The 230686-nt window shown below is 66.2% G+C and carries 202 protein-coding genes, 2 tRNA genes and 1 riboswitch (1 of these 205 cut by a window edge); of the genes, 101 read left to right on the forward strand and 103 right to left on the reverse strand.

All coding sequences use genetic code 11. The features are described from left to right. The first annotated feature begins 150 nt into the window (after positions 1 to 150). The 7 genes from ACVK00_RS18925 to trmB all read left to right on the forward strand — a co-directional run bounded on the left by ACVK00_RS18925 (position 151) and on the right by trmB (position 7826). Positions 151 to 1116, forward strand: coding sequence for a retron St85 family effector protein (locus ACVK00_RS18925; protein ID WP_354122932.1), 966 nt, complete (start codon positions 151 to 153; stop codon positions 1114 to 1116). Then, the gene (locus ACVK00_RS18930) at positions 1061 to 2014 is read left to right on the forward strand and encodes a retron St85 family RNA-directed DNA polymerase (protein WP_354122931.1); all 954 of its coding nucleotides are present in this window, start codon (positions 1061 to 1063) and stop codon (positions 2012 to 2014) included. Before ACVK00_RS18925 ends, ACVK00_RS18930 begins: the two co-directional genes overlap by 56 nt. Before the next feature lie 156 nt (positions 2015 to 2170). Further along, complete coding sequence (locus tag ACVK00_RS18935; protein ID WP_354122930.1) at positions 2171 to 2926, forward strand: DUF3944 domain-containing protein; 756 nt, start codon at positions 2171 to 2173, stop codon at positions 2924 to 2926. A gap of 105 nt (positions 2927 to 3031) precedes the next feature. Next, the gene (locus ACVK00_RS18940) at positions 3032 to 4252 is read left to right on the forward strand and encodes an HNH endonuclease (protein ID WP_354122929.1); all 1221 of its coding nucleotides are present in this window, start codon (positions 3032 to 3034) and stop codon (positions 4250 to 4252) included. Positions 4253 to 4533: 281 nt separating this feature from the next. Further along, on the forward strand, positions 4534 to 6654 hold the full coding sequence (locus ACVK00_RS18945) for a hypothetical protein (RefSeq protein ID WP_354122928.1): 2121 nt from the start codon (positions 4534 to 4536) through the stop codon (positions 6652 to 6654). Between the two features lie 196 nt (positions 6655 to 6850). Beyond that, positions 6851 to 6925 (forward strand) — tRNA-Gly (locus tag ACVK00_RS18950). 133 nt (positions 6926 to 7058) lie between these two features. Next, a complete protein-coding gene (gene trmB / locus ACVK00_RS18955; protein WP_105831573.1) occupies positions 7059 to 7826 on the forward strand; it encodes a tRNA (guanosine(46)-N7)-methyltransferase TrmB in 768 nt (255 codons plus the stop codon). 115 nt (positions 7827 to 7941) lie between these two features. On the opposite strand, the gene ACVK00_RS18960 is transcribed toward trmB, so the two are convergent. From ACVK00_RS18960 to ACVK00_RS18970, 3 genes are all read right to left on the reverse strand, one after another. After that, positions 7942 to 8772 carry an undecaprenyl-diphosphate phosphatase gene (locus ACVK00_RS18960; RefSeq protein WP_284888894.1) on the reverse strand — a complete coding sequence of 277 codons (831 nt, stop codon included), beginning with the start codon at positions 8770 to 8772 and terminating at the stop codon, positions 7942 to 7944. An 80-nt stretch (positions 8773 to 8852) separates the two neighbouring features. Further along, positions 8853 to 9434, reverse strand: a complete 582-nt coding sequence (locus ACVK00_RS18965) for a DUF1439 domain-containing protein (RefSeq protein ID WP_138848145.1) — start codon at positions 9432 to 9434, stop codon at positions 8853 to 8855. Positions 9435 to 9571: 137 nt separating this feature from the next. Further along, complete coding sequence (locus ACVK00_RS18970) at positions 9572 to 9889, reverse strand: YkgJ family cysteine cluster protein (protein ID WP_284888893.1); 318 nt, start codon at positions 9887 to 9889, stop codon at positions 9572 to 9574. Positions 9890 to 10060: 171 nt separating this feature from the next. Between ACVK00_RS18970 and hemN the strand changes: the two genes are divergently transcribed. From hemN to ACVK00_RS19075, 21 genes are all read left to right on the forward strand, one after another. Next, on the forward strand, positions 10061 to 11452 hold the full coding sequence (hemN, locus tag ACVK00_RS18975; RefSeq protein ID WP_284888892.1) for an oxygen-independent coproporphyrinogen III oxidase: 1392 nt from the start codon (positions 10061 to 10063) through the stop codon (positions 11450 to 11452). 71 nt (positions 11453 to 11523) lie between these two features. Then, positions 11524 to 11781 carry a hypothetical protein gene (locus tag ACVK00_RS18980; protein ID WP_006752100.1) on the forward strand — a complete coding sequence of 86 codons (258 nt, stop codon included), beginning with the start codon at positions 11524 to 11526 and terminating at the stop codon, positions 11779 to 11781. Positions 11782 to 11885: 104 nt separating this feature from the next. After that, positions 11886 to 12542, forward strand: a complete 657-nt coding sequence (locus ACVK00_RS18985; protein WP_284888891.1) for a protein-L-isoaspartate O-methyltransferase family protein — start codon at positions 11886 to 11888, stop codon at positions 12540 to 12542. A gap of 11 nt (positions 12543 to 12553) precedes the next feature. After that, positions 12554 to 12877, forward strand: a complete 324-nt coding sequence (locus ACVK00_RS18990) for a rhodanese-like domain-containing protein (protein WP_006752102.1) — start codon at positions 12554 to 12556, stop codon at positions 12875 to 12877. 377 nt (positions 12878 to 13254) lie between these two features. Beyond that, the gene (gene urtA, locus ACVK00_RS18995) at positions 13255 to 14562 is read left to right on the forward strand and encodes an urea ABC transporter substrate-binding protein (RefSeq protein WP_284888890.1); all 1308 of its coding nucleotides are present in this window, start codon (positions 13255 to 13257) and stop codon (positions 14560 to 14562) included. A 141-nt stretch (positions 14563 to 14703) separates the two neighbouring features. Beyond that, entirely contained in the window at positions 14704 to 16323 is a 1620-nt protein-coding gene (urtB, locus tag ACVK00_RS19000) for an urea ABC transporter permease subunit UrtB (RefSeq protein WP_354122927.1), read from the forward strand. 1 nt (position 16324) lies between these two features. Beyond that, complete coding sequence (urtC, locus tag ACVK00_RS19005) at positions 16325 to 17512, forward strand: urea ABC transporter permease subunit UrtC (protein WP_284888888.1); 1188 nt, start codon at positions 16325 to 16327, stop codon at positions 17510 to 17512. After that, entirely contained in the window at positions 17509 to 18366 is an 858-nt protein-coding gene (gene urtD, locus ACVK00_RS19010; protein ID WP_006752106.1) for an urea ABC transporter ATP-binding protein UrtD, read from the forward strand. The genes urtC and urtD overlap by 4 nt, the downstream gene beginning before the upstream one ends. Before the next feature lie 4 nt (positions 18367 to 18370). After that, the gene (gene urtE, locus ACVK00_RS19015; RefSeq protein ID WP_006752107.1) at positions 18371 to 19063 is read left to right on the forward strand and encodes an urea ABC transporter ATP-binding subunit UrtE; all 693 of its coding nucleotides are present in this window, start codon (positions 18371 to 18373) and stop codon (positions 19061 to 19063) included. Between the two features lie 189 nt (positions 19064 to 19252). Continuing rightward, the gene (locus ACVK00_RS19020; RefSeq protein WP_284888887.1) at positions 19253 to 20128 is read left to right on the forward strand and encodes an urease accessory protein UreD; all 876 of its coding nucleotides are present in this window, start codon (positions 19253 to 19255) and stop codon (positions 20126 to 20128) included. Between the two features lie 239 nt (positions 20129 to 20367). Beyond that, positions 20368 to 20670, forward strand: coding sequence for an urease subunit gamma (ureA, locus tag ACVK00_RS19025; protein ID WP_006406310.1), 303 nt, complete (start codon positions 20368 to 20370; stop codon positions 20668 to 20670). Between the two features lie 14 nt (positions 20671 to 20684). Next, positions 20685 to 20990 (forward strand): urease subunit beta, encoded by a 306-nt coding sequence (locus ACVK00_RS19030; protein WP_228907022.1) that lies wholly within the window; start codon positions 20685 to 20687, stop codon positions 20988 to 20990. 29 nt (positions 20991 to 21019) lie between these two features. Then, entirely contained in the window at positions 21020 to 22726 is a 1707-nt protein-coding gene (ureC, locus tag ACVK00_RS19035; RefSeq protein WP_006752110.1) for an urease subunit alpha, read from the forward strand. A gap of 17 nt (positions 22727 to 22743) precedes the next feature. Continuing rightward, complete coding sequence (gene ureE, locus ACVK00_RS19040) at positions 22744 to 23376, forward strand: urease accessory protein UreE (RefSeq protein ID WP_354122926.1); 633 nt, start codon at positions 22744 to 22746, stop codon at positions 23374 to 23376. Then, entirely contained in the window at positions 23363 to 24043 is a 681-nt protein-coding gene (locus ACVK00_RS19045; RefSeq protein WP_284888885.1) for an urease accessory protein UreF, read from the forward strand. The genes ureE and ACVK00_RS19045 overlap by 14 nt, the downstream gene beginning before the upstream one ends. Positions 24044 to 24057: 14 nt before the next feature. Then, complete coding sequence (ureG, locus tag ACVK00_RS19050; protein ID WP_011656154.1) at positions 24058 to 24705, forward strand: urease accessory protein UreG; 648 nt, start codon at positions 24058 to 24060, stop codon at positions 24703 to 24705. Between the two features lie 147 nt (positions 24706 to 24852). Then, positions 24853 to 25338, forward strand: coding sequence for an Hcp family type VI secretion system effector (locus tag ACVK00_RS19055; RefSeq protein WP_228907019.1), 486 nt, complete (start codon positions 24853 to 24855; stop codon positions 25336 to 25338). 14 nt (positions 25339 to 25352) lie between these two features. Then, positions 25353 to 25871, forward strand: coding sequence for a DUF2778 domain-containing protein (locus ACVK00_RS19060; protein ID WP_284888884.1), 519 nt, complete (start codon positions 25353 to 25355; stop codon positions 25869 to 25871). An 88-nt stretch (positions 25872 to 25959) separates the two neighbouring features. After that, entirely contained in the window at positions 25960 to 26124 is a 165-nt protein-coding gene (locus ACVK00_RS19065; RefSeq protein ID WP_324251282.1) for a hypothetical protein, read from the forward strand. 9 nt (positions 26125 to 26133) lie between these two features. Continuing rightward, complete coding sequence (locus ACVK00_RS19070) at positions 26134 to 26436, forward strand: hypothetical protein (RefSeq protein ID WP_228907016.1); 303 nt, start codon at positions 26134 to 26136, stop codon at positions 26434 to 26436. Then, complete coding sequence (locus ACVK00_RS19075; protein WP_284888882.1) at positions 26433 to 26702, forward strand: hypothetical protein; 270 nt, start codon at positions 26433 to 26435, stop codon at positions 26700 to 26702. The genes ACVK00_RS19070 and ACVK00_RS19075 overlap by 4 nt, the downstream gene beginning before the upstream one ends. Positions 26703 to 27207: 505 nt before the next feature. Here the strand turns inward: ACVK00_RS19075 and waaA are convergent. From waaA to ACVK00_RS19095, 4 genes are all read right to left on the reverse strand, one after another. Beyond that, the gene (waaA, locus tag ACVK00_RS19080; RefSeq protein ID WP_284888880.1) at positions 27208 to 28566 is read right to left on the reverse strand and encodes a lipid IV(A) 3-deoxy-D-manno-octulosonic acid transferase; all 1359 of its coding nucleotides are present in this window, start codon (positions 28564 to 28566) and stop codon (positions 27208 to 27210) included. Positions 28567 to 28603: 37 nt separating this feature from the next. After that, a complete protein-coding gene (locus tag ACVK00_RS19085; protein ID WP_011656152.1) occupies positions 28604 to 29488 on the reverse strand; it encodes a Kdo hydroxylase family protein in 885 nt (294 codons plus the stop codon). A 61-nt stretch (positions 29489 to 29549) separates the two neighbouring features. Continuing rightward, positions 29550 to 30545 carry a lipopolysaccharide heptosyltransferase I gene (gene waaC / locus ACVK00_RS19090; RefSeq protein ID WP_284888879.1) on the reverse strand — a complete coding sequence of 332 codons (996 nt, stop codon included), beginning with the start codon at positions 30543 to 30545 and terminating at the stop codon, positions 29550 to 29552. Positions 30546 to 30719: 174 nt separating this feature from the next. Beyond that, positions 30720 to 32114, reverse strand: a complete 1395-nt coding sequence (locus ACVK00_RS19095; RefSeq protein WP_284888878.1) for a phosphomannomutase/phosphoglucomutase — start codon at positions 32112 to 32114, stop codon at positions 30720 to 30722. Between the two features lie 242 nt (positions 32115 to 32356). On the opposite strand from ACVK00_RS19095, the gene ACVK00_RS19100 reads away from it, so the two are divergent. Genes ACVK00_RS19100 through ACVK00_RS19120 form a run of 5 tightly spaced genes read left to right on the forward strand, consistent with a single transcriptional unit; the run spans position 32357 to position 37792 of the window. Further along, the gene (locus ACVK00_RS19100) at positions 32357 to 33613 is read left to right on the forward strand and encodes an oligosaccharide flippase family protein (protein ID WP_284888877.1); all 1257 of its coding nucleotides are present in this window, start codon (positions 32357 to 32359) and stop codon (positions 33611 to 33613) included. Then, positions 33610 to 34434: a glycosyltransferase gene (locus ACVK00_RS19105; protein WP_175797580.1), complete on the forward strand. Its 825-nt coding sequence runs from the start codon at positions 33610 to 33612 to the stop codon at positions 34432 to 34434. Before ACVK00_RS19100 ends, ACVK00_RS19105 begins: the two co-directional genes overlap by 4 nt. Before the next feature lie 50 nt (positions 34435 to 34484). Next, positions 34485 to 35621 carry a glycosyltransferase family 4 protein gene (locus tag ACVK00_RS19110; protein WP_284888876.1) on the forward strand — a complete coding sequence of 379 codons (1137 nt, stop codon included), beginning with the start codon at positions 34485 to 34487 and terminating at the stop codon, positions 35619 to 35621. A 14-nt stretch (positions 35622 to 35635) separates the two neighbouring features. Next, on the forward strand, positions 35636 to 36658 hold the full coding sequence (galE, locus tag ACVK00_RS19115) for a UDP-glucose 4-epimerase GalE (protein ID WP_006751079.1): 1023 nt from the start codon (positions 35636 to 35638) through the stop codon (positions 36656 to 36658). Between the two features lie 27 nt (positions 36659 to 36685). Continuing rightward, a complete protein-coding gene (locus ACVK00_RS19120; protein ID WP_006751080.1) occupies positions 36686 to 37792 on the forward strand; it encodes an MraY family glycosyltransferase in 1107 nt (368 codons plus the stop codon). A 119-nt stretch (positions 37793 to 37911) separates the two neighbouring features. Here the strand turns inward: ACVK00_RS19120 and ACVK00_RS19125 are convergent, their stop codons facing one another. The 5 genes from ACVK00_RS19125 to ACVK00_RS19145 all read right to left on the reverse strand — a co-directional run bounded on the left by ACVK00_RS19125 (position 37912) and on the right by ACVK00_RS19145 (position 45684). Then, positions 37912 to 40284, reverse strand: a complete 2373-nt coding sequence (locus ACVK00_RS19125; RefSeq protein ID WP_456826957.1) for a protease pro-enzyme activation domain-containing protein — start codon at positions 40282 to 40284, stop codon at positions 37912 to 37914. A 270-nt stretch (positions 40285 to 40554) separates the two neighbouring features. Continuing rightward, entirely contained in the window at positions 40555 to 41541 is a 987-nt protein-coding gene (locus tag ACVK00_RS19130) for an MraY family glycosyltransferase (protein WP_284888875.1), read from the reverse strand. Beyond that, positions 41538 to 42497, reverse strand: coding sequence for an NAD-dependent epimerase/dehydratase family protein (locus ACVK00_RS19135; protein WP_284888874.1), 960 nt, complete (start codon positions 42495 to 42497; stop codon positions 41538 to 41540). Before ACVK00_RS19135 ends, ACVK00_RS19130 begins: the two co-directional genes overlap by 4 nt. 40 nt (positions 42498 to 42537) lie before the next feature. Next, entirely contained in the window at positions 42538 to 43719 is a 1182-nt protein-coding gene (locus ACVK00_RS19140; protein WP_284888873.1) for a glycosyltransferase family 4 protein, read from the reverse strand. A 93-nt stretch (positions 43720 to 43812) separates the two neighbouring features. After that, positions 43813 to 45684 (reverse strand): polysaccharide biosynthesis protein, encoded by a 1872-nt coding sequence (locus tag ACVK00_RS19145; RefSeq protein ID WP_284888872.1) that lies wholly within the window; start codon positions 45682 to 45684, stop codon positions 43813 to 43815. A 366-nt stretch (positions 45685 to 46050) separates the two neighbouring features. Here ACVK00_RS19145 and ACVK00_RS19150 point away from each other — a divergent pair, with 366 nt between their 5' ends. The 12 genes from ACVK00_RS19150 to ACVK00_RS19205 all read left to right on the forward strand — a co-directional run bounded on the left by ACVK00_RS19150 (position 46051) and on the right by ACVK00_RS19205 (position 58848). Further along, entirely contained in the window at positions 46051 to 47502 is a 1452-nt protein-coding gene (locus tag ACVK00_RS19150; RefSeq protein ID WP_284888871.1) for a mannose-1-phosphate guanylyltransferase/mannose-6-phosphate isomerase, read from the forward strand. 166 nt (positions 47503 to 47668) lie between these two features. Beyond that, the gene (locus tag ACVK00_RS19155; protein ID WP_069225251.1) at positions 47669 to 48466 is read left to right on the forward strand and encodes an ABC transporter permease; all 798 of its coding nucleotides are present in this window, start codon (positions 47669 to 47671) and stop codon (positions 48464 to 48466) included. Continuing rightward, entirely contained in the window at positions 48466 to 49686 is a 1221-nt protein-coding gene (locus tag ACVK00_RS19160) for an ABC transporter ATP-binding protein (RefSeq protein ID WP_284888870.1), read from the forward strand. Before ACVK00_RS19155 ends, ACVK00_RS19160 begins: the two co-directional genes overlap by 1 nt. Beyond that, positions 49683 to 50669: an FkbM family methyltransferase gene (locus ACVK00_RS19165; RefSeq protein ID WP_284888869.1), complete on the forward strand. Its 987-nt coding sequence runs from the start codon at positions 49683 to 49685 to the stop codon at positions 50667 to 50669. Before ACVK00_RS19160 ends, ACVK00_RS19165 begins: the two co-directional genes overlap by 4 nt. A gap of 22 nt (positions 50670 to 50691) precedes the next feature. Next, positions 50692 to 51075, forward strand: a complete 384-nt coding sequence (locus ACVK00_RS19170; protein ID WP_284888868.1) for a hypothetical protein — start codon at positions 50692 to 50694, stop codon at positions 51073 to 51075. Next, positions 51062 to 52264 (forward strand): glycosyltransferase, encoded by a 1203-nt coding sequence (locus ACVK00_RS19175; protein WP_284888867.1) that lies wholly within the window; start codon positions 51062 to 51064, stop codon positions 52262 to 52264. The genes ACVK00_RS19170 and ACVK00_RS19175 overlap by 14 nt, the downstream gene beginning before the upstream one ends. Then, positions 52261 to 53778, forward strand: coding sequence for a glycosyltransferase family 4 protein (locus tag ACVK00_RS19180; RefSeq protein ID WP_284888866.1), 1518 nt, complete (start codon positions 52261 to 52263; stop codon positions 53776 to 53778). Before ACVK00_RS19175 ends, ACVK00_RS19180 begins: the two co-directional genes overlap by 4 nt. After that, positions 53771 to 54769 carry a glycosyltransferase family 9 protein gene (locus ACVK00_RS19185; protein ID WP_284888865.1) on the forward strand — a complete coding sequence of 333 codons (999 nt, stop codon included), beginning with the start codon at positions 53771 to 53773 and terminating at the stop codon, positions 54767 to 54769. Before ACVK00_RS19180 ends, ACVK00_RS19185 begins: the two co-directional genes overlap by 8 nt. A gap of 13 nt (positions 54770 to 54782) precedes the next feature. Beyond that, positions 54783 to 55730, forward strand: coding sequence for a D-glycero-beta-D-manno-heptose-7-phosphate kinase (gene rfaE1, locus ACVK00_RS19190; protein ID WP_284888864.1), 948 nt, complete (start codon positions 54783 to 54785; stop codon positions 55728 to 55730). A 44-nt stretch (positions 55731 to 55774) separates the two neighbouring features. Next, positions 55775 to 56815 (forward strand): GDP-mannose 4,6-dehydratase, encoded by a 1041-nt coding sequence (gmd, locus tag ACVK00_RS19195; protein ID WP_059820157.1) that lies wholly within the window; start codon positions 55775 to 55777, stop codon positions 56813 to 56815. A 13-nt stretch (positions 56816 to 56828) separates the two neighbouring features. Further along, the gene (locus tag ACVK00_RS19200) at positions 56829 to 57707 is read left to right on the forward strand and encodes a GDP-mannose 4,6-dehydratase (protein WP_284888863.1); all 879 of its coding nucleotides are present in this window, start codon (positions 56829 to 56831) and stop codon (positions 57705 to 57707) included. 19 nt (positions 57708 to 57726) lie between these two features. Beyond that, positions 57727 to 58848 (forward strand): glycosyltransferase, encoded by a 1122-nt coding sequence (locus tag ACVK00_RS19205; protein ID WP_284888862.1) that lies wholly within the window; start codon positions 57727 to 57729, stop codon positions 58846 to 58848. Positions 58849 to 58856: 8 nt separating this feature from the next. Here ACVK00_RS19205 and rfbD read toward each other — a convergent pair whose 3' ends face one another. The 4 genes from rfbD to rfbB are packed head-to-tail and all read right to left on the reverse strand — an operon-like array spanning position 58857 to position 62275. After that, positions 58857 to 59753 carry a dTDP-4-dehydrorhamnose reductase gene (rfbD, locus tag ACVK00_RS19210; protein WP_284888861.1) on the reverse strand — a complete coding sequence of 299 codons (897 nt, stop codon included), beginning with the start codon at positions 59751 to 59753 and terminating at the stop codon, positions 58857 to 58859. Positions 59754 to 59773: 20 nt separating this feature from the next. Next, positions 59774 to 60325: a dTDP-4-dehydrorhamnose 3,5-epimerase gene (gene rfbC / locus ACVK00_RS19215; protein WP_284888860.1), complete on the reverse strand. Its 552-nt coding sequence runs from the start codon at positions 60323 to 60325 to the stop codon at positions 59774 to 59776. Further along, a complete protein-coding gene (gene rfbA / locus ACVK00_RS19220; protein ID WP_284888859.1) occupies positions 60310 to 61203 on the reverse strand; it encodes a glucose-1-phosphate thymidylyltransferase RfbA in 894 nt (297 codons plus the stop codon). Before rfbA ends, rfbC begins: the two co-directional genes overlap by 16 nt. Positions 61204 to 61213: 10 nt before the next feature. Then, on the reverse strand, positions 61214 to 62275 hold the full coding sequence (gene rfbB, locus ACVK00_RS19225; protein WP_284888858.1) for a dTDP-glucose 4,6-dehydratase: 1062 nt from the start codon (positions 62273 to 62275) through the stop codon (positions 61214 to 61216). A gap of 289 nt (positions 62276 to 62564) precedes the next feature. Between rfbB and ACVK00_RS19230 the strand changes: the two genes are divergently transcribed. Further along, positions 62565 to 63404 carry a symmetrical bis(5'-nucleosyl)-tetraphosphatase gene (locus ACVK00_RS19230; RefSeq protein ID WP_284888857.1) on the forward strand — a complete coding sequence of 280 codons (840 nt, stop codon included), beginning with the start codon at positions 62565 to 62567 and terminating at the stop codon, positions 63402 to 63404. A gap of 31 nt (positions 63405 to 63435) precedes the next feature. Here the strand turns inward: ACVK00_RS19230 and ACVK00_RS19235 are convergent, their stop codons facing one another. The 8 genes from ACVK00_RS19235 to ACVK00_RS19270 form a co-directional block, all read right to left on the reverse strand. Continuing rightward, on the reverse strand, positions 63436 to 64293 hold the full coding sequence (locus ACVK00_RS19235; RefSeq protein WP_228906988.1) for a lysophospholipid acyltransferase family protein: 858 nt from the start codon (positions 64291 to 64293) through the stop codon (positions 63436 to 63438). 19 nt (positions 64294 to 64312) lie between these two features. Beyond that, entirely contained in the window at positions 64313 to 65599 is a 1287-nt protein-coding gene (locus ACVK00_RS19240) for a dihydroorotase (protein ID WP_105832648.1), read from the reverse strand. A gap of 61 nt (positions 65600 to 65660) precedes the next feature. Continuing rightward, positions 65661 to 66692 (reverse strand): aspartate carbamoyltransferase catalytic subunit, encoded by a 1032-nt coding sequence (locus ACVK00_RS19245; RefSeq protein WP_006751103.1) that lies wholly within the window; start codon positions 66690 to 66692, stop codon positions 65661 to 65663. A gap of 74 nt (positions 66693 to 66766) precedes the next feature. Further along, positions 66767 to 67282, reverse strand: coding sequence for a bifunctional pyr operon transcriptional regulator/uracil phosphoribosyltransferase PyrR (gene pyrR, locus ACVK00_RS19250; RefSeq protein WP_166724068.1), 516 nt, complete (start codon positions 67280 to 67282; stop codon positions 66767 to 66769). Continuing rightward, positions 67269 to 67718 (reverse strand): Holliday junction resolvase RuvX, encoded by a 450-nt coding sequence (gene ruvX, locus ACVK00_RS19255; protein ID WP_006762411.1) that lies wholly within the window; start codon positions 67716 to 67718, stop codon positions 67269 to 67271. The genes pyrR and ruvX overlap by 14 nt, the downstream gene beginning before the upstream one ends. Continuing rightward, the gene (locus tag ACVK00_RS19260; RefSeq protein ID WP_006751106.1) at positions 67715 to 68293 is read right to left on the reverse strand and encodes a YqgE/AlgH family protein; all 579 of its coding nucleotides are present in this window, start codon (positions 68291 to 68293) and stop codon (positions 67715 to 67717) included. Before ACVK00_RS19260 ends, ruvX begins: the two co-directional genes overlap by 4 nt. A 182-nt stretch (positions 68294 to 68475) precedes the next feature. Beyond that, positions 68476 to 69777 (reverse strand): hypothetical protein, encoded by a 1302-nt coding sequence (locus ACVK00_RS19265; protein ID WP_284888856.1) that lies wholly within the window; start codon positions 69775 to 69777, stop codon positions 68476 to 68478. 105 nt (positions 69778 to 69882) lie between these two features. Next, on the reverse strand, positions 69883 to 70053 hold the full coding sequence (locus ACVK00_RS19270) for a rubredoxin (RefSeq protein WP_004186709.1): 171 nt from the start codon (positions 70051 to 70053) through the stop codon (positions 69883 to 69885). A 254-nt stretch (positions 70054 to 70307) separates the two neighbouring features. Between ACVK00_RS19270 and ACVK00_RS19275 the strand changes: the two genes are divergently transcribed. Beyond that, complete coding sequence (locus tag ACVK00_RS19275) at positions 70308 to 71174, forward strand: hydroxymethylpyrimidine/phosphomethylpyrimidine kinase (RefSeq protein ID WP_228906984.1); 867 nt, start codon at positions 70308 to 70310, stop codon at positions 71172 to 71174. A 170-nt stretch (positions 71175 to 71344) separates the two neighbouring features. Here ACVK00_RS19275 and groL read toward each other — a convergent pair whose 3' ends face one another. From groL to ACVK00_RS19330, 11 genes are all read right to left on the reverse strand, one after another. Beyond that, the gene (gene groL / locus ACVK00_RS19280) at positions 71345 to 72985 is read right to left on the reverse strand and encodes a chaperonin GroEL (RefSeq protein ID WP_006753915.1); all 1641 of its coding nucleotides are present in this window, start codon (positions 72983 to 72985) and stop codon (positions 71345 to 71347) included. A 46-nt stretch (positions 72986 to 73031) separates the two neighbouring features. Then, the gene (gene groES / locus ACVK00_RS19285; protein ID WP_004186661.1) at positions 73032 to 73325 is read right to left on the reverse strand and encodes a co-chaperone GroES; all 294 of its coding nucleotides are present in this window, start codon (positions 73323 to 73325) and stop codon (positions 73032 to 73034) included. Positions 73326 to 73696: 371 nt separating this feature from the next. Beyond that, on the reverse strand, positions 73697 to 74206 hold the full coding sequence (locus ACVK00_RS19290) for an SRPBCC family protein (protein WP_284888707.1): 510 nt from the start codon (positions 74204 to 74206) through the stop codon (positions 73697 to 73699). A gap of 37 nt (positions 74207 to 74243) precedes the next feature. Then, on the reverse strand, positions 74244 to 74876 hold the full coding sequence (locus tag ACVK00_RS19295; protein ID WP_284888706.1) for a LolA family protein: 633 nt from the start codon (positions 74874 to 74876) through the stop codon (positions 74244 to 74246). Then, a complete protein-coding gene (locus ACVK00_RS19300) occupies positions 74873 to 75298 on the reverse strand; it encodes a cupredoxin domain-containing protein (RefSeq protein WP_284888705.1) in 426 nt (141 codons plus the stop codon). The genes ACVK00_RS19295 and ACVK00_RS19300 overlap by 4 nt, the downstream gene beginning before the upstream one ends. A gap of 28 nt (positions 75299 to 75326) precedes the next feature. After that, entirely contained in the window at positions 75327 to 76109 is a 783-nt protein-coding gene (locus tag ACVK00_RS19305) for an anti-sigma factor family protein (RefSeq protein ID WP_284888704.1), read from the reverse strand. Beyond that, positions 76109 to 76624, reverse strand: coding sequence for a sigma-70 family RNA polymerase sigma factor (locus ACVK00_RS19310; RefSeq protein ID WP_006753920.1), 516 nt, complete (start codon positions 76622 to 76624; stop codon positions 76109 to 76111). Before ACVK00_RS19310 ends, ACVK00_RS19305 begins: the two co-directional genes overlap by 1 nt. A gap of 50 nt (positions 76625 to 76674) precedes the next feature. Further along, the gene (locus ACVK00_RS19315; protein ID WP_228906979.1) at positions 76675 to 77034 is read right to left on the reverse strand and encodes a COG4315 family predicted lipoprotein; all 360 of its coding nucleotides are present in this window, start codon (positions 77032 to 77034) and stop codon (positions 76675 to 76677) included. A 277-nt stretch (positions 77035 to 77311) separates the two neighbouring features. Continuing rightward, positions 77312 to 79441 (reverse strand): beta strand repeat-containing protein, encoded by a 2130-nt coding sequence (locus ACVK00_RS19320; protein WP_456826958.1) that lies wholly within the window; start codon positions 79439 to 79441, stop codon positions 77312 to 77314. A gap of 484 nt (positions 79442 to 79925) precedes the next feature. After that, on the reverse strand, positions 79926 to 81170 hold the full coding sequence (locus ACVK00_RS19325) for an NAD(P)/FAD-dependent oxidoreductase (RefSeq protein WP_284900862.1): 1245 nt from the start codon (positions 81168 to 81170) through the stop codon (positions 79926 to 79928). Positions 81171 to 81237: 67 nt separating this feature from the next. Beyond that, positions 81238 to 82017 (reverse strand): ABC transporter substrate-binding protein, encoded by a 780-nt coding sequence (locus ACVK00_RS19330; protein WP_166725992.1) that lies wholly within the window; start codon positions 82015 to 82017, stop codon positions 81238 to 81240. A 391-nt stretch (positions 82018 to 82408) separates the two neighbouring features. On the opposite strand from ACVK00_RS19330, the gene ACVK00_RS19335 reads away from it, so the two are divergent. The 5 genes from ACVK00_RS19335 (at position 82409) to ACVK00_RS19355 (ending at position 87623) form a co-directional block, all read left to right on the forward strand. After that, entirely contained in the window at positions 82409 to 83371 is a 963-nt protein-coding gene (locus ACVK00_RS19335) for an ornithine cyclodeaminase family protein (RefSeq protein WP_284900861.1), read from the forward strand. Further along, the gene (locus tag ACVK00_RS19340; protein ID WP_284900859.1) at positions 83368 to 84162 is read left to right on the forward strand and encodes a helix-turn-helix transcriptional regulator; all 795 of its coding nucleotides are present in this window, start codon (positions 83368 to 83370) and stop codon (positions 84160 to 84162) included. The genes ACVK00_RS19335 and ACVK00_RS19340 overlap by 4 nt, the downstream gene beginning before the upstream one ends. Before the next feature lie 73 nt (positions 84163 to 84235). Continuing rightward, a complete protein-coding gene (locus ACVK00_RS19345; RefSeq protein WP_284900858.1) occupies positions 84236 to 84970 on the forward strand; it encodes a DsbA family oxidoreductase in 735 nt (244 codons plus the stop codon). Between the two features lie 123 nt (positions 84971 to 85093). After that, positions 85094 to 86533: a DHA2 family efflux MFS transporter permease subunit gene (locus tag ACVK00_RS19350; protein ID WP_284900857.1), complete on the forward strand. Its 1440-nt coding sequence runs from the start codon at positions 85094 to 85096 to the stop codon at positions 86531 to 86533. Positions 86534 to 86834: 301 nt separating this feature from the next. After that, the gene (locus tag ACVK00_RS19355) at positions 86835 to 87623 is read left to right on the forward strand and encodes a sulfite exporter TauE/SafE family protein (protein ID WP_228906972.1); all 789 of its coding nucleotides are present in this window, start codon (positions 86835 to 86837) and stop codon (positions 87621 to 87623) included. Between the two features lie 145 nt (positions 87624 to 87768). On the opposite strand, the gene ACVK00_RS19360 is transcribed toward ACVK00_RS19355, so the two are convergent. From ACVK00_RS19360 to ACVK00_RS19370, 3 genes are all read right to left on the reverse strand, one after another. Continuing rightward, positions 87769 to 89601, reverse strand: coding sequence for a S10 family peptidase (locus ACVK00_RS19360; RefSeq protein ID WP_284900856.1), 1833 nt, complete (start codon positions 89599 to 89601; stop codon positions 87769 to 87771). Positions 89602 to 90211: 610 nt separating this feature from the next. Continuing rightward, positions 90212 to 92299: a D-(-)-3-hydroxybutyrate oligomer hydrolase gene (locus ACVK00_RS19365; protein WP_284900855.1), complete on the reverse strand. Its 2088-nt coding sequence runs from the start codon at positions 92297 to 92299 to the stop codon at positions 90212 to 90214. Positions 92300 to 92548: 249 nt separating this feature from the next. Further along, positions 92549 to 92914, reverse strand: coding sequence for a BON domain-containing protein (locus ACVK00_RS19370; RefSeq protein ID WP_175656162.1), 366 nt, complete (start codon positions 92912 to 92914; stop codon positions 92549 to 92551). Between the two features lie 464 nt (positions 92915 to 93378). On the opposite strand from ACVK00_RS19370, the gene ACVK00_RS19375 reads away from it, so the two are divergent. From ACVK00_RS19375 to ACVK00_RS19385, 3 genes are all read left to right on the forward strand, one after another. Beyond that, complete coding sequence (locus ACVK00_RS19375) at positions 93379 to 94833, forward strand: TAXI family TRAP transporter solute-binding subunit (RefSeq protein WP_284900854.1); 1455 nt, start codon at positions 93379 to 93381, stop codon at positions 94831 to 94833. A gap of 91 nt (positions 94834 to 94924) precedes the next feature. After that, positions 94925 to 95563, forward strand: a complete 639-nt coding sequence (locus ACVK00_RS19380; RefSeq protein WP_228906968.1) for a 2-hydroxychromene-2-carboxylate isomerase — start codon at positions 94925 to 94927, stop codon at positions 95561 to 95563. 68 nt (positions 95564 to 95631) lie between these two features. Beyond that, a complete protein-coding gene (locus tag ACVK00_RS19385; RefSeq protein ID WP_166725710.1) occupies positions 95632 to 96579 on the forward strand; it encodes a LysR family transcriptional regulator in 948 nt (315 codons plus the stop codon). A gap of 42 nt (positions 96580 to 96621) precedes the next feature. Here the strand turns inward: ACVK00_RS19385 and ACVK00_RS19390 are convergent, their stop codons facing one another. From ACVK00_RS19390 to xdhA, 4 genes are all read right to left on the reverse strand, one after another. Beyond that, positions 96622 to 97023 (reverse strand): nuclear transport factor 2 family protein, encoded by a 402-nt coding sequence (locus ACVK00_RS19390; protein WP_284900852.1) that lies wholly within the window; start codon positions 97021 to 97023, stop codon positions 96622 to 96624. A 94-nt stretch (positions 97024 to 97117) separates the two neighbouring features. Next, positions 97118 to 97780: a xanthine dehydrogenase accessory protein XdhC gene (gene xdhC / locus ACVK00_RS19395; RefSeq protein ID WP_229050531.1), complete on the reverse strand. Its 663-nt coding sequence runs from the start codon at positions 97778 to 97780 to the stop codon at positions 97118 to 97120. A gap of 84 nt (positions 97781 to 97864) precedes the next feature. Beyond that, positions 97865 to 100228 carry a xanthine dehydrogenase molybdopterin binding subunit gene (gene xdhB / locus ACVK00_RS19400; protein ID WP_284900851.1) on the reverse strand — a complete coding sequence of 788 codons (2364 nt, stop codon included), beginning with the start codon at positions 100226 to 100228 and terminating at the stop codon, positions 97865 to 97867. Positions 100229 to 100246: 18 nt separating this feature from the next. Next, complete coding sequence (xdhA, locus tag ACVK00_RS19405; protein ID WP_284900850.1) at positions 100247 to 101830, reverse strand: xanthine dehydrogenase small subunit; 1584 nt, start codon at positions 101828 to 101830, stop codon at positions 100247 to 100249. 349 nt (positions 101831 to 102179) lie between these two features. On the opposite strand from xdhA, the gene ACVK00_RS19410 reads away from it, so the two are divergent. Next, positions 102180 to 103394, forward strand: a complete 1215-nt coding sequence (locus ACVK00_RS19410) for an MFS transporter (protein ID WP_011656096.1) — start codon at positions 102180 to 102182, stop codon at positions 103392 to 103394. Between the two features lie 326 nt (positions 103395 to 103720). On the opposite strand, the gene ACVK00_RS19415 is transcribed toward ACVK00_RS19410, so the two are convergent. After that, positions 103721 to 104617 (reverse strand): DMT family transporter, encoded by an 897-nt coding sequence (locus tag ACVK00_RS19415; protein WP_284900849.1) that lies wholly within the window; start codon positions 104615 to 104617, stop codon positions 103721 to 103723. Positions 104618 to 104750: 133 nt separating this feature from the next. Between ACVK00_RS19415 and ACVK00_RS19420 the strand changes: the two genes are divergently transcribed. After that, positions 104751 to 105686 (forward strand): helix-turn-helix domain-containing protein, encoded by a 936-nt coding sequence (locus ACVK00_RS19420; protein ID WP_212083169.1) that lies wholly within the window; start codon positions 104751 to 104753, stop codon positions 105684 to 105686. 60 nt (positions 105687 to 105746) lie between these two features. Here ACVK00_RS19420 and ACVK00_RS19425 read toward each other — a convergent pair whose 3' ends face one another. Further along, positions 105747 to 106958 (reverse strand): pyridoxal-phosphate-dependent aminotransferase family protein, encoded by a 1212-nt coding sequence (locus ACVK00_RS19425; RefSeq protein ID WP_354122924.1) that lies wholly within the window; start codon positions 106956 to 106958, stop codon positions 105747 to 105749. Between the two features lie 126 nt (positions 106959 to 107084). On the opposite strand from ACVK00_RS19425, the gene ACVK00_RS19430 reads away from it, so the two are divergent. The 5 genes from ACVK00_RS19430 (at position 107085) to ACVK00_RS19450 (ending at position 111993) form a co-directional block, all read left to right on the forward strand. Then, positions 107085 to 107366, forward strand: a complete 282-nt coding sequence (locus ACVK00_RS19430) for a hypothetical protein (RefSeq protein WP_228906962.1) — start codon at positions 107085 to 107087, stop codon at positions 107364 to 107366. Between the two features lie 347 nt (positions 107367 to 107713). Further along, a complete protein-coding gene (locus ACVK00_RS19435) occupies positions 107714 to 108700 on the forward strand; it encodes a LysR family transcriptional regulator (protein ID WP_228906961.1) in 987 nt (328 codons plus the stop codon). A gap of 30 nt (positions 108701 to 108730) precedes the next feature. Then, the gene (locus ACVK00_RS19440; RefSeq protein WP_284900848.1) at positions 108731 to 109729 is read left to right on the forward strand and encodes a 2-hydroxyacid dehydrogenase; all 999 of its coding nucleotides are present in this window, start codon (positions 108731 to 108733) and stop codon (positions 109727 to 109729) included. A gap of 124 nt (positions 109730 to 109853) precedes the next feature. Next, positions 109854 to 110615, forward strand: coding sequence for a 5,6-dimethylbenzimidazole synthase (gene bluB / locus ACVK00_RS19445; protein WP_284900847.1), 762 nt, complete (start codon positions 109854 to 109856; stop codon positions 110613 to 110615). A gap of 217 nt (positions 110616 to 110832) precedes the next feature. Then, on the forward strand, positions 110833 to 111993 hold the full coding sequence (locus ACVK00_RS19450; protein ID WP_284900846.1) for an MFS transporter: 1161 nt from the start codon (positions 110833 to 110835) through the stop codon (positions 111991 to 111993). Positions 111994 to 112131: 138 nt separating this feature from the next. Here the strand turns inward: ACVK00_RS19450 and fahA are convergent, their stop codons facing one another. From fahA to ACVK00_RS19475, 5 genes are read right to left on the reverse strand one after another with little or no spacing between them, the layout of a single operon-like run. Further along, positions 112132 to 113436: a fumarylacetoacetase gene (fahA, locus tag ACVK00_RS19455; RefSeq protein ID WP_228906957.1), complete on the reverse strand. Its 1305-nt coding sequence runs from the start codon at positions 113434 to 113436 to the stop codon at positions 112132 to 112134. Beyond that, positions 113433 to 114767: a homogentisate 1,2-dioxygenase gene (gene hmgA / locus ACVK00_RS19460; RefSeq protein WP_284900845.1), complete on the reverse strand. Its 1335-nt coding sequence runs from the start codon at positions 114765 to 114767 to the stop codon at positions 113433 to 113435. Before hmgA ends, fahA begins: the two co-directional genes overlap by 4 nt. A gap of 15 nt (positions 114768 to 114782) precedes the next feature. Beyond that, positions 114783 to 116144: an MFS transporter gene (locus ACVK00_RS19465; protein WP_284900844.1), complete on the reverse strand. Its 1362-nt coding sequence runs from the start codon at positions 116142 to 116144 to the stop codon at positions 114783 to 114785. Continuing rightward, entirely contained in the window at positions 116141 to 116371 is a 231-nt protein-coding gene (locus ACVK00_RS19470) for a DUF2783 domain-containing protein (RefSeq protein WP_151065055.1), read from the reverse strand. Before ACVK00_RS19470 ends, ACVK00_RS19465 begins: the two co-directional genes overlap by 4 nt. Before the next feature lie 40 nt (positions 116372 to 116411). After that, positions 116412 to 118088 (reverse strand): FAD-dependent oxidoreductase, encoded by a 1677-nt coding sequence (locus ACVK00_RS19475; protein ID WP_284900843.1) that lies wholly within the window; start codon positions 118086 to 118088, stop codon positions 116412 to 116414. Between the two features lie 379 nt (positions 118089 to 118467). Between ACVK00_RS19475 and ACVK00_RS19480 the strand changes: the two genes are divergently transcribed. Next, the gene (locus tag ACVK00_RS19480) at positions 118468 to 119271 is read left to right on the forward strand and encodes an EAL domain-containing protein (protein ID WP_228906953.1); all 804 of its coding nucleotides are present in this window, start codon (positions 118468 to 118470) and stop codon (positions 119269 to 119271) included. Positions 119272 to 119448: 177 nt separating this feature from the next. On the opposite strand, the gene ACVK00_RS19485 is transcribed toward ACVK00_RS19480, so the two are convergent. Both ACVK00_RS19485 and ACVK00_RS19490 read right to left on the reverse strand, forming a co-directional pair. Continuing rightward, positions 119449 to 119859, reverse strand: a complete 411-nt coding sequence (locus ACVK00_RS19485) for a GFA family protein (RefSeq protein WP_228906952.1) — start codon at positions 119857 to 119859, stop codon at positions 119449 to 119451. 127 nt (positions 119860 to 119986) lie between these two features. Beyond that, entirely contained in the window at positions 119987 to 120778 is a 792-nt protein-coding gene (locus ACVK00_RS19490) for an IclR family transcriptional regulator (RefSeq protein WP_284900842.1), read from the reverse strand. Positions 120779 to 120991: 213 nt separating this feature from the next. On the opposite strand from ACVK00_RS19490, the gene ACVK00_RS19495 reads away from it, so the two are divergent. Continuing rightward, the gene (locus ACVK00_RS19495) at positions 120992 to 122179 is read left to right on the forward strand and encodes an acyl-CoA dehydrogenase (protein WP_138848188.1); all 1188 of its coding nucleotides are present in this window, start codon (positions 120992 to 120994) and stop codon (positions 122177 to 122179) included. A gap of 114 nt (positions 122180 to 122293) precedes the next feature. Here ACVK00_RS19495 and ACVK00_RS19500 read toward each other — a convergent pair whose 3' ends face one another. Further along, positions 122294 to 122932 (reverse strand): peroxiredoxin, encoded by a 639-nt coding sequence (locus ACVK00_RS19500; RefSeq protein WP_069225201.1) that lies wholly within the window; start codon positions 122930 to 122932, stop codon positions 122294 to 122296. A 317-nt stretch (positions 122933 to 123249) separates the two neighbouring features. On the opposite strand from ACVK00_RS19500, the gene ACVK00_RS19505 reads away from it, so the two are divergent. The 3 genes from ACVK00_RS19505 (at position 123250) to ACVK00_RS19515 (ending at position 124553) form a co-directional block, all read left to right on the forward strand. After that, positions 123250 to 123552, forward strand: a complete 303-nt coding sequence (locus tag ACVK00_RS19505) for a DUF883 family protein (protein WP_006754606.1) — start codon at positions 123250 to 123252, stop codon at positions 123550 to 123552. Between the two features lie 124 nt (positions 123553 to 123676). After that, complete coding sequence (locus ACVK00_RS19510; protein WP_166722362.1) at positions 123677 to 124066, forward strand: phage holin family protein; 390 nt, start codon at positions 123677 to 123679, stop codon at positions 124064 to 124066. Between the two features lie 43 nt (positions 124067 to 124109). After that, positions 124110 to 124553, forward strand: a complete 444-nt coding sequence (locus ACVK00_RS19515) for a DUF3318 domain-containing protein (protein WP_284900841.1) — start codon at positions 124110 to 124112, stop codon at positions 124551 to 124553. A 73-nt stretch (positions 124554 to 124626) separates the two neighbouring features. Here the strand turns inward: ACVK00_RS19515 and ACVK00_RS19520 are convergent, their stop codons facing one another. The 7 genes from ACVK00_RS19520 to glyA form a co-directional block, all read right to left on the reverse strand. Further along, positions 124627 to 125079, reverse strand: coding sequence for a type IV pilin protein (locus ACVK00_RS19520; RefSeq protein ID WP_284900840.1), 453 nt, complete (start codon positions 125077 to 125079; stop codon positions 124627 to 124629). Then, positions 125076 to 125624 carry a pilus assembly protein gene (locus ACVK00_RS19525; protein ID WP_228906949.1) on the reverse strand — a complete coding sequence of 183 codons (549 nt, stop codon included), beginning with the start codon at positions 125622 to 125624 and terminating at the stop codon, positions 125076 to 125078. The genes ACVK00_RS19520 and ACVK00_RS19525 overlap by 4 nt, the downstream gene beginning before the upstream one ends. A gap of 106 nt (positions 125625 to 125730) precedes the next feature. Continuing rightward, a complete protein-coding gene (locus tag ACVK00_RS19530; protein WP_228906948.1) occupies positions 125731 to 126570 on the reverse strand; it encodes a PilW family protein in 840 nt (279 codons plus the stop codon). Next, positions 126554 to 126970, reverse strand: a complete 417-nt coding sequence (locus ACVK00_RS19535; protein WP_228906947.1) for a hypothetical protein — start codon at positions 126968 to 126970, stop codon at positions 126554 to 126556. The genes ACVK00_RS19530 and ACVK00_RS19535 overlap by 17 nt, the downstream gene beginning before the upstream one ends. Continuing rightward, positions 126967 to 127527, reverse strand: a complete 561-nt coding sequence (locus ACVK00_RS19540) for a GspH/FimT family pseudopilin (RefSeq protein ID WP_284900863.1) — start codon at positions 127525 to 127527, stop codon at positions 126967 to 126969. The genes ACVK00_RS19535 and ACVK00_RS19540 overlap by 4 nt, the downstream gene beginning before the upstream one ends. Positions 127528 to 127680: 153 nt before the next feature. Continuing rightward, complete coding sequence (gene nrdR, locus ACVK00_RS19545) at positions 127681 to 128160, reverse strand: transcriptional regulator NrdR (RefSeq protein WP_006754597.1); 480 nt, start codon at positions 128158 to 128160, stop codon at positions 127681 to 127683. Between the two features lie 6 nt (positions 128161 to 128166). Then, positions 128167 to 129414: a serine hydroxymethyltransferase gene (gene glyA, locus ACVK00_RS19550; protein WP_166722356.1), complete on the reverse strand. Its 1248-nt coding sequence runs from the start codon at positions 129412 to 129414 to the stop codon at positions 128167 to 128169. 137 nt (positions 129415 to 129551) lie between these two features. Further along, positions 129552 to 129652, reverse strand: a riboswitch (ZMP/ZTP riboswitch). A 180-nt stretch (positions 129653 to 129832) separates the two neighbouring features. On the opposite strand from glyA, the gene ACVK00_RS19555 reads away from it, so the two are divergent. The 9 genes from ACVK00_RS19555 (at position 129833) to ACVK00_RS19595 (ending at position 136407) form a co-directional block, all read left to right on the forward strand. Continuing rightward, entirely contained in the window at positions 129833 to 130579 is a 747-nt protein-coding gene (locus tag ACVK00_RS19555; protein WP_354122923.1) for an SDR family NAD(P)-dependent oxidoreductase, read from the forward strand. Positions 130580 to 130688: 109 nt separating this feature from the next. Further along, positions 130689 to 131174 (forward strand): tol-pal system-associated acyl-CoA thioesterase, encoded by a 486-nt coding sequence (gene ybgC, locus ACVK00_RS19560; protein ID WP_284894810.1) that lies wholly within the window; start codon positions 130689 to 130691, stop codon positions 131172 to 131174. Between the two features lie 145 nt (positions 131175 to 131319). After that, entirely contained in the window at positions 131320 to 131997 is a 678-nt protein-coding gene (tolQ, locus tag ACVK00_RS19565) for a protein TolQ (protein WP_006753266.1), read from the forward strand. A 10-nt stretch (positions 131998 to 132007) separates the two neighbouring features. Then, entirely contained in the window at positions 132008 to 132457 is a 450-nt protein-coding gene (gene tolR / locus ACVK00_RS19570; RefSeq protein ID WP_006753267.1) for a protein TolR, read from the forward strand. After that, complete coding sequence (tolA, locus tag ACVK00_RS19575; protein WP_284894811.1) at positions 132454 to 133521, forward strand: cell envelope integrity protein TolA; 1068 nt, start codon at positions 132454 to 132456, stop codon at positions 133519 to 133521. Before tolR ends, tolA begins: the two co-directional genes overlap by 4 nt. 108 nt (positions 133522 to 133629) lie before the next feature. Further along, positions 133630 to 134925, forward strand: coding sequence for a Tol-Pal system beta propeller repeat protein TolB (tolB, locus tag ACVK00_RS19580; protein ID WP_175701933.1), 1296 nt, complete (start codon positions 133630 to 133632; stop codon positions 134923 to 134925). Between the two features lie 17 nt (positions 134926 to 134942). Beyond that, complete coding sequence (gene pal, locus ACVK00_RS19585) at positions 134943 to 135452, forward strand: peptidoglycan-associated lipoprotein Pal (protein ID WP_006753270.1); 510 nt, start codon at positions 134943 to 134945, stop codon at positions 135450 to 135452. A gap of 19 nt (positions 135453 to 135471) precedes the next feature. Continuing rightward, the gene (ybgF, locus tag ACVK00_RS19590; protein WP_011656065.1) at positions 135472 to 136221 is read left to right on the forward strand and encodes a tol-pal system protein YbgF; all 750 of its coding nucleotides are present in this window, start codon (positions 135472 to 135474) and stop codon (positions 136219 to 136221) included. 109 nt (positions 136222 to 136330) lie between these two features. Further along, a tRNA-Lys gene (locus ACVK00_RS19595) sits at positions 136331 to 136407 on the forward strand. Between the two features lie 202 nt (positions 136408 to 136609). Here the strand turns inward: ACVK00_RS19595 and yiaA are convergent. Next, on the reverse strand, positions 136610 to 137053 hold the full coding sequence (yiaA, locus tag ACVK00_RS19600) for an inner membrane protein YiaA (RefSeq protein ID WP_006753272.1): 444 nt from the start codon (positions 137051 to 137053) through the stop codon (positions 136610 to 136612). Between the two features lie 111 nt (positions 137054 to 137164). Further along, positions 137165 to 138115, reverse strand: coding sequence for a cupin domain-containing protein (locus ACVK00_RS19605; RefSeq protein ID WP_228906944.1), 951 nt, complete (start codon positions 138113 to 138115; stop codon positions 137165 to 137167). Between the two features lie 129 nt (positions 138116 to 138244). Between ACVK00_RS19605 and ACVK00_RS19610 the strand changes: the two genes are divergently transcribed. Both ACVK00_RS19610 and ACVK00_RS19615 read left to right on the forward strand, forming a co-directional pair. After that, entirely contained in the window at positions 138245 to 138574 is a 330-nt protein-coding gene (locus ACVK00_RS19610) for a carboxymuconolactone decarboxylase family protein (protein WP_006484989.1), read from the forward strand. Between the two features lie 161 nt (positions 138575 to 138735). Further along, the gene (locus ACVK00_RS19615; protein WP_354122922.1) at positions 138736 to 139569 is read left to right on the forward strand and encodes a class II glutamine amidotransferase; all 834 of its coding nucleotides are present in this window, start codon (positions 138736 to 138738) and stop codon (positions 139567 to 139569) included. Between the two features lie 21 nt (positions 139570 to 139590). On the opposite strand, the gene ACVK00_RS19620 is transcribed toward ACVK00_RS19615, so the two are convergent. From ACVK00_RS19620 to ACVK00_RS19715, 20 genes are all read right to left on the reverse strand, one after another. Continuing rightward, on the reverse strand, positions 139591 to 140268 hold the full coding sequence (locus ACVK00_RS19620) for a GNAT family N-acetyltransferase (protein ID WP_284895118.1): 678 nt from the start codon (positions 140266 to 140268) through the stop codon (positions 139591 to 139593). After that, positions 140268 to 141596 (reverse strand): aminotransferase class I/II-fold pyridoxal phosphate-dependent enzyme, encoded by a 1329-nt coding sequence (locus ACVK00_RS19625; RefSeq protein WP_284894813.1) that lies wholly within the window; start codon positions 141594 to 141596, stop codon positions 140268 to 140270. The genes ACVK00_RS19620 and ACVK00_RS19625 overlap by 1 nt, the downstream gene beginning before the upstream one ends. 65 nt (positions 141597 to 141661) lie before the next feature. Beyond that, positions 141662 to 142579, reverse strand: coding sequence for a UDP-3-O-acyl N-acetylglycosamine deacetylase (locus ACVK00_RS19630; protein ID WP_284895119.1), 918 nt, complete (start codon positions 142577 to 142579; stop codon positions 141662 to 141664). Between the two features lie 47 nt (positions 142580 to 142626). Beyond that, the gene (locus ACVK00_RS19635; protein ID WP_284894814.1) at positions 142627 to 150177 is read right to left on the reverse strand and encodes a type I polyketide synthase; all 7551 of its coding nucleotides are present in this window, start codon (positions 150175 to 150177) and stop codon (positions 142627 to 142629) included. Next, positions 150174 to 151709, reverse strand: a complete 1536-nt coding sequence (locus tag ACVK00_RS19640) for an LTA synthase family protein (protein ID WP_284894815.1) — start codon at positions 151707 to 151709, stop codon at positions 150174 to 150176. The genes ACVK00_RS19635 and ACVK00_RS19640 overlap by 4 nt, the downstream gene beginning before the upstream one ends. Before the next feature lies 1 nt (position 151710). After that, a complete protein-coding gene (locus ACVK00_RS19645; RefSeq protein ID WP_228906939.1) occupies positions 151711 to 152496 on the reverse strand; it encodes an SDR family NAD(P)-dependent oxidoreductase in 786 nt (261 codons plus the stop codon). Then, positions 152483 to 153706 carry a capsule biosynthesis protein gene (locus ACVK00_RS19650; RefSeq protein WP_284894816.1) on the reverse strand — a complete coding sequence of 408 codons (1224 nt, stop codon included), beginning with the start codon at positions 153704 to 153706 and terminating at the stop codon, positions 152483 to 152485. The genes ACVK00_RS19645 and ACVK00_RS19650 overlap by 14 nt, the downstream gene beginning before the upstream one ends. Positions 153707 to 153932: 226 nt before the next feature. Continuing rightward, positions 153933 to 156191 (reverse strand): capsular polysaccharide biosynthesis protein, encoded by a 2259-nt coding sequence (locus tag ACVK00_RS19655; RefSeq protein ID WP_456826959.1) that lies wholly within the window; start codon positions 156189 to 156191, stop codon positions 153933 to 153935. Next, the gene (locus ACVK00_RS19660; protein ID WP_284894818.1) at positions 156131 to 156868 is read right to left on the reverse strand and encodes an SGNH/GDSL hydrolase family protein; all 738 of its coding nucleotides are present in this window, start codon (positions 156866 to 156868) and stop codon (positions 156131 to 156133) included. Before ACVK00_RS19660 ends, ACVK00_RS19655 begins: the two co-directional genes overlap by 61 nt. 56 nt (positions 156869 to 156924) lie before the next feature. Beyond that, positions 156925 to 157923 (reverse strand): CgeB family protein, encoded by a 999-nt coding sequence (locus tag ACVK00_RS19665; RefSeq protein WP_284894819.1) that lies wholly within the window; start codon positions 157921 to 157923, stop codon positions 156925 to 156927. Positions 157924 to 158047: 124 nt separating this feature from the next. Next, entirely contained in the window at positions 158048 to 161668 is a 3621-nt protein-coding gene (locus ACVK00_RS19670) for a DUF6270 domain-containing protein (RefSeq protein ID WP_284894820.1), read from the reverse strand. Between the two features lie 80 nt (positions 161669 to 161748). Continuing rightward, positions 161749 to 163956 (reverse strand): glycosyltransferase, encoded by a 2208-nt coding sequence (locus ACVK00_RS19675; protein ID WP_284894821.1) that lies wholly within the window; start codon positions 163954 to 163956, stop codon positions 161749 to 161751. 70 nt (positions 163957 to 164026) lie between these two features. Beyond that, positions 164027 to 166273 (reverse strand): glycosyltransferase family protein, encoded by a 2247-nt coding sequence (locus ACVK00_RS19680; protein ID WP_284894822.1) that lies wholly within the window; start codon positions 166271 to 166273, stop codon positions 164027 to 164029. A gap of 100 nt (positions 166274 to 166373) precedes the next feature. Further along, positions 166374 to 167639 carry a UDP-N-acetyl-D-mannosamine dehydrogenase gene (gene wecC, locus ACVK00_RS19685; protein ID WP_284894823.1) on the reverse strand — a complete coding sequence of 422 codons (1266 nt, stop codon included), beginning with the start codon at positions 167637 to 167639 and terminating at the stop codon, positions 166374 to 166376. 106 nt (positions 167640 to 167745) lie between these two features. Continuing rightward, positions 167746 to 168906, reverse strand: a complete 1161-nt coding sequence (gene wecB, locus ACVK00_RS19690; RefSeq protein WP_284894824.1) for a non-hydrolyzing UDP-N-acetylglucosamine 2-epimerase — start codon at positions 168904 to 168906, stop codon at positions 167746 to 167748. Between the two features lie 126 nt (positions 168907 to 169032). After that, complete coding sequence (locus tag ACVK00_RS19695; RefSeq protein ID WP_354122921.1) at positions 169033 to 170814, reverse strand: polysaccharide biosynthesis/export family protein; 1782 nt, start codon at positions 170812 to 170814, stop codon at positions 169033 to 169035. A 139-nt stretch (positions 170815 to 170953) separates the two neighbouring features. After that, positions 170954 to 172060, reverse strand: coding sequence for a lipopolysaccharide biosynthesis protein (locus ACVK00_RS19700; RefSeq protein ID WP_284894826.1), 1107 nt, complete (start codon positions 172058 to 172060; stop codon positions 170954 to 170956). Further along, positions 172053 to 172715, reverse strand: a complete 663-nt coding sequence (locus tag ACVK00_RS19705; protein ID WP_284894827.1) for an ABC transporter ATP-binding protein — start codon at positions 172713 to 172715, stop codon at positions 172053 to 172055. Before ACVK00_RS19705 ends, ACVK00_RS19700 begins: the two co-directional genes overlap by 8 nt. Beyond that, positions 172712 to 173566, reverse strand: a complete 855-nt coding sequence (locus ACVK00_RS19710; protein ID WP_284894828.1) for an ABC transporter permease — start codon at positions 173564 to 173566, stop codon at positions 172712 to 172714. The genes ACVK00_RS19705 and ACVK00_RS19710 overlap by 4 nt, the downstream gene beginning before the upstream one ends. 547 nt (positions 173567 to 174113) lie before the next feature. After that, positions 174114 to 175568 carry a hypothetical protein gene (locus ACVK00_RS19715; RefSeq protein WP_284894829.1) on the reverse strand — a complete coding sequence of 485 codons (1455 nt, stop codon included), beginning with the start codon at positions 175566 to 175568 and terminating at the stop codon, positions 174114 to 174116. Between the two features lie 334 nt (positions 175569 to 175902). On the opposite strand from ACVK00_RS19715, the gene ACVK00_RS19720 reads away from it, so the two are divergent. Continuing rightward, on the forward strand, positions 175903 to 176715 hold the full coding sequence (locus ACVK00_RS19720; RefSeq protein WP_284894830.1) for a mechanosensitive ion channel family protein: 813 nt from the start codon (positions 175903 to 175905) through the stop codon (positions 176713 to 176715). Positions 176716 to 176784: 69 nt separating this feature from the next. Here the strand turns inward: ACVK00_RS19720 and ACVK00_RS19725 are convergent, their stop codons facing one another. Then, positions 176785 to 177468 (reverse strand): DedA family protein, encoded by a 684-nt coding sequence (locus ACVK00_RS19725; RefSeq protein ID WP_228906924.1) that lies wholly within the window; start codon positions 177466 to 177468, stop codon positions 176785 to 176787. A gap of 173 nt (positions 177469 to 177641) precedes the next feature. On the opposite strand from ACVK00_RS19725, the gene mutL reads away from it, so the two are divergent. Both mutL and miaA read left to right on the forward strand, forming a co-directional pair. Beyond that, positions 177642 to 179624: a DNA mismatch repair endonuclease MutL gene (gene mutL / locus ACVK00_RS19730; protein WP_284894831.1), complete on the forward strand. Its 1983-nt coding sequence runs from the start codon at positions 177642 to 177644 to the stop codon at positions 179622 to 179624. Then, a complete protein-coding gene (gene miaA / locus ACVK00_RS19735) occupies positions 179621 to 180595 on the forward strand; it encodes a tRNA (adenosine(37)-N6)-dimethylallyltransferase MiaA (protein WP_284894832.1) in 975 nt (324 codons plus the stop codon). The genes mutL and miaA overlap by 4 nt, the downstream gene beginning before the upstream one ends. 19 nt (positions 180596 to 180614) lie before the next feature. Here the strand turns inward: miaA and tetR are convergent, their stop codons facing one another. Further along, on the reverse strand, positions 180615 to 181250 hold the full coding sequence (gene tetR, locus ACVK00_RS19740; protein ID WP_354122920.1) for a tetracycline resistance transcriptional repressor TetR: 636 nt from the start codon (positions 181248 to 181250) through the stop codon (positions 180615 to 180617). Positions 181251 to 181312: 62 nt separating this feature from the next. On the opposite strand from tetR, the gene tet(64) reads away from it, so the two are divergent. Further along, complete coding sequence (tet(64), locus tag ACVK00_RS19745) at positions 181313 to 182506, forward strand: tetracycline efflux MFS transporter Tet(64) (protein ID WP_284894834.1); 1194 nt, start codon at positions 181313 to 181315, stop codon at positions 182504 to 182506. 39 nt (positions 182507 to 182545) lie between these two features. Here tet(64) and ACVK00_RS19750 read toward each other — a convergent pair whose 3' ends face one another. Together ACVK00_RS19750 and purM are read right to left on the reverse strand one after the other, a co-directional pair. Further along, positions 182546 to 182941 (reverse strand): YybH family protein, encoded by a 396-nt coding sequence (locus ACVK00_RS19750; protein WP_228906919.1) that lies wholly within the window; start codon positions 182939 to 182941, stop codon positions 182546 to 182548. 107 nt (positions 182942 to 183048) lie between these two features. Then, positions 183049 to 184104 carry a phosphoribosylformylglycinamidine cyclo-ligase gene (gene purM, locus ACVK00_RS19755; protein WP_006750666.1) on the reverse strand — a complete coding sequence of 352 codons (1056 nt, stop codon included), beginning with the start codon at positions 184102 to 184104 and terminating at the stop codon, positions 183049 to 183051. Between the two features lie 247 nt (positions 184105 to 184351). Here purM and hda point away from each other — a divergent pair, with 247 nt between their 5' ends. From hda to panB, 6 genes are read left to right on the forward strand one after another with little or no spacing between them, the layout of a single operon-like run. Then, complete coding sequence (hda, locus tag ACVK00_RS19760; RefSeq protein WP_006760485.1) at positions 184352 to 185086, forward strand: DnaA regulatory inactivator Hda; 735 nt, start codon at positions 184352 to 184354, stop codon at positions 185084 to 185086. 11 nt (positions 185087 to 185097) lie between these two features. Beyond that, entirely contained in the window at positions 185098 to 185775 is a 678-nt protein-coding gene (locus ACVK00_RS19765) for a histidinol-phosphatase (protein ID WP_006750664.1), read from the forward strand. A 5-nt stretch (positions 185776 to 185780) separates the two neighbouring features. Then, complete coding sequence (gene pcnB / locus ACVK00_RS19770) at positions 185781 to 187319, forward strand: polynucleotide adenylyltransferase PcnB (RefSeq protein WP_284894835.1); 1539 nt, start codon at positions 185781 to 185783, stop codon at positions 187317 to 187319. A 35-nt stretch (positions 187320 to 187354) separates the two neighbouring features. Next, positions 187355 to 187897, forward strand: coding sequence for a 2-amino-4-hydroxy-6-hydroxymethyldihydropteridine diphosphokinase (folK, locus tag ACVK00_RS19775; protein WP_006750662.1), 543 nt, complete (start codon positions 187355 to 187357; stop codon positions 187895 to 187897). Next, entirely contained in the window at positions 187894 to 188580 is a 687-nt protein-coding gene (locus tag ACVK00_RS19780; protein ID WP_006750661.1) for a deoxynucleoside kinase, read from the forward strand. Before folK ends, ACVK00_RS19780 begins: the two co-directional genes overlap by 4 nt. A 42-nt stretch (positions 188581 to 188622) precedes the next feature. After that, positions 188623 to 189438 (forward strand): 3-methyl-2-oxobutanoate hydroxymethyltransferase, encoded by an 816-nt coding sequence (panB, locus tag ACVK00_RS19785; RefSeq protein ID WP_011656041.1) that lies wholly within the window; start codon positions 188623 to 188625, stop codon positions 189436 to 189438. Positions 189439 to 189588: 150 nt separating this feature from the next. Here the strand turns inward: panB and ACVK00_RS19790 are convergent, their stop codons facing one another. The 5 genes from ACVK00_RS19790 to grpE form a co-directional block, all read right to left on the reverse strand. Further along, entirely contained in the window at positions 189589 to 191508 is a 1920-nt protein-coding gene (locus ACVK00_RS19790; protein WP_284894836.1) for a bifunctional anthranilate synthase component I family protein/class IV aminotransferase, read from the reverse strand. 4 nt (positions 191509 to 191512) lie between these two features. Then, positions 191513 to 192649, reverse strand: a complete 1137-nt coding sequence (dnaJ, locus tag ACVK00_RS19795; RefSeq protein ID WP_175695708.1) for a molecular chaperone DnaJ — start codon at positions 192647 to 192649, stop codon at positions 191513 to 191515. Between the two features lie 254 nt (positions 192650 to 192903). Next, positions 192904 to 194856 carry a molecular chaperone DnaK gene (dnaK, locus tag ACVK00_RS19800; RefSeq protein ID WP_228906915.1) on the reverse strand — a complete coding sequence of 651 codons (1953 nt, stop codon included), beginning with the start codon at positions 194854 to 194856 and terminating at the stop codon, positions 192904 to 192906. 146 nt (positions 194857 to 195002) lie between these two features. After that, a complete protein-coding gene (locus ACVK00_RS19805; RefSeq protein WP_228906914.1) occupies positions 195003 to 195473 on the reverse strand; it encodes a thioredoxin family protein in 471 nt (156 codons plus the stop codon). A gap of 10 nt (positions 195474 to 195483) precedes the next feature. Next, positions 195484 to 196029 carry a nucleotide exchange factor GrpE gene (gene grpE / locus ACVK00_RS19810; RefSeq protein ID WP_284894837.1) on the reverse strand — a complete coding sequence of 182 codons (546 nt, stop codon included), beginning with the start codon at positions 196027 to 196029 and terminating at the stop codon, positions 195484 to 195486. A gap of 353 nt (positions 196030 to 196382) precedes the next feature. Here grpE and ACVK00_RS19815 point away from each other — a divergent pair, with 353 nt between their 5' ends. After that, positions 196383 to 196544 (forward strand): hypothetical protein, encoded by a 162-nt coding sequence (locus tag ACVK00_RS19815; RefSeq protein ID WP_006752735.1) that lies wholly within the window; start codon positions 196383 to 196385, stop codon positions 196542 to 196544. Here the strand turns inward: ACVK00_RS19815 and ACVK00_RS19820 are convergent. The 3 genes from ACVK00_RS19820 to hrcA form a co-directional block, all read right to left on the reverse strand. After that, positions 196516 to 196923, reverse strand: coding sequence for an RNA-binding S4 domain-containing protein (locus tag ACVK00_RS19820; protein ID WP_284894838.1), 408 nt, complete (start codon positions 196921 to 196923; stop codon positions 196516 to 196518). The genes ACVK00_RS19815 and ACVK00_RS19820 overlap by 29 nt on opposite strands. An 84-nt stretch (positions 196924 to 197007) precedes the next feature. Then, positions 197008 to 198072, reverse strand: coding sequence for a ferrochelatase (gene hemH / locus ACVK00_RS19825; RefSeq protein WP_354122919.1), 1065 nt, complete (start codon positions 198070 to 198072; stop codon positions 197008 to 197010). A gap of 137 nt (positions 198073 to 198209) precedes the next feature. Further along, on the reverse strand, positions 198210 to 199232 hold the full coding sequence (gene hrcA, locus ACVK00_RS19830) for a heat-inducible transcriptional repressor HrcA (protein ID WP_006752732.1): 1023 nt from the start codon (positions 199230 to 199232) through the stop codon (positions 198210 to 198212). 130 nt (positions 199233 to 199362) lie between these two features. On the opposite strand from hrcA, the gene ACVK00_RS19835 reads away from it, so the two are divergent. Beyond that, entirely contained in the window at positions 199363 to 200265 is a 903-nt protein-coding gene (locus ACVK00_RS19835) for an NAD kinase (protein WP_006752731.1), read from the forward strand. 19 nt (positions 200266 to 200284) lie between these two features. Continuing rightward, on the forward strand, positions 200285 to 201934 hold the full coding sequence (gene recN / locus ACVK00_RS19840; protein ID WP_228906911.1) for a DNA repair protein RecN: 1650 nt from the start codon (positions 200285 to 200287) through the stop codon (positions 201932 to 201934). 116 nt (positions 201935 to 202050) lie between these two features. Here the strand turns inward: recN and glnE are convergent, their stop codons facing one another. Continuing rightward, on the reverse strand, positions 202051 to 204852 hold the full coding sequence (gene glnE / locus ACVK00_RS19845; protein WP_284894840.1) for a bifunctional [glutamate--ammonia ligase]-adenylyl-L-tyrosine phosphorylase/[glutamate--ammonia-ligase] adenylyltransferase: 2802 nt from the start codon (positions 204850 to 204852) through the stop codon (positions 202051 to 202053). Positions 204853 to 205080: 228 nt separating this feature from the next. On the opposite strand from glnE, the gene ACVK00_RS19850 reads away from it, so the two are divergent. The 3 genes from ACVK00_RS19850 to tldD all read left to right on the forward strand — a co-directional run bounded on the left by ACVK00_RS19850 (position 205081) and on the right by tldD (position 211716). Next, a complete protein-coding gene (locus ACVK00_RS19850; protein ID WP_284894841.1) occupies positions 205081 to 209277 on the forward strand; it encodes a YhdP family protein in 4197 nt (1398 codons plus the stop codon). A 51-nt stretch (positions 209278 to 209328) separates the two neighbouring features. Continuing rightward, positions 209329 to 210156, forward strand: a complete 828-nt coding sequence (locus tag ACVK00_RS19855) for a carbon-nitrogen hydrolase family protein (protein WP_284894842.1) — start codon at positions 209329 to 209331, stop codon at positions 210154 to 210156. A 93-nt stretch (positions 210157 to 210249) separates the two neighbouring features. Then, positions 210250 to 211716, forward strand: a complete 1467-nt coding sequence (tldD, locus tag ACVK00_RS19860; protein ID WP_166724034.1) for a metalloprotease TldD — start codon at positions 210250 to 210252, stop codon at positions 211714 to 211716. 110 nt (positions 211717 to 211826) lie between these two features. On the opposite strand, the gene ACVK00_RS19865 is transcribed toward tldD, so the two are convergent. Continuing rightward, the gene (locus ACVK00_RS19865; protein ID WP_354122918.1) at positions 211827 to 212096 is read right to left on the reverse strand and encodes a hypothetical protein; all 270 of its coding nucleotides are present in this window, start codon (positions 212094 to 212096) and stop codon (positions 211827 to 211829) included. A gap of 53 nt (positions 212097 to 212149) precedes the next feature. Here ACVK00_RS19865 and aroG point away from each other — a divergent pair, with 53 nt between their 5' ends. Continuing rightward, positions 212150 to 213223 (forward strand): 3-deoxy-7-phosphoheptulonate synthase AroG, encoded by a 1074-nt coding sequence (gene aroG / locus ACVK00_RS19870; protein ID WP_284894843.1) that lies wholly within the window; start codon positions 212150 to 212152, stop codon positions 213221 to 213223. 120 nt (positions 213224 to 213343) lie between these two features. On the opposite strand, the gene hmpA is transcribed toward aroG, so the two are convergent. Then, positions 213344 to 214552, reverse strand: coding sequence for an NO-inducible flavohemoprotein (hmpA, locus tag ACVK00_RS19875; protein WP_284894844.1), 1209 nt, complete (start codon positions 214550 to 214552; stop codon positions 213344 to 213346). Positions 214553 to 214646: 94 nt separating this feature from the next. Further along, on the reverse strand, positions 214647 to 215198 hold the full coding sequence (locus tag ACVK00_RS19880; RefSeq protein WP_012363141.1) for a cob(I)yrinic acid a,c-diamide adenosyltransferase: 552 nt from the start codon (positions 215196 to 215198) through the stop codon (positions 214647 to 214649). 140 nt (positions 215199 to 215338) lie between these two features. On the opposite strand from ACVK00_RS19880, the gene ACVK00_RS19885 reads away from it, so the two are divergent. The 6 genes from ACVK00_RS19885 to proC all read left to right on the forward strand — a co-directional run bounded on the left by ACVK00_RS19885 (position 215339) and on the right by proC (position 222638). Next, a complete protein-coding gene (locus ACVK00_RS19885) occupies positions 215339 to 216748 on the forward strand; it encodes an FAD-binding oxidoreductase (protein ID WP_284894845.1) in 1410 nt (469 codons plus the stop codon). Positions 216749 to 216785: 37 nt separating this feature from the next. After that, positions 216786 to 218279 (forward strand): FAD-linked oxidase C-terminal domain-containing protein, encoded by a 1494-nt coding sequence (locus tag ACVK00_RS19890; protein WP_105785380.1) that lies wholly within the window; start codon positions 216786 to 216788, stop codon positions 218277 to 218279. 185 nt (positions 218280 to 218464) lie between these two features. Further along, positions 218465 to 219553: a glycolate oxidase subunit GlcE gene (gene glcE, locus ACVK00_RS19895; protein ID WP_354122917.1), complete on the forward strand. Its 1089-nt coding sequence runs from the start codon at positions 218465 to 218467 to the stop codon at positions 219551 to 219553. Positions 219554 to 219715: 162 nt separating this feature from the next. Further along, positions 219716 to 220942 (forward strand): glycolate oxidase subunit GlcF, encoded by a 1227-nt coding sequence (glcF, locus tag ACVK00_RS19900; RefSeq protein ID WP_166724028.1) that lies wholly within the window; start codon positions 219716 to 219718, stop codon positions 220940 to 220942. 134 nt (positions 220943 to 221076) lie between these two features. After that, positions 221077 to 221775 carry a YggS family pyridoxal phosphate-dependent enzyme gene (locus ACVK00_RS19905; protein WP_006754454.1) on the forward strand — a complete coding sequence of 233 codons (699 nt, stop codon included), beginning with the start codon at positions 221077 to 221079 and terminating at the stop codon, positions 221773 to 221775. Between the two features lie 50 nt (positions 221776 to 221825). Continuing rightward, positions 221826 to 222638 carry a pyrroline-5-carboxylate reductase gene (gene proC / locus ACVK00_RS19910; protein WP_138848216.1) on the forward strand — a complete coding sequence of 271 codons (813 nt, stop codon included), beginning with the start codon at positions 221826 to 221828 and terminating at the stop codon, positions 222636 to 222638. A gap of 93 nt (positions 222639 to 222731) precedes the next feature. On the opposite strand, the gene ubiA is transcribed toward proC, so the two are convergent. The 6 genes from ubiA to recG form a co-directional block, all read right to left on the reverse strand. After that, positions 222732 to 223604 carry a 4-hydroxybenzoate octaprenyltransferase gene (ubiA, locus tag ACVK00_RS19915; RefSeq protein WP_175722622.1) on the reverse strand — a complete coding sequence of 291 codons (873 nt, stop codon included), beginning with the start codon at positions 223602 to 223604 and terminating at the stop codon, positions 222732 to 222734. A gap of 278 nt (positions 223605 to 223882) precedes the next feature. Then, entirely contained in the window at positions 223883 to 224371 is a 489-nt protein-coding gene (dpsA, locus tag ACVK00_RS19920) for a non-specific DNA-binding protein DpsA (RefSeq protein WP_006754457.1), read from the reverse strand. Positions 224372 to 224491: 120 nt separating this feature from the next. After that, a complete protein-coding gene (locus ACVK00_RS19925; protein WP_228906902.1) occupies positions 224492 to 224665 on the reverse strand; it encodes a hypothetical protein in 174 nt (57 codons plus the stop codon). A 104-nt stretch (positions 224666 to 224769) separates the two neighbouring features. Beyond that, the gene (katG, locus tag ACVK00_RS19930; protein ID WP_284894846.1) at positions 224770 to 226956 is read right to left on the reverse strand and encodes a catalase/peroxidase HPI; all 2187 of its coding nucleotides are present in this window, start codon (positions 226954 to 226956) and stop codon (positions 224770 to 224772) included. Positions 226957 to 227495: 539 nt separating this feature from the next. Then, positions 227496 to 228455 carry a hydrogen peroxide-inducible genes activator gene (locus ACVK00_RS19935; protein WP_284894847.1) on the reverse strand — a complete coding sequence of 320 codons (960 nt, stop codon included), beginning with the start codon at positions 228453 to 228455 and terminating at the stop codon, positions 227496 to 227498. 147 nt (positions 228456 to 228602) lie between these two features. Beyond that, positions 228603 to 230686, reverse strand: the 3' portion of a protein-coding gene (gene recG / locus ACVK00_RS19940) for an ATP-dependent DNA helicase RecG (protein WP_284894848.1). The gene runs 271 nt beyond the window's last position; only the last 2084 of its 2355 coding nucleotides appear in the window; the start codon falls outside the window, past its right edge — the gene reads right to left on this strand; the stop codon is at positions 228603 to 228605.

The following is a 230686-nucleotide window of genomic DNA, read 5'->3' on the forward strand; positions in this document are numbered from 1 at the left end:
CCGTTTTTTTTTTTTTTGTGTTTGTCGCGGGGGGGGGCGGGCCCCTCTCTTTTTTTTTTTTTCCCGCGCGGGGGGGCGGGGGCGCCGGGCCCCCCCCCCCCCCCCCCCCCCCCCCCCCAAAACCGGCCCCCCATCGACGCTCTAGTAGGCATGCTCGTGCGCGACTTAAAACACAAGAACAGTGCGATAAGCAAGCAGTTGGCGAAATTCGCCGCGCGATTGGGTGTTCGCCATCCATCTCTGTCACGAGCGAACCGCCTCTTGTTTCTCTGCGGAGCGAACCGCAGTCCTGGGGTACCCTCCCCGAGGCGACAGGCAATTAAACGCTTCGTTGAAAGCATTTCGCCCGATTACCGGGTGATCTACGCCGAGGGCGTGTTCAATGAGTTGGCTAAGGTCGGCCACGGTAAGAATGCGTTGGACCTCGAGCACGAAATCTCGGCAATCGCAGATCGGATCCTCATTGTTCTTGAAAGTCCGAGCGCCTTCTGCGAGCTGGGCGCGTTTGCCCACCAAACGCTGAGAGAAAAACTAATCATAGTTAACGACTCGCAGTTCCGCGGAAACGGCTCATTCATAGACACCGGCCCTCTTGCAGCAGCAACCGAATGCAAATCACCGATACTTTGGTATCCGATGGGTGCAGACGGCCTATCGAAGACCGATGGGATCGGCGCGATCTTTAGCGATCTCAAAGCAGCGGTTGACGCCAGGCCGGTTTCAGTCGGGAAGCCCACAAGTTCGGACGTCGGGGACCTGTCTACTAGCAAACTGAGCCTCTATTTCATCCATGATCTCGTTTTGTTCGTGGGTCCTGTCACCCACGCCGAGCTCATTGACGTCCTCATCACCGCGTTCGGGAAGAAAAGCTTCGACATGGCGAAAAGCCTGCTTGGAATTCTTCGCGAGGCGAGACTTATTGTTAGCAATCAGGTAGGCACCGACTGGGTATTCCGAGCAACTACAACTACGCCATTCCTGCAATACGTAGCAGATACGAACGCGCTGATGGCAACGTTTCGACGATACCACCTCCAAACAAACCCAAAGCGATTTGCCGATGAACATCGTGGAACGCATGTCGAGCGAGCTGTCGGTCCCGCAATCGCTGCTTGAAAGCGCTCTGCGACTAGCTCACGTTCGATTTAGAAAAATCAAGGTCCCCAAACGCTCTGGCGGCGAACGGATAATGATTCAGCCCGCTTCCGAACTTAAGCTTGCATTGAGTTGGCTTGATTCTCGCGTTCTGTCTAATGCACCGGTAAGCCCCATTGCTACCGCGTTTGAACCCGGAACTTCAATCGTCAAGAACGCGCGAACTCACAGCAAGTCCCTGTATTCCGTCCGAATCGATTTATCGAATTTTTTTCCATCGATTCGCTCTCGCGATCTGCTGCTCGCACTGTCAAGGTCACGCGAGTTGCTTCCCGAATGGGCGTCTGGCGGAGATTTGGAGGCAGTGGTGCGTAACGCGTGCTTCGATCGCGCCGACAGGCTGCCAGTCGGCTACATGACGTCGCCGAGAATTGCAAACATTGTCATGCTCGAGTTGGATACAGCTCTGGCGACGGCGATATCGCGCGATTCGGTTCGCTTTGGTCAGGCGGCCCTCACACGGTATGCGGACGACTTCGTGTTTTCTACGGATAGGAAAGGAGCGTGCAACGAATTCTTATCGGAGATACGGAGCCTGCTGGCGTCAACGCCGAGCCCCAAGCTATCCATCAACGAATCGAAGACTCGGTTCATGAGCCGCAAGGGAGGAACGACCCTCATCACCGGATTGCGCGTGAACAACGATGGGGACGTTGGCATCCACGCGAACTACAGGGATCACATTCGGATGCTACTGAAGCTATTTTCGACCGGACGCTTGAAGCCCACGGAAAACGAAAAGCTGCGAGGCCATCTAGCGTTTGTCGAGCACGCGGATCCTGACTTATTCACGCGGCTATCGTTTAGATACCACGCGGAGATCGCGAAGTTGCGCGGGCGAGCTTTAAATTCCATTTGAGGCACCTCTGGGCCCCTAGCCCGGGCACAAACACTTGCACCTTTCTAGTGATTTGCTAGGCGCCTCCACTTAAGGTTTTCAGTCTCATGCCGTAAATGCATCGAGACGGCGGCGACTGCCGACGATACAATCAAAAGCACGGAGCAAAGAATACAAATGGCATATCGTCACGACCCAGACCTGGAATTTCTTGGGAAGATGAAATCGAGCGAGCTCAACGAGCTAGTGCTCTGCCTGACGCACGACAAAGATGGAAGCGCTCGGCTGACCGAGGAGCTGACAATGTCGGACACGTACAAGAAGTACGCCCCCGACCATAGCAAATACTGGCAACTTATTGCTGCGGAAGTTCAGTGCTTCGGAGCCAACACATTCGCTACGATGTTCCGCGGCGGCCAGGGGGTGCTCTACAAAGAAGTACTGTGTGATGTCTGTGACAAGCTAGATGTGAACTACAACGCCAAATCATCGGTAGAGACCATCGAGGGCAACCTGCTAATGAAGATCCTTCAGGACGCCCTCGCAAAGATGACGCCTGAGCAACTCCGCGAACTGGCCAAGGAATTGGGCATCGAGAACTTCGCCACCATCACCTCGCCAGCGCTGGTCATGGTTTTCCAAACCGTCTTCCGCGCTGGCGGCTTTAAGTCCTACCAGCTCACACTGATCATCGTTAACGCGGTGCTCAAAGCCCTGATCGGCCGTGGCCTGTCGTTCGGTGGGAATATTCTGCTGACCCGTACTATGGCGATTCTGACCGGTCCGATCGGCTGGATCATTAGCGGCGTATGGACCGCAGTCGATATCGCCGGCGCAGCTTACCGCGTGACAATCCCCGCAGTAATCCAAATCGCCGCCTTGCGGCAACAGCAGATGTACGGCGAGATGGCCGATCAGGTCAAGTTCGGCTGACCGCCGAATGCAAAGCCGCGCGGGACCCGCTATTCGCCACATTCATAGGTCGCAAAGCGAAGGGCTGCCGTTGTAGCCGAACTATTTGCGACTGGAGACAGCAGCGTGACGTCAACCCTCTTCGACAAATCGCATGACGAAGCATTTATCGAACTTGGAGCACAACGACCTGGATACCAGTGGTCCAAGTTCGATGTTTCAGCCGAAGAAGCTGCAAAAGGGAAGGCTTCACGTCTCCTGACGACCATATGGAACTACCACAGCGAAAAGGATCGCCAAGGTAAGCGCATCAAGGGCGATGTTGCGATCTGTAAAGATCGAGCTACCGGCACCTATTGGTATTGCATGCCCAACGCGCCATCGAAAACCTCGAGGCGGACGCATGTAGCTCACATGCGGCGGATAGATCTCGCCTTCGAGCAACATGTGCCCGTTGTCGGAATCTTGAAGGATGTCGACTCGGGAAGATGTGCAAGCTCTCAGCTGTTTGACTGCCCCGAAATCAGGGAGTCCGTGGACGGAAAGGCGATATGGCTTCGCTTGGTGCAACGCAACAAAATCGCGTACGAAACGAAAGAAATTGACATCGACCGATTAGCCAAGCCCAGTTACGGCCCTCTTAATGGGAATGGGAGCGTGACGCCGGACGAACCGTCAGCCGGTAGTTGGTCCGAGCCGGAGTTGAGGGTCTCGGTAGCTGCCTACTTGGATATGACCCGTCGTTTCCGAGACGCTCGTCCGGTTGTGAAACGACAGGTCTATCGAAATCTCGCCGCGCAAATTGGCCGATCCGAAAAATCTTGCGAATACAGGATGCGGAACATCTCCTACGTTCTGGAACTCATGGGACGCGATTGGATACCGGGTCTCCCACCGGCAACAAATGTTGGGGTAAGGGTTGCCGGACAGATAGAAGCCATCATCGGCGAGTTGGAAGGTCGACAGGAATTGTCTCGGGCTGCCGAAGCCGTAACCATCGCCGAGATTCGCGAGACTCTAGAGGAACGGCCCGATGGCAATAAAGCCCCAGGCACAACAACATCAACGACCACCAGCTTCGTGCGCGACCTCAAGGTCAAAGCATGGGTGCTTAAGCGAGCGAAGGACAACTGCGAGGCTTGCGACCAACCCGCGCCATTTTCGGGGGCAAATGGTCCGTTTCTCGAAGTTCATCACCTCCGCCAGCTCGCGGATGGCGGGTCGGATGCGGTGACGAATGCGGTCGCCGTTTGCCCGAACTGCCACCGGCGGCTGCACTTTTCCAAAGACGCTCGCGCATACCGAGAAACGCTCTATGGAAAGGTGACTGAGCTGGTACGTGAGTAGCAGCGTCAGAGTTCGGACGGGCGACCGCTGTATATCGCCCACGCGGATTCGATGAGCCTCGCATCCACCTCGCCCGCCTCGAACCCTGGAACGTTTCGAGAAATATCAGCAGACTTTCGGTGAAATCTACGCGCGATAGGCCGAAACCGAAATCGCCCCGAACTGCCGTAGCCAGATCACAAACGCGGTCCATTGTCAGCAATGGTCGATCAATGCATGAATCTACCGCGGCTCGGAAGCTTTCAAAATTAATGCAACTACACCCAAGCGAGAGAGAACCAATGAACTACAGCATCGAGCAATTCTGGAAAAAGAGGCTGCCTACCGTAGGCCATACACCCGCATCAATGACGAAGGCAGGATGGGTTTCGGACTGCGCCCCTGCTGAATCGTTCGTCGAGGCAGGGCTTGTGCTTCGAAGTGGATTCGACGACCTCGCTGCTCCGGTTTGGCTTGTCGCAGCGCCAGGGGCAGTCGGCAAGTCAACTTTCGCGCAAGAGTTGTGCGCGGCGACGGGCGCCGTCTATGTCGACTTGGCTGTTGCGGAGGCCGTTGGCGGAAGTTACGTCGTCGGGGGATTGGTGAACAACGGTCTCTTCGACGATTGGAAGGCAGGGCGAGTTACGTTGGTCATTGACGCCCTTGATGAAGCTCGACTGCGAGTTACCCAGTCGGCATTCGAGGATTTCCTTCACGACGTAGTAAACGTAGCAAAGTCAGGATCCTTGCCACTGATACTACTTGGACGAGTTGGAATTGTGGACGAGTGCTGGGTGCAATTGAATGTCAATGACGCGCTCAGCTGCCCAATCTTCGATATTCAGTTTTTTAGCAGGGACAACGCCATCAAGTTTGTTCTGGCCGCTCTCCATCGGCTCGCACGCACTTCTCATCAACAACTGACTGGTCCGCTAAAAACGCATGAGGGAGAGTACATCCGAGTGGCAACTGAGATCGTAGACCGCTTAATAGCGGCATCTTCGAAAGATGGAAACCATTTCGCCGGGTATGCACCAGTTCTTGAAGCGGTCGCCAAAGTTATAGCGAGCCAAGCGAACCCGGCGCAAATTCAGTCTCAACGATTGACAGACGTCGAAGGTCAGATTTTGAAACAGCTGACCACGGAGATTCTTGTCCGCGAATCTGGAAAACTCGTAACCCAGATGCGCCAGACGATTCCTGATTTTCCTGAACAAGGAGCCTATGAACCCACGGAACAGTTAGCCCGCCTGGCCAGCCGGATCCTCCAGGTTGAGTATTCTGGCAATCACATCGACCTTCCTTCACACTGCGTCGCGCCTTACGAAAAGGCGGTGACAAGTTTCATCGAACAGCACCCGTTTCTTGATGGTACCGGCCGTACACCCTCCGGTGCAGTTTTCACCGCGGCCATTGTGGCGCATGCGCTAAAAACGAGTGACGTCAAGCTCAGCCGTGCAGCTGAAGGCTACGTGACTGGTGATAGGCACGCGCCCAATCCATTTCTTTTTGACTTTTACCGCGCTCTCGAGCAGCAAGATAGCGTTCCTGCGGGACACCTTGGTGCGCTCTTCGAATCGCTTCAGGCAAAGGCCGGCCCGGGAGAAGTAGTTCGATTGGCCGTTGAAGGCGATGTCGACTCATCTGAGCCCAGCAATACCCCCAAGTTGGTTGATATCGAAATTAGCATCTCAACGCCTGAAACGGGACAGGTCATTCGCATCGACATGAAGACGAGGTCTGATGAAACCCTACGCCTAGGACGTAAGTTGTCAGGGGTGTTCGTCGACTCGAATTGCTTGGATGTCGAGATGGGCGACGGTAGGCAACTAGAACTCCTTGCGCCAATAACCATTCAAGCTCGAACGCTCGTGCTGCGTTGCTCCGAACTGATCATAAAGCCGGATCCGCAGAGCTCTGGTTTCAGCGAGAACCTCGTGGACACGGGAGGTGAGACGCCATTGGTGCTCTTAGAGGTGCAAGACAGTATCGTAGAGCCAACAGCGCCGTTGATCACGGTTCGTGCGAACGCTGACCTGAAGGTCACCTGGCCGGGTTCACAAGCGTATCCATGGAACGGTTACTCGATCCCTCAGCCGAAAGCAGAGGCCCCCGAGACTGCTGACGCGTTGCGGGCACTACGCCGATTGGTAATTGCTTTCCGATCCCACAGCAAAGGACAGTTAGCACGGTTCAAGGACAAGATCGAACACGCTCGGATGAGCAAGGGCGACGTTGGTGAGGCGCTTCGAAAAAAGCTACTCGACGATCAGGTTTTAACCGTGGAGGGGCTCATGTATCTCCTTGACCCCAAGGCACTTGGGAGCATCGTTGGGCTTTCGTTTCAAGATGCCAAAATGAAAAACTACAGCGCTCAGACCCGAGAGTATGTCCAAGCAGTGATTAAGGAAGCCGCAAAGTGAGTCGGACGCCTTTCGCTAAAGGGTACCACTGGTACCCTTTAGCAATCGACTTCAGTCCACCGCCCTTGACCGAACCCCGATGAACGCGCACCAGCGACGCCATCGCTCCGGCATCGAGCCCTGCCAGTTTCGATGCCAGCAGCCAAAATCCGACGCTTGCCATCCCCACCCAAACCCCTGTAGAATTGCCAGTTCTGCGGGCGTCGTATAATGGCCATTACCTCAGCTTCCCAAGCTGATGACGTGGGTTCGATTCCCATCGCCCGCTCCACTTTCGGCTGCACGGCAGCCAACGCAAGAGCCGCCTCGTCGAAGGCGGCTTTTTTGTACCATGTGCCCGTTCATCCGGCGCACCGCTGCGCGTAACGGGCCCGCGCCCCGAACCGAGCCTTTCTCTGTCACCGATGATGCACGACGATCCGAACGAAGCCGGCCTGCCGCCGGACGACGCCGCCCTCCCCGACGAAGCCGCCGACGGCGCCGACGAAGTCAATCCGCTGCACCACCGCCGCATCCGCAGCTTCGTGACGCGCGCCGGCCGCGTGTCGACCGGCCAGCGCCGCGCGCTCGACGAGTTCGGCCCGCGCTTCGTCGTCCCCTACACATCTGAAATTCCCGACTGGGACGCCGTGTTCGGCCGCAGCGCACCGCGCATCCTCGAGATCGGCTTCGGGATGGGCGCGTCGACCGCGGAAATCGCCGCGCACCGCCCGGGCGACGACTTCCTCGGCGTCGAGGTGCACGAGCCGGGCGTCGGCGCGCTGCTGAAGCTGATCGGCGAGCAGGATCTGCCGAACATCCGCATCATCCAGCACGACGCGGTCGAAGTGCTCGAGCACATGCTCGCGCCGGAAAGCCTCGACGGCGTGCACATCTTCTTCCCGGATCCGTGGCACAAGGCGCGCCACCACAAGCGCCGGCTGATCCAGCCGCCGCTCGTCGCGCACCTCGCGTCGCGCCTGAAGCCCGGCGCCTATCTGCATTGCGCGACCGACTGGCAGAACTACGCGGAACAGATGCTGGAAGTGCTCGGCGCCGAACCGTCGCTCGAAAACACGGCCGCCGACTACGCGCCGCGTCCCGACTACCGCCCCGTCACGAAGTTCGAACGGCGCGGGTTGCGGCTCGGCCACGGCGTGTGGGACCTGGTGTTCCGCAAGCGCGCCGCCTGAATCCCCGCTGCGACGGCGCACCGCACGCTGCGCGCCGCGCAATGAAGAACGGCCCGACCGGCATCTGCCGATCGGGCCGTTCTTCATTGGAAGCGCCGTCGCCTGCGCACCAGCATCACGCCCAGTTCAGCCACCCGCTATAACCCACGAGCAGCACGAACAGGCCGAACGCGATCCGGTACCACGCGAACACGGTGAAGTCGTGCGTCGCGACGAAACGCAGCAGCCAGCGCACGCACACGAACGCGCTGACAAACGCGGCAACGAGCCCGAGCGCGAACAGGCCGAGCGAGTCGACCGTGAACGCCTGCCAGTCCTTGACCGTTTCATAGAGCGTCGCGCCGAAGATGATCGGAATCGCGAGGAAGAACGAGAATTCGGTCGCGACGCGCCGGTCGAGGCCGAACAGCATCCCGCCGATGATCGTCGAGCCCGAGCGCGACATGCCCGGCACCAGCGCGAAACATTGCGCGAGGCCGACCTTCAGCGCGTCGAGCGGCGTGAGCGCATCGATCGACTGCACGCGCGGCGGTTCGCTGCGTTCGCGCTGCCGCGCCTCGGCCCACAGGATGATCGCGCCGCCGACCACGAGCGCGAATGCGACCGGCACCGGCGAGAACAGCACGGCCTTGATCTTCTTCTCGAACAGCAGGCCGAGCGCGATCGCGGGAATCGTCGCGATCACGACGTTCAGCGTGAAGCGCTGCGCGTCGGGCCGGCTCGGCAGACCGGACACGATGGACACGATCCGTTGCCGGTATTCCCAGCAGACCGCGAGGATCGCGCCGAACTGGATCACGACGTCGAAGGTCTTCGCGTGCGCATCGTTGAAATTCAGGAAGCTGCCCGCGACGATCAGGTGGCCGGTGCTCGACACCGGGAGGAATTCCGTCAGCCCCTCGACGACGCCGAGGATCAATGCCTTGCAGATCAGGATCCAGTCCATCCGTGGCCCAACTCCGAAGTAGTCGAAAGAGAATGGGCCGCGTCACCGCCGCGGCCCGCCCGGCCGCGCGCGGTACGTCGTCACTTTTCGACGATCGCCACGCGTATGCCGTTTGTAAGAATCGTAATTGTACCGGGTTCGTAGTTCACTCCGGCAAATTGCAGTTGCTCGGGCTTGAACGTGTAGATCGGATAGTTGGTCAGCACCTGCGTCGCGAGCAGGCCAGCGGCCGCGCCGACCTGTTGCGCATACATCTGCGCGTTGCCGTCGAGCACGAGGCTGTCGACGGCCGGCGCCTTCAACACGACCGAGCGGCTCGGCGCGTCGTACGCCAGCTGGCCCGACACGGTGAACTTGCCGCTCACCGGCTCGCTCAGGAACGGACTCGCGAAATGCGCGTCGAGCTGTACGGCGACGCGGTTCTGGTCGGGCAGCAGGTTGACGGCCGGATTCGCGAGCGACACGTCGACGACCTGCGCGACGGTCTTCTGGTACGGGAACTTGCGCGCGACGGCTTTCTGCACGTCGCCGCGTGAGAACGTGTAGTGATCGGGGATGAACGGGAACGTCGACGCGCAGGCGGCGAGCGATACCGACACGCCGATGGCGCCGGCGCAGACGGCGAGGAAACGGCGCCGGCCGGGCGTGCAAGATGCGGTCATGCTGGACAATCTCCTGTATCGGGCGAAGCGGCAGTCGTGCCATCGGTTCGGCCGCCGCATCGGGGCCGTGGACCAAAGTTAGTGCTTGCGCACACGCCGCGGGTTCCGTCAGCGAGGCGGTGCACGACGACCATGCGTCAACGAGAAGCGCCGGTGCCGGGCGCGGGCTGGGTCGCGACCTCGAGGCGCGTCAGCCACGCGAGCGCGTCGTCGCGCGACGCACCGCACATCTCGGCGGACGGCTGCAGCCCGGAACAGCACGCGGGACGCTCGGGCCGGCCGAAGATCCGGCAGCGCAGGTCGTCGCCGAGCTGCACGCAGCGCACGCCGGCCGGCTTGCCGTCGGGCATCCCCGGAATCGGCGAGGAAATCGACGGCGCGATGCAGCACGCGCCGCACCCCTCGCGGCACGCATGCGGCGGCAGGGCATCGGCGGGCGCCGGACGGACAGGCATTTCGACGGACACTCGGCTCTCTCAAGAACAACAAAAAAACGGTGCGGCAACCGGACGCGGCGTGCGGCAGCCCACCGCGCATTGTGCCATCGCCGGCTGCGACGTTATTACACAATGCAGCCGAAACACGCGTTTATATACTCGAAACCATCTGAAAAGCGCGAGGCCAGCATGAGTTCCGGTTCTGCCGACACGATGTTCCGTCCCGATTTGCTCGCGAAGTACGGCGTGAACGGGCCGCGCTATACGTCCTACCCTACCGCGCTGCAGTTCCGCGACGATTTCGACCCGGCCGACTACCTGCGTGCCGCGCGCGATCCCGGCGCGTCGTCGAGCGATCTGTCGCTGTACTTCCATATCCCGTTCTGCAATACGGCCTGCTTCTATTGCGGCTGCAACAAGATCGCGACCAACAACCATCGCCGCGCGCGCCCGTATCTCGAGCAACTGAAACGCGAGCTGGCGCTGCAGGCCGCGCTGTTCGATCCCGCGCGCCCGGTCACGCAGCTGCACTGGGGCGGCGGCACGCCGACCTTCCTGTCCGACGCCGAAATGGCCGAACTGATGGCGGCCACCCGCGATTATTTCGTGCTCGCGCCGGACACCGACGCCGAGTTCTCGATCGAGATCGACCCGCGCACGGTCACGCCCGCGACGCTCGTCCACCTGCGCAACATCGGCTTCAACCGGCTGAGCCTCGGCGTGCAGGATTTCGATCCGGCCGTGCAGCAGGCGATCAACCGGATCCAGCCGCTCGCGATGACGGCCGACCTGTTGTCCGCCGCGCGCACGACGGGCTTCCACTCGGTCAGCGTCGACCTGATCTACGGGCTGCCGCACCAGACGGTCGCCGTGTTCGCACGCACGCTCGATACGATCATCGAACTCGCGCCGGACCGCCTGTCCGTATTCGGCTACGCGCACATGCCGCACCTGTTCAAGATGCAGCGGCAGATCGACGATGCGACGCTGCCGCCGCCCGAAACGCGCATCGCGCTGCTCGGCCTCGCGATCGACATGCTGACGTCGGCCGGCTACGTGTACATCGGGATGGATCACTTCGCGCGGCCCTCCGACGAACTCGTGCGCGCGCAGCGCAACGGCACGCTGCAGCGCAATTTCCAGGGCTACAGCACGCGCGCGGATACGGACCTGATCGGTTTCGGCGTGTCGTCGATCGGCAAGGTCGGCGACGTCTACGCGCAGAACGCGAAGGATCTGCCCGCCTATGGCGCCGCACTCGACGCGGGCCGGCTGCCGATCGCGCGCGGCGTGCGGCTCACGGCCGACGATCGGCTGCGCCGCGACGTGATCACGCAACTGATGTGCAACCTCGAATTGCCGTTCTCGCATATCGAGGCGGCGCACGGGATCCGCTTCGCCGACCACTTCGCGCGCGAGCTCGACGCGCTGCGCGGGTTCGAGCAGGACGGGCTGCTGACGGTCGCCGGCGACCGCCTGACGATTCACCCGGCCGGCCGGATGGTCGTGCGCAACATCGCGATGGCGTTCGACGCCTACCTCGGCCAGACGCCGCGCCAGGGCTACTCGCGCACCGTCTGACGCCGCACGGCCGCATGCGGGCGGCCGGTTTGATAAAGTAACGGGCTCAACGCCCTGCAAGAACCCGCACGATGCGCACCACCAAAGCGACCCACGCGGTCGAACGCCTGAAGACCCGGTCCGGCAACCCGCAGTTCGCGGCCGTCGCGATGGCGGGCGGCCTGTTCTATCTGGTCGACCGCTCGGGCGGCACCGCCGAGAAGCGCAGCGAGCCGCTGCCGCTCGACGAGTTCGTCAAGTTCGTCGACCAATTCGGCCCCCAAAAACCGCGCAAGGCGAGCAAGCTCGACCTCGCGTTCGAAGCGCAGATCAAGAAGAGCAAGGGGTAAAGGTCTGTTGCAGGCCGTCTGAAGGCTTCGCCGCCGCCCCGTTTGGTACAATCACGAAGTTTCTCTATCCCCGCTGATGGCCGACCTGGCTGCGTGACCACACCATGAATATCGAAAACGCGCGTTTCAACATGATCGAACAACAGATCCGGCCGTGGGACGTGCTGGATCTGGACGTCCTGGGCCTGCTGTCGATCGTCAAGCGTGAAAACTACGTGTCGCCCGAACATCGCGATCTCGCGTTCGCCGACCTCGAGCTGCCGCTGCCCGGCGGCCGCAGCAAGATGCTGTTCCCGCGCGTCGAAGCGCGCGTGCTGCAGGAACTGGCGGTCAAGAAGCACGAGAACGTGCTCGTGATCGGCGCGGGCTCCGGCTACCTGGCCGCGCTGTTCGCGCATCGCACGCTGCACGTGACGGCCGTCGAGATCGATCCGGCCATCGCGAAGTTCGCGGCCGACAACCTGCGCAACGACGGCGTGACGAACGCGGAAGTCGCGCTCGGCGACGGTTCGCTCGGCTGGCCCGACAAGGCGCCGTACGACGTGATCTGCGTCGCGGGCGGCCTGCCGGTCGTGCCGCAGCAGATGCTGGAACAGCTGAAGATCGGCGGCCGCCTGTCGGCGTTCGTCGGCGGCCGTCCGGTGATGAAGGCGCAGATCATCACGCGCATCGACGACAAGCAGTACCGTGTCGCCGACGTGTTCGAGACCTACGTCGACCACCTCGTCAACGCGATCGAACCGTCGCGTTTCAAGTTCTGAGCGGCGGCCCCATGCAGATCCTGACTGCCGCGATGCTCGCGGAATGGCTTCGCGATCCGGCGCGTCCCGCGCCGGTCGTGCTCGACGTGCGCGAACCGTGGGAAATCTCGACCGCGCAGATCGCCGGCAGCGTGTCGATCCCGATGCAGCAGATCCCCGCGCGCAGCGAAGAGCTCGACGACGAAGCCGAAATCGTCTGCGTGTGCCATCACGGCATGCGCAGCGCGCAGGTCGCGATGTTCCTCGAATCGCGCGGCTTCACGAAGCTGTACAACCTGCAGGGCGGCATCGACGCGTGGTCGCGTGATGTCGATCCGTCCGTGCCGCGTTACTGAGTTACCGACGAGTTACCGACCTTCCCGGCGGCGCATCGCGCGCCGCCACGCCGACCGGCCCATTGCCGCCGGTCGCACCGGTCCCCGCCGAACGGGCGCGCTTTGCGCGCCCGTTTGCGTTTCTGCTTCCGTGTTTCACCCTCTTCCCGTTGACTTCGGTGCCTCGGCGAGCGCGTCGTGCACCATTTGCGCCCGCGCGACTGCACCGCAACGGATCGCGCATGCTGCACGACGCGTCATGTGCACCGCCTGCGCCCCTCGAGCCACCCCGGTCAGGCACGCCCAGCGTGCATCCGCGCGACTGGCACATGCCTTGCGTTACTGGTATGCCGGCGCCACCACGGCGCACGCAAATCCAACACGTCAAGGGGAACCCGATGAAACGTCGCAGTCTGCTGAAGTTCGGTTCGATGGCCGGTGCACTCGCGCTGGCGGGCAAGAGTCCGTTCGCGCAAGCGGCCGATGCGGGCACGGGCCCGATCAAGGTCGGCATCCTGCATTCGCTGTCGGGCACGATGGCGATCTCCGAAACGTCGCTGAAGGACACGGCGCTGATGACGATCGCCGACATCAACAAGAACGGCGGCGTGATGGGCCGCAAGCTCGAGCCGGTGGTCGTCGATCCCGCATCGAACTGGCCGCTGTTCGCGGAGAAGGCGCGCCAGCTGCTCACGCAGGACAAGGTCGCGTGCGTGTTCGGCTGCTGGACGTCGGTGTCGCGCAAGTCGGTGCTGCCGGTGTTCGAGGAACTGAATGGCCTGCTCTACTACCCGGTGCAGTACGAAGGCGAGGAAATGTCGCGCAACGTGTTCTACACGGGCGCCGCGCCGAACCAGCAGGCGATACCGGCCGTCGAGTACCTGATGGGCGCGGAAGGCGGCGGCGCGAAGCGCTTCTTCCTGCTCGGCACCGACTACGTGTATCCGCGCACGACCAACAAGATCCTGCGTGCGTTCCTGAAATCGAAGGGCGTGAAGGACGCCGACATTCAGGAGGTCTACACGCCGTTCGGCCACAGCGATTACCAGACGATCGTCGCGAACATCAAGACCTTCGCGCAGGGCGGCAAGACGACCGTGATCTCGACGATCAACGGCGATTCGAACGTGCCGTTCTACAAGGAGCTCGGCAACCAGGGGATCAAGGCGACCGACGTGCCGGTGGTCGCCTTCTCGGTCGGCGAGGAAGAACTGCGCGGGATCGACACGAAGCCGCTCGTCGGCCATCTCGCCGCGTGGAACTACTTCATGTCGGTGAAGAACCCGACGAACACGAAGTTCAAGGACCAGTTCGCCGCGTGGGTGAAGGCGAACAACCTGCCGGGCGGCGCGAAGCGCGTGACCAACGACCCGATGGAGGCGACCTATGTGGGCATCCACATGTGGAAGCAGGCCGTCGAGAAGGCGAAGAGCACCGACGTCGACAAGGTGCGCGTCGCGATGATCGGCCAGAGCGTCGCCGCGCCGTCGGGCTTCACGCTCTCGATGGACGGCAACCACCACCTGCACAAGCCGGTGATGATCGGCGAGATTCGCGGCGACGGGCAATTCAACGTCGTGTGGAAGACGAAGACCGCGGTCCGCGCGCAGCCGTGGAGCCCGTTCATCGCGGGCAACCAGGGCAAGCCGGACATCGTCAGCTCGATCCCGGCCTTCCTGCGGCGGCAGCGCGCGGCGCTCGCCTGATGCGATGCGGAGCGCTGCACACCGGTGTGGCGCTTCGCTCGCAGGCTGCCGCGGGCATGCCGCCACGCGTGCGGTGACGAGCCGCACGCGCCCACGCACCGCCGCACGCATTCGCTTTTCCACGCCCGACAGGATCTCCCGATGCCTACCCGCTTTCGCCGCGCCGCCGTCGCGGTCGTCGCCTGTGCCGCGCTGACCTGCGCGCTGCCGCGCGCCGCGTTCGCCCTGACGGCCGCCGATACCGCCGCGCTCGCCGGCGACGACTTCGACGCGAAAACAACCGCGATCAAACGGATCGCCGCCGATGCCGATCCGCGCGCCGTCGCGCTGCTCAATGCGCTGTCGACCGGCGACGCGCTCGCGACCGGCGACGGCCGCCTGCTGATCCAGACCGGCGACACCGCGCACGATGCGCTGACGCAGGCCGCGACGCCGGCCGGCGACGCGCAGCCCGTGATGCTGAACAACCTGCTGCGCACGAAGATCGCCGGCGCGCTGTCGGGTCTCGCGCTCGCATCGCCCGATGTCGCCGCGCGTCGCGACGCGATCGACGCGCTGCTGAAGTCGCCCGATTCGGCACTCAAGCCGATGATCGAGCGTGCACGCGCGAAGGAAACCGACCCGGCATTGAAGCGCCGCCTCGACGCACTGTGGGCCATCGCCGCGCTGCACGATGCCGATCCGGCGAAGCGTCTCGAAGCCGTGCAGGTGGTGGCCGCGCGCAGCGATCTCGACATGATCGAGCAGTTGCGCCCGCTCGTCGCGAAGAACGCCGACGGCAGCTACACGGAACCCGACGCGCGGGTACGCGCAGCCGCACAGCAAGGGCTCGACGCGTTGCACGCGCTGCAGCGCCGCGGCGAGATCGTGGGCACCGTGTTCGCGGGCCTGTCGCTCGGCAGCGTGCTGCTGCTCGCGGCGCTCGGCCTCGCGATCACGTACGGGCTGATCGGCGTGATCAACATGGCGCACGGTGAATTCCTGATGATCGGTGCGTACGCAACCTATGTCGTGCAGACGCTGATCCAGCGCCATGCGCCGGCCGCGTTCGACTGGTATCCGCTCGTCGCGGTGCCCGTGTCGTTCGCGGCGGCCGCGCTGGTCGGCATCGTGCTTGAACGTCTGGTGCTGCGGCACCTGTACGGCCGCCCGCTCGAGACGCTGCTCGCGACGTTCGGCGTCAGCCTGATCCTGATCCAGGCGACGCGCATGCTGTTCGGCGCGCAGAACGTGCAGGTCGTGAACCCGTCGTGGATGAGCGGCGGCGTGACCGTGATGCAGAACCTGATCCTGCCGTACAACCGGCTCGCGATCCTCGCGTTCGCGCTCGCGGTCGTGTTCGTCGCTTGGGGCGTGCTGACGAAGACGCGGCTCGGCCTGTTCGTGCGCGCGGTCACGCAGAACCGTCGGATGGCCGCATGCGTCGGCGTGAAAACCGCGCGCGTCGATGCGTATGCGTTCGCGTTCGGCGCGGGTATCGCGGGCCTCGGCGGCTGCGCGCTATCGCAGATCGGCAACGTGGGCCCCGATCTCGGGCAGAACTACATCATCGATTCGTTCATGGCGGTGGTGCTCGGCGGGGTCGGCCAGATCGCCGGCACCGTGCTCGGCGGCTTCGGGCTCGGTCTCGTCAGCAAGGCGATCGAGCCGTTCTGGGGCGCCGTGCTCGCGAAGATCGCGGTGCTCGTGATGATCGTGCTGTTCATCCAGAAACGTCCGCAGGGCATGTTCGCCCCGAAGGGCCGCAGCGCGGAGGCGTGACATGACTTCAATCACCGATTCGTTGTCGAACCCGGTCGCCGACGCGCCGAAACCCGCTGCCGCCGTGCCCGCGAAGGAAACCTTCGCGCTCGGCCTGCCACCGCGCCCCGCGCTGCTGTCGCGCCGCGCCTGGCTCGCGCTCGTCGCGCTGTGCATCGCGATCGGCATCGGCGTGCCGCTGGCCGCGCTGGTCGCGCCCGAGTCCAGCGCGTTCCATCTGTCCGCGTATGCGATGACGCTGGGCGGCAAGCTGATGTGCTACGCGATCGCCGCGCTCGCGCTCGATCTCGTGTGGGGCTACTGCGGCATCCTCAGTCTCGGCCACGGGCTGTTCTTCGCGCTCGGCGGCTATGCGATCGGCATGTACCTGATGCGCGAGATCGGCCACGAGGGCAAGTACGGCAGCGACCTGCCCGACTTCATGGTGTTCCTCGACTGGCATCAGCTGCCCTGGTACTGGAGCGGCACGCAGCATCTCGCCTGGGCGCTCGCGCTGGTCGTGCTCGTGCCGGCCGTACTCGCGTGGGTGTTCGGCTTCTTCACGTTCCGCTCGCGCGTGAAGGGCGTGTACCTGTCGATCATCACGCAGGCGCTGACGTTCGCCGCGATGCTGCTGTTCTTTCGCAACGAGACGGGCTTCGGCGGCAACAACGGCTTCACCGACTTCAAGCGCATCGCCGGGTTTGCGATCACGTCGCCCGGCACGCGCACGGTGCTGTTGCTGCTGACCTTCGCGACGCTCGTGCTCGCGTTCATCGCCGCGCGCGCGATCGTCACGAGCAAGCTCGGGCGCGTGGTCACCGCGGTGCGCGACGGCGAAACGCGGCTGATGTTCCTCGGCTACAGCCCGCTCGCGTACAAGCTGTTCGTGTGGACGCTGTCGGCCGTGCTGTGCGGCATCGCGGGCGCGCTATACGTGCCGCAGGTCGGCATCATCAATCCCGGCGAGATGTCGCCCGGCAACTCGATCGAAATGGCGATCTGGGTCGCGGTGGGCGGGCGCGGCACGCTGATCGGGCCGATCGTCGGCGCGTTCGCGGTGAACGGCGCGAAGAGTTTCTTCACCGCGTACTTCGCCGAATACTGGCTGTTCTTTCTTGGCCTGATCTTCGTGCTGGTGCCGCTCTTGCTGCCGCGCGGGATCATGGGCCTCGTCGAAACGCTGCTTGCGAAGGGGAAACGCGGATGAACGGCACGGCCCTCTACCAGTTCACGCCACCGGCCGAAGACGAGCTGCTGACCGTCAGCGGCACCGCATCGATGGGCCGCGTGGTGCCGCCCGGCATCGACACGTCGCACGGCACGATCCTCTACCTCGAGGACATCGAGGTCAGCTTCGACGGCTTTCGCGCGCTGAACAAGCTGTCGCTCGCGATCGACGCCGGTGAGCTGCGCTGCGTGATCGGTCCGAACGGCGCGGGCAAGACCACGATGATGGACGTGATCACCGGCAAGACGCGCGCGGATGCGGGCAAGGTGTTTCTCGGCCAGACGATCGATCTCGCCCGGATGAACGAGCCGGAAATCGCGCGTGCGGGCATCGGCCGGAAATTCCAGAAGCCGACCGTGTTCGAACAGCATCCGGTGTGGGAAAACCTCGAACTCGCGATGCAGACCGACAAGGGCTGGCTCGCGTCGCTGCGCGCGCGGCTCGACCGCACCGCGCAGGCGAAGATCGAGGAAACGCTCGCGCTGATCGGCCTTGAAAGCGATGCATATCGCGCGGCCGGCGAGCTGTCGCACGGGCAGAAGCAGCGGCTCGAGATCGGCATGCTGCTGATGCAGCGCCCTGCCCTCTTGCTGCTCGACGAACCGGCGGCCGGGATGACCGACCACGAGACGATGGAACTCGCCGCGCTGCTGAACACGCTGCGCGGCACCTGCTCGATGATGGTCGTCGAGCACGACATGGACTTCGTCGCGGCGCTCGCGGGCGACACGGGCCGCGTGACGGTGATGGCCAACGGCGCGGTGCTCGCGCACGGCACGCTCGACCAGGTCAAGCGCGACGACGCGGTGATCGAGTCCTACCTCGGAAGATGATGCGATGCTGAAGATCGACGCACTGAACCAGTACTACGGCGGCAGCCATATCCTGCGCAACGTGAACCTCGCCGCCGAAGACGGCAAGCTCACCGTGCTGCTCGGCCGCAACGGCGTCGGCAAGAGCACGCTGCTGCGCTGCCTGATGGGCGTCGTCGCCGCGAAGAGCGGCAGCGTGTCGTGGCGCGGCACGCCGCTCGGCGCGTTGCCGCCATATGCACGTGTCGCGGCCGGGCTTGCCTACGTGCCGCAGGGCCGCGACATCTTTCCGCGGCTGACCGTCGAGGAAAACCTGCTCGTCGGCGCGGCAAGCCGCAAGGCGCGCTCGTCGGTGCCCGACCGCATCTACGACCTGTTCCCGGTGCTGAAGGACATGCGCGCACGGCGCGGCGGCGACCTGTCGGGCGGCCAGCAGCAGCAGCTCGCGATCGGCCGCGCGCTGATGAGCGAGCCGCAACTGCTGATCCTCGACGAGCCGACCGAGGGCATCCAGCCGTCGATCATCCAGGACATCGGGCGCACGCTACGCCAGCTCGTCGACGAATCGAAGATGACCGTGCTGCTCGTCGAGCAGTACTACGACTTCGCGCGCTCGATCGCGGACCACTACTGGGTGATGAGCCGCGGCGAGGTCGTCGCGGGCGGCGATGCGCGGGACATGGAGGCGAACGGCGTGCGCGAGCTGATCGCGGTGTAGCAGGCGGCCCGGGGGCGGCGGCGCTTCCGGCCACCGATCCGGCGCTTTGCCGAACAGCGCATGTCGGGCCCACGCCGGCGAAACGGCACGGCCTGCGAGCGGCGTTGCGTCATCCTGCAACGCGAGCGCCGAAGCGTATATTGTTGCGGTAGCATCCTCGTTCACCGCGCCCGCCCCTGCTTTGCACCGATGTCCGCCCCTGATTCCCACGCCTCGCTGTCCCGCCCCTCCGTCGCCAAATCGTGGCGCGGTCGCCTCGAGCTCGGCTTCGAACGGCACGGCGCGCGCACGACGCTCGTCCACCGGCTGCACGACGGCCCGCTGCGCGTGCAGCGGCCGCTGTATCCGGAAGGCGACGCGATCTGCCACGCGGTCATCGTTCACCCGCCGGGCGGCGTCGCGGGCGGCGACCGGCTCGACATCGGCATCGCGCTCGGCGACGGCACGCATGCGGTGCTGACAACACCCGGCGCGACCAAGTGGTACAAGTCGAACGGTCTCGACGCGACGCAACGCATCGGCATCACGGTCGGCGCGCACGCGAAGCTCGACTGGCTGCCGCAGAACAACCTGTTCTTCGACGCGGCCCACGCCGCGCTCGATTTCACGGTGACGCTCGGCGCGGGCGCGAGCGCGATCGGCTGGGACGCGACGCAACTCGGCAGGCAGGCTGCCGGCGAAACGTGGTCGGCCGGCCGCATCGCGTCGAGCTCGGCACTCGTCGATGCCGACGGACGGCCGCTCTGGACCGAGCGCGCGCTGCTCGACGCGCACGATCCGCTGCGCGGCGCGTTGCAGGGTCTCGCCGGCTTTCCGGTGTACGGCACGCTATGGGCCGCCGGCGCCGCGTGCGACGCGGCCCTTGCCGAAGCGCTCGCCGCGCGGATGCCGTTCGACGACACGCTGCGCGCGGGCGCGACCTGCGTGACGCCCGGCGTCGTGCTGGTGCGCGCGCTGTCGACCTCGATGGAAGCGCTTCAGCGTCACTTCGCCGACTGCTGGCTTTACCTGCGACCGATCGTGCACGGCGTCGACGCGCGGCCGCTGCGCCTCTGGCAAACCTGAGCGCGCGCCGCCCGGCACGCACCATTTCGGCGCAGCACCGTCGCCCGCGCTGCCCGCCATTCATGCATCGCGCACCACGAACGCGCATCGCCGCACGTTCCATCGGCATGGCACGTACCTTGCTGCTTACATAACGGATACAGGACGCACGGAAAACGACGCGGTGCTACGATGGCCCGCGCCTGTGCCGAAACCCCGCGCCCCGATAAAAAATTACGTTTTCCTGAACGATTGCCTTCATGAAACTGACTCCCCGAGAAAAGGACAAGCTGCTGATCTTCACGGCGGCGCTGCTGGCCGAGCGCCGTCGCGCGCGCGGGCTGAAGCTCAACTATCCGGAGGCGGTCGCATTCATCACCGCCGCGCTGATGGAAGCCGCGCGCGACGGCAAGACCGTCGCCGAGGTGATGCACTACGGCACGACGCTGCTCACGCGTGACGACGTGATGGATGGCGTGCCGGAGATGATTCCCGACATCCAGGTCGAGGCGACCTTTCCGGACGGCACCAAGCTCGTCACCGTCCACCACCCGATTCCGTGATCGAGGCCACCCGCATGATCCCCGGCGAAATCCTCACCGACGACGGCGAGCACGAACTGAACGTAGGCCGCCCGACGCTGACGGTCGTCGTCGCGAACACCGGCGACCGCCCGGTGCAGGTCGGCTCGCACTACCACTTCTTCGAAGTCAACGACGCGCTGTCGTTCGACCGTTCGGCCGCGCGCGGCTTCCGGCTCAACATCGCGGCCGGCACCGCCGTGCGCTTCGAGCCGGGCCAGACGCGTACCGTCGAGCTCGTCGAGCTGGCCGGCGACCGCGCCGTCTACGGTTTTCAGGGCAAGGTGATGGGGCCGCTGTAAGCCGCGCCCCACTCTTCAGGAACAGCACCATGACATTACGCTTGAGCCGCCGCGCGTACGCGGAAATGTTCGGGCCGACGACGGGCGACCGCGTGCGGCTCGCCGATACCGAACTCTTGATCGAGATCGAACGCGACTACACGATCTACGGCGAGGAAGTGAAATTCGGCGGCGGGAAGGTGATCCGCGACGGGATGGGCCAGTCGCAGCGCGTGGCCGCCGACGTGCCCGACACGATCATCACGAACGCGGTGATCCTCGATCACTGGGGCATCGTGAAGGCCGACATCGCGATCAAGCACGGCCGCATCGCCGCGATCGGCAAGGCCGGCAACCCGGACATCCAGCCTGGCGTGACGATCGCGATCGGCGCCGCGACCGAAGTGATCGCCGGCGAAGGGCTGATCGTCACCGCGGGCGGCATCGACACGCACATCCACTTCATCAGCCCGCAGCAGATCGACGAGGCGCTCGCGTCGGGCGTCACGACGATGCTCGGCGGCGGCACGGGGCCGGCCACCGGCACCAACGCGACGACCTGCACGCCGGGCCCGTGGCACATGGAGCGGATGCTGCAGGCGGCCGACGGCTGGCCGATCAACCTCGGCTTCCTCGGCAAGGGCAACGCGAGCCTGCCGCAGCCGCTCGTCGAGCAGATCGCGGCCGGCGCGATCGGCCTGAAGCTGCATGAAGACTGGGGCACGACGCCCGCCGCGATCGACAACTGCCTGTCGGTCGCCGACGACACCGACACGCAGGTCGCGATCCACACCGACACGCTGAACGAAGGCGGCTTCGTCGAATCGACGGTCGCCGCGTTCAAGGGCCGCACGATCCACACGTACCACACCGAAGGCGCGGGCGGCGGCCATGCGCCCGACATCCTGAAGGTGTGCGGCGAGGCGAACGTGCTGCCGTCATCGACCAACCCGACGCGCCCGTACACGATCAACACGCTCGACGAGCATCTCGACATGCTGATGGTGTGCCATCACCTCGATCCGTCGATCGCCGAGGATCTCGCGTTCGCCGAATCGCGGATCCGCCGCGAGACGATCGCGGCCGAGGACATCCTGCACGATCTCGGCGCACTGTCGATGCTGTCGTCCGATTCGCAGGCGATGGGCCGCGTCGGCGAGGTGATCATCCGCACCTGGCAGACCGCGCACAAGATGAAGGTGCAGCGCGGCGCGCTGCCGGAAGACGGCGCCCGCAACGACAACTTCCGCGCGAAACGCTACGTCGCGAAGTACACGATCAACCCGGCGATCACGCACGGGATCGCGCACGAAGTCGGGTCGATCGAACCCGGCAAGTGGGCCGACCTCGTCCTGTGGGAACCGGCGTTCTTCGGGATCAAGCCGTCGATGATCCTGAAGGGCGGGATGATCGCGGTCGCGCAGATGGGGGACCCGAACGCGTCGATCCCGACGCCGCAGCCGGTCCACTACCGCGAGATGTTCGCGACACGCGGCGGCGCGCTCGCGCGCACGTCGCTGACCTTCGTGTCGCAGATGGCCGCCGATGCGGGCATCGCCGAACGCTACGGGCTCGCGAAGCGCATCGTGCCGGTGCGCAACTGTCGCAACGTGACGAAGGCCGACATGATCCACAACGCATGGCGCCCGTCGATCAGCGTCGACCCCGAAACCTACGACGTGATCGCCGACGGCCAGTTGCTCACCTGCGAGCCGGCGTCGGTGCTGCCGATGGCGCAGCGCTATTTCCTGTTCTGATTTCCGGTTTTCGTTCCATGCGCACCCTCGACAAACGCATTGCCCCGAACGTGAAGCTCGCCGCGTCGCTCGTCGCGCGCGCGCCGACGCTCACGCTCGCCTATGACGCCCGCTGCAAGAGCCGCCTCGCGGCCACGCTCGATACCGGCGAGGAGGTCGCGGTCCTGCTGCCGCGCGGCACCGTGCTGCGCGACGGCGACGTGCTCGTCGCCGACGACGGCGCGCTCGTGCGCATCGCCGCGGCGCCCGAGACCGTGCTGCTCGTGCGCGCGGGCGATCCGCTCACGCTGATGCGCGCCGCGTATCACCTCGGCAACCGCCACACGCCGGTCGAGATCGGCGACGGCTACCTGAAGCTCGAAGCCGATCCGGTGCTCGCGGACATGCTGCGCCGGCTCGGCACGCAGGTCGAACCCACGAGCGCACCGTTCCAGCCGGAATCCGGTGCGTACGGCGGTGGTCACAAGCACGGACATGACGCGACGTTCGCCGAGGATTACGCGCTCGCGCAGCAGGTATTCGGCGAGCACCACGGCCATTCGCACTCGCACTCGCACTCGCACGATCACGATCACGATCACGATCACGATCACGATCATCAGCATGGTCCGGGCTGCACGCACGGCCACCACGGTCATGACCACCACTGAGCTCGTCGCGCTGCTGCATCTCGCGTCGCCCGCGCTGCCGATCGGCGCGTTCAGCTATTCGCAGGGATTCGAAGCCGCGCTCGACGCGAACCTGATCCGCGACGCCGACACCGCGCGCGACTGGATCGCAAGCGGGCTGACCGACGTGCTCGCGCACGGCGAACTGCCGTTCCTCGCGCACCAGCTCGCACGCTGGCACGCTCACGACGCCGATGCGCTCGCGCACGAGAACGCGTGGTTCATCGCGAGCCGTGAATCGGCGGAGCTGCGCCGGGAAACCGAGCAGATGGGCTGGTCACTCGCCCAGCTCTGCACATCGCTCGAATGGGGCGATGCCGCGCGCCGCGCGACGCTCTCGACGATTTCGCCGATCGCGCTGCCGACCGCGTTCGCCTACGCGGCGGCCGCGCACGACGCGAGCGCCGACGCCGTGCTCGCCGCGTACGCCTTCGGCTGGGTCGAGAACCAGACGTCGGCCGCGCTGAAAGCGGTGCCGCTCGGCCAGCTTGCCGGGCAACGCATCATCGTCGCGCTGCGCGGCGCGATCGACGCGGCCGTGCGCCGCGCGCTCGCCACGCCGCCCGACGCCGTCAACACGTTCGCGCCGCAGCTCGGCATCCTGTCCGCGCGGCACGAAACCCAGTATTCGCGGTTGTTCCGCTCCTGAACCCGACCCACGCCATGAACGCACCCGCTCTCTCTCCCGCCCGCCGCACCAAGAAACTGCCGCCGCTGCGCGTCGGCATCGGCGGCCCGGTCGGCTCCGGCAAGACCACGCTGCTCGAAATGCTGTGCAAGGCGATGCGCGAGCGCTACGACCTCGTCGCGATCACGAACGACATCTATACGAAGGAAGACCAGCGCCTGTTGACCGTCGCGGGCGCGCTGCCCGAGGAACGCATCATGGGCGTCGAGACGGGCGGCTGCCCGCACACGGCGATCCGTGAGGATGCGTCGATCAATCTCGAGGCCGTCGACCGGATGCTGTCGCGCTTTCCCGATGCCGACATCGTGTTCATTGAATCGGGTGGCGACAATCTCGCGGCGACGTTCAGCCCCGAGCTGTCGGACCTGACGATCTACGTGATCGACGTCGCCGGCGGCGAGAAGATTCCGCGCAAGGGCGGCCCCGGGATCACGAAGTCCGACCTGCTCGTGATCAACAAGACCGATCTCGCACCGCTCGTCGGCGCGAACCTCGACGTGATGGCGTCCGACACAAAGAAGATGCGCGGCGAGCGGCCTTACGTGATGACGAACCTGAAGGCGCTCGACGGCGTCGCGGACGTCGTCGCGTTCATCGAGAAGAAGGGGTTGTTGACGGTTTGAATAAGTGTCCAGACAGAACTACCTAGCATTTGCGCACGCAAGAGCGAGTCCGCTGCCCAAAAGCCTCCAGCGACTGTGCGACGGCAATTGACTCGGCTGGCGTCGACTCCTTACATTACGCTTTCTTCGTAAGTGAGGATTTTCGATATGCCGATTCCCGCACATATGTGGCTTAAGGATGATGGCGGCGCAGACATCAAAGGCTCGTCAACCGTTCAGGACCGTGAAGGAAGCATTGAAATCATCAGTTTTGGCCACGGTGTAAATCTGCCGGTTGATAGCGCTAACGGCAAGATCACCGGCAAGCGTACGCATTCACCGATTGCGTTCGAAAAGGAATTCGACGCGGCGACTCCCTATCTTTACAAGGCTGTTGCGAAGGGGCAAACGCTGCAATCGGCCGAGATCAAGTGGTATCGGATCAATGATGCCGGGAGAGAGGAGGTGTATTTCGTGATGCTGCTCGAAGGCGTAAAAGTCTGCGGCATCAATCCCGGCATGGCGAATACCAGACTGTCGCAGGCGGCCGCGCTCAATCACGTTGAAGCGGTCTCCATGATGTATGAGCGCATCACGTGGCACTATCTCGACGGCAATATCAAATTCACCGATTCATGGAATGACATCGGATAAGCAGGGAGCAGTCAATGGCTTATACCGGTAGATTTCTGGTGAATAACAGCTTTCTTTCCCCCCTTACCGTCAATGGTTTGGGTACGTTCGATGCGTTCTCTGGCAACGCGGAATTCCGTAATCGGGGTGGCTGCACGGCGGTGCCCGATAACGGCCCAATTCCTGCTGGTAAATACTGGATTGTAGAGCGCCCCACAGGTGGCATTCGATCTCAGGCGCTCGCATGGGCAAAAGACGAGTGGAATACCATTTTCGGCAATCCATCAAATCACCGTGAATGGCTCGCTTTGTATAGAGATGATGGCCGCATTGATGATGTGACGTGGGTTAATGGTGTCAAGCGCGGACAGTTCAGGTTGCATCCGGCAAGTGGGCACGGTATCTCACTCGGTTGCATCACATTGCCGAGCCGTGTCGATTTCCTGAGAATCCGCACGGCATTGTTGGCCACCAAGCCAATCCCGGCTGGCGATTCTGGGTTGAATGCATATGGAACAATTGAGGTCATCACGCGTGGCAACACTTGTCCGTAGGCTATTCAAGGTCGCCCTGTTTTTGGGCCTACTCGCCCTGTCCCTTCGGTATGTTCGCCCATACCCCTATGAATGGACAGAAAGCCAGATGCGCGCATGGCTGTACACATCACAGGCGCTAGGTATCCGCGACCCCGAAGATTTGTATTTCGTGGTGTGGGTGACTATCGAACTGATCGTGGCAGTGCTCGCCTACAACGCGATCATGTGGATGTGCCGACACTATCGCGGGAAAAAGCATGTCGAGAAATAGTGACCGAGAATGACCGAATTCGCAGGCCTTTCAAAATCATGGCGTTTATCGCTTAAGATGGCGCTGTTTACTGGCTTGTTTCTTCTATCCGTGCGCTGCATTGGTCGAAATGGGGCGACTCCAGAAAGCGAGGCGCTCAGGTGGTTGAGCATCGCGCAAAACCTTGGCCTGCACGAAGCTGATGATGTCTATATCCCGGTGATGCTGGCTCTTGATCTGCTGGTGGCAACGCTTGCCTATATGGCGATCATGAGGCTATGGAAGCACTATCGCGGCAAAAAATCCATGTTGAGAAATAGCGCCCGAGAATGACCCCTCTTGTCCGTAGGCTATTCAAGATCGTGCTGTTTTTCGGATTGTTTCTTCTCTCATTTCGTTATGTCCGACCATACCATGAATGGACGCCAGCCGAAGCGCGTGCATGGTGGCGCGCTTCGGATTGGCTCGGTGTCCGCGATCCAGAGGATTTGTATATCGGGGGATGGGTAACTATCGAACTGATCGTGGCAGTGCTCGCCTACATAGCGATCATGTGGATGTGGCGACGCTATCGCGGTAAAAAGCATATCGCGAAATAGTGACTGAGAATGACCTCTCTTACCCGTAGGCTATTCAAGATCGCCGTGTTCGTCGGCCTGTTCTGTCTCTCCGCACCCTACGTCCACACATATCCCATACCAATGCCAGAAAGCCAAGCACTCGCTTGGCTACACGTTGCAAATCGGCTTGGCATTCGCGACCCCGATGATCTATATATTCCGCTCGTCCTGCTGACTAATCTGCTCGTGGCAACGCTTGCGTATATGGCGATCATGAGGCTATGGAGGCACTATCGCGGCAGAAAAAGCCATGTTGAGAAATAGCGCCCCGAGAATGATGGCTTTTACCGGTAGGCTCTTCAAGATCGCTCTGTTTATCGGCCTGCTCGCTCTATCGCGTCGTAAGTCGTTATGTCGACCCATACCTCTATAAGTGGGCAGAAAGCCACGTACATGCTTACCTGATTCAAGGTTAACACGGCCTTGGCCGTTCAACCCGTTGCAGATCATTCAAGCACGGCGCGCTCGAAGGCAAGCCCTACACTTAATTATCCTGATCACCCTGCCCGTCCTGCATCGAGCGCGTGCCGCGCTCGACCGGCGGCAGCAACGCCGCGAGCACGTCGACCGAGCGCGCGGTCGCGCCGCGATGGCGCGCCGCGAACGCGGCCCCCGCCGCACCCATCGCGATGCGCCGCGCGTTGTCGGCGAACAGCGCGTCGAGCACGTGCGCGAGATCGAGCGGATCCGCGACCTGCATCGCCGCGCCGGCCGCGACCGCATCGGCGGTCGCCTGCGTGAAGTTGAACACGTGCGGGCCCATCAGCACCGGCACGCCGACCGCGCACGCCTCGATCAGGTTCTGCCCGCCGAGCGGCAGCAGGCTGCCGCCGATGAACGCGACGTCGGCGGCAGCGTAGTACGCGCCGAGCTCACCCATCGAATCGCCGAGCAATACCGTCACGTCGGCCGGCAACGGCTCGACCGCAGCGGGCCGGCCGGCCGCTAGGGCCGCCGCGTCCGCACCCCACACCGAACGGCGCACGCACTTGAGCCCGTTGCGCTCGACAAGCGCCTCGACTTCGCCGAAACGCTGCGGATGGCGCGGCACGAGGATCAGCAGCGCGCCCGGCGTGCGCATCGCGGCGAACGCCTGCAGCACCAACGCCTCCTCGTTCTCGCGCGTGCTGGCGGCGACCCACACGGGCCGCGTGCCGATCGCGTCGCGCCATGCATGACCGCGCGCGGCCAGCTCCGGCGGCGTGGTCATGTCGAATTTCAGGTTGCCCAGCACCGTCACGTTGCGCGCGCCGAGCGACGTCAGCCGCTCCGCATCGGCCGGGCTCTGCGCGAGCACGCGCGAGAAACCGCCGAACACGTCGCGCGTCGCCGCGCCGAACTTCGCCGCGCGCCGATGCGAGCGCGCGGACATCCGCGCGTTGGTCAGCACGAGCGGCACGTCCGCGCGGCGGCACTCGTCGATCAGCGTCGGCCACACCTCGGTTTCCATCACGAGGCCGAGCGTCGGCCGCCACGCGCGCAGGAAGCGCCGCACCGCGCCCGGCATGTCGTACGGCAGGTAGCAGCGCAGCACGCGGTCGCCGAAGATCTGCTCGCCGGTCGCGCGGCCGCTCGGCGTCATGTGCGTGAGCAGGATGCGCGCGTCGGGACGCGTACGCATCAGCGCGTCGATCAGCGGCTGCGCGGCGCGCGTCTCGCCGACCGACACCGCATGCACCCAGATCAGCGGCGCGCGATCGTCCGGCGAACGGCCCGTGACCTGGCCGAAGCGCTCGGCGATGTGCTCGCGGTAGCCGCGCTCCTTGCGCGAGCGCACAAGGAGCCGGATGACGGCGATCGGCGCGACGAGCCACCACAGCGCGCGATAGATCGCCCTCAGCATGAGCGGGCTCCGTCACCGCGAAGGATGCGGGGCGCGCTCAAACCAGCGCCCTGCCGGTCAGGCGCTCGAGAATCCCCAGCGGCGCGCATTCGCGGCGCACCATCGCGTCGACCGGCAGGAAGAAGGTCTGCTCGAGCATGAACTGGCCGGACATCACAGCGTGCGAAGTCTGATCCGAGAAACATATCCACACGCTGCCCGGCGGAAACGGCATCGTCTGCTGCGGACAGGTCTTCTGGTAATCGAGATCGGCCTTCATTCCGTCGTGCAGGTTCAGCATCAGGTGGTCGTATGCGCTGCGCGGAGACTTCGTCACGTGCAGCAGGTTCAGCAGCCACGCCGAGCCCGGCAACTGCGGCCGGATCTTCGGCAGGAAGCGCTTCGCGACGTCCTCGAACGGCTCGCCGACGCGCCACACGCGCGGCTGGCCGGCCGGGTTCACGTTCGTGAACACGCGCAGGATCCGCTCGCCGTAGTTCGGCCGCGACGGGAACGCGTCGACGTGCAGCCGGCTGTCGTCCTTGCGCCAGGACGTCTGGCGCGTCTCGACCTGCATCAGCCGCAAGCTCGTCGGCGCGACGCGCAGCTTGCCGCGGTATTCGGGAAAGAGGCCGTCGACGAGCGTGCCGGCCTGCTGCTGGAAGCGCGCGACGAGCGCGCGCACGGCGGACTGCGTGACGCTGTCGCCGAGCACGCCGGCGAGCACGCCGCCGTTGGGCGCAAGGCTGATGTTCTTGCGTTTCGGATCGGCGAGCGACGGATCGAGCAGCGCTTCCTCGCCGCCTTCGATCGCGAAGCGCAGGTGCGGGAAATACAGCACCTTGCCTTCCTCGACCGCGGCCAGCAGCTGCTCGCGCGGCGCCGACAGGTTGTGTCCGCTCCAGTCGGCGGACGGGACTTCGATGATCTGGGATTCGCTCATGATCGGTTCGCGTGCGTGACGGGCAGGAGAGGCAGGAGAGGCCGGGCGGGCGTGACGGGCATTACAGCAGACCAAAGCCCGCAAGCGCCGCCTTCACCTGCGCGATCGACGGCGGCTGCCCCGCCGTGCCGAGATTGACGACGTTCGGCGACCAGTAGCCGCCGGTTCGCCAGGCCGTCGCGAAATTGTACAGTTCGACCGTCGGGCGCTTGAGCGCGGCCGCGATGTGAACCAGACCTGTATCAACCCCGACGGTCGCGGCCGCGCCGTCGATCAGGCCGACGACGGCCGGCAGCGACAGCTTCGGCGGCACGATCGCCGCCGCGCCGAACTCCTTCGCGAGACGCTCGCTGGTTGCGCGCTCCGCGTCGTTGCCCCACGGCAGCACGAGCGACGCGCCGCGCCGCACGAGCGCCTGGCCGAGCTCGATCCACGCGGCGTCCGGCCACTGCTTGTCGGCACGCGAGGTCGCATGCACGAACACCACGTACGGCACCGGCAGGTTCAGGCCGAGCGCCGCGACGGCAAGCGCCGCCGCGCGCGTATCGAGGCCGAAATCGACCGGATCGGCCGGCGTCGGCGCCGGATCGCCCAGCGCGGCCGCGACCAGCTGGCGCGAGCGCTCGACCACGTGCGTGCGCGGCGCGATCGGCACGCGCTGGCGATAGAAGAAGCGCACCGGCCATTCGTAGCCGGCGCCGTCGGTGCGGTTGCCGAGGCCGGCGAGCAGCCCGCGCGCCCAGCTCGCGACCCAGGCCGTCTTGATCAGACCCTGGCAGTCGATCACGAGGTCGTACTGCTCGGCCACGAGCCGCTTGCGGAACGCGCGGATCTCGCGCCACGTCGCGCCCGAGAACGGCTTCTTGCGCCAGCGGCGCAGCGAGAACGGCAGCACATTGCGCACGCCGTCGACGAGCCGCACGAGGTCGACGAAGCTCTCCTCGACGAGCCAGTCGATCTGCGCATCGGGGTGGCGGCGCCGGATATCGGCGATCACCGGCATGTTGTGCACGACGTCGCCCAGCGACGACACGCGCACGATCAGGATCTTTTGCACGCTGAAAAAACGCCGGCGGACGGCCGGCGACAGGCATAAAGACGCGATTTTATCGCGCCCGGGACGTCAGACAGACAAAAAGCGGCCGCACGCGTCAGCGTGCGCCGCTTTTCGGGGATGGCGCGACGGCTCGTTCGAGCGTCACGCCGGCGGCGGCCCGCAGGCCGCCGGGGTTCAGAACGGCAGCTTGACGTCCGGCTTCGCGGCCGTCAGCACACGGCGGAAGTCGTCCTGAATGCGCTTGAGCCCTTCCTTGGTCTCCGATTCGAACCGCATCACGACGACCGGCGTCGTGTTCGACGAACGCGCGAGGCCGAAACCGTCCGGGTACTCGACGCGCAGGCCGTCGATCGTCACGACTTCCTCGGCACCGTCGAACTTCGCCTCTTTCTGCAGCTTGTCGATCAGGCGGAAGTTCTCGCCTTCGTCGAGCCAGAGCTGCAGTTCGGGCGTGCTCATCGCATCCGGCAAGCCGTTCAGCAGCGCGCTCGGATCGGCCGTCTTCGCGAGGATCTCCAGCAGGCGCGCGCCCGTGTAGAGGCCATCGTCGAAGCCGTACCAGCGGTCCTTGAAGAACACGTGGCCGCTCATCTCGCCGGCCAGCGGCGCACCCGTCTCGCGCAGCTTCGCCTTCACGAGCGAATGGCCCGTCTTCCACATCAGCGGCTCGCCGCCCTTCTCCTTCACCCACTGCGCGAGATGGCGCGTGCACTTCACGTCGTAGATGATCTGCGCGCCCGGGTTGCGCGACAGCACTTCCTCCGCGAACAGCATCAGCTGGCGGTCCGGGTAGATGATCTGGCCGTCCTTCGTGACGACGCCCAGGCGGTCGCCGTCGCCGTCGAACGCGAAGCCGAGTTCGGCGTCGGTGTCCTTCAGCGCCTGGATCACGTCCTGCAGGTTTTCCGGATGGGCGGGATCGGGGTGGTGGTTCGGGAACGTGCCGTCGATGTCGGTGAAGCGCTCGACGAGTTCGCAGCCGAGCGCCTTGAACAGGCGCGTCGCGAGCGGGCCCGCGACGCCGTTGCCGGCGTCGACGACGAGCTTCAGCGGGCGCGCGAGCTTCACGTCGCCGACGATGCGCGCGATGTACTGGTCCGCGACGTCGAACTCCTCGAACGTGCCGCTGCCCGTTTCAAAGCGCTCGTCGACGATGCGGCGGTACAGCGCCTGGATCTGCTCGCCGTAGATCGCGGCGCCGCGCAGCACCATCTTGAAGCCGTTGTAGTCGGGCGGGTTGTGGCTGCCCGTGACGACGATGCACGAATCGACGCGGCGTTCGCCGCCGTTCAGTGCAAGCGGCACGCTCGCCGCGAAATAGCCGACCGGCGTCGGCACCATGCCGACGTCGACGACGTCGACACCGGCCGCACGCAGGCCATCGGCGAGTGCGCCGATGAGCTCGGGGCCCGACAGGCGGCCGTCGCGCGCGACGACGACCGCGTCGCCGCCCTGGGCGCGCACTTCGCTGCCGAATGCCCGGCCGATCCCGCGCGCCGTGTCGGCGTCGAGCGTCTTGCCGACCACACCGCGAATGTCATATGCCTTGAAGATGGATTGGGAGATCATCGATTCTCTCTCGGTTGCGTGCATGGAAAATAATCTGGCCGCCTTTCGCGCGTGCCCGGCATCATACATGTGGGCCTTGCGCGACAAGGAACGGGGCGGCTGGTGCGGCCCCGATCCAACTTATAATCGCGGGTTTTGATGACGCGCATTCTGTCCATTTTAATGCCTAGCCGCTCCGCCGCCGCCACCCTCCCGCCTCCCGGCGCCCTGCCGGCCGCCCCAAGCGCGTGCGGCTGCCCCGCATGCTGAAGCGATTCGGCAACCCGGACGTCGCGAAGGCCGTCGCGAATCTCGTCTGGCTCGGGCTCGAACGGCTCACGCAGATCGGCGTCGCGATCGCGATCAGCGGTCTTCTGGCCCGTTATTTCGGGCCGGACGTGTTCGGCAAATGGCAGTATGCGAATACGCTTCTCCTCGTACTGGCACCGCTCACCTGGGTGTGCGGCGCCGAAATCCTGGTTCCGACCATCGTCCAGCGCCCGCCCGCGCAACTCGGCGCGGTGCTCGGCAGCGCGTTCGCGCTGCGCATCGGCGTGTCCGCCGTCGCGCTCGTCGCGACCTGGATCGCGATCGGCGCCGGCGCGTTCGACCCGCTCGTCGGCGCGATGCTCGCGGGCCTCGCGGTCACGATGGTGTTCCGCGAGCCGTTCGTCGGCGTGATCAACGCGTGGCTGCAGAGCATGACCTACAGCAAGCCGCAGCTCATGACCAGCATGGTCACGGCGCTGGCGAAGGCGCTGCTCGTCTGGCTGCTGGTGCGCGCGGCCGCCGGCCCTGCCCGCTTCGCGTGGCTGTGGGCGCTGGAGGCCGCCGCGATCGGCTTCGCGCTCGTGCTGTACTACCGCCATCGTAACGGCGGCGCGCTCGGCTGGACGTTCGACAAACCGCTGTTCAGGCACTTTGCCACCGCCGGCACCGTGTTCTGGCTCGGCCTGATCTGCATGTACCTGTTCCTGAAGCTCGACCGCCTGATGCTCGAGCGTCACGTGTCGTTCGCCGACCTCGGCCGCTACGCGGCGGCCCAGCAGCTCAACGAGAACTGGATCACGCTCGCGCTGATGCTCGCGCAGACCATCGCGCCCGCGTTCGTGTACCGCGTGCAGGACGTCGCGCGGCTGCGCCGCAACATCGTCCGGCTGACCGCGATGACCGCCGGCCTGATGACCGCCGGCGCGCTGGTGCTGGACGTGGCCGCACCGCTCATCGTCGGCAAGGTGTTCGGCCACGGCTACGAGGCGTCGGTCGACATCTTCCGCTGGGCCGTCTGGCTGTCCGTGCCGGCCGGCATCGAGGCGATAGGCAATCTTATCGTTCTCAAATATCAAGCAAAATTCGTGTTGCTGGCGAAATGGGTGCTCGCGCTCGCGATCGCCGCGCTCGTCAACGTGTTCGCCATCCCCCGGCTCGGCCTGTACGGGGCGCTCGTCGGACTGGCGGCCGGCTATGTCGCCGCCACCGCCGTTAATTTTTATTACATTCGTTTCAGGCTGCGCCCATGACGTCTCCCGATTGCCCGCTCCCGCTCGACGACGTGGCCGTGCTGATGCCGGCCTACAACGGACACGACGACGTCGCCCGCACCCTCGCGTCGTTCAGCGAGGACGCGCCGGTGCACGTGCTGATCGTCGACGACGGCAGCACGCCGCCGATCGTCGCGCCCGAGCTGCCCGGCCTCGCGGTCGACGTGCTGCGCATGCCGCAAAACGGCGGCATCGAGCGCGCGCTCGAGGCCGGCATCGACGCGCTCGCGGCGCGCGGCTTCCGCTATGCGGCCCGCATCGACGCCGGCGACCTCGCCGCGCCGCGGCGGCTCGCGAAACAGCGCGCGTATCTCGACGCCCATCCGCACGTGGCCTGCGTCGGCATGTGGACCCAGGTCGTGTCGCGCGCCGGCGAGCCGCGCTTCATGCTGACCCCGCCGGCCGATCCGCGCATGCTGCGCCGCACGCGCTTCCTGCGCTCGCCGCTCGTGCATCCGTCGGTCATGCTGCGCATCGACGCGGTGCGCGAAGTCGGCAACTACCGCGCGAAGTACCGTGCGGCCGAGGATCTCGATCTTTTTTTACGGTTAATGCAACGCTACGATTGCGCGAACCTGCCCGAGCTCGGCCTCTACTACGAGCTCAACGAGGGCGGGATCAGCGCGACCCGGCGCCGCCGCCAGCTGATTTCGACGTTGTCGCTGCTGCTGCGTCACTTCAACGCGCTGAACCCGTACGACTGGGCCGGCCTCGCCAAGAACCTGCTGCATTTCGTGACGCCGTACCGTACGCTGCAGCGAATCAAGCAGACGCTGTTCGCGGCGCGGCCGTCCGCTTAGGGTCTGTTCACGCCCCGGCATTTTCGACGCTTTATTTTTTCTTTATTTTCATGTCCGCTACCTCCTCGCTGCGCATCGCGCTCGTCTGCAACACGGCCTGGGCGATCTATACGTACCGCCACGGGCTGATCCGTGCGCTCGTCGCGCGCGGCGCCGAGGTCATCGTGATCGCGCCGCACGACCGCACGGTGCCGCTGCTCGAGCAGATGGGCTGCCGCCACGTCGCGCTCGCCGTCGCGTCGAAAGGCACGAGCCCGCGCGAGGATCTCGGCACGCTCGCCGCGCTGGTGCGCCATTACCGCGCGCTGCAGCCCGCGCTCGTGTTTCATTACACGATCAAGCCGAACATCTACGGATCGGTCGCCGCGTGGCTCGCGCGCGTGCCGTCGATCGCGGTCACCACCGGCCTCGGCTACGTGTTCATCCAGAAGAGCCGCGCGGCGAGCGTCGCGAAACGCCTGTACCGGTTCGCGTTCCGCTTCCCGCGCGAAGTCTGGTTCCTGAACCGCGACGATCTCGCGACCTTCACCGACGAGCAGTTGCTCGCGCACCCGGACCGCGCGCGGCTGCTGCACGGCGAAGGCGTCGATCTCGACCAGTTCGCGCCGGTGCCGCTGCCCGGCGGCAACGGCCCGGTGTTCATCCTGATCGGCCGGCTGCTGTGGGACAAGGGCGTGCGCGAGTACGTCGAGGCCGCGCGCGTGGTGCGTGCCCGCTACCCGGACGCGCGCTTCCAGCTGCTCGGGCCGCTCGGCGTCGACAACCCGAGCGCGATCAGCCGCGCGGACGTCGACGCATGGGTCGGCGAAGGCGTGGTCGAGTATCTCGGCGAGGCGCACGACGTGCGCCCGCACATCGCGGCGGCCGACTGTGTCGTGCTGCCGTCGTACCGCGAAGGCGTGCCGCGCACGCTGATGGAAGCGTCCGCGATGGGCCGCCCGATCGTCGCGACCGACGTGCCGGGCTGCCGCGACGTGGTCGCCGACGGCGAAACCGGCTTCCTGTGCCGCGTGCGCGACAGCGCAAGCCTCGCGCAGCAGTTGGTCCGCATGATCGAACTCGGGAACGCCGGCCGCGACGCGATGGGCGCGCGGGGGCGCCGCAAGGTGGCTGAGGAATTCGACGAGCAGCAGGTCGTCGAACGTTACCGGCAGACCATTCATACATTGACCGGCATCACACTCTGAAGGAGCGCATCAGCATGACCGCTAAAGGCACCATCCTCGTTACCGGCGGTGCGGGCTACATCGGCTCGCACACGGCCGTCGAGCTGCTCGACAACGGCTACGATGTCGTGATCGTCGACAACCTCGTCAACAGCAAGGCCGAGTCCGTGCGGCGCATCGAGAAGATCACGGGCAGGACGCCCGCGTTCCACCAGGTCGACGTGTGCGACGAAGCCGCGCTCGCGAAGGTGTTCGACGCGCATCCGATCACCGGCACGATCCATTTCGCGGCGCTCAAGGCGGTTGGCGAATCGGTCGCGAAGCCGCTCGAGTACTACCAGAACAACCTCGGCGGCTTGCTGACGGTGCTCAAGGTGATGCGCGAGCGCAACGTCAGGCAGTTCGTGTTCAGCTCGTCGGCGACCGTGTACGGCGTGCCGGAGCGCTCGCCGATCGACGAATCGTTCCCGCTGTCCGCGACCAACCCGTACGGCCAGTCGAAGCTGATGGCCGAGCAGGTCCTGCGCGATCTCGAGGTCTCGGACCCGTCGTGGCGCATCGCGACGCTGCGCTACTTCAACCCGGTTGGCGCGCATGCGAGCGGGCTGATCGGCGAGGATCCGGCCGGCATCCCGAACAACCTGATGCCGTACGTCGCGCAGGTCGCGGTCGGCAAGCTCGAGAAGCTGCGCGTGTTCGGCTCCGACTACCCGACGCCGGACGGCACCGGCGTGCGCGACTACATCCACGTCGTCGATCTCGCGAAGGGGCACATCGCCGCGCTCGACGCGCTCGCGACGCGCGACGCGAGCTTCGTCGTGAACCTCGGCACGGGCCAGGGCTACAGCGTGCTGGAAGTCGTGCGCGCGTTCGAGAAGGCGTCGGGCCGCCCGGTGCCGTACGAACTCGTCGCGCGCCGCCCGGGCGACATCGCCGAGTGCTACGCGAATCCGCAGGCCGCCGCCGACCTCATCGGCTGGCGCGCGACGCTCGGAATCGACGAGATGTGTGCCGACCACTGGAAATGGCAGGAGGCGAACCCGCGCGGTTTTGTATAATCCGCTGTCCATTTTTCGAGCGATCCCATGCTCAGCTTCGCGTCCGGCTTCATCGTCTCCCTGCTCGTCACGTTGTTCATCGTGCGTTATGCGCATCTGCACGAGAAATTCTCGATCGACAGCGACCTGGCCGGCGTGCAGAAATTCCACGTGCGGCCGGTGCCGCGCGTCGGGGGCATCGGGATCCTCGCCGGCGTCGTCATTGCCGCGCTGGTGCTGTCCCGGCGCTACCCGACGATCTCCGGCAGCATTCTCGGGATCGTCGCGTGCGGGCTGCCGGCGTTCCTGTCAGGCCTCGTCGAGGACCTGACCAAGCGCGTGTCGCCGCGCGCGCGGCTGCTGTGCACGATGGGCGCCGCCGCGCTGGCGTTCTGGCTGCTGAACATCGCGGTCACGCGCATCAGCGTGCCGCCGCTCGACTTCCTGCTCCACTACGTCGCCATTTCGGCGTTCATCACCGTGCTCGCGGTCGCGGCGCTGGCGAACGCGATCAACATCATCGACGGCTTCAACGGCCTCGCGTCGATGGTCAGCTTCATGATGTTCGCGTCGCTTGCCTACGTCGCGTTCCACGTCAACGACCCGGTCGTGATGTCCGCGTCGATCATCATGATGGGCGCCGTGCTCGGCTTCTTCCTGTGGAATTTCCCGGCCGGCCTGATCTTCCTCGGCGACGGCGGCGCGTATTTCATCGGCTTCATGCTCGCCGAACTCGCGATCATGCTGGTGATGCGCAACCGGGAAGTGTCCGCGTGGTATCCGGTGCTGCTGTTCATGTATCCGATCTTCGAGACCTGCTTCTCGATCTATCGGAAGAAGTTCATTCGCGGGATGTCGCCGGGGATTCCGGATGGCGTGCATCTGCACATGCTCGTGTACAAGCGGCTGATGCGCTGGGCCGTCGGCACCAAGCATGCGCACGATCTCACGCGGCGGAATTCGCTCACATCACCTTATCTTTGGCTGCTGTGCCTCGTCGCGGTGATTCCCGCGACGCTGTTCTGGCGGCACACCGTGCACCTGTTCGTGTTCGTCGTGCTGTTCGCGCTGACCTATGTGTGGCTGTACCTCAGCATCGTGCGGTTCAAGGTGCCGAGGTGGATGGTCGTGAGGAAGGAAAGACGCGGGCATTGAGCGTGGCGGATGGCCGGCGTGCTGCCGGTTCGCGCGACGACGTGTGCCCCCGATGACGAACGAGTCGCCGTTGCCGACTGGATCAATGACGGCGCCCCGGCGACTCGACCAACGAACGACTAGCTTCCCGCGGTATTCGAGCTCCAGCTCGGCACCCGCGCATAGATCACGATGTTTCCGTCGTCCTGAAGATATGTGGCAGCCCCTGGATTGCCGCTGGTGCCGGCATACCACAGCGGAGCGCCCCCGGAACTGTAGACGACCAGATTGCCGTCCCCTTGCATCGTCGCATACGCACCAGGATGATTGTAAGTACTCGAACTCCACTGCGGAACGCCCTGGCGCATCAGCACCAGATTCCCGTCGCCCTGCATGACGAGCACGTTTGCGCCGTTGCCTGAAGTCAGGCTCTGGCCGCCGCTCAGCGTCATGCCGCCGTTCCAGACGGCCGGGCCGCTCGATGAATTCGGCAGGCCCGCCGCGGCAGTCGACGTGGCAAATACCGGCACGGACACGCGGTAGATCACCATGTTGCCGTCGTCCTGCACGGACAGACGCTGGCCAAAGGTCGTGCCGTTGGTCGACGAGAACCACAACGGCTTGCCGCTCGCGCTGTAGATCACGAAGTTGCCGTCAGTCTGGAACACGGCATAGGCCCCGGCATTTCCGTAGGTCCCCGAATTCCACACCGCGGCGCCATTGGCCGTGTTGTACAGCACCAGGTTGCCGTCATCCTGCATGGCCAGCCGATGACTTCCTGACGCCGAGTACACGATTTGCGACGGCCTGAGCGTCGTCCCTTCGGTGACCTCGCCGCCATAGATCGGCGAGGTCGGCACGCATATCGCGGAATGCAGCGCGCTGACGTTCGGCGTGCCCCAACCGGTCACGAAATCCCATCCCGAACCCGCACTGTATGCGCCGTTCGACCCGTTGGTGACATCGCGAAAGATCGATGGGGTCGTCGCTTGTGCGCTGTACAGCGTGGGCGCCGCGAAACCGAGACTGGCCGCGCAGCCACCGGACAGCATGCGCGCCCAGGTCGCGGCAAACAGCGGCGCGGACAGGCTCGTCCCGCCTATGATCTCGAGTTGTCCACCGACGACGACCTGTGCACCGCTGTACGGATCGGCGTCGAACGCGATGTCCGGCATGCCTCGAAAGAAACGGCCCTTGAGCGCCGGCACGTTCGACTGCCACGACGGAATCGGCTCGATGCCACTAATGCCGCCGCCGCTGCCATCCCACGCGGTCTCGCCCGCGTAGCTGCCGTTCCCGTTCGTATAAAGCGATGTGCCGCCCACGGCTACCACGTAGGGGGAAGTCGCCGGGTATTGCACCGACGTGCCGCTGCAGCCGTATGCAACACTGCCTGAATCCCCGGAGCTGACCGCGAAAGTCTGTCCCTGCGCGACGGCGAGCTCGAACAGCGCGTCGATGGCGGCCGTCGGCGCCCAGTTCTCGCAACCGCCGATCGACATGTTCACGACGCGGGCGGTGTTGTCGGTCACGGCCCGATTGATCGCGAGCGCCATGTTGCTCCACGCGAAAGATGGCGCGACATAGAAATTGAGTTGCTTGAGGCCACCGGACATCCCGACGATGGTCTGGCTATCGAGCGACCATTCGGTGTTCGCGCTGGTGTCGGCGCTTGGCGAGCCGACGTTGATCACCGAAACGGGTACGGCAGGCAACTGGTGGTTGCTTTCGAAGGTGGCCAGGTCGATGACGGGCTGCGTCAGATTGCCTTCCGCAATGATGCCCACGGTGATGTTGCTGGCCGTCGGAGTACCGCCCACGGAATAGATGCCGGGAAAGTCCGTCGGACTATGCGCGACCGTCACGGCCGCGGTTGTCGGCGACGCATTCGCTTGCGGCGCCGCTGCCGAAAGGGTGGCGCGAACGAAATGCGGATGGAGGCGGGTCGCCGTATCCAGCCCCAGTACCGATTGAACTACCCCGCCGATCGCATCGGGCATCGTCTCCGGGGCGGTGTTGATATGGGCGCTGGTGCCGTCCGACATCGCGACCGGCACCAGCGTCGTCTGGAACACGCCGGAGATCACACCGGCCGGCGCATCGGCTTCGACGATCATGTTGTTGCCGGCGACGTTGATGTTCGTGAAGCCCTTACTTTGCAGATAGGCCTTCACGGTGGCGACCTGGCCGGCGGAGGGCGTGTATCGCGCGGCGATCTGCGCGGAAGTCAGCACGGCGCCGTAACTGGCGCTGCCGGGCGTTCGCGCGTCCTGCACGAAGCGATGCAACGCGGCTTCGTCGTTCAGTTTGAGTACGAGCGCGACATGGATCGGCGCCGTCGCGTTCATCGGCGCCGCGCTCACCACGTTGCCCGTGGCGCGCAGTGCGGACACTTTGCCCGTCTGCGCGGCGACATTGGTAGCGGCGGCCGTCGGACTATCGTCGCCGCCGCACCCGGCAAGCGCGAACACCATGAGGGCCGCGCTCATTCCCCTTGCAATATGCTGCTTCATTGGATTGGTATGGACCGTAGAGCTCGTATTTGGCTTTTCGTTCTTTTACGGCAATCGCACGGCAACCTTGAGGAAAACATAGGAAGTAATTGGCCGGTAGTCAAATGAATGCGGCCAGGCGATGCGGGGGATGAGAAGGGGCTGATCCGTATGTCGAGCGGGAAGAAGGCACCGAACGATTGCCGGCGCGGGCGGGAGATGGAGCGGCGCGCTACCGCCGCCCTTCATACGATATTCGTTATATCGGCCGAGGCCGACCATCACCTAAAATCAACGTGTCAGCCCGGACTTGCGCCAGCGCCACTCGATCCACGCGCCGACGACGGCGAGCACGGCATACCACGCAACCACGACCGCCCACTGCCCAGCCACGGAAGGCAGTTGTCGCGCCGCGAGTCCGGCCGCCGAACCACCGAGCATCAACGCGTAGTACAGCAGCGCCACCGGTACGTGCGAACCGAGCGTTCGTACCAGCCGTTGATAAAAATGTTCGCGATGCGCCTGCCATACCTTCTCGCCACGCAGCAGGCGGCGCAACAGCGTCACGGACGCATCCGCGATGAAAGGCCCGAACGCCATCGCGATGAACCACACCGGCCAGACGCCATGCTGCCAGCCCCACAGCCCGAATGCACCGGCCAGGAAGCCCAGCGGAATCGATCCGACATCGCCAAGAAATACCTTCGCCGCACCGAAATTGAGCACGAGAAAACCCAGCCCCGCGCCCGCGATCACGCCGCTCGCCATCGCGAGCTCCGGCGCGACGCGCGCCGCTGCGATCGCATAGGTGCCGAACCCCAGCACCGTCATGCCGGCCGCGAGACCGTTCGCGCCGTCCATGAAGTTATAGAGATTCACGATCCAGACGAGCGCGACGACTACCAGCACCGTCGCCCATATCGGCATCCCGGTGGACGAGACTGCGACGGCGCCCGCGGCTACCAGCAAATGCACGCTGAAACGCACCCGGGCCGACAGGCCGCGCCGGTCGTCGATCAACGACACGACGGCCAGCACGAACGCGGCGAGCGCCGCCCAGCCGAATCCCGGCACGCCGAGCGCGATCAGCGGCAGCGTCGAACACATCACGCCCCATCCGCCAACACGCGGCACCGGACGTTCGTGGAGGGAGCGCTGGTTCGGCACGTCGACGGCGAGTCGCCACGCGAGACCCGACTTGAGCAGCCACGCGAGCACCGCGAAGCTGGCGCATGCCGCAAACGCGGCAACAACCACGATCGGCAGCGATGCAATCATGCTCCGCCTCCCCTCTCCAAACCGGCCACCGTCCGCGCCAGTCCCTGGTCGACGGTAAACGGCGGCGCCCAGCCGAGCGCGCGCAGGCGCGCGCAGTCGATCCGCAGCGGAGTGGTCAGTCGGTCGACGGCCGCGCGTCGCCCGGTCAACGCACCCGCGGCACGCAACCAGGCGACGGGCACCGGCACGAGGCGCGGCGACCGGCCGAGCGCAGCGGCGATTCCCGTGACGAGATCGGCGACGGACTGGTCGTTGCCGTCGGTCACATGGAACACTCCATCCGTCGGTTCCTCGCGTGTCGCCAGGAACCGCAACGCGTCGACAAGGTTGCCGATATACACCATGCTGCGCTGCGCATGCGCAGCCCCAAGCGGCAAGGGCACGCCACGCGCGACCGCGCGCATCAGCCCGAGGAAATTCGCCCGCACGCCGGGACCGTACACGAGCGGAGGCCGCACGACCGTCAGCTCGATCCCGCTGGAAGCGCACGCATCGCGTAACGCGACTTCCGCCTCGTGCTTCGAGATTCCATACGGATCGCCGGGGCGCGGCACATCGTCCTCGCGCAACGGGCGGCCGTTCTCTTGCTCGCCGAGCGCCTTCACGCTGCTCACGAAAACGAACCGGCGCACCCCGGCGCGGCGCGCAGCCTCGAGCGCATTGAGCGCGCCCCGGACGTTCGCGGACCGGTAGGACGCAAGTGGATCAGTTGCGTCGTCGTGCATCACGTGCACGCGGGCGGCGAGATGCACGAATGCGCTGCACGGTGGCAAATCAGGCTGTCCTGCCGCGACGCTGGCGAAATCATCGTCCGCGATGACGCACTCAGTGGCCCGCGCATCGGTATTGCCTGCGTGGCGGCGAACGAGCGCGACAACCTCGTGTCCCGCCTCGCACAACGCCTGCACCAGTGCGCGCCCCACGAAACCGTTCGCCCCGCTCACGCCAATCCGCATTGTCCTTCCTCCATCGCAGGCGTGCGGCGCCGCACGCGCGTCAGACCAGTGAATGATAGACCTCGCAGGTCTTGTCCACGGTGGCGTCCCACGTGAGCTCGGCCGCGCGCCGCAATCCCTTCTCCACCAACAGGTCGCGCAACGCGGCGTCCGTCAGCAGGCGCTCGAGCCCGGCCTCGATCGCGTCGACCGAATAGGGATCGACTTCCAGCGCGGCGCCGTTCGTCACCTCCGGAATCGACGTCACGTTCGACGTCAGTACGGGCGTCCCGCTCGCCATCGCCTCCGCCACCGGAAGACCGAATCCTTCGTAAAGCGACGGATATGCGAAGACGGCGGCCGATGCGAAGAGATGCAGCAGGCTCGAGCGCGACAGGTATCCCGGCGAAATGATCTGGCCCGCCCGGGCCAGCGGCTCGATGCATGACATCAGCTGCGAATTTTTCCAGCCGTCCGCGCCGACGAGCACCAGCGGGTACATCCGTCGCAACTCCTCGGGCAGCCGTGCAAATCCTTCGACCAGCCGCTGAAGGTTCTTGCGCGGCTGCAGCGTGCATACCGACAGGACGAAACGCCGCGACTCGATCCCGAGCGCCTCGAGCACAGGACGGCATTCTTCTTCGCTATATGGCCGGAAAACCGGTTCGACGCCAAGATGGATCGGCACCACCCGCTCCTCCGGCACATCGTAGATGTCGAGCAGTTCCTGCTTCGTGTACAGGCTGTCGACGATTATCGCGCCGGCCTGTCGCAGCGAGCGTGGCAGCCCGTGATCGAGGTAGTTGACGGCCACCCGCGGATGAAACTCCGGATGACGCCGGTGGGACAGGTCATGCACGGTCACTACGTTCGGGCCGCGATAGCGCGACGCGACGAAGTTGGTCTCGTGATAGAGATAGCCGCGCCGCGCGAAGTCGCTGCGCAGCGCGCGAGAGGCTGAACTCCGCACGACCGTACGCAAACGATACAGCCCCGGAATCGCTCTCGATTTCTGCAACAGGCTCGCGGTCATGCCGTTGCGGAACTGAACGGCCTTCTGCAGCGACGACTGGTCGAGCATCATGGCATCGAGACTCTCGCCCTGAAATACGGTTCGCCCGACCCAACCGGCGACGTCTTCGACGTCGCTGCGCCGCAGCAGCCCTTCGAGCAGATGTTGTGTGTAGTAGCCGATGCCGCTTCGGGGCGGGCGCAGCGAATTGAGATCGAAAAGCAGTTTCATGCGAGCGAAGGCCAAACGAACTTGACGACGCCGCTACCCGTCGGAAGACGGATCACGGCGTCGTATCGGGAATAGGAAGGATAGACGACCTGATCAGGCCGACCGGGCCGCAACGACAGGCTGCAACTGCGGCAAGACCGTCGGCTGGTATTCGGGCACCCATCGGCGCAGATCCCGTCGCACCTCGTCGTCGGGCAGCACGCGATTCTGCATCAGCCACGGCAGCAGGTCGTCGAGCAGGTTGTCCGGCACCTCGCGCGCGCGCGCGATGCGCAGCTTCGGATGCGGCGTACGGGTCGCGGTCTCGTCATCCGCGAGCAGTTCCTCGTACAGTTTTTCGCCTGGCCGCAGGCCCGAGAAGGAGATGCGGATCTGACTCTCGTCAAAACCGTAGAGGCGGATCAGGTCGCGGGCCAGATCGACGATCCTGACCGGCTGCCCCATGTCGAGGACGAAGATCTCGCCACCGAGCCCCATGCTGGAAGCCTGCAGCACCAACTGCGATGCCTCCGGGATCGTCATGAAGAAGCGCGTGACTTCCGGATGGGTGACCGTAACGGGGCCGCCCTTCGCGATCTGCTGCTGGAATTTCGGAATGACGCTGCCGGCGCTGCCGAGCACGTTGCCAAAGCGGACCGTCTCGAACTGTGTCGAGCTCGATTGCTGCAGCGCCTGGCAAGCCATTTCCGCTAGCCGCTTGCTCGCACCCATTACGTTCGTCGGGTTGACGGCCTTGTCCGTCGAGATCAGCACGAAGTGGCGCGTGGCATGACGCGCTGCCGCACGCGCGACGCGATACGTGCCAAGCACGTTGTTGCGGACTGCTTGCCACGCGTTGAATTCTTCCATCAACGGAACATGCTTGTAGGCCGCCGCATGGAAAACGATGTGCGGCGCATGGCGACGGAACACTTCGTCGAGCAGCAGCGAGTCCTTCGCATCGCCGACGATCGGCACGACGTCGACGCCAGGGAAACGCTCGTGCAGATCTTCGGTCAGCCGGTAGATCGCGTACTCCGAAAGATCGAACGCAACTAGCTGGGCCGGCTCGAAGCGCAGGATCTGGCGGCACAGTTCCGAACCGATGGAGCCACCCGCACCAGTCACCATCACGGCCCGCCCGCGCAGCAGCGCATCGACGTGCGCGGTATCGATCGACACGGGCTCACGGCCCAGTAGATCCTCGAGATCGATCTGCCGCACGCGCGACAGGGAAGCCTGGCCCTGCGCGACGTCGGCGAGCGCGGGCAGCACCATCGCACGCACGCCGGCCCGCACGCAGAGCGTCGCAACCCGCCGCTGCACTTCGACCGGCGCGGACGGGATCGCGATGATCGCGGTTTCGACGCGCAGCATGTCGGCGAAATGCGGCAGCTCGTCGATCGCGCCAAGCACCTTGTAGCCGTAGATTTCCCGGCCGCGTTTGGTCGGGTCGTCGTCCAGGAGCCCGATCAGGCGCCATTCGCCCGAACGAGACAGCTCGCGCGCGAGATTGGCGCCGGCCGTGCCCGCACCGAGCACGACGACCGGCTTGCCTTGTGCGACCAGGCCGCCGTATCGATAGAATTCCTTCACCGTGCGGTACAGCGCACGCGCGCCGCCGGTCGACAGGAACAGCAGCAGCGGGGAAACGAGCAGGACCGAACGAGGAATGATCGGCGTCGGCTGCAGCATCACCGCGCCGATCATCACGAGCAGCGCACCGATGCCCACCGCCTTCGCAATGCGAACGAGATCGGGCAGGCTCGCGAACACCCACATGCCGCGGTACAGGCCGCAGATCCTGAACAAGATCCCGTAGGTCGGGACGACGCCCGTGAGCGCAATGAGACAACCGTGCCAGAATTCCTCCGGCACGGTCCCGTTGAAGCGAATCACGTAAGCCGATATCCATGCGGCGGCGACGGCGAGCAAGTCGAATCCGAATACGCTCAATGACCGCCACGACGGTTTGAATCGAAGCATGCGTGAGATCCTAGTGAAACAGAACGTTAACTACTGTGCGGCAGCCATCGCTCGAACGGCTTGGCCGCTTGGCCATATCGTATAGTGTGCGGATCGGCCGGGGGGAGGACATCCCGCGGCGATCGCCGTGAACCGGTAGGAATTATGCCGATAGACTGAACAAACAGGCAAATTCGGATACCTGCGTGTCGCGGCGGACGTGATTTCGGGACAATACCCTGTCTTGATTTATTGTTGTTTTCGTGCAGTGCAACTTCCGTAACGAGATGTATGGTGCGATGGTCCGGCAGGGTGAAATCCGCTAGAATCGCAGCCTTCCGATGGTCCCGCACCATGCCGTAAACGGATCGTAACCAGATCGAGTCAATGAATATCATACCCGTCATCATCTGCGGAGGCGCGGGCACCCGCCTGTGGCCCGTGTCGCGTGAAGCGTTTCCGAAGCCGCTGTTGCGCCTTGCTGACGGGCAAAGCCTGCTCCAGAAGACCTATCTTCGAGCCCAGCAGGCGACCGCTGCACGCGAAGTCGTCGTCGTCACGAACCGCGAAACCTACTTCCTGACCAAGGACGAGTGCACGAACGTGCGCGAGGCAGGCAGCCGGCTCGGCTTCGTGCTCGAACCCGAGGCCCGCAATACCGCTGCCGCCATCGGCGCTGCCGCCGAATTGATCCGCCGCGAATACGGCCCCGAAGCCGTTATGCTCGTCCTGCCGGCCGACCATCTGGTCGCCGATCAGCCAGCATTTGATGCTGCGGTGCAGCAAGCCGCCGCCGCCGCGGTCGACGGCCAAATTGTGACGTTCGGGATACACCCGACCAGCCCCGAAACCGGCTACGGCTACATCGAATATGATGCGACGTCGGCCCGTGGCCCGACATCGCGCAAAGTGACGCGTTTCGTCGAGAAACCGCAGTTATCGGTCGCCGAGGCGCTCGTCGCCGACGGACGCCACCTGTGGAATGCCGGCATGTTCTGCTTTACCGCTCAGACGATCCTCGCGGAACTCGAGCGGCATGCGCCCGGTGTTGCCGTACCGGTCGTCCATGCGGTCGACACTGCGTCGCGCAGTGCGTCGTCGGACGGCGACTACGCGATCGAACTCACGCCGGCCGCATTCCGCGAAGCGGAAAGCATCTCGATCGACTACGCGGTGATGGAGCGCTCGGCGAACGTCTACGTCGTACCGTGTGACATCGGCTGGAGCGACATCGGCTCCTGGCTGTCGATCAGCAGTCTCACCGCACCTGACGAGCGCGGCAACCGCATCAGCGGCCATGCGCAACTTCACGACGCCGACAACTGCTTCGTACAGAGCGAGGACCGGATAGTCGGCCTCGTCGGCGTGCACGACCTGATCGTCGTCGATACGCCGGACGCCTTGCTCGTCGCATCGGCGCAACGCGCGCAGGACGTCAAACACATCGTCGCGGGACTCAAGCAGTCGAACCACAGCGCGTATCGCCTGCACCGCACCGTGCATCGTCCCTGGGGGACCTACACGGTGCTGGAGGAAGGCGAACGATTCAAGATGAAGCGGATCGTCGTCAAGCCGGGCGCCTCGCTGTCGCTGCAGATGCATCACCATCGAAGCGAGCACTGGGTCGTCGTGAGCGGTTGTGCGGATGTCGTCAACGGCGAGCAGGTCATTTCGCTGCAGCCGAACGAATCGACCTACATTCCGGCCGGTCACAAGCATCGGCTGATCAACCCCGGCGTGCTCGATCTCGTGCTGATCGAGGTCCAGTGCGGCGAATATCTCGGCGAAGACGACATCGTCCGCTTCGAAGACGTCTACGGCCGCACCTCGTCGAACTGACGCGGCCGAGCGGACTGCCCGCGTTCCTGGTCGATCCGGGGCCGCGCGGCATGGATGTCGCGATGCGGCAGGTTTCCCGATGCTGCAACGCGCGTCCCGACGGCAACCGACGCGCGGGAAGCCGCCGCCCTGCGTCGCGCCCACGACCTGTTCATAGGAATTCTGCATGGCAGTAGGAATTGTCAAATCCGCGTGGCGATATCGCGGGTTCATCGTCAGCAGCGTAAAGCGGGAGTTTCAATCACGCTACCGGAATTCGCTGCTCGGCGGAGCGTGGATGGTGATCAATCCGCTGGCGATGATCTTCGTCTATACGGTGATCTTCTCCCAGCTGATGCGCGCGCGACTTCCGGGCGTCGATAGCAATCTCGCGTACAGCGTCTACCTGTGCGCGGGCTCGCTCACGTGGGGCTTGTTCGCCGACACGCTGACGCGTGCGCAGAACGTCTTCCTTGAGCAGGCAAATCTGATCAAGAAGCTCAACTTCCCGCGCATCTGCCTTCCGATCATCGTGGCATTGAACGCGCTGCTGAACTTCGGCATCGTGTTCGCGCTCTTCACGATCTTCCTGCTGATCTCGAACAATTTCCCGGGCTGGTCGTATTTCGCGCTGATCCCGGTACTGCTGCTCCAGGTCGCCTTTTCGATGGGCCTCGGCATCGTGCTCGGCGTGCTGAACGTATTCTTCCGCGACGTCGGCCAGCTCTTCGGCGTGGTCATGCAGTTCTGGTTCTGGTTCACGCCGATCGTCTATCCGATCGCCGTCCTGCCGGAACGCGTGCGCCATTACATCATGTTCAATCCGATGGCGCGCGTGATTACCGCTTATCAGGACATCTGCGTATGGCACCGCATGCCCAACTGGTACTCGCTGTGGCCCGTTCTTGCCCTTGCCGTACTGCTCTGCGCGGCCGGCGCATATATTTTCCGCAGGCATTCGGCTGAAATGGTGGACGAACTGTAATGACGGCGATCAAGGTAGCCGGCGTCGGCAAGGCATACAAAATCTATCGGTCCCGTTGGGGGCGACTCATCGAATGGCTCGTGCCGGGCGCGAACCGCCACGAGATGCGATGGGTGCTGCGCGATATTTCGTTCGACATCGAACCAGGCGAAGCCGTGGGCCTGATGGGCGTCAACGGCGCGGGCAAGAGCACGCTGCTCAAGATCATCACGGGCACGACACGCGCGTCCGAAGGCCAGATCGCGATCAATGGTTCGGTCGCAGCACTGCTCGAACTCGGCATGGGCTTCCATCCGGACTTCACCGGCCGGCAGAACGTCTACATGGCCGGCCAGTTGCTCGGCCTGACCAATCATGATGTCGACACGCTGATGCCGGAAATCGAGGAATTCGCCGAGATCGGCGAATACATCGACCAGCCTGTGCGCGTCTATTCGAGTGGCATGCAGATGCGTCTGGCGTTCAGCATCGCGACGGCCCGCCGTCCCGACATCCTGATCGTCGACGAAGCGCTGTCCGTCGGCGACGCGTATTTCCAGCACAAGAGCTTCGACCGGATCCGCAAGTTCCGCGAACAGGGCACCACCCTGCTGCTCGTCTCGCACGACAAGACCTCGATCCAGTCGATCTGCGACAAGGCGATCCTGCTCGAGAAGGGCACCGTCGCCAAGATCGGCCCGCCCGAGGAGGTGATCGACTTCTACAACGCGTCGCTCGCGCAGCGCCAGAGTCAGACGATTCGCCAGGAAGTGACGGCGGAGGGCAACACACGCACCATCTCCGGTACCGGCGAAGCCATGGTCGAGCATATCGTGCTCCGCGACGGCGACGGCAACGAAGTCGAAATGGTCGACGTGGGCTCGAGCGCGCAGCTCGAGATCACGGTGCGCGCCAACGAGGCGATTCCCAAGCTCGTCCTCGGGTACATGATCAAGAACCGCCTCGGCCAGGACATCTACGGCACCAACACGTACCACACGAAACAGATCGCGGAAGACGTGAAGGCCGGCGAACGCCTGAAGTTCACATTTGCGTTCGACATGAATGTCGGTCCCGGCTCGTATTCGGTTGCAACCGCACTCACCAGCGGGTCGGATCACCTCACCAACAACTATGAGTGGCGCGACTACGCACTTGTCTTCACCGTCGCGAACCTGACCCGCCCCTTCTTCCTTGGTTTCAGCTTCATCGAACCCACCATCCGGATCGAGCGGCAATGACCTTTCTCTCCTTTGCGCAGAACTTCGAAGACATCGTTCTCTGGCGCGCGCTTTCCGATGTCGAACAAGGGTTCTACATCGACGTCGGTGCCAACGAACCGATCGAGGATTCCGTCACGAAGGCGTTCTACGAACGGGGCTGGCACGGTGTCAACGTCGAGCCGGTCACCGAACATTTCGATGCGCTCGTGCAGGATCGGCCACGCGACATCAATCTCGCGTGTGCACTGGGCGAAAAGCCCGGCCGCCTGACGCTCTATGAAATCGATGCGCGCGGCCTGTCGACCAACGCGCCCGAGATCGCGGATCGCTACCGCGAAAATGGTCGTCTGCACGGCGAACGCGAGGTCGAGGTTCGTACGCTCGCAGATGTCTGCGAAGCGTACGCGCCGCGCGACATCCATTTCCTGAAGATCGATGTCGAGGGCTTCGAGCGCAACGTGCTGCTCGGCGCGGATTTCAAACGCTTCCGCCCGTGGATCCTCGTGATCGAATCGACCGAGCCGAATTCGCCGGTCGACAACAGCGCAGAGTGGGAATCGATCGTGACCGACGCCGGTTACGAATACGCATACTTCGACGGCCTGAACCGGTTCTATGTCGCGGCCGAGCATCGCGACCTGAAGCCGCGCATCGCGCTCGCGCCGAACGTGTTCGACCGTGCGAAGCTGCGTCGCGGCCACTGCTTCGTGCTCGATCCCGAAGTGTCGCCGGACGCGCATCGAGCTCTGCAGGACACCCTTGCGGAGCGTGAGCGCGCGCTGGCTGCATTGCAGGACGAACTGGCCGCATTGCAGGGCGAGCTGGCCGCAGTGCGTGCCGAGCTCTCGGAAGCGCACCTGACCGCCGCCCATGCCGACGCGCAGGCGATGGACCTGAAGCGCCAGCTCGCCACGCTGCAGGCGGACCACGCGCGGCAGTCCGAACAGCTTGCACGGCCGCTCGTGCGCGTGGCGCTGCGGCTGCACGGCGCATCGCGATAAGTGACGACGAGGAATCGACGACATGACTCAATCCGATAACCGCCCGGACGTTGCATCGGGCGACGAAGCATCGACTCGCGACGCGCGCATCCGCGATTCGCAGGCGTTCGCGAAGCATCTCGAACCCATGCGCGAGGACACGCGCCCCGTGCTGTCCCCGTTACGCATCGATGCGGAATTGCTCGCGCGCATCGGCATGCTGAGACACCTCGCCGCGCCGCGCACGTCGCTGCCGCCGCGCATCGCGCGCTACCGGGTACTGCGGTTCGCTCCCGTGCAGCGCGTGATCCTGCGCGTGTGGAACTACGTCACGCGTCCGGGCCGCACCCAGTCGCAAGCGACGGCCGACTGCGTCGACCTGATTTATACGGAACTCAAGCGGATCACGCAGCATGACCACCGGTAACCTGTCTGCCAAGCGGCGCGTGCTGATCGTCCGTGGCGATCTGAACAGCTACAGCGGGTATGCGTATGCGACCCGTCTCTATCTCGAATGGCTGGAGCCGCACTTCGACGTCGTGCTCGGTGTCGACCTGCATGGACACCCGTCCCGCCATGTCGCGGTATGGCCGTATCCGCTGATCGCCGACAACTGTGTTGCGAGCGCCGCGAAAATGCCCGATAGCGAGGTCGTCGTCCTGACGATTTCGACGCCCGACAACTTCCGCCCGTTCGCCGGCGCGCGGAGCATCGGCCTGTTCTTCTGGGAAACCGATCGTCTCGGCAACCAGTCGTGGATTGCCTCGATCAACGATATCGACGAAGTGTGGGTGCCGGCCCGCTTCATGCAGCCGATGCTCGAGGAAGAAGGCGTCGACATTCCGGTCGTCTATACGCCCTGCCCGATGCCGCGCGGCTCGACCCAACCGCGCGACGTGTCGATTCCCGATCTCACGCTGCGCGAGATTCCGCTGCGCGAGGGCGCGGCTCCGAAACTCGTGTCGTTGTCCGAAGTGCGCGCGGCGAGCGACCTGCTGCTGCTGAGCACCAACACGCTGATCCCGCGCAAAGGCTTCCCGGTCCTCGCCGAAGAATGGCTCGACGTGATTCGCGCACATCCGCGCGCGGGGCTCGTGCTCAAGGTATCGACGATCGACGTCACGGAAACGGCGGATCGCCTGTTCGATCGCGTGGCGACTCTGTTCGCGCAGATCGCGCGCCGCCACGACGTCGATGCGTCGCGCGTCTATCTGTGCACCGGATCGCTGACGCACGACACGATGCAGGCGCTCGGGCAAACCTGCGATGGCTTCCTGACCGCGTCGTTCGGCGAGGGGCTGGGGCTCGGCCTGTTCGAAAATCTGCTGGCGGGCAAGCCGGCCCTGTGTCCTCGTCACACGTCGTTTGCCGAATTCCTGCCGGCCGACTATCGCTATTTCATCGACACCGAGGTCGCCAACTTCGGTCTTGCCGATCCGGTCGGCGTGAACCCGATCTCGGCGCACTGGGGCGTGCTTCGCGAAGGCGCGCTGCTCGCGACCGTCGAAACCCTGCTCGGCGATCTGCGCGAGCGGCGTACGCACGCCGAGACCAGCGCCGCGGTCGAGCATTTCCGGACCGTCTGCAGCCCGCGGGCATGGGAGCTCCACGCATGATGCGTCTTATCATCGACATCACTCCGCTCGCAATCAATCGCACCGCGATGTACTTCATCGTGCGCGATACGGTGCGCCACCTGATCCTGTCCGGCCATCCGGTTCAACTTCAGGCGCTGGGCGAACCGGTTGATCTCGCGGAATTCGTCGCAAACGATTACACGCTGAACGCCAGCTTCGAGTCGCGAGTCGGCGCGCTGCTCGGCGCAGCCCTCGCCAATCCCGATGCGTTCGCGCGTCGCCAGGACGATCGGCAGCCCGAAGCACCCTGCATCAACTTCGTGTTCGACCCGCTGTACCTCCTGTTCGTCGGCCGGGCCGCGCGCACGATCGCGTACGTGCTCGACCTGACGCCGATCACGCGCCCCCAGTGGCACAACCCGAGCGTGTCGCGCCTCTACTCGATCGCGTACGACCGTCTTTACGACCCGTCAATCGACATCCTGTCGATCAGCGAAAGCACGTCGCGCGACCTGTGGGCCAACTACGGCATTCCGCGCAGCCGCATGCGCGTCGTCCCGCTCTATGATCGTTTCGATCATCCGGTCGAAGCGAAGCGTCGCCAGCCGTCGCGGCAATTCCTGTTCGTGGGCAGCCTGGAAACCCGCAAGAACATCACCGGACTCGTCCAAGGCTTTGCGCTGTCGGGACTGGCCAAGGAAGGCTACACGCTGCGTATCGTCGGCGGCGACGGTCACGGTGCCGAGGTTATCAAGGCCGCGGTCGCACGCGTGGAAGGCGCCGTGCTGTGCGGCCGCCTGCCCGACGACAAGCTGCGCGACGAGTACGAGCGCTGCTGTGCCCTTGCATATCCGTCGCTGTGGGAAGGCTTCGGCCTGCCCGCGCTGGAAGCGCTCGCACGCGGCATCCCACTGCTGCTGTCGGACACCGGCGCGCTGCCCGAGGTCGGCGGCCCGTTCGCGCGCTATGTCGACCCCTGCAATCCGCATTCGATCGCGCAGGGCCTCGTCGAAGCCGCGCGGCGCGCAGACGACGACCCCGACTACAGCACGCACACCCTCGGCGCGCGTCAGGAGTGGGTCCGCAAGTTCTCGCGCGAAGCCTACCTGTCGGTCGTCACGGAAGCCGTTCGCCACACGGAGAGTGCGGCCGCTCGATCGAGCGCGCGCAATGACCCGTTGTCCGAACACGCCGCGGCACCCGGCGAGTCCGCCGTCGACACGCCTGCGGCGAATCGCCCGTTGCCGCTCACGCGCCGCATCCGTCGCGCCCTGATCCATCGATCGCGCATCGTGCCAGCCACCATGCGCGACGTACCGGGTAATTCGTTCTCGCTGGACTACCTCTACTGTCTGCAGCAGGAGCGGCGCCTACGCCTGTCGCGGATGCTGTCGCGCTTCATGTCCGGCCGCATCTGGATGTATCCGTGGTACGCGATGCGCGTGGTCGCCGAAGCGATTTCGCTGCAGGTCACCAATACGCTGGTTCGATCGATGATCAACGAGACGCTGATCCAGAAACTGGGGACGCGTCTGGAGCGCGATCATGACTGACGTGGCTGTCGTCAAGCCCGATCACCTCGGCGATTTCGTCCTCAGCGTGCCGGCGCTGCGCGCGCTGCAGAAGAAGTTCGGCAACTACGATCTGTACGCCGCGCCGGGCAACCGGTTCCTGCTCGAGCATTTCCTGCCCGACGGGCCGTCGCTGCATCCGACGAAGCTCGCCCACCTGCAGAAGGACGGGATCGGCGAAGGCATGCCGGACCTGATCGCGCAGCTGAAACCCTACTCGCTCATCGTCTTCCTGCGCGACGACGGGTTCTGCCAGGAGGCGGCCAGCATTCTCGGCACGCGCGCCGTCGCACCGCATAGCGACAACGTCACCCACGAGACACGCATTCAGCAGCGCGTCACCGAATCGCTGACCGGCAAGTACTCGCGCTCGTCGCTAATGTGGCCGGATGGTTCCGCACCACAATGGCCGTCGGCGCTTCGCACCGTCGGCATCTCGCTGAGTGCAGGCTTCTTCGCGAACAAGATTCCGGCGACGACCTGGGTGCGGCTCGCGCAATCGTTGAAATCGAAACATGGCATCGCGATCAAGCTGATAGGCGGCCCGCTCGAGGCAGACGAACTAAGCATGCTCGCGCGTATGCTGAACCTTCCGGATTCGGACGTGATCCACGGCGGTGCGAAGCTGTCCGATTTCCATGCGCGCGTCGGCGAATGCGACGTCGTGGTGGGCGCCGACAGCGGCACCCTGCACCTCGTGTCGGTCTGCCGGCCGGTGCTGGGCGTATTCACGTCGAGCCCGTGGCAACGCTTCTCACCGTTCGGCGCATCGAACCGCGTGCTGTATTCCGACGTCCCCTGCTCGCCGTGCATCCAGTTTTCAAAGGATGCCTACAATGGTTGCGTGATACGCGAATGCGCCGCACTGATCACCGCGCCGGACATCGAAGCCGCCCTGCTCGCATCCGGCTCCGGTGCCAAACCGAAACTGGGGCGCCTGCTGCATTTCGTCTGCGGCCCCAGTCATATCTGACCCGAACCCACCCATGGCCATTATCGAGGACAACGTGAATACCCAGCCTCATGTCCTGGTCGTCGGCGACGTGATGCTCGATCAATACTGGTTCGGCAACGTCAACCGAATTTCGCCGGAAGCACCGGTGCCCGTCGTCGCGGTCCAGCGTACCGAAGACCGGCTCGGCGGCAGCGCCAACGTCGCGCACAACTGCGCGCGGCTCGGCGCGACCGCGACGCTGCTCGCCGTCGCGGGACGCGACGCGAACGCGAGCACAATCGAGCGCCTGTGCCGGGAGAACGGCATTGACGCGCGGCTCTGCGTCGACGACGATCTGCATACGACGGTGAAGCTTCGCGTAGTCGGTCATCAGCAACAACTGCTGCGCCTCGACTTCGAGCGCGCGCCGGCGCCGTCCGTGCTCGCCGAGATCGCGGCCGCATTCGACGACGCGCTGTCGAGCGCCGACGTCGTGATCTTTTCGGATTACCACAAGGGCGCGCTGGACGGCGTGCAGCCTCTGATTCAGCGCGCTCGCTCGCAAGGCAAGGTGGTCCTCGTCGATCCGAAAGGCGACGACTACGAGCGTTATCGCGGCGCGACCCTGCTCACGCCCAATCTCTCGGAATTCAAGGCGGTCGCGGGCCGGTTCGGATCGGAAGCCGAACTTAGCACGAAGGCCGAGGCGCTGCGCCAGCAATTGTCACTCGACAAACTGCTCGTGACGCGCAGCGAGGAAGGCATGACGCTATTCGACGCACGCGGCGCACACCACCAGCCGGCAAAGGCCCGCGAGGTGTTCGACGTGTCGGGCGCGGGCGATACGGTCATCGCCACGCTGGCGGTACGATATGCAACTCACGGCGACTGGCTGCGTGCGATGCACGAAGCCAATGTCGCGGCGGGCGTCGTGGTCGGCAAGCTCGGAACCGCTACCATCACGCTCGACGAACTCGAAAACGCGCTCGCGGCCGAGTAAATCTGCCCGCCCGTTCAACCATCGCAAGTTACAGAGGATCTGACATGCAAAAGAAAACTGCAATCATCACCGGCATCACCGGTCAGGACGGCGCGTACCTCGCGGAACTGCTGCTCGGCAAGGGCTATCGCGTGTTCGGCACGTACCGCCGCACGAGTTCCGTGAATTTCTGGCGCATCGAGGAACTCGGCATCGCTGGACATCCGGACCTCAATCTGGTCGAGCACGACCTGACCGACCTGTCGTCGACGATCCGCCTGCTGCAGACGGCACAGCCGGCCGAGGTGTACAACCTCGCGGCGCAGAGCTTCGTCGGCGTCTCGTTCGACCAGCCGGTCACGACCGCTGAAATTACCGGCATCGGCGCGCTCAACGTGCTGGAAGCCATCCGCATCGTCAACGACAAGATCCGCTTCTACCAGGCATCGACGTCGGAGATGTTCGGCAAGGTCCAGGCCGTTCCGCAGATTGAAACCACGCCGTTCTACCCGCGCAGCCCGTATGGCGTCGCCAAGCTGTATGCGCACTGGATCACTGTCAACTATCGGGAGTCGTACGGCATCTTCGGTTCGTCCGGGATTCTGTTCAATCACGAGTCGCCGCTGCGTGGCCGCGAATTCGTCACGCGCAAGATCACCGACTCGGTCGCCAAGATCAAGCTCGGCAAGCTGGACGTGCTCGAGCTCGGCAACCTGGACGCCAAGCGCGACTGGGGCTTCGCGAAGGAATACGTCGAAGGGATGTGGCGGATGCTGCAGGCGGACGAGCCGGACACGTTCGTGCTGGCAACGAACCGCACCGAAACCGTGCGCGATTTCGTGACGATGGCGTTCAAGGCAGCGGGCTACACGCTGCGCTTCGAAGGGACGGCGGACAACGAGCGCGGGATCGACGTCGCGACCGGCAAGACTCTCGTCAGCGTCAACCCGAAATTCTATCGCCCGGCGGAAGTCGAGCTGCTGATCGGCGATCCGGCGAAGGCCAAGGAAAAACTGGGCTGGGCACCGGAGACGAACCTCGAAACGCTCTGCGCGATGATGGTCGAAGCCGACCTTCGACGCAACGAAGCCGGCTTCTCGTTCTGACGGTCCCGCGCTCATGGAACGCCATGCGCTGATTACCGGGGCGAGCGGATTCACAGCGGCCTACGTCACGGATGCGCTCGTGCGCGCGGGTCATCGCGTCACGGGTGCGGGAAATCATGCCCGGGACGGCCTGATCGCGCTCGACATCTGTTCGCTGGAAGCCTGTCGCGCGACGATCGAGGCGGTGCGTCCGAGCAGCATCGTCCATCTCGCGGCGATCAGCTTCGTCGGTCACGACGACGCGAGCATGTTCTACGACGTCAACGTGATCGGCACGCTCAACCTACTGCAGGCATGCGCGGACGTCGGCCATGTGCCGGACAAGATCCTGATTGCCAGCAGCGCGAACATCTACGGGAATGCGAGCGGCGCCGTGAGCGAAACGCAGCCGTTCGCACCGGTGAACCACTACGCGGCCAGCAAGGTCGCCATGGAGCACCTCGTGCGGACATGGTTCGACCGGCTGCCGATCGTGATCACGCGTCCGTTCAACTACACCGGGCGCGGACAGTCGCCGCGCTTCCTGGTGCCGAAGATCGTGTCCCACTTCGCCGAGCGCAAGCCGCGGATCGAGCTCGGCAATCTCGACGTGTCGCGCGACTTCTCCGATGTCCGTTACGTCGCCGAGGTCTATCGCGCGCTCATCGAGAACGATACCGCGGGCGAGACCGTGAACGTGTGCAGCGGCGTCGCCCATTCGCTGACCGACATCATCGACATGTGCCGCGAGATTTCGGGACATGACCTCGATGTCGAGGTCAACCCGGCGTTCGTCCGTGCCAACGAGGTCAAGATGCTGACAGGCGTGCCGGACAAGCTGCGAGCCGCGGTGCCGGACATCACGCCGATCGATCTGCGTTCGACGCTGCGCTGGATGCTGGCAGCTGACTAACCGAGCCTACCGATCCGCAATGCGCGTCCTGCACTTCTACAAAACGTACAAACCCGACTCGATGGGCGGCGTCGAGCAGATGATCTGGCACATCTGCGACGGCGCCGCGGCACGCGGCATCCACAGCGACGTGCTGACCGTCAGCCGCAACACGTCGACGGTCGACCTCGGCAGCCACCTGCACCACCGCGCCAAGGTCACGATCGATATCGCGTCGTCACCGTTCTCGATATCGGCGTTTCGCCACTACCGTGAACTCGTGCGCGACGCCGATATCGTGCACTACCATTTTCCGTGGCCGTTCGCGGACATGGTTCACCTGACCGCAGGTACCGGCAAGCCGTCGATCGTCACCTACCACTCGGACATCATCCGGCAGAAGAACCTGCTGAAGGTGTATCGGCCGCTGATGCTGCGCTTCCTCGACTCAGTCACGCGAATCGTCGCCACATCGCCGAATTACGTCGATACGAGTCCGGTGCTGCAGCGTTACCGCGACAAGGTGGACGTCGTGCCGATCGGAATCGACGAAGCCGCCTATCCGCGCGCAAGCGATGCGACGCTCGAACGCTGGCGCCGCGAAATTGGCGGCAAGTTCTTCCTGTTCGTCGGCAACCTGCGCTACTACAAGGGGCTGCACCTACTGCTCGACGCGCTGCATGGTACCGACCACCGTGTCGTCATCGTCGGCGCAGGCCCGATGGAGCAGGAGCTGAAGACACAAGCGCACAGGCTCGGCGTGGAAGGCCAGTTGCTGTTTACCGGCGCGTCGCCCGACGAAGACAAGATCGCGCTGCTGGAGCTCTGCGAGGCGCTCGTCTTCCCGTCCCATCTGCGCTCCGAGGCTTTCGGCATCTCGCTGCTCGAGGCGTCGATGTTCGGCAAGCCGATGGTGTCGATGGAAATCGGAACGGGCACGTCGTTCGTCAACGTGAACGGCGAGACCGGGTTGGTCGTCCCGCTCGGCGACACGCTGGCCCTGCGCAACGCGCTCGACTCGCTGTCGAACGATCCCGCTCTCGCGGCCAGGTTCGGCGCGGCGGCACGGCAACGCTACGAAGCGCGCTTCACCGCCGACAAGATGGTCGACGGCTACGTTGAAATCTACGAGCGAGTGTTGCGGGAGCCTCGGCCGGCCTGAGGCCGTTGTCAGCCGGCCATGCCGTCCATGCAGAGCCGCAATGCGTCACGCCATTGCGGCACGGCAAGACCGAATACGTGAACGAACCGGTCGTTTGCCAGCCGCGAATTGATCGGTCTCGGCGCCGGCGTCGGATAGGCCGAGGCGGGAATCGGCAGAACCATCGGCACGCGTTCCATGCGCGCCTGCTCGAAGATGGCCGTCGCGAATTCGTACCACGAGACGCCCCCCGCCGCCGTCATGTGATAGAGCCCGCCGTGCCGGCGCCACCACGCGTCGACATCGTCCGACGCAAGCGCCCGTGCGACGACGTGCGCAGTCAGCGCCGCGATCGTTTCGGACCACGTGGGCGCCCCAACCTGATCCGCAACGATCTTCAGTTCGTCCCGTTCCTTCGCCAGACGCAACATGGTCGTCAGGAAGTTGCGGCCTCGCGCGCCGTAGACCCAACTCGTGCGCAGGACCAGGTGTCGGCCGCCGACCGCCGCGATGGCCTCTTCACCGGCCAGCTTCGACTGGCCGTAGACGTTCAGCGGGTTCGTCGCGTCGGTCTCGACATAGGGTTCGGCCTTCGTCCCGTCGAAGACGTAGTCCGTCGAATAATGAATCAGCGACGCGCCGATCTGCGCGGCCTCCTCGGCGAGCACACGCGGCGCAACCGCGTTGATCGCCATCGCAAGATCACGCTCGCGCTCCGCGACGTCGACGGCCGTATAGGCGGCGGGATTGACGATCAGCGTCGGGCGAATCGTGCGCACGACGTCCCGGATCATGTCCGGGCGGGCGAGATCGAGCGCCGTCCGGTCGAGCCCGACAACCTCGCCGAGCCCCTGCAGATGGCGCAGCAGCGCGAAGCCGACCTGGCCGCCGATACCCGTCACGAGAATGGTATGTTTACGTTGCATCGTATTGCTCCGGCTCGCGCTCACGCGTACACGTCGGCATCCACCAGCCGCTTGCCTGCCGCATCCTTCGGCGCCAGTTGAGGTTCGCCGTCGAACCGCCAGTCAATGCCGAGCGCTGGATCGCTCCACAACAGGCACCGCTCGTATTCCGGGTACCAATAATCGGTCGTCTTGTAGAGAAAATGCGCGGTGTCGGACAGCACGACGAAACCGTGCGCGAACCCCGGTGGCACCCACAGTTGGCAGTGATTGTCGCCGCTCAGCACCACGCCGGCCCACTTGCCGAAGTTGGGCGAACTGCGCCGGATGTCGACTGCAACGTCGAACACCTCGCCCTCGACCACGCGCACGAGCTTCCCCTGCGCATGTTCGATCTGGTAGTGCAGTCCGCGCAGCACGCCCTTTGCCGAGCGCGAATGGTTGTCCTGAACGAATTCGACACCGGCCTCGACATGCTCGGCGAATTCGCGCGCGTTGAAGCTCTCGTAAAAGAATCCCCGTGCATCGCCGAACACTTTCGGCTCGATGAGCTTGACTTCGGGCAACGCTGTTGCCGTTACTTGGATAGCCATGCGACCTGGTCCGTCAGGATGTTCTTGAGATATTGCCCATATGCGTTCTTCGCGAGCGGCTGCGCAAGCTTGAGCACCTGCTCCGCATCGATCCAGCGGCGGCGATACGCGATTTCCTCGGGACACGCGACGACCAGGCCCTGACGCTTCTGCAGCGTCGCGATGAAGCTTGCCGCCTCGATCAACGAATCGTGCGTGCCGGTGTCGAGCCATGCATAGCCGCGCCCCATGATCTCGACGTTGAGCGAGCCGTCCGCGAGATAGCGCGAGTTGACGTCGGTGATTTCCAGTTCGCCACGCGGCGACGGCTTGATCTCGGCCGCTATGTCGCACACGCGGTTATCGTAGAAGTACAGGCCCGTGACCGCGTAGTTCGAGCGCGGGCGGGCCGGCTTTTCCTCGATCGACAACGCGCGGAACGACTGGTCGAATTCGACCACGCCATAGCGTTCGGGATCGTGCACGTGATAGGCGAACACCGTCGCCCCCGTCACGCGCGCGTCTGCCCGCTCGAGCTGCTTCGCGAGGTCGTGGCCGTAGAAGATGTTGTCGCCGAGGATGAGCGCCGACGGATCGTTGCCCACGAAGTCCCGGCCGATCAAGAATGCCTGCGCGAGACCGTCCGGCGACGGCTGCACCGCGTACTGGATATTCATGCCCCACTGGCTGCCGTCGCCGAGCATCGCTTCAAACCGCGGCGTGTCCTGCGGCGTCGAGATGATCAGCACGTCGCGGATGCCCGCGACCATCAGCGTCGACAGCGGATAGTAGATCATCGGCTTGTCGTATACGGGTAGCAGCTGCTTCGATACGACATGCGTGACCGGGTAGAGGCGTGTGCCGGAACCGCCGGCGAGAATGATGCCTTTGCGTGCCATGGGTGAGCCCTCAGTTCCGTTGCGCGTAATTCGTTTCGACCCACTTTCGATATTCGCCTGACGCGACTTCGTCGACCCATTGCTGGTTATCGAGGTACCACCGCACCGTCCGGGCGAGCCCGGTCTCGAACGTTTCGGCGGGGCGCCAGCCGAGTTCGCGCTCGAGCTTGCGCGCATCGATCGCATAGCGGCGGTCATGGCCCGGCCGATCCTTCACGTAGGCGATCTGCTCGCGGTACGAGCCGGCCGCCTTCGGTTGGGCACGATCAAGCAGGTCGCATAACGTGTGCACGACTTCGAGATTCGTCTTTTCGTTCCAGCCGCCGATATTGTAGGTTTCCCCCGGTACGCCGCGTGCGAGTACTTCCCGAATGGCGCTGCAGTGGTCGCCTACGTACAGCCAGTCGCGCACGTTCAGGCCGTCGCCGTATACGGGCAACTGCTTGCCGGCGAGTGCGTTCGCGATCATCAACGGGATCAGCTTCTCCGGAAACTGATATGGCCCGTAGTTGTTCGAACAGTTCGTGGTGAGCGTCGGGAACCCGTACGTATGATGATAGGCGCGTACGAGATGATCCGAACCCGCCTTCGTTGCCGAGTACGGGCTGTTCGGCGCGTAGGGTGTCGTTTCCGAGAATTGCGGATCGGTGGCTGACAGCGAGCCGAACACCTCGTCCGTCGATACGTGCAGGAAGCGGAATGCCGCCTTGTCGGCATCCCCGAGCCCGCTCCAGTACGTGCGGGCTGCTTCGAGCAGCGTGAACGTGCCGACGACGTTGGTTTGCACGAAATCGGCCGGCCCGTGAATCGAACGGTCGACGTGGCTTTCCGCCGCGAAATGCAGGACCGCACGCGGCTTCGCGTTCGCGAACAGCGTATCGAGTGCCGCGCGATCGCAAATGTCGACCCGCGCGAACACATGCGCGGGATTCCTTTCGACGGATTGCAGCGTGCGGAGGTTGCCCGCATAGGTAAGCTTGTCGACGTTGAGCACGGCCTCGTCTGATTGATTCAGCCAGTCGAGTACAAAATTGGCACCGATAAATCCCGCACCGCCCGTAATCAGGATCATGAGATTCTCTCTAGTAGTACGCGGCTGGCACCGGCTGGTGCCGCCCGCTTTCGACTTGCCAGTGCAAATGGCCGTCACGTCAGGGCCGAAATTTTACCGGATCATCTTGAACCGCCCGCGCAGATTGTAAAAATCGTGCGGCCGGCAATCCGCCCCGGCACCAGCCGCGCCGAGGCCGCGTTGCGTGCATTCGACAGTCGATTATCATGGGACGGCAATCGACGCAGCGCCGTGGCCTCGCGGCCCTCCTCCGTCACGACTTCAACCTCCTCGACAGCGCGCTAACCTCATGAGCCAGCCCCCCATCGCCATCGGCGACATCCAAGGCTGTCATTCCGCTTTCCACTTGCTGCTGGAAAAGCTTTCAGCCCCCGCCGACGCCCCGCTATGGATCGCCGGCGACATCGTCAACCGCGGCCCCGAGTCCCTCGCCGCGCTGCGCGCGCTCGCCGAGCTCGGCCCGCGCGCGACCGTCGTGCTCGGCAATCATGACCTCCACCTGCTCGCGGTTGCAGCGGGCATCCGTACCGAACGCCCGGGCGACACCATCGGCGAAATCCTCGACGCACCCGACGCCGACGCCCTGCTCGAATGGGTCCGTCACCGCCCGTTCGCGCATTTCGAACACGGGATGCTGCTCGTGCATGCGGGCGTACTGCCGCAATGGGACACGTCGCTCGCGCTCGAACTCGCTGACGAATTGCAGCGCGCCCTGCGCGCGCCGGATTGGCGCGAAACGCTACAAAACCTGTACGGCAACGAGCCGAACCAATGGAGTCCGACCCTGAAGAAACGCGATCGGATGCGCGTCGCGTTCAACGCATTCACGCGCCTGCGCTTCTGCACGCCCGACGGCGCGATGGAGTTCAAGGCCAACGGCGGCCCCGACAGCGCGCCGCCCGGCTACCTGCCGTGGTTCGACGTGCCGGGCCGCCGCACCGAAGACGTGACGCTCGTGTTCGGCCACTGGGCCGCGCTCGGCCTGATGCTGCGCGACAACGTCGTCGCGCTCGACTCGGGATGCGTGTGGGGAAACCAGCTGTCGGCCGTGCGACTGACGGCCGACCCGGCACAGCGTACGGTCACGCAGGTGCAGTGCGAAGCGTGCCGCACGCAGGGCGGCGAATAGCCCGCACGCGACACGCGCGGGCGAAAGAACATCAGCCCTCGCGCCCCGGCACCGCCTCCTCGGCCGCGGCATCGTCCGCCGCACTGGCGCCGACTTCGGTTGCCGGATACGCATGCCTCTCGAGTTCCGCCAGCGACTCGGGTGACGGCTTGCCGACCTTCGCCTGCAGCGTCTCGAGGGCGGCCGCGATCGCGTCGCGCGCCGCCGCGGAGGTCGCGCGGCGGTCGCCGCCCGGCGCGATCGGCTCGCACACGTACAGGTGCGCGACGAGCGGGCCGCCGCGCAACACCATGTCGAGCGACTTCCCGAGCGACAGCTCGCCCGTATAGGCCGGCGCGACCGACTGCCGCCGCTGCGCGTCCTCGTACATCAGGCAGACCGGCTGCACCGCGCAGCCAGCCGACACCGCGGCCTGGAACAGGTTCGCATGGAACGGCAGCAGCGCCTGCCCGTCCGACGTGGTGCCCTCCGGAAACACGCACATCAGCCCGCCGTTGCGCAGGCGCTCGGCCATCTCGTGCATGATCCGCATCGCCTCGGTACGCTTCTCACGCTGCAGGAACACGGTATCGAGCTTCTCCGCGAGCCAGCCGACGACCGGCCACTGCCGCACCTCGGCCTTCGACACGAACGGCGTCGGCCGCCACGCGTTGAGCGCATAGATGTCGAGCCACGACACGTGATTGCCGACCACGAGCGCGCTCGCGTCGAGCCGCGCGCCGTCGTTGTGGACGACGAGACGCATCCCGCAGATGCGCAGCATCTTGATGGACCAGCGGCGCGTCATCTCGGCGCGGCGCGCGGGCGTGACGTGCGAAAAGCGCAGCGCGACGATCGCCATGCCGCGCAGCAGGTGAAAGACGAGACGCAGCTTGCGAAGAGCGGTCATGGCGAGGATCCGGCGGGGTTCAGTGGCGCTCGAACGCGACCTGCCCCGCCACGAGCGTCGCACGCACGCAGGCCGGCAGTTCGTAGCCGAGGAACGGCGAGTTGTGCCCCTGGCTCTTCAGCGCACGCGGCTCGACGCGCCAGTGCGCGCGTGGGTCGAATACGCACAGGTCGGCCGCGGCGCCTTCGGCCACGCGGCCGGCCGGCAACTGCAGCACGTCGGCCGGCGCGGCCGTGATGCGGCGCAGCGCCTGCGCAAGCGGCGTGTTCGTTTCATCGGCCCACTTCACCGTGAGCGACAGCAGCAGTTCGAGCCCCGTCGCACCGGGCGTCGCTTCGCCAAACGGCAGCAGCTTCTCGTCGTCGTCGACCGGCGTGTGATCGGAGCAGATCGCGTCGATCGTGCCGTCGGCGAGGGCGGCGCGGATCGCTTCGCGGTCGCGCTCGCCGCGCAGCGGCGGGTCGAGCCGGAACTGCGAATCGAAGTAGCCGATGTCGATGTCGATCAGGTGCAGATGATTCACGCCGACGTCGCACGTCACGGGCAGCCCCTCGGCCTTCGCCTCGCGCACGAGCGCGAGGCCGGCCGCCGACGACAGGCGGGCGAGGTGCACGCGCGCGCCGGTCACGCGCATCAGTTCGAAGATCGTGTGCAGCGCGATCGTCTCGGCCGCGACCGGCACGCCGGACAGCCCGAGCCGCGACGCGAGCGCGCCGCTCGCGGCGACGCCGCCACGGCCGATGAACGCGTCGAGCGGACGCAGCCACGTCGTGTAGCCGTAGGTGCTCGCGTACTGCAGCGCGCGCAGCAGCACCTGGGTGTCGCGCACCGGCACGTTCGCGTGCGTGAAGCCGACGCAGCCCGATTCGGTCAGCGCGACCATCTCGGTGATCACCTCGCCCTTCAGGCCGACGGTGAGCGCGCCGAGCGGATGGACGTTCGCCTGGTGCAGGTTGCGCGCGCGGAACTTGAGCATCTCGACGAGGCCCGGCTCGTCGAGCACGGGGTCGGTGTCCGGCGGGCACACGAGGGTCGTGACGCCGCCGGCGACGGCCGCGGCCATCTCGGACGCGAGCGTCGCCTTGTGCTCGTAGCCGGGCTCGCGCAGCCGCGCGCACAGGTCGACGAGGCCGGGGGCGACGATCAGGCCCGACGCGTCGATCGTCTTCTCCGCGTTGAAACCGGCCGGCGCTGTACCGGCCTCGGCGAGCGCGGCGATCTTGCCGTCCGCGACGAATACGTCGGCCTGCCGCTCGGTGCCGGCGACCGGATCGATCAGCGTGCCGCCTTGGATATGAATCTTCATGCGCTGTCTGTGAATGCGTTGATTGCGTTGAATGCCTGGATCAGGATGCGCGAAAGCGGGCTCAGTCGCTGTTGCCGGCGACGATGCCCATCACCGCCATCCGCACGGCGATGCCGAACGTGACCTGGTTGAGGATCACCGACTGCGGACCGTCGGCGACCTGCGAGTCGATCTCGACGCCGCGGTTCATCGGGCCCGGATGCATCACGATCGCGTCGGGCGCGGCGAGCGCGAGCCGCTCGGGCGTCAGGCCCCAGGTCTTGAAGTACTCCTGCGCGGACGGCAGCAGCGCGCCGCTCATCCGCTCGTTCTGCAGGCGCAGCATGATGATCACGTCGACGCCCTTCAGCCCTTCGTCGAGGTTGTTGAACACCTTCACGCCCATCTGCTCGAGGCCGCCCGGCAGCAGCGTGCGCGGGCCGATCGCGCGCACTTCCGGCACGCCGAGCGTGGTGAGCGCGTGGATGTCCGAGCGCGCGACGCGCGAATGCAGGATGTCGCCGACGATCGCCACGCGCAGCTTCGTGAAGTCGCGCTTGTAGTGGCGGATCGTGTACATGTCGAGCAGGCCCTGCGTCGGGTGCGCATGACGGCCGTCGCCGGCGTTGATCACGTGCACGTGCGGCGCGCAGTGCTCGGCGATCAGGTACGGCGCGCCGCTCGATGCGTGACGCACGACGAACAGGTCGGCATGCATCGCCGACAGGTTGTTGATCGTGTCGAGCAGCGACTCGCCCTTGCTCGTCGACGACGCATTGATGTTCAGGTTCAGCACATCGGCCGACAGGCGCGTCGCGGCGATCTCGAAGGTCGTGCGCGTGCGCGTCGAATTCTCGAAGAACAGGTTGAACACCGACTTGCCGCGCAGCAGCGGCACCTTCTTCACCTCGCGGTCCGTCACGCTGACGAACTGCTCGGCCGTATCGAGAATGTGATTGACGATCGAGCGCGGCAGGCCCTCGATCGACAGCAGGTGTTTCAGCTCGCCGTTTTTCGTGAGCTGCGGGTTGCCCTTCAGGAAACCGTAGCGGAACCGCTCGGGGCTCGCGGCCGCAGCGGGATTGCCGGTGCGGCCAGTGGTGTCGGTGGTCATGGTGTGCGTGATTCCAACTATGCAAACGGGCCGCGGCGCGAACCGGCGGCCCGGGATACGGTTTCGCGGTTCGCTCAGGCGCCGTGCGCCTCGATGCGCAGCGTGAGCTGGGCGGCTTCGTCGCGCGCGAGCACGAGCGTCGCATCGGCCGGCACGTCGAGCGTGCCGCCCGCGAAGCGCGCGGCGACCGGCAGCTCACGGCCGCCGCGATCGGCGAGCACCGCGAGCTCGACCGCGGCCGGACGGCCGTAGTCGAACAGTTCGTTGAGCGCGGCGCGCACGGTGCGGCCGGTGTACAGCACGTCGTCGACGAGCACGATGCGCGCGCCGCCGACCTCGAACGGCAGCGACGTCGGGCTGGCCTGGCTGTGCAGCCCCTTCTTCGCGTAGTCGTCGCGATGCAGCGCGACGTTCACGACGCCGAAGTCCGGCGCGCCGAGATCGCGCGCGAGGCGCTCGGCGAGCCACGCGCCGCCGCTGTAAATGCCGGCGAGCCGCGGGCCGCCCGGCTCGGCAAAGGCCGTGCCGTATGCGTCGCGAATCTGGTCGAGCAGGACGCGGTAGAGCGCGTCGGCGTCAATGGTGCTCATGGTCGGACAATTGATCGAGATACTGTTGAAGGATCACGCGCGCGGCCTCGGCATCGAGCATCTCGGCGCGTGCGCGCCCGCGCACGTTGCGCTCGCGCAGCCCGGCCTCGGCCTCGACCGACGAATAGCGTTCGTCGACCCACGTGACGGGCAGCCCGAAGCGACCGTTCAGCTGGTTGCCGAAGCGCTTCGCCTGCTGCGTCATCTCGTGCGGCGTGCCGTCCGGATGCATCGGCAGGCCGACGACGAGCGCGTCCGGCCGCCATTCGGCCAGCAAGTCGCCGACCGCCTTGAAGCGGTGTTCGCGGTTCAGGTTGGAAATCACGACGAGCGCGCGGGCCGAGCGCGTCAGCGCATTGCCGATTGCGACCCCGATCCGCTTCTCGCCGTAGTCGAACGCCAGGAGCGTCGCATCGCGCGCACTCGCGCCACTCATGCGTGCCCTGCTTCGCCGGACAGCATCGACGAGCTGACGCCGAGCAGGCCGAGCGCGGCTTCGAAACGCTCCTCGGCCGGCGTGTCGAACACGATGCGCGGATCGGCGGCGACCGTCAGCCAGCCGTTGCGGGAAATTTCTTCCTCGAGCTGCCCCGCGCCCCAGCCTGCATGGCCGAGCGTCAGCAGGAAGCGCTTCGGGCCGGTGCCCGTCGCGACCGCCTCGAGCACGTCCTTCGACGTCGTCATCTCGAGCCCGCCCTCGACCGACATGGACGAGTTGTAGTTCGCGCCCTCGACCGGCTCGTGCAGCACGAAGCCGCGCTCGGTCTGCACCGGGCCGCCGAAGTACACGGGAATGTGCAGCAGCGGCTCGATGTCGAGCTTGAGGTCGATGCGGTTGAACAGCGATTCGAGGTCGATGTCGGTGGGACGATTGATGACGAGGCCGAGCGCTCCGCGCTCGCTGTGATCGCAAAGATAGACCACCGTTCCTGAAAACGTCGGATCGGCCATGTTGGGCATGGCAATCAGGAACTGGTTGGTGAGATTGATGCGATCGGAAGGCTTTGACATGGTTTGAATTTTAGCAAAGACGCCGCGACCTGACCGGGCCGCGATCAACAAGCAACGCCGCGCGACGCTGGCAACGACGCACGCGGATCACACGGCACTCTAACACGCGCGCGGGCGCTGTCGGCAGCGTGTTGCCGGCCCGCGCGACAAGGGCTGCCGACGTGTACGCGCCCCGTTGCGCGTCAGGTCCGGCCGAGCGCCTCGCCGAGCGCGCCGGACGCCGCGGTCAGGTCCGGCGGCGCCACGCCCGCGGCGATCTTCAGCAGCGCGGCGCGCAGCATGTCGGACGCGCGGCCATGCGCACCGAGCCCGTCGTCGGCGAGCGGCACGCCGTGCGCGGCACGGCGCCACGCTAGTCCGAGCGTATCGGCCAGCAGCGCCGCGTGGCCGAGCCCGAGCGCGCACGCGGCCGTACCGACCCGATAGGCGGCCGCGGACGCGCGCCATGCGGCCCCCGCATCGGCCGTGCCCGGATCGAGCGCGAGTTCGGCCATCGACGCATCGGCGGTCTGCAGGAAATCCTCGTACGCATGCGCGTTGACGGTCACGACACCGAGCATGCGGGTGGGCGCCACCGCGACCGCATCATGCTCGGCCTGCGCGGCGTCGGCTTCCCACAGCGCCTCGGACGCGGGCGTGCCGGCGACGTGCCAGTCCACGGTCAGCCCATAGTCGTGCAGCACGTCGACGAGCGCGACATCCTCGGCGGCCGCGCCAAATAGCGCGAAATCGCGCCATAGCAGTGCGACCGTCTCGCGCACGAGCGCCGGCGGCGCATGACGCCTGCCCTGCGCGTGCTCGCCGAGCAGCAGGTTGGTCCGGGCGAGGAAACGTTTCAGTTCGGGCGCGTTGGTGGCGCGCAGTGCGCGCAGGCACGCGGCGGCGAGCCGCCAGAAGTCGTACGGGCCGTCGGCGGCCAGCGCGGCCAGGGTCGCATCGAGTTCGTCGAGCGCCGCGTCCGGCGTACCGTTCGACGTGCGCAGCACACCGAGCAGCGCCTGCTCGTAGCGGGCCCGCGCCCGGCTCGCGAACGCGTCGGGCATCGCCCGCAGCGTCGCCGGCGGCGTCGCGCGCCCGACGAGGGCCAGCACGTCGAGCGGCACGCTCGCGTGCAGGTCGGCCGCGCCTTGGGCACGCAGCGCACGGAAATGGTCGAACAGGAGCGGCGAGCAGGCCAGCTCGCGCAGATTGTGGCGCCCGACCGCCGCGCGAAAATCGCGCAGCGCGATGCGCCAGCCAGCGGAAGTCGGTTCGGTGGCGACGAGCGGCGCCGCGGCGGCGAGTTGCCCCGCGAAACGGGCGGCCGGCAGCCAGCCGGCCTCCGCCAGCACGGCGGCGGCGGCCGACAGCGGCGCGGCCGCGTCGTCGCGGCGCTCGAATGCGTCGGCGGCCGCCGCAAGCCACGCGTCGGCCGCGCGCACGGCCCCGCCACGCGGGTTGGGCAGTGCGTCAGGGAGGGGAACGTTCGCCGGATCGGACGTCATGGACACGCGCGCCTGTCATCGTCTAGTCGCTCGCGCCGGCCGCGGCGCGCAAGCGCCGGGCAACCGCGAGGCCGCGAGCGGTGTGTCCGTGGGCCGAGGGTCCGATCAGATCTGGACCATCTCGAAGTCTTCCTTGCGAGCACCGCATTCGGGGCACGTCCAGTTGATGGGGACGTCTTCCCAGCGCGTGCCCGGGGCGATGCCCTCTTCGGGCAGTCCGGCTTCTTCGTCATAAATCCAGCCACAAATCAGGCACATCCAGCTCTTGTATTCCATCTTAAGCCGCGTCGGGAAAGTCGGTAAATTCGGGAGCCATGATGGTACCGTGTCGGGGCCGGACTGCCTAGCAATCGCGCTGGAGTACGGCGACTACGTTGCGTTGGGCTAAAAAATCCGTCGTGCGGGCCGAATTCCGCCGCATAATGGCTGAAAAGTGCGGCCTGCCGGGCAACACCGGGCCAAAACCGCCCACTTCGCCTCGCCGTCCGCAGTTCCGTCGCTTCCCCGTTTTTTTCTTGCCCCTTTTTTACATGTCCAGCAACGCCCCTCCGATCGTCCTCACCTTCGGCCTCTCCGATCCCACCGGCGGCTCCGGCATCCAAGCCGATCTGATGACTCTGGCGAGCATGGGCTGTCACGGCGTGTCCGTCCTGACGGGCTATACCGTGCGCGACTCGGCCGCCTGCGACGAAGTCACCGGCCTCGATCCCGATGTCGTCGCCGCCCAGGCGCGCATGCTGCTCGAGGACATGCCGATCGCCGCGTTCAAGATCGGCGCGGCAACGCGCGCGGAAGTCGTGAGCGCGATCGCCGAAGTGGTCGCCGACTACGACGGCGTGCCGCTCGTGCTCGCACCGGACTTCACGCTCGATGACGAGCACGTGCTTGCCGCCGACGACCTGCGCGAATCGATCGCCGACCTGCTCGCGCCGCAGACGACGCTGCTGGTCGCCGACCACGCGACGCTGCTCGCACTCGCGCAGCCGGACGGCGACGCCGAGGCGCCGAATCTCGACGCGGCCGTGTCGCACCTGCTGTCGCAGGGCTGCGAGTACATCCTGTCGTCGGAGACGGGCTCGCACCGGCTCGTCAACACGCTGTACGGCGAGGAAGGCCAGCTTCGCGAAGACATGTGGGATCGTTCGCCGCACCGGCTGATGGGCATCACCGACACGCTCGGCGCGGCGATCGCGGCACTGCTCGCGAACGGCCAGGAGCCGCCCGAAGCGGTGCGCGAAGCGCAGGAATACCTGTATCAGTCCGTGCGTGACGCGTTCCGGCCCGGCATGGGCGCGTACCTGCCCGACCGGTTCTTCTGGGCCCGCAGCAACGACGATGCGGACACGCCGCCGGCCGTGAAGGCCGATCCGGTGCCGAGGACGTCGCACCGCCATTGACGCCCGCACGGCGGCCCCGCGCCGCCGTCGCGCGCGGCTCGCCATCGCCTCGGGGCGGCAGGTCCGCCCCTTTCGCTCGCGCATAAAAAAAGACCCGCATCGCTGCGGGTCTTTTCTTTTGGCTGGAGCGCGCATCGCTGCGCGCTCCGGACACCATCGACCGAAGTCGATTACATGTCCATGCCCATGCCGCCCATGCCGCCCGGCATGCCGCCCGGCATCGGTGCATCTTCCTTCGGCAGTTCTGCGACAGCTGCGTCCGTCGTCAGCAGCAGGCCAGCAACCGAAGCTGCGTTCTGCAGTGCGGTGCGCGTGACCTTGGTCGGGTCGACGACGCCGGCTTCGACCATGTCGACGTACTCGCCCGTTGCTGCGTTGTAGCCGTAGTTGCCCTGGCCTGCAGCAACTGCCGCCACCACGACGCTGGCTTCTTCGCCGCCGTTCGTGACGATCTGACGCAGCGGCTCTTCCATCGCGCGCAGCACGATCTTGATGCCGGCGTTCTGGTCAGCGTTCGCGCCGGTCAGGCTTGCGATTGCCGTGCGAGCGCGGATCAGTGCAACGCCGCCGCCTGCCACGATGCCTTCTTCCACAGCTGCGCGCGTTGCGTGCAGTGCGTCTTCGACACGTGCCTTCTTTTCCTTCATTTCGACTTCGGTCGCAGCGCCGACCTTGATCACTGCCACGCCGCCGGCCAGCTTGGCCACGCGCTCTTGCAGCTTTTCACGGTCGTAGTCCGACGTCGCTTCTTCGATTTGCGCGCGCACTTGCTTCACGCGTGCTTCGATGTTCGCGGCTTCGCCTGCGCCGTCGATGATCGTCGTGTTTTCCTTGCCCACTTCGATGCGCTTCGCCTGGCCCAGTTCTGCCAGCGTTGCCTTCTCGAGCGTCAGGCCGGTTTCTTCCGCGATCACCTGGCCGCCGGTCAGGATCGCGATGTCTTCCAGCATCGCCTTGCGACGATCGCCGAAGCCCGGTGCCTTGACCGCAACGGTCTTCAGGATGCCGCGGATGTTGTTGACGACCAGCGTTGCGAGCGCTTCGCCTTCGATGTCTTCAGCGATGATCAGCAGCGGACGGCCAGCCTTCGCGACTTGCTCGAGCACCGGCAGCAGATCACGGATGTTCGACACCTTCTTGTCGTGCAGCAGCACGAACGGGTTGTCGAGGACGGCGACTTGCTTTTCCGGGTTGTTGATGAAGTACGGCGACAGGTAGCCGCGGTCGAACTGCATGCCTTCGACGACGTCGAGTTCGTCGGCGAGCGACTTGCCGTCTTCGACGGTGATCACGCCTTCCTTGCCGACCTTGTCCATCGCTTCAGCGATGCGATCGCCGATCGACGTGTCGCTGTTCGCCGAGATCGAGCCGACTTGCGCGATTTCCTTGTTCGTCGTGCACGGCTTGCTGATCTTCTTCAGCTCTTCGACAGCCGCTGCGACTGCCTTGTCGATGCCGCGCTTCAGGTCCATCGGGTTCATGCCCGATGCGACGTACTTCATGCCTTCGCGAACGATCGATTGCGCGAGGACGGTTGCCGTCGTCGTGCCGTCGCCTGCGTTGTCGCTGGTCTTGGAAGCGACTTCCTTGACCATTTGCGCGCCCATGTTCTGGAGCTTGTCCTTCAGCTCGATTTCCTTCGCGACCGACACACCGTCCTTGGTGACCGTCGGGCCGCCGAAGCTGCGCTCGAGCACCACGTTGCGGCCCTTCGGACCCAGCGTGACCTTGACCGCGTTGGCGAGAATGTTCACGCCTTCGACCATCTTCGAACGGGCGGAATCGCCGAATACGACGTCTTTAGCTGCCATCTTCTAACTCCTTGAATTCTTGGGAATATGTACCGTCAGTGGACGCTTACTTCGCGTTGACCACGGCCATGATGTCTTCTTCGCGCATGACCAGCAGTTCCTGGCCGTCGACCTTGACGGTCTGACCAGCGTACTTGCCGAACAGGACGCGATCGCCGACCTTCACGTCGAGTGCGATCGGTGCGCCCTTGTCGTCGCGCTTGCCCGGGCCGATGGCCAGGACTTCGCCTTGATCCGGCTTTTCAGCTGCTGCGTCGGGGATCACGATGCCCGAGGCGGTCTTGGTTTCCTGATCCAGGCGCTTGACGATCACGCGATCGTGCAAAGGACGAAGGTTCATATTCACTCCTCTCTTGACTGAGATTGAAGAACGCTTAGGGAATCTGCCCGGCGGGTCGCCCGGCAGAGAATTGTTAGCACTCTCGTGCAGCGAGTGCTAATTATATGGACGGGTTTTGACAAATTCAAGAAGGGAAACCGGAGGTTTTTTCGCGGGGGCCGAAACGACGGAAAAACGGGGATGGAATTGAAAAAACCTTTTGAAACAAACAGGTAGGCGTCAATACTGTGCTCCGGCAGCAGGCAGATGCGGGATTTCCCGACCCGCGCACCGCTTTGACACGGGGTAAGCACCAAGTTCCCGCGATCGTCTGACACCACAGGAAAAGACCCGCTCGGGCGCCGCTGGGGCACCTATCAGGTGCCAGTTCGTCACATGTCGGGACAGCCCGCGACCGGCTGGAACGTCCGGCCGTCGGTCTGGACCGTCGCGCCGAGCAGGCGCGCGAGCCCTTTCGCGCCTTCGCGCATCACGACGTCGTGATTCCAGATGAACAGCGGGCGGGCGAGCGGCTCCAGCCAGTTCATCCAGCGCTCACGCGTGCGGATGTGCCAGTCGTAGCGCACGACGGTGCGGGTGCCGTCGCCGGCGAACGACCAGCAGCCGTCGCCTTCGATCGCGCCGCTCGCGCGGCCTTCGAGCACATGCGGCCGCTCGACGCGCAGCACGCGCATGTCGAAGGTCAGCCGGTACGGCAGCGCGCCTTTCCACGTGTAGCGCTGCAGCGCGCCGACGCCGCGCGCGTCGCCGCGCTCGATCTCGACGGTCCGTACCGCGCTCTTCCACCAGTCGGGCCAGCGGTCGACCTGGTAGATCGCGTCCCAGACCGCCGCGAGCGGCGCGTCCACGCGCCACGTCGTCGAAAACCGGTATTCCGCCATGCAACCTCCGGCACGAGTCGGGATCAGGAATCAGGAATCAGGGCGCGAAAAAGCGGGCGGGAAACGCGACGTCGATCTCGACGTCGTCGAGCGTCACCGTTTCGAGCGGGTCGCCGTCACCATCCGCGAAGCTGACGACCTTCAGCGGAAAACCGTCCTTGGTGTCCAGCCACAGCCGGTAGCGATGCACGCCGTCGACCACGTGCGCGGGGCCGCCCGTCACCGACACGCGCAGCGCGGTCCGCCCGTTGATGGTCTCCTCGCCTTCCGTCACCGTCGCGCCGCCCTGCTGCAGCGCATGCACGTTGCGCAGCAGCTCGCCGACGTCCGAGCGGTCGACGCGATGGCCGCTGCGGTCGCGCACGAGCGGATTGGACGGCGACAGCCTCAGCGCGGGCGGCGCATGCTCGCCGAACGGGCGCAGCCGGACCTTGCCGTCGCCGGGATCGTACGCGAGCACCGCGCCACGATGGGGCGACACGAAGTCCATCCGGACGAAACCGGGTTTCAGGTACGCATAGTGGAATTCGGTGCGCTCGCCGCTTTGCGCCGACAAGCGGATCGTCGCGCGGTACGAGCGGACCTGGTCGAAATGTGCCTGCGCAACGGTCACCGGGTCGGCTGTCATGCTCGCTCCTATCAGGCTCGCGGCCAGCAATGCGGCGATCATGGCGCCGCCTCGACGTCGAGCACGCCCTCCATGCCGCGTTCGCGATGGCTGCGCAAGAACAGCAGCCGATGCGTGCAATAGTAGGCGAAGCGACCGGGCTGCGTCGGCGTGAAGCGGAACGTGCGCGGCGTCGTGGCCAGGTCGGTGTGCACCGCGATGCCGGCCTGCGGCGCGTCGATTTCGAAACTGTGCGGCACGCGGCCCGGTTCGGCCGATACGGTCAGTTCGACCGGCACATGCGCGCGGACGATCACATGCTTCGGCCGAAAGAAATAGCTGCCGCCGACAATCGTCACCCGCTGCACGCCGTCGGCGTCGACCGGCACGCGCACCGGGGCGTCGCCGTCCGCCCGCGCGAGCCCGGCGCCTGCCGCGAGCACCGCCGCCACCGTCGCCATCATCGCCGTCTTCTTCGCGTTCATCCTCTGCTCCCTGCCGATGCCGCGCGCGTCACCCCTTCCATGCGTCGGTCGACCCGCCGAGCGCGCCGCACGCGTCGATAGCGAGCTCGCGCAGGCGCCGTTCGTCGCCGCGGCCGGACAACGCGTAGCCCATGCCGCGATCCGACCAGAAATACGTGTAGCGTCCATCCGCCGACATCGCCTGCGGCGCAAGGCGCCGCGCATCGTAGGCCGTCATGTACAGCGTCACGCGCGCGCCGTCCGCACGCTGGTACATCAGCTGCGCGGCCGGTCCCGCGTCGCCCGGCAGCAGCCGGCCGCCCAGCAGCACGTAGCCGTATTCGTCGAGCGACGGCGCGCGCACGGGCCGGCCGAGACGCGCGGACAGCCATCCGGCCAGGCGCGCCGGATCGCGGGCGTCGATTTCGACGGGGTGTTCGCGATCGGCCGCGTACACGGCATACGCGACATCCGCGCGCGCGGCGAACGCCGGTTCGACGCCGAACGCCGTCCAGCCCACGTGCAGCGCGATGCCGAGCACCAGCCCGGCCGCCAGCCCCGCGAACGCATACGCAACCACGCGCCGGCGCGACGCGCGCCGCTGCACGAACAATGCCGATGCGGCGCCCGGCAGCGGGAACAACGCGCGCAACGCGTCGCGCTGCGCGCCGTAATGCGCGAACCGGTCGGCTTCCCGCGGATCGGACTGCAGCCGCTCGAGCACCTCGCGGCGCTCCTGCCCGGACAGCTCGCCGTCGAGCAGCGCCGACAGCAGCTGGGCCGATGCAGCGTCGTCCCGATCGTTCGAAGGTTTGCGCGGATCGTCGTCCATCATGTCTTCCCGATCACCCGTAACGCGGCCGTGCCATGCGCCGGCGGCTCGCCGGACAGCAACGCACGCATCTGTTCACGCGCCCGCGACAGCCGCGACATCACCGTCCCCACCGGCACGCCGAGCACCTGTGCGGCGTCGCGATAGCTCAACTCCTCCAGCGCGACCAGCAGCAGCACCTCGCGCTGCTCGACGGGCAGCCGGTACAGCGCACGCTGCACGTCGCGCAGCATCAGGCCGCTGATCTCGTCGGCGGGCGCGGCCATCGTCTGCCATGGCGCAGTGGCGTCGTCGACCGCGATCTCGTGCCGCGCGCGCAACTGGTCGATGAAGCGGTGGCGCAGCAGCGTCAGCAGCCACGCGCGCAGGTTGCCGCCGTCGCGCGGCGGCCGGTTCAGCGCGCGCTCGAGCGTGTCCTGCACGAGATCGTCCGCCCAGGCCCGGTCGCCCGTCAGCGCACGCGCATAGCGCGTGAGATGCGGCAGCCACACCAGCAGGTCCGATTCGTAGCTCATCGGGATGCCTCGCGCGTCGCCGCGCCGTCAGTCGGTCCGTCCGTCAGTTTTCAGGGACGCGCGACGTGCCACATGCCGCCGATCCCGTCGCCGCCCGCGTCACCGGCCTTGTGGTCCATTTTCCAGCGATACAGCGGGCGACCGTTGTACGCCCATTGCTTCTTGCCGTCGTCGCGCGTGACGAGGCTCAGCGCACCCGACGCCTTGTCGTATCCGTCGGCGAGCGCCGGCGGCCAGTTGGCCGCGCAGGTGCCGCTGCACGTGCTCTTGCCCGGCGCGTCGTGATCGAACACGTACAGCGTCATGTGATCTTCGTCGACCAGTTTCCCGTTGCCGGCCTGCGGCGGCTCGGCGGCCGCGGGCCGCGCGATCGCGGCCGTCAGCGCGATGGCGAACAGCATCGTTTTCATTCCCGTTCTCCTTTGCATGGCATTGCGGCACGGCACCGCCGGACGGGACGTCGACTTCGTCATGGTCATTATCCCGCTGCCCGATTGCGCCGCGACTCGGTATATAAACGGACGGCCGCGGACGGTTATTCCATGCGGCCCGCCGATGGCCCGCCATTCGTCCAACCAAGCCCATCGGGAATCCAAAGAAAAACGCGGCATGACGTTGCCGTCATACCGCGTTGTGCGACCCGTTGCGCGCGGCAGGCGATGCATCGCCGCCGCGCGTTCCGGCTGGTTACCTCGGCAGTGCGCCCGTCACCGTCTGGAGCAGCGTCGACACCGGGGCGAGCGGGTTGTTCGCCGAGCTGTTGCCCGAGTGCGGCGTGACCGACAGGCTCGGCGTGGAACCCAGCGCCGTACCCAGCGTCGCGCCGACCGCATTGACGACCGTCGCCGTCGCGTTGCCGCCCGTCGACAGCAGCGAACCGGCGGCGCCCGCCGTGCTGCCCGCCGTGCTCGCGCCCGAGCCGAGCAGGCTGCCGCCCGCTGCAGCCGTCGAACCGACCGCACCCGACAGCACGCCGGCCGTCTGTCCGAGGGTTGCCGGACCGTTCGCGAGGGCACCCGTCACCGGGCCGAGCGCGCCGGTCAGTGCGCCGGCCGGGTTGCTGCCGCCGGTCAGGCCGCTGACGAGGTTCGTGATCGGCGCGATCGGGCTGCTGCCGCCCGCGCCCGACAGCGTGCCGACGATCTGATTCACGACGCCTTGCACCGGCGCCAGCGGGTTCGAGCCGCCGAGGCTGCCGAGTGCGCCCGTCACCGAGCTGACCGCGTTGCTCAGTGCGCCGGCCGGATTGCTGCCGCCGAGCGTACCGACCACCTGGTTCACGACACCTTGCACCGGCGCCAGCGGGTTCGAGCCGCCGAGGTTGCCGAGTGCGCCCGTCACCGAGCTGACCGCGTTGCTCAGTGCGCCGGCCGGATTGCTGCTGCCGAGCGTGCTGACGACCTGGTTCACGACACCCTGTACCGGAGCCAGCGGGTTCGTGCTGGCGAGATTGCCGAGCGCCCCCGTCACCGAGTTCACCGCGTTCGTCAGTGCGCTGGCCGGATTGCCGTCGCCGAGCGTGCCGGCGAGTTGCGTAACGGCGCCCTGCACCGGCGCCAGCGGGCTCGACGCGCCACCGATGTTGCCTAGCGTACCGGTGATCGTATTGACCGCGTTGCTCAGTGAGCCGGCCGGATTGCCGTTGCCCAGCGTGCCCGTGACCTGGTCGACGACGTTCTGGATCGGCGCCAGCGGGTTCGTGCCGCCGACGTTGCCGAGGGCGCCTGTTACCGGGCCGAGCGCGCCGGTCAGTGCGCCTGCCGGGTTGCCACCACTAAGCGCACCCGTCACTTGATTCACCACGCCTTGAACCGGCGCCAGCGGATTCGCACCGCCACCGACGTTGCCCAGCGCACCCGTGACCGTACCGAGAGCCCCAGTCAACGCGCCTGCCGGGTTGCCGCCGCCGAGGGCGCCCGTCACTTGATTGACGGCGCCTTGAACCGGCGCCAACGGGTTCGCACCGCCGCCGACGTTGCCCAGTGCGCCCGTCACCGTACCGAGCGCGCCGGTCAGTGCACCTGCCGGGTTGCCGCCGCCGAGGGCGCCCGTCACTTGATTGACGGCGCCTTGAACCGGCGCCAACGGATTCGCACCGCCGCCAACGTTGCCCAGTGCGCCCGTCACCGTACCGAGAGCGCCGGTCAGTGCACCTGCCGGGTTGCCGCCGCCGCCGAGGGCGCCCGTCGCTTGATTCACCACACCTTGAACCGGCGCCAACGGGTTGGCACCGCCGCCGACGTTACCCAACGCACCCGTGACCGTACCGAGAGCGCCGCTCAACGCACCTGCCGGGTTGCCGCCACCCAGCGCACCCGTCACCTGATTCACCGCGCCCTGCACCGGCGCCAGCGGGTTCGCGCCGCCACCGACGTTACCCAGTGCGCCCGTTACCGTGCCAACCGCATTGCTCAACGTCCCCGTCGCCGTACTCAGCGCGCCTGCCGGGTTGCCACCACCCAGCGCACCCGTCACCTGGTTCACCGCGCCTTGCACCGGCGCGAGCGGCGTCACCGCGCCGCCACCGCCGCCGAGCGCGCCCGTCAGCGTATTCACAGCGCCCGACAACGCCTGCGCCGGATTGCCCAGCGACGTCTGAATCTCACCCGACCCGCCCGTCGCCACGGTGACCGAACCCAGCGGCGACGTGCCGGTCGCGGCCAGCCCGATCGACACGCTGTTCGTCGGCGGATTCACGATCACTTGCGGAAGCGGCAGCGCATCGAGCGGCCCCGCGATTGCCGAACCGGAAGCCAGTACCCCGAACACCGTCGCGACCGACAGCGCCACACCCGTCAATTTAATTTTTTGTCTCATCCTTACCCCATCTTGGTTGGCACTACGTTGATAAAGCATGGGGACGGATTGCACGAAGCGTGCCACCCGGATAAAACGGATTCATTCGTTGGCTTAATGCAAGCCAATAACGGTTTTATATGGATTTACGGGGAATTAACGGGGTGGCGTCACGTCAATCATCTGACGAAACAGGCCTGCTGAGCCCGGATGTAACGTAACGTTTGCGAGGCCCAAAGTAACGTGTTCCGGTACATTGCGGGCCATATCGGAACGGACCGTCAGGAAGCATCGCCGGATTGCCCGGACGGCCCTCCTATTTCGCATTTCATTTCCATGAAAATGCATTGATAAATCGCGTGTTTTCTGATTTTCTTATTTCGCGATTGCTTTCCGATCTATTACGCAGACCATATCCGCTCGATCGGTTTTCGATTAATGCGGACAGCCAAATGAAAAACTGTGACAGCCGCACGCGCGGCGCGGCCGTCACCCGGCGACTGCATCAGCCGAAACGCGCAGGCCGGTACGGATGGGGATCGATGCAGGTTGGCGCACCGGTGATCATTTCGGCGAGCAGCCGTCCGCTCGCGGGGCCGAGCGTGAGTCCGTGGTGGCAATGGCCGAACGCGAACCACAGATGACGATGGCGCGGCGCTGGCCCGATCACGGGCCGCATGTCGGGCGTGCACGGCCGCATCCCGAGCCACGGCGCCGGATCGAGCCGCTCGCCGATGCCGAACGCGTCGCGCGCGAGCGGCTCGGCGCGCGCGAGCTGCACGCCGGTCGGCGGCGCGTCGCGCAACGCGATCTCGACGCCGGTCGTGAGCCGCAGGCGGCCGCCCTCCATCGGCGCGACCACGAAACCCGCCTCGGTATCGCACACCGGCACGTTCAGCAGCGCGCGGGTCGGCCGGTAATGCATGTGATAGCCGCGCTTCGCGCGCAGCGGAATCCGGTAGCCGAGGGGCGCGAACACATGGTCGGACCACGGCCCGAGCGCGACCACGGCCGACCGCGCCGATATCGGCCCGTGTTCGGTATCGACCTGCCAGCCGTCGCGCACCTGCGCGAGCGTCGTCGCGTCGCCGCGCACGAACGTGCCGCCGTCGCGCTCGAACAGCCGCGCGTACGCCTTCGTGAGGCCGCCGGGGCTCGACACGGTCTTCGGGTCCTGCCAGTGGAACGCGCCGCAGAATGCGTCGCCGATGCCGGGCTCGCGCTCGCGCAGAGCGCGCGCGTCGAGCACGCTCATCCGCAACCCGTGCGCGTCGGCCACCCGCTGCTGCGCGCGCGTTTCCGCATCGAACAGCGCGGGCGAACGGAACGCCTCGAGCCACCCGCCGTCATGCACGAGCGGCTGCGCGTCGGTACGCGCGAGCAGCGCGTCGTGCTCGACGACGCTCGCCGCGACGAGCGGCAGCGTGTCGCGCGCGGCAGCCGCGAGCCGCTGCGGCGACGATTCGCGCCAGAAGCGCGCGAGCCAGCCCGCGTACGCGGGCAGCGCTTTGTAGTCCCAATAGAGATCGACCGAGCGGTTGCGCGCGTAGCGCAGCAGCGTGCCGAGCCGGCGCGGGAACGCGTACGGCACGACCGACGAGCGCTCGATCAGCCCGGCATTGCCGTGGCTCGTTTCCTCGCCGGGCGCGCGCCGGTCGACGAGCGCGACCCGCAGCCCGCGATCCTGCAGATGCAGCGCCGACGACACGCCGACGATGCCGGCCCCCAGAACGATGACGTCGAAATCCATGCTTCCCCGTACTGCGTCGAGATTCGGTGCGACGCGCGCCGGCACGGCGGCCGGCGCGCGGCCAGGCTTACTTCGCGACGATGTCGCGCTTGAAGTACTTCTGCGACAGCGCGCTCAGCGTGCCGTCCTTCTTCAGTGCGTCGAGCGCGCCGACGATCTTCGTCTGCAGCGCCTTGTCGCCCTTGCGCATCCCGAAGCCGGTGCCTTCGCCGAGCGTCGCGGGATCTTTCAGCGGCTCGCCGACGATCTGGTAGTCGCGGCCGGCCGGCTTGTCGAGGAAGCCGTCCTGCGCGGTCTGCGCTTCCTGCACGGCCGCGTCGAGACGCCCGGCGACGAGATCGGCATAGATCTGGTCCTGGTCCGGATAGGACACGACGGCCACGCCCGCATTCGCCCAGTGTGCCTTCAGGAAATCCTCCTGCGACGAGCCCTGCAGCACGCCGACGTGCTTGCCGCGCAGGCTCGCGGCATCGGGCCGCAGCGGCGAGCCGCGGTGCGCGACCATCACGATCGGCACGACGTAGATCGCCGGCGTGAAGTCGATGCTCTGCTTGCGCTTCACGGTGATGTTCATCGCCGAATTGATCGCGTCGAACTTGCGCGCCTGCAGCGCCGGGATCAACCCGTCGAACGCATTCTCGACCCACACGCACTTCATGTTCAGCTTCGCGCACACCGCGTTGCCGATGTCGACGTCGAAGCCCTGCAGCTGGCCGGCCGGCGACTTGCTCTCGAACGGCGGGTAGGCGGCTTCGATCCCGAAGCGCAGCGTGGTCTGTTCCGCGTGGGCCGTGACGGCCGCGCACGCGAGCGCCGCGACGGCGCAGAGGGAAAGCTTCCAGTTCATGACGGATGTCCTTCGATTCCGGATTGAGGCGATGAAGACCGGTCGCGCGACGCCGTTGCCGGGCGCTGCGCCCGCGCCGGATCGGCAGGCGATGCAGCCGGCCGCCGTGCGGCGACACGCTGGTCCGCACGCAAAATATAGACTCTTCGTCTACTATAGACTATAGGGGATACGATAATCGCGGTGCTGCCGCCGTCCTCCGAGACGCCGTCGCTTGAGCAAAACCCCTTTGATTTATCTATGTTTTTCCGTGGACACGCGACGCGCTCGTGTCTTGGAAAGAAAAATTCACCCGACTTTGTTTGTCTATATTAGACTTTTAATCCATTACGAACACGGCCGGACGCGCTCTATCGAGACTGTCCTGTCCGGCCCCGACCGGAGAAGTCCCATGACGCAACCCGCCCCGACCCTGCCGCTCACCGTCGACGAAGCCGCGGTGCGCGCGGCGCTGCCGTCGCTCGACGTGCTCGGCACGCTGCGCCGCATGTTCGCGTCGCTCGCGTCGGCTCGCGCGGTGCAGCCGCCGCAAACCCTCACGCTGTTCCCCGAACAGGCCGGCGATTTCATCACGTATCTCGGCGCGCTCGCCGACGAGCAGGTGTTCGGCGCGAAGCTGTCGCCGTACGTCGTGACGGGCGGCAAACCGATCGTGACCGCGTGGACCGCGCTGATGTCGATGCGCACCGGCCAGCCTCTGATGTGGTGCGATGCGGGGCTGCTGACGGTCGAGCGCACGGCCGGCACGACGGCGCTCGCGGTCGACTGTCTCGCGCCGCGCGACGCGCGCCGGCTCGCCGTGATAGGCACGGGCGCGGTCGGCCTCGCGCATCTGCGCCACACCGCGGCACTGCGCGACTGGGCCTCGATCAGCGTGCATTCGCCCGCGCTCACCGGCGACCCGGCGCTGCAGGCGACGCTCGCGCAGATCGATCCGCGCGCCCGTCCGGCCGCCAGCGCGGAGGCGTGCGTGCGCGACGCCGACGTCGTGATGCTGTGCACGTCGTCGGGCACGCCGGTGCTCGCGGACGGCATGCTCACGCGCCCCGCGCTCGTCACGTCGATCAGCACCAACGTCGCGCGCGCGCACGAGATCCCGCCCGCGTGGCTGCCCGACATGGACGTGTATTGCGACTACCGCCACACGACGCCTGCCAGCGCGGGCGAGATGCAGATCGCGGCGGCCGCGCACGGCTGGACGCCCGAGCGGATCGTCGGCGACCTGCCCGCGCTCGTCGCCGGCACCTGCGCGGCACCGTCGCGCACGCGTCACGCGTTCTTCCGCTCGATCGGCCTCGGCCTCGAGGACATCGCGATCGCGCACGCGCTGTACACGCATCTGACGCGCGCATGAGCAGCACGCGCACGCGGGGCCGATACAATGGCGCAACCGCCGCGGCGGCAGCGCGCGGGCGCACGGACATGCCGGTCAACGGTACGCCGGCGCGCCGCGCCGATGCACCGCCCGGCCCCCGCTCACCCGAGATGGCGATTCCGATGCGCAAGAAGCAATCCCCCGTCAAAGACCTGCTGCTCACCCGCTATGCACCGATCGCCGATGGCATCGCGGCGCTGTTCTTCCCGTACGCGGAAGTCGTGATCCACGACCTGCGCGACCAGACCGTGCTGTACCTCGCGAACAACCTGTCGAAGCGCGAGGTCGGCGACGACTCGGCGCTCGAGGAAATCGATCATTCGGCGCGCGAGCGCGTGATCGGCCCGTACGAGAAGCTGAACTGGGACGGCCGGCGGATGCGCTGCGTGAGCAACGTGCTGTTCGACGACGAAGGCCGCCCGGCCGGGATGATGTGTATCAACTTCAACATCGCGGTGTTCGACGACGTCCGCGCGACGCTCGACGTGTTCATCAAGGGCGCGGGCATCGTCGCGCAGCCCGACGAGCTGTTCCGCGACGACTGGCAGGAGCGCATCAACACGTTCCTGCACGGCTGGCTGCGCGAACGGCAGGTCGGCCTGAACGGCCTCACGCGCGAGCACCGGCGCGAACTCGTCGAGGCGCTGCATGCGGAAGGCGCGTTCCGCGGCAAGAGCGCCGCGAACTACGTCGCGAACGTGCTCGGGATGGGACGCGCGACCGTCTACAAGCACCTGAAGCATCTGAAGGAAACCCAGGGCGACGCGTAAGGGGCGCGGCTCCGAAACGTCGCGGCATAAAATGATATAGTCGCGGTTACATTTATTTGCCGCCCTACCGCCCATGACGACCACCCCCGCCCCGACTACCCGCCCGACCCTGACCGTCGAGATCTGGTCCGACCTGATCTGCCCGTGGTGCTGGATCGGCAAGCGCCGCTTCGACGAGGCGCTCGCCGCGTTCGCGCACGCCGAGCACGTCGACGTCGTGCTGCGCGCGTACCGGCTGATGCCGGGCCAGCCGGTCGAGCCGGTCGAGGCGATGCTCGCGGGCAAGTACCGGATGTCGCCCGCGCAGGTCGACCAGATGCTGCGCCAGGTGACCGACGCGGCCGCGAGCGTCGGGCTCCGCTACGACCTGCCCGGCACGTCCGTCGGCGACACGCTCGACGCTCACCGGCTCGTGAAGCTCGCGGAAGCGACCGGCCGCGCCCATGCGCTGACCGAACGCCTGTACCGCGCGTATTTCTGCGAGCACGGCTCGCTGTTCGACCACGCGGCGCTGATCGACTTCGCGGTCGAAGCGGGGCTCGAGCGCTCGGCCGTCGAAGCCGTGCTGCGCAGCGACGCATACCGTGACGAAGTCGAGGCCGACATCGCGCGGGCCGAGCAGATCGGTGGACGCGGCGTGCCGCTGTTCGTGTTCGGCGGCCGCTACGCGGTGTCGGGCGCGCAGCCGGCCGACGCGTTCGCGCAGGCGCTCGAGCAGGCGTGGCGCGACGGCGCGATCGTTGAATTCACCGGCGACGACGCGGCCGCGTGCGGCCCCGACGGCTGCGAACTGCCGCCGCGCGGCTGACATCCGGCGCCGCGCGACACCCGCGGCCGCTACGCATCGCTCCTGCCACAAACCGGCAGGAAGCGCGTGCGAATGATGTCTACAATGCAGCCTTTCAAATATCTATCAGAAGGCTGCCGGCCCATGACCCACGGGATCCATGGCGAGAAGCGCTGGTACGCGCTGATCGTCCTCTGCCTCGGCGTGCTGATGATCGTGCTCGACAGCACGATCGTGAACGTTGCGCTGCCATCGATCAGCACCGACCTCCACTTCACCGAGACGGCCCTCGTGTGGGTCGTGAACGCGTACCTGCTGACGTTCGGCGGCTGCCTGCTGCTCGGCGGCCGGCTCGGCGACCTGTACGGCCAGCGGCGCATGTTCCTCGCCGGCCTCGTCGTGTTCACGCTCGCGTCGCTCGCCTGCGGCCTCGCGCAATCGCAGACGATGCTGATCGCCGCGCGCGCGGTGCAGGGCTTCGGCGGCGCGATCGTGTCGGCCGTGTCGCTGTCGCTGATCATGAATCTCTTCACGGAAGCGGGCGAACGGGCCCGCGCGATGGGCGTCTACGGCTTCGTCTGCGCGGGTGGCGGCAGCATCGGCGTGCTGCTCGGCGGGCTGCTGACCAGCACGCTTTCGTGGCACTGGATCTTCCTCGTCAACCTGCCGATCGGCATCGCGGTCTATGCGATGTGCGTCGCGCTGCTGCCGCGCATGCGCGCGCCGGCCGGCACCGCGCGGCTCGACGTCGCGGGCGCGATCACCGTGACCGTGTCGCTAATGCTCGCGGTGTACGGGATCGTCGGCGGCAACGAGGCCGGCTGGCTGTCGACCCGGACCGTCGTGCTGATCGCCGCAGCCGTCGTGCTGCTCGCGCTGTTCATCGCGATCGAGGCGCGCGTCGCGCATCCGCTGATGCCGCTCTCGCTGTTCGCCGCGCGCAACGTCGCGCTCGCGAACGTGATCGGCGTGCTGTGGGCCGCCGCGATGTTCGCGTGGTTCTTCCTGTCCGCGCTCTACATGCAGCGTGTGCTCGGCTACGGACCGCTGCAGGTCGGGCTCGCGTTCCTGCCGGCCAACCTGATCATGGCCGCGTTCTCGCTCGGGCTGTCGGCGCGGATCGTGATGCGCTTCGGGATCCGCGGCCCGATCGCGGCCGGCCTGCTGATCGCCGCGTGCGGCCTCGCGCTGTTCTCGCGCGCGCCGGCGGACGGCAGCTTCGTCTGGCACGTGCTGCCCGGCATGACGCTGCTCGGCATCGGCGCGGGCGTCGCGTTCAATCCGGTGCTGCTCGCCGCGATGAGCGACGTCGACCCGGCCGATTCAGGGCTCGCGTCGGGCATCGTCAACACCGCATTCATGATGGGTGGCGCGCTCGGCCTCGCCGTGCTCGCGAGCCTCGCGGCCGCGCGCACCGACGCGCTCACTGCCGCCCATGCGACGCCGCTCGACGCCCTGAACGGCGGCTACCACGCCGCGTTCACGGTCGGCGCGGCGTTCGCGGCCGCGGCGGGGCTGCTGGGCCTCGCGCTGCGCATCCGCCGCCAGGACGCCGTTTCGGGCGTCGGCCCCGCGCTGCACTGACGGCCGTCCGGCCCGAGCCGGGGCGCGCGCCGCCCCGCCTTGCCTCCCCCATCAGGCCCGTCCCGCCCGATAGCCGGGCATCGGCCACCCCGCCCACCGCCCCCGGCGCGCCGCCCTGTCGGGCCCGGCGCCCGTTCAAACGCACGTTTCACCCGCCGCGAACGGCCCGCCCGGCGGGCCTTCCCGGCCGATTTTTAACGTAGTCGTACACCAACGCGCCACTTTTGCGACAATGGCGGACTTTGACGCGCGCGCCGCAGCCGCGCGCCGCCGCCGAACGTCGCATAACCGCCTGCTTCCGATGTCGCTCCCCCATATCGATCTGCTGTACTCCCTGTCCGGCCTGTTCGTCGGCATTCTCGTCGGCCTGACGGGTGTTGGCGGCGGTTCGCTGATGACGCCGATCCTCGTGCTGCTGTTCGGCGTCCACCCCGCGACGGCGGTCGGCACCGACCTGCTGTACGCGGCCGCGACCAAGGCGACCGGCACGCTCGTCCACGGACTGAAGGGGTCGATCGACTGGCGCATCACCGGCCGGCTCGCGGCCGGCAGCGTCCCGGCCGCGGCCGTCACGCTGTGGGTACTGCACACGCACGGCGTGAATTCGCCCGGCACCGCGCGGATGATCCAGCTGGTACTCGGCATCGCGCTGCTGCTCACGTCGCTCGCGCTGATCTTCCGCCCGCAACTCACCGCGCTCGCCGCACGCAACCCGCTCGCGCCGAGCCCCGCGCGCACGCTGTGGTCGACCGTGCTGACGGGCGCCGTGCTGGGCGTGCTCGTGTCGATGACGTCGGTCGGCGCCGGCGCGATCGGCGTCACCGTGCTGCTGCTGCTGTACCCGGCGCTCGCGACCACCCGCATCGTCGGGTCCGACATCGCGCACGCGGTGCCGCTCACGCTCGTCGCAGGCATGGGCCACTGGCTGCTCGGCTCGGTCGACTGGTCGATGCTGCTGTCGCTGCTGCTCGGCTCGCTACCCGGCATCGTGCTCGGCAGCGTGCTGTCCGCGCGCGCGCCCGAGCGGCTGCTGCGCAACCTGCTCGCCGCGACGCTCGTCGCGGTCGGCATACGGCTCGTGCTCGCGTAACGACGCGGCCGGCGGTTCCCGCGCAGAGGAACGCCCTGCTTGCGGCGCCTCGCGCGCCGGCACCGTCTCCACAAAAAACAGCCCGACCGGCCTGCGCCGATCGGGCTGTCGTCCATCCGGGGCCGCGCGGGCCGCAACGCAACGCTTACTGCCCCTGCTGCTTCAATTGCTGCTGCTTGAGCTGCTGCGTACGCGCCTGCAGCTTCAGCACGCGCTGCAGCGCGGTACGGTTCGCGAGGATGCCGTCGTAGAAGTTGCCGAGGTCGCCCTTCAGCGCGGTCCGTGACGCGTCGTTCAGGTAGATCATGTGGCCCGACGGGTAGTTCTTGATCGTCAGGTTCTGCGCCTTGAGCGTCGGATCGAGCGGCATCTGCGCGAGTGTCAGCTCGGTCTGGTGGAACGGCGTGACCGCATCGAAGTAGCCGTTCGCCGACAGCACCTTCAGGTCCGGGTTCACGCTCATCGTTGCCGCCAGGTCGCCGGCCGTGTACAGCGTATTGCCGCCGCCCTTGTTCGCGCCGGTCGGGTCGGTGTGGCTGAAGTCCCAGTTGTTGAAGACCTGGTCGTTCAGGTCCACGAACGACGACGTCGACGTGTACTTGAGGTCGGTGTTGATGTAGCTGTTCCAAAGCACCGTGTACGCGCCACCGACGTTCGTGATCGACGGATCGTTGCTGCCCGAGTTCGGCAGGATGTACGGCGCGATGCCCTTGCCCGTGAAATTCGCGCGACCGTCGTACTGGCCGATCTGCGTGCCCGGCACGAGCGTCAGGAAGAACGTGTACGGCGGGTTGTCGTTCGACGACGGCACGTTGCCGAGCGCGGCCGGGTTGCCGAAGGTCTGGATCAGCGACGTCGGATCCGTGCCGATATACGAACCCATCTGCTGCGCGGTCTGCAGGTTCAGGTTCAGCCGCACGTTCACGAAGCCGCCGTCCTGCGGGTTCGGCTTCTGTGCAAGCGGCGCGAGCGTGTTGTCCGCGTAGTTGCGGGCCTGCACCATGTACGCGTCGAGATCGGTCGGCGTCGGATTGAGCGTCGTCTTCTTCCAGTAGAACGCGTCGGCCGCGAGTGTCGGGAACGTGCCCGGCGCGGACAGCGCATTCGCATAGTCGAGGATCGACGACTGCAGCGTGATCCCGTTCAGGTCGATGCCGTCCTCATGCAGCACCCACGACACGACCGCGCTGCGCGCCGTGCCGTACGACTCGCCGTACAGGAACTTCGGCGAATTCCAGCGCGAGTACTTGGTCAGGTAGCGCTGGATGAAGCGGTCGATCGAGTGCGCGTCCTGGTCGGTGCCCCAGAAGTCCTTGTTCTTCGCCGGGGCGATCGCCGCCGAGTAGCCGGTGCCGACCGGGTTGATGAACACGAGGTCGGTGCGGTCGAGCAGGCTGTCCGGGTTGTCGAGCAGCTTGTACGGGGCCGGCGGCGTGAAGTTCGGAAACGACGACTGCAGGCGCTTCGGCCCGTACGAGCCGAGCAGCAGGTAGACCGACGACGAGCCGGGGCCGCCGTTGTAGAAGAACGTGACCGGGCGCGGCTTCGACGGGTCCGGGTTGTCCTGCGTGTACGCGACGTAGAACATTTTCGCGTTCGGCGCCGACGTGACCGGGTCGATCGTGGTCAGGTGGCCCGTGGTGGCCGTGTACTTGACGGTCTTGCCGCCGATCGTGACCTGACGGTGCACGACCGCGGCCCCTTCGGTCGAATCCGTGACCGCGTCGTTCGGTCCGGTGCCGTACACGTCGTTGTCGACGTACGGCTGGTCGGCCACGGCGGCCGTTGCGTCGGTGCTGGCCGACGCGCTGCCGTTCGACGTCGTCGCGGCCGCCGCGGTGGCGGCGGTCGGGCCGGACCCGTCGTCGCCGCCGCACCCCGTGACGAGCAGCGCCGCGGCCGCGGCTGCGGCGAGCGGCATGCTCAGTGTCGTTCCAAATAGCGCGAAACCGTCTTTCAAGGACTTCAGTGTCGTCATTATTGCCTCTCGAACAGAACGATAAATACCGCCGGCCGCAAAGGATCATTTGCGCCGACGCTCCGCACCGGGAGTGCATTCGTTTTGCGATGCACCTCCGAGTTTTTTACCGGATCGGCGAATACCGATCGGCACGATTTACCCCACCCGTATTCCGCAACCGCACAATGGAATCAATTCCATTGCAAACGGCAATTCAATAATGCGCGGCAATGCGAATTCAGGCCCGTCATCCGCATGCGCGTGAAATCGGCAGCAAAAGCATCCCCCGCAAAGCCCGCCCTGCAAGGCGCTTCGCTTCGAACAGACGAACGATCCCCGCCGGCGAGATACCGATTAATCGCAAAACGGCGACCAATCTCAACTCGAGCCGATTTAATAAAATCGAAAGGATCGATTAACTAGATGGAAAGGAATATCGCCTATATGGAATTTATTAAATTAAGTGAAAATACCGGCGCATAATAGATTCCGGGTTTTCCGCCGTAAAGTAACAATTTGTTACGGCACTCACCATCCCGATAAAGGACAGCGCGGGACCGATTCCAGACTCGAAAAAGAAAAAGCCGGACGACAGTCCGGCTTCATCAACGCGGTGCAGCGGATGCCGTCAGAGCGGCACGTCGATCGCGCCGGCGCCGGCCGTGATCGCGTTCGCGCCGGGCGACGTCGCGATCGGCGGCAGGTTCGCGCTCGTCAGCGCGGGGGCGGCGCCCGGCGTGCCGCCGCGCGGCACCGTGCGGATCACCTGCGACGGCGGCAGCGCGGCGCCGTTCTTCAGATGGCGCCACATCAGGTTCAGCGCCTGCAGGTTGTAGTAGTGGACCGGCACAAAGCGCGTATCGAAGCCCGCGACGGGCAGGAACGCGTCGAAGTGCTGCCCGTTCGTCACCTCGTAGAACACGAGCTGGCTGCGGCCGCCTTCGCTGATGCTGTTCTGCGCGACGTACGCGCGCGACGCATGGTTCACCGGCACGAGCGCGTCGCTGCGGCCCTGCACGATGATCGCCGGCTTGCCCTGCAGGTTCGCGTTCACGCGCACGGCGTCGACGTTCGCCGGCATGTCGAGCATCCCGTTGGTCCACAGCTGGCGCAGGCACAGCGCGCCCGCGAAGCTCGCGTCGGGGGTCGCGAGCCGGTGATCGATGCCCGCGCCCGTGTTGAACACGAGGTCGATGCCGCCCGTCGGCGGCACGCCGTTGCCGACGCCGAACACGGCCGGCATCGGCGACGCGGCGGGCGACGCGACCGTGCCGGTCGGCGCGCTGGTGGTCGCGAAGCTGAAATTGCACAGATTGTCGGTCACGCGCGAGCGCGTGTACGCGTTCGCATAGGTGACCGCGATCGCCGGAATCGCCTGCGAATCCCACATCGACGCCTGCAGCAGGTCGGAATCGGCGAGATAGCCGGCCGCATGCAGCTGCGCGAGCGCGTCGGCGGCCTGGCTCTGCGTATCGGCGCCCGACACGAGCCCCGCCGCGGCGAGCGTCGCGCAGCGCTGCGTGCGGATCGACTGCGTGGTGGCGGCCGGCAGCCCGCTCAGGTACGGCTCGCCGGCGAGCGACGCCGACGCGGCCGCGCACGGCTGCAGCAGGTTCGCGAGCGTCGCGTAGTCGGCGAGCGGCCGGCCGAACGACGGCGCCGGCTGGCCGCCCTCGCGCACGACCGCGTTCGGCGCCATCCGCACGTTGACCTGCGGCTCGCCGACCACGACCGCGGTGATCCAGCGGCGCGTGTCCTGCTCGGCCGCCGCGAGCGCCGCACCGCCGCCGTTGCTGACGGACGCGGCGATCGTCGTGATGTCGCCCGGGTGGTAGCGCACGCCGTGATGCGAGCTGTCGAGCACCGGCCCGAACTGCTCGTTGAGCGCCCAGTACGCGAATTCGACCGCCTGCAGCGTCGCGTGCCCCCAGTCCTGCTCGGGATTCTGCTGCGAATGCGCATGCTTGAACGCGTAGCGGTTCGGGAAGCGGTTGTTGAACGCGGCCAGGTCGCCGCTCGTCACGTTCGCGGTAAAGAGGCTGGCATTGCCGGCGAGCACCGCGTTGGCGAGCGTGCCGTCGATCAGCGTGATCGTGTCGGAGCCGAGCTCGTGCGCGCCGTTGCCGCCACCCTTGTCGTTGTACGCAACCGCGCAGCCGCGCTTGAGGCCCCACTCGCCGGCCGCCGAAATCGCGCCGTACACGCCGCGCGAACCCGACGACGTCGCGGTGACAATGCACGGCTGCGCGGGATCGAAGCTGGCGGGCACCTGCACGAGCAGCGTCACGTTCTTGCGGCCGCTGCCGTCGTCGGAGTACGCGAGATATTCGGTGCCGGGGATCTTGCCTTCGCCGAGCGTGGCGTTGCCGTCGACGTCGACGTTCGGCCCCCAGAAGCGGCCGTAGCCGCCGTTCGCGCTCATGTCGACGAGCGCGCGGTAATTCGACCAGATCGCGAGCCGGCGCAGCTCGGCGCTCGTCGGCCGGGACGGATTCGCGAACGCGGGCGCCGTGGAGGCGAGGCCCGTCTTGCCGAGGCCGGCCGTCAGCAGGTCGTCGCTCGTGCCGTCGTAGGCGGTCGTGCGCACGCTGCCGGACACGAAACCGGGCAACCGGTTGCGCTCGCCCGAATCGGCGTCGTTGCAGGCGCTGAGCAATGTAAGCGCGGCCAGCGCCGCGCCGAGAAGAATCCGAGTGCCCCACCCGTGCGTCGTCATTGCCGCCCCCTCTCATTATCGATATCGCTATCGGTCCGCCGCTGCGTCGTGCGCGGCTTGCGGCCTGTCGGGAAAACACCGGGCCGCCCCTGGTTTTCCGCCCCGAAGGCAGTCCCCTTGGGAGATGCTCCCCCGGAGGGCTGGCGCGCAGCGAAAGACTGGGGCAGGCTGCGGCGCAAACGGGCCCCGGCATGCCGGGGCCCGCCTGAAAGCGGGCGCGGGCGGCGCTGGCGCGCCGCCCGCCCGGCGTTATTGCTGCTGAACCGTCAGCTTGTTCGAGACCGACGTCACGCCACTCACGCCCTTCGCTGCCTCTTCCGCCTTGTCGATCTGGGCCTGGTCGGGCACCGTGCCCTCCAGCGTGATCGCGCCGCCCTTCGAGCGCACGACGATGTTCGCCACGTCGATGCCGCCTGCCTTCGTGATTGCCTTGCGCACCGCGTAGCCGAGCTTGCGGTTCGCCTTCTTCGCGGTCTTGGCCGCCGCCTTCGGCGAGCTCGCTGCCGCGGCCGGCGCTTCGGTGGCCGCCGTATCGCTGGACTGCGCGTACACGCTGCCCGTCAGACAGGCCGCCACGGCTGCAACACCCAACGCTCTCAACACGATCGACTTCATGCTATCTCCTTGTAACTCCGGAACGGCCGTGCACAGTACGGCCGGATACCCCCAATGGCAGCCGGCCCGCGCGCGAACGGGCGGGACGGCCGATGATTTCCACGGCGATGCGAGAGAGGCGACACGGGCCGGCAGCCGGCGCGCGCGTATGCGGGCCGGCCGGGCCGGGCAGCCGCCGGCCGGACGCGCCCGGTCTCTTTGCGTGCCGGGTCGCGCGCGAATCGGGCGCGGCTGCGTCGCACAATGTAATCCAGCGCCCGCCGAAGCGCAAAGCTTTTGACGCGCGGGCGGGTGCCGCCGCCCGTCACCGGCCGTCGCGGCCGGCCGGGCAAGCCTGCGCGACACGGCGGCCGATTCGCGCACGTCGGGGGAAACCGGGTACCATCGCCGCCAGAACGTGCATCGCGTGCAGCGTCCGAGCCCGCCGTCATCGATGCGTCACGCCCGTGTCATCCGCCGCCGCCATGAAGCCAGCCCGCCCTCGCCCGCCCCGCCGCATCCTCGCCCGCTTCGTCGCGGTGTCGTGGCGCGACCTCGCGCTGTCGATCGGCCCCACCGTGCTGCTCGCTGCCGCGGCGATCTGGCTCGCGGTCAAGCTGATCCAGCCGGCGCCGCCGTCCACGCTCGTGATTTCGTCCGGCCCGCCCGGCAGCACCTACTGGAACGCCGCGCAGAAATACAAGGCGATCCTCGCGAAGAACGGCGTCACGCTCGACGTCGAGTCGTCCGAAGGATCGGCGCAGAACCTCGCGCGGCTGTCGAACCCGAACGCGCCGGTCAACGTCGGCTTCGTGCAGAGCGGCATCGGCCCGAAGGAGCGCGACGAGCACCTGGTCTCGCTCGGCAGCATCGGCTACGTGCCGCTCGCGATCATGTACCGCGGCCCGGTCGTCGCCCGCCTGTCCGACTTCAAGGGCAAGCGCCTCGCGCTCGGTGCGGAGGGCAGCGGCGCCCGCGAATTGAGCCTGGCGCTGCTCAAGATGAACGGCATCGTGCCGGGCGGCTCGACCGAGCTGCTGCCGACCGCCGGCGAGGACGCCGCGACCGCGCTGCTCGACGGCAAGATCGACGCCGCGTTCCTGTCCGGCGACTCGACCCAGATCCCGGTGATGGCGAAGCTGTTCCGCGCGCCGGGCGTGCACGTGTACTCGTTCACGCAGGCCGAGGCGTACGCGCGGCGCTTTCCGTACCTGACCGCGATCACGCTGCCGATGGGCGTCTACGATCTCGGCCGCAACCTGCCGCCCGCCGACATCCACACGGTCGCGCCGACGATCGAGCTGGTCGCGCGCGACACGCTGCACCCCGCGCTGTCCGACCTGCTGATCGAGGCCGCGCGCGAGGTGCACGGCCACGCGACGATCCTGCAGCACGCGGGCGAATTCCCGTCCGCCGTCACGCGCGGCTTCCCGCTGTCCGACGACGCGGCGCGCTACTACAAGTCGGGCAAGACCTTCCTGTACCGGCGGCTGCCGTTCTGGGTCGCGAGTCTGGTCGACCGGCTGCTCGTCGTGCTGGTGCCGCTGATCGTCGTGCTGATTCCCGGGCTGCGGCTGGTGCCGTCGCTGTACGGCTGGCGCGTGCGTTCGCGCATCTACCGCTGGTACGGCGCGCTGATCGCGCTCGAGCGCCGCGCGCTCGGCGAGCACACGGCCGAGGAGCGCGTCCAGCTGCTCGACGAGCTCGACGACATCGAGGAAGCCGTGAACCGGATGAAGATGCCGCTCGCGTACGCGGGGCAGTTCTACGTGCTGCGCGAGCACATCGGCTTCGTGCGGGAGCGCCTCACCGCGCACGAGCACGACGCCGCATCGGGTACGTCGGGCACGCCCGGCGCCGGCCCCGCCGCGCCGGCGCGAACCGGGGAGGCGTCGCCGCCGGCCGGCGCGCCCCCTCGGGCGACTCCCGGTTCCGCGTGAGCGGCCGATCCGCGATCATTGCTGCATCCGCGCCACCGCGCAACATGAAGGCCGCCGCCAGGCGCGCACGCCCCACCCTCTGGAGATCGCCATGACAACCGGCCTCGATACTGCCCAACCCGCCTGGTTCTACGACTTCGTGTCGCCGTTCTCCTACCTGCTGCTCGAACAGCTCGACAAATGGCCGGACGTGCCGTTCGAACCCGTCGCCGTGTCGCTGCTCGACCTGCAGCGCCACTGGGGACAACGCCCGAGCGCCGAGGTACCGACCAAGCGCGTGTTCACGTACCGCCACGCGCTGTTTCGCGCCGAACAGCTCGGCATCCGCTTCAAGATGCCGCCCGCCCATCCGTTCGATTCCGACAAGGTGCTGCGCCTCGCGCTCGCGCTGCGCGCCGATATCGCGACCGTGCTGGAAATGTTCCGCTTCATCTGGCACGACGGCAACGATCCGTCGACGCCGGACGGCTTCGCCGCGCTGTGCGAACGCGTCGGCGTGAGCCACGGCGACGAACTGATCGAATTCGAGGAAACGAGCGCGCAGTTGCGCCGCAACACCGACGACGCGATCGCGCTCGGCGTGTTCGGCGTCCCGACTTTCTGGATGAATCAGCAGCTGTTCTGGGGCGAGGACGCGCTGCCGATGGTGCTGTACTGCGCGCGCACGCCGAACTGGCTCGAGTCGCGCGAGGTCAAGCGGATCAGCACGCTGCCGAAGGGCCGCGCGTGATGGCCGGTATCACGCACGGCGACGCGCGGCTGCGGTAAGGTTACGCTTCCCCGAATCAGCCCGCCCCGATGGAAGACGACGACCGTACCGCCTCGCTCGATATCTGGCTCGTGCGCGTATTGCGCACGCTGCTGCTCGAGCGCAGCGTCACGCAGGCCGCGCTGCGGCTGAACCAGACCCAGCCCGCGATCAGCACCGCGCTGCGCAAGCTGCGCGAGACGCTGAACGACCCGATTCTCGTGCGCGGCAAGTCGGGGATGGTGCCGACCGAATATGGCGCGTCGCTGCTCGGTGCGGCGTCGCGCGCGCTGCGCGAGGTCGACTTCATCGCGACGCCGCACGGCGACTTCGACCCGTCGTCCGCGCGGCGCACGTTTCGCGTCGCCGCGCCCGACTACCTGAACGATTTCTTCATGCCCACGCTGATCGAGCGCTTTCGCGACGCGGCGCCGCACGCGCATCTGGAAATCGACTCGCTGAATCCCGCGCTCGACCACGCGGAGGCGCTCGAATCGGGCGTGCTCGACCTCGTGATCGGCAACTGGCCGAAGCCCGACCCGCACTTCGCGCGCCAGGACCTGTTCTCCGACACGATCGTGTGCCTGATGCGCGACGCGCATCCGCTCGCACGCGAGCCGCTCACGCGCGAAGCGTACGCGTCGGCCGCGCACGTCGCGCCGACGCCGTACACCGGCGACAAGCGCAACGCGATCGAGATCGGCCTCGCGCGCGCGCGCCTCACGCGGCGGATCGTGACGACGCTGCCGTACTTCGGGATCGTGCCGCAGGTGTTGCTGCAGTCGGACCTGATCTTCACGACGACGCGCCGCTTCGCGACGCACTATGCGCAGTTGCTGCCGCTCGTCGTCGTCGCGCCGCCCGTGCCGTTCCCGCGCATCAAGAGCTACCTGCTCACGCACCCGCAGCCCGATCGGCCGACCGACATCGCGTGGCTGTGCGCGCTGATGCAGAGCGTGTCCGACGGGCTGACGGCCGCGCGCGGCCGCAAGCGCTGACCCGCGCGGGACGGCCCGCGCGCGCTCATGCGGCGCGGCCGCTCAGGCCGTGCAAAAGGTTTCCTGCAGATGGGTCCAGCGCACGCCGCCTGCCGCGTCGCGTTCGAACACGGCAGTCGCGCGACGCGCGGGCAGTTCGCCCGACGCCGCCTGCTGCGCTTCGAGATAGGTGAGCACCGCATGCGACGCGTCGGCCGCGAGCACGCGGATGTCCGACAGCGCGATGCGCAGCCCCGGCTTCGCGCCGCTCAGCTTCGCGAACAGCGCGCGCATGCCGTCATGGTCGAACACGCGACCATCGGTCATGATCATCGTGAAATCGTCGGAGAAAGGCGCGAGCAGCGCATCGAGCGCCGCGGGCGCGGTATCGGCGCCGGACAGCCAGCGCTCGATGGCGACGAGGCTCGCATCGAGCGCGTCGAGATAGACCTGATGATCGGACATGGAACCTGCACGAAAGGCGCGCGGCCCGATGCCGCGCGATCCGTGCAGTGTAGGCAAAAACGCGCGGACGCGTCGGGCGTGCCGGCCCTCGTCGTTACCGCGCGCAGCTCGCGTCGTCGCGCACGCGGCCGGCCGCGGCTGCCTTCACATCGGCCACCGGCGTGCCCGAGCGCGCTTGCAGCAGTTCCGCGCAGACGGCCACCGCGATCGCGCCGGGCGCCTTGTCGACGATGCCCGCGACGCCGATCGGACACACCATCTCCGTGAGCCGCGCCGGATCGACGCCGCGCGCGGCGAGCCGGCGCTCGAACTTCACGCGCTTGGTGCGCGAGCCGATCATCCCGAAGTACGCGAAGTCGCGCCGCCGCATGATCTGCGCGGCGAGCGAGAAGTCGAGCGCGTGGTTGTGCGTCATCACGAGAAAGTACGCGCCGGGCGGCGCCGCGTCGACGACGGCCTCCGGCGTGTCGGTCGGCTCCGGCTGCACGTTCGGCGGACATTCGTCCGGGAACAGCTCGTCGCGCGTGTCGACCCATTGCACGACGCACGGCAACGCACCGAGCAGCGTGACGAGCGCGTGACCGACGTGCCCCGCGCCGAACAGCACGATGTGCATCGGCGGCGGCGCGGCGCTCGCGCGGTTGCGCCGGCCGGTGCCTTGCGCGAAGGTCTGCGCGGGTGAGCCGCCGCACGCGCCGTCGCACCCGGCGACGGGGGCATGCGACGCGGTATGCGGCGAGCGTGGGGGTACGTTCATGTCAGCCTCCGCCGGGCCGCCCCAAGGAGGCTGACCGCCCCCTCGGGAAGCAGCGAACGAAGTGGGCATGGGCGTCGTTCCATCTCAACCTGCCCGCGCGGCGCTTGCCGCACGCACCGCGTTCACCGCACGCAGGATCGACTCGCCGGTGGCCGGCGCGTCGAGCGGCGGATTCACCTGGTAGTCGCCGACCGCGGCAATCGCGTCGCGCACCGCGAAGAACACCGAGAACGGCAGCAGCAGCGGCGGCTCGCCGACGGCCTTCGAACGATGGATGCTGTCCTCCACGTTGCGGTTCTGGAACAGCCGCACGTTGAACTCGGGCGGCGTGTCGTTGACCGTCGGAATCTTGTACGTGGACGGCGCGTGCGTCATCAGCTTGCCGCCCGCGTTCCACCACAGCTCCTCGGTCGTGAGCCAGCCCATCCCCTGGATGAACGCGCCTTCGACCTGGCCGATGTCGAGCGCCGGGTTCAGCGACGCGCCGACGTCGTGCAGCGCATCGACGCGCAGCGTGCGCATCTCGCCCGTCAGCGTATCGATCACGACTTCCGACACGGCCGCGCCGTACGAGTAGTAGTAGAACGGCCGGCCCTGCAGCTTCGACTGATCCCAGTGCAGCTTCGGCGTCGCATAGAAGCCGTCGGACCACAGCTGCACGCGCGCCAGATAGGCCTTCGCGATCACCTCGCCGAACGGCACGCTCGCGCCGCCGACCCACACGAAGTCGTTGCCGAACTTCACGTCGGCCGCATCGACCTTGCCGTCGCCGAACTGCTTCGCCGCGAACACCGCGAGCCGCTCGCGCAGCTGGCGCGCCGCATCCTGCGCGGCCTTGCCGTTCAGGTCGGAGCCCGTCGACGCGGCCGTCGCGGACGTGTTCGCGACCTTGCTCGTGTCGGTCGCCGTCACGCGGATCCGGCCGAAGCGGATGCCGAGCTCGTGCGCGACGACCTGCGCGACCTTCGTGTTGAGCCCCTGCCCCATCTCCGTGCCGCCGTGGTTCACGAGCACCGAGCCGTCGGTATAGATGTGCACCAGCGCGCCGGCCTGGTTGAAGTGCGTGACGTTGAACGCGATGCCGAACTTCACCGGCGTGAGCGCGATGCCCTTCTTCAGCACCGTGTTGCGGGCGTTGAATTCGCGCACGCCCGCGCGCCGCGCGCGGTAGTCGCTCGTCGTCTCGAGTTCGCCGAGCAGCTCCTGCAGCACGTTGTCCTCGACCGTCTGCCCGTAAGGCGTCACGTTGCGTTCGGTCTTGCCGTACAGGTTCGCGTAGCGCACGTCGAGCGGATCGCGGCCGAGCCCGCGCGCGATGTCATCGAGGATGTACTCGATCGCGAACGCGCCCTGCGGGCCGCCGAAGCCGCGGAACGCGGTGTTCGACTGCGTGTTGGTCTTGCCGCAATAGCCGGCGATGTCGACGTCGCCGAGCCAGTACGCGTTGTCGAAGTGGCACACCGCGCGCGTCATCACCGGGCCCGACAGGTCGGCCGAGAAGCCGCAGCGCGACGTCATCTCGAGCGCGACGCCGTCGAGGCGGCCGTCGTCGTCGTAGCCGACGTCGAAGCGGTAATGGAAGTCGTGCCGCTTGCCGGTGATCATCATGTCGTCGTCGCGGTCCGGACGCAGCTTCACCGGGCACAGCAGCTTCCATGCGGCGAGCGCCGCGCAGCATGCGAACAGGCCCGACTGCGATTCCTTGCCGCCGAAGCCGCCGCCCATCCGGCGACATTCGACCAGGACGTTGTGCGACGCGACGCCGAGCACGTGCGCGACGAGGTGCTGCATTTCGCTCGGGTGCTGCGTCGAGCAGTACACGTGCATCCCGTCGTCGTCCTTCGGCACCGCGTAGGCAATCTGCCCTTCCAGATAGAACTGCTCCTGGCCGCCGAGCAGCATCTCGCCCGACTCGCGATGCGGCGCGGCGGCCAGGCGCGCGGCCGCGTCGCCGCGCGCGAGCTTCAGCGGCGGGATCACGTAGGTTTCGGCCTGGCGCGCTTCCTGCGCGGTCAGGATCGCGGGCAGTTCCTCGTAGTCGACCTGCGCGCGGCGCGCGGCGAGCCGCGCGATGTCATGCGACGTCGCGACGACGATGAACATCGGCTGGCCGACGAACTGCACGATGCCTTTCGCGAGCACCGGGTCGTCGTGGATGATCGGGCCGCAGTCGTTGACGCCCGGGATGTCGTCGGCCGTGAACACGGCGACCACGCCCGGCGTCGCGCGCACCGCGTCGAAGTTCATCGACACGATCTTCGCGTGCGGCTTGGCCGACAACCCGAGCGCCGCGTGCAGCGTGCCCGCGACGATCGGAATGTCGTCGGTGTAGGTCGCGCGCCCGCTCACGTGCAGGTGGGCGGATTCGTGCGGGCGCGACACGTGCACCTGGGCGGCGTCGGCTTGCTGGTCGAGGGTGTTCAGGAACGGTTCTGCTTGCTGGTTCATGTTCGGTGTTCTCCGTCTTCAGACGCGCGCGTCGGCGTCGGCGTCGGCGCCGGCTTCGGCGGCCACTTCGCGCACATTCACGGCTTGCGGCGGCAGCGGGTCGTACGGGCGCGTCTCCAGCCAGAATCGATACATCAAGTTCTTCGCGGTATCGAGGCGATACGTACTCGTCGCGCGCATGTCGGAGAGCGGCTGGTAGTCGCGCTCGAGCGCCTGCATCGCGGCCTGCGCGGTGGCTTCGTGCCACTGCGCGCCGTCGAGCACGGCTTCCGTATGCGTCGCGCGCTTCGGCGTCGCGGCCATCCCGCCGAACGCGATGCGCGGCTCGCGGATCGTGTCGCCGTCCGCGATGAACGCGAACGCCGCGCAGACGGCCGAGATGTCGGAGTCGAACCGCTTCGACACCTTGTAGGTGCGGAACTGCAGCTTCGCGCGTGCGCCGGTGCGGGTCGGCACCTTCAGGCCGACGACGAATTCGTGCGGCGCCATGTCCTTTTGCTGATAGCCGGTGTAGAGCGCCTCGAGCGGCAGCTCGCGCACCGTGTCGCCGCCGCGCAGCACGACGCGCGCACCGAGCGCGATCAGGCCCGGCATCGAGTCGCCGATCGGCGAGCCGTTCGCGACGTTGCCGCCCATCGTCCCGGCGTTGCGGATCGGCAGCGACGCGAAGCGCTTCCACATCTCGGTCAGCTCCGGATACGTGCCGGCGAGTGCCGCATACGCGTTCTCGAGCGTCACGCCCGCGCCGATCTCGATCCAGTCGTCGCCGTGCGCGATGGTCTGCAGTTCGGCGATCTGGCCGACGTAGATCAGGTCGTCGAGCCGGCGCATCTGTTTGGTGACCCACAGGCCGATGTCGGTGCTGCCGGCAAGAATGCGCGCGTCGGGCCGCTCGATCTTCAGCGCGGCCAGCGCGTCGAGCGTGCGCGGCGCCGCGAAGCGCGCGCCGTCGCTCGTCGTGTAATCGAACGTGTCGTCACGCTTGAGCGACGCGAGCGTGCGGGCGAGCGCGGCCGTGTCGACCGGCGCCACCGGCTGCGACGCACGTTCACCGGTCGCGCCTTCGCCGGCCGCATCGAACATCTGGACGGCCGCGTCGACGATCGGGCGATAGCCGGTGCAGCGGCACAGGTTGCCCGTCAACGCATCGGCGATCTCGGTGCGCGTCGGCACGTCCTTCGCCTTCGCGCACGCGCTGCCGCAACCTTCGTGGCCGTGCTTCTCGTACAGCGCCCACATCGACATCACGAAGCCGGGCGTGCAGAACCCGCATTGCGACCCGTGGCAATCGACCATCGCCTGCTGCACCGGGTGCAGCGAACCGTCCGGCTGGCGCAGATCTTCAACCGTCAGCAGCGCGCGGCCGTCGAGCGTCGGCAGGAACTGGATGCAGGCGTTCACCGCCTTGAACGCGACCGTGCCCCCGTCGGTCAGCTCGCCGACGACGACCGTGCACGCGCCGCAGTCGCCTTCCGCGCAGCCTTCCTTGGTGCCGGTGCAGTGCGCATCCTCGCGCAGGTACTGCAGCACGGTGCGGGTGACGTCCGCGTCGCTGACTTCGCGGACCGCGTGACGATGGTAGAAGCGGATCGGCTCACTCATGTCTCTGTCGTTCTTCAAGTGGGGGCAAGGCGGCCTGCGCGGAGCGCTCGACCGACGTTTCTCTGACAGTTTGCACGCTATCACCATCAATTTTCCCAACCCATAGCCCATCACGCATGCGGCCCATATAACTGCCGCGATATGAGCGCGGCAGCCGCCCGGCGGCCGCGCTCGCGCGTTGCCCCGCTTGCGTTTCGGGTCGGCCCGCGCCGATTCGTCGGCGCTCCGTCAGCGAGGAAACGGCGCGCGCTGAACTAAGCGGTACCTGCGGGAAAACCGGTTCCATGGGAAAATCCCGATTCCGTTTTACGCCAACTTCCGCTCCGCTTCGCTCATTCGTTCCGACCCCATGTCAACCGATTCCGCCACACCGCCGCGCAGCGGGTTCGCGGTCACGCTGCAAATCGTGTCCGTCGTCAGCTTCACGTTCATCTGCTACCTGACCATCGGCCTGCCGCTCGCCGTGCTGCCGGGCTTCGTCCACGACGATCTCGGCTTTTCCGCGATCGTCGCGGGCGGTGCGATCAGCGTCCAGTATTTCGCGACGCTCGCCTCGCGCCCGCTCGCGGGGCGCTTCGCCGATACGCTCGGGCCGAAGCAGACGGTGCTGCGCGGGCTGATCGGCTGCGGCGTGTCGGGCGTGCTGCTGCTCGTCGCGCTGCTGCTGGCCCACTGGCCGGTCGCGAGCCTCGTGCTGCTGGTCGCGAGCCGGCTCGTGCTGGGTGTCGGCGAAAGCCTGTGCGGCACGGGAGCGATCCTGTGGGGCATCGGCCGGGTCGGGGTCGCGCACAACGCGAAGGTGATCTCGTGGAATGGCATCGCGACCTACGGCGCGCTCGCGCTCGGCGCACCGGTCGGCGTGGCGATCGCGCATACGCTGAACCCGGCGCTGATCGGCGTGATCGTGATCGCGCTCGCCGCGATCGGCTTCTACCTCGCACGCCTGATCGATGCCGTGCCGCTCGTGCATGGCGAGCGGATGTCGTATGCGAGCGTGTTCACCCGCGTGCTGCCGCACGGCCTGGGCCTCGCGCTCGGCTCGGCCGGTTTCGGCTCGATCGCGACCTTCGTCACGCTGTACTACGCGGCGCGCCACTGGCCGAACGCCGCGCTGTCGCTGACCGTGTTCGGCACGCTGTTCATCGGCGCGCGCCTGCTGTTCGCGAACACGATCAAGACCTACGGCGGCTTCCGCGTCGCGATCGTGTCGTTCGCGTTCGAATGCTCGGGCCTCCTGCTGCTGTGGCTCGCGCCCGTGCCGCACGTCGCACTCGCCGGCGCCGCGCTGACCGGCTTCGGCTTCGCACTGATCTTCCCGGCGCTCGGCGTCGAGGCCGTCGCGCTCGTGCCGCCCGCGAGCCGCGGCGCGGCGCTGTCCGCGTACTCGGTGTTCCTCGACCTGTCGCTCGGCATTACCGGCCCGCTCGCCGGCTATATCGCGGGCGCGTTCGGCTATCCGCAGGTGTTCCTGTTCGCGGCCGTGGCCGCCGCCGCGGGTGTCGCGCTGTCGATGGTGCTGTACCAGCGGCAGGCGCGGGTCGCGGGGAGCGGCGCGGCGGCGTGAGCCGTGTCGCGGCACCGGCCATGCCGGCCAGCGCAGCAACACATTGAAGTTCCGCAATACGCGGATGGCTTGGGGATGACGCCGGAACGCATCGGCGCCCCTGAGCGAGCGGTTCGGTTCGGCGCGATCGGGGCCAGGCAGGGTCGCCGCGCTGGGAGCACTGCGCCTTGGGCCATTTCGACATCGAGAATCGCAGCCGCGCCTCCCCGCGCATGCGCCTGCGTGCCCCTCATCCCCTCCTGACACAACGGGCGAATCAAGCGCAGCCCCGAAGCGAAACCAGGTCGACCGCGCCAACCCAATCAGTTGGCGCCTCGATCATGCGCTCAGGCGCGCGCCGTCCTCGGAAACAACCGGCGCGTCAGGTCGAACGCGACGAGATTGCCGGCCAGCACGAGCAACAGCCCGACCACCGCGAGCGGCGACCATTGATAGCCCTCGAAGACCGTCGACACGGCCAACGCGACGATCGGGAACAGCACCGTGCAGTATGCGGCCCGCTCCGGCCCGATCCGCCCGACGAGGGTCAGGTATGCAGTGAACCCGATCACCGAACCCGGCACGGCCAGATAGACGAGCGCGCCGAGATAGCGCGGGCTCGGGTCGATCGTGAACGGCAGCCCGGCCGCCGCGCTGCCGACCGTGAGGATCGCCGCGCCGATCAGCATCGCCCAGCCGTTGGTCGCGAGCGGATGCAGGCCCATCGACTGCATCCGGCTCGACAGCAGGTTGCCGGCCGAGAAGCACATCGTGCCGGCGAACGCGATCGCGAGGCCCGTCCAGGTCGCGTGATCGTCGAGGTGGCCGGCCATCTGCTGCCAGAACAGGCATGCGATGCCGGTCAGCCCGAGCAGCGCGCCGGCGATCGCGGACGGCCGCAGCGGGCGGCCCATGAACAGCCGGCCGTTGATCGAATTCAGCAGCGGCGCGGTCGAGAAGATCACGGCGACGAGGCCGCTCGGCACGACCTGCTCCGAATAGTAGAAGCACAGGAAATTGAGGCAGAACAGCGCGAAGCCCTGCGCGACGAGGTAGCGCCACGCTTCGCGCGGCGGACGCACCGGCCGGCGCATCACGCGCAGCAGCGCGAACAGCACGGCGGCGGCGAGCCAGAAGCGCCACGCGATCGACACGGGCGGCGGCACGGCGCCGAGCTGCCACTTGATCGCGATCCAGGTGGTGCCCCAGATCAGCACGGTGACGAAATAAAGCGACAGGTTCATGGCGGCAACGAGGCGAAACGAGTGGAACGGGCTCCGACTATGCCGCCGCCCCGCCCGTGCGGATTGTCCGGAATTGCGGTCTTTTCCGGGCCGCCGCACGGCGCGCGTCGCGCCCGCTTATACTCGTCGCATCATGAGTTCGCCCCTGTACGCCCCGCCCGTCGATCACTCGGCCGCCCTTGCCGGCGGCGCCATGCCGTTCGGCCTGCAGTCGGTGTGCCGCACGCTTGCCGAGGCGAACGCGACGCTCGAGCGCTTCACGTGGCTCGGCGACCATCTCGCGATCGCCGAATGGACGCGCATCACCGACGAAAGCGAGACGATCTACGAACAGCCCGGCCACCACACGTTGTCGTGCTATCTCGACGGCGGTTACCGGACGGAGCGCGAACGCGTGCCGCGCTACGGCGCGCCGAGCCTGCTGTGCGCGCTGCCGGGCGACCATGAATCGCGCTGGTGGGTGCGCGGCGAGATGCACTTCATCCACCTGTACTTCCTGCCCGAGCACTTCACGCAGCGCGCGATCCGCGAGCTCGATCGCGAGCCGCGCGAGCTGAAGCTCGCCGACCGCACCTATTTCGAGGATGCGCGCGTGGCGGCGCAGTTCCGTTCGCTCGCGCTGGAGCGCTGGGACGATGCCGACGGGCGCCTGCGCGCGAACGAGGCCGCGCACGACGTGCTGAGCCTGCTGCTGCGCGGCCAGAGCACGACGCGCACCGACGTGCCGTTCCGCGGCGGGCTCGCGCCGGCCGTGCGCCGCCGCGTGCGCGACTATATCGACAGCTATCTGTCGCAGCCGCTGACGCTCGGCGAACTGGCGAACGTCGCCGCGCTGTCCGAATACCACTTCTCGCGGATGTTCCGGCTGTCGTTCGGCCGCGCGCCGCACGCATGGGTGGCCGAGCAGCGGCTCGCGCGGGCGCGCCTGCTGCTGCGCACGACGGCGCTGCCGCTCGCGCAGGTCGCGGCCGAATGCGGCTACGCGAACGCCGGCCACTTCAGCCATCGCTTTCGCGACGCGCACGGCACGACGCCGAACGCGTACCGGCGCGCGATGCAGGGCGGCTGAGGCCCGCGCGCCTTTCGACGGCCGGCGCCGCCGCGCGCATCCGGCGCCCTCGTCTCCCGCTTACGCGCCCCGCCGCGACAGTTCCTGCTCGAGCGCGGCCACGCCGGCCGGCAGGTCGACCGGCACCTTCAGATCGTCCATCGTGCGGCCGAACGCATGCAGCGTGCGGAACAGGTTGTGTTCGCGGCACTGTTCGCCCATCTGCCCGATCCGCACGATCGGCAGCCCGAACGAGCCCGAGATCTCGACCTGGTACTGCTGCGAGATATGGCCGCACACCATCCCGGGCGTGAGCCCCTCGGGCGTCTCGATCCCGACCACCGAATTGAGCCGGCACGCCTTCGGCGCATAGAGCGTGAGCCCCATCGCCTCGACGCCCGCCTGCAGCGCGAGCGAGCAGCGCAGGTGGCGCGCGAAGCGGCTTTCGAGCGTCTCCGCGCAGACGAGGCGCAGCGCCTCGTGCAGCGCGAGCACGCCCGACACCGGCGCCGTGTAGTGATAGCCCGCGTTGTGCCAGAAGTTCTCCGCGAGCGCCATGTCGAGGCACCAGTGCGCGTTCGGTTCCGGACGCTGCGTCATCCGATTCCACGCGGCATCGGAGAACGCGATCAGCGACACGCCGGGGATCGACGACAGCCCCTTCTGGCCGCCCGTGATCACCGCGTCGATGCCCCATGCGTCCGTCTCGAGCGGCATCGTCGACAGCGTGCACACAGCATCGACGACGACCAGCGCGCCGGCCGCCTTCGCGAGTGCCGCGATCTCGCGCAGCTCTCGGTTCCATACGGTGTTCGACGTCTCGCCCTGCACGATCGTGACGATCTCGGGCCGCTCGCGCGCGATGGCGTCCGCGATCTCGTCGAGGCTCGCGACCGCGCGGTCGGCCACTTCGAGCGTCGCGACGTCGGCGCCGACGCGCGTCGCCATTTCGGCCATCCGCGCGCTGAAGAAGCCGTTGCGGATCGACAGCACACGCGTGCCGCGCCACGCGAGGTTCGAGATCGCCATTTCCATCGCGGCCGAGCCGGGGCCGGCCACGCCGAGCACCCATTTCGTGCGGGTCTGGAACACGTAGCGCGCCATCTCCTTCACCTGCTCGATGATCTTCGCCATGGTCGCGCCGAGGTGGTTGATCACGATCGTGTTCGCCTTCGCGACGGCGGCCGGGATCGGGACCGGGCCGGCCCCCATCATCAGCAGCGGTTCTTCGGGCAGGATCGCGTCGAGCGGCACGACGACGGGACAGGGAATCGGCGAGTAATCGATGGACATGGCAGGCAAAAGTGGAGGGAGGAAAACGCACGGACGTGTCGTCCGCCGCGCGGCATGGCGAACTGATCGATCATTCCGTGTTCCGCGGCCGCGCGCAAGAGGCACCCGCGGCCGGACAGCGTGCCGGTGGCCCGGTCGACGGACCGGGCCACCCGCCGCGCACCCGTCGGACGACCGGGTTTCGTATTGCCGCGGCATTGCCGTGCGGATGCGAAACGGTTCCATCGGGGGTTCGATCCCGGTGATTTTCCCCGGCAATATTGGGACGAGTCCAAGATTTCCGCCTTCAGCGCCGTGCATGTATCGGCTGAAATACCGGTGATCACGAAAAAAATCGCGCAGGTGGAATCGACCCACGAAAACCGCGATCTGCGCAAAAACATCCATTATCGCAGCATCTATTGGTGAGCGATTTCACCCAATACCGGATCCGGCCGCCAAGGTTCGCGCACAACACATTGATTTACATGACTAATCTTCAAATCTCAGGCCACCCTCTTCAATACGCCACAAGATATCCCCGGCGCACCCGCGTGACCCCGATTCGTTAAAGCGATACCCGTGATTTCGATTTTACGCAACCCGCCCTTTTTCGCAGGTTGACGGATAACGCTTCTGTAATGAACAATCGTCTGCAGAATGGAAAACCGATTTTTCGATACGAAGGAGAACCGGGTGTCGCGCGACGGTTTTCCAGGTCGTGCAACGAAAAATCACAACCGATATCAATCAACCGGGCCAGAAATTCGCGAGCCATGAACCAGATTCAGACCATGCGTGTGTTCGTCTGCGTCGCCGAGCAGCAGAGCTTCCGCCGCGCGGCGCACCATCTAGGCGTGTCCAATGCGCTCGTCACGCGTTCGATAGCGATGCTCGAGTCTCACCTGAACACGCGGTTGATCCACCGCACCACGCGCAACCTGTCGCTGACCGAGGCCGGCCTGCGCTACCTCGACGGCTGCCGCGCGCTGCTCGAGGAATTCGATCATCTCGAGGCATCCGTCGCGCATGCGGTGCGCGAGCCGGCCGGCACGCTGCGGGTCGTCGCGTCGGGCCTGCTGTCGCCGCTCGCGCTGACGCTGCTGGTCAGCAGCTTCCGGCACCGCTACCCCGAGCTGCGGGTGCAGCTCACCGTCGCCGAAGGGCCGCTCGACGTGCTCGATTCGGGCTACGACGTCGGCATCGTGACCGGCAACCGGCTCGACGGCAACCCGACGCTGATCGGCCACGCACTCCCGCCGGCCCCGCTCGTCGCCTGCGCGGCGCCCGCGTATCTCGAACGGCGCGGCGAGCCGCGCGCGCCCGACGACCTGCCGGGCCACGACTGGGTCGCACTCGCGCCGCACCAGCATGCGCCCGCGTGGCGGCTGGTCGGCCACGACGGCGCAACGCATTCGATCACGCTACGCCCGACCTGCACGGTCAACCAGCTGGCGCTCGTGCACGCGGCGGCCGTTGCCGGCTCCGGCATCGTGGTGCTGCCCGAGCCGTGCGTCGCCGACGCGCTCGCCACCGGCACGCTCGTGCGGCTGTTGCCCACCTACCAGATCGACGACCCGGACGCGCAGCTGTCGCTCGTCTACCCGAACCGCCAGTACGTGCCGGCCCGCACGCGCAGCTTCGTCGAGCACGCGCTCGAGCACTTCGGCGTTCAAGCGGCCCGCGCGCCGGCCGGCTACAGCTTCCTGCGCACGCCCGATCGCGTCGATCTCGTCACGGGGCGGCAGACGGGCCTGCAGTAAACTGCACGCGACAGCCATTGGAGGTGCAGCGTGCGCGTGATCCTGTTCAGCAGCCGGCAGTACGACGACGAATCGTTTACCGCCGCCAACCGGCAATTCGGCTATCGGCTGCACTTCCAGCCGTCGCACCTCGACGCGGAAACCGCGATCCTCGCGCACGGCTATGAAGTCGTGTGTCCGTTCGTCAACGACACCGTCGACGCGGCCGTGCTCGAACGGCTCGCCGACGGCGGCACGCGCCTGATCGCGCTGCGCTCGGCCGGGTTCAACCACGTCGACCTGGCCGCCGCCGAGCGGCTCGGCATCGCGGTCGTGCGGGTGCCGGCCTATTCGCCGCATGCGGTGGCCGAACACGCGGTCGCGCTGATCCTCGCGCTCAACCGCCGGCTGCCGCGCGCGGTCGCGCGCACGCGCGAAGGCGACTTCTCGCTGAACGGCCTGCTCGGCTTCGACCTGCACGGCAAGACCGTCGGCGTGATCGGCACCGGCCTGATCGGCCGCGTGTTCGCGAAGATCATGATGGGTTTCGGGATGCACGTGCTCGCGCACTCGATGCCGCCGTACGACGACGAGCTGATCGCGTTCGGCGCGCGCTACGTCGAGCTCGACGCGCTGCTGCACCACGCCGACATCGTCAGCCTGCACTGCCCGCTGCTGCCGTCGACGCACCATCTGATCAACGCGCAGACGCTCGCGCGGATGAAGCACGGCGCGATGCTGATCAATACCGGCCGCGGCGGCCTCGTCGACGCGCAGGCGCTGGTCGACGCGCTCAAGAGCGGCCAGCTCGGCCATCTGGGGCTCGATGTGTACGAGGAGGAAAGCGGCCTCTTCTTCGAGGATCACTCCGACCTGCCGCTGCAGGACGACGTGCTCGCGCGCCTGCTGACGTTCCCGAACGTGATCGTCACGTCGCACCAGGCGTTCTTCACGCGCGAGGCGCTCGCCGAGATCGCGCACACGACGCTGCTGAACATCGAGGCATGGCACGCCGGCACGCCGACCAACGTCGTCACGGCGGGGCGCTGAGCCGCGGCATCGCGCGCTCGGGGCGCGCAATCCTCAACGATTCGCCATTTTGTTTCGACTGATGTAACGCCGCACGCGCCGCGTCTGCTATCGTTGCGCCGACCTCCCCTGCTTTCTGCCGCCCATGCGTTTCGACGACTCCGCCATTGCCGCGGTCTACCGCGCCATCTTCGAACGGCGCGACATGCGCCACTTCACGCCGGCGCCCGTCGATCCGGCCACGCTCGCGCGATTGCTGCGCGCCGCGCACCACGCGCCGAGCGTCGGCTTCATGCAGCCATGGCGCTTCATCCGCATCACCGACGCCGTGCTGCGCACCGCGATCCATGCGCTGGTCGAGGCCGAACGCCGCGCGACCGCCGACGCGCTCGGCGAGCGGCAGGACGAATTCATGCGGCTGAAGGTCGAAGGCGTGCGCGAATGCGGCGAATTGCTGGTCGTCGCGCTCACCGACGATCGCGAGCGCCACGTGTTCGGCCGCCGCACGCTGCCGGAGATGGACCTCGCGTCCGCCGCGTGCGCGATCCAGAACATGTGGCTCGCCGCGCGCGCCGAAGGGCTCGGGATGGGCTGGGTGTCGCTGTTCGACGTCGACGCGCTGCGCACGCTGCTCGGCATGCCCGCCGGCGCGAAGCCGATCGCCGTGCTGTGCATCGGGCATGTCGATGCGTTCTATGCGAAGCCGATGCTCGAGGAGGAGCGCTGGGCCGCGCGGATGCCGATCGACGCGTGCCTGTTCGAAAACGGCTGGGACGCGCCGGCCACGCAGGCCGCCGATCGTGCGGCGGACTCCGACACGAGCGCCGGATCGTCGCCATCGCCCGGCGTTTCCGCCGCGGACGACCTCTCCGACTCGACACCCGCCGCGGCGCCTCCCGGCCGCTGACCGAGCGCACGACGCGTGGCACGGCCGCGACACCGGCCTCGCTCCGACCCGATAGTCAGCCACGCCGCCGCCATCGAACACACCGCTGAATCCGGCCGGACACGCATGACGCGCGGCGGCCCGGCCTCGCGCCGCGACGTTCGTTGCGCACGCAACCCCGACCGATCCTGATGGCCTTCATGGACCTTTCAAGGACCGCGGTGTAGCATCGCGCCCGATGAAAGCCATTCTCAATCGTGATTTCCTCGCGCTGATCCTGAGCGTCGCGGTGGTCGGTCTCGGCACCGGCGCCACGCTGCCGCTCACCGCACTCGCGCTGACCGAAGCCGGACACGGCACCAACGTCGTCGGCATGCTGACGGCCGCGCAAGCCCTCGGCGGCCTCGCGATCGTCCCGTTCGTCACCGCGCTCGCGCGGCGCATCGGCGCGCGCCGCGCCATCGTCGTGTCGGTCGTGCTGCTCGCCGCGGCCACCGTGCTGATGCAGTTCACGTCGAACCTGATTCTGTGGGGCGTGCTGCGCGTGCTGTGCGGCGCGGCGCTGATGCTGCTGTTCACGATCGGCGAAGCGTGGGTCAACCAGCTCGCCGACGATTCGACGCGCGGCCGCGTGGTCGCGATCTACGCGACCAATTTCACGCTGTTCCAGATGGCGGGCCCCGTGCTCGTCAGCCAGATCGCCGGCGCGACGAGCATCCGCTTCGCGCTGTGCGGTGCGCTGTTCCTGCTCGCACTGCCGACGCTCGCGACCATCCGGCACGCGCCGCTCGCCGGCGACGACGCGCATCACGAAGCGCATGACAGCTGGCTCGCCGTGCTGCCGCGCATGCCCGCGCTGATCATCGGCACCGGCTTCTTCGCGCTGTTCGATACGCTCGCGCTGTCGCTGCTGCCGCTCTACGCGATGGATCACGGCGTCGCGAGCGCGACCGCCGTGCTGCTCGCGTCGATCATGCTGTTCGGCGACACCGCGATGCAATTCCCGATCGGCTGGCTCGCGGACAAGCTCGGCCGCGAACGCGTGCACCTCGGCGCCGGCTGGATCGTGCTCGCGGGCCTGCCGCTGCTGCCGTTCGTGATCGCGAATCCGTGGCTGTGCTGGCCGCTGCTGTTCGTGCTCGGCGCGGCGGCCGGCAGCATCTACACGCTGTCGCTCGTCGCGTGCGGCGAACGCTTCCGCGGCGCGGCGCTCGTCACCGCGAGCTCGCTCGTGTCGGCGTCGTGGAGCGCCGCGAGCTTCGGCGGCCCGCTGGTTGCCGGCGCATTGATGGAGCAACTGGGCAACAACGCGTTGGTCGGCGTGCTGGTCGCCTGCGTCGCCGCGTTCGTCGCGGCCGCGCTGTGGGAACGACGCGCCGCGTTGCAGCGCGCGGTCTGACGCCGACACGGACGCGTTCGCTGTCGCGCAGCGTCCACACCGGTACATGCGAGCGCATACGCGCCGCCACCCGCCACCACAACGAAAACGGCCCGCGCGATGCGGGCCGCCCTGTCCTTGCGGATTACACAGGACGTGTCACGCGCTCCGCGCGGGCAGAATCTTGCCGGCACATGCGCCGAAGCCGACGCGATAGCCATCGCCCTGGCACCAGCCCGCGAGCGCGAGCTCGTCGCCGTCCTCGATGAACGTGCGGCTGCCGCCACCGTTCAGCGCGAGCGGCTCCTTGCCGTTCCACGTCAGTTCGAGCAGGCTGCCGAATGAATCCTTCGTCGGCCCGCTGATCGTCCCCGAACCCATCAGGTCGCCGACGCGCGTGTTGCAGCCCGCGACCGTGTGATGCGCGAGCTGCTGCGCCATCGTCCAGTACATGTACTTGAAGTTGGTGCGGCAGATCGACGTCGCTTCGGCCGCCCCTTGCGCGCGCAGCGTCACTTCGAGCGCGATGTCGAACGCATGCTTGCCCGCGTGGCGCAGATACGCGAGCGGCTGCGGCGACTGCTCGGGCTGCGCGACGCGGAACGGTTCGAGCGCGTCGAGCGTGACGATCCACGGCGAGATCGTCGTCGCGAAGCCCTTCGAATTGAACGGGCCGAGCGGCACGTATTCCCACTGCTGGATGTCGCGCGCGCTCCAGTCGTTCAGCAGCACCATCCCGAAGATGTGCGCTTCGGCGTCCTCGCACGCGATCGGTTCGCCGAGCGCATTGCCGCGGCCGACGATGAAGCCCGTCTCGAGTTCGAGGTCGAGCTTGCGGCACGCGCCGAACACCGGACGCTCGGCGTCGGGCAGCTTCAATTGCCCGCTCGGGCGCCGCACCGGCGTGCCGCTCACGACCACCGACGACGCGCGGCCGTTGTAACCGATCGGCATCTCCAACCAGTTCGGCATCAGCGCATTCTTCGGATCACGGAACATCGAGCCGACGTTGGTCGCATGCTCCTTCGACGAATAGAAATCGGTGTAGCCGGGAATGTCGACCGGCAGATGCAGCGTCGCGTCGCGCTGCGCGACGAGCACCTGCGCACGCAGCGCGGCGTCATCGCGCAGCCGCGCGTCGTCGCGCGAGAACAGCTGCGACAGTTGCACGCGTACGCTGCGCCATGCATCGCGGCCGAGCGCGATGAACGGGTTGAGCGTCGGCGCGGCGAACACGTCGGCGCCGGCCGGCAGCGTCACGAGGCCCGTACGCGCGAGCGCGGCGAGGTCGACGATCTGGTCGCCGAGCGCGACGCCCGCGCGGCGCGCCGCCTGCTTCGCATCGCTGAAGATCCCGAACGGCAGGTTCTGGATCGGGAAATCGCAGGCGGGATCGTTCGCCGTCTCGACCCAGCTCTTGCGAGCCGGATCGAGTGTCGCGCGCCAGTCTTGGGGTTCGCTCATGGTTGCTCCGGATTGAAGTGTTTCCTGATGCCTTGCCAGCATTCGAAGTAGTCGGCCTGCAGCTGCGCGGTGTCGAGCGCATAGCGCGTCGGACGGATCAGCGTGCGGGTTTCGAACATGAACGCCATCGTCGCGTCGACCTTGTGCGGCTTCGTCGTGTCGCCCGCCGACGCCTTCTCGAACGTGTCCGCGTCGGGTCCATGACCCGACATGCAGTTGTGCAGGCTCGCGCCGCCCGGCACGAAGCCCTCGGCCTTCGCGTCGTACGCGCCGTGCACGAGCCCCATGAACTCGCTCGCGACATTGCGATGGAACCACGGCGGGCGGAACGTATCCTCGGCCGCGAGCCAGCGCGGCGGGAAGATCACGAAGTCAATCGTGTCGACGCCCGGCGTGTCGCTCTGCGACTGCAGCACGAGGAAGATCGACGGATCCGGATGGTCGAAGCTGATCGAGCCGATCGTGTTGAACAGGCGCAGGTCGTATTTGTACGGCGCGTAGTTGCCGTGCCACGCGACGACGTCGAACGGCGAATGGCCGATGTCCGCGCGCCAGAGGCGCCCGTTCAGCTTCGCGACCAGCTCGAACGCGCCTTCGCGATCCTCGTATGCGGCCTGCGGCGTCAGGAAATCGCGCGGGTTCGCGAGCCCGTTCGAGCCGATCGGGCCGAGATCCGGCAGGCGCAGCAGCGCGCCGAAGTTCTCGCAGATGTAGCCGCGCGCGTCATCGTCCGGCAGCGCGACGGAAAAACGCACGCCGCGCGGGATCACCGCGATCTCGAACGGCTCGACGTCGAGCCGGCCGAATTCGGTCGCGATGAAGAGCCGCCCCTGCTGCGGCACGATCAGCAGTTCGCCGTCGGCGCTGTAGAAGAAACGGTCCTGCATCGAACGGTTCGCCGCATACAGGTGGATCGCGCAGCCGTTCATCGCGGCCGCCGAGCCGTTGCCGGCCATCGTCACGAGCCCTTCGACGAAATCGGTCGGCTCGACCGGCATCGGCAGCGGATCCCAGCGCAGCTGGTTCGGCGGCGTCGGCGGCACGTCGGCCGAATCGCCGAATTCCGACACGAGCCGCTGCGGGCCCGTGAACGGCTCGAACGGCCGGTGCACGGCCGCCGGCCGGATCCGGTACAGCCACGAGCGGCGGTTGTGGCCGCGCGGCGCGGTAAACGCGGTGCCCGACAGCTGCTCCGCATACAAGCCGTACGGCGCGCGCTGCGGCGAATTGCGGCCGTGCGGCAGCGCGCCGGGCAGCGCCTCGGTCGCGAATTCGTTCGCGAATCCGCTCAGGTAGCCGGCGGTTGCCGGTGTCGACAGGTCAAGCGTCATCGTTTCCTTTCTCCATCAATTCATGGCGGCGTTCGGCGCCTGCGCACCGCCGCGCCGCGTTACGCCGGCCAGCCCCAGCACGAACAGCGCCGAGCACAGCACGGGCACCGCGGCCGCGTGGAACAGCGCGCCGTGCGTCCAGTTGAGCGCAATCAGTTGTCCGCCGACGAGCGGCCCGAGCACCGAGCCGATCCGGCCGATGCCGAGGCTCCAGCCGATGCCGGTCGAGCGCAGCGACGTCGGGTAATACTGGCCCGCGAGCGCGTTGACGGCCGGCTGCCCGCCGACCACGCAGAATCCGCCCGCGAACACGACGATCAGCAGCCACGGCAGCGCATGCGCGACCGAGCCGATCAGGCCGACCGAGACGGCCGCGCATGCGAAGCACGCGAACAGCACGCGCACGAAGCCGTGGCGTTCGATGAACCAGCCGAGCGACAGCGTGCCGATCACGCCGCCCGTCTGCAGCACCGTGCCGACGATCACTGCCGTGCCCGGCGAATAGCCCGCGTCGCGCATGACGGTCGGCAGCCAGTTCGACAGGAAGTACAGGTCGATCAGATTCATGAAGCTGATGGCCCACAGCAGCAGCGTGACCGGCAGGCGGCCGTGACGGAACAGCTCGGCGACCGGCGCGCCGCTCGCCGCGCGCTCGCGCACGACGAGACGCGTGTTCGCGTCGATGCCGGCCTGCGGCGCGAATCGCGCGAGCCAGTCGCGTGCCTGCGCGTCGCGCCCTTTCAGCACCAGGAACTGCAGCGACTCGGGCAGCCGCGCGAGCATCGCGATCGTCAACACCAGCGGCACCGCGCCGCCGACGAAGAACACCGAGCGCCAGCCGAGCGCCGGAATCAGCGCGGCGCTGATGAAGCCGCCGATCGCGGCGCCGAGCGTGAAGCCGCACGACACGATCATCATCCGCTTCACGCGATGCGCCGCCGGGCTGAACTCGCCGACCAGCGCCATCGCGTTCGGCATGATGCAGCCGAGGCCGAGGCCCGTGACGAAGCGCAGCGCCATCAGCACCGGGATCGAGCCCGCGAACGGCGTCGCGAGCATCGTCACCGCGAAGAACAGCGTCGAGCCGATCAGCACCGGGCGCCGCCCAATCCGATCGGCGAGCACCGACAGCCCGAGCGCGCCGAGCAGCATCCCGAACAGGCTCGCGCTGAACACCGGACCGAGCGCCTGCTTCGGCACACCCCATTCGGCGATCACGCTGGGCGCGACATAGCCCATCGCCTGCGCATCGAAGCCGTCTATCACGAGGCACAGCCCGCACAGCGCGAGCAGCATCCAGTGAAAGCCCGGGCGATGGGTCTCGTCGATCACGCGCTCGACTTCGAGCACGCGCGCGTCGGCCGGCGCCGCGCTCATTGCGCGACCTCGGCGGCCGGATGCACGGGCGGTGTCACGCCCTGGCGCGCGAGCGCCATCGCTTCGCGCAGCACGTCGGCGTCGCCGATGTGGTTCGCGAGCAGCAGGATGAGCTTCGCGTTGACGAGCTGGCTGTCGGCGTCCGACAGGTCGCGATGCATGTCGATCAGCGCTTCGTAGAACGCGTCCGGATCGGCCAGGCGCGGGCGGGTGTCGAGTCGGGGCATGACGGGTGTCTCCGGTGTCGTTGTCGTGTCGATATGGTGCTCAGCGTGCGCAGGTCGCGCGCGCCAGGGCGTCGGCGATCGCCTGGCGCTCGAGCGTGCGCATCCGTGCGCAGACGTGCTGGTCGGGGCGCAGCAGGTAGAACGTGCCGGGCTGCGCGTCGTAGCGCTGCGCGGCGAAGCCGTCGACGTCCTCCACGACGTCGACGCCGGCCACCGGTTGCGCATGCCCGGCCGGCACGACCAGCACCGGCCGCACCGGCAGTGCGAGGCCGTCGAGCGCCTGCACGAGCGCGGCCGCGTCCGCCGGCAGCCCGAACAGCACGCCCGCGAAGCCATCGCCCAGATGCTGCAGCAGCCAGCCCGAAGCCCCCTGCGCGCGCACCGGCGCATCGGCCGCCGCGGCACCCGGGCGCATCGCGCACGCGAACGCGTCGCCGTTGCGGTCCGGCGTGTTCAGCGGCGAATCGGCCAGCACGGCCGGCACCGACAGCCGGCCGCTGTTCACGAGCTTGCGCGCGAATTCGCAGTCGCGTGCGAGCTTCAGCGTCGCGTCACGGAACACGCGCGACACCGCGCTCTTCGGCGTGATGAAGTCGGTCGAGCGCGTCGAATTGCGGATGTTCTCGTCGGCCGCGAACTCGCGCTCGCTCGCATAGGTGTCGAGCAGGCGATCGTCCGCGCGGCCGTCGAGCACGAGCTTCAGCTTCCACGCGAGGTTGTCCGCGTCCTGCACGCCGCTGTTCGCGCCGCGCGCGCCGAACGGCGACACGCCGTGCGCGGAATCGCCCGCGAACAGCACGCGGCCGTGCCGGAACGTATCCATCCGCTGACAGCGGAACGTATAGACGCTCACCCATTCGAGCTCGAACTCGACGTCCGCCCCGAGCAGCGCACGCACGCGCGGAATCACGCGCTCCGGCTGCTTCTCGGCGACCGGATCGGCGTCCCAGCCGAGCTGGAAGTCGATGCGCCACACGTTGTCGGGCTGGCGGTGCAGCAGCACCGACTGGTTGCGGTGAAACGGCGGATCGAACCAGAACCAGCGCTCGGTCGGGAATTCCGCCTTCATCTTCACGTCGGCGATCAGGAAGCGGTCCTTGAACGTGCGGCCGCGGCTCTCGAGGCCCATCGCCGCGCGCATCGGGCTGCGCGAGCCGTCGGCCGCGATCACGTACCGCGCGTGCAGCGTCTCGATGCCTTCCGGCGTCTCGACGCTCAGCGCGGCGTGCTCCGCCGACTGCGCGACGCCCGTCACCTTGTGCTTCCAGCGAATCTCCAGGTTCGGCAGTTCGAACGCGCGTTCGGCCAGGTAGCCTTCGACGTAGTACTGCTGCAGGTTGATGAACGCGGGGCGCGCATGCCCTTCCTCGGGCAGCAGGTCAAATGCGTACAGCTGCTCGTCCTGCAGGAACACCTTGCCGACGTGCCAGCTCACGCCCTTCTCGACGAAGCGCTCGCCGCAGCCGAGGCGGTCGAAGATCTCGAGCGTGCGCTTCGCGAAGCAGATCGCGCGCGAGCCCGTCGACAGCGTGTCGTCGTCGTCGAGCAACACGACCGGCACGCCCTGCTGCGCCAGGTCGATCGCGGCCGACAGGCCCACCGGGCCCGCGCCGACGACGATTACCGGGTGGATGACCGCGTCATCGCCGGCGGCTCGCGCCGCGCGCGGCCGGTACTCGAACTTCAGCGTCTGGTAATCGATGCTCATGGTCGCCATCCGCTCCTCAACCCTGCCGTGCGCACGCCCGCGCGTGCCGCGTCGTTCCGCCCATATCCGTTGCCCGCCGCTGCCGCGGCCCGCGCTGCTCCGCCCACTTGCTGTCAACCGCCACGTCTCGCTCCTTGCTGCCTGTTGATTCGATTCGGGAAACGGCGCCGTTCCGGACGCCCGAACGCCGCTTTTCTTGATCGGCGACAAATCCTTGGATTTACGAATAGTAAAACCAATTACGAATAGTGAAATCAACGTAAACCCTAGCCATCGTCTCGGGGACGGGATAACCATATGAGCGAAACGCCGAGCCGAGCCGGGCGCGCACTGCTAATATCAAGACATGAGGCGGCCCGTTCGGCCGCCATTTTTCCTTCCTACGCCGATGATTCCGCCCAACATTCCCGAGCTGGTCGTCCGTGCCGGGCAACTGCCGTATCTGCGGGAACACCTTGCGCTCGCCGAGGGCGGCACCGCGTGCGCGAATCTGCCGGAACGCACGCTCGCGAGCGCCTACGAACCCATCTACGACGTGACGATGCCCGGCGCACCGCAGTCGACGTCGTTCGCGGATGCGATCGAGCGCTACGGCGACGAGCTCGGCTTCCAGGCCGTCACGCTGGTCACGGGCGCCCCGCACGACCCGGTCGACTCGGCCGTCGACGACCAGGCGCTCGTCGCGATCGACCGGCTGTCGCGCGCGCTGCACGCGATCAATTTCTTCGGCGCGCAACGCCACGGGCTGCTGTTCCTGCGCGTGCACGAGCGGTTGCTCAAGAGCGTGAAGTACGACCACGGCAAGCATTTCTCGTCGGTGCTGCAGCGCTTCGGGCTACCGACCGAGCGGATCGTGATCGAGCTGCCGGCGGTCGCGGTCGCGCACAAGACCTTCCTCGGCTACCTGACGCGCAGCTATCAGCATCACGGCTTCAAGGTCGCGGACAAGCTGCCCGACCCGGGCCGGATCCTCGCGGTCGAATCGGAGATGGCGCGGCCCGACTACATCAAGATGGATGCGGGCATCGCGCTGCGCGACGGGATGGTGAAGGCGCTGGTCGCGTATGCGCAGCGCGTGCGGATTCCGCTGATTTTCGACGGCGTCGTCGACGAGACGCAGTGCGAGCTGCTGCGCCAGCACGACGTGCGGTTCATGCAGGGGCCGGTATTCGCGAAGGTCGTCACGGCCTGAACCGGGCGGGCGACGGGCCCGCGCCGGATGGCGGATCTTGATGCCGCATTGCTTCGGGAATCGGGGGGCAGCGCGCATAGTCGCTCGCTGCCTGCCGGTTTCGCGTCCGTTCAGGCGGAAAGGTTGAACGCGCTTGCTCGCGGGATGCAATGCCGGCGCATCGATGCCCATGGCCGCCTACGCCCTTCCACCGTCATCGTATTTGGGCAGATCGTCGCCGATCTCGACGCCCGGGAAACGATCCCCGTACCAGACGTGCCACGCGGGCTGCAGCCGCGACGGCTCGTCGAGCGTCGCACTATTGATTTCCACGGTCGTCGGTGCATCGGCCAGCCGGTACTCGAGCTGCGCGCCGCAGCGGCCGCAAAAGCGCCGCTCGCCCCACGCGCTCGACGCATAGACCGTCGGCTCGCCCTGCAGGTATTCGAATGCGTCGATCGGCACCGATGCCGACGCGACGACCGCCGCGCCCGTCGTGCGCTGGCAAAGCCGGCAATGGCAGAAACCGGCGTCGGCCGGAATGCCGGCGATCCGGTAGCGGATCGCACCGCACGCGCAACCGCCTTCCATCGTTTCCGGGTGTGGCATCGCGAACCTCGTCGTCGTAGGGAAGCTGGCGAACGATGATGAGCGCGGTTCGCACGCGGTGCAACCGGCGGCTGCGCGCTTCCCCGTTCCGCGGAACCCTGCAACGCGCGGGCTCGCGGCACCGCTCTCAGACCGTCTGCCCGAGCCGCTGCGCGAGCGCCTTCAGCTTCGGCCCGACCTGTGTGCGGAACACGTCCTCGTCCATCGACGATGCGGGCCCGCTGCAGCTCAGGATCAGCCAGCGGCCCTCGCGCGGCTCGCGAAACGGCACGGCCGCCGCGTTCACGTCCATGTGCCACGCGCGAAACGAATAGCAGCATCCGCCATCGGCGAACTCGGCCACCGCATGCTGTGCGGCCGCGACGAGCGCATCCGCGTCGGCCGCGCCGCCGGCCGCCCGGTGCAGCTCCGCATAAAGCGCGCGGCGCACGTCCTCCGGCTGCACGGCGAGGTACGCGCGTCCCATCGAGCTCGTCAGCATCGACAGCCGCGAGCCGGGCGCGAGCCCGAGCGTCAGCGCGGTTTCGCTGCGGATCGTCTCCAGGTAGATCATGTCGAGCCCGTCGCGGCAGCCGAGCGATACGGCCGCGCCGATTTCGCGCGCGAGCGCCTGCATGTGCGGCCGCGCGAGATCGATCGTCCCCGAGCCGGACAGCAGCGCGTAGCCGAGCGACAGCACGCCGGCGTCGAGCGCATACTTTCCGAGCGTTTCGTCGTAGCGCAGGTAGCCGAGCACGGTCAGCGTGTAGGCGAGCCGGTTCACCGTCGCCTTCGGCAGCCCGGTGCGCTCCGCGAAGTCGCGGTTGCCGAGCATCGTCTCGCCGGGCCGGAATGCGCGCAGCAGGTCGAGCCCGCGCGCGAGCGCAACGACGAACTTGCGCTCGTCGATCGCGGTTTCGTCGATGGTTGAAAGTGTCATCTGATGCTACACTGGGTTCGTTTTGCAAAACATTGTTCCGCACAGCGGAACTCTAGTCAAGCGAACTTTAGACATCGGGCAAGGCGACGAAGCGCCAACCCGGGACGACCGCAAAGCATGGAATCAGACAAGCGCTGAATCTGCCGACTCTGACCGACCGCGAAGCATGGGGCGCAGAGTTAGCGGCGAAGCGCCCCGACAGGAGATGACACGATGAGCGCTGCAACTTTTCATTGGGACGATCCGCTGCTGCTCGACCAGCAACTGACCGAAGAAGAGCGAATGGTGCGCGATGCCGCGCACGCCTACGCGCAGGACAAGCTCGCGCCGCGCGTCACCGAGGCGTTCCGGCATGAACGCACCGATGCCGAAATCTTCCGCGAAATGGGTGAAATCGGCCTGCTCGGCCCGACGATTCCGGAGGAATACGGCGGCCCGGGCCTCAATTACGTCAGCTACGGCCTGATCGCGCGCGAAGTCGAGCGCGTCGACTCCGGCTACCGCTCGATGATGTCCGTGCAGTCGTCGCTCGTGATGGTGCCGATCTTCGAATTCGGCTCGGACGCGCAGAAGCAGAAATACCTGCCGAAGCTCGCGACCGGCGAATGGATCGGCTGCTTCGGGCTGACCGAGCCGAACCACGGCTCCGACCCGGGCGGCATGGTCACGCGCGCGAAGAAGGTCCCCGGCGGCTATTCGCTGTCCGGCGCGAAGATGTGGATCACCAACTCCCCGATCGCCGACGTGTTCGTCGTGTGGGCGAAGCTGGAAGAAAACGGCAAGGACGCAATCCGCGGCTTCATCCTCGAGAAAGGCTGGAAGGGCCTGTCGGCACCGGCGATCCACGGCAAGGTCGGGCTGCGCGCGTCGATCACCGGCGAGATCGTCCTCGACGAAGTGTTCGTGCCCGAAGAGAACCTGCTGCCGAACGTGAGCGGCCTGCGCGGGCCGTTCACGTGCCTGAACTCGGCACGCTACGGGATCGCCTGGGGCGCGCTCGGCGCGGCCGAATCCTGCTGGCACACCGCGCGCCAGTACGTGCTCGATCGTCAGCAGTTCGGCCGGCCGCTCGCCGCGAACCAGCTGATCCAGAAGAAGCTCGCCGACATGCAGACCGAAATCACGCTCGGCCTGCAGGGCGTGCTGCGTCTCGGCCGGATGAAGGACGAAGGCACGGCGGCCGTCGAGATCACGTCGATCATGAAGCGCAACTCGTGCGGCAAGTCGCTCGACATCGCGCGGCTCGCGCGCGACATGCTCGGCGGCAACGGCATCTCGGACGAATTCGGCGTCGCGCGCCACCTCGTGAACCTCGAAGTGGTCAACACGTACGAAGGCACGCACGACATCCACGCGTTGATCCTCGGCCGCGCGCAGACGGGCATCCAGGCATTCTTCTGATCAATCGCGCGCCGCATGCGCTGAAATGACACGGCCCGCCCGGCATCGCTGCCGGGCGGGCCGTTTTCATCGGTGCGCGCGTTCGTCACGCGCGGCCGATGCGTCAGCCGATGCTTACTTGTTCGGCTGCGGCGTGAGGCGCAGGTACGGACGCACTGCGTTGAAGCCCTTCGGGAAGCGTTTCTTCAGTTCTTCCGGATCCTGCAGCGACGGCACGATCACGACGTCGTCGCCATCCTTCCAGTTGCCTGGCGTCGCGACTTTGTAATTATCGGTCAGTTGCAGCGAGTCGATCACCCGCAGCACTTCGTCGAAGTTGCGCCCGGTGCTGGCCGGATAGGTAATGGTGAGCCGCACCTTCTTGTTCGGGTCGATCACGAACAGCGAGCGCACCGTCAGCGTCTCGTTCGCGTTCGGGTGGATCATGTCGTACAGTTGCGAGACCTTGCGGTCCGCGTCGGCGATGATCGGGAAACCGACGACCGTCGACTGCGTTTCGTTGATGTCGTTGATCCAGCCTTTGTGCGATTCGACGCCGTCGACCGACAGCGCGATCACCTTCACGTTGCGTTTCTCGAATTCGCCCTTCAGCTTCGAGGTCAACCCGAGCTCAGTCGTGCATACCGGCGTGTAGTCGGCCGGGTGCGAGAACAGGACGCCCCAGCTGTTGCCCAGCCACTCATGAAACTTGATCGGGCCCAGGCTCGATTCCTGCTCGAAATCCGGTGCGATATCACCAAGACGCAGACTCATGATGTTCCCTCCTCGAACGATGCTGGTTGAAACCGCGCGCCGGATGGCGCGGGACAGTCCATCAGCTTACGGGAAGCAATGGGCCGTGCGAACGATTATTCCGTTTGATATTCATACTTTTTTGTCATTTTTACCCTGCGTCGGAGCAGGCCTGACGGCGGCAACAGAACTTTTTGCACGGTTGGCGGCTCTGTTAAACATTACGAGTCGTTTAACATGCGGTATTGCACCGCCGCCGTGTGTGTTCCCGGCTCGCCAGCAGGCAGGGGTTTCGCTACGATGTGAACCTGCAGCATGACAGCATGAAGGGAGTTGCAATGTCGGAAATCAACAAGGAGAAACTGATGTCGGATATCAAAACCGTTCTCGCGGACGCCGAGGATCTGCTCAAGCAAGCAGCGAGCAGCACGGGCGACCGTGCGGCCGAGTTGCGCGAGAAAGCCATGTCGCGCCTGAAGCAGGCCAAGGAAAAGGCAACCGACGTTCAGGTCGTGGTGGTCGAGAAAGGCAAGAAGGCTGCCCGCGCGACCGACGATTACGTGCATGAGCATCCGTGGACGTCGATCGGCGTCGCCGCCGGCGTCGGTGTGCTGATCGGTCTGCTGATCAACCGCAAGTAACGCGCTCAGCGTCGTTCCGACCCATGTGTCGCACGGTGCGGCGCATGGGTGCCGAAGCCAGCCGGTGGTTCGCCACCGGCCGGCTTTGACCTAGCCGCTCACTGCGCGCGCAAGCGCCTTATCCATGACGACAGACACTCACCCGCAGCCGTCCGGCCAGGGACCGCTGCGCCGCCTCGTCGGCTCAGCGATCGGCCTCCTGCAAACGCGCCTCGAACTGGTCGGCATCGAACTCGCCGAGGAGAAGGAACGCCTGATGGGCGTGCTGTTCCTCGGGCTCGCGGCCATGATGCTCGCGACGATGGCGCTGATCAGCCTGACCGTGCTCGTTGCGATCGCGTTCTGGGACACCTATCGCTGGCAGTCGCTCGCGGGCATCACCGCGCTGTACACGATCGCCGCCCTCGTGTGTGGGCTGAAAGCACGCTCGGGCCTGCGCGAAGCGCCGACCGTGTTCGAGTCCACGCTCGCCGAGCTCGAGAAAGACCGCGAAATTTTCCGCGGCAAGTTGTGAACGCAGCCGTGTTCGCCCCTCTCACCTACTTCGCCGACGCGCCATGAGCCAGAACGTCACGGGCAATTCACCCCGCCCCCATTCGTCGCGATCGCACTGGAGCGCGTCGCAGCATCGCGCGCTGCGCAAGGAATTGCTGATCCTGCGATCCGAGGTCGAGCGGCTCGAGCTTGCCGAAGCCGCCGCCGACGTGCGCCACGCCGTCACGCGCTTCAGCTGGCTCAAGGTGTTCATCCCCGGCCTGTCGGGCGGCAAGTTCAGCCAGTCCGCCAAGAACCTGAACGCAAGCCTCGGTCACCTCGTGAACCAGTATCCGATGTTGAGTTCACTCGCATCGCTCGTGCTGGCGAAACCCGTTCGCTCGCTTCTGCGCGCGAGCGCGGGCCCCGCGCTGAAGTGGGGCACCGTCGGCTTCGCCGCGTGGGAGGTCTACCGGATCTGGAAACAGTCGCGCGACGAGCGCGCAACGACCATCAACGACGACTGATACGTAACGACAGACGCGCACGGCCCCGCGCCGTTGCGCGTTTTCCGTGGGCTTTCCATCCGTTGCCGCGTGATCAACGCACGCCCCAGCATGTGTGCTGCTGCACATCGGCCTCGCCGTCATTCGATCCCGCATTGCCCTTCGTCCCGTCCGAACGCAGCGTGAACGCACCGCATGCGTCGTCGCGCATCGGGCCGGCATCGAGCGGACTCGCAACGAGTTCATAGACGACCGCTGCATCATCGCCGACCGATCGCCGCAGCGCGACGCGATAGACCGCCGGCCCGTCCGGCGGCGCCTGCGCATAGGCGTCCGGCAAGATCTGCGGCGGCGGGCCGTCGAGCATTTCGAGATATTGAGCCGCACGGTACAGCGCGGCGACCGCGGATGCGCGATGCATGCGCGCGACATGCTCGCGATACGACGGGACGCCCCACCCGGCCAGCACGGCGACGATCGCGAGCACGATCATCAGTTCAAGCAACGTGAACGCCGCCGCTCGGCGCGTCAGCGCAGGCCCTTTCATCGATGCACCGCCGCGACGCGACGCCAGCGCTGCGCAACGATGTGTCCGTCGCGCAGTGCGACCTGGCTCTGCAGCCAGACCACGCTCGACGCATGGCCGCCGACGCCACGCGCGGTGACGAGGTAGGCACGACTACGTTGCGGACCGACGCCTCGCCAGGCTTCGATCAGGCAACGCGGCGGCTGCGCCGCCATCGGCCAGGACGCGAACGGGGCGAACGCTTCGGCGGCGCCCAGCGCAGGCGTGCGTCGCCATGCATCCGGCTCGGCGGATGATGCGGGTTCATCCAGGTACGGCGCCCCGCCGCGGACCAATCGCGCGGTGCAGGCCGCCAGTGCCGCATCGGCCGCGTGGAATGCAATCAGCCGGTCCGACAACGCCCGTGTGCGGCGCGATTCCGTCAGTGCGGATTCGAACCACGTGCCGGTTAGCGCGGCGACCGCCGCACCGACCGCGATCACGGCAGGCAGCGCAAGGCCCGCGTCGCGACGCCAGCCTCGTGTGGCGGACAGAGCGCGTGCGCGCGTCGCTCCGCCGCTCAACATGAAGCCTCCGCCGCGCGCTGCATGCCGAAGGGTGCCACGGCGCACCTTCGCGCATGTCCTGCCGCGATTCGCATCGCAAGGTCGCCGATGGACCCGTTTGCGTGAATCATCGCAACGCCTCGTGGCCCGTTGCCGCGTCACGGACAGGATCGGCAAATGCGACCGCGGAATTTCGCACCGCGACGATTCGATGCAGCACCAGATGCGCGCGACCATCCGGCGCAGCGGCCGTGCGGCCATCGCAATCGACATGACGCGCGGGCTCGTGCATCGGTTCGCCACGCGCCCGCACGCACACCTGCACGGCGACGACATCGCGCCAGTCATCCGCGTTCATCGCCTGCGCGTCGACGAACCGCGCACCGTCGCGACGCAGGTAACGCACGCGCAGCTGGTCGATCCCGGACACGACGGGTTGCGGCGTGCCCGTGCGCCCGCTTCCCTCGCAGTACAGTTCGGGCTCGCCCGTCGACGGGCTGACATGCGCGTCGAAACGGTTTTCCACGAGCGGCCGCTCACCCGGGGCGCCGACACCCTGCCCGAGACAATCCGACACCTGTGCGCTGCTGGTTGGCCACGTCGACACGGCATCGCCGACATACCGGACCAGCACCGCATCCGACGCCGCGCGCACGGCTTCGCAGCGCACCTGCGCGCCATCGCCGCGCACGCGGCCCGCGGAACAGCCGAACACCGGCGGCAACGACGACGCGCCTTCGACATCGAGCGGCCGAAACCCGGCCATCTGGATCTGCTGGCCGATCAGCATCAGTGCGGTCGCGGCTGCATCGCGCATCCGGAACCCGTCTTCCGCCCGCCGCTGCGCGACGCGCTGGGCGTGATACAGCGCACCGGCCGCGGCCAGCACGAGCAGACCGACGATCATCGCGATCAGCACTTCGAGCAGCGTATGCGCGCGGCTGCGGCGATCAGCGTTCAACGGCATCGACCTCGACCTCCCGAAACGGAATCCGCACGCACGACGGCGGCTTCACCGTTGCCCCAGCGCCTTCGCATCGCGTCGACACCGCCGCGCCGGCACCGCGCCAGCCGACAATCACGTACCGGACACCGCCCGGCCCATGGTCGAGCGTCATCGCACCGCCCGGCAACGATGCGGCCACGAGCGCCGCGATGCCGTCGTCGGCGCCTGCCGCCGCGCGCCGGCGCTCGATGCGTGCATCGGCCAGCCACAGCGCGCGTTCACGCCAGATCGTCGCCCGCTGCGCGCGCGTCATCGCAAGCTGGCTGCCGGCCACGGCCAGCATTACGGCCGCGAGCAGCGCGACGGCCAGCACCGCTTCGAGCAGCGACGTGCCGCGCATCGATCGGCGCACGCGCTTCATGCCGCGTCGCAACGCCCGGCGGCGACGCGCGCCCGGCCGCCCGCCGCGATCCGGATACAACGCGACACGCGTGCGTCGTCGCCGGACAGCATGCGCTGCGGACGCAATTCGAAACGCCTGATCCCGCCGATCACCTGGCCCGCCGGCGGCGCGAACGCCAGATCATGCGCCGTGCCCGCGACGGCGATGTCGGCATCGCGCGGATAACGCCGCAGCACGCGCGACTGTCCGTCGAACTGCCCGCTGACGATCCAGCCGCACGACCATTCCGCCGGGTCGCAGCGCTCGCCGGAACGCATGCAGTCGCCGTCGGGCCCGGCGCGGCACAGCGTGACGCGCACGCCGAGACGCGTCGCCTCGGTGCGTGCGAACGACAGCGCACCGAGCAGCGCGCGTGAGCGGGCATCCACGCGTTCGCGCATGTGCCATTGATTGAATGCGGGTGCTGCGAAAAGTCCGATCGAGGCCGTCAGCGCGATCGCGACCATCAGCTCGACGAGCGTGAAGCCGCCGCAGCAGCGCATGCCTTTTTCGACGACCTGCCGGTGCAGTTCCATCGCCATCGCCCTCCGTCAACGTGATGCGACGACTGTAGCGACGCGAGCGAACGCGCGCCATTGGCCGAATGGCCGACTGGCGACATGCGATCGCGGCCGACACAATCGGCGCGAATCGAACCCACGGAGAAGACGATGAACGGACGCAGCGCGTCAGCGCTTACGCGAAGGCTTGGAGGGGGACGCGCGACGGAACTCTTCAATCACGTCGGCAAATTCGGAAACGTCCTCGAACCGGCGGTAAACCGACGCGAAACGGACATAGGCGATCGTATCGAGACCGCGCAACTCGTTCATCACGAGTTCGCCGAGCTTCTCGCTACGCACTTCCCGCTCGCCGGTCGCGAGCAGTTGATATTCGATGCGGGCGACCGCCGCGTCGATCGCGTCAGCCGCAACCGGCCGCTTGCGCAGCGCGAGTTGCATGCTGGCGACGATCTTGCGACGGTCGAATTCCGTGCGGCTGCCGTCCTTCTTCACGACAGCCGGCAGGTTCAGCTCGACCCGCTCGTACGTCGTGAAGCGCTTGTCGCAAGCCGAGCAGCGACGGCGCCGGCGAATGGCGGCGCCATCTTCGGACACGCGCGAGTCGACGACCTGCGTGTCTTCATGCCGGCAGAACGGGCAGCGCATGCGGGATCAGCGATAGACCGGGAAACGCTTGGTCAGCTCGGCCACTTGCGCGCGCACGCGCTCGATCGTCGCTGCATCTTCCGGGTGCTCGAGCACGTCGGCGATCAGGTTGCCGACCTGCTCCGCTTCCGCCGGGCCGAAGCCGCGCGTCGTCATCGCCGGCGAACCCAGGCGGATGCCGCTCGTCACGAACGGCTTTTCCGGATCGTTCGGGATCGCGTTCTTGTTCACCGTGATGTGCGCGGCACCGAGCGCTGCTTCCGCTGCCTTGCCCGTGATGTTCTTCGCGCGCAGGTCCACCAGCATCACGTGGCTTTCGGTGCGGCCCGACACGATCCGCAGGCCGCGCTTGACCAGCGTTTCAGCCAGCACGCGCGCGTTCTCGACCACCTTTTCCTGGTATGCCTTGAATTCCGGCGACAGCGCTTCCTTGAACGCCACGGCCTTCGCCGCGATCACGTGCATCAGCGGGCCACCCTGGATGCCCGGGAAGATCGCCGAGTTGATCGGCTTCTCGTATTCCGACTTCATCAGGATCACGCCACCACGCGGGCCGCGCAGGCTCTTGTGCGTCGTCGTCGTCACGAAGTCTGCATGCGGCACCGGGTTCGGATACACGCCCGCCGCGATCAGGCCCGCGTAGTGCGCCATGTCGACCATCAGGTACGCACCGACCGACTTCGCGATCTTCGCCAGACGCTCGAAGTCGATCTTCAGCGCGAACGCCGATGCGCCCGCGACGATCAGCTTCGGCTTGTGTTCCTGTGCGAGCTGCTCGGCGGCATCGTAATCGATGTCTTCCTGCTCGTTCAGCCCGTAGCTCACCACGTTGAACCACTTGCCCGACATGTTGACCGGCGAGCCGTGCGTCAGGTGACCACCGTGCGCGAGGCTCATGCCCATGATCGTGTCGCCCGGCTTGAGCATCGCGAAGAACACGCCCTGGTTCGCCTGCGAACCCGAATTCGGCTGCACGTTCGCGGCTTCCGCGCCGAACAGCTGCTTCACACGGTCGATCGCCAGTTGCTCGACCACGTCGACGTATTCACAGCCGCCGTAGTAGCGCTTGCCCGGATAACCTTCCGCGTATTTGTTCGTGAGCTGCGAGCCCTGGGCGGCCATCACGGCCGGGCTCGTGTAGTTTTCCGACGCGATCAGCTCGATGTGATCTTCCTGGCGGCGGTTTTCCTGCTCGATCGCAGCAAAGAGTTCGGGATCGACGTTCGCGATGGTGCTTTGGGCTCTGTCAAACATACGGTTTCCGTTAAGTGTGTACAGGTTGACCGGTGCGGCCGAGTACAGTGCGCTGCTGGCGGAACCAGCTCGACGTGGCGGAAGAATCCGTATGACGCGAGGCAGGACAGCCACCGGCGATGCACGCAACGGCGCACAACGGCTGCCCAGGCGAACGGCAAAAACGGCGCCCCGCGCTTCACGGTGGGATGCTCCACCTTGAACCCGAAGGGTTCTATCGCCAGTCACGCAGGGGTGATGAGCGCGTTAGTGTATTGGATGCGTCATGAATAGGCAACCGCACGCCAGCGGCCCCGAAATAATAAGGGCCGGACTCCGCGCACCCGTGCCGCCATGCGTTGGCGCCTTGCCGCGATGCGGCAATCTCAGTACGCTTGCGCGATACTATCCGCTACTTTGTTACCGACCAGGAGCAGCAATGATCGTGTTCGTCACAGGCGCGTCCGCCGGCTTCGGCGCCGCCATCGCCCGGGCCTTCGTCAAGGGCGGCCACCGCGTCGTCGCAACCGCGCGCCGCAAGGATCGTCTCGATGCGCTCGCGGCCGAACTCGGCGACGCGCTGCTGCCGTTCGAGCTCGACGTGCGCGACCGCGCAGCCGTCGAAGCCGTGCCGGCCGCGCTTCCCGCCGAATTCGCCGCGCTCGACGTGCTCGTCAACAACGCCGGTCTCGCGCTCGGCGTCGAGCCGGCGCACAAGGCGAGCCTCGACGAGTGGCAGACCATGATCGACACGAACTGCTCGGGCCTCGTGACCGTCACGCACGCGCTGCTGCCCGGAATGATCGCGCGAGGCCGCGGCCACATCTTCAATCTCGGCTCGGTGGCCGGCACCTATGCGTATCCGGGCGGGAACGTATACGGTGCGACCAAGGCTTTCGTCAGACAATTCAGCCTGAACCTGCGCGCCGACCTGATCGGCACGCCGTTGCGCGTGACGGACATCGAGCCGGGCCTCTGTGGCGGCACGGAATTCTCGAACATCCGCTTCCGTGGGGACGATGCGAAGGCGGCCAACGTCTACCAGAACGTCCAGCCGCTCACGGCCGAGGACATCGCCGACACGATCTACTGGATCGCGACGCGCCTCGCGCACGTCAACATCAACACGATCGAGATGATGCCGGTCGCCCAGGCCCCGGCCGGCCTTACGATCCATCGCGGCTGACCTGTCCGAGCGCAGCCGCGGGCACGGCTCCAGCCGGCCCGCGGCGTGCTACGACGTACTACATTCCGTTACGAATCGGTTACGAATCGGGCCCTGCCCTTCCGGTAGAATGCGCGCCATGACTCAGCCTACCCGCTCCCCGGACGCGCCCTCCGGCTTCACCTGGCCGGTACGCGTGTACTACGAGGATACCGACGCAGGCGGCATCGTCTTCTATGCCAACTACCTGAAATTCTTCGAACGCGCCCGCACCGAATGGCTGCGCGCGTGCGGCATCGACCAGCGTCGGCTGGCCGACGACACGGGCGCGATCTTCATCGTCCGTAGTACGTCGCTCGACTACCGCGCACCGGCGCGACTCGACGACGCGCTGACGGTCACGAGCCGGCCCGGCCGCATCGGCCGCGCATCGGTGGAATTCACCCAGGAAGCCTGGCGTGGCGACACGCTGCTCGTCACCGGACACATTCGCCTCGGCTGCGTGGACCGCACTGGCATCCGGCCCGCGGCGATCCCGCAGGTCGTGCTCGACGCGCTGCAACGCGGGCCCGTCACCGACGCCGGGCAAACTGTACTGTCAACGAAGCTCGCATGAGCCCCGTTTAGACAAAGCCTATGAACTTGCCTTCCTGAATCGATACTAAGCAAGGTTCGGCGCCAGGCCTGACCGACGCGCCGCGCCGCACGCATACCGTGCGCCCCTCGCCGGGCACCCCCGATGGGACGTTACTCAAACCTCTATGAACACTTCTCAAGACCTGTCGATCATTTCCCTCGTCCTCAACGCGAGCGTGCTGGCCCAGGCCGTGATGGGGCTGCTGCTGCTGCTGTCGCTGATGTCGTGGACCTTCATTTTCCGCAAGTGGTTCGCGATTCGCCGCGCGCGCGCGCAGACCGAACGCTTCGAACGGGATTTCTGGTCGGGCGGCGACCTGCAGGCGCTGTATCAGAGCGCGGCCAACAACCGCCACACGATCGGCGCGCTCGAGCGGATCTTCGAATCGGGGATGCGTGAATTCCTGAAGGCGAAGGAAAAGCGCCTCACCGATCCGGGCCTCGTGCTCGATGGCGCGCGCCGCGCGATGCGCGCGTCGTTCCAGCGCGAAATGGACGTGCTCGAAGCGAACCTCGCGTTCCTCGCGTCGGTCGGCTCGGTCAGCCCGTACATCGGTCTGTTCGGCACCGTCTGGGGGATCATGAACTCGTTCCGCGGCCTCGCGAACGTGCAGCAGGCCACGCTCGCGAACGTCGCGCCGGGCATCGCTGAGGCGCTCGTCGCCACCGCGATCGGCCTGTTCGCCGCGATTCCGGCGGTGGTCGCGTACAACCGCTACGCGCACGATATCGACCGCCTCGCGATCCGCTTCGAGACCTTCATCGAAGAGTTCTCGAACATCCTGCAGCGTCAGGCCCAGTAAGGAGCACGCCATGGCAGGAAGTCCCATTCGATCCAGCATGCGCGGCGGCCGCTCGCGCCGCGCGATGGCCGACATCAACGTCGTGCCGTACATCGACGTGATGCTGGTGCTGCTCGTGATCTTCATGGTCACGGCACCGCTCGTGGCCCCGTCGATCATCAATCTGCCGACCGTCGGCAATGCGGCGCCACAGGAACAGACACCGCCCGTCGTCGTCAACATCAAGGCCGACCGCACGATGAGCGTCAAGTACAAGGGCGACTCCGGCGCGACGCAGGAAGACACGATGACCAAGGCCGAGCTCGACAGCTTCATGTCGGCCCGGCAGGCCGATCATCCCGACCAGCCGGTCGTGATCGCGGCCGACAAGACCGTACAGTACGATGCGGTCATGACCGTGATGTCGGATCTGAAGGCGCGCGGCGTCAAGCGCGTCGGCCTCCTCGTCAAATCGCAATGAACCGGCAGCAATCCACGCGCAGCAACGCCTACCCGTCTCGGCCGCCTCGCGAGCGAGGCACCTGGCGCGCGTTCGCGCTCGCCGCGCTGATGCACGTGCTGCTCGCGCTGTTCCTCTATCACGGCGTGCAGTGGCAGAACAGCACGCCGGCCGGCGCCGAAGCCGAGCTGTGGACCGAGGTGCCCGACGTTCCCGCGCCGCGGCCCGTCGTCACGCCCACGCCGCCCGCGAAGCTCGCACCGCCCCCTCCCCCGGTCCGGGACGAGCAGGCGGACATCGCGCTGCAGCAGAAGAAACGACAGCAGGAAGCGGCCGCGCGCGAAGCGCTGCTCGAGCAGCAGCGCCGCGCACAGCAGTTGAAGGCCCAGCAGGAGGAAGCGCGGCGCGAGCAGCTCGCAGCCCAGCAGGCCGCCGCGCTCGCCGCGCAGAAGGCCGCCGAACGCGACAAGCAGAAGCAGGCGGACAAGCTCAAGCAACAACAGCTCGTGGAGCAGCAGAAGCTCGAACAGCAGAAGCTCCAGCAGCAGAAACTGCAGCAACAGAAGCAGGCGCAGCAGGAAGCCCAGGAGGCGGCGAAGGCCAAGGCCGACGCGGCCGCGAAGGCGAAGGCGGAAGCCCAGGCGAAGGCGAAGGCCGAAGCGGCCGCGCACGCGAAGGCCGATGCGGCAGCGAAGGCGAAGCTCGACCGCGAACGGAATGCGCGACTCGCGCAGATGCAGGGCCTGGCGGGCGCCGGCGAAGGCGGCGGCCAAGGGCTCGCGAAAAGCGGCACCGGCACGGGTTCCGGCGGCAATGCCGCATCGCCCGGCTATGCCGACAAGGTGCGCCGCCGCGTGAAGCCGAACATCGTCTGGGGCGGCGAGCGCGCGGGGCTCACGACGATCGTCAGGATCCGCTGTACGCCTTCGGGCGACCTGCTGAGCGTCTCGGTCTCGCGGCCGAGCGGTAATTCGGGGTGGGATCAGGCGGTCGTCAATGCGATTCAGGCGTCGGTTCCGTTACCCCCCGATACTGACGGTCATACGCCGTCCAGCATTACGATTACCTTCAAGGCGGCGGAGTGAGCGCAAATGCGCTTACACTCCGTGCGTCGCTGCCGGACGGGAACGAATCGGGTATTTTTACTGTCTCTGCGGTTGCGCAGCGATCCAAGTCACATGGGAAGCAGAAGCATGAGATTGATGACGAAACTAGGTTTCAGGGCACTCGTGGCCTCGTGTCTGATTGCGGCCGGCGGCGCCGCTAACGCGCAGGTCAACGTGCTGATCACCGGCGTCGGTTCGACCCAGTTCCCCATTGCCACCGCGAACTTCGCGAACGAGGCGGGCCTGCCGCAGCAGGTCACGTCGATCGTCCGCGCGGACCTCGCGCGCAGCGGCAAATTCACCAATATCGATGCGGGCAGCACGCCCGTGCCCGAGACCGCTTCGGTGGATCTCGGCGCATGGAAGGCCAAGGGCGCGAACGCGTTCGTCGCCGGCAGCGTGAACCGCGAGGCGAACGGCCAGTACAAGGTGAACTTCATCCTGTACGACACCGTGAAGCAGCAAAGCCTGGGCGGCCTGTCGCTGACGGCCACCGACACGACGCTGCGCACGGCCGGCCACAAGATCGCCGACTACATCTACCAGAAACTGCTCGGCGTGCGCGGCGTGTTCGCCACGCGCCTGTCGTACGTGATCAAGACGGGCAACCGCTACCAGCTGCAGATTTCGGATTCGGACGGCCAGAACGCGCGCATCGCGCTGTCGAGCACCGAGCCGATCATCTCGCCGGCGTGGTCGCCGAGCGGCACGAAGGTCGCGTACGTGTCGTTCGAGCGCAAGAAGCCGATCGTCTACATCCACGACCTGCCGACCGGCCGCCGCTACATGGTCTCCGACCAGAAGGGCAACAACAGCGCGCCGGCGTGGTCGCCGGACAGCAACACGCTCGCCGTCGCGCTGTCGCTGACGGGCAATACGCAAATCTATACGGTCAATGCGAACGGCGGCGGCCTGCGCCGTCTCACGCAGAGCAGCTCGATCGACACCGAGCCGTACTACTCGCCGGACGGCCACTGGATCTACTTCACGAGCGATCGCGGCGGTGCGCCGCAGATCTACCGGATGCCCGCACAGGGTGAAAGCGCCGGCGCGGCACAACGCGTGACCTTCACCGGCAGCTACAATACGAGCCCGCGCATCAGCCCGGACGGCAAGCTGCTCGCTTACATCTCCCGCACGGGTGGGGGCTTCAAGCTGTACGTTCAGGATCTGCAAACCGGCGCGGCGAATGCGATCACGAATACCAATCGCGACGAATCGCCGAGCTTCGCGGCAAACGGCCAGTACCTTCTCTACGCTACCCAGTCGGGTGGTCGCAACGTGCTGGCAGCTGTGCCCTCCGACGGCAGCGCGCCGCCTCAGATCCTGTCCGTCCAGGGCGGCTCCGTTCGCGAGCCGTCGTGGGGGCCCTTCATGCAATGACCACAAGGAGAGTAACCATGATGTCGAATAAAGCTCGTCTGGCCCTGGCCGTGATGATGATCAGCGCGCTCGCAGCGTGTAAGTCGGGCGTGAAGCTCGACGACAAGGCCAACGCTGGTGCGGTGAGCACGCAGCCGAGCGCCGACAACGTCGCGCAAGTGAACGTCGATCCGCTGAACGATCCGAACAGCCCGCTCGCGAAGCGCAGCATCTACTTCGACTTCGACAGCTATTCGGTGAAGGACGAGTATCAGCCGCTGATGCAGCAGCACGCTCAGTACCTGAAGAGCCACCCGCAGCGTCACGTGCTGATTCAGGGCAACACCGACGAACGCGGCACGAGCGAGTACAACCTCGCGCTGGGCCAGAAGCGTGCGGAAGCTGTCCGCCGCGCGATGGCACTGCTCGGCGTGAACGACTCGCAGATGGAAGCCGTGAGCCTCGGCAAGGAAAAGCCGCAAGCATCGGGCCACGACGAAGCATCGTGGGCGCAGAACCGTCGCGCCGACCTCGTCTACCAGCAGTAAGTAACGGAAGAGTTGCCGTATGACGCACTGTGTAACCTGGCTGCGCGTTGCCGCAGCATTCTGCGTCGTCGGCGCGGCGTGGTCGGCCGCGCCGGCGCACGCCGGCGTGTTCGACGACAACGAAGCGCGCCGCGCCGTGCTCGATCTGCGCAGCAAAACCGACAACCTGGCGAGCCAGTTGTCCGCCGCCCAGCGTACGATCCTCGATCAATCCGGCCGTCTCGACCAGCTGAACCAGCAGGTCGCGACGCTGCGCGGCGAGAACGAGGACCTGACGAACCGGCTGACGACGCTCGAGCGGCAGCAGAAGGAGTACTACCAGGATCTCGACACGCGGCTCAAGAAGTTCGAGCCGCAGCAGGCGACGATCGATGGTGTCGAAGGCACCGTGCAGCCGGGTGAAACGGATGCGCTCAATGCGGCGCAGCAGCAGTTCCGCAACGGCAACTTCAAGGCGGCCGCGGCATCGTTCCGCAGCTTCATCGCGAAGTATCCGCAGAGCCCGTACCAGCCGACCGCGCAGTACTGGCTCGGCAATGCGCAATACGCGCTGCGCGACTATCGCGGTTCGACCGCGACGTGGCAAACGGTCGTGAGCAAGTATCCGCAGCATCCGCGCGCGGCCGACGCGCTCGTCGCAATCGGTACGAACCAGCTCGAGCAAGGCCAGAAGGCGGCCGCGAAGAAGACGTTCGAGCAGGTCGTGTCGCAGTACGCCGGATCGAACGCTGCGCAGACCGCGCAGGGCAAGATCGAGAGCATCAAATAAATTAGCGTGCCAGGTTGTTGACTGACCTGAAATTCGCCGCTATAATTTTTTGCTCTTTAGGTCGTTGGGCGAGTTGTTAGCGCAACGGGCTGACAAGTTTCAAGAACGTGGGGTGGTAACTCAGTTGGTTAGAGTATCTGACTTTTAATCAGAGAGTCGAGGGTTCGAGTCCCTCCCACCCTACCAACTATCTTTGATAGTGCAATGAAAGCCTCCCTCGCGGAGGCTTTTTTGCGTCTGCTTCCCGCAGCGTCGCGCGCGGCATCTCGATGATGCTCCCGCCGATTTCGACGAAGTCGATCTCGATCGGACGGGAAGCCTGCGGTGCGCCGGTGCATGCGGGCCAGCGCGATACGGGCGCCGGGTCAGGCACCCGCTGCGTGTGCTGTCACTCCTGAACGGACGGCGCGGAATCGGCGTCGGTGAAACGCGGCTTGGCATTCTGCATGTCGCGCGTATTCTTCTGCACGGCCACCGCACCGAACAGCGCGAGCACGAACGACATCGCGTAGAAGCCCTTCTCGCTCAACTGCAGCGTCGCGTTGAAGAGGCCGACGACCAGCAGCGCGATCGCGAGCAACAGCGCAACCCAGCTCAGCCCGTAGTAGATGCCGGTGACAGGAATGCCTTCCGCGCGGTCACGCACGCTCTTCTGCAGCGAGATCGCCGCATAGAGACCGAACACGAGCACGGTGAAGTAATAGCCCTTCTCGTTGAGCTGCATGCCGGCGTTCCACAGGCCGATCAGAAATGCCGCGAAACCGGCGATCAACGCGGCCCACGACGCCGCGACGAATGCGAACGACGGCTGCTGGATGGTGGTCTGGTTCATTGCTTTTGCCCTCTCTTTCTTGTTGTTTCTTGTTCGGAATCGCTTTCGTTGGAATGCGTTTCGCGCATGGTAGCAGCTTTGCGGCGCCGCACGACGATCGCGCTTGCGGTCTCACGTGCCGCGCTGCGCGCGCCGCCAGCGCCCCGGCGTCGTGCCGAGCACCGCGCGAAACGCCTTGCCGAACGCCGCCTCCGACTGATAGCCGACCGCCTGCCCGATCTCCGCCTGCCCGCGCTGCGTGTCCTGCAGCAGCGCGCACGCATGCATCATCCGGATCTGCGCGACGAACGCGCCGACGCTCATCCCGGCCTTCTCGCGGAAATGCCGCGCATAGGTCGCGCGCGACATCGCCGACGCCGCGCCGAGCGATTCGACCGTCCACGGTTTCGCCGGCGCCTGCAGCACGGCCTGGACCGACGGGCCGAGCCGCATATCGGCCGCCAGCGCGAGCCAGCCGGCCGGCACGCGCGCATCGCGACCGTACGCGCGCAACGCATAGGCAAGCAGCGCCTGTCCGAGCGCGTTCACGATCGCACGCGCACCCGGCTGCGCATTCGATGCCTCCGCGCGCAGCACGCTCGTCAGCAGTTGCAGCGACGCAAGCCCCGACGACGCCTCTCGCAGCCCGACGTGCAGCACGCGCGGCAGCGTGCGCATCAGCAATTCACCGGCACCGCGTGCATAGACGAAGCGTCCGCAAAGCAGGTCGACGCCCGCCTCGCCCTCATCCGCGGGATCGCGGTTCGACTTGACCGGCAGCACCGCGCCGCCCGCCGCGCCCGGTTCGCGCAGCAACGCGACGGACCTGGCGCCGCCCCCGCCCCCGTCCGACAAATCGTGCGCGTCGCCCGCGGGCAGCAGCACGAAGTCGCCGTCGACGAGCCGCAGCGTGCGCCCGTCGGCAGTGCGCAACCGGCACGTTCCGGACAGCAACAGGTGAAACGCCGCCTCGCCGGGCGGCAACGGGTCGTGCGGCATCGCGAACGGGCCGTCGAGCAGGCAGCGCACGTCGAGCTCGACATGGCTGCGGCCCAGTGACAGCAGTTGACTCAACGCGTCCATGAGACGTTTGCGCTAAAAATTGACACTCTAGCGTATCGAAACCCTCAGTGCGAACGATCAGAATAAGCCCTGCATCGCCCGAGATCGCGGCAACCGCCGACCGACCCACTCTTCTCGAAAGGACGCATCATGCTGAACTGGAACGAATACCGGAAGGAACTCTCGACGCGCATCGGCGACATCGCCAAGCTGTCGCCCGACACGCTGGCCGGCTACAAGGCGCTGTCCGGCGCGGGCGCCAAGACGGGCCATCTCGACGCGAAGACGCGCGAACTGATTGCGCTCGCGGTGGCCGTCACGACGCGCTGCGACGGCTGTATCGCGGTGCATACGGCCGAAGCCGCGAAGCATGGCGCGACCAAGGAGGAAGTGGCCGAAGCGCTCGGCGTCGCAATCGCGCTGAACGCGGGTGCGGCGCTCGTCTACTCGGCCCGCGTAATGGACGCGCTCGGCGACTGACGCGCAGCGCGCATGAAGGGTGCGGCGCCCGCCGCATCCTTCATGGCCGATCGGCCAATCGACCGGCGCCGCCGGCCAGCCGGCGGGTGCGCCGCGGCCGCGTATAACGGCGCCACGAAGTCGGCTACCATGCGCGAAGACGCATCGCGAAGGAGCGCTCCATGTGCCGCTGGCTCGCCTATACGGGCAATCCGATCCATCTCGAGACCGTACTGTTTCGCGCGAAGCATTCGCTGATCGACCAGAGCCTGCATTCGGAACTGGGCGCCACGACGACCAACGGCGACGGGTTCGGCATCGGCTGGTACGGCCCCCCCGATGAACTGCCGTTTCGCTACCGCTCCGTGCATCCCGCCTGGAACGATCGCAACCTGCGCGAAGCCGCGCGTGCGATCCGCTCGCGGATGTTCGTCGCGCACATCCGCGCGGCGACCGATACACCCGTCCAGGAAACCAACTGCCATCCGTTCCGCCACGGCCGCTGGCTGTTCGCGCACAACGGGCTGATCCGCGATTTCCACAAGCTGCGCCGCGACCTGACGCTGAAGGTCGATCCGGCGCTGTTCCCGACGCTCGAAGGCTCGACCGACTCCGAGCTGATGTTTCGACTCGCGCTGACCTACGGCCTCGAACAGATGCCGCTGCCCGCGCTCGAGCGGATGGTCGGGGTGATCGAGGAAACCGCCGTGCGGTATCGCGTCACCGAGCCGCTCAACATGACGATCTGCGCGACGGACGGCGACCGGATCATCGCGGTGCGCTACTCGAGCGAACGGCAATCGCGCTCGCTGTTCCACACCACGTCGTTCAAGCACCTGCACGAACTCTATCCGCACAATCCGCGCATCGCCGAAGCGGGCGACGACGCGTTCATGGTCGTCTCGGAGCCGCTCGTCGACCTGCGCGGGGCATGGGAGGAAGTGCCCGAAAGCATGGCGATCGTCGCGCAAGGCGCCGATGTGCAGCAGCGGCCGTTCAATCCGCGGCACAAGTAGGCCGCGAAAGCGTTCGCGCCTTCAGCCGCGGCGCGTGAGCCGCATGCGTACGGAATCGAGTTCGGCGGGCAGCCGGCGCGCGCGCGCGCGGCGCCGCGTCAGCGCAGCGAAGCCGAGCCGCTCGTACAGCGCACGGGCGCGCTCGTTGCAGGTCAGCACATCGAGCACGATGTCGCGACTGCCGTCATCCGGCAGCGCGCCGGTATCGAGCGCATCGCGAAACAATGCAGTGAAGACGCCCGTGCCGCGCTGGCGCTCGTCGGTCGCACAATGCGCGACGAGGATCTGCGCACGCTTCGGCGCCGGAATCTCCGTCTCGAGCACCAGTCCGCGCAGCAACTGGCCGATCGTGCGGCGCACGCCGAAAAAGCGCGCCAGGGCCCACACGACGTGAACGTCGTCGAACCTCGTCTGGCGTCCGTCATGGATCGCCATCACGGCAAGCACGGCGCCGTCGGCGCCGACCGCGACGCGGTGCCGGCGCCACGAGAACCGGCCGTGACGCGATCGGAACGCCTGTTGCAGGAAGGCGATGCAGCGTGCGTCGCTTTCCCCGAGGAAGAAGCCGAATTCGCCGACGCCCGATGCGAACACGAGCGGCGCGCATGCCGCCGCATCGTCCGCGCACGCCGCGCGAAACGGCGTCGACGCACCGGCTTGCGGCACGCCGAACGACGACGCGAGCGCCGCGGCCGGCATCATGCCGCGCGCCCCGCCAGGCGAGCCAGCACGGCGACCGTCCGGCTGATCTGCTCCGGCTCGTGCGTCGAGCAGATGAAGAAACGCAGGCGCGCGGCCTTCTCCTCGACGGCCGGATAGAAGATCGGCTGCACGTTGATCCCTTCGTCGAACATCGCGTTCGCCCACTGCGCAGCCTTCAGCGAACTACCGGTGATCACCGGCACGACCGCATACCCGGCGCTCGTGCCCGTGTTCAACCCGGCGGCGCGCGCCTCGGTCAGGAACTGCCGCCCGCGCGCCTGCAGTTGCGCAACCCGCTGCGGCTCGGCCTGCAGGCGTTCGAGCGCGGCCAGCGACGCTTCGGCGAGCGTCGGCGCGAGTCCGACGCTATAGAGAAAGCCCGGCGCCAGATGGCGCAGCATGTCCACGAGCGGCTGACAGCCGGCGATGAAACCGCCGCAGCCGGCCAGCGTCTTGCTCATCGTGCCCATCCATATGTCGACCTGGTCGGGCGCGACCGCGCAATGTTCGCGGATGCCCTTGCCCGTCACGCCGAGCACGCCGAGCGAATGCGCTTCGTCGACCATCAGGAACGCGCCGTGACGCGTCTTCACGTCAACGAAGCGCTGCAGGTCCGGGCAGTCGCCATCCATGCTGTACAGCCCTTCGATCGCGATCAGCACGTGCCGGTATTCGCGGCGCACGCGCGACAGCAGTTTGTCGAGCGCCTGCCAGTCGTTGTGCGCGAAACTCAGCCGCTTCGCGCCGCTCAGCTGCGCACCCTGCACGATGCTGTTGTGCGCGAGCGCGTCATGGACGATCAGGTCGCCGGGGCCGAACAGCGCACCGATCACGGTCACGTTGGTCGCGTGGCCGCTCACGAACGCGACGCAATCGTCGGTCTCGTAGAACGCGGCCAGCGCGCGCTCGAGGTCGCGTTGCACCGGGCGCTCGCCCGCGACCATCCGGCTCGCGGACGCCGACGTGCCGTAGCGGTCGATCGCGGCCTTCGCACGTTCGGATACGGCCGGATCACCCGCGAGACCGAGGTAGTTGTAGTTCGCGAAGTTCAGGTATTCCCGGCCGCCGATCCGCGTGGTCGCGCCGGCCACGCCATCGTGCACGCGGAAGAACGGCGAGTCGACGCGCAGCCTTTCGCCCATCTCGCGCATGATCCTGACCTGCTGATACTGCGGCATCGATTCGAAACGGCTGCGCGCCGATGCGGCCTGCGCCGCCGGCGTATCCGGCACGCCGGGGGCCGCTGCGGCTTCCGTCGCGCGCTCCAGTTGCCGTTTCAGGGCTTTCGCCGCCAGTTGCTGGCGAAGGTGTTCTCCGAGTGCCATTCGTTCCTTCGCTTTATCTCAAAAATGGCGCGATATTACGCCGGGTATTTTTAAAAAGACGTGAATCACGCGTCGGAAAACTCGGCCCACCGCCATGCATCGGTATCGGCCAGCAACGCATCGATCAACCGGAAATTCATCTCGTGGCTCGGGCGCAATGCACTGACGCGCGCGAGCAGCGGTGCACCGGCCAGCGCGAGATCGCCGACCAGATCGAGCACGCGATGCCGGACGAACTCCTCCGGCAGCCGCATCCCGCCCAGCACGCGCTTGCCGACGATCGACGCCGTGCAGGACGGCCGTGCGCCGCGCAGGATCGGCACCCCGCGCACATACCCGGCGATGATCGCCGGCACGGCCCATTTCACGCGTCCGTATGAACGCGACGGCGCGATTTCGGTGGCAAACGTGTCCGGTGTCAGCACGCCATCCCAGTGCATGTCGCCGAAGCCGCGCAGATCGTTGCGCACGCTCAGTTCGTAGCGCGAGGCCGGCTCGATCCGCATTTCGCGTCGCTGGTCCCCGGTGCCGTCCGCGACCACGACAGGCCGAAGCACCCGAATGAAGCGCTTCGGCGTGTCGAGCGCGATACGGCCGCAGGCACGGATCGCGTCGACCCACGGCGCCGCACTGCCGTCGAGAATCGGTACTTCCTCCGCATCGAGCTCAACCACGGCATGATCGATTTCGCATGCCAGTAGCGACGCGAGCAGATGCTCGATCGTGCGGACGCCGACCCCATCGGCGTTGCGCAGCATCGTGCACAGCGGCTGGGCGCGGCGCAGGGCGGGATCGACCTCGAGCACACCGAGTTCTCGTTCGTTGTGCATTCTTCGAAACACGATCCCGTGCCGGCCGCGCGCCGGCGTCATCGGCAGGATCCGCACCTGCACGTGCCGACCGGTATGCAAACCATGTCCCGACAGTGCCAGCGGCCGCGCAAGCGTGCCCTCGCTCGCCTGCCAGCCCGGGGGCAGTTTGATTCGGGGAATCTCCGCGTCGACTGGCACGCTTTCGCTGCCTGGCTCGTTCAATTTGCACCCCGCTCGAGCTGGGCCCGCGCTTCATCACCCAGCGCATGCCGCGCGACCAGCGCTTGCGCCAGTTCGTCCGCCGCCGTGGCTTTCTCGTCGCCGCTCTGCGTATCGAGCAACTCGACGATGCGCTCGGCCAGCGTATGCACCGTCGCGCCTTCCGCGATCGCCATGATCGACAGCTTGACGCCGAACGTCTCCTCGACGGCCATGCCGAGCTCCATGCCCATCAGCGAATCCATCCCGAGATCGAGGACCGACCGGCCGGCATCGACACGCTCCGGCGACATGTGCAGAATCCGCGCGATCTGGCCGCGCAGTGCCGTCTCGACGAGCGCGACAGCGTCGGCAGGCGGCAACGCACGCACCTGCTCCAGCAACACGCGATCCTCGCTCGACGTCTCGGCCGCTCCACCCGCCTGCAACGCAGCGTAACGCCGCGCGTGCGCGGCCGGCATGCCGCGCGAGACGGCGCCCCAGTCCAGACGCACGACGGCTTCGCCGGCGCCTCCTTGCGCCAGCGCGCGTTCGAGCGCGGCCATCGCCTCGTTCGACGTGATCGACGCACCGCCGATACGCGACTGCAACGCCTCGCGCGTGCCTGCGTTGCGCGCGAGGAAACCGACGTCCTCGATCGGCCCCCACGCCATGAACATGGCCGGCTGACCGGCCGCGCGACGATGCGCGACCAGCGCCTCGAGGAAACCGTTGGCGGCGACATACGCGCCCTGCCCCGGATTGCCGAGATAGGTCGTCGCCGACGAATACACGACGAAGAAATCGAGCGCGCAACGCTGCGTCGCGCGATGCAGGTTCCATGCGCCCGCCACCTTCGGTTCGAGCACGGCCGCGAAGCGCGCGTCGTCGACGTTGCGCAGCAGCCCGTCGTCGATCCGCATCGCCGAATGCAGCACACCCTTGAGCGGCGTCCCGCGACGCTCGATCTCGTCGACGAGGCCGTCGAGGGCCGCGCCGTCGGTCACGTCGCATCGCGCGACCGACACGTCCGCGCCGAGCGTGTCGCGCCAGCGACCGGCTTCCGCCAGCATCTCGGCGCCCAGTGCGCCGCCGCGGCTCGCGAGCGTCACATGCCGCGCGCCGCGCTCGATCATCCAGCGTGCGGTCGCGAATCCCAGCCCGCCGGTGCCGCCGACGATCAGATACGCGGCATCCGGGTCGAGCCACAGCGTCGGCAATGCGACACCACGCGTCGGTACCGGCGTGCCGGACGGATAGGTGACGAGCACCTTGCCGATCTGGCGCGCCTGCTGCATGTAGCGGAACGCCTCCTCCGCACGCGCGGCCGGGAATGCGCGGTACGGCAACGGATGCAGCACGCCGGCCGAGAACAGGCCCATCACTTCCTCGAACAGCCGGGTCGTCAGCGACGGCAGCACGCCCATCAACTGATCGGCGTCGATGCCGAAATAGCTGATGTTGTTGCGGAACGGCCGCAGGCCGATCTGGCTGTTCTCGTAGAAATCGCGCTTGCCGAGTTCGAGGAAGCGGCCGAACGGGCGCAGCGTATCGATGCTGCGCACCATCGCCTCGCCGGCGAGCGAGTTGAGCACGATGTCGACGCCTTCGCCGTTCGTGCGCGCGCGGATCTCGTCGGCGAACGCGAGGCTGCGCGAATCGAACACGCGCTCGACGCCAAGCAGGCGAATGAACTCGCGCTTCTCGTCGCTGCCGGCCGTGGCGAAGACTTCCGCACCCAGATGCCGCGCGATCTGGATCGCCGCGATGCCGACCCCGCCCGCGCCGCCGTGCACCAGCACGCGCTCGCCGCGCCGCAGCCGCGCCAGTTCGCACAGCGCGTAGTACGCGGTGAAGAACGTCGTCGGGACGGTGGCGGCCTCCTCGAACGACATCGACTCGGGCTTGCGTGCGATCGCGGTTGCGCGCGTGACCACGCGCGTCGCGAACGATGCCGGCGCGAAACCCAGCACCGCGTCGCCCGGCGCAAAGCCGTCGACGTCCGGGCCGACCCGGGCGACCCGCCCCGACATTTCCATGCCGATCGTCGCGCCCGCGAAGCCCGTCTCGACGGCCTCGTCCGACAGCAGCCCCATCGCGTACATCACGTCGCGGAAATTGAGCCCCGTCGCCATCGGCTCGATCTCGACTTCTCCGGCGGCGAGATCGCGTGCCGGCATCGCGAACCATTCGAGGTTGCGCAACGAACCCGGCATGTCGAAGGCGAGCCGTGCGCCCGGATGATCCGATGCGCTCGGCTGCGCGCGCTCACGCTCGGCCGCCTGCGCGGCCGGCAGCATGCGTGGCACGTAGCGGCCCTGCGGCGCAAGCAGCACTTCTTCCTCGCCATCGTCGCCAAGCAGCGCCATCGCAAGCGGCAGCGCCGGTTGTGCGACGGCCTGATCGACGTCGATCAACCGAATCGGCAGCGTCGGATACTCGTTCGCCATCACACGGCCGAGACCCCACAACGTTCCCTGTTCGGGATGTGACGATGCACCGGTTGCGAACGGCGCACCGCCGCGCGTCACGACACACAGTCGGCCGCGCTCCGTGGCGCCGGCCGCATCGAGGTCGCGCACGAGCGATGCCAGCGCGAGCGCGCCGCCTTGCTGCGCGCGCATCACGGCCGCACCGTCGGCCGTGTCCAGCGACGCGAGCGGCGCAACGAACACGACATGCGCCGGATGCTCGGCCGGCTGGCGCGCCGACCATGCCGCGGCATCACACACCGATGCCGACTCGACGCTGCAACCCAGTCGCTCGAGTTCGCCCGCCACGGCGATGCCGAACGCATCGTCATCATCCTGCACGATCAGCCAGTGCGCGCCGTCGTTCCCGGCCATGCGATGCGCTCGATCGTCGGCTGCCATTTGCACGTCGGCAGCCGGCTTGCGCGCGACGACGAACGTCGGCACGCCTTCGAGATCGAGGCCTTGCTCGATATCGCGCACCGCCTCGACCAGCCCGGCGCGTTCGCACATCGACACGATCGCGGCGGGCGCCAGCGTGCCATACGTGCTGGCGGCAACTTCGCCGCCAGCCGCGCCGAACACGATGTCGGAGAAGCGGCTGCGGCGCGCATCGGCGATGACGACGAGCCCGCCCGGCGCGAGCCGTTCGGCGATCGCCGTCAGCGCGGCGAGCGGGTCCGGGTGATCGCCCAGCATCCGGTTGACGATCACGACGTCGAACGGCGTCGTATCGCGGCATTGCGAGAACAGCGGCGCGTCGGTCGCAAACGCCAGCGTCCGCACATGAGCGTGCGCGTCCGCGTCGAACCCGGCAAGCTGCTGCTGCGTACCCGCCAGCATGTATTCGCAGCGACCGGCCGGCACGTCCACGTCGAGCGGTTGCAGCACGTCGCCGTTCGCGGTACCGATCTCCAGTACACGCAAGCGACGTGCGTCCCGCCACGCCGCGACAGCCTCCGTCACGCAGGCGGCGAGCAGCGCGCGCGCATGCGCCCACGTCGGCGATGCATCGAAGAACTGTTCGATCAGACTGCGGCCGGTGGACGACAGCAGCGCGCCCGCGGGCGACGCGTCGCGCAGCACGCGCGGCAGCACCGCCCCGACGTGCGCCAGCAACGTCAGTTCGGCGACATGGGCCGGCGATGCCGCCAGCACGTCGCGCCACAGCGCGTCACGCTCGGGCATCGCCGCGCAGGCGTCGTCATCGCGAACCAGACGATCGCCTTCGAAGCGGGCCAGCCCATCCTCGACGACGATCTCCGCCAGTCGCGCGACCTGTTGCGAGTCGGTGTGCGCCAGGCGTGCCGGCTGGGCGAATGCGCGAAGCGCATCCAGCGCATCGAGCGCGTGCAGACCGGCAAGCACGTCGAGCAGCGGCAGCATTTCGGTCAGATGCCGTGTGCGGCGCGTGAAGTCCTCACGTGCCGCGACATGCGCATTCGCACGCTCGACGAGCACACCCGGCGGCGGCAGCGCGTCGGCCGTATAACCGGCCGGCAGCGGCCGCGCTTCGAGCACATAGGCAAAGCGCGCGGGCACGCCATGACGGCGCCCGGCGAGATCGACGCGACGGAAGCGGCACGCGCCAAGGCGCGCGACGATCTTGCCGTGCGCATCGATGAATTCGAACGACGCGACGATCGAATGCGGGCTGCGACGATGAATGCGCGCCAGCACGCGGCGAATCGATTCGCCGCTCAGGCAATCCACGCGGCCGATCTGGACCGGAACGAATGCCGCATGCGCATCATCCGGCGCGGCGCCGGCCTGCCCCAGCACGGCGAACAGCGGATGGAAGCCGCTGTCCATCAGCGCGGGATGCAGCAGATAGTCCGACCGCGCATGCGCGTCGGCAAGGACCGACGGCATCTCGAGCTCGGCCAGCGCGTCGTCGCCCGACACGCGCAGCGACCGCACCCACCGGAACGCCGGTCCGTAGCTCAGACCGATTGCCGTCGTGCCTGCATACAGCGCGTCACCGGACAGTGCCGGACGCGACTGCAGGTGCGCGATGACAGAAGCATCCGGCGTGCTGTCGGCGTCGAGCGTATTGCCGCTTTCGAGCAGGCGCCCCGTCACGTTCAGGTTCCACGGACCTTCCGTCATCCGGTCGCGCGTCTCGATCGTAAACGACGCGGTGCGCACGTCGATTACGAACCGGAACAGCTTCGCATGCTGCGGCTGGAACACGACCGGCATGCGGATCTCGACGTTCTCGATGGCCACCTCCGGTGTGCCGAAGAACGTGCACGCCGCCGCGAGCGCCATTTCGACATAACCGGCGCCCGGGAACGCAACGCCACCGTCGACCACATGATCGGCGAGCATCGGCACGCGCTGCGGATCGAGCTGGTTCTCCCAGGCGAACGCGTGCTCGTGCAGGCGATAGCCGAGCAGCGGATGATCGACGCGCCGGTTCACGAGCCCGTAGCCCTCGACGCTCGGCACCAGCCAGTAACGCTCGCGCTGCCACGGATAGGTCGGCAGCGCGGCATGCGGCGCGTCGGGAACGAAGCGGTCCAGATCGACACGCGCGCCCTGCGCGACCGCCGACAGGACCGAATGGGCGAGCATCTCCGCGCTATCGTGCTGACGCTTGAGTGTCGGCACGACGACGCCCGGCGCGTTGCGCGCGGCCAGCGTCTGCTTCACATACGTGCGCAGGATCGCGTGCGGCGCGATCTCGATGAACACGCGCACGCGATCGTCGGCCAGGCGCGCAATTGCGTCGCCGAAACGGACCGGCTCGCGAATGTTGCGCCACCAGTAACCCGCATCGAGCGCGGTACCCGGCAGCGTGTCGCCGGTCACCGTCGACACGAATCGCGTATGAGTATCGCGCGGCGCGAGATCGGCCAGCCCGTCGCGCACGACCGGCTCGATCGCGTCCATGCGGCGGCTGTGGAACGCGTAGTCGAGCTCGAGCATCTGGTAGAAATGGCCCGCGCCCGTCAATGCCGCACCGATCGCCTCGAGCGCGGCTTGCGAGCCCGCGAGCGTCACCGCGTCGGGGCTGTTGGTGCCCGCGATTTCAATGGCCGCGGCGAGATCGAGACGCGCGATCCAGTCGCGCGCCGCGGCTTCGCCGATACCGGCCGCCGCCATCCTGCCCGCGCCGCGCGTCAGGCCTTGGGCGCCGCTGCGAATCCGGATCACGCGCACGGCCTGGGCGAGCGTGAGCGCACCGGACGCCCAGGCCGCGGCGATCTCGCCGACACTATGGCCGACCGCTGCATCGAAGCGGATGCCGCGCGCGCTCAGTACACGCGTGATGCCGACCTGCATCGCGAACAACAGTGGCTGCGCGTTCTCGGTCGCGGCGAGCCATTCGGCGTCGACGCCTTCGCACATGACTTCGACGAGCGATGCGTTGCCGTCCGCACGCCAAAGCGCGTCGACTTCGTCGAGTGCCGCGCGAAACACGGCATCCTCGGCATAGAGTCGCTTGCCCATCCCGGCCCATTGACAGCCGTTGCCCGAGTAGACGAACGCGACCGGCGCGTCGCCTTCAACAGCCTCCCCCTGCACGGCACACGCCGGCAAACCGTGCTCCGACGGCTCGGCCAGTGCCGCGAGCGCCGCCAGCCCTTCCGCCCGATCGGCCGGTGCGACGACCGCGCGATGCTCGAGCCACTGGCGACGCCGCGCGGCTGCCGCCGCGAGCGCGGTCCAGTCGGCACCGGACTGCAAGCGTGCGAGATGACGTGCGGCGACAGCTGCCAGCGCGGCCGGCGAGCGTGCGGCAAGGACAAGCGGCGGCAGCGGCGCATCGATCGTCGCAACCGACTGCGCGGCCGGCGCCGGCGCCGCCGCTTCGGTGATGACGACGTGTGCATTCGTGCCACCGAAGCCGAACGAGTTGATGCCGATCGTCAGCGGTGCATCGCCGCGCTCGAGCGGCGTGAACCGATCGACCACGCGCAAGCGGCCGCCTTCGAAATCGATGCGGGGATTCGGCGTGTCGAAATGCAGCGAGCGCGGCACCGCGCGGTGCTTCAGGCACAGCACGGCCTTCAGCAGGCCCGCCATGCCCGATGCCGTTTCGAGGTGTCCGATATTGGTCTTGACCGAGCCGATCAGCAGCGGATCGGACTCGGGCCGGCCGCCCGATACCGCGTCGATCAACGCACGCGCCTCGATCGGATCGCCGACCGCGGTGCCCGTGCCATGCGCCTCGAGATAGGCGAGCGTGCGCGGGTCGACGCCCGCTCGTCGATAGACGGCGCGCAGCAGGTCGGCCTGCGTCGCCGCCGCCGGCACATTGATGCCGCCGTGCGAATGGCCATCCGAATTCACGCCCGATCCGGCGATGACCGCGTGGATCGTGTCGCCATCGGCCAGCGCCTGGTCAAGCGGCTTGAGCAGCACGAACGCGCCGCCTTCGGCGCGCACGTAGCCGTCGCCGGTCGCATCGAACGCGCGGCAACGGCCGCGCGGCGACAGCATCGACGCCTTCGAGAAACTGACGAAACCGAACGGATGCAGCAGCAGGTTGACGCCGCCGGCCAGCGCCATCGCGGTCTCGCCGGACTGCAGCGCGCGGACCGCCTGATGGAGCGCGACGAGCGAGGACGAGCATGCGGTGTCGACCGACATACTCGGGCCGCGCAAGTCGAACAGGTAGGACACGCGGTTCGACGCGATGCTGAGCGTGTTACCGGTTGCCGAATACGGATCGATCGTGTTCATGTCGTCCATATTGCGGTTGCCGTAATCCATGCCCGCCACGCCGACGAATACGCCGCAGTCGCGTCCGCGCATCGCGGCGGGACGCACGCCGGCGTCTTCGAACGCCTCCCATGCGAGTTCGAGCAACAGCCGCTGCTGCGGATCCATTTGCGCCGCCTCGCGCGGCGAGATGCCGAAGAATTCGGCATCGAATCCCGCGACGTCGTCGACGACGCCCGCCGCGAACGTATAGCTCTTTCCCGGCTCCCGTTTCGACGGGTGCTGGTAGAACGCCGTACCGAAACGGTCCGGCGGAATGGCGGTCACGGCATCGCGTTCGTCGCGCAGCAGTTGCCAGAAGTCGTCGGGACTCTCGACGCCACCGGGGAACCGACACGCCATCCCGATGATCGCTATTTGCTTGTTCATGCTCTTTCTGATTTGGCCAGCGCATTGCGATCACACGCACGCGGCTCGTTCGAATGGGTGACGGCCGACATCAGTATTCGGCCCAGTTCTTCTGCCCGGATCTCCTGTGCGCGGACGTTGGCGCTCGCATCATTCTTCCAGACGAAATAATCGCTGCGATCGGGCAGCACACCGAGCTTGTCGAACACGCGCCGCATGGCCGGCACGTGGTCTCCGTAGAAGCAGACGATCGTCTCGCGGTCGCTTTGCCTCAGATGATCGAGCAGTCGCGCGATCATCCGGTTGGCGTTATCGAGGTGACGCAGGTATGCGGTCAGATCGTGCCACGCGTCGTCTTCGCCGAGCGCATGGTAGCGAGCCGCTTCACCGGCGGCCACCGTCTCCAGATGAAGCGGCCCGTGGTTCTCCATCGTCATCGCGAAGACGAACACGGGTTGCTCGCGCGGTGCGTCCAGCACGTCGATGATCGCGTCGGCGACGGCCGCGTCCGCGACGTACGGCCCGACGCACGCACGACCGTCGAAGCTGCGAATGTCCATGAACGCGTCGAAGTGCATCAGCGGAAACACGCGATCGCGCCCGAAGAAATCCGCGTGATACGGATGCACCGCGAGCGTCCTGTAGCCGCCGCGCCTGAACCACCCGGCAAGCGACGGGCACATCTTGCGCAGAAACGCATACGGATAGAAGCGCGCGTATCCAAGTTGATCGGCGGGAATGCCCGTGAGCACCGCGAACTCCGTGCGCATCGTATTCGCGCCCCATGCGGGAACGGTCAGCTTGCCGTGCGCGACGGCTTCGCGCCGAGCTCGATCGAACGCCGACAGCAGCGACGGCGCGATCGCGGACGTCGCGCGCCGGATATCGAAGAACGACTCGCTCTGAATCACGACGACGTCAGGCGTGCGCGACGGCGAGCCGGACGAGAACCGGCTCGCACCGGCCGCGGCGGCGAACGTCTTCAGCGTTGCGGGCCGCAGACCATTGAGCAAATAGGCGACGAACACCGCGAAGAAGCCATGTCGCTGCTGGTCCACCGCCGCATCGAGCGTCAATGGCAAGCGTGCGGCCAGCCGCGCCCCGATCAGTAGACAGGCGAGTGCGACGGCCGCGGTGACCGCGCGCGCAGGTGCCGCCGCATGGTCAAGCAGGCAGCCCGCGACGAGCAGCAAAACGCCGGCCGCGATCGCGACGACCTTGCCGACGCTCAGGAACGGCAGATAGAGCCGCGGATGGGCAAACAACTGGCTGAACAGGCTGAGATCGGTGAAGACGAAGGGTTCGCGCAGCGATTCGAACTTCGCGTTGCTGATGGCGGCCAGCAGCGCCACCAGCGCCGCCGCGATGCCAGCGGAAAACACCGGCCGCGACGTAGCGATCAGCACGCAGGCGCCAACGAACGACACGGCCGCCACATGCAGCAGCACGGCACGCCAGGACCTGCGCAACGGCGCACGCGGCACCGCGACGGCATCCAGGCCGAACGACGCGGCCAATGCCATCGCGTAGACGAGTGCCAGCGTGCCGGACATGCTAGCGCCCCTCGCGCGGCAAGTACGACAGCTTGCCGAGAATCGCATCGGCGAGCAGCGCCGGCAACAGCGTCAGCAAACGCATCCCGAAGGCGAGCGCGCCCGGAAACGCGATTTCCGCGCGTCCCGCGTGCAGCCTGCGGCGGATATGCCGCGCGGCGCGATCGGCCGACCACATGAACGGCTTGTCACCCGGGAATACGTCGCTCATCGCGGTCTTCACGAATCCGGGCAGCACGATCGACATCCTGATGCCGTCGCGTGCGAGTACCGGCCGCACCGAATCGCCATAGGCCTTGATCGCCGCCTTGCTCGCGCAATAGGCGGGCGAAATCGCCATCCCGCGCAACGCGGCGAGCGAACTGACCATCGCAACGTGGCCACGACGGCGCGCGCGCATGCGGGCGATCACCGGCAGCACCGCATGCAGCGCACCGTACAGATTCGTATCGACCACCACGGCCGTGCGCTCGAGTTCCTCCCAATCGTCGGCGTGCGCCAGCGTGCTCGCCACGCCCGCGTTCGCGATCAGCAGATCGATCGGATGCGTGTCGTCGAACGCGTTCAGCCACGTGCACATCGCTTCGGCGTCGCATACGTCGACGCGACCGCATTCAACCGCCGCGCCACGCGCCCGGCAGGCAGCCGCGACGTCGTCGAGGCGCGCGGCATCGCGGCCGATCAACCCGACAACGACGCCGGGCGCGGCATAGGCGAGCGCCAGCGCACGCCCGAGTCCGGCAGTCGCGCCGGTGATCACGACATGACGCGGCTCATGCGAACGCATGATCGATCTCCACGTGGGTGGCCTCCAGTCGTCGCACGGCACCCGCCACGGCCATCTCGATGCCGGTATCCGTATAGAAGTCGCCGTTGATCTGCGTGTGATGAATCACATAATCCAGAAAGGCGTGGAACAAGCCTTCGTCGGGCCGCTCGGCATGCGCCCAGAAGCTGTCGAGCCCGCCTTGCCACGTCAGCCCCGGCATGTCGTAGATCGCCACGCCCAGTGCGATCAGCGGGCAATGGTGGTAAAGCGCCGACATCCCGGTCGTACTGTTGACCAGCACCACGCCACGCGCATGATCGAGCAGCGTCGGCAGGTGGCCGGCGTCGATGAACGACACGCGATCGGCCACCCCGAGCGCGCGCGCGAGCTGCCGGACGTGCCCGCGATAATCGAACACGCCCGTGTCCAGCGGATGGTTCTTGACCAGCAGGTCGTGTCCGTCGGGCGCGTGCTGCGCGAATGATTGCAGTACGACGTCGATCGATGCGCGCACGCTGCCGAATGGCGAATGGTGGACGATTTGCGCGTCCGCATTGACCTGGAGCGGAAACAGATAATAGGGCCGCCCGCCAAGCAGACCCTGCGTCACGCGCGCGGACTCGCGATCGAATATCGGTTGTTTCAACGCGCGTGTCGCCAGTCCCGCGTATTCGACAAAACCGTTGCGCGGACGATGGCTGCAATAATTCGGGAAACGGGACCGATACAGTGTATTGGCCGCACGATAGCGCATGTCGTGATAGGCACGCACGGCCAGTCGATATCCGGTGGCATGCCCGAGATCGCGCGGGGGCGTTACGCCGCGCTGATCCAGATACCACGCCGGATCGCGCGGCAGCAATGAGCGGCCATTCACGCCATGGCGCTCGAGTGTCAGCCAATGCGGACGCACGTATCCTTCCTCGAATACATGCACGGCGACACCGTGATCGCGGGCGACAGGATGCACGGGCCGGTGAATGGCCCGGCAGTCGCCGAACAGGATCACATCCGTCACGTCGCCGGTTCGGAGTGTTGTCGCATACCACGCGGCAAGCTCGTCCGGATGCGCGGTGTAATCGCTCGCAGCGCCGTTGCCGGAATACGCCAGGTCTCCTCCACAGAAATTAATCCTGCGAACGCGATGGCCGCGACTCCGCAACGCCTCGGCCAATCGGCTAAAGAACGGCGATGCCGTGCCCTGCAGAACCAGAAAAGAGCGTCGCATTATTAATATGATTTATCATTTTTCAATATTTTTACGCACGTAAACGAAATGAACGTCGAATGCGCCGGCAGTTTAAATCACCACCCTGCCCCGATTTTTTAGCCCCGGATTTATAGGTGAACGATTGTATCGTTTTACGAGATAACCATACAACTTTAGTCGTCTAAAAAACGCTAACGCGGATTGGCGTTATCGAACACCGTCGGCACTGCCCCATGACCGCCGGCTAAAGCTTCGCGAGCCAGCGCTGCAGCGACATGTAAAGCGTCTTGCGCGCCGAAATCCGATATTCCGAGTAAGTCGTCAACACCCACATCTTGACTTTCCCGGACTGTTGCTCAAGCCGATTTCGCTTCAGCTTGCCCTGCCCCATCGACTGTCGCTGCGCGTGCAACAATCCGATTGCGTGTTGCGCGTCGATCACGGCGCGGGATACCGGATGGACATAACGCGGATAGCGCAGCAGCGTCCCGGCAATCAGCTCGTCAAGCGTCAGCCGGCGAGTGCGACGCGACCAGACCGGATGGGTATCGGACCTGTCGCCGGCGATCGGCATGTGCTCGGCGCCTGGCGATACGCTCGCGAAGACGTCGTGCGTCAGCCCCCAGCCTGCATAGAACGGCACACCGTAGCAGACGACCCGCTTGCCGCGCAGCAGCGCCTCAAAGCCGGTCAACGACGTCATCGTATGCACTTCGTCGGCCTGCTCGACGCATGCGATCACGTCGGATTCAGGCGCCACGGCATCGGCGAGTCGGCGCGCGTCGTGCGGCGCAACCGCACCCGCGCGATTGCCGCTGACGACGTCGGGATGCGGCTTGAAGACGATGAACGCGTCGGGATGGGCGGCCCGCACCCTCGACAGCAAACCGAGATTCGTGGAGATCCACGGTGAGCCAGTCCGGATCGATGCATCGTCTTCGACCTGCCCCGGCACCAGAATCACTTTCGCCGGGCGGGGCGACGGCAGCACGACGCCACCGTTGCCGACGTTGTACTTGCCAATGCGTGCATCGACCAGCGCCGCGCGCACGGTGCGCGCCTCGGCGAGTTCCGCATCGTCGAAGCCGCCTCGCTCGAGGAGCGCCTCCAGCCGGGACGGCGTGCGCGGATCGAAATAGATGCCAAGATCGTCGATCACGAGCGAAAGTGGTGCGATCAGGTTCGAGCCCAGCCCGACGGACCGGATGAACCCGTCCTCCATGCGAAGCACGGGCAAGCCCAGTTCCTGTGCGACCGCAGCGACATCGGGACGGCGCGCACCCCATAGCACGACGCGCCGCGACGCGTCCGGCGGCAGACGCCGCAGCGCCGCCGGCGAGTCGACGAAACGCACGCGCGCGCCGCCGTGCCGTAGAAACGGTGCGACCACGCTGCGCTTCCACAGGCTCAGCCCGACGCACACGAGCTCGCCTCTCGTCACTTCGTTCAGCCGGCGCTGCTTCGCGAGATGGGCGATCACGTCGAAGATCGTGCCGCGACTGCCGGTTTGCGGATCGATGTAGCGGCAATAGCGCAGGTACGCTGCGTCGAACAGCTGGTGCAGCGTCGCGTTGCCGCGACGAGCGGCAACGATCGGTGCGTGCGCATGGCGATCGTCGGTGAGCCCCCAGCCGGCGTACCACGGCAAGCCGAATGTCACGACCGGCTTGCCGCACAGCAGCGCCTCGAAGCCCATTTGCGACGAAACGGCGTAGACCTTGCCGACCCGCTTCAACAGCGAAGGCGGACTGACATCGGCCGGCAGCAGGCGCACGCGCGGATCGTCGAATGCCGCGTCGACGAGATAACCGGCTTTCTTGCCGCACATCACGTCGGGATGGGTCTTGATCCAGACCGGCTTGCCGAGGTTTTCGGCGAGCGCGGCGGCAAGCATCGCGCGGAACGACGACGCGTCGGCGCCGCCCAGGCGGACAGCGACGTCGCCGCCGGTCTGGTCGATGACCAGGATCGCGTCGTCACGCCAGTCGTCGGGGGGAACGAAATCGGGCGCGTGGTTGTATTTCGACAGGCCGTGGCGAACGATCAGGGACATCGCGTGGTCGGCTTTGATCCGCCATTCATCGGCATGATCACCCTGCAGCGCGGCGGCGTCCTTCACGAGCATCTCGAGACGGGATGGTCGGCTGGCGTCGTAGTAGATGCCTAGATCGTCGATGACGATCGACAAGGCGGCATCGCCGAGAACGCCGAGGGAGACGGAGCGGAGGAAGCCGTCTTCGAGTCTCAACGTCGACACCCCGGCGGCACCGGCCCAGCGCTCAGCACGCGCCCCGCTTTCCCGCTTCCCCCAGCCAAGAAATCCGGTTGCCCGCCCGACCTGCCAGTGCCAGCACAGTTTCACCCGTGCATCCAGCAGGACGGATCGGCGAAGCGTCCATAGCCCGACGCTCCAGATAGGAACGCCCCACTCCCTGCACCCGCTCACTGCGCCTCCTCGTGGTCTGCATCGCGCGCAGCACCGTCCTGCGAGCTGCGATGGCAAGCCCGCCCGATATCCTCAAGCAACGGTCCGAGGCGGCGCGCCAGATCTCGTGCATAGGGCCATCGTGCGTAGTGGTGGTCGAGATCCTTACGGCGCCACGAATCCTTCACGACGCCATTCGCACCCAGCGCGGAAGGACTGGAATCGAGATACGACACGCCGATGCCGGTGCAGAACGCCATGACGCGAGCGTTGAACTGCAGAGTCAATTCCGTCCGTTGCCGCTGAGTGGCATCGACGTGCTCGCGGATCGCATTACCCCGATTTTTCCGTGCCATTTCGTCATTCAGCGTCGGCAACGGAGCACTCAGTACAACGATGCGCCCGCGCTTCGACAGGTCCCCTATATATTCACAATAGTTGTCGACCGCACGGTCGAATATTTCTGGCATTGCGTCGCCGCGCGTCTCCATGAGACGCCAAAGGGAGTATCCCGTATCGACTTCACCCAAGTTCACGATGATGAGATCACGCTCGATTTCGTCAAGCGCCGTATCGAATTTGGACCACGCGGATGTGATTGAATGGCGATTGACGATCCCGATCGCGGTCGCACCCGGCACGTATTCGACCATGAACTTCACGTTGGGCAACGCGACCTGGAACCAGGCGTGTTCAAAGACGCGAACGTGCGAGTCGCCGATCACCAGGACGTCGACGACCGGGCGCTGCATCATCCACGATGCTGTCCGTCCCCATATGAGGAGCGCTCGTGAAAGTGCGGACCTCGCTCTCATCCGGCGATCACTGCCGCGATCTCACGAAGGCGATGAGACCACGTGTGATGATTCAACACATACTCGGCGCCCGCGCGCGCGCGCTCCAGGTCGATCGACGACGGACCGCGCAGGAGGCGCGCAAAGAGATCCTCCGCCTCCGCCATATCGTGAACCTGATAGCAGTAGTCGCGAAACAGCGCATCGACCGCAGGCGAGGGATTCGTTACTGCAATCCCTCCGCAACCGAGGATCTCAACCAAGCGGCGAGAAAACATCGTCGACGAGTCTTCGATCGTATTGACGTTAAGCGACACCAGATAGTCCCGAAAGACCGACGCGGTTTCCGCATGCGACATCGCCGGAAGCACATCCAGATCGGGGAGACTCGGAAACCGGTAGTGCTGGGCCTTGCGTTGCGAGTTCCTGTCGACCACCGTCAGACCGAGACCGGACCCGCATGCGGCGCCGAACAGTATGTCCTGCCAATACCGGCGACGCTCGTGAACGTGGCGGCCATAACTTCCGACGAAGGACGCCCTGTGATACTTGAAATTGAATCCTTGGAATCCGTGTGTCCGTGGCTGGATCGCGAACATCATGGTGTTGACAGGCACCCCGCTCCCGAGCGCAGCCCGATATTTCGGCACGCTCCCGGCATCGACCGTAAACACATAATCGAAAAGCTTGGCGCTCTCGACAAATCTGTCAAAGTGCACACCGTCTTCCTTGTTCCAGAACACCGTCGGGATGCCGCGATCGCGCGCAGCCGCGACCAACTTCGCAAGCGCAAGATTGGTTCGCAACGGGTGGTCCGGATAAGAGGCAATTTTGTATTTCCATTTCGCCTTCGGGCCCTCCCAGGCGGACTCAACGAGCAAGAAGTCCGGCCGGCTCAATGGAAGGCGCCAGCGGTAGTCGAGGGGCCCGACCGGCACCACGCGCGCGTCATACACGAGGCTGGCGCTTGTCAGCAGGTCGGCGACGAGCGCCACGGTCGGTTTCGGATGCGTCATCACCCAATCGCCTGCGGCCGAATCACGCAGCGGGCGGCGATCCCGCAACGCATGTTCACGTAAAACTTCACCACGAACCAATTACTCCGAAATTCAACCGCCCGCTTTCCATCTCGAGAGAAAGTCAGTCGATTTTGTCCACCACGATCAGGGACGACCATTTGTCGTCTGCTTTACCATACTTCACCACTAGCGTCGGCACGAAGCGGCTTCCCTTGAAGATGTTCCGCACCGCTCCCTTGCTCAATGCGTCCTCGCCGGAGCGACGCTGCAGGAAATCCGCTATTCGCCCCCCGGAGTCCACCTGATCTGCCGGAATGTGGAAGATGACCTTGTTGCCCGCGTCAAGCATGGTCCCGAGTTCCTTTAATCCCTTTGTCAGCACCCGGGAAATGGCAGCAGGATCCTTGCACTCGACGACAAACCCGTTCTCACCCGATGGCACATCGTCCGGCCCGATTCCGCCGTCAGCGCTCACGGCGATCCTTGCCAGATCGCCCAGTTGCTCGGTGATCGCATGTAAAGCGTCGTCCCTGTCCACGTGAGCGGACCATGCGATTTCGACCTCCTTGATCCGCCTTCCTTCCACCCTCCTGTTTTTTTCGCCGGCAGGGGCAGGAAGCACCTCAGCCGCGTCGTCATATTCGGCAATATCAAGGTACTGCTTTACCTTTGCATCCAGATCCGGACCGACGTCGTAAACCATCACCCTTGAGCGTCGAAACCCCAAACCCGACTTGAAAACGTTGAGGCCGGTGCCTACGTTGCCCTGATACAGATAATTAATACCACGAACCCAAGGCATCGTTTCAATGATCACCCGCACGGCCTCACTCATCAGCAGATTCATGACGCCGCTACTCAGGTGGTCACGATGCCCCAATATGTGATTTATCTGAAGTATTTCTCCATAACAGAACATCGTTATGTATGCACGAATTCTGCCTTCGAAGAACACACCGAAGAAGATCTCGCGATGTCTCGGGCAAGCATGCTTCAACAGGATGGACTGCGGGCGCCTATAAAAATACTCGGGAATCTTTTTTCCTTGCCGAATCTCAGTCGAAGTCCGAATTTCGAGAATATCATCAGGATAATCGTCTGGATTGGCTGCCTTGTATTCGTAACCGTGCCGCACGGCCTTCCGGATCATGTTCCGAGAGCTGTCGCCAATGAACTTCAGGTAATCATCATGCGACTTCGGAATGGCTAGAAAAGACGGATTTCCTGTATAGGTCCTGGCGAACAGTTGCTGCCCATCAACATCGAACAGGTGATCCTCGACCCCGTAGTACCGATTCGCCTTATTAGCCTCGGCCATGTTGGAATGCCAGCGCTTGTTATGATTAGCGCATCCGGCATCCCCAACGCACGAATCGCAAACCGAAAGCAGGTTACCGTGAACCAGCGGTAATCCGTCGTCATCCGCTCGCCACGCCTCCAGGCTTCTTACCCTATAGGCCTGCGCAATCGAACGCACAGTCGAAGGCTTGTGGTTGACAGTAAGATTGTTAATGAATATAGGGTATGCCCAGCTCCACGTACGCAAACCAAATCGTCGACAGGCGAGGCCATCGAGATCGACGAAAAAATCCAAAGTATCGTTGTGAATGGACGAATCGAGATATCGATAATAACCGAAATCAGATTTGGTGATTTCCGCCCGATCGAGCGCGACCACATCCGGTTCGTTATCAAACTCGAATACTACGAGTGAAGCCCCGCGCTTTCCAGTCGGATAATTTCCAACATGAGCCTGAATGACAATATCGGCAAATTTCGCACCGGTGTCGAACCATACGATTTCAGATGTAAGCACAAGCGACTCGATCGTATACAGCGAATCTCGCCCAATCAATCGCCTAAACATCTCTTTCATCAACACCTCGCCGTCCAGGGAACAAACGTTTGCGCTGTTCCGGTATGCTTTCAAATATTGCCCATCGGACACGGGTGAACTTGCCTCAACATCCGGATAAATACCACCAACTGCAGTCCAGACAGGTTTAAAATATTTTTCCCACGCGGCTCGGTTACGAATATCTTCGAATACAAAAAATCGTGATTTATACGATTTCCTTACAAAAGACAGCACTTCGACAACCCTCGGCCCCGAATCCGGATTGGTCACGACTTGACCTTTTTCCGTCCCGATACCTCGCGAGGCCGCCAATCTCTCATTGGCCAGACGATTCGTCAAGTCTGACAATACATTCACCGCGATCCCCGCCGCGCCATCAAGCAGCGCGGCCAGACGCAACGCGGAAATGCCGTCCGATTCAATACCGCAGACATAGGTTGCGGGAACATCGACCGTCAATTTTTCGGCCGTGTCCCGCACCAGGGAGGACAATTCCGCGAACACGGTGTCGTCGGCCCATTGCAATCTTTCAAGGGCCGACACCTGGATCTGATCAATGTGTCGATTCGAATCCACGATGCACAGCAACGAGCTGCCGAGGCGCGGTTCGTCGCCTATCCCGTCCCGTGTGCCGACGATCGGTGCAACCTTGCAGAACGTTTGTGCCGAACAGAGGAGAACCAGCAATTCGCGCTTTTCACCCTGGCGAAACAGCACGTGGAAGATCCGGCCGCCGATGACATACTCGAATGCCATCGGCTGATTTGTCGACGCTGCCCGCTCTTCCTTCCCATACTTGGGAAGATTGCAACAGACTGGCCGCGAGAACGTCACAGCCGCATTTGGTCCACCCTCGCCTGCGGCCGCTTCCAGCCAATATATTCCGTCGCGTTTCGCCAGTTCGAACACAATTGCTTCGACTTCGACACTGCTTTTCGTGTCAACGATGTCACCGTTTCTGCGCAGCGTCACGCTCGCACCCAATGCGAGAGGCGAGCGCCGAAGCCTTGCCTGCAGAAGACTACCATCCTGCTCGATCTCCACGGCTTCGAACACCGCTGGTTCCCGGCTCGAGGTCTCCGACGCTACAACCAATGCGGATGAAGCGGAAAGCTCGATGGAATCGCCCGTACAACGCTCATATTGCTCTGCGTTCACGCAGGTGAAGCGATCAAACTCGTGGAGCAGCCGAATGGTTTCCCGATAGAGGGCGGGTACGTAGTGAAAAGGCGAGACGCCCCATCGATGATTGTCATCGCCGACCAGCAGTTCAGGCGAATACTCCAGGAACTGCGTCTGCGCCAGATCACGAGAGATGTAGTCATACATCCGGCCAAGCAACGCATTGTTTTCAGCGACTCCCCAACTGAACTGCCGGCCGGAGACAGTTCGCTCCGCCCAGAACACCTTGTTGATTGCAATATTACGCTTGAGCCCCATACCGCTCGCATAGGAGACAAAGCGCGTCCATCCCTCGCACCATCGATCCCAGAATTCGGTGCCGCCGGAGCGAACCACTCTGCCTCGTTTGTATTCCTGCGCAAATCCGGCACGGACGATTTCATCGGACAGCGTGCAACACCGTCCCGTCGGATCGTCGACCCACAGATCGAATCGCTCGTCGATGAGGTCGACCAGCACGATATCAGCCTTGTCGACAAGCGCATCCCGGAAAAAGCGCTTCGTCAGATCGCGCTCGACGACCCTGCGCCCGAACGAAGACGGAATGTCGGCTACGCTGCGCGGAATGTCGTCCGAAAACGGAACGGCATTGAGCGACGCAAGCGACGACCGAGCGTAGTAATCCGATAGTTCGATCGAGCCATCAGACACATACTCCAGCGCATCCCTCGATACGCATGTACCCAGAATCAGCAATTTCATCGTATTTCTCGAACTTCCGGTACATTCAGCGCCCCGCTCGTCGCGGTATTCGACGGAATCCTCAATCGATTGACATACCCTCAAATGTTGGCAATTCGCTTTAGGGTCGCCCAATGATTGGATGTCATGGCACTCCACGAGCGCGATTGCGCCAGCTCGATTCGCGCTTCGCGATGCATGTCTTCCTCGAGTTCGCTCAACGATTCGTTGATTGCCCTGATCCACTCGACCTTTCTGGCGGCTACCTTCAGCAACGGACTCTTGACCGTCACCGCGTTCATCGGCGACGAAACGACCGGCTTGCCGGCAGCGAAATATTCCCAGAGCTTCAGCGGTTCGACCGCGTGCATGGCGTCGTTGACGACGAAAGGAATGATCGCCACGTCATATCGTGCGACAGCGGCAGCGCCAACCGGTCGACTGACACGTCCCGCAAAGAACACGTTGGGGAGCGCCATCAGGCGTTCGACGTATTCCTCGACATCTTTCAATCGATGTTTTTCGACTTGTCCGTTGAACACGAAATCCAGTTCCGGCATTTCCGCACATACTTCGGACATCATTTTCCAGTCGAAGAAATCGCTCAAATTGCCGAGATATCCGATCGACTTTCGCTTGGCGGAGCTCGCTGTATCGAAACAGCGATAGCGCGCAAACACGTCATACGCAACACCGTTTCCAACCAGACTCCACGAGCCTGCATGATGCTTCTTGCGATCGGCGAGCGGCTGCGACGTGAAGAACACGTGATCGGCCTCCCTGAGCACCTCCGGCTCGAGTCGCGCCACTTCGGGATAAGTTGCCCCGGTACTGAAATCGGCGGTGTATTCGTCGTACACCTCGTACACGAACGTCGCCTTCTCGCGCAGATGTTTTCTCTGGTTCGGCTTGTAGATCCAGTGAACGACCTTGCTCCGGGCGCCATACAGGTGCGCGACCATTCGTTCGGCAATCTCGCCGAGGGCATTATTCGCTTTCAACAACGTATGAACGTCGGCTCCGGCAGGGAACCCTCCGGTGAGAAGTCGGATCCGCGCGACATTGCCGCTTTCGCGAACCGGCTTCAAATCCAATGACAACAGCAACTCGCTTTCGAGCGCCGGATTTCCCTTGAGCAGGGTCGCGTAATGATTGCCAGGTTCGACGATGAGGAAATCGCAAGCGTCTCCGGCATTCTTTGCCAGCGCCTCGAGCATTTCGCGGCGGTGGAATCCCTGCCATGCGTCAATCGCCCACACAACCACTACCGGCTTCTGCCGGATCGCTATCGCGTTGACCGGCACAGAGGATTGCTTCGGCAGCAGCACGTCAAGCCACTGGTCTCGAACGACATCGGCGCTGTACGTGTCCCCGATGAACGTCGATCCTTGCGACGCGAGCCTCGCGCCGGTATTCGATTTACGGAAGAAATCGATGTTGTCCGCCGCAGCCTGTGCCGAATCGACGAGCGGTAGCAGCGGATAGATAGTTTTCGCACCGTCCCAGTTCCATACAACCGGAATCGCACGCGAGCACATCCCCTCGGACACCGCCATATGGAAGCTTTCGAAATCCGACGGCGAGAGCAGGAATCCGATCTTCCTGAACCATTGGTGCACGTCGTCACCGGCTGGATCGAATACGACCTTGTGTCGCAGGTCACTGCGATTGATCGCCTCGAATATCTTCGTGTAGTACTCGCGTTCGGCGGTACGAGCCATCAGCCAGCGATAGTTCTGCGGGCTCTCCCCCTTGATGTGCAACGTGTAGCGCTCATCCTTCTCCAGCAACAGGCGCAACGTATCGAGCGCGAGATCGATACGCTTGCGGGATGGCACGATCCCGATCATGCCGAGATTGAACTCGCTACCTCCCATCTTTTCCTGCTGGAAGCGCTTCGAATCCAGGAAGTTGCCGATCACGCACACTTTCTCCTTCGGCATAGGAAATTTGACGACGCATTCGTCCAATATGTGCTGACCGACAAACACCACCGCATCCATCTTCCGGTAGTCAATCTCCGCGGGATACGGAGTGTTGCGTTCCTGCAGATGCAACCGCGTGACAAGGCGCTGGCCGTCACGCTTGTGCTTTGCGCAGAAAACGGCGTTCCCGAGTGCCCACTCGGCCACGACGATATCCGCCCACTCCATCATTTCGAGCGTCTGCTTCGGATCATGGTCGTTATGGCCCGACCAGTAATCCTCTTTGAATTCAAACAGGCCGGTGGCCTCGAGATGCGACTGGAGCGGATACCAGAACTTCTGGTCGTGACCACATACAAGTACTTTGCGTTTGCCGGCCTTCATTTTTTAACGATAGATATCAAACGTAGTTGAGGTCGCCTCGCATATGCTCGGGCACGTCGACTCGGGTCGGTCAGATCTGGATCGCAGAGATCTTGTTGCGCAGCACAGCCTCAGGCATTTTTGCGACGTCCGGCAAGTAGTTCGCCGAATCGGCCGAGAACGAACGCAGTGACCCTTGACCGTCCAGCACAGCACCATCGGGACCCAGCACGTCGAGCGCTCGGTTTTGACCGGACTTCACACGCAGCAGCCACGCCTCAGGATCGCGCTCCACATCGAATGCGTACCTGTCCGTGCCGTCGCGGGGCTTTCCAACGATATCCGCTTGGCTGTAAACAAATGCGTGAAGCAGATCCTGCAGGTACCACTTCCCGTAGAAGGCCTGCGGAGAAAACATGCCGACATGTGTGGCGTTGAAGGCAGTGCTCGCACGGAAGACAGATTCGCCGAGATGATTCCCGGGCGAGACGACTTCCACGTCCGGCATGTCGGGGAATTTGATCAAACCCTTGCGTACAAATAGCACCAATCGTCTCGCCGATACCGACACGGCCTGGGAGGCGAACATGTCGACAACGCGTCGCGCTTCGTTCGAGTTTTCCACTACCGCGAAGACCAGCACGCGGATATCTTCAATGACGCGCTTCTTGATGCCGACCGTATCGAGAATCTGCTGTGTCCGGTGAGCGAACGTATGCTCGGAGAACACCGCACGGATACCCTTCAGGCTTCTTCGGCGCCACTCGTCCGTCGATTCGAGCAACGAGCGCACCGCCTCGTCGGCCTCCTTCGCATCGTCTACCGTCCAGACGAGGTCCTTGCCGAACGTTTCGTCGATTCCGAGTGATCGCGTACTCACGACCGGTGTGCCACAAGCGAGCAGCTCGTAGACCCGGCGCGAGAACATCGTCCGCGAATCGATCACCGAATTCACGTTCAGGAAAACGCTATAGCGACGGTAAGCCCGGGACATTTCTTCATACGGCAGGCTTCCGCGGATGCACTCCTGGAAGCGCTCCGGAAAAGCGAAATCGCTCTTTGCGCCGGCCGCATGGTTCCGGTCGAATATGTCGAGCTTGTATTTCATCGCTGCATCGAGCAGCATGATCTGGTCGTCTCGGCGATCGGCGAACCGGTTGGCATAGTAGCTACCGGCAAAGCATAGTTTCCCGTTCCGATCGCTCGAACCGATCGGATTGTGCAGTCCGGGTTCGCACGCGAAAGGCAGCACATTCACATTCGAGGACGAGCGTGCCGCGTACTGAGGCATCGCCTCCTCCGCCGTCGTAAACACGAAATCGAACTGACTTGCCGCCTCGATGAAGTTGTTGAAGTGGACGGGATCTTCCTTGTTCCAGAATACGGTCGGAATGCCACGCTCCTTGAAGCCGTTTACTATGGCTTGCAATTCGCGTCCTGGCGGATGCGCGTAGGAGCCGACACGGTACTGCCACGACGACCTGTTTCCACGCCATGCGGATTCGATCAGCAGCAGTTCCGGCTGGTCGCGCGCCAACAGACCCTTCCAGTTGTCCGGCCGAGGCTCGACCAGATTGAGGTATGGCGCAAAGCACTCGCGGCTGAATTCGTCGAAAACCGTCATCGCCGTGACTGGCGAATGCGCCGGTGGTGCCGGCCATCCGAGAATCGACAGATCCTCGCCGGGCGGAATGTCGATCGTCGTGGGTCGCTCCGGCGCACGTGCCACAATGGGCGCCGGGGTAACGATCGCCGGGGCATCTATCCTCTTCGCTTCATTGCCCGTCATGCGACGCCTCAGCACCTTCTGCTTATAGCGCTGATTAGCCTGCCATAACCGCAACGGCAGCGTGAAGACCTGAAGGATGCTTTTCGTGCCGACAAGTGCGCTACCAAGATCCCAGGTCAGCGAATTGTTCACCCGATTGAGTTCGCTCTCGAATATCCTGACCTGCTTCTCGAGCTTCTTGTTTCGCTCGATCTCGTATTGAAGCTTCGCGTAGTGTCCGGCTCTCTTCTGCTGGGCAACATCCAGTTCGGCGCGCAGGCTCGCGATTTGCTTGCGCGCGTCCGCAAGCTCCTCGTTGACCCGCTGAAACTCCGGAACATCCAGCCAAGTTTGATCGAGCGCGTTCTTCAGTCGCGAAACCTCGTTCGCCAGCTTTGCGTTTCGCTCGATTTCTAAGGTGAGCTTCTTGTAGTGACCACCACGCTTGGACTGTGCGATTTCGAGCTCGCGCTGCAGCAAGTCGATCATGCTTGCAAGCGCGGCGGGATCACGTTCGGAAGACGCCGTGGTCGTCATTGCCTTGTGTGTCGCTGGTGTCTGCTTGTTCATTGCGTACTGGCGTAACGGTTTGGAGGAGTACCGGTCCGAACGGCCTGGAAGATTGGCCTTTCGCTCGGCCGACACGCCCGCCTGTCTGTATTAGGCTCGATCAACGCCAGATACCCTTGGTATCGACAAGTCGTTGCCAGTCTTGCAGTTCCGGCTGCACCTTGAAGTTCGTGTGATCGACCAGCATGACCAGCACGTCCGCGCTGCCAATAGCTTCGTCGAGCGTCGCTAGGCGAACACCTGCTTGCGCCAGATTTTTCGGCAGATCTTCGATATACGGCTCGACCGCGACAACGCGCTCCGAATAAATCTTGGCGAGATTGAGAACAATGTCGACCGACGGGCTTTCACGCAGATCGTCGATATTTGGCTTGAATGCTAGGCCAAGGCACGCGATTCGAATATCGCCCGCGTTCTTACCCTGAGAAACAACTGCCTCGACCGCGTCTTTTACCTTGGAGATTACCCATTCCGGCTTGCTGTCGTTCACCTCGCGGGCAACCCGGATCAGCCTTGCCTCTTCAGGCGTCTTGTTCACAATGAACCATGGATCGACTGCGATGCAGTGGCCGCCTACTCCAGGGCCCGGCTGCAGGATGTTGACGCGTGGATGATGGTTGGCAATCTGGATGAGCTCCCATACGTCAATGTTCAGCTTGTCGCAGATCAACGATAGTTCGTTGGCGAACGCAATGTTGACGTCGCGGAATGCGTTTTCGGTGAGCTTGGACATCTCCGCCGTACGCGCATCGGTAATCAGCAGTTGGCCCTCCACAAAGATGCGATAGACGTCCTGCGCACGCACCGCCGATGCCGGGTTGATCCCGCCGATCACGCGATCATTCTCAACGAGTTCGCGAATCACGTGACCCGGCAGGACTCGCTCGGGACAATACGCGACATGGACGTCGCACTCTTGCGCGGCATCGCTTGCGAACACGAGATCCTTGCGCATTTGCGAAAGCCATTTCGCCATCTGCTCCGTGGTTCCAACTGGGGACGTCGACTCGAGAATCACGACATTCCCTTTCCGGAGAACCGGCGCGATGGATTCGGTGGCGGCCTTCACGTACGAGAGATCCGGCTCGTATCCATCACGGAACGGCGTCGGCACCGCAATCATGAATGCATCAGCGGGCTCGGCGACCATCGATGCCCGCAGCCATCCTTCCCGAACCGCATCTCGAACAACACTGTCCAGTTCCGGTTCAACGATATGTACTTTGCCCGCATTGATCGTGTCGACGGCATTCCTGTCGATGTCCACACCGATCACGCTAACCTTGCGTGAAGCAAGAACGGCGGCGGTCGGCAAGCCAATGTATCCGAGGCCGATGACGGAAACGGTATTAATAGATTGCGTCACAATACATCCTTGATTGCTTGTAGATTCTTCGCGAGTCGCTCGCGCATGCGGGCTACTCGAGCGCGATGTCCCGCTCGATTCGGTTCAGTTGATGGATGCTTGCCTTTCAGTCCGCGAGCAATACGGCCGCTGTCCGGCCTTGAGCCGAAACACCGCCGGTGAGAAACGAAACGATCCGTTCGCATGCGAGGCCGTCGCCATATGGATTGTGGGCGCGCGCCATTTCCTCGTAACGAACTGGGTCATCGAGCAACTCACTGCATGCGGCAACGATTCGTTGGCTGTCCGAACCAACGAGACGCACTGTGCCCGCGGCGACCGCCTCCGGCCGCTCGGTCGTGTCACGCATCACGAGGACCGGCTTGCCAAGCGAAGGCGCCTCCTCCTGAATTCCGCCCGAGTCAGTCAGAATCACCGTGGAACGCGACATCAGGTATATGAACGGCAGATAGTCTTGGGGGTTCAGGAGGTGCACGTTCGTGATACCGGAAAGAATCTCTTCGGCAGGCAGCTTGACTTGCGGATTCAGATGGATCGGATAAACGAAATCGACATCTTCGTAGCGGCTCGCCAGTTGCCTGATGGCATGGCAGATATTCCTGATACCGTCGCCGAAATTCTCGCGGCGATGCGCTGTAACCAGTACCATGCGGCGCGCCGGGTCAAGCATCGGGAATGCTTCGCGCATTTGGCGCTGTAACGCGCCGTCCTGTTCGAGACGTCGTGTCACAGCCAACAACGCATCGATAACCGTGTTGCCGGTGACGACGATGTCTTCGTCACGCACGCGCTCCGCAATGAGATTCTCGCGCGAGGCTTCAGTCGGTGCGAAGTGAAGATCGGCAAGCTGACCGGTCAACTTACGATTCCCCTCTTCGGGCCACGGGGAATACATGTCTCCACTGCGCAATCCTGCCTCAATATGTCCGACCTTGATTTTCAGGTAGAACGAGGCGAGTGCGCTCGCAAACGTCGTCGTCGTGTCACCGTGCACGAGTACGTAGTCCGGACGGAATGATTCCAGAACCGGTGTGATCTCGTTCACGATATCGCACGTGATCGACTGCAGCGTCTGCCCCGCCTTCATCAAGTTCAGATCGTAATCCGGCTTGATTTCGAAGAGATCAAGCACCTGGTCGAGCATTTGCCGGTGTTGTGCGGTAACGCAGACACGACAATCCACACCCGGCTTCCCCCTAAGCGCATGCACCAGCGGCGCCATCTTGATCGCCTCCGGCCGCGTGCCAAACACGGTCAGAATTTTCATATTGTCTTTTTTGCTTTTGTATAAGCCCGCTTCCGGGCAAACCGCCGAAATGCGCGCGTCCTAGTTCGCGCTGCGGCCCTCTTGTCCGTTACGTAACGCGACCGCGTTACGTAACGTCCCATTTGCCTACCACCAGAAGATAACCTTCGCCGCAACGGCCAGTTGATACAAAATTTGCGTAATTCCCCGAGTGATCTCGATATTCTTCGATTTCACCTTTGGCAAGACCATCAACTCGTCACCCGAAGCAATCTTCGTACCACTCTCCGCAAGCTCGGCCTTGCCGTTCTGATGAATCACGACGATCTTGCTGTTATCGGCTTTCTGCGTATATCCGCCGACATGCGAGATGTAGTCGTCCGCCGTCATGCCCGATTGCCACTCCACGGCATTCGGGAAGAGCACCTCTCCATGCACCATGACAACGCTCGTGCGCTCGGGAATATTGATGACATCCCCGTCTTCAAGAATCACGTCGCTCATCGTCTTTTCGTTGAGAACGACTTGCCCCTTGAACTCGGTTTTGCTTGCCAACGCCGCGAATTTGGTAATGCTCTCAGCTTCCTTCGCGCGCAAATTCGCTTCCTCGCTCGTCGCGGAAGGAGCCGACAGAGCCGCCTCCTGCAGCTTCTGGAGTTCGACGGCCAGCATTTCCTTCTGCCGATCGGCAACCGACTTGCGGAATAGCTGGACCTCGTCGACACGCGACAACGGATTGGTCCGGATTTGGCCCAGAACCTGCGCCATCGTCGCGCCGTAAGGCAATACCAGCGCGTGCTCGCCGGAATGTGCCCCCTCGATGCGAACCTGAATCGTGCCAGCGTAGCGATCGGCGGTAACGATTAGTTGATCGCCATCGTTCAGCTTCACATTCGTTGCGTCTGCAATCGGGTAGTACTCGCTCGTCTTTTTGCTACCTTGGCGACGCACGATGCTCACGTGCGTCGCTCCAGGTTTCGGGCGCGCGATAGCGAGCGCCTGCTGCAGCGAAATGACAGGTGCGCCGAATTCAAAATCGTATGCGTTGTATACCTCGCCGCGCACCGTGAAAACGTGCTCGCGCGGCCCAACAACGATGACGTCGCCATCCGCAAGCTGGAGCTGGTCGATGACGCCGTTTAGCAGAAAATCGTAGAGGTTGAAATGCTTGCGTACGGCGCCACCTCGCTTGACGGTAACGTCAACGTAGCTGCCGCGTTCGACGTCGACGCCACCTGCCTTGTCGATATAGGACAATATGCTTTCTGACGCAATGCCGCCGTACATGCCCGGCTGCTTCACGTAACCCGTGACATAAACCTTGACCGGCTGCGCAACGTCGAGGCTCGCATAAACGTTGACGTTCGCCTTGTAGACTTTTCGCACCTCAGAAAGCACGCGCCCGTTTAGATCCGCATTACGCACGCCGGCAACGGTAACCGGACCCACGTTTGGCACGAAGATATTGCCCTGCGGATCGACGATCAATTGCCCGTCGAAGGCGAATGCGCCCCACATGCGCAGCGTGACCGTATCACCGATGCTGACCTGATACCCCGGATTGAAACCGGAACCTCGACTGTTGTGGAACGTACCACCGAACAACTGTGAACCGAACATGTTGTTCGGCGCCTGCGGCATGACCGATACATCGCCCGTGCCAGATGCCATTGCACCGGGCCCCGCATTCTGACGTGCAAGCTTCGCGTTCTGCATGGCCACCGCGGCGGCGGCCAGCGAGGCGTCGTCCGGGCTATAGCCGAATTGCTGAACATTTCCCGACGCCGCCCGAGACGACGTCGAGCCGCTGTCAGTTGCGCCCGTCGAAATCCCGAACAGCGAGTCTGTCATTGCCGCCGACGCACCCGCACTCGCGATGCTCAAGATGAGCATCGCCGATGCGATCCGGCTTCTTGATAAATTGGTCATGTCGATTTAATTGCACACGTCGACGATCGGAAGATTCCATAACCCCGAAAACGATCGCGACATATACCCCCGCCAGTTTTGATTCAATGGGATGCCGTGCGATTCGATATTCGCAACACGGCACCTATGGACAGCTGCGTCAGGTTCGGTGATCTTCGATAATCGCCTGCGTCAATCTGACAACGCCGTACAGCAGCAACAGCCCGACCGCGAGTGACGACAGGATGTGAAGTCTGCGTGGATATTCCGCCTCTTCCGGCAAGTTCGGCATCACGATCACCGAAAGGCTCTTGGCCTTGTGAGCCGATTCGACCCGCGCTTTCTCGAAGGTCGACAATGAAACCTTGTACAAATCGGTCGCGAACTGCAATCGCGCCTTCAGTTCCGCATACTGCGCGGCAGTGCGGTTCATCTTGCCGTCACCTGGTGCACTAAGCTTTGTCTTTTCGAGTGCAATTTGCGCGGTAAGCGACGAAAGTGCGTTGCGCTTGGCGACCACGGGCGGCGCGTCTTCATTCATATAGGTGAGCAGGTTACGCAACTCGGCCTCAAGCTCAGCTTGCTTGACCTGCATTTCGGCCACCATGCGCCCGCCGGCCTCTGCGCTCGCAGCCGGATCCAGCATTCCCGTCTTGTTTTCAAATGTGATGACCGAATCGCGCGCGCTCTTCACTTCGTCGTACGAGCGATCGATTTCGTCCCGCGCAAACTGCATGTCGTTCCGCGCCACGCGATGTGACATCTCGTTCAGAAACGATTCACTCTCAGCCAACAGTAATCGGTTGAACTGCTGCGCGAACTCGGGCGACATTCCCTGAGTGCGAATCGTCAGAATGCCGGCCTTTTCATCGACATTCACGCTGAGGCGGCGCAGATAGAACTTGAGCATTTGCTCGCGTGTCGCAGTCGGCGACAGGCGGTTCAGCCAGTCCAGACCGACACTGCTGAACGCCTGCTTCAGCCTGAGCCGCGCATCGACTTTCGCGAGCATGTCGGGCGATTCGATGTACTGTTTGAGCACGATCGCGTCATCCCGCGCGGTTGCTTCTCCCGCCCCGCCCAGCAACGCCTGGATGTTCAACCCCGAGGTCACCGACCTCCCGGCGTCCTTCACCAGCACCTGCGACTCGCTGACGTAACGGCTGCGCGAGATCAAGCCGAGGTACAGGCCGCACACCACCAACGGTATCGCAATGAGTATCACGGGCAGGCGATGTTCGCGCAGCCGCCCCAACAAATCAGACATTGTTTGCTTGCTTATAAACTTCGATTGCCTCATTGACGTCGGGGTAGTACGTTACTTTCCCGTCACCAATAAGCAATCCGACATCGCAGACTCGCCGAACCTCATCGAGGCCGTGCGAGACGAAAATAAACTGACTGACCGCCCGCCGGGCCTCCATCAGCGCTTCGCTCTTCTTGCGGAACACGGCATCCCCGACCGCGGTCACCTCATCAATCACGTAGTAGTCAAAATCGAACGCCATGGACAACCCGAACCCGAGACGCGCCCGCATACCGGTCGAATAGCTGCGAATCGGCATGTCGAAGAATCGGCCAAGCTCGCAGAAATCCGCGACGAACTTCACCTTCTCGTTGAGCTCATGCTTGGCTGCATACAGCCGGGCAACGAACTTCACGTTCTCGCGCCCGGTCATGCTGCTCTGGAAGCCATTCGAAAGTCCGACCGGCCACGAAATGCGCTTGTTGGTAATTACGCGGCCGTAATCGGGTCGATCGATGCCACCGATGATGCTCAGCAAGGTACTCTTGCCCGCCCCGTTGCGGCCAATGAGTCCGACGCTCTTCCCGGACGGAATTTCCACCGTTACGTCCTTGAGCACGTAATGTCGACCGGAAGGCGTCCTGTACGATTTCGTGAGATTTTCAATACGAATCATGATCGCAACAGAGACGGTTCGCGTGCCTTGTACAGGGCCAATCCGAAAAAGAAGATGAGGAATGCACTGAATGTCAAATACGTCAGACTGACCTGCTCGATGTTGTATTCGGACACGACAGCGTGTCGCATCAACTCGAAAGCATGAACGAGAGGATTCCAGAGCAACAATCCACGATACTGCACCGGAATCGATGTCAACGGATACATAACCGAGCTGACAAAATAAAGCGGCCGCATCAGCAACGGAATGACTTTCTCGCTGATCGGAAATTCATGGCCGATTACCATGAAAATGATGCCGACCCCCAGCCCGAGAATTGTTAGCAAAATCCAGATCGCGGCCAGCTCCGGGATATCGTTCAGTTCTACCGATTGCCCACCCAGGACAAGAATCAGCAACAGCACTGCAAAAACGATGATGCTGATAACCAGCTCTAGGGCGGCTCGCGCGATCAGCGTATCAATTGGATGAACGGGACGATAACTCAGCAACCCGAGATTCGCCTCGAGCGCATTCAGCGACCGAAGCGTGATATTGAGAAACATGAAATACGGCACAAGCCCGCATATCAGGAACACCGGGAAAGAAATGACCGGCATCGCATGTTTCGCGATCAAGCCGAGAATTGCGAAGAGCACCAGCATATGAACGACAGGCTCGAGAAACGCCCAGAAGTAGCCGAGCCGCTGCTTGCCGAATCGTGTTTTCAGTTCGCGCAGGAATAGCGCATAGACAACTCTGCGCTGAATGGAAAACGCCCTGCCCAGCGCACTGCCCCCTGTCGGCAGGCCGTCCATAATAACCCCGGTAATATTTTCTCGATTTGCATCGCGACGCGCACTGCTCAATGATTCGTGGCGCCTCCATAATGCCTCCGCGTATCCACGATCGCGGCGCCGCATTCTACCGCGGATTGCTCTGTTCACCCGTAAATTTTTACGATTTTTAAGCATCTTTACGACAGAGGGCAGCCGGCACGAACCGCCATACTATCCGCCCGGCTTGATCAAAATCGAGCAATTCCGATAGTCATCAGGTGCCACGAACCGATTGACACGGCGGTCAATTAACCACTGCTTCACCCCGAAGGCAACAAGAAAGCACGCGAACGCGGCTGCATGCCCCTACGAAAACGTTGTCGTACGCACGCGCCTGGAAATGTCCGTGCGCATAACGGATGCGATCGAACCGCACTTCCACTACTCGGGCCGACTGATTCGATTCTTCGGCCGTAATATTTGGTAATCGATTCGAGGTGGAGCCGCCTAATGCGATGTCGGGTATTTTGTGGAACGTTGTTTTAAATCATCTCCTCGAACGCCCTCAGCTTGACACCCATTCACTCGGATGTTTTCGGATGTGCAGTATTCACTGCGTGCCTTGCCCCTCTTTCCGCTAATCATGGCCCTCGGCCTCCCGGTTCCGAGAAACTGGCGCTCCCCCGCGCAAACTGATCGGCCCGGGGCTTGACAGGATGGAACCGTCGCTCCGCAACAATTCGGCATCCATTGTCGTCATGTTCGGCTGCGCCACGTTGCGCACTCTCAGCGTCGCACTCGAACTGACGAGAGAACAGTGGTTCAGATAGGACGGCCTATCGTAATTCGGGAAATTCCACGACAGGATCGTTGCCGGCGTCAACCGGCCGGTGGTGTCGGTCAAAATCAGCTCCAGATCGCCAATTTCGCATGCCCCGCGTCCGCTGGTCTGACGAAACAGTTCGGTCGTCGATCCTGGGCCATACAAAAGCTCAAGCTTGATGCGGCCGACCTTCAGGGCTGAGATGTTTCCGTCGTAAAACTGAAAAACACCTCCACCATTCGAGGCGGCAGTCAGCATGTACGCCCCCGTGACATTGCCAATCTCGATCCGGCACGTTGTCGCCTTTTCACGCGCCACGACCACTTGATGGGCTTTTTTGGATGAACGATTCTCAATCGAATAATCCCCGATCGTCAGGTTTCCTCCTCTGTCGACCGCAGCATAGCCCCATACATCGCGCACGATCAGCGATCCAATGGACACTTCGCTTTCGCTCACAACTGTCTGCAGATTCAGTCCCAGATCATCTTCGAATATCGCAGTCCTGACCTTGATCTTGCCGCCGGCGGAAATATCGTAGATACCGTTGTTTCCGCATTTGTACGCACGCAGAAAATTCACAGTGACTTCACCAGCCTGATTAATCCACAACGCGGTCACGTTATTCCCCGTGACGCTCCCAAATACACATCCGGTAACGGCCCCGGTGCTCAGGACACGCGGCACCGACGGATTGGTGGCACGCGCCGCCAAGAGATTTTCGCCGTGAACATCAATTCGACAATTGTTCCCGGTAACGAAAAGCACGCTTTGCATTCCACCGCCCACCTTGGCGTCGCTACCGTAGATATTTTCTCCGCGCACCCTGCCACGTACACCGCTCCCCGAAACCTTCACACCGACCAGCGAGCGTGTGTTGCCATCCACATCAATGTCTATGACAGATTGATCTGCGCCGACCACAAGCATGTTGCCGCCTTGCGGAAATGCGGCAGCCGCCTTTAATCGGATCTTGAGGTCGACCCGCCGGGAAAATGTGATCGCCTGCGATACGACATACGTCCGTCCCCGGCCATCTATTCGTAGTGCAGTAGGTAACGCGGCAAGCCTAAGCAATGCTTGCGTGTCGTCGGTCTCGCCGTCGCCTTTTGCACCAAAATCGGACGGATTTAGTGCTCGGTCGGAAGAAGAGGCGGCCATGTCTCGCGGCGAGGCATTTGCAGGGCGAGCAAATGCCGCTAGCTTCGCGCTGCCACCAGCCAGAGTATTCGCCAACGCCACAAGCACTTTTCTTCGCGTGTTGCTCATTCAATCCCCATTCTGGTTGAACGCCACATCGTTCGAGATCGCAATCGGCTGTTCCGGAAGCCGCCCACCAGCGACGCCAGCCGGTAATTAATCGCTACCAGCGGTATTGGAACTTTCCGCCGGTCACACAATTACAGAGTACAACACGAATAAAGACGGACCATGCATGGCGCACGCACGGAGATGCCGAATGAATCGTGCTCAATCGAACAGAGAATGGAGACGGCAGGCGCACCAGATGTTCGGCGAAGTTGCCAGAGCAGACCGGCTCGGCTATAAACGGTGCGACGTTTTCCAAGACGAGTATCCCGTCACCCCTCACCGCGGAGCCCCCATGCCGAACCTAGAAACCGCCCAGCAATTCCTGATGACCCGCGGCCTCGACCTCGGCCTGAACCTCCTCGCCGCGATCGTCTTATGGTTCATCGGCCGCTGGGCGATCCGCATCGGCACCCGCCTGCTCGGCAAGGTCGTGCGCCGCAGCGGCAAGGTCGACCCGACGCTCACCGACTACCTGACCTCGGTGGTCGGCGTGCTGCTGACGATCCTGCTGATCCTCGCGATCCTGCAGATCTTCGGCGTTCAGACCACGTCGTTCGCCGCACTGCTCGCCGGCCTCGGCCTCGCGATCGGCACCGCCTGGGGCGGCCTGCTCGCCCACTTCGCCGCCGGCGTGTTCATGCAGGTGCTGCGTCCGTTCAAGATCGGCGACGTGATCAGCGCGGGCGGCGTCACGGGCACGGTGAAGGAACTCGGCCTGTTCGGCACGACGATCATCACCGCCGACAACATCGTGACGATCGTCGGCAACAACAAGATCTTCTCGGACAACATCGCGAACTACAGCGCGACGCCGCATCGCCGCGTCGACCTGACCGCGAAGATCGCGAACGGCGTCGATGCCGTCGACGCGATCAACCGCCTGAAGACGCAGATCCAGGTGATCCCGAACGTGCTGAAGGTGCCGGCGCCGGACGTCGGCGTGCTGCAGTTCACGCCGGAAGGCCCGCTGCTGTTCGTGCGCCCGTCGACGCAGCCGGAGAACTACTGGCAGGTGTACTGCGATACCAACCGCGTGATCCTCGAGACGTTCCGCGACGCGCAATACCCGACGCCCGAAACGCCGCTCTCGCATCGCAATACCTGAACCGCACGGACGAAAAAAAAGCGTGGCAACCGCCACGCTTTTTACTGCGCCGAAGAGAAACGTGCCGGCTCAGTGCCCGCCCGTCTTCCGCGCATCGCCCGAGTGCCGCCCGCGCACCAGCTTCCACAACGCGCCAAGCGCGATCGGCACGATCGCCGCGCCGATCCCCACCAGCACGATCACGTTCAGATACTGGCGGATGAACGGGATATTGCCGAAGAAGTAACCGAGCAGCACCAGCAGCAGCACCCAGACCAGCGCGCCGATCACGTTGAACAGCTGGAAGCGTGCGAAGCTCATCGACGACGCCCCGGCAACGAACGGCGCGAACGTGCGCACGACCGGGATGAAACGCGCGAGCACGATCGTCTTGCCGCCGTGCTTGTCGTAGAACGCGTGGGTCTTCTGCAGCGCCGCGCGATCGAGGAAGCGCTCGAGCACCGGGATATGAGTATTGAACACCTTCGGCCCGACCCAGCGGCCGATCACGTAGTTCAAGGTATTGCCGGCAATCGCCGCGACCAGCAGCAGCACGATCAGCACGACGACGTTCATGTCGCCCGTCGCCCCGAACGCACCGCCGATGAACAGCAGCGAATCGCCGGGCAGGAACGGCAACACGACGAGCCCCGTCTCGCAGAACACGATCAGGAACAGCACCAGATATACCCATGCACCGTACTGCCGGATGAAGTCGCCGAGGAACGCGTCGATATGCAGGACCAGGTTGACGAAATGAAGCAGCGTATCCAAATGCGATTCCTCGAAGGCGAAAAGGCCGCAGCGGCCGGAAAAAGCGGAAGCGCCCGCCGGACAAGGCGGCGCGCGGAACGGAGCCATCATACCGAAACTACCTTAAGGCTCCGTGAAAAAACGTAACCACCCGCGGCCCCGGCATGCCTCCGCCGCCTCGCTATAATTCCGCCATGTCCGATATCACCGAAACGGCCGCGGGCGCCGCGCCCGCCCCCGCTGCGCGCCCGCTGCGCGCGATCCAGCCCCTGCCCGACCAGCTGATCAGCCAGATCGCCGCCGGCGAGGTCGTCGAACGCCCGGCGTCGGTCGTCAAGGAGCTGCTCGAGAACGCGATGGACGCCGGCGCGAGCACGCTGCGCATCGTGCTCGAGGAAGGCGGCGTCAAGCGCATCTCGATCACCGACGACGGCTGCGGGATTCCGCCCGGCGAACTGCCGCTCGCGCTGATGCGCCACGCGACGAGCAAGATCCGCTCGCTCGAGGAGCTCGAGGCGGTCGCGACGCTGGGTTTTCGCGGCGAAGCGCTCGCGTCGATCGCGTCGGTCGCCGAGATGTCGATCACGAGCCGCACGGCCGACGTCGCCCATGCGACGAAGATCGACGCGACCACGGGCGCGCTGTCGCCGGCCGCCGGTGCGGTCGGCACGACGATCGAGGTGCGCGAGCTGTACTTCAACACGCCCGCGCGCCGCAAGTTCCTGAAAAGCGAGCAGACCGAGTTCGGCCACTGCCTCGAAATGATCCGCCGCGCGGCGCTCGCGCGGCCGGACGTCGCGATCTCGGTGCTGCACAACGGCAAGGCCGTCGAGCACTGGAACGCGACCGAACCCGCGCAACGCGTCGCGAAAATCCTCGGCGACGGCTTCGCCACCGCGCACCTGCCGCTCGACGAGCAGGCCGGACCGCTCGCCGTCTACGGCTGCGCGGGCCTGCCGACCGCGAGCCGCGGCCGCGCCGACCAGCAATACTTCTTCGTCAACGGCCGCTTCGTGCGCGACAAGTTGCTCACGCACGCGGTGCGCGCGGCGTACGAGGACGTCCTCCACGGCGACCGCTACCCGTCGTACGTGCTGTTCCTCGACCTGCCGCCCGAAGCAGTCGACGTGAACGTGCACCCGTCGAAGATCGAAGTGCGGTTCCGCGATTCGCGCTCGATCCACCAGTACGTCTTCCACGCGGTCCAGCGCGCGCTCGCCCGCCATGCGGGCGCGTCGCCGGAAACCACCGCGGGCGGCCACGCCGCGCAACTCTCGCCGGCGCCGGGCGGCCCCGCGTCGTTCCTGAATACGCCGCTCGGCCTGGGCGCGGCCACCGGCACGGGCGGCAGCGGCTTCTCGTCGCCGTCATCCTCATCGTCGTCCGGCAACACGTGGATGCGCCAGGCGCGCATGACGCAGGGCACGCTGCCGGTCGCGCAGCCGCTCGCGCTCTACGACGCGCTGTTCGGCCGCAAGGACACGGGCGCCGGCACGCCGGACGGCACGACCGTCATCGCGCACGATTCGGCGAGCGCGCCGAACACGACGCCGGGCTTCGTCGCGTCGCCGCTCGCGGCCACCGCACACGACGAGCAGCCGCTGGGCTTCGCGCTCGGCCAGATCCACGGCATCTACGTGCTCGCGCAGAACGCGCACGGCCTCGTGATCGTCGACATGCATGCGGCGCACGAGCGGATCCTGTACGAACAGTTCAAGAACGCGCTCGCCGACCGCACGGTCGCCGTGCAGTCGCTGCTGCTGCCGATATCGATGACGGCGACGCCGGTCGAGATCGGCACGGTCGAGGAAGAGCGCGACACGCTCGAATCACTCGGCTTCGACCTCGCGGTGCTGTCGCCGACGACGCTCGCGATCCGCGCGGTGCCCGCGCTGCTGAAGGATGCGGACCTGCAGTCGCTCGCGCGCGCGGTGCTCGCCGACCTGCACGCGTTCGGCGGCTCGCGCGTGCTCACCGAGCGCCAGCACGAGTTGCTCGGCACGCTCGCATGCCACCACGCGGTGCGCGCGAACCGGCGCCTGACGCTCGACGAGATGAACGCGCTGCTGCGCCAAATGGAAGCGACCGAACGCGCGGACCAGTGCAATCACGGCCGACCGACGTGGTATCAGCTCACGCTGAACGATCTCGACCGCCTCTTCATGCGCGGCCAATGAGCGCTTCACCGCAGTCCCGCCCGACAACGATCGCCTGCCTGCTCGGCCCCACCGCGTCGGGCAAGACGGCCGCCGCGCTGGCGCTCGCCGCGCGCCGCCCGATCGAGATCGTCAGCGTCGATTCGGCGCTCGTCTACCGCGACATGGATATCGGCACCGCGAAGCCGACACGCGACGAACGCGCGAGCGTGCCGCACCATCTGATCGACATCATCGATCCGGCCGATGCGTATTCGGCGGCCGAATTCCGCGCCGACGCGCTGCGCCTGATCGGCGAGGTCGCCGCGCGCGGCCGCACGCCGCTGCTCGCGGGCGGCACGATGCTGTACTACAAGGCGCTGACACAGGGCCTCAACGACCTGCCGACCGCCGATCCGGCCGTACGCGCGGAGCTCGACGCCGATGCCGCGCGCGACGGCTGGCCCGCGCTGCATGCGCGGCTCGCGCAGGTCGACCCCGCGACGGCCGCGCGGCTCGCGCCGAACGATTCGCAGCGGATCCAGCGCGCGCTCGAAGTGTTCCTGCTGAGCGGGCAGCCGATGTCGGTGCTGCTCGCCGCGCCGCGGCGCGCGGACGACGAGGCCGCCGCGTACCGCTTCGTGCCGGTCGCGCTCGAACCGTCGGACCGCGCGGTGCTGCACGCGCGCATCGCGCAACGCTTCGACGCGATGCTCGACGCGGGCTTCATCGACGAGGTCGAACGGCTGCGCCGTCGCGAGGATCTGCATCTCGGCCTGCCGTCGATGCGCTGCGTCGGCTACCGGCAGGCCTGGGAATTCCTCGACGGCGACACCGACTACCGGACCATGCGCGACAAGGGCATCTTCGCGACGCGCCAGCTGTGCAAACGGCAGATCACGTGGCTGCGCGCGATGCCCGAACGGATCGTCGTCGACTGTGTCGCGCCGGATGCGACCGCGCACGCGCTCGACACGCTCGAACGCGTGCTGGACGACCGCCTGCCGGCCTGATCCGGGCGCGGGCACGGGGTCAATCGCCGCGCAGGCGAGCCGCCAGACGCGCGCGCGCGCCATCGACGATCAACGCCACGCCGCGCTCGAACGCTTCGTCGCCGCCACGCTCGCGCAGCGCAGCCCAGCCCTGCGCGAGGAGCGGATGCTCGGCCGTGTCAGGCAGCGTCGTGTCGGTTTCGCGTTCCGCTTCCGCCTGCTCTTCCAGCACCCAACCGACCACGAAGCGGCCGAGCGCGTACATCACGTCGACCGCTTCGTCCGGCGCAAAGCCCGCCCCGGCCAGCAGCGCCACCTTCCGTTCGATCGAACCGAAATGCAGCGTGCGCGGCCGCGTACCGGCATGCAGGCGCGCGCCGTCGCGATAGGCCAGCAGCGCGCGACGGAAACTGCACGCATTCTCGATAAGCCACGCATCCCAGGCGTCGCCCGGCCGCGGCAGCGACGCGCCGTGGCGCTCGAGCATGATCGCCTCGGCCATCGCGTCGAGCAGCTCGGCCTTGTTCCGGAAGTGCCAGTACAGCGTCGGCGACTGCACGCCGAGCCGCTCCGCGAGCCGCCGCGTCGACAGTCCGTCGATACCGACCTCGTTGAGCAGATCGAGCGCCGCGCGCATCACCGTGTCGCGCGTCAGCCGCGCACCCGTGTCCTTCATCTCTATCACCGATAGGGAAACTATGGAATAATCGCCACTCTATCATCGATAGAGTAGTCGCCTTGAATCCGTCCCTGATTGCCATCCTCGCCACGGTCTTGCTCGACGCGATCGGCGTCGGGATCGTGATGCCGATCCTGCCCGGCCTGCTGCGCACGCTCGCCGGCGCCGGCAGCACCGACACCCACTATGGGATCCTGCTCGCGCTGTACGCGTTCGCCCAATTCCTGTGCGCCCCGCTGCTCGGCACGCTGAGCGACCGCTTCGGCCGCCGGCCCGTGCTGCTCGCGTCGCTTGCGGGCGCCGCGCTCGACTACTTGCTGATGGCGCTCGCGCCGACGCTGGCCTGGCTTTACGTCGGGCGGCTGATCGCCGGCATCACTGGCGCGAACGTCGCGGTCGCGACCGCGTACGTGACCGACGTCACGGCCGAACCCGACCGCGCACGGCGCTTCGGCCAGCTCGGCGCGATGATGGGCGTCGGCTTCATAGCAGGCCCGCTGATCGGCGGGCTGTTCGGCGCGCTGCACCTGCGCGCGCCGTTCGTCGCGGCCGCGCTGCTCAATGCGCTGAACCTCGCGCTCGTGTGGCGCGCGCTGCCGGAATCACGTCCGCGCGCGGCCCGGGCAAGTCGCGCGGTCGCCACGCTCAACCCGTTCGCCGGCCTGCGCCGGCTGAGCGGCGCGCCCGCGCTCGTGCCGCTGATCGGCATCTACGTGATCGTCGCGCTGGTGTCGCAGGCGCCCGCGACGCTGTGGATTCTGTACGGCCAGGAGCATTTCGGCTGGTCCACGCCCGTCGCGGGGCTGTCGCTCGCCGGCTACGGTGCGTGCCACGCGCTCGCGCAGGCCTTCGCGATCGGGCCGCTGATCGCACGGCTCGGCGAGCGCCGCGCACTCGCCCTGGGCCTCGCGGGCGACGCGCTCGGGCTGGTAATGATCGCGTTCGCGACGGCCGCATGGGTGCCGTTCGCACTGCTGCCGCTGTTCGCGGCGGGTGGCATGACGCTGCCGGCGTTGCAGGCGATGCTCGCGCGTCAGGTCGACGATGCGCGCCAGGGCGAACTGCAGGGCACGCTCGCGAGCGTGGCGAGCCTGATCGGCGTCGCCGGGCCGCTCGTCGTCACGACGACCTACGCGGCCACCCGCGGCACGTGGCCGGGGCTCGTATGGGCCGCGGCCGCGCTGCTCTATCTGCTGGTGCCGCCGTTGCTGGCGGGCGCGCGCCCGACGAGCGCACCGCGGCCGTCCGCGTGAACGGCGGCCAGCTGCCCGGCAGCGCTCACGCCACCTCGCTCAGTGCGCGAGCGTCACGAGATTCGCATCGCGCGTGAGCTGCCAGCGGCCATCCGACTTGCGGAAGATCGTCAGCGTATGGCCCGAGCGGCGCACGGTGTCGCCGCCCGGCGGCGTCACGTCGATTTCGAGGAAATTGCGCAGGTACGCCCAGTCGCCCATCACGCGCAGTTCGTCGATCCGGTAGCGGCCATCGACCTTCGGCCCGTTGCCGGCCGCCGCATTCGCGTCGCGCGAGGCGGCCGCGAACGCCGCCTTGTCGAACGGCGGCTTGCCGGCCACCATGAAAATCGCGTCGTCGGCGATCAGGTCGAGCACGGTCGCCAGATCGCCGCGCCGGCTCGACACGAACCAGGTTTCCACCAGCTCGCGAATCGCGCGTTCGTCTTCGGTCATCGTCGTTCCTCCTTCGGGGGCGCGTCGAGATGCCTGCCCGCGCCAGAAAAAAAGCCGCCCGGATCGACTCCGGGCGGCTTTCCTTGCTGCATCCTGCGTGCGCTGCGTCAGACCACGACCGTCTGCGCCTCGCCTTCGCGGCTCGCACGCACGGTGCCGATCTTCCACACCTGTTCGCCGGCGGCCGTCAGGTCGGCGATCGCCGCGTCGGCGTCCGCCGCCGACACGATCACTGCCATGCCGATCCCGCAGTTGAACACGCGGTGCATTTCCGCGTCGGCGACGCCGCCGTGCTCCTGCAGCCACTTGAACAGCGGCGGCAGCGGCCATGCGTTCTGGTCGAGCTCGGCGGTGAGGCCTTCGCGCAGCACGCGCGGAATGTTCTCGACGAGGCCGCCACCAGTGATGTGGGCCATACCCTTCACCGGCAGCTTCTGCATCAGCGCGAGCAGCGGCTTCACGTAGATGCGCGTCGGCGCCATCAGCGTGTCGGCCAGCGAGCGGCCGTGGAAATCGGCCGACAGGTCGGGGTTCGCGCGCTCGATGATCTTGCGCACGAGCGAGAAGCCGTTCGAGTGGATGCCGCTCGATGCGAGGCCGAGCACCACGTCGCCTTCGGCGATCGTGCTGCCGTCGATGATCTTGCTCTTCTCGACCGCGCCGACCGCGAAACCGGCCAGGTCGTATTCGCCGTCCGGGTACATGCCCGGCATTTCGGCCGTCTCACCGCCGATCAGCGCGCAGCCCGACAGTTCGCAGCCGTGCGCGATGCCCTTGACGACCGTGGCGGCCGTGTCGACGTCGAGCTTGCCGCACGCGAAGTAGTCGAGGAAGAACAGCGGCTCGGCACCCTGCACGAGGATGTCGTTCACGCTCATCGCGACGAGATCCTGGCCGACGGTGTCGTGTTTGTTCAGATGAAAGGCCAGCTTGAGCTTGGTGCCCACGCCGTCGGTGCCCGACACGAGCACGGGCTCCTTGTACTTCTTCGGCACTTCGAACAGCGCGCCGAACCCGCCGATGCCGCCGAGCACGCCGTCGCGCAGGGTTTTCTTCGCAAAAGGCTTGATCTTGTCGATGAGCGCGTCGCCTGCGTCGATGTCGACGCCTGCGTCGCGGTAGGACAGACCCTGAGCGTCGGGAGCGGATTTCGGAGGATTCATGGGGGAATGCGAGAAGGTCGGTAAAATGCGATTTTACCCGAAGCCGGCCCGTTGGCCGGAATTCCCAGCACCGAATCGTCAGGGATTGCATCTTGGTCGACACGTCCCCGTTTTCATCGCTCCGCGAGCCGCGCCGAAACCCGCGCGCCGCCGTGCGTGCGGCCGCGTGTGCAGACACCGGAGCAGCCCCCCGCGCGTGCCCGGCGTACGCCACGCGTTTCATCAACCGACCCGCATTGTGACTGTTGTGTCCCGTCAACTGACGCTCGATCTCGGCACGCCGCCGCCCGCCACGTTCGACAACTTCATCATGAATGAGGAGAACGACGAGCTCATCTCGCGGCTTCAGAAGCTCGACCTCGCGCTCGCGGCGGGGCCCGTGCCGGACCGGTCGTTCTACATCTGGGGCGAGCCCGGCAGCGGCCGCACCCACTTGCTGCAGGCGCTCGTGAGCGACGCGTCGTACGGCTACGCGCGCTACCTCACACCGCAGAGCCCGCTCGGCGCGTTCACGTTCGACCCGCGCATCGGCATCTACGCGATCGACGACTGCGACCGGATGAGCGACACGCAGCAGGTCGCGCTGTTCAACCTGTTCAACGAGGTTCGCGCGCACCCGTCGAGCGCGTTCGTCGCGGCAGGCCCCGCGGCGCCGCTCGCGCTCGACGTGCGCGAGGATCTGCGCACGCGCCTCGGCTGGGGGCTCGTGTTCCACCTGTCGCCGCCGTCCGACGCCGGCAAGATCGCCGTGCTGAAGCTCGCGGCCAAGGAGCGCGGGATCGCGCTCACCGACGATATCGCCGCCTACCTGCTGACCCATTTCCGCCGCGACATGCCGAGCCTGATGGCGCTGCTCGACGCGCTCGACCGCTTCTCGCTCGAGCAGAAACGCGCCGTCACGCTGCCCTTGCTGCGCCGGATGCTGGCGCGCCCCGGCGACGACATCGCACCGCCGGGCACAGGCCCCAACCGCTTCGAGTAAAATGCGCATCCATGACTAATCTGGCACTCTTTGACCTCGATCACACGCTGATCCCGACCGATAGCGACCACGAATGGGGTCGCTTCATGGTGAAGCTCGGCATCGTCGACGCGGAAAGCTTCTCGCGTCAGAACGATCAGTTCTTCGCCGACTACAAGGCCGGCAAGCTCGACATCCATGCGTATCTGTGCGCGATGCTCACGCCGCTCGCGAAGTACTCGCGCGCGCAGCTCGCCGAATGGCACGAGCAGTACATGCACGAGGTGATCCGCCCCGCGATGACGCCCGCCGCGCTCGAACTCGTGCGCAAGCACCTCGATGCCGGCGATCTGTGCTGCGTCGTGACGGCGACCAACGAATTCATCACGCGTCCGATCGCGACCGCGTTCGGCGTCGACACGCTGATCGCGTGCGAGGTCGAAACGACCGACGGGCACCCCGACTCGCCGTACACGGGCCGGCCGACCGGCACGCCGAGCTATCGCGAAGGCAAGATCGTGCGCACCGAAGCATGGCTCGCGTCGCTCGGCAAGCACTGGGACGACTTCGAACACAGCTACTTCTACAGCGACTCGCACAACGACATCCCGTTGCTCGAGAAAGTCACCGACCCGATCGCGACCAACCCCGACGACACGCTGCGCGCGCATGCAAGCAACCGCGGCTGGCGCATCCTCGATCTTTTCTGAACGTCGTGATCAAAAAATTCATTCGCAAGCTGCTCGGCCAGGACGACGCCGAACAAACGTCGCCCGTCGAGGCGCCCGCCGTCGAAACGGCCCCCGCTCCGCGCCCCGCGAAGGGTAGCCGCGGCAGCGGCGCGGCCAAAAAACCGCGCGGCAATCACGAACCGACCGTCGTGCCGGCCAGCGTGCACCAGATCGATCCATCGCTGATCTCGCGGAACGCGGTGCGCGTGACCGACACGCTGCAGCAGGCGGGTTTTCGCGCGTTCATCGTCGGCGGCGCGGTGCGCGACCTGCTGCTCGGCATCGCGCCGAAGGACTTCGACGTCGCGACCGACGCAACGCCGACCGAGGTGCAGCGCCTGTTCCGCCGTGCGCGCCTGATCGGCCGCCGCTTCCAGATCGTCCACGTGCAGTTCGGCCAGGAACTGATCGAGGTGTCGACGTTCCGCGCCCTGGTCGACGCACCGCCCGAAGCCGCCGCGGCCGAGCCGCCGAAGCGCCTGAAGCGCGACGAGCTCGATCGCCGCACGCATGCGGTGGATGCAAGCGGCCGCGTGCTGCGCGACAACGTCTGGGGCGAGCAGCACGAAGACGCCGCGCGCCGCGACTTCACGATCAACGCGATGTACTACGATCCGTCGACGCAGACGGTGCTCGACTACCACGACGGGATGGCCGACATACGCGCCCGCCTGCTGCGGATGATCGGCGATCCGGCCACGCGCTATCGCGAGGATCCGGTGCGGATGCTGCGCGTCGTGCGCTTCGCGGCGAAGCTCGGCTTCGAGATCGAGACGCACACGCGTGAACCGATCAACGCGTTGGCCGACTTGGTCAACAACGTGCCGGCCGCGCGCCTGTTCGACGAAATGCTGAAGCTGCTGCTGTCGGGCCAGGCGCTCGCGTGCCTGCAGCGGCTGCGCAAGGAAGGCCTGCACCACGGGCTGCTGCCGCTCCTCGACGTCGTGCTCGAACAGCCGCAGGGCGAGAAGTTCATCACGCTCGCGCTGAACAACACCGACGCGCGCGTGCGCGCCGGCAAGACGGTGTCGCCGGGCTTCCTGTTCGCGACGCTGCTGTGGCACGACATGCGCCAGCGCTTCGAACAATACACGGCCGAAGGCGAAATCCCGGTACCGGCGCTCCATCGCGCGATGGACGACGTGATCGACATGCAGACCGAGAAGCTCGCGATCCACAAGCGCTACTCGGCCGACATGCGCGAAATCTGGGGCCTGCAGTTGCGCCTGGAAAAACGCTCGGGCCGCAGCGCGATGCGGCTGCTGGAACACCAAAGGTTTAGAGCGGGGTATGATTTCCTCCTGTTACGCTGCGAATCCGGCGAGCTGGAAGCAGCTGTCGGCCAGTGGTGGACGGATTTCATCGAAGGCGACGCAGCCGCTCGTGAGGCACTCCTCACGCAGGGCGGCTCGAAGGAAAAATCGCCCCGCAAGCGGCGCCGCCGCGGCGGTGTGCGAAACCGCAAGCCGGACGAAGGCGCAGCCGAGCAGGCGCCGGACACCGCAGGCGGTTCCGACGACTGACGCGCTCGCCGGCGAACGACGTAGGAAGTGATGCCATGACGGTTGCATATATCGGACTGGGAGCGAATCTCGGCGATGCACGCCAGACCCTGAAGGACGCGGTGGTGTGCCTTGCGCAGCAGCGCACCATCTCGATCCTCGGCAAGTCGAGCCTGTATCGCACGGCGCCCTTCGAGGCGGGCGGCGACGATTACTACAACTGCGTCGTCAAGCTCGACACGACGCTGTCGGCCCGGGAGCTGCTCGCGCTCTGCCAGAAGATCGAACATCACTTCGGGCGCGAGCGCCCGTATCGCAACGCGCCGCGCACGCTCGACCTCGACATCCTGCTGTTCGGCACCGACTCGATCGACGAACCCGACCTGATCGTCCCGCATCCGCGCCTCACCGATCGCGCCTTCGCGCTCGTGCCGCTCGTCGAAATCGAGCCGGCGCTCGATATCCCGGCGCGCGGCCGCGCCGATGCGTTCCTCGCCGCCGTCGCCGACCAGCGCGTCGAGAAGGTGCAGACCTGTCAATGCCTGATGCAGAAGGCCCTGGCCGCCGGCGCCGACGCCGACAAGAACCGCTGCCCATGAACACCACTCCGCTGACCGTCACCGCACCCGACCTGCGCGCCCCCCATCGCTATCTCGTGATCGAAGGCCCGATCGGCGTCGGCAAGACGACGCTCGCGCGTCTGCTCGGCGAGCGCTGGTCGATGCAGGCGCTGCTCGAACGCCCGCAGGACAACCCGTTCCTCGAACGCTTCTATCGCGACACCGCGCGCTACGCGCTGCCCGCGCAGCTGTCGTTCGCGCTGCAGCGCGCGCAGCAGGCGCGCGAACTGATCGGCGCGCTCGACACGGGCCGGCCCGTCGTGGCCGACTACATGCCGCAGAAGAACGACATCTTCGCGCGGCTGAACCTGCCGGAAGACGAATGGCAGCTGTATCGGTCGATCGCGACGCACCTCGATGTGCCGCAGGCGCCTGCGCCCGATCTCGTCGTCTACCTGCAGGCGAGCCCCGAGGTGCTGTTCTCGCGCATCCAGAAGCGCGGGCTGCCGATGGAACTGCAGATCAGCGACGCATACCTGCGCTCGCTCGTCGACGCGTACAACGAATTCTTCTATCACTACGACCGCACGCCGGTACTGACGGTCGCAGCCGAACACCTGAACCCGCAGGATTCCCCCGAAGACCTCGCGCTGCTGATCGAGCGCATCGAGACGATGCGCGGCCGCAAGGAATTCTTCGTCAAGGGCGAGACGACACGCTGACGCGTCCTCGCCTGTCGTTTTCACCATCGAACCGGATTTCCCATGACCTATCTCCAGGAATCGAGCCGGCCTGCCGTCACGGTGCCGAAGCTGCAGGCAATGCGCGATGCCGGCGAGAAGATCGCGATGCTCACCTGCTACGACGCGAGCTTTGCCGCGCTGCTCGACCGCTCGGGCGTCGACGTGCTGCTGATCGGCGATTCGCTCGGCAACGTACTGCAGGGCCACACGACCACGCTGCCCGTGTCGCTCGACGACATCGCGTACCACACCGCCTGTGTCGCGCGTGCGCAGCCGCGCGCGCTGATCATCGCCGACCTGCCGTTCGGCACCTACGGCACGCCGGCCGAGGCATTCGCGAGCGCCGTGAAGCTGATGCGCGCCGGTGCGCAGATGATCAAGCTCGAAGGCGGCGAGTGGCTCGCCGAAACGATCCGTTTCCTCGTCGAGCGTGCGGTGCCCGTGTGTGCGCACGTCGGCCTCACGCCGCAGTCGGTGCACGCGTTCGGCGGCTTCAAGGTACAGGGCAAGACCGAGGCCGGCGCCGCGCAACTGCTGCGCGACGCGCGCGCGGTCGAGGATGCCGGTGCGCAACTCGTCGTGCTCGAAGCGGTGCCGACGCTCGTCGCATCCGAAGTCACGCACATGCTCAAGATTCCGACGATCGGCATCGGTGCAGGCACCGACTGCTCGGGCCAGGTGCTCGTGCTGCACGACATGCTGGGCATTTTCCCCGGCAAGCGTCCGCGCTTCGTGAAGGACTTCATGCAGGGCCAGCCGACCATCCAGGCGGCCGTCGAAGCCTATGTGCGCGCGGTGAAGGACAGTTCGTTCCCCGGCCCGGAACACTCGTTCTGACGCGCGGCCGGCGGCGCGTTCGCCGGCGTCGTCTCGATACAAAAAAGCGCGGCACCCTTTGCGGGGTGCCGCGCTTTTTTGTCCGGACGCCCGGTTGCCGAAGACGTGCGGCACCGGTCCTTCGGGCACGCGGCCCGAACCCTCATTGCGTCATGTCAATACCGCGTCGAGCGCGCCGCGCAGCGCGTTGGTCAGCAGCAGCGCTTGCGCGCGCGCAAGGTCGTCACGCGTGACGATACGCTCCACCGCCCCGAACGCGCGGTCGTCGAGCAGCACGGCGCGCATCACGCCCGGCAGCACGCCACTCGCCAGCGGCGGCGTCACCCACTGGCCGTCGAGCTTCACGAACAGGTTCGAGCGCCCGCCTTCCGTCACCTCGCCGCGCTCGTTGACGAACAGCATGTCGAAGCCGCCGAGCGCTTCCGCCGCCTGCCATGCACGGTCGTATTCGGCGCGACGCGTGGTCTTGTGCAGCAGCAGCGCGTCGTCGGTGCGGGTCGGCGCGAAGCCGTGCGCGGACGCGAGCATCACGCGGACCGGCCCCGCGGGCAGCGGCTTCAGCGCCGCGGCCGTGATGTCGAGCGTGCCGTCCTTCGCGAGCGCCAGCTTCATCCGGTACGGGCCATCGCCGTCGAGCGCCGCGCAGCGCGCATCGACCTCGCGACGCAATGCGTCGGCATCGAGGCGGAAGCCGAACGCGTCCGCGCTGCCCTGCAGCCGCGCGAGATGGCGCTCGAGATACCGGATGCCGTCCGCACGCGTCGCCGCGGTGGTTTCGAACAACTGGAAGCCGGGATCGGCGTCGGTCAGGAATCGTGCTTTCAATTCACACTCCGCATATTCGTCGGCGGCAACGCTGTCGAGCACGATACCCGCGCCGACCCCCATCGTGCCGCGCCGCCGGCCGGCCCCACGAGCCGCCGCCTCGCGCGCGTCGACCGTTGCGACAGCATCGATACCGACCGCTTCGAGCGTGAGCGTCCGGATCGCGACCGACAGGCAGAAATCACCGCAGCCGGCCACGCCGTCGGGCGCCGCATCGCCTGTCGACTGGTCTTCCCTCGGCGCATCGAGCCAGCCGATCGCGCCCGTATAGAGCCCGCGCGGCGTCGACTCGATCGCGTCGATCAGTTCCATCGTCTTGTGCTTCGGCGCACCGGTGATCGATCCGCATGGAAACAGCGCGCGCAGCATCTGCGCGAACGTCGTCCCGTCGCGCCAGCCGGCCTCGACCGTCGACGTCATCTGCCACACCGACGCATACGGCTCGACCGAGAACAGCGCCGGCACCTTGACCGTGCCCGTGCGCGCGATCCGCGACACGTCGTTGCGCAGCAGGTCGACGATCATCACGTTTTCCGCGCGGTTCTTCGGATCGTTCGCGAGGAACGCGGCCGCCGCCGCATCTTCACGCGGATCGGCCGAGCGCGGCGCAGTGCCCTTCATCGGCCGCGCGCGCAGCACGTCGCCGCGCTTCTCGACGAACAGCTCCGGCGAGCACGACACGACCCACGCGCCGCAGGGCAGCGCGATCAGCGCGCCGTAACGCACGGGCTGACGCGCGCGCAGCCGCCGGTACAGCGCGGGCGGCGTGCCGAACATGTCGAAATTCAGCCGGTACGTGTAGTTGATCTGGTACGAGTCGCCCGTGCGCAGTGCATCGTGCACGGCGGCGATCGCCGCATCGAACGCGTCGCGCGACACGCTCTTCGCGACGTGCGCGACGCCCGCGATCGACGGCGGGCCGCCGCCATCCTGCTGCGCGAGCCACGCGTCGACTTCGTCGCGCGACAGGCGCTCGCAGCGCGCAAACAGCAAAAAGCGCAGCGGGGCATGGCCCGGCTGCGCTCTTTCCAGATTGCGTCCGAATTCGTAATCGCCGACGACCACCGCATGCAGCCCGTCGCGCAAGTCCTGCGCCACCGCCGCATCGACGTCGTCGAGCCGCGCCGGATCCGTGCATACGCGTTCGCGCACGAAACCGGAATACAAACGACTCGACCGCGCAACCGCGGTCGAGTCGCAATCGTCCAAGAGCGCGAATGACGCGCTCTCGTTGCCTTCAGTCATGCCGTTACTCGAAGAAGCTCTTCACCCGGTCGAACCAGCTCTTGCTCTGCGGGCTGTGACGCGCACCGCCCTCGGCCAGCGACTTCTCGAACTGCTTGAGCAGGTCGCGCTGCTGGTCGGTCAGCTTCACGGGCGTCTCGACCTGCACGTGTACGTACAGATCACCCGCGATGCTCGAACGCAGACCCTTGATGCCCTTGCCGCGCAGGCGGAACGTCTTGCCCGACTGCGTGCCTTCCGGCACCGGGAACGAGGCGCGGCCGGCCAGCGTCGGCACCTCGATCTCGCCGCCGAGTGCGGCGGTCGTGAACGGGATCGGCATCTGGCAGTGCAGATCGTCGCCGTCGCGCTCAAACACCGAATGCGGCTTGATGTGGATCTCGACGTACAGATCGCCCGGCGGCCCGCCGTTGATGCCGGGCTCGCCGTTGCCGGCCGAGCGGATCCGCATCCCGTCGTCGATCCCGGCCGGGATCTTCACTTCGAGCGTCTTGGTTTCCTTCACCTTGCCCGAGCCGTGGCAGTGCACGCACGGTTCCGGGATGTAGGTGCCGGTGCCGTGGCACTTCGGACAGGTCTGCTGGATGCTGAAGAAGCCCTGCGACATGCGCACCGTGCCCTGGCCGTGACAGGTCGGGCAGGTTTCCGGCTTCGTGCCGGGCTTCGCGCCCGAGCCGTGACAGACTTCGCACGACACCCAGCTCGGCACGCGGATCTGCGTGTCGTAGCCGTGCGCGGCCTGCTCGAGCGTGATTTCCATGCTGTAGCGCAGGTCGGCGCCGCGATACACCTGCGGGCCGCCGCGGCCGCCGCGCGCGGCGCCGCCCGCGGCCTGGCCGAAGATGTCGCCGAAGATATCGCCGAACGCATCCGCGAAACCGCCGAAACCCTGGCCGCCCGCACCGCCCATGTTCGGATCGACGCCCGCGTGGCCGTACTGATCGTACGCCGCACGCTTCTGGCCGTCCGACAGCATTTCATAGGCTTCCTTCACTTCCTTGAAATGCTCTTCCGAATCCTTGCTGTCCGGATTGCGGTCAGGGTGGTACTTCATCGCAAGCTTGCGATACGCCTTCTTGATTTCGTCGTCGCTCGCATTCTTCGCGACGCCCAGAACCTCGTAGTAATCCCGTTTCGCCATATCGATTCACTGTGCCGGCGCGCGTCGCACGCGCGGCGGCTCCTTTCGCCCGCAGTAAAGTCTCTCGACTCGTCTGGCGCTGCGCCGTCCGCGGACGGCTCGCGCAGCACCCGCCAAAAAACAAATGTGCCCGGAGGGCCGCGAAGCCCGCCAGGCGTGGAGTCGATCCGGCCATCCGGAAGGGAAAGACAGACCGCTGTTCAGCCGCGCCGCGCGCGTCTCGCGCGCGGCGTGCGGTGCCATGGCAACCCGGCTTAGTCCTTCTTCACTTCCTTGAACTCGGCGTCGACGACGTCGTCGGCGGCCTGCTGCGCACCACCCGTGTGGGCCGCGCCTTCCGCTGCACCCGCCGCGCCAGCCGCACCGGCCTGCTGCGCCTGCATGTCGGCGTACATCTTTTCGCCGAGCTTCTGCGAAACCTGACCGAGTTCCTCGACCTTCGCGTCGATCGCCGCCTTGTCGGCCGACGTATCCTTCAGCGCGTCCTCGAGCGACTTCAGCGCCGCTTCGATCTTTTCCTTCTCGCCCGCGTCCAGCTTGTCGCCGTACTCGGTGAGCGCCTTCTTCGTGCTGTGGACCAGCGCGTCGCCCTGGTTGCGCGAATCAGCCAGCTCGCGCAGCTTGTGGTCTTCCGCTGCGTTCGCTTCCGCGTCCTTGATCATCTGGTCGATTTCAGCGTCGGACAGGCCCGAGTTCGCCTTGATCGTGATCTTGTTTTCCTTGCCGGTCGCCTTGTCCTTCGCGCCGACGTGCAGGATGCCGTTCGCGTCGATGTCGAAGGTCACTTCGATCTGCGGCACGCCGCGCGGCGACGGCGGGATGCCTTCGAGGTTGAACTCGCCGAGCAGCTTGTTGCCTGCCGCCATCTCGCGTTCGCCCTGGAACACCTTGATCGTCACGGCCGACTGGTTGTCGTCCGCCGTCGAATACACCTGTGCGTGCTTCGTCGGGATCGTCGTGTTCTTGCTGATCATCTTCGTCATCACGCCGCCGAGCGTCTCGATACCGAGCGACAGCGGGGTCACGTCGAGCAGCAGCACGTCCTTGCGGTCGCCCGACAGCACCTGGCCCTGGATCGCCGCGCCAACCGCGACGGCTTCGTCCGGGTTCACGTCACGGCGCGGATCCTTGCCGAAGAACTCCTTCACCTTCTCCTGCACCTTCGGCATGCGGGTCTGGCCGCCGACCAGGATCACGTCGTCGATGTCCGACACCTTGACGCCGGCGTCCTTGATCGCGATGCGGCACGGTTCGATCGTGCGCTCGACGAGGTCCTCGACCAGCGCTTCCAGCTTCGCGCGGGTGATCTTCAGGTTCAAGTGCTTCGGACCCGATGCGTCGGCCGTGATGTACGGCAGGTTAATTTCGGTCTGCTGGCTCGACGACAGCTCGATCTTCGCCTTTTCGGCCGCTTCCTTCAGGCGCTGCAGCGCGAGCACGTCCTTCGACAGGTCGACGCCCTGCTCCTTCTTGAACTCGCCGATGATGTAATCGATGATGCGCTGGTCGAAGTCCTCGCCGCCGAGGAACGTATCGCCGTTGGTCGACAGCACTTCGAACTGCATTTCGCCGTCGACGTCCGCGATCTCGATGATCGACACGTCGAACGTGCCGCCGCCGAGGTCATACACGGCGATCTTGCGGTCGCCCTTCTCGGCCTTGTCGAGGCCGAATGCGAGCGCGGCCGCGGTCGGCTCGTTGATGATCCGCTTGACTTCGAGGCCCGCGATGCGGCCGGCGTCCTTGGTTGCCTGGCGCTGGCTGTCGTTGAAGTACGCCGGCACCGTGATCACGGCTTCCGTGACCGGCTCGCCGAGGTAGTCTTCGGCCGTCTTCTTCATCTTGCGCAGCACTTCCGCCGAAACCTGCGGCGGCGCGAGCTTCTCGCCGTGCGCTTCGACCCATGCGTCGCCGTTGTCGGCCTTGATGATCGCGTACGGCATCAGGCCGATGTCCTTCTGGACTTCCTTCTCTTCGAAGCGGCGGCCGATCAGGCGCTTCACGGCGAACAGCGTGTTCCGCGGGTTGGTCACGGACTGACGCTTGGCCGGCGCGCCGACGAGCACTTCGTTATCGTCCATGTAGGCGATGATCGACGGCGTCGTACGCGTGCCTTCCGAGTTCTCGATGACCTTGACCTGGTTGCCTTCCATGATGGCGACGCACGAGTTCGTGGTGCCGAGGTCAATACCAATGATCTTTCCCATTTTCCTAATCTCCAGAAATGCTTGTTTGCTGCGCGAAATCCTGCGTTTTTGGGCGGTTTCGCGCGCCTGAATTCAACTCTGTTCCCGAAATGCGTCCGGCCGGCCCGTTTTCAAGACCCGCCCAGCGATGCGGATATTAAATTTTTTCAATCGCCGCCGGTAGCTGGATCGTGCAGGCCGCCGTCGCGCTCGCCCGGCTGCGCGCCAGCCGCCGCGGCGATCTTCGCGCGCGCCGCCGACACCGCCGCCTGGAACTGCGCGAGGCCATGCCAGCCGGTCGCGCGGCCGAGCCGCTTGCCGCGGTGGAAGAAGAACCACGTCGGCACGCCGTGCAGGCCGAAGCGGCGCCCCACCTCATGGTGTTCGTACACGTTGCAGTGGAACCACTTCAGGCCCAGCGCGCGGATCGCGTCCGGCTGGGCGAGCATCGCCTTCTTCGCGATCTCGCAGTTGAAGCAGTCGACGCCCCAGAAGAACACCACGACGAGCGCATCCCCCAAGGGGACTTCCTGCGGGGCGTCGCCGGCGCCGGCGACACCGGCGTCGAACGTGTCGGCCGCCAGCGCCTGCATGTCGAACGCGTTGAACGCGGCCGGATCGACGCCGGCGGGAACCATCGCGGCAGCCTTACTTCGGCTGGGCGACCGTGACGAGTGCCGGGCGCAGCACGCGGTCGGCGATCGTGTAGCCCTTTTGCAGGACGGTCACGACGGTATTCGGCTCCTGCTCGGCCGGCACCATCGAAATCGCCTGGTGCTGATGCGGATCGAACTTCTCGCCGACCGGATTGATCGCGACGACACGGCCCTTCTCGAGCGCGCTCGTCAACTGGCGCAGTGTCAGCTCGACGCCTTCGCGCACCTTCGTGATGTCGCCGGACGTGTCGCCGACGGCGGCCTCGAGGCTGTCCAGCACCGGCAGCAGGTGCTCGGCAAAGCTCTCGATCGCAAACTTGTGCGCCTTCGAGACGTCGTCCTGCGCGCGGCGGCGGACGTTCTCCGTCTCGGCCTTCGCCCGGAGGTAGCTCTCCTGCAGCTCGGCGACCTTGGCTTGAGCCTCCGCGAGCGCCGCGTCGGCTGCTTCGGCGGCGGGGGCAGCGCCTTGCGCCGCCTGCTTCTCGCTGCCGATGTCGTCGGCCGAAGGGGTAGCCGGGTTCTCTTGCGTGTTTTCCATGTCGCTGAAAGTCGATTAGAGGTTGAAGCCAAATCGGCAACCGCCAGACCGTATACCCGGCGGCACCGCACATTCATGGTGCAAATAAGGGCGAAAACTGCGACTTCAAGTGGGTTATTCGCCAGCATTCGCCAATGCCGCGAAACAACCGCGCGGCGCGCCGCCCCATTGCGCGCATTTGCCGCCAAACCGGACGAAACGCCCGGTAACAACGCTTACCTGACTAGTACTAGCCCGGTTCGAGGGGCTGCACTACACTCCAACTCAAGCGTCGGAAAGCGTGTTTACCCCTAGCTGACCGCCGCCTGACATTCACCTGGCGCCGCATTCAACCGTCCCATGAGGCGAGTACCGTGAAACTGACCTTTGCCATATCGGTGGTCGCGCTGGTACTGATTGCCGGCACCACCACCATCTGCCTGTCCGGAGCCGTCACCGACCGCACGACCGAATACGGAAGCGCGCGGGCGACGTTCGACCAGATGTTCAGCTTCCACCCGAAAATCTGTCGATGATGCGCCGGTCGCGCTTGGTCGGCCGGCCGTGCAGTTCCGCCGCCGGCTCCCGATACGTGCGGCGCCGTTCCAGTTCGGCGAGCCGCGCGACGCGCCCGGCTTCCGTTTCCGCGTAGAGCGTCTGCGCGATACTCGCGGGCCCGCGCACGTCGCAAATTCCCAGCACGGCAATGTGCCAGACGACACCGTCGATCGCAATCTCGACCTCGTCGCCGATCCGCACGTCCTTCGCCGGCTTGACCGCCGCGCCGCCGATCTTCACGTGACCCTTGTCGACCGCGTCGGACGCGAGCGAGCGCGTCTTGAAGAAGCGGGCTGCCCACAGCCATTTGTCGATGCGCAGCCTCGCGCCGGGTTCCGTCGAAATCTTGTAGTTCATGCCAGCCTCCGCCGTGCCGCCCCATCGCGGCTGACCGTCCGCTCGAACGGCGAACGCAGTGTGCGCGGGGGGCGTCCCGTCATTTCAGTTCACCATTTCAGGCTGCGCGGCCTTCACCGGCCAGCCCTGCAGATTCTCGGCGATGATCTCGCCCACCGCGCCGATCCATGCGGGCGCGCCGTTCAGGCACGGAATCCGGTGGAAGGCCTGGCCGCCGCCCGCGATGAACTCGTCGCGCACCTCCATCCCGATCTCCTCGATCGTCTCCAGACAATCGGCCGTAAAACCGGGACAGAACACATCGGCTCGCCGCACGCCGGCCGCGCCGAGCTCACGCAGCGTCGGCGCCGTGTACGGCTGCAGCCATTCGGCCTTGCCGAAGCGTGACTGGAAGGTCACGCGGCATTCGAGCGTCGACAGCCCGAGCGCGGCCATCAGCAGCGCGCCCGTCTGCTGGCACTGGTCGGGATAGGGGTCGCCCAGGTCGAGCGTCCGTTTCGGCACGCCGTGAAAGCTCAGCACGAGCTTGTCGCCGGCGGCGAAGTCGGGCCGGCCGTGCTGCGCCCAATACTGGCGCACCTGCTCGGCGAGCGCGTGGATGTAGGCCGGATGGTCGGCGTACTGCCGCACCGTGCGCACTTCCGGCTGGTTGCGCATCCGCGCGAGCGCCGCGAACGCGGCATCGAATGCCGTCGCGGTGGTGGACGCCGAGTATTGCGGATACATCGGCATCAACAGCACGCGCTCGACGCCCGCCCGCTTGAACTGCGCGAGCGCCTGCGCAATGTTCGGGCTGCCGTAGCGCATCGCGTAATCAACCGTCACCTGATAGGCGTTCGATGCGAGCAGGTGGCGCACGCCCTCGGTCTGGCGCTCGGTGTAGACGCGCAGCGGCGAACCCTCGGGCATCCAGACGGCCGCGTATTTCTTCGCGGACGCGCGGCCGCGCAGCGGCAGGATCAGCGTGCGCAGCAGTACCTGCCAGATGACCTGCGGGATTTCGACGACGCGCGGGTCCGACAGGAATTCGGCCAGATAGCGCCGCACCGCGCGCGGCGTCGGGGCGTCGGGCGTGCCGAGATTGATCAGCAGCACGCCGATGCGATGGGCGGCCGCGACGCTCGAAGGCGGCTCAAGATCGAAACGCATGGGCAGGAACGTGCTCGGGGCACGCAGTCGGACGGCCCTCAATTATAGCGGGCCGCCCCGCTCGGGTCGGCTGGCCGTTCGGCCGAATGGCGGCGCTCGCGGCGCCGCGGCACGATGGCGGGACGGTGCCGGTCAGGTTATTGCTGGCTCAGCGTGAGCGACAGCAGGCGCGCGGTGATGTCGACGATCGGGATCACGCGGTTGTAAGCCATGCGGGTCGGGCCGATCACGCCGAGCGTGCCGACGATCTGGCCGTTCACCTCGTAGGGTGCGGTGACGACGCTCATCTCCTCGATCGGCACGAGCGTCGATTCGCCACCGATGAAGATCTGCACGCCCTGGGCGTGGCTCGACACGTCGAGCAGTTGCAGGAGGCCCGTCTTTTGGTCGAACACGTCGAACAGCTTGCGCAGCCGCGCCATGTCGGACGACAGATCCGCCACTTCGAGCAGGTTGCGCTCGCCGGAAATGAGCACGGTGTCCTCGGTATCGGGCACCTCGGTACTGGCCGTCACGGCCGCATGCATCAGCGTGGTCATGTCGCCGCGCAACTGGTCGATCTCGTCGCGCAGGCGGCGGCGCACCTCGTCGAACGACAGCCCGGCGAAATGCGCGTTGATGTAGTTGGACGCCTCGGTCAGCTGCGACGGCGAATAGTCGCGCGGTGTCGCGAGCATCCGGTTCTGCACGTCGCCCTCGGGCGTGACGATGATCAGCAGGATCCGCTTGTCCGACAGGCGCATGAACTCGATCTGCTTGAACACGTGGCTGCGGCGCGGCGTCAGCACGACGCCCGCGAACTGCGACAGGTTCGACAGCACGCTCGCCGCGGCCGCCACGACCCGCTGCTGGGGTTCGCCGGCCTGCAGCGTGTGCTGCACCTGCCGCGCGACGGCCTCGGCGTCGATCGGCGCCTCGACCGTCAGCATCGTGTCGACGAACAGGCGATAGCCGCGCGGCGTCGGCACGCGGCCGGCCGACGTATGGGGGCTCGACACGAGGCCGAGCTCCTCCAGGTCGGACATCACGTTGCGGATCGTTGCCGGGCTCAGCTCGAGCCCGGAGTAACGGGACAACGTGCGCGATCCGACCGGCTGACCGTCGGCGATATACCGTTCGATCAGGGTTTTCAGGAGGGTTCGTGCGCGAGGATCTAGCATGGTGGAAAATTTTAGCGCAACCGCGCCAGCACGGCGAGTGCCCGCGGCCACAGTCGTGCGGGCCGACCGATCCGGCCCCGTCTGCGCACAGCCGGTTCTTTTCGTCAACGAGCTATGGTGTAATGCCGGCATGAAAACCGGTAATCAGTTCAACACTGTCGCGCTCGTGGGCCGGAGCAACACGCCCGGCATCGCCGAGCCGCTCACCACGCTGGCCGGCTGCATCGCGAAGCTCGGCTTCGAGGTCGTGTTCGAAGTCGACACCGCTCGAGAGATCGGCATCTCCGGCTACCCGGCGCTCACTCCGGCCGAAATCGGGGCGCGCGCGGACGTGGCGGTCGTGCTCGGGGGCGACGGCACGATGCTCGGCATCGGCCGCCAGCTCGCGCCGTACAAGACACCGCTGATCGGGATCAACCACGGGCGGCTCGGCTTCATCACCGACATCGCGGCTGCCGACATGCAGGCGCGCGTCCCGGTGATCCTGTCGGGCAAGTTCGAGCGCGAGGAGCGCTCGTTGCTCGAGGCGCGGATCGTGCGCGACGGCGAACCGATCTACCACGCGCTCGCGTTCAACGACGTCGTCGTGAACCGCAGCGGCTTTTCCGGGATGGTCGAGCTGCGCGCGTCGGTCGACGGCCGGTTCATGTACAACCAGCGTTCGGACGGCCTGATCGTCGCCACGCCGACCGGCTCGACCGCGTACGCGCTGTCGTCGGCCGGCCCGATCCTGCACCCGCAACTCCAGGGCATCGTGCTCGTGCCGATCGCGCCGCATGCGCTGTCGAACCGGCCGATCGTGCTGCCGGACGATTCGAAGATCGCGATCCAGATCGTCGGCGGTCGCGACGTCAACGTGAACTTCGACATGCAGTCGTTCACCGCGCTCGAACTGAACGACACGATCGAGGTGCGCCGCTCGAAGCACACGGTGCCGTTCCTGCATCCGGTCGGCTACAGCTACTACGCGACGCTGCGCAAGAAGCTGCACTGGAACGAACACGCATCGAACGAAGACGACACGGCGTCCTGACGCACCACAGCCCGACACCATGCTCCGCCACCTCTCGATTCGCGACTTCGTCATCGTCGCCGCGCTCGATCTCGAATTCGACAGCGGCTTTACCGTCTTTTCCGGCGAAACCGGCGCCGGCAAATCGATCCTGATCGACGCCCTTGCCCTCGCACTCGGCGAACGCGCCGACGCGAGCGTCGTGCGCGCCGGCTGCGGCCGCGCCGACATCACCGCCGAATTCACGCCGCACGACCGCGTGGCGCGCTGGCTCGACGAGCACGCGTTCGACGCCGAGGACACCGTGATGCTGCGCCGCGTGATCGACGCGAACGGCCGCTCGCGCGCGTTCATCAACGGCACCAGCGCGACGCTCGCGCAGTTGCGCGAGCTGGGCGAGATGCTGGTCGACATCCACGGCCAGCACGCGCACCAGTTGCTGATGCGGCCCGACGCGCAGCGCGAGCTGTTCGACACGCACGCGGGGCTCGTCGCCGATGCCGCGAACGTCGCCCGCGCGTGGCGCGTATGGCGCGACGCGACGCAGGCGATCGACGCCGCGAAGGCGCACGAGCGCGAACTGCAGCTCGAGCGCGAAAAGCTCGCGTGGCAGCTCGCCGAACTCGACAAGCTCGCACCGCAACCGGGCGAATGGGACGAAGTCGGCAGCGAGCACAAGCGGCTGTCGCACTCGGCGAACCTGATCGCCGGCGTGCAGGGCGCGCTCAACGCGCTGTCCGAGGCCGACGACGCGATGCTCCCGCAGCTCGGCGCGATCGTGTCGAAGCTGCGCAATCTGGCCGACTACGACACGGCGCTCGGCGATGCCCTCGCGTCGCTCGAACCGGCCGAGATCCAGCTGCAGGAAGCCGTCTATTCACTGTCGCACTACGCGCAGCGCCTCGATCTCGACCCGGCCCGGCTCGCGCAGGTCGAAACGCGCCTCGACGCGCTGCACACGACCGCCCGCAAGTTCCGGCTGCCGCCCGGCACCCTGCACGAGGAACATGCGGCACGCCGCGCGCAGCTCGCCGCGCTCGACGCGGCCGCCGATCTCGGCGCGCTCGAAGCCGCGCAGGCGAAGGCATGGGAAACCTATCTCGCCGACGCGAAACACCTGTCGAAGGCTCGCACGCAGGCAGCGAAGGCGCTCGGCACGGCCGTCACGGCCGGCATGCAGGAACTGTCGATGGCGGGCGGCAGCTTCGAAGTCGCGCTCGTACCGCTCGCCGACGGCGGCCCGCACGGGCTCGAGCAGGTCGAATTCCGGGTCGCCGGGCATCCCGGCGTGCCGCTGCGGCCGCTCGCGAAAGTCGCGTCGGGCGGCGAACTCGCGCGGATCAGCCTCGCGCTCGCGGTGATCGCGAGCGCGGCAAGCCCGACGCCGACGCTGATTTTCGACGAAGTCGACACGGGAATCGGCGGCGGCGTCGCCGAAGTGGTCGGCCGCCTGCTGCACCAGCTGGGGCGTGACCGCCAGGTGCTGTGCGTGACACACCTGCCGCAGGTGGCCGCGCGCGGCGACCATCACTACCAGGTCGCGAAAGGCGCCGACGACCGCGGCGGCACCGTCTCGTCGGTCATCCCGCTCGACAAGACGAGCCGGGTCGAGGAAGTCGCACGGATGCTCGGCGGGCTCGAGATCACCGCGACGACGCGCAAGCACGCGAAGGAAATGCTGGCGGCCTGACGCTGGCAGCCGTTGGCCGAATGCAAAAAGACCGGCGCATGCCGGTCTTTTTTTGGGCGGGCAAACGCTCGATCACGCCCGCCCAGTGCCGCGGGCCGCGGATTCGAACGTCCGACTCAAACGCCCGTTTCGACGGCCCCGAACACGCGCGTCCACAGCGCCGTCACGGCCGCCCGCTCGTCGGCCACCAGGGCCGGATCGACCCGCGCCTTCTCCATCCCGTCGAGCCGCAGCTTGTGCTGCAGCTTCCGGTACTTGCGGTATGCCGCGCCGACACGCTCGGCCTCGTCCTCGCTCATCAGCCCGAAGCGCGCGACCTCGCGCAGCAGCGCGATATTGCCGGTGTTGCGGATCAGCTCGGCGTCGCTCGACGCATGCAGCAGCACCCAGTACTGGACGATGAACTCGATGTCGACCATCCCGCCGCGATCGTGCTTCAGGTCGAACAGCTCGGTCTGGTTCGGATGGCCCGCGAACACCTTGCCGCGCATGTCGACGATTTCCTTCGCGAGCACGTCGCCGTCGCGCGGTGTCGTTAGCACCTGCTGACGGATCGCCTCGAAGTCCATGCCGATCTGCGTGTCGCCCGCGCTGTAGCGGGCGCGCGTGAGCGCCTGGTGCTCCCACACCCACGCGGTGTTCGCCGCATCGCCCTCGCGCAGCTGGTAGCGGCGGAATGCATCGAGATCGGTCACGAGCAACCCGGCCTCGCCGTTCGGCCGCAGCCGCAGGTCGATGTCGAACAGCGCGCCCGCGCCGGTCGCGGTCGTGAGCCAGGTGATCAGCCGTCGCGTAAATGTCGTGTAGACGTCCGCCGAGCGCTCGTCGGGATCGTCGTACAGGAAGATCAGGTCGAGATCCGATGCGTAGCCGAGCTCCTTGCCGCCGAGCTTGCCGTACGCGATCACCGCGAACTTCGGCACGTCGCGATGGCGCTTCGCGAGCTGCGACCAGACCACTTCGATCGTCACGTCGAGCACCGCGTCGGCGAGCTCGGACAGGCGATCGCTCACGTGCTCGACCGACAGCTGGCCCGCCAGGTCGATCAGCAGGATGCGGAACACCTCCGCGTGCTGCGCATGCCGCAACAGGTCCATCTGCTGCTCGGGGCCGTCGGCCGCCGCGAGACGCGCACGCAGCGCATCCTTGAACGCGGGCCAGTCGAACGGGCTCGCGATCGCTTCGTCGTCGAGCAGTTCGTCGAGCAGCTGGGGATGGCGGATCAGGTAGCCGCCGCCCCAGCGCGTCGCGCCGAGCACGGACAGCACGCGGTCGAGCGCGGCCGGGTACTCGGTCAGGAGCGCGAGATAGACGCCGCGCCGGCTGACCGTCTCGAGCAGGTCGAACAGCCGCACGACCGTTTCGTCGCGGCGCGCGGCGTCGATCCGCGGCGCGGCCTCGAGCGCGCGCTGCGCGACGCTGTCGAAGCGCTGCCGGCTCTTTTCCGGCAGGCCCGCGTAGCGCGACGACTGCCAGATCGCGCGCAGCCGCGCGAGCACGGCCGCCGGATCGGCGAAGCCCAGGCCGTCGAGGCGCGCGAGCAGCGCGTGGTCTTCGCCGTCGTCGGCGAGCGCGCCGCTCCAGATCCATGCGGCCGCCGTGTCCTCGCCCGCCGCGCAGGGGCCGCCGCTCACCTTGTCCGCGAAAATCTGGTCGAACTGCGCCTCGACGAAGGTGCGGTAGCCATCGAGCACCGTCATCAGCGCCGCGTAGTCCGCAAAGCCGAGCGAGGCGGCCAGCGCCGCGCGCTCGTCCGGATCGACCGGCATCGCATGCGTCTGCGCGTCGTCGCGGTACTGCAGCCGGTGCTCGAGCGTGCGCAGGAAGTTGTACGCGTCGGTCAGCCGCTCGCGCACGTCCTCGCCGATCAGCCCGCGCGCCTGCGCATGGCGCAGCACCGCGAGCGTCGGCCGCACGCGGAACCCCGCATCCTGGCCGCCGCGGATCAGCTGGAACACCTGCGCGCTGAACTCGATCTCGCGGATCCCGCCGCGCCCGAGCTTGATGTCGTCGGCCTTGTCGGGCCGCATCGACGCGCGGCGCGCGGCTTCGTGGCGAATCTGCTGGTGCAGCGAACGGATCGCGCCGATCACGCCGAAGTCGAGATAGCGGCGGTAGACGAACGGCTTGACGATCGATTCGAGCTGCGACTCGAGCCGCCGCGCCGCCTCGCTGTCGCCTTCCGACACGAGCCGCCCCTTGATCCACGCGTAGCGCTCCCATTCGCGCCCCTGCACGTAGAAATACTCCTCGAGCATCCCGAGGCTGCAGACGAGCGGTCCCGAATCGCCGTTCGGGCGCAGCCGCATGTCGACGCGAAACACGTAGCCGTCGGCCGTGACCTCGGACAGCACGCCGATCAGGCGCCGGCCGAGCCGCGTGAAGTATTCCTGGGTGGACAGCGGCGAGCGCGTGCCGCCGGCCGTCTCGCCGTCGTCCTCGTAGACGAAGATCAGGTCGATGTCCGACGACACGTTCAGCTCGCGGCCGCCCAGCTTGCCCATCCCGACGACGCCGAGCACGACGCGCTGGCCGTCGGCGCCGCGCGGCTCGCCGTACATCGTCTCGAGCTCGGCGGACAGCAGCGCGAGCGAGCGCTGCACGGCCACTTCGGCGAGATCGGTCATCGCGCCCGTCACCTCGGCGACGTCCGCGAGGCCGCGCAGGTCGCGCTCCGCGACCGCGCCGAACACTTCGACACGCAACTGCCGCAGCGCGCGCTTCAACTGCTCGTCGCTCGGCGCGGCCGTGCCGGCCGGCAGCGCGAGCAGCTCGCTCAGGCGCGCGTCGAGCTGCGCGCGGGACAGCGGCGCGGCCGCCCACGCGGCGATCCGGTCGGACAGCGCGGGACGCGCGGCGGCCGCGCGGGCGAGGTAGCGGGAGTAGGACGGGCTGGTCAGTGCGGAAGCGTCGGTCATCGAAAAACGGGCCTGGCGGTAAGGCCCGCCGCTGCGGGGCGACGCATGCGCGCCCCGCTGCCGACAGGCTCCTTGGACTCGGCGCGGTATCGCGGCGCGGGTGCGCCGCCGCGAAAACCGCGCGCCGGAAAGCCCGTGCCGTGCTGCCTCAACGGCCGCCGGCACGAACCCCTGTGATACATTTCAACGTCAGTCTGCAAAACTACCATATCGCCGCCCTTCCGCCGCATGTCCGACCGTCAGGAATCCGCCGTACCTGCGCCCGAAGCGGGACCTCCGAAGCACGATCATCCTGTCCTGCGTCGCGTGTTCAGGGTGACGCTGGCAGTCGGTATCGGCACCTACTTCGTCGCGTCCGCCTCGTTCCTCGGGCTGCGCTACGTGCTGCTGCCGCGCATCGACGAATTCCGCCCGCGCATCGAGCGCGCGGTGTCCGACAAGCTCCACGCGCAGCTTTCGATCGGCAAACTGTCTCCCCACTGGTCCGGCATGCAGCCGGGCGTCGAAGTCGCCAACCTCACGATTCGCGGCCGTGACGGCCGGATCGCGCTGTCGGTCCCGCACGCGACGGCCGCGCTGTCGTGGATGTCGCTGCTGCGGCTGTCGCCCGCGCTGTCGAGCCTGATCGTCGACCACCCCGACCTCGTCGTCGCGCGGGCGGCCGACGGCTCGCTGAGCGTCGCGGGCGTCGGTGTCGCGACCACCCACGGCGGCAACGACACGTTCGGCACGTGGCTGCTGAAGCAGGAAGCGATCGTGCTGCGCAACGGCACGCTGCGCTGGCGCGACGCGCAGCACGACGCACCGGAGCTCGCGCTGTCGGGCATCCGCCTCGCGGTGCTCAACCACGGCCGCGTGCACAAGGCCGCGCTGCAGGCGCCCGCGAACGGCACGCTGCTGCTCGGCCCGCTCGATTTCCGCGCGCGCTTCCGGCACAAGCCGCTCGCGCCGATCGGCAAGCCGACGAACTGGACCGGCGACGCGTACCTGTCGACCGGCCCGGTCGACCTGCAGACCCTCGGCCGCTATCTCGACATCCCGCTCACGATCCATGCGGGCCGGATCGACAACGCGATCTGGGCGACCTTCCAGGACGGCCACCTGCGCTCCGCGGGCGGCGACCTGCAAGGCGCCGACGTCGTGCTGCGCGTGCGGCCGACCCAGCCGCGCCTCGACGTGCCGACGGTCGGGTTCGGCTGGGACATGGCGCTGAACGCCGGCCGCGACTACACGCTGCACCTGACGCGCTTCAACGCGGAGCTCGGGCAGCCGCCGCTGCCGGACGGCACGCCGCTCGCCCGCTCGCTCGCGCTGTCGACGCTGACCGCCCGCTACCGCGTACCGGCCGCCGACCAGGGCCAATTGCTGAGCGTCGTCGGCGACCGCGTCGATCTCGGCATCCTCAGCGAGTTCATCCGCGGGCTGCCTCTGCCGGCACGCCTGCGCAACGAGCTGATCAAGCTCGACCCGCGCGGGATGGTGTCGAACTACCACATCGAGGTCGAACGCGCGAAGCCGGCGCGGCCCGACCTTGCCGACGAAGAGCGGCGCATGGGCGCCGCGCCGATCGTGCGCTACCGCTTCCTCGGCGATCTGCAGGGCATCAGCGTCGCCGCGCAGGAGCCGCCGCCGGGCCTGTCCCCGCGCGGTCACCCGCGCGCCGGCTGGCCGGGCGTCGAGAATTTGTGGGGCCGCATCGATGCGAAGGAAACCGGCGGCAGCGCGCACTTCGACACGGTCAACGCCGCGGTCACAGTGCCCGGCGAATTCGACCAGCCGCGCCTGACCTTCGACCGGCTGCGCGGCAACGCGAAATGGGTGATCACGCCGGCGCCGGGCGACAAGCACGCGCGCGTCGACGTCACGTTGCCCGACCTGTTCGTCTCGAACCCCGATGCCGAGATCGCGGTGTCGGGCTCGTACACGAACCCCGGCCACGGCCGCGGCTCGCTCGACCTGCGCGCGGATTTCGCGCGCGCGTCGGTGGCGCGCATTCCGCGCTACCTGCCGACCGGGATGTCCGAACGCCTGCGCGAGTATCTCGGCCATGCGCTGCAGGACGGCCAGGTGACCAAGGGCGCGTCGATCGTCGCGCGCGGCCCGCTCGAGAAATTCCCGTTCGAACACGAGCCGGATGCCGGCGTGTTCCATATCGTCGCGCCGTTCACCGGCGGGCGCTTCGAGCCGACGCCGTACCCGCCGCGCAAGCTCGCGAACGGCACGCCGAGCGTCTGGCCGGCACTCGACGGGATCGACGGCGTGTTCGAGCTCGCGCAGAACAAGCTGCGCTTCGACATCGCCCGCGCGCGCTACAAGCGCGTCGCGCTGACCCAGGTGGCCGGCCGGATCGACGATCTCGGCAACCCGTCGAAGTCGCCGCTCATCATCGACGGCCATGCGCAAGGCCCGCTCGCGGACCTGATCGACTACGCGGACAACAGCTCGCTCGGCACGATGAGCGGGCACATCGGCCAGCGGATCGACGCGCAGGGGCCTGCGTCGCTCGCGCTGAAGATCACGATTCCGCAGCACGTGCCGCATCCGCATACGCACGTCGAAGGCGCCCTCGCGTTCGGCGGCAACACGCTGTCGACCGACGGCGTGCCGCCGCTGTCCGCACTGCGCGGCAGCGTGCGGTTCAGCGAGGCCGGCGCGTCGCTGCACAATCTCTCGGGGCGCTTCCTCGGCGGCCCGGTGCGCGCGAACGGCAACTTCCAGTCGCATGGCCCGTACGCGGTGGACGTCGACGGCAAGCTCGCGCTCGACGCCGCGCGCGGCCTGAACCTGCGCGGCACGGCCGCGGCGCTGCTCGAGCATGTGGTCGGCGACGCGCCGTACCAGGTCGCCGTGCGTGGCGCGCCGGGCCGCCTGCCGGAGGTCAGCGCGCGTTCCGACCTGACGGGCGTCGCGCTGAACTTCCCCGCGCCGTTCGCGAAACCGGCCGGCACGCCGATGCCGTTCCGCTTCACGCTGCAGCCGGCCGCCGAGGTGGACGGCAAGCGCCTCGAACATGCCGACCTGACGCTCGGCCCCGTGTCCGCGACCTATCTGCTCGACGCGACGCACGGCCAGCCGCTGCGCGCGGTGCGCGGCGCGATGGGCATCCACCGGATGCCCGACCTGCCGCAGGACGGCGTGAGCGCCGCCGTCGACGTCGACGAACTGGACGCCGACGCATGGCTCGCACTGGCCCGCACGCTGCCGCACGACACGCCGCGCGCACCGGAACAGGCCGCACCGCGCATCGACGTCGCGAGCTTCACGCCGAAGCGCTTCGCGCTTCACTTCGGCACGCTGAAGCTGCTCAAGCGCAACTGGGAAAACGTGATCATCGGCGCGTCGCACGTCGACGAGCTGTGGCAGGCGAACATCGCGTCGAACCAGGTCTCGGGCTACCTGTCGTGGGCGCAGGGCGGCGGCCACAACGGCGCGGGCGTGCTGAACGCGCGGCTTGCGAAGCTGGTGATTCCGCAAAGCGCGCAGCACGACCTCGTCGGCCGCGCGATGAACCTGCCGACGCCGACCGACCGGCCGATGCCGTCGGTCGACCTGATCGTCGACCAGGTCGTCGCGCGCGATCACGACATCGGCCGGCTCGTCGTCAATGCGCGCAACATCGACGAGGACGGCGCGCCGGTGTGGCAGCTCGACAAGCTCGAGCTGGCGAACCCGGCGGCGAAGCTGACGGCGACCGGCAACTGGCGCACGTCGCGCCGCGCGCTCGCCAGCGGCGTCGACGAAAACGACGCGCCGCGTCGCAGCGTGTTCGACTTCAAGCTCGACATCGGCAACGCGGGCGCGCTGCTCGATCTCGTCGGCCTGCCGCGCACGGTCGCGAACGGCCACGGCACGGTGACCGGCAAGGTCGGCTGGCGCGGCGGCCCCACCGCGGTCGATCTGCCGTCGCTCGGCGGCCAGGTCGCGGTCGATCTCGAGCACGGCCAGATCCTGAAGGTCGATCCGGGTGCCGCGAAACTGCTCGGCGTGCTGAGCCTGCAGAGTCTCGCGCGCTTCCTGACACTGAATTTCCGCGACGTGGTCGGCAAGGGGCTGCCGTTCGACAAGATCACGGGCACCAGCCGGATCTCGAACGGGATCGCGCGCACCGACGACTTCTCGATGACGACGGCGCCGGCGAACGTGACGGTGCGCGGCGCGGTCGACCTCGGCGCCGAGACGCAGGACCTGCACGCGCACGTCGCGCCGAAGATCGGCGCCGGCACGGCGGCGATCGCGGCCGCGATCATCAATCCGCTGCTCGGCGTCGGCGTGCTGGCCGCGAACTACGCGCTGTCTCAGACGCTGTCGCACGCGTTCGCGCTCGACTACGCGATCACGGGCTCGTGGGCGCATCCGCACATCGAGCGGGTGCGGGGCGATCAGGGTAAGATGAATCACGGTCCGGCCGATGCGGCGAGCCATTGACGCGCGCAGGGTGCCGGGCCGCACCCTATTTATGACGCAATCGATCCAGCGATGACCGATCACACCCGTTCCGCCACGCCCTTTCGGGTCGCCGCGCTGCAGATGGTGAGCACGCCGGACGTCACGCGCAATCTCGCCGAAGCCGGCCGCCTGATCGCGGAAGCGGCCGGCGACGGCGCCCAGCTCGTGCTGCTGCCCGAGTATTTCTGCTTCATGGGCCATCGCGACACCGACAAGCTCGCGCTCGCCGAACCCTACCGCGACGGTCCGATCCAGCAGTTTCTCGCGCAGGCCGCGCAGCGTCACGGCATCTGGGTAATCGGCGGCACGCTGCCGCTGAAGGCGCCGGAACCCGATCGCGTGCTGAACACGACGCTCGTGTTCGATCCGAGCGGCCAGGAGGCGGCCCGCTACGACAAGATCCACCTCTTCAACTTCGAGAAAGGCGACGAATCGTTCGACGAGGCGCGCACGATCCGCGCGGGCGAGACGGTCGTCACGTTCGACGCGCCGTTCGGGCGGGTCGGCCTGTCGGTCTGTTACGATCTGCGCTTTCCGGAGCTGTATCGCAGGATGGGCGACTGCGCACTGATCGTCGTGCCGTCGGCGTTTACCTATACGACGGGTCGCGCGCACTGGGAAATGCTGCTGCGCGCGCGGGCCGTCGAGAACCAATGCTACGTGCTCGCGGCCGCCCAGGGCGGCAAGCACGAGAACGGCCGGCGCACCTGGGGCCACAGCATGCTGATCGACCCGTGGGGCGAGATCGTCGCGGTCCGCGACGAAGGCGCGAGCGTCGTGACCGGCGCGCTCGATCCGCAGCGTATCGCCGACGTGCGCCAGAGCCTGCCCGCGTGGCGGCATCGCGTGCTGGCCTGACCCGCTGAACCGCCCCGGCGCTTGAAACGCCGCCCGGCCAACCCATCTGCCCAGAACGCACCCGACAACTTTTTGAGAACCCTCGATACCCGCATGAACATCATCGAACCCGGCATCCGCAATCTTGCGCTGGCGAAGGACATCCTCCTCACGCCGTACGGCCTCGACGAGAGCCTGCTCACGCGCACGATCGCCGACATCTTCACGCATCGCGTCGACTACGCGGACCTGTACTTCCAGGCGACCCGCAGCGAAGCGTGGAGCCTCGAGGAAGGCATCGTGAAGTCGGGCAGCTTCAGCATCGACCAGGGCGTCGGTGTGCGCGCGGTCGCGGGCGACCGCACCGCGTTCGCTTACTCGGACGACCTGTCGCCGGAAGCCATCGCGCAGGCGGCCGCGGCCACCAAGGCGATCGCGGCGGCCGGCGGCGGCCGCCAGAAGATCAAGGCCGCGACGTCGCTGACGGGCATCTCGGGCCGCGACCTGTACCTGCCGTCCGATCCGCTCGCGTCGCTCGACGCGACCGCCAAGGTCAAGCTGCTCGAGCGCATCGAGCAGATGGCGCGCGGGCGCGACCCGCGCGTCACGCAGGTGATGGCGGGCCTCGCCGGCGAATACGATGTCGTGCTGGTCGCGCGCAGCGACGGCGCGCTCGCGGCCGACATCCGCCCGCTCGTGCGCGTGTCGGTCACGGTGATCGCCGAGCAGAACGGCCGCCGCGAGATCGGCTCCGGCGGCGGCGGCGGGCGCTTCGACTACGCTTACTTCACCGACGACGTGCTGTCGCGCTACGTCGACGACGCCGTGCACGCCGCGCTCGTGAACCTCGATGCCCGCCCCGCGCCGGCCGGCGCGATGACGGTCGTGCTCGGGCCGGGCTGGCCGGGCGTGCTGCTGCACGAGGCGATCGGCCACGGTCTCGAGGGCGACTTCAACCGCAAGGGTTCGTCGGCGTTCGCCGGCCGCATCGGCGAGCAGGTCGCCGCGAAGGGCGTGACGGTGGTCGACGACGGCACGCTGCCGAACCGCCGCGGCTCGCTGAACATCGACGACGAAGGCAATCCGACGCAATGCACGACGCTGATCGAGGACGGCATCCTGAAGGGCTACATCCAGGACACGCTGAACGCGCGCCTGATGAAGATGCCCGTCACCGGCAACGCGCGGCGCGAATCGTACGCGGCGCTGCCGATGCCGCGCATGACCAACACGTACATGCTCAACGGCGACAAGGATCCGCAGGAAATCATCGCGTCGGTGAAGAACGGCCTGTACGCGGTGAACTTCGGCGGCGGCCAGGTCGACATCACGAACGGCAAGTTCGTGTTCTCGGCGTCCGAGGCGTACATGATCGAAAACGGCAAGGTCACCTACCCGGTGAAGGGCGCGACGCTGATCGGCAGCGGCCCGGAATCGCTGAAGTACGTGAGCATGATCGGCAACGACATGTCGCTCGACTCGGGCGTCGGCGTGTGCGGCAAGGAAGGCCAGAGCGTGCCGGTCGGCGTCGGCCAACCGACCCTGCGGATCGACAAGATGACGGTCGGCGGTACGGCATAACCGCATCACGACGCAGACAATCCGCGCATTTTGAATAAAACGCGCGGATTGTCCGCATTTTTTGACATCCCCGGTTGCCAGCTGCACGGCGACGGGGTATAAATTCCGAATCAACTTTTTTGACGAACCGAATCTCCGTCATGTCCGCCAAGTTTTATTTTTACTTTTTTTGGCATCTCAGACCGCTGGCGGATCGAGAGGGTTGATGGCGCGTAAAGCGCAACCGAAATTCCCGAAAAACCGCCGGCGAACCCGGCGGTTTTTTTTCGCCCTTCGCCAGCCGGTCGCCGCCGCAGCAGTCCCGCGGCCCCGGCCGACACCCCTGAATTGCCCGAATCGATGAATTTGCCGCACGCGTAGTACTTGGTCGGCGCCCTCAACAGCTTTGCATGGGATCGGAGTAAGTACGCCGGTCGACACAGGAGAAAACAGCATGCCCCCGCACAACACCGACGACGTCCGCATTCGCGAACTCAAGGAACTGACGCCGCCCGCCCACCTGATCCGCGAATTCGCGTGCTCCGAGGCCGCGTCCGAGCTGATCTACCACTCGCGCGAGTCGATGCACCGCATCCTGCACGGGATGGACGACCGGCTGATCGTCGTGATCGGGCCGTGCTCGATCCACGATACGAAGGCGGCGATCGAGTACGCGGGGCGGCTCGTGAAGGAGCGCGAGCGCTTCAAGGGCGAGCTGGAAATCGTGATGCGCGTGTACTTCGAGAAGCCGCGCACGACGGTCGGCTGGAAGGGGCTCATCAATGATCCGCACCTGGACAACAGCTTCAAGATCAACGAAGGGCTGCGCACCGCGCGTGAACTGCTGCTGCAGATCAACGAGATGGGGCTGCCGGCCGCGACCGAATACCTCGACATGATCAGCCCGCAGTACATCGCCGACCTGATCTCGTGGGGCGCGATCGGCGCGCGCACGACCGAGTCGCAGGTGCACCGCGAGCTGGCGTCGGGGCTGTCGTGCCCGGTCGGCTTCAAGAACGGCACCGACGGCAACGTGAAGATCGCGGTCGACGCGATCAAGGCCGCGTCGCAGCCGCACCATTTCCTGTCGGTGACCAAGGGCGGCCACTCGGCGATCGTGTCGACGGCCGGCAACGAGGACTGCCACGTGATCCTGCGCGGCGGCAAGACGCCGAACTACGACGCGGACAGCGTGAACGCCGCGTGCGTGGACATCGGCAAGGCCGGCCTCGCCGCGCGCCTGATGATCGACGCGAGCCACGCGAACAGCTCGAAGAAGCACGAGAACCAGATTCCCGTGTGCGCGGACATCGGCCGCCAGATCGCGGCCGGCGACGAGCGCATCGTCGGCGTGATGATCGAGTCGCACCTCGTCGAGGGGCGCCAGGACCTGAAGGAAGGCTGCCCGCTGACCTATGGCCAGAGCATCACCGACGCGTGCATCGCGTGGGACGACAGCGTGAAGGTGCTCGAAGGCCTCGCGGAATCGGTGAAGGCACGCCGCGTCGCACGCGGCAGCGGGAACTGAGCGCCTCCAGGCCCCGGCGCGGCGCGTACCGCCCGCGGCCTGCAGCCTGCACCCCAATGAAAAAACCCGGCTCGCGCCGGTTTTTTTCATTGTCTTGGCCGGAACCGGCCGTCAGATTCCTCACTCGAGCGCGCCCGAGCCGAAGATCTCGGTGTTCACACGCTCCGGCGCGACGCCCAGGGCGACGAGCGCATCACGTTGCGCCTTCATGAACGCGATCGGGCCGCAGATGTAGTAGTCGGCATCCGGCACCAGCGCATGCTGCTTCACGCGCTCCGGCGTCAGGCGCCCTTCGAGGTCGTGATCGACACCGGCACGGTCGTTCGGGCCGACCAGCTCGTACAGCACCGTGCGCTTCACGTTCGCGTGCTCGCGCGCCGCATCGTTCAGCCAGTCGCGGAACGCGTGTACCGCGCCCGAACGGCATGCGTGGACGAACCGCACTTCGCGCTTGCTGCCTTCGGCGATCAGCGTCGACGCCATCGACATCATCGGCGTGATGCCGACACCGCCCGAGATCAGCACGACCGGCGTCTCGGCGTCGCGCTTCAGCGAGAAGTCGCCCATCGGCGCGGTCACTTCGACGATCGCGCCCTCTTCCACGCCGTCGTGCATCAGCGTCGACACCTTGCCGGCCGGGATCGCTTCCGGCCGGCCGGCCTCCCGCTTCACCGAAATGCGCAGCCACTTGCCGTGCGGCGCGTCGGACAGGCTGTACTGGCGCGGCTGGTCGACCCCCAGGTCGCCGACGAAGCGCTTCACCGAGATGTACTGGCCCGGCTCGAACTTCGGCGCGTCGCCGCCGTCAGCGGGGGTCAGGTAGAACGACGTGATCTCGTCGCTTTCGCGCACCTTGCGGGCAACCTTGAACGGGCGGAAGCCGCTCCATGCGGCGTTCGCGTACAGGTCGGCCTCGGCGCCGATCATGATCTGCGCGAGCTGGCCGTATGCGACGCGCCAGGCTTCGAGCGTTTCCGCGTCGACCGCGTCGCCGAGCACTTCGACGATCGACGCGAGCAGGTTCTCGCCGACGATCGGGTAATGCTCCGGCCGGATATTGAGGCTCGCGTGCTTGTGCGAGATGCGCGACACCGCGCCGCCCAGCGCACCGAGGTTGTCGATGTTCGCGGCATACGCGTAGACAGCCTTCGCGAGCGTTTCCGGCTGGCTGCCGGTCTTCTGGTGCGTCTGGTTGAACAGGTTCTTCAGTTCCGGATGACGCGCGAACATGCGCTGATAGAAATGCTTCGTGATCGTCGCGCCGTGCTCGGCAAGGACGGGGGCGGTGGCCTTCACACGGGCCATCTGGTCAGCGGTGATGTGGGTCATGTTCGTTCTCCGTTAAACATGCTCACACAATACATCTTTAAAAAACCAGCGCCCCTCGGGCAAATTGTCGCAGTGCGGAAAACGCTGCCGGGCGTCAGCGCACGCGCCCGCGCTCCCACAGCACGTCCGAGCCGCCGTCCGCGCGGTTCAGCACGCGCGCCAGCACGAACAGCAGATCCGACAGGCGGTTCACGTAACGCCGCGGCGCATCATTGAGCGTGTCGGTGCGCCCGAGCGCGACGATCGAGCGCTCGGCACGGCGGCACACCGTCCGGCACACGTGCGCAAGCGACGCCGCGCGCGAGCCGGCCGGCAGGATGAATTCCTTCAGCGGCGGCAGCGTCGCGTTGTAGTCGGCCAGCCACCGGTCGAGGCGCGCGAGGTGCGTGTCGTCGAGCACTCCATGGCCGGGGATGCACAGCTCGCCGCCCAGATCGAACAGGTCGTGCTGGATCGTGACGAGCGCGGTGCGGACGTCGTCCGGAAGCGGCTCGGCAAGCAACACGCCGAGCGTCGAGTTCAGTTCGTCGACGTCGCCGATCGCGGCGATCCGCGTGTCGTCCTTGCCGATGCGGCGGCCGTCGCCGAGGCCGGTGGTGCCGTCGTCACCCGTGCGCGTGGCGATCTTGCTCAAGCGGTGGCCCATGCGAATGTCCTCTCGTGCGCGGCCGCGACGCGGCCCGGTTGGGTTGGTACGCGATTATCGCAGCCCGCGGCGGGGGCCGCAGCGGACGTTGCAGCGTAGAATGAACTGAAAGTTTGACAAGCAGCCGTCAGGAGACACGAGTGAATCACCCCGACACGCCGGCCGCCACGCGCCGCCCCCTCCCGCCCGCGATGCTCGATGCGCTGCGCGCCGCCTTCGGCGAGCGCGTGTCGACCGCCGACGCCGTCCGCACCCATCACGGCCGCGACGAATCGCCATTCGATCCGCAACTCCCCGACGTCGTCGTGTTCGCCCGCAGCGCGGATGAAGTCCGCGAAGTCGTGTCGCTGTGCGCGCTCTACAGTGTGCCGCTGATTCCGTACGGCGCCGGCTCGTCGCTCGAAGGCCACCTGCTCGCCGTGCGCGGCGGCGTATCGCTCGACCTGTCGGAAATGAACCGCGTGCTGTCGATCAACGCGGAAGACCTGACGGTCACGGTCGAACCGGGCATCACGCGCAAGGCGCTCAACGAAGCGCTGCGCGACACCGGCCTGTTCTTCCCGATCGATCCGGGCGCCGACGCCAGCATCGGCGGGATGACCGCGACCCGCGCGTCGGGCACCAACGCCGTGCGCTACGGGACGATGCGCGAGAACGTGCTCGGCCTGAGCGCCGTGCTCGCCGACGGCCGCGTCGTGAAGACAGGCTCGCGCGCGCGCAAGTCGTCCGCCGGCTACGACCTCACCCGCCTGTTCGTCGGCTCCGAAGGCACGCTCGGCGTGATCACCGAGATCACGCTGCGCCTGCATCCGCTGCCCGAAGCCGTGTCGGCCGCGATCTGCACGTTCCCGACAATGGGCGACGCGGTGCGCACCGTGATCGAGACGATCCAGATCGGCGTGCCGATCGCGCGCGTCGAATTCGTCGATTCGCTCGCGGTGCGCTCGATCAACCGCCACTCGAACCTGACGCTCGCCGAGGCGCCGACGCTGTTCTTCGAATTCCACGGCACCGAAGCCGGCGTGAAGGAACAAGCCGAGCTCGTGCAGGCGCTCGCGGGCCAGAACAACGGCCAGGGCTTCGAATGGGCGACCCGCCCCGAGGATCGCACGCGGCTCTGGGCCGCGCGCCACAATGCGTACTTCGCGATGCTGCAGTTGAAACCCGGCTGCCGCGCGGTGACGACCGACGTGTGCGTGCCGATCTCGCAGCTCGCCGCGTGCGTCGAGGAGACCGAAGTCGACCTGCGCGCGTCGTCGCTGCCCTGCCCGATCGTCGGCCACGTCGGCGACGGCAATTTCCACGTCGCGATCCTGATCGATCCCGACAAGCCCGAGGAAATCGACGAAGCCGAACGCATCAACGACCGGATCGTCGAACGCGCGCTGCGCCTCGGCGGCACCTGCACCGGCGAACACGGCGTCGGGCTGCACAAGATGCGCTTCCTGCCGAAGGAGCACGGCGACAACGCGATCGACGCGATGCGCGCGATCAAGCTCGCGCTCGATCCACGCAACCTGATGAATCCCGGCAAGATCTTCACGTGCTGACACGGCGGCGCGCCGCCGCGCCGCCGCAGGAGACCCAATGAACGCTTCCGTCGAACTGTCGAGCGCGACCCGCGCGCAGCGCCAGCGCGAAGTCGTGCAGGCGCTGATGGCCGTGCTGCCGACGCATTGCCTGCTGTTCCGCGACGAAGACACCGCGCCGTACGAATGCGACGGCCTGTCCGCGTACCGGCGGCTGCCCCTCGCGGTCGCGCTGCCCGAAACCGAATCGCAGGTGCAGCGGATCGTGCAGATCTGCCGCCGCATGGAAGTGCCGATCGTGCCGCGCGGCGCGGGCACGAGCCTGTCGGGCGGCGCGCTGCCGATCGGCAACGGCGTCGTGCTGTCGCTCGCGCGCTTTACGCGCATCGTCGAGGTCGATCCGTACGCGCGCACGGCCACCGTGCAGCCCGGCGTGCGCAACCTCGCGATTTCGGAAGCCGCCGCGCCTTACGGGCTGTACTACGCACCCGATCCTTCGTCGCAGATCGCCTGCACGATCGGCGGCAACGTCGCGGAAAATTCCGGCGGCGTCCACTGCCTGAAATACGGGCTGACCGTGCACAACGTCATGCGGGTGCGCGCGGTCACGATCGACGGCGAGATCGTCGAATTCGGCTCGCTCGGCCTCGACACGCCGGGCCTCGACCTGCTCGCGGTGATGATCGGCAGCGAAGGGATGTTCGCGATCGTCACCGAGGTCACGTTGAAACTGATCCCGAAACCGCAGACCGCGCAGCTCGTGATGGCGAGCTTCGACGATGTCGTGAAGGGCGGCGAGGCGGTCGCCGCGATCATCGCGTCGGGCATCATCCCGGCCGGGCTCGAGATGATGGACAAGCCGGCCACCCAGGCCGTCGAGGCGTTCACGCACGCGGGCTACGACCTCGACGCGAAGGCGATCCTGCTGTGCGAATCGGACGGCACGCCGGAGGAAGTCGCGGAGGAAGTCGTGCGCATGACGGCCGTGCTGCGCGAGCATGGCGCGACGCGCATCCAGGTCTCGCGCAACGAAAGCGAGCGGCTGCGCTACTGGTCGGGCCGCAAGAACGCATTTCCGGCCGCCGGGCGCATTTCCCCCGATTATTACTGCATGGACGGCACCGTGCCGCGCCGCGCGATCGGCCCGCTGCTCGCGCGCATCGAGCAGCTCGAGACGCAATACGGATTGCGCTGCATCAACGTGTTCCATGCCGGCGACGGCAACATGCATCCGCTGATCCTCTACAACGCGAACGATCCGGACGAGCTGCACCGTGCCGAGCAGTTCGGCGCGGAAATCCTCGAATGCTGCGTGGAATTCGGCGGCAGCGTGACGGGCGAGCACGGCGTCGGTATCGAAAAGCTCAATTCGATGTGCGTACAGTTCTCCCCGCAGGAGCGCGATGCGTTCTTCGCGGTCAAGCGCGCGTTCGATCCGGCCGGGCTGCTCAATCCCGACAAGGGCATTCCGACCCGTGCGCGCTGCGCGGAATACGGTCGCCAGCACGTGCGCGGGGGGTTGCTGCCGCACCCCGACCTGCCGCGCTTCTGAGCACCGCGCGGCGGCGCGCCCCGTGCCGACGCGCGGGCCGCGACGTACCGCCCTGCCCGCGCGCCGGCCATCCGCGCGACGGCGCCTGCATGCTTTCGTGATACGGGGCTTAGGGATAGTCGCGATGTGGATTCGCGCCACCCCGGTACAATCGACCGGACAACAAGACGAGATAGCAACGGAACATGGAAGAGGACGACATCGTCGCCGGATGGGCCGAGCGCATCCGCACCGCCAGTGCCGACGGCCGGCCGCTGCGGATTCGCGGCGGCGGCACCAAGGACTGGTACGGCCAGGCGCTGGACGGCGAAATACTCGACACGCGCGCGTTGCAGGGCATCGTGTCATACGACCCGGCCGAACTCGTCGTCACGGTCCGCGCGGGCACGCCGCTCGCGCAGCTTGAAACCGCCCTCACCGAGTGCGGCCAGATGCTGCCGTTCGAGCCGCCGCACTTCGGCCGCACGGCTACCGTCGGCGGTTGTATCGCGGCCGGCCTCGCGGGCCCGCGCCGCGCGACCTGCGGCGCCCCGCGCGATTTCGTGCTCGGCGTCACGCTGATGAACGGGCGCGGCGAGCTGCTGCGCTTCGGCGGCCAGGTCGTGAAGAACGTCGCCGGCTACGACGTGTCGCGGCTGATGGCCGGCTCGCTCGGCACGCTCGGGCTGATGCTCGAGCTGTCGATCAAGGTGCTGCCGGTGCCGGTCGCCGAAGTCACGCTGAAGTTCGAGATGACCGCGACCGACGCGGTGCGCAAGCTCAACGAATGGGGCGGCCATCCGCTGCCCGTCAGCGCGAGCGCGTGGCGCAACGGCACGCTGGTGCTGCGGCTGTCGGGCGCCGAGGCCGCCGTGAAATCGGCGAAGACGCTGCTCGGCGGCGAAGTCGTCGACGCGGTCGAGGCCGAGCGCTTCTGGGCCGGCCTGCGCGAGCATGCCGATCCGTTCTTCAACGGCGTCCCGCCCGGCTATGCGCTGTGGCGCCTCGCGCTGCCGTCGATCACCGAACCGATGCACCTGCCCGGCACCCAGCTGATGGAATGGGGCGGCGCGCAGCGCTGGTGGATCACCGACGCCGATGCGCAGACGGTGCGCATGAGCGCGAAGCAGGCTGGCGGCCATGCGACGCTGTTCCGCGCGGGTGACACCTACGACCGCAGCGCGGGCGTGTTCACGCCGCTGCCCGCGCCGCTGATGAAGATTCACCGCGGGCTGAAGGCTGCGTTCGATCCCGCACGCATCTTCAACCGCGGCCGGCTCTACCCCGATCTTTAGGGTGCTGACATATGGAACGCACATGCGAATGCCCTGAATCGCTGGTCCCCCAAAGGGATGAGCGACGACGCCATCCGGGCGATCTCGGGCATTCCCGTGACATGAATTGTTTAATTCGTGGCAACGCATGCGCGTTGCCTGTGTAAACAAACCCTGATCTCGATGCAAACCAACCTCGCCGATTTCATCCGCAATACGCCCGACGGCGACGAGGCCGACGCGATCCTGCGCAAGTGCGTGCATTGCGGCTTCTGTACCGCGACGTGCCCGACCTATCAGTTGCTCGGCGACGAACTCGACGGCCCGCGCGGGCGCATCTACCTGATCAAGCAGATGGTCGAAGGCGCGCCCGTCACGCGCAGCACGCAGCAGCACCTCGATCGCTGCCTCACCTGCCGCAGCTGCGAGACGACCTGCCCGTCGGGTGTCCAGTACGGGCGGCTCGTCGAGATCGGCCGCAAGCACGTCGAGGCACAGGTGCAGCGCCCGGTACAGCAGCGGCTCCTGCGCCGCGTGCTCGCGAGCCTCGTGCCGAACGCGGCGCTGTTCTCGCCGGTCATGCGGCTCGGCCAGCACGTGCGGCCGCTGTTGCCGAAACGGCTGCGCGACAAGGTACCGCCACGCCAGCGGCTGCTCGAATGGCCGCAGCGCACGCATCCGCGCAAGATGCTGATGCTCGGCGGCTGCGTGCAGCCGTCGATGCTCCCGAACATCAACATCGCGACCGCGCGCGTGCTCGACGCACTCGGCGTCGAGACGATCGTCGCGCCCGATGCGGGCTGCTGCGGCGCGATCCGCCTGCACCTGAACTATCACGACGAAGCGCTCGACGACGCACGCCGCAACATCGACGCGTGGTGGCCGTATATCGAGCAAGGTGCCGAAGCGATCGTCATGAACGCATCGGGCTGCGGCGCGACGGTGCTCGAATATGCGCACCTGCTGCGTGACGATCCGGCCTATGCGGAAAAGGCGCAGCGCATCGTTGCGCTGACGCGCGACATCTCCGACGTGCTGCTCGCGTTCGAGGCCGAGATCGCGACGCTCGCGCGGCGCCGCGCGATCCATACCGTCGCGTACCACCCGCCGTGCACGCTGCAGCACGGCCAGCAGTCGCGCGGCAAGGTCGAGCGCCTGCTCGAGACGCTCGGCATCGAGGTGCGGCTGCCGGCCGACAGCCACCTGTGCTGCGGGTCGGCCGGCACCTATTCGCTGACGCAGCCATCGCTGTCGTACCGGCTGCGCAAGCAGAAGCTGCTGAAGCTGCAGGCACTCGAGCCGCAGATGATCGTGTCCGGCAACGTCGGCTGCATCGCGCACCTGCAGAGCGGCACGCAGATTCCGGTCGCGCACTGGATCCAGCTCGTCGAGCATCTGCTGTACGGCTAGCGGGGCGCCGGTTCGGCCGGTCGCGCATGGCATCCCGTCCGTATAATGGGCGAATCGATGCGACGCGTGCCGTGCCGCATCCGCTGCCGTATCCGCCGTGGTATCCGCTTCTCGTGCCTGCTTCCGTGCCCGTCATGTCCGATTTCGCCGCCCGTCTCGACTCCGTTCACCGCCGCATCGCCGACGCCGCCCGCGCGGCCGGCCGCGATCCCGCCACCGTCTCGCTGCTCGCCGTGTCGAAGACGTTTCCCGCCGACGACGTGCGCGCCGCGCATGCGGCCGGACAACGCGCGTTCGGCGAAAACTACGTGCAGGAATCGATCGACAAGATCGACGCGCTCGCGGATCTGCGCACCGGGCTCGAATGGCATTTCATCGGGCCGCTGCAATCGAACAAGACGCGCCCGGTGGCCGAACGGTTCGACTGGGTCCATTCGGTCGACCGGCTGAAGATCGCGCAGCGCCTCGCCGAACAGCGCCCCGCGCACCTGCCGCCACTCAACGTGTGCGTGCAGGTGAACATCAGCGGCGAGGCGTCCAAGAGCGGCGTCGCGCCGGCCGACGTGGCCGAAGTCGCGCGCGCGGTCGCCGCGCTGCCGACGCTGCGCCTGCGCGGCCTGATGGCGATTCCCGAACCGGCCGGCGACACCGACGCGCAGCGCGCGCCGCATCGTGCGCTGCGTGCGCTGTTCGATACGCTGCGCGCCGACGGCCTGCCGCTCGACACGTTGTCGATGGGCATGTCCGCCGATCTCGAGGCCGCGGTGCTCGAAGGCGCGACGATCGTGCGCGTCGGCACCGCGCTCTTCGGCGCACGCGACTATTCGCACTGAGCGCCCCCCGGTTCCGCCTTTCCGTTCACTCTCCTGCTCAATTCGACACCATGAAAATCGCATTCATTGGCGGCGGCAACATGGCCGCGGCCCTGATCGGCGGCCTGATCAAGCGCGGCGTCGCCGCTGACGGCCTGTATGCCATCGACGTCAACGAGGACGTCCGCGCGCGCGCCGCGCAGCAATTCGGTATCCGCACCGGCGCGGCCATCGACGCGGCGCTCGCAGGCTACGACGCGATCGTGCTCGCGGTGAAACCGCAGGTACTGAAGGACGTCGCGCAGGCGCTCGCCCCGCATCTGAAGTCGCAGCTCGTGATCAGCATCGCGGCCGGCATCCGCGGCACCGACCTCGCCCGCTGGCTCGGCGACTACGCGCGCGTCGTGCGCACGATGCCGAACACGCCCGCGCTGGTCGGCATGGGCGTGACGGGCCTCGCCGCGCTGCCGGGCGTCGACGCGGCCGGTCGCGAGCTCGCGTCGAACGTGCTCGGCGCGGTCGGCGAGATCGTCTGGTTCGACGACGAAGCGCAGCTCGATGCCGTCACCGCGATCTCGGGCAGCGGCCCGGCCTACGTGTTCTATTTCATCGAAGCGCTGCAGGAAGCCGCGCGCCGCCTCGGCATGAACGACGAGCAGGGCCGCGCGCTCGCGGTCGCGACGTTCGCGGGTGCCGCGCAGCTCGCCGCGCAATCGGGCGAACCGGCGAGCGTGCTGCGCGAGCGCGTGACGTCGAAGGGCGGCACGACGGCCGCCGCGCTCGCGTCGTTCGACGCTCAGGGCGTGAAGGAAGCGATCGTGCGCGGCGCGCTGGCCGCCGAGGCACGCGCGAAGGAAATGGGTGACGAGCTCGGCCGCGCGTAAGCGCGGCGCGCTGCGCCGGGCTTCCGGCACCGGCAACAAAAAAGCGGCCTCGGCCGCTTTTTTGTTGGCATCGCGCGCCGGCGCGCGGCCGCTTCAGTTGCCTGCCGTGCCCGCCAGCAGGTAGTGCGCGGCGATCCCCGCGAACAGCACGCCGCCGAGCCAGTTGTTGTGCCGGAACGCCGCGAAGCACGGCATCCGCTCACGGTCCTTGATCAGCGTGTAGTGATACAGCGCGCAGCCGGCCGCCGCGGCCCAGCCGGCCCAGTACGCGAGGCCGAAGCCGAGCGTCACGCCGATCCACACATAGATGCCGAGCGTCGCCGCATAGCAGAGCATGACGGCCGCGACGTCGAAGCGGCCGAACGTCAGCGCGGACGTGCGAATGCCGATCTTGATGTCGTCGTCGCGGTCGACCATCGCGTATTCGGTGTCGTACGCGACCGACCAGAAGATGTTCGCGATCAGCATCACCCACGCGAGCATCGGCACCGTGTCCTGCACGGCCGCGAACGCCATCGGGATGCCGAAGCCGAACGCGATGCCGAGATACGCCTGCGGAATCGCGAAGAAACGCTTCATGAACGGATACGAGCCCGCGACGAACAGCGCGACGACCGACAGCTCTTTCGTCAGCGTATTGAGCGGCTGAATCAGCAGGAACGAGATGAAGGCCAGCACCACCGCGATCGCGACGGCTTCCCATGCGCGGATCTTGCCGGACGTCAGCGGCCGGTCGGCCGTGCGCTTCACGTGACGGTCGAAATCGCGGTCGGCATAGTCGTTCATCGCGCAGCCGGCCGAGCGCATCAGCAGCGTGCCGAGCACGAAGATCGCGAGCAGCGGCCAGCGCGGATGGCCGTCCGACGCGATCCACAGTGCGTTGAGCGTCGGCCAGAGCAGCAGCAGGCTGCCGATCGGCTTGTCCATCCGGACGAGCCGCAGATACAGGGGAAAGCGGGCAAGCATGGCGAAGCACCGGGAAGATAACCCCGGCATTTTAGAGCCGAGCGGCGGTTCACGTCATGTCGGGCAGGCCCGCGACCGGCTGCCGCGACCCGCGCGCCGGCCGCGCGGGCCCGCTCCAGGCGGGCCGCGCAGTCCGCGCGTCAATCAAGGGACAGATGCGTGGCAAGCGTGTACCGCGCGCGCGCCGGAATTCGATCCGAGGCGGGCAACCCGGCCCCGGATCGGCGCCGGACACCCGCTCACGCCGGCCGCGCGGCGCGCGACCGGCCGCACCGGCCTTATGCGAGCAGCGACCGCAGCATCCACGCGGTCTTTTCATGCGTCTGCAGACGCTGCGTCAGCAGGTCGGCGGTCGGTTCGTCGCTCGCCGCATCGGCGATCGGGAAGATTTCGCGCGCGGTGCGCACGACGGTCTCGTGGCCTTCGACGAGCTGGCGGATCATCTCCTCGGCCGCCGGCACGCCGTTGGCCTCCGGCACCGACGACAGCTTCGCGAAATCCCCGAACGTGCCCGGCGCGACGACGCCGAGCGTGCGAATGCGCTCGGCGACCAGGTCGACCGCGAGCCACAGTTCGTTGTACTGCTCTTCGAACATCAGGTGCAGCGTGTTGAACATCGGACCCGTGACGTTCCAGTGGAAGTTGTGGGTCTTCAGGTACAGCGAAAACGTATCGGCCAACAGCCGCGACAGGCCATCCGCGATTTTCTTGCGGTCCTTGTCGCTGATGCCGATGTTGATCTGCGTGGCGTTACCTTTCTTGGCCATCTTCGGGACTCCTCATTCGAAATGTTGAACCGGCGAAAATGCGTCGAGCAATCGGCATGCCGCACCGCGCGGCATCCGTTCGCCACGTGCCAGTCTAGCGCGGCGAGCGAATCGCTGCGCTCAGCCGCCGGCACTCGAGACGATCGGCGCGAGCGCGTGCAGCGCCTGCGCGACCAGCTCGGCCGCACCGCCGACGACGATCGCGAAACCGACGATGCGCCGCGCCAGCTCGGCCGGCGTGCGCATCTCGGGCGCCGCGAACGCGGCGCGCATGTTCAGCATGATTTGCGTCATGGTCGTCACTCCTTCGACAAGACCTTGAATCGGAAGAAAAAACGGCCGGTCGCGCGACCGGCCGTTGCACGTTGCAACGTGACTGCGCTAGCGCGTCACGACATTCACGCGAGGTCGAAGCGGTCGAGGTTCATCACCTTGTTCCAGGCGGCGACGAAATCGCGCACGAACTTCTCGTTCGCGTCCGCGCTGCCGTACACCTCGGCCAGCGCGCGCAACTGCGAGTGCGAACCGAAGATCAGGTCGACGCGCGTGCCGGTCCACTTGACCTGGCCCGTCGCACGATCGCGCCCTTCGAACACGTCGTTCGCGGCCGACACCGGCTTCCACTCCGTGCCCATGTCGAGCAGGTTCACGAAGAAGTCGTTCGACAGCGTGCCCGGACGGTCGGTGAACACGCCGTGCTTCGCGTCGCCGACGTTCGCGCCGAGCACCCGCAGGCCGCCGACGAGCACCGTCAGCTCCGGCCCGTTCAGCGTCAGCAGCTGGGCCTTGTCGACCAGCAGCGCCTCTGCCGGCGTCTTGTACGCCCCCTTCACGTAGTTGCGGAAACCGTCCGCGACCGGCTCGAGCACGGCCATCGCGTCGACGTCCGTCTGCTCCTGCGACGCGTCCATCCGGCCCGGTGCGAACGGCACCGTCACCGCGACACCGGCGCTCTTCGCGGCCTGTTCGACGCCGGCCGCACCGGCCAGCACGATCAGATCGGCGAGCGACACCTTCTTGCCGCCCGTCTGCGCATCGTTGAACGCCTTGCGCACGCTTTCGAGCGTCTCGAGCACCGTCGCGAGGGCGACCGGCTGGTTCACTTCCCAGTCCTTCTGCGGCGCCAGGCGGATGCGCGCACCGTTCGCGCCGCCGCGCTTGTCGGAACCCCGGAACGTCGAGGCCGACGCCCACGCGGTCGACACGAGCTGCGCGACCGACAGGCCCGACGCGAGCACCTTCGCCTTCAGCGCCGCGACGTCCGCGTCATCGATCAGCAGGTGGTCGACGGCCGGGATCGGGTCCTGCCACAGCAGTTCCTCGGCCGGCACTTCCGGGCCGAGATAGCGCGCACGCGGACCCATGTCGCGATGGGTGAGCTTGAACCAGGCGCGCGCGAACGCGTCGGCAAACTCGGCCGGGTTCTCGTAGAAGCGGCGCGAGATCTTCTCGTAGGCCGGATCGAAACGCAGCGACAGGTCGGTCGTCAGCATCGTCGGGCGATGCTTCTTCGACGCGTCGAACGCATCCGGAATTACTTCGTCGGCCCCCTTCGCGACCCACTGGTGCGCGCCGGCCGGGCTCTTCGTCAGTTCCCATTCGTAGCTGAACAGGTGCTTGAAGAAGTCGTTGCTCCACTTCGTCGGCGTCGACGTCCACGTGACTTCGAGGCCGCTGGTGATCGCATCGTGGCCCTTGCCCGATGCATACGCGCTCTTCCAGCCGAGACCCTGATGCTCGATGCCGGCCGCTTCCGGCTCCGCACCGACGTCCGTCGCGGGGCCCGCGCCGTGCGTCTTGCCGAACGTGTGGCCGCCGGCGATCAGCGCGACCGTCTCTTCGTCGTTCATCGCCATCCGTGCGAACGTGTCGCGGATGTCGCGCGCCGCCGCGACCGGGTCGGGGTTGCCGTCCGGGCCTTCCGGGTTCACGTAGATGAGGCCCATCTGCACGGCCGCGAGCGGGTTCTCGAGATCACGGTCGCCCGAGTAACGGCTGTTCGGGCCGCCGCTCAGTTCCAGCCAGATCTTTTCCGAACCCCAGTAGACGTCGTCCGGTTCCCACGTGTCGGCCCGGCCGCCCGCGTAACCGAAGGTCTTGAAGCCCATCGATTCGAGCGCGACGTTGCCGGTCAGGATCAGCAGGTCGGCCCACGAGATGTTGCGGCCGTACTTCTGCTTGATCGGCCACAGCAGCCGGCGCGCCTTGTCGAGGTTCGCGTTGTCCGGCCAGCTGTTCAGCGGGGCGAAGCGCTGCTGCCCGCCGCCCGCGCCGCCGCGGCCGTCGGCAGTCCGGTACGTGCCGGCGCTGTGCCAGGCCATCCGGATGAACAGGCCGCCGTAGTGGCCGAAGTCGGCCGGCCACCAGTCCTGCGACGTCGTCATCAGCGCCTGCAGGTCGCGCTTCACCGCCGCGAGGTCCAGCTTCTTGAATGCTTGTGCGTAGTCGAAATCCTTGTCCATCGGATCGGACAGCGCCGAGTGCCGGTGCAGGATGTTCAGGTTCAGCTGGTTCGGCCACCAGTCCTTGTTCGACGTGCCGCCGGCCGCCGTATGGTTGAACGGACATTTCGATTCGGTCGACATGCTTTTTCTCCTTTACTTGCTCGTAGGCCCCCACTTGCCGGGCGCGGTTCGTGGAGCATTGCGGGGGGGATAAAACGGAACAGGGTCGCCCTGTCGTGCTACGGGGTGTCAGGCGTGGCTTTCGATGCGGGTTTCGGGACTTCGGACATGCAATGCCCCCTCATGACTGGACGGCGATGAATCGGGGGAACCCAGGAGCGGCGCGCGGCGGCACTCATCCGCCGTACACACGGTCCGCCAGGTATGCGAACGCAATCGGGCGCAGGCTGCGGGCCGCCGCCCTGGCACGAGTCAGGACTTCATCGCGCGACGGCATGTTCCGCTGCGCGTGCTGCAATACCGATCGCATCATGACATCCTCCTTTGACGCTTGCATCCAGCGTGCGGATCGGGCTGTCGATCCGACGCCGATCCATGCAGAACATTCTAATTATATCTATCGAATATAGTAATTTGATAAAAATTATCTATTCGATAGGGAAAAATAAACGGGGTCGCAAGACCCCGTTCATCATGCCGTCACGCATGCCGCAGCGCGCTCAGTTCATCGTCGCCGGCATGTCGAGCTTCGCGACACCCGGCAGCTCGCACGCGGCGATCGCGTCGCTGATCGCGTCGATCGCGGGCATCCGCGTGAAGCTCTTGCGCCACACGAGCACGACGCGGCGATCGGGCACCGGTTCGTTGAACGGCACGTACGACAGCAGTTCGGCGTCGGGGCCGTTCGCGCGCGGGCCGATCTCGGCGACCGACATCCGTGGCAGCACCGTGATGCCGACCCCACTCGCGACCATATGGCGAATCGTTTCGAGCGACGAGCCCTCGAAGGTCTTCTGGATGCCGTCGGCTGTTTGCGAGAAGCGCATCAGTTCCGGGCACACGCCGAGCACGTGATCGCGGAAGCAGTGGCCGTTGCCGAGCAGCAGCATGGTTTCCTGCTTGAGATCCTCGGCGTCGATCTCGGCGCGCTTCTCCCACGGATGGCCGGCCGGCAGCGCGACGACGAACGGCTCGTCGTACAGCGGCCGCACCATCAGGCCGGTTTCGGGAAACGGCAGCGCCATGATCGCGGCGTCGATCTCGCCCTGCTTCAGCAGTTCGAGCAGCTTCAGCGTGTAGTTCTCCTGCAGCATCAGCGGCATCTGCGGCACACGCTGGATCATCTGCTTGACGAGCGTCGGCAGCAGGTACGGCCCGATCGTGTAGATCACGCCAAGACGGAACGGGCCGACGAGCGGGTCCTTGCCCTGCTTCGCGATCTCCTTGATCGCGAAGGTCTGCTCGAGCACGCGCTGCGCCTGCGTGACGATCTGGTCGCCGATCGGGGTCACGCTCACTTCGCTCGCGCCGCGCTCGAAAATCTGCACGTTCAGCTCGTCTTCCAGCTTCTTGATCGCCACCGATAGGGTCGGCTGGCTCACGAAGCAGGCTTCGGCCGCGCGACCGAAATGCCGCTCGCGCGCGACCGCGACGATGTATTTCAGTTCAGTCAGGGTCATTGTGGGTCAATCAGATATATACAGGCGATAGGTTTAATTTATACACCCACTCGGACCGATTCGCCAAGTTTCTCAGTATTGCAATGCGCCGGACGGCGGCGAATTTCGATTTCAAATCCGGCCCTGAATGCGTCGATCACGCGTCGATCACGCCTTCAGATACTGCTCCCGCGCGCCGAGCCAGCGGGCGAGATGCTGCGTGACCACGTCGGGATACGCGGCGATCAGTCGTGCCGCCGCGTCGCGGGCCGGGTCGATCAGCCAGCCGTCGGTCTCGAGGTTCGCGAAGCGCAGCATCGCCGCGCCCGACTGGCGCGCGCCGAGGAATTCGCCGGGGCCGCGGATCTCGAGGTCGCGCCGCGCGATCTCGAAGCCGTCGGTCGTCTCGCGCATCGTCTTCAGCCGCTCGCGGCCGGTGAGCGACAGCGGGCCCGTGTACAGCAGCACGCACACCGATGCCGCGGTGCCGCGCCCGACCCGGCCGCGCAACTGGTGCAGTTGCGCGAGGCCGAAGCGCTCCGCGTGCTCGATCACCATCAGCGACGCGTTCGGCACGTCGACGCCGACCTCGATCACGGTCGTCGCGACGAGCAGCTGCACGTCGTTGCGCGTGAAGGCTTCCATCACGGCCGCCTTGTCGGCCGGCGACAGCCTGCCGTGCACGAGCCCGACCTTCAACTCGGGCAGGGCCGTGGCCAGCGTCTCGTAGGTCTCGACGGCCGTCTGCAACTGCAGCGTCTCGCTCTCCTCGATCAGCGGACACACCCAGTACACCTGGCGGCCGGTCAGCGCGGCCTCGCGCACGCGCGCGATCACCTCCTCGCGCCGCGCGTCGCCGACGAGGCGCGTCAGCACCGGCGTGCGGCCCGGCGGCAGCTCGTCGATCGTCGACACCTCGAGATCCGCGTAATACGTCATCGCGAGCGTGCGCGGAATCGGCGTGGCCGACATCATCAGCTGGTGCGGCTGGAAATCGCGCGCGCCGTTGGCCGCGTTCGCGGCCTTCGCACGCAGCGCGAGACGCTGCTCGACGCCGAAGCGGTGCTGCTCGTCGACGATTACGAGGCCGAGCCGCGCGAATTCGACCGTGTCCTGGATGATCGCGTGCGTGCCGATCACGAGCTGCGCGGTGCCGAGCGCCGCGGCCTCGATCGCCGCGCGCTTCTCCTTCGCCTTCAGGCTGCCCGCGAGCCACGCGACCGACACGCCGAGCGGCTCGAGCCACGCGCGCAGCTTGCGTGCATGCTGTTCCGCGAGGATTTCGGTCGGCGCCATCAGCGCGGCCTGGTAGCCGGCATCGATCGCTTGCGTCGCGGCCAGCGCGGCGACGACCGTCTTGCCGCTGCCGACGTCACCTTGCAACAGCCGCTGCATCGGGTGCGCGAGCGTGAGGTCGTGCGCGATCTCGTCGACGACGCGCGCCTGCGCGCCCGTCAGCGTGAACGGCAGCGCCGCGTAGAGGCGCGTCGTCAGCGCGTCGGCATCGGTCGCGGTGCGGCGCGGCATCGCGGGCGCCGCGCGCGTGCGGCGCTCCTCGTGCGCGCGCTTGAGCGACAGCTGCTGCGCGAGCAACTCCTCGAACTTGATGCGTGTCCATGCCGGATGCGAGCCGTCCATCAGCGCGTCTTCGTCGGAATCGACGCCCGGGTGATGCAGGATGCGCACGGCCTGCGCGAGGGTCGGCACGCCGAGCGGCTTCAGGTAGTCGCGCTCGATCTCGGGCGGCAGCAGCTCGGGCAGCGGCGTGCGCTCGACCGCGTTCTCGATCGCCTTGCGCAGATACGCCTGCGACACGCCGGCCGTGCTCGGATAGACGGGCGTGAGCACCTGCGGCAGCGGCGCATCGGCTTCGACCACGCGCACGGCCGGATGCACCATCTCCATCCCGAAGAAGCCGCCGCGCACATCGCCGCGCACGCGCAGCCGCTGGCCGACGGCCATCTGCTTGACCTGCGAGCCGTAGAAATTCAGGAAGCGCAGCACGAGCTGCTCGCCGTCGTCGTCCTGGATCTTCACGACGAGCTGGCGGCGCGGCCGGTACGCGACCTCGTTGTCGAACACGACGCCTTCGGTCTGCGCGATGCCGCCCGGCAGCAGTTCGCCGATCGGCGTGAGCGTGGTTTCGTCCTCGTAGCGCATCGGCAGATGCAGCACGAGATCGATCGAGCGCGTGAGGCCGAGCTTCGCGAGCTTGTCGACGGTCTTCACGGGTTTGTCGGCGGCCGGCTTCT

Source organism: Burkholderia sp. PvR073 (genome assembly GCF_054055695.1).

Excerpts from the sequence above, each read along its gene's own strand:
- tolB (WP_175701933.1), top strand. The coding sequence starts at position 133,630 with ATGAGATTGATGACGAAACTAGGTTTCAGGGCACTCGTGGCCTCGTGT.
- ACVK00_RS18990 (WP_006752102.1), top strand. The coding sequence starts at position 12,554 with ATGCAGATCCTGACTGCCGCGATGCTCGCGGAATGGCTTCGCGATCCG.
- ACVK00_RS19700 (WP_284894826.1), bottom strand. The coding sequence starts at position 172,060 with ATGTCTGATTTGTTGGGGCGGCTGCGCGAACATCGCCTGCCCGTGATA.
- ACVK00_RS19175 (WP_284888867.1), top strand. The coding sequence starts at position 51,062 with ATGACCACCGGTAACCTGTCTGCCAAGCGGCGCGTGCTGATCGTCCGT.
- ACVK00_RS19165 (WP_284888869.1), top strand. The coding sequence starts at position 49,683 with ATGACCTTTCTCTCCTTTGCGCAGAACTTCGAAGACATCGTTCTCTGG.
- ACVK00_RS19320 (WP_456826958.1), bottom strand. The coding sequence starts at position 79,441 with ATGAGACAAAAAATTAAATTGACGGGTGTGGCGCTGTCGGTCGCGACG.
- xdhB (WP_284900851.1), bottom strand. The coding sequence starts at position 100,228 with ATGAACCAGCAAGCAGAACCGTTCCTGAACACCCTCGACCAGCAAGCC.
- ACVK00_RS19160 (WP_284888870.1), top strand. The coding sequence starts at position 48,466 with ATGACGGCGATCAAGGTAGCCGGCGTCGGCAAGGCATACAAAATCTAT.
- aroG (WP_284894843.1), top strand. The coding sequence starts at position 212,150 with ATGCCCCCGCACAACACCGACGACGTCCGCATTCGCGAACTCAAGGAA.
- ACVK00_RS19370 (WP_175656162.1), bottom strand. The coding sequence starts at position 92,914 with ATGAAGTCGATCGTGTTGAGAGCGTTGGGTGTTGCAGCCGTGGCGGCC.
- ACVK00_RS19670 (WP_284894820.1), bottom strand. The coding sequence starts at position 161,668 with ATGAAATTGCTGATTCTGGGTACATGCGTATCGAGGGATGCGCTGGAG.
- rfbA (WP_284888859.1), bottom strand. The coding sequence starts at position 61,203 with ATGGCACGCAAAGGCATCATTCTCGCCGGCGGTTCCGGCACACGCCTC.
- ACVK00_RS19695 (WP_354122921.1), bottom strand. The coding sequence starts at position 170,814 with ATGACCAATTTATCAAGAAGCCGGATCGCATCGGCGATGCTCATCTTG.
- tetR (WP_354122920.1), bottom strand. The coding sequence starts at position 181,250 with ATGAAGGACACGGGTGCGCGGCTGACGCGCGACACGGTGATGCGCGCG.
- ACVK00_RS19765 (WP_006750664.1), top strand. The coding sequence starts at position 185,098 with ATGACTAATCTGGCACTCTTTGACCTCGATCACACGCTGATCCCGACC.
- ACVK00_RS19095 (WP_284888878.1), bottom strand. The coding sequence starts at position 32,114 with ATGATCTCCCAATCCATCTTCAAGGCATATGACATTCGCGGTGTGGTC.
- urtC (WP_284888888.1), top strand. The coding sequence starts at position 16,325 with ATGACTTCAATCACCGATTCGTTGTCGAACCCGGTCGCCGACGCGCCG.
- tolQ (WP_006753266.1), top strand. The coding sequence starts at position 131,320 with ATGAACACTTCTCAAGACCTGTCGATCATTTCCCTCGTCCTCAACGCG.
- tolR (WP_006753267.1), top strand. The coding sequence starts at position 132,008 with ATGGCAGGAAGTCCCATTCGATCCAGCATGCGCGGCGGCCGCTCGCGC.
- rfaE1 (WP_284888864.1), top strand. The coding sequence starts at position 54,783 with ATGGCCATTATCGAGGACAACGTGAATACCCAGCCTCATGTCCTGGTC.
- ACVK00_RS19495 (WP_138848188.1), top strand. The coding sequence starts at position 120,992 with ATGAGCGCTGCAACTTTTCATTGGGACGATCCGCTGCTGCTCGACCAG.
- ACVK00_RS19410 (WP_011656096.1), top strand. The coding sequence starts at position 102,180 with ATGTCAACCGATTCCGCCACACCGCCGCGCAGCGGGTTCGCGGTCACG.
- ACVK00_RS19270 (WP_004186709.1), bottom strand. The coding sequence starts at position 70,053 with ATGGAATACAAGAGCTGGATGTGCCTGATTTGTGGCTGGATTTATGAC.
- rfbB (WP_284888858.1), bottom strand. The coding sequence starts at position 62,275 with ATGATCCTGATTACGGGCGGTGCGGGATTTATCGGTGCCAATTTTGTA.
- ACVK00_RS19555 (WP_354122923.1), top strand. The coding sequence starts at position 129,833 with ATGATCGTGTTCGTCACAGGCGCGTCCGCCGGCTTCGGCGCCGCCATC.
- ubiA (WP_175722622.1), bottom strand. The coding sequence starts at position 223,604 with ATGCTTGCCCGCTTTCCCCTGTATCTGCGGCTCGTCCGGATGGACAAG.
- ACVK00_RS19750 (WP_228906919.1), bottom strand. The coding sequence starts at position 182,941 with ATGACCGAAGACGAACGCGCGATTCGCGAGCTGGTGGAAACCTGGTTC.
- ACVK00_RS18930 (WP_354122931.1), top strand. The coding sequence starts at position 1,061 with ATGAACATCGTGGAACGCATGTCGAGCGAGCTGTCGGTCCCGCAATCG.
- ACVK00_RS19120 (WP_006751080.1), top strand. The coding sequence starts at position 36,686 with ATGCTCAGCTTCGCGTCCGGCTTCATCGTCTCCCTGCTCGTCACGTTG.
- ACVK00_RS19180 (WP_284888866.1), top strand. The coding sequence starts at position 52,261 with ATGATGCGTCTTATCATCGACATCACTCCGCTCGCAATCAATCGCACC.
- grpE (WP_284894837.1), bottom strand. The coding sequence starts at position 196,029 with ATGGAAAACACGCAAGAGAACCCGGCTACCCCTTCGGCCGACGACATC.
- ACVK00_RS19790 (WP_284894836.1), bottom strand. The coding sequence starts at position 191,508 with ATGACTGAAGGCAACGAGAGCGCGTCATTCGCGCTCTTGGACGATTGC.
- ybgF (WP_011656065.1), top strand. The coding sequence starts at position 135,472 with ATGACGCACTGTGTAACCTGGCTGCGCGTTGCCGCAGCATTCTGCGTC.
- ACVK00_RS19505 (WP_006754606.1), top strand. The coding sequence starts at position 123,250 with ATGTCGGAAATCAACAAGGAGAAACTGATGTCGGATATCAAAACCGTT.
- ACVK00_RS19510 (WP_166722362.1), top strand. The coding sequence starts at position 123,677 with ATGACGACAGACACTCACCCGCAGCCGTCCGGCCAGGGACCGCTGCGC.
- ACVK00_RS19150 (WP_284888871.1), top strand. The coding sequence starts at position 46,051 with ATGAATATCATACCCGTCATCATCTGCGGAGGCGCGGGCACCCGCCTG.
- ACVK00_RS19330 (WP_166725992.1), bottom strand. The coding sequence starts at position 82,017 with ATGAACTGGAAGCTTTCCCTCTGCGCCGTCGCGGCGCTCGCGTGCGCG.
- purM (WP_006750666.1), bottom strand. The coding sequence starts at position 184,104 with ATGAATCCTCCGAAATCCGCTCCCGACGCTCAGGGTCTGTCCTACCGC.
- ACVK00_RS18960 (WP_284888894.1), bottom strand. The coding sequence starts at position 8,772 with ATGGACTGGATCCTGATCTGCAAGGCATTGATCCTCGGCGTCGTCGAG.
- ACVK00_RS19155 (WP_069225251.1), top strand. The coding sequence starts at position 47,669 with ATGGCAGTAGGAATTGTCAAATCCGCGTGGCGATATCGCGGGTTCATC.
- ACVK00_RS19130 (WP_284888875.1), bottom strand. The coding sequence starts at position 41,541 with ATGATTGCATCGCTGCCGATCGTGGTTGTTGCCGCGTTTGCGGCATGC.
- ACVK00_RS19070 (WP_228907016.1), top strand. The coding sequence starts at position 26,134 with ATGACCGAATTCGCAGGCCTTTCAAAATCATGGCGTTTATCGCTTAAG.
- ACVK00_RS19425 (WP_354122924.1), bottom strand. The coding sequence starts at position 106,958 with ATGTCCATCGATTACTCGCCGATTCCCTGTCCCGTCGTCGTGCCGCTC.
- hmgA (WP_284900845.1), bottom strand. The coding sequence starts at position 114,767 with ATGACGCTTGACCTGTCGACACCGGCAACCGCCGGCTACCTGAGCGGA.
- ACVK00_RS19905 (WP_006754454.1), top strand. The coding sequence starts at position 221,077 with ATGTCCGATTTCGCCGCCCGTCTCGACTCCGTTCACCGCCGCATCGCC.
- pal (WP_006753270.1), top strand. The coding sequence starts at position 134,943 with ATGATGTCGAATAAAGCTCGTCTGGCCCTGGCCGTGATGATGATCAGC.
- ACVK00_RS19390 (WP_284900852.1), bottom strand. The coding sequence starts at position 97,023 with ATGTCCGATCATCAGGTCTATCTCGACGCGCTCGATGCGAGCCTCGTC.
- ACVK00_RS19490 (WP_284900842.1), bottom strand. The coding sequence starts at position 120,778 with ATGACACTTTCAACCATCGACGAAACCGCGATCGACGAGCGCAAGTTC.
- ACVK00_RS19110 (WP_284888876.1), top strand. The coding sequence starts at position 34,485 with ATGTCCGCTACCTCCTCGCTGCGCATCGCGCTCGTCTGCAACACGGCC.
- bluB (WP_284900847.1), top strand. The coding sequence starts at position 109,854 with ATGCGTTTCGACGACTCCGCCATTGCCGCGGTCTACCGCGCCATCTTC.
- ACVK00_RS19665 (WP_284894819.1), bottom strand. The coding sequence starts at position 157,923 with ATGACGCATCCGAAACCGACCGTGGCGCTCGTCGCCGACCTGCTGACA.
- urtE (WP_006752107.1), top strand. The coding sequence starts at position 18,371 with ATGCTGAAGATCGACGCACTGAACCAGTACTACGGCGGCAGCCATATC.
- ACVK00_RS19530 (WP_228906948.1), bottom strand. The coding sequence starts at position 126,570 with ATGCCGTTGAACGCTGATCGCCGCAGCCGCGCGCATACGCTGCTCGAA.
- ACVK00_RS19260 (WP_006751106.1), bottom strand. The coding sequence starts at position 68,293 with ATGTCAAAGCCTTCCGATCGCATCAATCTCACCAACCAGTTCCTGATT.
- ACVK00_RS19275 (WP_228906984.1), top strand. The coding sequence starts at position 70,308 with ATGTCCAGCAACGCCCCTCCGATCGTCCTCACCTTCGGCCTCTCCGAT.
- ACVK00_RS19435 (WP_228906961.1), top strand. The coding sequence starts at position 107,714 with ATGAACCAGATTCAGACCATGCGTGTGTTCGTCTGCGTCGCCGAGCAG.
- panB (WP_011656041.1), top strand. The coding sequence starts at position 188,623 with ATGACCTATCTCCAGGAATCGAGCCGGCCTGCCGTCACGGTGCCGAAG.
- ACVK00_RS19105 (WP_175797580.1), top strand. The coding sequence starts at position 33,610 with ATGACGTCTCCCGATTGCCCGCTCCCGCTCGACGACGTGGCCGTGCTG.
- ACVK00_RS19625 (WP_284894813.1), bottom strand. The coding sequence starts at position 141,596 with ATGGCACTCGGAGAACACCTTCGCCAGCAACTGGCGGCGAAAGCCCTG.
- pyrR (WP_166724068.1), bottom strand. The coding sequence starts at position 67,282 with ATGAGCACCATTGACGCCGACGCGCTCTACCGCGTCCTGCTCGACCAG.
- ACVK00_RS19925 (WP_228906902.1), bottom strand. The coding sequence starts at position 224,665 with ATGACGCAAATCATGCTGAACATGCGCGCCGCGTTCGCGGCGCCCGAG.
- ACVK00_RS19235 (WP_228906988.1), bottom strand. The coding sequence starts at position 64,293 with ATGACCGCTCTTCGCAAGCTGCGTCTCGTCTTTCACCTGCTGCGCGGC.
- ACVK00_RS19345 (WP_284900858.1), top strand. The coding sequence starts at position 84,236 with ATGACGACCACCCCCGCCCCGACTACCCGCCCGACCCTGACCGTCGAG.
- rfbC (WP_284888860.1), bottom strand. The coding sequence starts at position 60,325 with ATGGCTATCCAAGTAACGGCAACAGCGTTGCCCGAAGTCAAGCTCATC.
- glcE (WP_354122917.1), top strand. The coding sequence starts at position 218,465 with ATGGAAGAGGACGACATCGTCGCCGGATGGGCCGAGCGCATCCGCACC.
- gmd (WP_059820157.1), top strand. The coding sequence starts at position 55,775 with ATGCAAAAGAAAACTGCAATCATCACCGGCATCACCGGTCAGGACGGC.
- ACVK00_RS19610 (WP_006484989.1), top strand. The coding sequence starts at position 138,245 with ATGCTGAACTGGAACGAATACCGGAAGGAACTCTCGACGCGCATCGGC.
- ACVK00_RS18945 (WP_354122928.1), top strand. The coding sequence starts at position 4,534 with ATGAACTACAGCATCGAGCAATTCTGGAAAAAGAGGCTGCCTACCGTA.
- ACVK00_RS19720 (WP_284894830.1), top strand. The coding sequence starts at position 175,903 with ATGCCGAACCTAGAAACCGCCCAGCAATTCCTGATGACCCGCGGCCTC.
- ACVK00_RS19475 (WP_284900843.1), bottom strand. The coding sequence starts at position 118,088 with ATGGCGACCATGAGCATCGATTACCAGACGCTGAAGTTCGAGTACCGG.
- ACVK00_RS19480 (WP_228906953.1), top strand. The coding sequence starts at position 118,468 with ATGATTCCGCCCAACATTCCCGAGCTGGTCGTCCGTGCCGGGCAACTG.
- xdhC (WP_229050531.1), bottom strand. The coding sequence starts at position 97,780 with ATGAACGTACCCCCACGCTCGCCGCATACCGCGTCGCATGCCCCCGTC.
- ACVK00_RS19540 (WP_284900863.1), bottom strand. The coding sequence starts at position 127,527 with ATGGAACTGCACCGGCAGGTCGTCGAAAAAGGCATGCGCTGCTGCGGC.
- waaA (WP_284888880.1), bottom strand. The coding sequence starts at position 28,566 with ATGCTGAGGGCGATCTATCGCGCGCTGTGGTGGCTCGTCGCGCCGATC.
- ACVK00_RS19880 (WP_012363141.1), bottom strand. The coding sequence starts at position 215,198 with ATGGGCCACCGCTTGAGCAAGATCGCCACGCGCACGGGTGACGACGGC.
- dnaK (WP_228906915.1), bottom strand. The coding sequence starts at position 194,856 with ATGGGAAAGATCATTGGTATTGACCTCGGCACCACGAACTCGTGCGTC.
- ACVK00_RS19650 (WP_284894816.1), bottom strand. The coding sequence starts at position 153,706 with ATGCGACGCTCTTTTCTGGTTCTGCAGGGCACGGCATCGCCGTTCTTT.
- tolA (WP_284894811.1), top strand. The coding sequence starts at position 132,454 with ATGAACCGGCAGCAATCCACGCGCAGCAACGCCTACCCGTCTCGGCCG.
- hrcA (WP_006752732.1), bottom strand. The coding sequence starts at position 199,232 with ATGCTAGATCCTCGCGCACGAACCCTCCTGAAAACCCTGATCGAACGG.
- groL (WP_006753915.1), bottom strand. The coding sequence starts at position 72,985 with ATGGCAGCTAAAGACGTCGTATTCGGCGATTCCGCCCGTTCGAAGATG.
- ACVK00_RS19780 (WP_006750661.1), top strand. The coding sequence starts at position 187,894 with ATGAACACCACTCCGCTGACCGTCACCGCACCCGACCTGCGCGCCCCC.
- ACVK00_RS19365 (WP_284900855.1), bottom strand. The coding sequence starts at position 92,299 with ATGACGACGCACGGGTGGGGCACTCGGATTCTTCTCGGCGCGGCGCTG.
- ACVK00_RS19635 (WP_284894814.1), bottom strand. The coding sequence starts at position 150,177 with ATGAACAAGCAAATAGCGATCATCGGGATGGCGTGTCGGTTCCCCGGT.
- proC (WP_138848216.1), top strand. The coding sequence starts at position 221,826 with ATGAAAATCGCATTCATTGGCGGCGGCAACATGGCCGCGGCCCTGATC.
- ACVK00_RS19680 (WP_284894822.1), bottom strand. The coding sequence starts at position 166,273 with ATGAACAAGCAGACACCAGCGACACACAAGGCAATGACGACCACGGCG.
- ACVK00_RS18935 (WP_354122930.1), top strand. The coding sequence starts at position 2,171 with ATGGCATATCGTCACGACCCAGACCTGGAATTTCTTGGGAAGATGAAA.
- ACVK00_RS19100 (WP_284888877.1), top strand. The coding sequence starts at position 32,357 with ATGCTGAAGCGATTCGGCAACCCGGACGTCGCGAAGGCCGTCGCGAAT.
- ACVK00_RS19715 (WP_284894829.1), bottom strand. The coding sequence starts at position 175,568 with ATGAGCAACACGCGAAGAAAAGTGCTTGTGGCGTTGGCGAATACTCTG.
- ACVK00_RS19385 (WP_166725710.1), top strand. The coding sequence starts at position 95,632 with ATGGAAGACGACGACCGTACCGCCTCGCTCGATATCTGGCTCGTGCGC.
- galE (WP_006751079.1), top strand. The coding sequence starts at position 35,636 with ATGACCGCTAAAGGCACCATCCTCGTTACCGGCGGTGCGGGCTACATC.
- ACVK00_RS19060 (WP_284888884.1), top strand. The coding sequence starts at position 25,353 with ATGGCTTATACCGGTAGATTTCTGGTGAATAACAGCTTTCTTTCCCCC.
- ACVK00_RS19525 (WP_228906949.1), bottom strand. The coding sequence starts at position 125,624 with ATGTTGAGCGGCGGAGCGACGCGCGCACGCGCTCTGTCCGCCACACGA.
- ACVK00_RS19265 (WP_284888856.1), bottom strand. The coding sequence starts at position 69,777 with ATGACGTCCGATCCGGCGAACGTTCCCCTCCCTGACGCACTGCCCAAC.
- urtA (WP_284888890.1), top strand. The coding sequence starts at position 13,255 with ATGAAACGTCGCAGTCTGCTGAAGTTCGGTTCGATGGCCGGTGCACTC.
- dnaJ (WP_175695708.1), bottom strand. The coding sequence starts at position 192,649 with ATGGCGAAACGGGATTACTACGAGGTTCTGGGCGTCGCGAAGAATGCG.
- ureC (WP_006752110.1), top strand. The coding sequence starts at position 21,020 with ATGACATTACGCTTGAGCCGCCGCGCGTACGCGGAAATGTTCGGGCCG.
- ACVK00_RS19140 (WP_284888873.1), bottom strand. The coding sequence starts at position 43,719 with ATGAAACTGCTTTTCGATCTCAATTCGCTGCGCCCGCCCCGAAGCGGC.
- ACVK00_RS19020 (WP_284888887.1), top strand. The coding sequence starts at position 19,253 with ATGTCCGCCCCTGATTCCCACGCCTCGCTGTCCCGCCCCTCCGTCGCC.
- ACVK00_RS19245 (WP_006751103.1), bottom strand. The coding sequence starts at position 66,692 with ATGACCACCGACACCACTGGCCGCACCGGCAATCCCGCTGCGGCCGCG.
- nrdR (WP_006754597.1), bottom strand. The coding sequence starts at position 128,160 with ATGCGCTGCCCGTTCTGCCGGCATGAAGACACGCAGGTCGTCGACTCG.
- ACVK00_RS19315 (WP_228906979.1), bottom strand. The coding sequence starts at position 77,034 with ATGAAAACGATGCTGTTCGCCATCGCGCTGACGGCCGCGATCGCGCGG.
- wecB (WP_284894824.1), bottom strand. The coding sequence starts at position 168,906 with ATGAAAATTCTGACCGTGTTTGGCACGCGGCCGGAGGCGATCAAGATG.
- ACVK00_RS19185 (WP_284888865.1), top strand. The coding sequence starts at position 53,771 with ATGACTGACGTGGCTGTCGTCAAGCCCGATCACCTCGGCGATTTCGTC.
- ACVK00_RS19660 (WP_284894818.1), bottom strand. The coding sequence starts at position 156,868 with ATGATGCAGCGCCCGGTCGTCGACGTCCTGGTGATCGGCGACTCGCAC.
- urtB (WP_354122927.1), top strand. The coding sequence starts at position 14,704 with ATGCCTACCCGCTTTCGCCGCGCCGCCGTCGCGGTCGTCGCCTGTGCC.
- ACVK00_RS19085 (WP_011656152.1), bottom strand. The coding sequence starts at position 29,488 with ATGAGCGAATCCCAGATCATCGAAGTCCCGTCCGCCGACTGGAGCGGA.
- ACVK00_RS19850 (WP_284894841.1), top strand. The coding sequence starts at position 205,081 with ATGTCCGACCGTCAGGAATCCGCCGTACCTGCGCCCGAAGCGGGACCT.
- groES (WP_004186661.1), bottom strand. The coding sequence starts at position 73,325 with ATGAACCTTCGTCCTTTGCACGATCGCGTGATCGTCAAGCGCCTGGAT.
- ACVK00_RS19325 (WP_284900862.1), bottom strand. The coding sequence starts at position 81,170 with ATGGATTTCGACGTCATCGTTCTGGGGGCCGGCATCGTCGGCGTGTCG.
- ACVK00_RS19355 (WP_228906972.1), top strand. The coding sequence starts at position 86,835 with ATGTCGCTCCCCCATATCGATCTGCTGTACTCCCTGTCCGGCCTGTTC.
- ureG (WP_011656154.1), top strand. The coding sequence starts at position 24,058 with ATGAACGCACCCGCTCTCTCTCCCGCCCGCCGCACCAAGAAACTGCCG.
- ACVK00_RS19835 (WP_006752731.1), top strand. The coding sequence starts at position 199,363 with ATGAAAACCGGTAATCAGTTCAACACTGTCGCGCTCGTGGGCCGGAGC.
- ACVK00_RS19450 (WP_284900846.1), top strand. The coding sequence starts at position 110,833 with ATGAAAGCCATTCTCAATCGTGATTTCCTCGCGCTGATCCTGAGCGTC.
- ACVK00_RS19675 (WP_284894821.1), bottom strand. The coding sequence starts at position 163,956 with ATGAAGGCCGGCAAACGCAAAGTACTTGTATGTGGTCACGACCAGAAG.
- ybgC (WP_284894810.1), top strand. The coding sequence starts at position 130,689 with ATGCGCGCCATGACTCAGCCTACCCGCTCCCCGGACGCGCCCTCCGGC.
- ACVK00_RS19030 (WP_228907022.1), top strand. The coding sequence starts at position 20,685 with ATGATCCCCGGCGAAATCCTCACCGACGACGGCGAGCACGAACTGAAC.
- ACVK00_RS19485 (WP_228906952.1), bottom strand. The coding sequence starts at position 119,859 with ATGCCACACCCGGAAACGATGGAAGGCGGTTGCGCGTGCGGTGCGATC.
- ACVK00_RS18970 (WP_284888893.1), bottom strand. The coding sequence starts at position 9,889 with ATGCCTGTCCGTCCGGCGCCCGCCGATGCCCTGCCGCCGCATGCGTGC.
- hemH (WP_354122919.1), bottom strand. The coding sequence starts at position 198,072 with ATGCGTTTCGATCTTGAGCCGCCTTCGAGCGTCGCGGCCGCCCATCGC.
- ACVK00_RS19805 (WP_228906914.1), bottom strand. The coding sequence starts at position 195,473 with ATGGTTCCCGCCGGCGTCGATCCGGCCGCGTTCAACGCGTTCGACATG.
- ACVK00_RS19075 (WP_284888882.1), top strand. The coding sequence starts at position 26,433 with ATGACCCCTCTTGTCCGTAGGCTATTCAAGATCGTGCTGTTTTTCGGA.
- glcF (WP_166724028.1), top strand. The coding sequence starts at position 219,716 with ATGCAAACCAACCTCGCCGATTTCATCCGCAATACGCCCGACGGCGAC.
- tldD (WP_166724034.1), top strand. The coding sequence starts at position 210,250 with ATGAACATCATCGAACCCGGCATCCGCAATCTTGCGCTGGCGAAGGAC.
- ACVK00_RS19935 (WP_284894847.1), bottom strand. The coding sequence starts at position 228,455 with ATGACCCTGACTGAACTGAAATACATCGTCGCGGTCGCGCGCGAGCGG.
- ACVK00_RS19340 (WP_284900859.1), top strand. The coding sequence starts at position 83,368 with ATGAGCAGCACGCGCACGCGGGGCCGATACAATGGCGCAACCGCCGCG.
- ACVK00_RS19855 (WP_284894842.1), top strand. The coding sequence starts at position 209,329 with ATGACCGATCACACCCGTTCCGCCACGCCCTTTCGGGTCGCCGCGCTG.
- ACVK00_RS18985 (WP_284888891.1), top strand. The coding sequence starts at position 11,886 with ATGAATATCGAAAACGCGCGTTTCAACATGATCGAACAACAGATCCGG.
- ACVK00_RS19310 (WP_006753920.1), bottom strand. The coding sequence starts at position 76,624 with ATGAGCTACGAATCGGACCTGCTGGTGTGGCTGCCGCATCTCACGCGC.
- dpsA (WP_006754457.1), bottom strand. The coding sequence starts at position 224,371 with ATGGCCAAGAAAGGTAACGCCACGCAGATCAACATCGGCATCAGCGAC.
- ACVK00_RS19295 (WP_284888706.1), bottom strand. The coding sequence starts at position 74,876 with ATGATCGCCGCATTGCTGGCCGCGAGCCTGATAGGAGCGAGCATGACA.
- ureE (WP_354122926.1), top strand. The coding sequence starts at position 22,744 with ATGCGCACCCTCGACAAACGCATTGCCCCGAACGTGAAGCTCGCCGCG.
- ACVK00_RS18925 (WP_354122932.1), top strand. The coding sequence starts at position 151 with ATGCTCGTGCGCGACTTAAAACACAAGAACAGTGCGATAAGCAAGCAG.
- ACVK00_RS19615 (WP_354122922.1), top strand. The coding sequence starts at position 138,736 with ATGTGCCGCTGGCTCGCCTATACGGGCAATCCGATCCATCTCGAGACC.
- ACVK00_RS18965 (WP_138848145.1), bottom strand. The coding sequence starts at position 9,434 with ATGACCGCATCTTGCACGCCCGGCCGGCGCCGTTTCCTCGCCGTCTGC.
- glyA (WP_166722356.1), bottom strand. The coding sequence starts at position 129,414 with ATGTTTGACAGAGCCCAAAGCACCATCGCGAACGTCGATCCCGAACTC.
- ACVK00_RS19705 (WP_284894827.1), bottom strand. The coding sequence starts at position 172,715 with ATGATTCGTATTGAAAATCTCACGAAATCGTACAGGACGCCTTCCGGT.
- ACVK00_RS19640 (WP_284894815.1), bottom strand. The coding sequence starts at position 151,709 with ATGTCCGGCACGCTGGCACTCGTCTACGCGATGGCATTGGCCGCGTCG.
- ACVK00_RS19420 (WP_212083169.1), top strand. The coding sequence starts at position 104,751 with ATGAGTTCGCCCCTGTACGCCCCGCCCGTCGATCACTCGGCCGCCCTT.
- ACVK00_RS19045 (WP_284888885.1), top strand. The coding sequence starts at position 23,363 with ATGACCACCACTGAGCTCGTCGCGCTGCTGCATCTCGCGTCGCCCGCG.
- ACVK00_RS19645 (WP_228906939.1), bottom strand. The coding sequence starts at position 152,496 with ATGCGTTCGCATGAGCCGCGTCATGTCGTGATCACCGGCGCGACTGCC.
- ACVK00_RS19205 (WP_284888862.1), top strand. The coding sequence starts at position 57,727 with ATGCGCGTCCTGCACTTCTACAAAACGTACAAACCCGACTCGATGGGC.
- ACVK00_RS19620 (WP_284895118.1), bottom strand. The coding sequence starts at position 140,268 with ATGCCGGCCGCGGCGCTCGCGTCGTCGTTCGGCGTGCCGCAAGCCGGT.
- ACVK00_RS19135 (WP_284888874.1), bottom strand. The coding sequence starts at position 42,497 with ATGCGGATTGGCGTGAGCGGGGCGAACGGTTTCGTGGGGCGCGCACTG.
- ACVK00_RS19890 (WP_105785380.1), top strand. The coding sequence starts at position 216,786 with ATGAACGCTTCCGTCGAACTGTCGAGCGCGACCCGCGCGCAGCGCCAG.
- ACVK00_RS19055 (WP_228907019.1), top strand. The coding sequence starts at position 24,853 with ATGCCGATTCCCGCACATATGTGGCTTAAGGATGATGGCGGCGCAGAC.
- ACVK00_RS19230 (WP_284888857.1), top strand. The coding sequence starts at position 62,565 with ATGAGCCAGCCCCCCATCGCCATCGGCGACATCCAAGGCTGTCATTCC.
- rfbD (WP_284888861.1), bottom strand. The coding sequence starts at position 59,753 with ATGCAACGTAAACATACCATTCTCGTGACGGGTATCGGCGGCCAGGTC.
- ACVK00_RS19305 (WP_284888704.1), bottom strand. The coding sequence starts at position 76,109 with ATGGACGACGATCCGCGCAAACCTTCGAACGATCGGGACGACGCTGCA.
- xdhA (WP_284900850.1), bottom strand. The coding sequence starts at position 101,830 with ATGAGTGAGCCGATCCGCTTCTACCATCGTCACGCGGTCCGCGAAGTC.
- katG (WP_284894846.1), bottom strand. The coding sequence starts at position 226,956 with ATGTCGACCGAATCGAAATGTCCGTTCAACCATACGGCGGCCGGCGGC.
- ACVK00_RS19290 (WP_284888707.1), bottom strand. The coding sequence starts at position 74,206 with ATGGCGGAATACCGGTTTTCGACGACGTGGCGCGTGGACGCGCCGCTC.
- ACVK00_RS19820 (WP_284894838.1), bottom strand. The coding sequence starts at position 196,923 with ATGAACTACAAGATTTCGACGGAACCCGGCGCGAGGCTGCGCATCGAC.
- ACVK00_RS19535 (WP_228906947.1), bottom strand. The coding sequence starts at position 126,970 with ATGAAGCGCGTGCGCCGATCGATGCGCGGCACGTCGCTGCTCGAAGCG.
- folK (WP_006750662.1), top strand. The coding sequence starts at position 187,355 with ATGACGGTTGCATATATCGGACTGGGAGCGAATCTCGGCGATGCACGC.
- ACVK00_RS19300 (WP_284888705.1), bottom strand. The coding sequence starts at position 75,298 with ATGAACGCGAAGAAGACGGCGATGATGGCGACGGTGGCGGCGGTGCTC.
- fahA (WP_228906957.1), bottom strand. The coding sequence starts at position 113,436 with ATGAGCGAACCCCAAGACTGGCGCGCGACACTCGATCCGGCTCGCAAG.
- ACVK00_RS19380 (WP_228906968.1), top strand. The coding sequence starts at position 94,925 with ATGACAACCGGCCTCGATACTGCCCAACCCGCCTGGTTCTACGACTTC.
- ACVK00_RS19170 (WP_284888868.1), top strand. The coding sequence starts at position 50,692 with ATGACTCAATCCGATAACCGCCCGGACGTTGCATCGGGCGACGAAGCA.
- urtD (WP_006752106.1), top strand. The coding sequence starts at position 17,509 with ATGAACGGCACGGCCCTCTACCAGTTCACGCCACCGGCCGAAGACGAG.
- ACVK00_RS19065 (WP_324251282.1), top strand. The coding sequence starts at position 25,960 with ATGCGCGCATGGCTGTACACATCACAGGCGCTAGGTATCCGCGACCCC.
- ACVK00_RS19515 (WP_284900841.1), top strand. The coding sequence starts at position 124,110 with ATGAGCCAGAACGTCACGGGCAATTCACCCCGCCCCCATTCGTCGCGA.
- ACVK00_RS19335 (WP_284900861.1), top strand. The coding sequence starts at position 82,409 with ATGACGCAACCCGCCCCGACCCTGCCGCTCACCGTCGACGAAGCCGCG.
- ACVK00_RS19415 (WP_284900849.1), bottom strand. The coding sequence starts at position 104,617 with ATGAACCTGTCGCTTTATTTCGTCACCGTGCTGATCTGGGGCACCACC.
- ACVK00_RS19125 (WP_456826957.1), bottom strand. The coding sequence starts at position 40,284 with ATGAAGCAGCATATTGCAAGGGGAATGAGCGCGGCCCTCATGGTGTTC.
- glnE (WP_284894840.1), bottom strand. The coding sequence starts at position 204,852 with ATGACCGACGCTTCCGCACTGACCAGCCCGTCCTACTCCCGCTACCTC.
- ACVK00_RS18980 (WP_006752100.1), top strand. The coding sequence starts at position 11,524 with ATGCGCACCACCAAAGCGACCCACGCGGTCGAACGCCTGAAGACCCGG.
- ruvX (WP_006762411.1), bottom strand. The coding sequence starts at position 67,718 with ATGAGTGGCGCGAGTGCGCGCGATGCGACGCTCCTGGCGTTCGACTAC.
- ACVK00_RS19200 (WP_284888863.1), top strand. The coding sequence starts at position 56,829 with ATGGAACGCCATGCGCTGATTACCGGGGCGAGCGGATTCACAGCGGCC.
- ACVK00_RS19605 (WP_228906944.1), bottom strand. The coding sequence starts at position 138,115 with ATGGACGCGTTGAGTCAACTGCTGTCACTGGGCCGCAGCCATGTCGAG.
- yiaA (WP_006753272.1), bottom strand. The coding sequence starts at position 137,053 with ATGAACCAGACCACCATCCAGCAGCCGTCGTTCGCATTCGTCGCGGCG.
- hemN (WP_284888892.1), top strand. The coding sequence starts at position 10,061 with ATGAGTTCCGGTTCTGCCGACACGATGTTCCGTCCCGATTTGCTCGCG.
- ACVK00_RS19145 (WP_284888872.1), bottom strand. The coding sequence starts at position 45,684 with ATGCTTCGATTCAAACCGTCGTGGCGGTCATTGAGCGTATTCGGATTC.
- ACVK00_RS19350 (WP_284900857.1), top strand. The coding sequence starts at position 85,094 with ATGACCCACGGGATCCATGGCGAGAAGCGCTGGTACGCGCTGATCGTC.
- miaA (WP_284894832.1), top strand. The coding sequence starts at position 179,621 with ATGAGCGCTTCACCGCAGTCCCGCCCGACAACGATCGCCTGCCTGCTC.
- hmpA (WP_284894844.1), bottom strand. The coding sequence starts at position 214,552 with ATGACCCACATCACCGCTGACCAGATGGCCCGTGTGAAGGCCACCGCC.
- ureA (WP_006406310.1), top strand. The coding sequence starts at position 20,368 with ATGAAACTGACTCCCCGAGAAAAGGACAAGCTGCTGATCTTCACGGCG.
- ACVK00_RS19360 (WP_284900856.1), bottom strand. The coding sequence starts at position 89,601 with ATGACGACACTGAAGTCCTTGAAAGACGGTTTCGCGCTATTTGGAACG.
- mutL (WP_284894831.1), top strand. The coding sequence starts at position 177,642 with ATGTCCGATATCACCGAAACGGCCGCGGGCGCCGCGCCCGCCCCCGCT.
- ACVK00_RS19520 (WP_284900840.1), bottom strand. The coding sequence starts at position 125,079 with ATGAAAGGGCCTGCGCTGACGCGCCGAGCGGCGGCGTTCACGTTGCTT.
- trmB (WP_105831573.1), top strand. The coding sequence starts at position 7,059 with ATGATGCACGACGATCCGAACGAAGCCGGCCTGCCGCCGGACGACGCC.
- ACVK00_RS19470 (WP_151065055.1), bottom strand. The coding sequence starts at position 116,371 with ATGCCCCGACTCGACACCCGCCCGCGCCTGGCCGATCCGGACGCGTTC.
- ACVK00_RS19375 (WP_284900854.1), top strand. The coding sequence starts at position 93,379 with ATGAAGCCAGCCCGCCCTCGCCCGCCCCGCCGCATCCTCGCCCGCTTC.
- ACVK00_RS19500 (WP_069225201.1), bottom strand. The coding sequence starts at position 122,932 with ATGAGTCTGCGTCTTGGTGATATCGCACCGGATTTCGAGCAGGAATCG.
- recN (WP_228906911.1), top strand. The coding sequence starts at position 200,285 with ATGCTCCGCCACCTCTCGATTCGCGACTTCGTCATCGTCGCCGCGCTC.
- ACVK00_RS19240 (WP_105832648.1), bottom strand. The coding sequence starts at position 65,599 with ATGAAGATTCATATCCAAGGCGGCACGCTGATCGATCCGGTCGCCGGC.
- ACVK00_RS19465 (WP_284900844.1), bottom strand. The coding sequence starts at position 116,144 with ATGAGCGCGGCGCCGGCCGACGCGCGCGTGCTCGAAGTCGAGCGCGTG.